The following is a 182098-nucleotide window of genomic DNA, read 5'->3' as shown; positions in this document are numbered from 1 at the left end:
TTTGGTTGAAACTAAGATGCATTGCATCAAATTATTAGGAGATAAACTCAGTGCAAGGAGTTTTGATAGCCAAGTGAATGAGATCCATGCACGTGTAGCAGTCCTTAACAGATTTACGGAATTAGGTCGACCACTTACCCAAGTTACGCCTTAAATTTGGCTCAATTAGGGGCGCTTTGCATTTCAAATCTTTGTGCAACAAAGCCCTTTTAATCTAAAAATAAAAAGCCCGTACATTGCGGGCTTTTTGTTGCGCAGATGGGCCATAAGATTGCGCTTAATCTGTGCACAATTTTTCAGTCAATCAATTGAATTAGGCGAAATGAATTGATTTGGAACAAATGATGTATACAAGTTTGTATGCAAAAAAGTAGCCATTTGGGCGAAAATCTACCTAAAATACAGTGCATTTAAAAATAAATAAATGATTGAAAAATATTAAAATAATTAAAATTTTTACAATGATTTTTATATAGTAAAACCCTGCTTGGCATAGAAATTGAATTGGCACTCATAGCGCGAATAACAATCATGCATTGCAAAATGCACCCTAAGTTTCAAGTTTGGAGAAAATCAAGATGTTCCAACAAAAATTACTCACGAAAACATTCCTTGCAACTGCAATGATGGGGACTATTGCTTTGACAGGTTGTTCAAAACCTGCGGAGAAAGCGGAAACAGCAACGTCTGAGCCAACAGCGGCAGTGAGCAGTGGTGACACCATCAAAGTCGGAATTTTGCACTCGCTCTCAGGCACCATGGCAATTTCTGAAACCTCACTCAAAGATACGGCCTTGATGACCATCAATGAAATTAATGCCAATGGTGGGGTGCTGGGTAAAAAATTAGAACCTGTCGTAGTCGATCCAGCATCTGATTGGCCTTTATTTGCTGAAAAAGCACGACAACTCATTACCCAAGATAAAGTCGCGGTGATTTTTGGTTCATGGACATCGGTATCGCGTAAGTCAGTGTTACCTGTGGTAGAAGAGTTGAATGGTTTATTGTTCTATCCAGTGCAATATGAGGGGCAGGAACAGTCGAAAAATATTTTCTATACAGGCGCCGCACCGAACCAACAGGCGATTCCTGCGGTGGAATATTTGATGAGCGAAGAGGGCGGTAAAGCAGAGCGCTTTGTTCTACTCGGTACGGACTATGTCTACCCACGCACCACCAATAAAATTTTACGTGCGTTCTTGAAGTCCAAAGGTGTGGCCGATGCGGACATCATGGAAGAGTACACCCCCTTCGGTCATAGTAACTATCAAACCATTGTTGGAAATGTGAAGAAATTTGCTGCGGGTAAGAAAACTGCAGTAATTTCAACCATCAATGGCGATTCTAACGTACCGTTCTATCGTGAGCTGGGTAACCAAGGCATTAAAGCTTCGGATATTCCAGTCATGGCTTTCTCTGTGGGTGAAGAAGAACTCCGTGGTATTGATACCAAACCATTGGTTGGACATTTGGCTGCTTGGAACTATTTCATGTCGGTGAAAAACCCGACCAATACTGAATTTGTGAATAAAATGAAGCAGTATGCAGTGCAGTATAAGCTGCCGAATGCAGACAAAATCGTGACCAATGACCCGATGGAAGCCACCTATGTGGGCATCAATATGTGGAAGCAAGCGGTTGAAAAGGCAGGCAGTACCGATGTTGATAAAGTTCGCGTTGCGATGGCAGGTCAAGAATTCAAAGCACCTTCAGGCTATACCTTAAAAATGGATGCTGAAAATCATCATCTACAAAAACCAGTGATGATTGGTGAAATTCGTGGTGATGGTCAGTTTGATGTGGTGTATAAAACACCAAATGTGATTAAGGCGGAACCTTGGAGTCCGTACATTCCTAAATAATTTTCTTAAGCATTGAGCCTGCTGCGATCGCTGTGGGCTTTTCAGTAAGCACATCCCGATGTGGGGTGTTTTAAACAAGCTTAAGGACGTCATATTATGAATCTTAATTTTTTTTGTGCCGCACTGCTGTGCGTAATGGCACAGCTCGTGAGTAGCAGTATTTGGGCTGAAGAGGCTCAACTTTCTGCTCAGACCCAAAGCGTATCAGCATCGAATGATACGATTCAACGTTTTGTCAAAGCTGAGTTTGCTGAGCGCCGTGCCATGCTCAACCAATGGCCGGGGACGATTGAAGAATTTGATCGATTGGTGGCACTGATCGACAATGATGAGCTGTATCGGGACAGCGCAGGCACGACATATATTTTAAAAAATAATGAAAAATTATTGCGTTATCTCGATGAGCAAGTGATTGAAACTTGGCCGGGGGATTTGTCTCAGGTCACTTTGGTCAACACCTTACGTAAAGCCTTAAACTTTGGACAGGCACAGGCCAAATTAAAATCTGAAGAATCTGCCCAACGTTTAGCAGCCATTGATATTTTAGAAAATAATTTGTCTGAGCTGAATGTTGCGCAGATTAATCAGCTCTATCTGCATGAACAAAATAATAAAGTTAAACAGCGCTTGGCACAGCTCAAAGCGCGCCTCGACTTTGAAAGTCCAGATGTTTTAGTCCAAATTCAGGCTGCTAAAGTCCTTACCGATTCCAACCGTCCCGAGGTGCTGGCACTGGTTGAGCAGGCTTTAACTCAATCAAATTTGAACCCCGAACTCAAAGCTGTGTTGGTAGATGCCAAAAGTCAGATTAAAACCCGCATCCAAGCCAGTGAATGGGCAGGGCATGTGTTTTCAGGTTTCAGTACGGCCAGTATTTTACTGCTAGCAGCGCTCGGTTTGGCCATTACCTATGGCCTGCTTGGTGTGATTAATATGGCGCATGGCGAGTTGATTATGATTGGGGCCTATACCACCTATGTGGTGCAAAGCCTGTTTAAGACCTACTTGGGTAGCTATGTCGATTGGTATTTGATTGCTGCAATTCCTGCGGCCTTTTTGGTGAGCGCCTTAATTGGCATGTTGATTGAACGGACGGTGATTCGTCCACTTTACGGTCGTCAGCTAGAAACCTTGTTGGCCACTTTTGGGGTCAGTCTGATTTTGATGCAATTGGTGCGGATGATTTTTGGCGCACAAAATGTTGAAGTCTCGAATATTTCTTGGTTATCGGGCGGTATTGCGCTGAGTCCAAGTTTAATGCTGCCGTATAACCGGATTGCCATTATTGTGTTTACGGTTGCGGTGCTACTGCTGTTGGTTCACCTGCTTAATAAAACCCGCTTTGGTCTGTTTGTTCGTGCAGTGACACAAAACCGTCAAATGGCACGTGCTGTCGGTATTCGCTCTAGCCGTATCGATATGTTGGCCTTTGGGCTGGGTTCTGGGCTGGCTGGTCTAGCAGGCTGTGCTTTAGCACAGGTGGGCAATGTTGGGCCTGATTTGGGTCAGAACTATATTATCGATGCTTTCTTGGTCGTTGTGGTAGGTGGTGTCGGGCAAGTTTGGGGAGCGGTATTGGCGGCGCTTGGTTTAGGGATCAGCGGTACAGTCCTTGAAATTGGGATGGGGGCTGTTCTTGCAAAAATTATTCTACTGGTTCTTGTGATTTTGTTTATTCAAAAACGTCCACAAGGTTTGTTTGCCATCAAAGGCCGTTTTGTGGAGTAAGCGCATGAAAATCACTTCTTTATTTTCCGATAAACCTTATAGTGCATTCGCTATTGCGGTCTGCTTTACGGTGATGTTGATCCTGCCTTGGTTACATTTGTTACCCGTCGATTCAGCCTTTCATCTCTCTGCGTATTGGGTCACCTTGATTGGTAAAATCATGTGCTTGGCTCTGGTGGCTTTGGCACTAGACTTGGTTTGGGGTTATGCAGGCATTTTAAGCCTAGGCCATGGCTTGTACTTTGCGCTTGGTGGCTACGCGTTTGGTATGTATCTGATGCGTCAGACAGCGGGTGACAGCCTGCCTGACTTTATGCGTTTTTTAAGCTGGACTGAACTACCGTGGTATTGGGTGGGCAGCAATCATTTCTTATGGGCTTTGGCCTTGGTGGTATTGGTTCCCGGTGTGGTGGCCTTCATCTTTGGTTTCTTTGCCTTTCGCTCCAAAATTAAAGGCGTGTATTTCTCGATTATTACGCAGGCCATGACATTTGCTGCGGCACTGTTATTTTTCCGCAATGAAACAGGCTTTGGCGGAAACAATGGGTTTACAGGCTTTAAGACTATTTTAGGCATGGATATCACTTCTGCACCTATGCGTGCCACCTTATGTTCCTTAACGGCTTTGGTGTTGATGCTGTGCTTCGTGGGTCTGCGTCATCTCATGAATAAACCCTACGGTCGTGTGCTGGGGGCAATTCGGGATAGTGAAAACCGCTTGCAGTACTTGGGTTACCGCACGTTGTGGTACAAGCTTTCTGCATGGGTGCTGTCCGCAGTGATTGCAGGTATTGCAGGAGCCTTGTATGTGCCTCAGGCTGGCATTATTAACCCGAGTGAAATGAACCCCGTCAATTCGATTGAAATGGCGGTGTGGGTGGCTGCGGGTGGGCGTGGTACCTTGATTGGTCCAATTTTGGGTGCAGGGTTAATTAATGGCGTGAAAACCTATTTCACCGTGGCTTATCCAGAAGCATGGTTATTGATCTTGGGTGCTCTATTTATTGTGGTCACCATTTTCTTACCCAAAGGTGTCATTGGTCTATTTGACCGTTTTAAAAAGGAGCGTAGCGAATGAGTGAGCTAATACAACCTCATGGTGGCCATGCTTCAGACGGCTATGGACGTCCCAAAGAACAAGGTGCCGACTTTAGCCATGGGATTGCACTGTACTTGGAAAAAGTCAGTGTTTGGTTTGATGCCTTTCGTGCCTTAAATGATCTGTCTCTATACATTCAAGAAGGGGAGCTACGCTGCATTATTGGGCCCAATGGGGCAGGTAAAACCACACTGATGGATGTAATTACGGGTAAAACCCGACCGACTGAAGGCTCCGCTTTTTTTGGGCAAAACTATGATTTGGCCAAGATGAGTACCGAGCAAATTGCGGAAGCAGGCATTGGGCGTAAATTTCAAAAACCAACGGTATTTGAAAACTTTAGCGTGATGGAAAACTTGCTACTCGCTGCACCCAAAGATAAGCGGGTGAAGAAAAGCTTCTTCAGCAAACTAGATCCAGACGCACAGCTGGCTTTGGATGAGTCATTGGCGCAAATTCGCCTAGAAGAATGGGTACATAAACCAGCGGGACTGTTGTCACATGGACAAAAGCAATGGTTGGAAATCGGCATGTTGCTTATGCAACGCCCTAAGCTGATTCTACTTGATGAACCCGTGGCCGGTATGACCGATGCCGAAACGGAACGAACCGCTGAGCTATGTTTAGAGCTGAAGAAAAATCACACCTTGGTGGTGGTTGAACATGACATGAGCTTTATCGACACCATCAGTGAAAAAGTGACGGTACTGGCTCAAGGGGCGATCTTAGCCGAAGGTACATTGGCTGAGGTACAGGCCAATGAAGATGTGATTGAGAAATATTTAGGACGTTAAGGAGCCGACCATGTTAGAAGTCAAAGACGTCAATCAGTTTTACGGTGGCAGCCATATTTTAAGAGATGTCTCCTTTCAAGCACCTGTAGGAGAGTGCTCCGTGGTGCTGGGGCGGAATGGCGTTGGGAAAACGACTTTACTGAAATGTTTAATGGGGATTTTACCGATCAAGTCCGGACAGATTTTACTTGATGGTCAGGACATCTCAAAAATGAGTCCCGAGCAACGCGTGCGTGCGGGTTTGGCTTATGTGCCGCAAGGGCGTGATATTTTTTCAACCTTAACGGTTGAAGAAAATATCCTGATTGGCATGGCCAAGTTTAAGGGGGCGAAAACTCGAAAAGTGCCTGAGCATTTGTATGAAATTTTCCCAATTTTAGATGAAATGAAGCACCGCCGAGGTGGGGATTTATCGGGGGGGCAGCAGCAGCAACTGGCGATTGCGCGTGCTTTAGCATCAGAGCCTCGGGTGTTAATTTTGGATGAGCCTACAGAAGGCATTCAACCTTCTATTATCAAAGACATTGGCCGAGTGATTCGTAAACTGGCGGATGGCGGCGACATGGCGGTGGTTTTGGTCGAGCAGTTTTATGATTTTGCCGAGGAGTTGGCCGATGCATATACCGTTATGGCCCGTGGGCAAGTGATTGCGCAAGGGGCAGGCTGTGAAATGCCTGCAAAAGGTATTCGAGAATTGGTGGCGATTTGACATCGCCACTTTAAATCAATCCTTTATTCTTTTTGGATCAAATTCTTTGGTTGGCTTGGATCCTTTATCATTAGGATCTGGCTCAAACTCATATGATTGGTTTGGCCTTATGACAAGGCCTAAATAGTGACCAGGTAATGATCTAGTATGTATTCTTCTTCGTGCAGATGCTTTTTTTTGTATTTTTTTATCATCTTTGGAGTGTGTCATTTTATACCGCCTTGAACTAGAAATAAGTAAAGTTGTGCGAAAAAAATTAACGCTAAAAGAATTATGAATGAAATTGCAGCCGCTTTAATGAAATTCTGTGATTTTTTAATAAACTCAAGCCGCTGTTTTAGAGCCTCTCTATTGTCACTTATACAATTAACGTAGGTTAGATATACGTGCCAATAAGTGGCTGCGGGTATTTCACCTTTTGACTTAACTTTATTCTTTAATGACTCTTCTGCAATAGGGAATTTTGATGAGCTATGTAAGTTGCTAGCTAAATAAAGTTGGTACCATGCTCCTGATAGAAATATCCCTAAGAGAAAGAGGTTGATTAAAATCAAAGGCCCTACCAATATAGGTGCTTTAGTTAAAATAGTGGCGAAAAACGTAGATGCTATCATCGTAGTAAAAGCAACGATGATTACGCTAAGAAGAGTAATCTGCCGACCTATCTTCTCGTCAAATTTAGATGATCTATTTAGTTCAAAATTATATTCATTTTGAGCAATCTCAGCTAAAAACATGTATTTTTCATTATAATCTTCTTTTTCCATTAGTCTGCTTATTAAAAACTCATAATTTTTCTGAACTGTTTTGATTTTACCCTCAATTATCACATTATCAAGCTGAAAAATATCACAATGGTGTTCTGTCCTCATCCAATCAAAACCGAAAACTCCTTTGGGGATTCGAATGTTTGAGTCTCAATATATACATCTGCGAGGAGGGGTAAGTTTTAGTCTGTGTTGATCGGTCTTTGGGTTGGAAGTAAAGGTTGGTCGTCTTTCACTTTGTATGAAAAATTACTCATACAAATTGATTGAGCGATCTGCTTTTAGACGCGTTAAGCTAATGCAAAGCAACAACAAAATAAGAGCTGCCATATGGACACATTATTATTAAGTATTCGCCCCAATGCTTTGGAAACATTGATTTTAGAATCTATTTCTATCGACGATGTGCTGAATTCGGAGCACATCGAGTCGCATCTGCTTTTAGGTAAAAACTGGAAAATCTTACAGACCTTATTGCAAGGCAGTTTTAAGTCTGGCACTTCATTACTTGCTTTGAGTGTACAAGCCGAGCATCACTTGGCAGAGCGCCAAAAACAACTTACAGAGGTACGTTATAACACCGCGGTTCGTGTCGTTGAAGTCCAAGAGGCTTTAGAAAAACTGGCTATCGATGACTTTAAAAAACATATGCAAACCACATGTTTGAAACGCTTAGAACAGGAACATGGCATCCAGACCGAATCGATTGAATTGCAATTTGCCGAGTTGAGTTTAGTCTTTGCTCAGCTCAGAAACTTTTATGAACATGCGGCCAAGCATACCTATGCCGTGATCAGCGTCACCAGTGACAATCTAACGCCAATCTCACTGATTTAACAGCAGTTGCATCAACACCAGATCACGCCATTGCCCAAACTTTCGTCCGACTTGGGGCATATAGCCAGTTTGTACAAAGCCAAACTTTTGATGTAAAGCAATTGAAGCCAGATTGGCGTGGTCAATTCCTGCAACCATGACATGCATTTGCTGCAATTTCGCCTGTTCAATCAAATAGGCTAAAAGCTGCTGGCCTAAGCCCTGACGAGCATAGTTGGGTGAAATATAAATCGAGTGCTCAACGGTATAACGATAGCCTGAAAAATTGCGAAAAGTGGCATAGTCTGCAAAACCCGCAATGGCCTGTGTTTCTTGGTCTTCCACCACGCAAAATGGAAATTGATTCTGTTGAAAGTGTTGTAGCTGTTTTTGGAAATGCGCTAGATCATAGGTATGTTCATTCCAAGTGGCCATACCATATAAGACTTCTGCATTATAAATGTTTTGGATCTCGGGCAGATCGTGTTCAGTGGCTGGACGAATGAGAAAAGACATGAAGGCAAGGTTGTATGCGTTGGTAGGGGTATCATGCTGCTTTTGCATAAAAAAAAGCAAGACAGAAGTCTTGCTTTTGGATATTCACAAAAGTGAATTAGAAGTGGTATTTGATTAATGCACTTACGTCATTTTGGTCTAAACCTTTGATGGCGTATTTGTTGTTCCAAACTGAGTGCTCAACACCCACATAAAGACGTGTATCTGGAGAAATGTGTTTACCTACATTCCATTTCCATTGAGTTGTCCAGTTTAACTCACTTGCATGAGTTGCATTTTCACCTGTTGACCAGTCAAGGAAGCCGTCAATAAGAAAATCTTCTGAACCAAGTTTAACTGGGATACCGTAGGCAGCAGTCATTTGGTAGTCATCAGTAGTCCCTTTTTCATTGTCTGCTTTGTAGAAGTTAAGTTGAGCATATTGGAAATAAGGAATAGCAAGATCAAAACCAATACCATAGAGGTAGTTATTGAAGTCTGCACCTGGGTAGTTAGAGCTGTTCGCTTCCCATGTTCCTGCAATTAAAATATCTTTGATCGGACCAGCTTCTAATTTAGTCCCTGTCACTGCGCTTAAGCTTAAACGAGGAGAAAGCTCGAAATATGTGCTGTTTTCAAAGTCATTGTGAGCACGGTCAGCAAAGCCGAAAAAATCACCATATTTTAACTTAGCAGTATATTCTACAGTTGCAGTCGTTTGCTGGTTGTTGTCATCCATATTTACAGGATGAGCATAGTTTTCACCATATAAACCAGTGAAGCTAAAGTCTTGCCAAATCGGCGCAGCTTGAGAAATTGCCGCAGCAGAAGATAATGCTACGAAAGCAGCAATTTGAGTCAGTTTCATGAATATTTCCCCAAAAAATCGGATACAGGATACCGATTATTAAGCAAAAATAAAGCCAAATTTGACGAACGTCATGGAAAATAGATATCAAAATGAGCCATTTTTTATACTTTTTTTACCAAATGGTTTAATGTTGCCTTTCAGGCATGACACTTAATTTGATATGGACCTTCTTGGAAAAAATGTTAGGTGATTGAATAATAAATTTAGCAATATCGACATGATACTGCTCGAGAGAATCCTAGAATGGAACAGGGTTTGCACTTATTGGGGGATGTTTGCAAAGAATGAATGATCGATGCGTGGAGTCATTCCTGCCGTAATTGAAGTTGTCATAATCATTAGATTTTTTTGTTCATTCTAGCCAATGAAGTCACGTGAATAGTTAGAAGATGGAATCAAATCCATCTGTTTTTAGCCATGTAAGTAAGGGCTTGTCACAATAAGTATCCTTTTCATATTTTTTTAAAAATATCACTTGCATAATTTTCAGTTAGGCCCGATATTCAAAGGAGAAGGACACAGATCTGCAGACTCAAAAGTGTTCATCATTCAATCGATGGAGGTTACATTCCAAAGCAATTGAAGATGGTCGAATACTGTTAAAACAGTAAGTTACAAGTGTGCCAAGAGATAAAAATCTTGGTACAAAAAAAGAGTCGAATAAAGAAAGAGAGAGGATGTTATTTTATGAACATAGAAATCCGTACAGATAAAAACATTCAAAATAGTGACCGTTTAATTAGTTATATACGCGAAGAGCTGAATCAAGAATTTCAACGTCACAGTGAGCGCATTACCCACTTTTCAGTGCATCTAAGTGATGCCAATAGCCATAAAGGCGGAGATGACGACATTCAATGTATGATTGAAGCGCGTCCAGCAGGTTTAAAACCCGTGGTTGTAAATCATAAAGGTCATAATGTCGATACTGCGATTCATGGCGCGATCGATCGCCTTAAACGTAGTTTAGAACATACCTTTGAAAAAAATGATAAACCACGTGCTGGCCAACCTGTATATGCAGATCAGGATGATGGCCTAGTTGATGATGAGGAAGATTAAACCTCACCGAATTTAAAGAAGCCCCTCAATCAGGGGCTTTTTTAATGCTGGACACTCACTTTTATCCAACATTACGGATAACAAATGTCCCGTTTATTCGGCATAATAGAATAAACTGAATTGAAGAGCGTCATCTCCATGTTAACCGCGCAACAACAAGCTTTCGTGCAAGCACTTGAAGAATTAGATCTTCAACAAATTCAACGTCTATTGACCGATGGGTTAAGTCTCAATTTTATCGATCCTGAAAAAGGACCTGTGATTTCTGTTTGGTCAGACGGCTTATTCAAATGGTGGGAAGCGATTTGCGAAGCGTATGAAGCAGGCGCACCGCTGTCAGAACAAGAAAAACAACAGACTCTAGCGGTACATTTAGACATTTTAGAACAACTGATTCATGGCAAAGCAAACTTGCATTTGTGGGATACAGAAGAAATTTATGGCCCACTTTGGGATGCGGCAAGTGCTGCATGTGCGCCCGCGGTCAAACGTTTGTTGGACGAAAAAGTCGATCCAAACACCAAAGATGAAGATGGTTTAACCATTTTATCCTCCATTAGCGATTTATTCTTTGATTGTGAATTTGACGAAATTAATTGGGCCGAAGCATTGGCTGAAGAAAAGCAAACCTTAGAGTTGCTTCGCCAGCATGGTGCAAAAATGACAAAAGAATTAGCTTAAACAGCGAGATCATCATGATGCAATTAAAACATTTAGGTTTATGTGTAGCCACTGGGTTCAGTATGAATGCGATGGCTACAGATTTTTCCTTTGACCGCCCAGGTTCGGGTATAGGCACAGGGATTACGCCTGTGGGGCAGTTGGCTTGGGAGCAGGGCTTGGCCAATGCGCACTATGCTGAATCGACTACGGCTGATGGTGAAAAATTCAAAACCACCAGCTTAAATGCAGATATGTTATTGCGCACAGGTTTAGCTGAAAATATCGAATTGCAATTGGGTTGGGCTGGACCCTCTTGGCAACAAGTGAAAGTGGCTGGCCATAAGTCTGAAACAGACGGTTTGGGTGATGTCAGTGTCGGTGTAAAAGCGGCGATTCCCTTGGATGATGAACGCTTGAGTATGGCGGTACTGGCTGAAGCAATTATTGCCACAGGTAATGATGGTTTCACCAATGAAGATGATATTTATAGCCTGTCATCTGTGGTGGCATACGATTATAGCGACCTCGTGTCGACATCCATCACCATGCGTTATGAAGTGCAAAATAGTGATTGGGCCATTTCTGCAATTCCGACTTTAGAGTACCAATTTACCGATAAACTCAGTGGTTTTTCTGAATTGGTTTATCGTAAAGCAGAAAGTCAAGACAATGAATATGCGCTCGGTACAGGTGTCATGTATGCGGTGAATAATCGGATGCAGTTGGACGCAAGTGTTGGTGTCGACTTAAATGGTGCAGATAAAAGTTATTATTCAGGCCTTGGCGTTTCATACTTATTTTAATTAGAAAAAAGAACATATTATGAAAAAGCATCTTCATCTGAAACAGGGGATGAGCGGCAAAACGTGGTATCTGGCGCTGTCAGTATTGATCATCAATCTGTGTATCTGGGCCAGTATCCTAAACGTTCATGCAGAAACTCCACTCCTTTCAGCTGAAGATGCTTTTCCATTTACAGTGGAATCCACGACTGAGCATACCGCTCAACTGCACTGGAATATCCCTGAACAGTATTATCTGTATCAGCACAAATTTGAAGTACAGCAGGCGGGTCAGCCCCTTAAGCTTGAGCTGCCGCCTGCGCATGATTTGTATGATGAAAACTATGGACACACCCAAGTTTATTATCAACAAGTGCAATTTGACTTAGACACACAGGCTTCACAAACTTATAAGGTGACTTGGCAAGGCTGTGCCAAAGATCGCATTTGCTATCCACCGCAAAGTATTGAGTTTAAAACTGATGTCAATGGCTTGGTCAGCCTACAAGATCAAGCGGGTGGATCAAAACGACTGTTAGATTTAGCCGCGCAGTCGAATTCGCAATTTGAGCCGATCAACCCAACAGTCACTGCTGAACCCGCCGTAACAGCTTCCGATGCGATGGCTGCGCAAGATCAAATTTGGTCTGAAGAGTTAGCCAAAAGCTCATTGGCCTATGGTTTATTACTGTTCTTTGGCCTCGGGATATTACTCGCGTTTACGCCGTGTTCTTTGCCGATGTTGCCGATTTTAACCTCATTAATTATTCGCGATAGCAAAGGCCTCAAAGCATGGATGATTGCCTTGGTCTTTGTGTGCAGTATGGCCATGGTCTATGCCATTTTGGGCTTGGTGGCCTCATCTGCGGGTTTGAACTTCCAGCGTTGGTTACAACAGCCATCTACCCTGATTGCTTTTAGCATTCTTTTTGTTTTATTCGCGCTCAATCTATTTGGTTTGTTTGAACTTAAACTGCCGCAAGCCGTGGTGAATAAACTCGATCATATCCAGTCTATGCAAAAGGGTGGCAGCCTGATCAGTGCCGCGATTATGGGCATGATCTCTGCGCTGTTGGTTGGACCGTGTATGACGGCACCTTTGGCAGGCGCTTTACTATTTATTTCACAGACACAAAGCCAGTGGCAAGGGGCCATTTTGCTGTTCACCTTAGGCTTTGGTATGGGGACACCATTGTTATTGGCAAGCGTGCTGGGTGCTAAGGTATTGCCTCGTGCTGGTCTGTGGATGAATCAGGTTCGGGTATTCTTTGCTTTCATCATGTTGGCTTTAGCGCTGTATTTTGTGCGTCCTTTGCTTTCTGAAACATGGATGCAAGCACTGAGTCTGCTGCTAGGCTTGAGCTTTATTATTTATGTGTTGTATCGTTTGATGTGGCATAAAACTCAGTTGCGTATGCTGTACATTGTGGCTTTAATCATTGGCGGGACGTACATTGCCTATAGCCAATATCAGCAGAGTCAGCGTTTCTTTGAAGCGCCAGTGGCTACATCTGCACGTTGGCATGTGGCAGCGACGGCAACGGAGTTTAAGCAGCTCTTGGCACAAGCACCAAAAGGTCAAAAGATCATTATCGATGTCTATGCTGATTGGTGTGTTGCTTGTCAGCCGATTGAACACCGTATATTAAAGTCTGCAACGGTACAGCAAGCGCTTGCGCCGTATTATTTGATCAAATTAGATTTGAGTCATTACGATGCAACCCATCAACTGCTCTTAAACCAGTGGGATATTTTAGGACCACCGACCTATTTATTCTTAGATGCCTCACAACAAGAAATTCGTGGTTTACGTTTAACCGGTGCATTTACTGAGGCTGAACTTTTAGCTCAATTACAACGTTTTTAAACCTGAGGGAGAAGGGTGATGCAACGTTTATATATTGCCAATAAAAATTACTCCAGTTGGTCGATGCGAGCGTGGTTGGTCTTGACTGCATTTGATCTGGATTTTGAAGAAATCCTCATTCGTTTTGATGCAGAAGCCCCCACCTTTAAGCAGCAACTGTCCCACATTCATGCCAATGCTAAAGTGCCCATATTGGACGTGGGTGAATTTAAAGTTTGGGACTCTTTAGCCATCTGTGAATATTTGGCTGAGCAAAATCCAGATTTAGCCCTGTGGCCCAAGCTTGACTATTTGAGAGCAGAAGCACGGAGTATCAGTGGTGAGATGCACAGTAGTTTTATGGCACTACGCCAATTATGCCCGATGAATATTCAAGCGCAGTACAGCATAGCTGAGGGGCTAGCTTTGTGTGCGCAGCATGCTGAATTAAGAGCAGATGTCGAACGAATTGAACAAATTTGGGCACAGCGTTCGGATGAGCATACCTTTCTATTTGGTGATTTTTCTATAGCCGACGCCTTCTATGCACCTGTGGTGATGCGTTTCAAGAGTTATGCACTGCCTGTATCTGAATGCAGCCAGCAGTATATGCAACACATTATGCAGCATTCTGCGGTTAAACAATGGGTCGACGCGGCACGGGCAGAAGCAGTTTAGTTAGGTGAAATATGCTGTGTGTCTGCACATGCGGCGCTATATTTGATCTCACCGGGATTGATTTCAAGATAGCATTTGATTTGATTACGTCCACTGGCTTTAGCGGCATAGAGTGCTTTGTCTGCTTGACTCAAAACTTGCTGAGGTCTGAGTCCATGGTGAGATTGTGCAATACCAAAACTAGCTGTAACGTGGATAGATTGACCTTCATCATTGCTAATGACTAAAGCCTCGATGGTAGTGCGACAACGTTCCGCAATTTGATAGGCTTTAGGGAGTGAAGCATGTTTTAAAATAAGGATAAACTCCTCTCCGCCAAAGCGCCCCACTAGGTCATGTTTTTGTATCTGGTCATTTAATTCTTGGCTCACGGCGATGAGCACGTTATCTCCCATATGATGTCCAAATTGGTCATTGATGCTTTTAAAATGATCGAGATCTAAGAGGACGACGGCATAGGGATTATGCGGATCTTGCTGATGCAAATACTCTAAACTTTGCCTAATACGGCGACGGTTAAATGTATTGGTCAGTGGGTCGATCTGACTTAAATGTTGAATTAGTCGCTCACGATGCCGCCATTGACTGAGTAAGATTTCAAATAAAATCAGACAAGTGACAAGAATAGGGGCAATGAAATACAGCATTGAAAATAACCAAAACCCATTATAAAACAGCTTGCCGTTAATGGTGAAAAGTGGAGAGTAGGGCATGACATCTATAAAACTGAGATAGCCTGAAAAGACCAAAAAACTGGTTGCGGGAATCAGCATGATATAAATGATTTTGCGTTTAAACAGGACTAAGCCCACGGTCAGCAAGCACATGTAGGTAATCATAGTCATTGGGCTTAATACGCCGACGAAATAACTGTCTTGGCAAAGAGAAATGACAAAAATCCCGATCGCGACATAGGGTAAAAAACGCTGTACCCAGACGCGATCATGTAGGACATAGCAGGGATAAATCAGTCCTGACAAGGTCAGTAAAAAGATAGAGTTCAGTACAAATTGGATGCGTACAATATCGAGATTGACCACCTGCCAATATTGCGGGTTCAGTAGGATAAAGCTATCCCAACCGAGCCAAGCAACATGAATAATGCAAGCCAAAACCAACATCAGAATGCACTTTTTCAAGGTGCTCCAATTCATGATGACTTCCTCTTCCAGTAAATAGTGAGAAAGTTTATTTTTATTTAATAAAGTTTATTTTTATTTAATTTTTTAGAGCTGGAGGCTAGTGAATTCATTCAATCTTTTTATCCTCTACTTTCATATTCTTTTAAATTTAAATAGTGTAATTAATTCTTAAAATTGAATTTAAAGATAGCATCTAAAATCATAGAAAAAATATCCCTATAAAAAGGGAAAAGTGTTCTATTTTTGCAACATAGTGTTTTAAATAAACCAATTATTCTAAGAGCGGGATTCTTTTAAGATGCAGCTATTCAATAAAGATTATGCGGGAACATCCCATGAAAGTTTTACACATTGATTCAAGTATTATGGCGGATGCCTCTGTATCTCGTCAGTTGAGCCAAGCCATTGTTTCGCAACTCAGCGAAAAGCATGCACAAGTTGAGGTTGAATATTTGGACTTGGCAACGCAGCCGATTCCACATTTAGACGCAGAAATTTTAATGGGTCAAAATGTAGAACAATCGGCTCTGGGCGAACGTATTATTCAACAATACTTAGATGCGGACGTTGTGGTGATTGGTGCGGCGATGTATAACTTCGGGATTACTTCGACTTTAAAAGCATGGATTGACCGCATTAGTGTTGCAGGTCGTACCTTTAAATATACGGAAAATGGTCCTGTCGGTTTGGCTGGTGACAAGAAAGCCTATATTGCCAGTAGTCGCGGTGGTGTCTATGGTGAAAATAGTCCTGTTGACTTCCAAGAAGGCTTCTTAAAAACTGTTTTTAATTTTACTGGTGTGACCGATGTTGAAATCATTCGTGCTGAAGGCGTGAATATGGGCCCAGAGCTGAAAGACAAAGCCATTGCAGCAGCTTTAGCGCAGGTGCAAGCGATCTAATAACAATAACTGTAGTTCCATGATTCCTCATTTGGTCAGCGTTCAGCTGACCTTTTTTTATGCGGAATTTGTTTAGTCTTGGTCAAGCGCTTGAGCAAACGTTGCGATGTCATCCAATGCCATTTTAGCTTCTGGAAACCATGCATTAAACATTTGAAAGTTATGCCACATGCCTGTGTATAGTTTAAATGTCACATCTACACCTGCCTTGGTCGCTTTATCTCTAAACCGCTGCGCATCGTCCAAGAGAATTTCTTTCGAACCGACTTGTACAAGGGTTGGCGGGAGGTCTGCTAAATCATCAAATAAAGGTGAAACGAGCGGGTCCGCTGGGTCAATTTGTTCTGGGACATAATAGTCGATGCCTGTTTCAAGGGCTTCGACGGATAATAGTGCATCAAGCTTGCTGTTATAGCGAATAGACTCACTGGTTAAGCTTAAATCCAAAAACGGCGAAAGTAGAATTAATCCACTGACTTGAGGACGTTGCTCATCACGAATGCGTAGTGCTAAGGCTAGCGCTAAATTTGCACCACATGAATCCCCCGATAAAATAATATCTTTGGCCTGTATACCTTGTTCCAATAACAGCTGATAAACATCAAACAGCGCATCAATAGCTTCAGGATAGGGATGTTCAGGTGACAAAGGATAGTCAAGGTGAATAACCTGCATTTGTGTGCTGGCTGCAAGGTCTGAGACAAACGCGCGATGGGTATTCATTGAACCTAAAAAGAAAGCCCCACCATGAATGTGCAAAATGAGCTGAGTGGCTTCAGTTTCAGGTTTTAATTCTTCCGCACGCAGGCCTGCAAGACGTAGAGGGCGAATCCGAATCGATTTATTGAGCGGAAATGCACGGCACATTTGTTCAAGAAGAAACCGCTGACTACTGGGTGGGAGACTAAAGCGACTTGGGGTTCGAATCGTGGTTTTTAACAACTGCTCCGTAAAAATTTGTTTCCATGGATCGGCAATCTTCATAGTTATTCCATTTTGTTATTTGTTTTACCTTGAGTTTGTGTATTTACCAACATAATTTACAAGGTTACACTAATTGGTCACATTGAAAAATTGAAAAATTGTTGTGACTTTTTAATAATGATAGTCGTCTATACTAGACTAGGGAAATGACAAAAATGAAAAAAATTGCACTTGCACTAAGCGTACTAGGATTAACCGCTCTAGCTCATGCAGCAGATCCGCTGAATGGCACTGTTTGGAAAACGATTGATGACAAAACTAAACAAGCGAAAGCTTTGGTTAAATTCACAGAGCAAAAAAATGGAACTTTAACTGCGAGTATTCAAGGTATTTTGACACCAGGTGAAGAAAATGCATGTACCAAGTGTGAAGGCCCATACAAAAACAAATCGTTGAAAGGTTTAACGATTGTACATGGTCTGAAAAACGCGGGTGGTACAAGCTATGAAGGTGGATCAATTTTAGATCCGCAAACGGGTAAAACTTATAAATTAAAAGGCAACATTGCTGCTGGTGGTAAAAAACTAGAGCTTCGTGGCTATATTGGTGTGGCTGCACTTGGCCGTAACCAAACTTGGATTCGCGCGAACTAATCTCATCCAACAAAAAAAGCCGAGCAATTGCTCGGCTTTTTTGTTTTTGTTATGTGTCCCGTCCTGAAATAAGTTTACACCTTTAAGAGGCTTATTTTATGGAACATGAACGAGAACAAAGAGTTAAACGTACACAAGGTGATTATAGCTTTGCCTTTAAAATGATGGTTGTACATGAAGTAGAAAAAGGGCAAATTACTTATAAACAAGCTCAGGCAAAATATGGTATTCAAGGAAGATCAACTGTGCTGGTATGGTTACGCAAGCACGGACAACAGGACTGGACTTCGAATATGCCGCCTTCTTCTAAACGCCAATTAACACCCCAACAACGAATCCGCCAATTAGAAAAGCAGTTAGCCGCAGAAAAGCTTAAAACTGAATTTATTCAGGATGTGATTTATCACATTGATAAAGAATGTGGGACTGATCTTGGAAAAAAGTATACCGAGCACGTTTCAAAGATTGGCAAAGCCAAAGAGGACTAAGCGTTTCACGTTATTGTCAGTGGTTGGGAATCACCCGACAAGCTTATTATCAAGCAGAAAAACGTGCTCAAATGACTGCACAAGCAACTGAACAAATACTTGAGTTGGTTATGGAATATCGTTGTCTCATGCCAAGTATCGGAACACGTAAGTTGTATTGGCTTATTAAAGGCAAATTGTTGCAGCGTGGTTTAAAGTGTGGACGGGATCAGTTATTTAAAATATTGAAAGAGCATAATTTATTGATTCGCCCCAAGCGTCGCTATACAAAAACTACGGATAGCAAGCATTGGATGAAGAAGCATCCAAATTTATTAAAGGATTATTCAGCAGTGCAAGCCAACGAAGTCTTTGTTAGTGATATTACTTATGTTGAGAGTGCTGAAGGCGTACATTATTTATCATTGGTGACAGATGCTTATACCCGTCAGATTAAAGGTTATAAGTTATCGAATGATATGCGTGCGGAGAATGTTATGCAGGCTCTACATATGGCGATGCAGCATGTGACGGATCGAGCGACTAGGATGATTCATCATTCAGACAGAGGCTCTCAGTATTGCTCTGAGCTATATCAATCGGCATTGCACCATTATGGGATATGTCCTTCCATGACAGATGGATACCTTGCGAAACAGTGTTTCTCATATCAAAATGCATTAGCAGAGCGGATTAATGGAATATTAAAGCAGGAGTTTTTAACTACACGATGTCAAACCATGAAGGAGTTAGATCACTTAATTACGGAATCTATCATGATTTATAATTACTATAGACCACATTTAAGTTTAAATATGAACACCCCGAATCAGATGTATGAGCAAACTAAAACCGAGCTAATTGCTTAACTCGGTTTGAAGTGGAATACTGTCAATCTATTTCAGGACAAGACAATGCCTTTAGGGCACGAATTGCATCTTCATTGAAACCCACAATAAAACCATCGGGTGTTGCAATCACGGGGCGCTTAATGAGACTGTGATGGGTCGTGAGAGTATCTATCAGTCCTTGCTCTGAAGCTAAAGCAGTCTCTTGTTCTGCTTCAGTCAGCTTACGCCAAGTGGTACCTTTCTTATTCAGGACCACATCTGCCCCAATCTGATCGAGCCATGTTTTGACAGTCGTAGCATCAATGCCTTGTTTTTTATAATCATGAAACTCATACGCTAAACCTAACTCATTCAGTAGGTCGAATGCTTTTTTCATTGAATTACAATTTTTAATGCCATACACGTTTAACATGGAAAACCCTTCTGAATTTTAAGCTGGGTTTAGAGTAACGGAAAAAGCAGAGCAGCTCTAGTGTCGCGATTTAAGCCAATAGCGTCATCGTCTTGTCATAAAAGCGTTTTAGAATTAAATCAAAGAAAAATAGAATATAAAAAGAAGAAGCATTAAAAAAGGCAGAGACTAAAAAAGAGAAAACCCGCATTTAATCATCCTGATCATGCGGGTCTCATTACAACGTCCATTGTCACATCCTTGAAAACCAACTATTTCCATAGTTCGTTTTAATTTCATCCTACGGCGTCCTGTCCTTGTGCTGTCATCCTGACATCGTCCCTTTGCCGTGGAAACATAATGCACTGATTGATTGATCAGAAAAAGACTCAAAAAACGGCAGATAATGTAGGTTAAGAGCTCATATTCAGTAAACAAATGTTCACTGAATATGAGCTAAATACTTAAATTTTTCTAGATTTTGTAGTCAATAATGACAGGTGCATGGTCGCTAAACCATGTTTCTTTATAGACCCAAGCATTGACTGTACGGGCTTTCCAGTCAGGTGAGCAAGCTTGATAGTCAATGCGCCAGCCCACGTTCTTCGCACGAGCTTGTCCTCGGTTTGACCACCACGAATAAAGCTCAGCCTCTGGACGCACTTCACGGAAAGTATCGATATAGCCAAGTTCATCATAAATATGATCGAGCCAAGCGCGTTCGTGCGGTAAGCAGCCTGAGGCTTTTTGGTTGCCTGACCAGTTTTTAATGTCGATGCGTTTATGCACGATGTTGTAGTCACCACAGACAATCACGGATTTATTTTCATCACGCCATTGTTTCAAAATTTGTTTGTATTCTTCTAAAAAGTGATCTTTACGTACTTGTGCTTCTTCACCAGAAGAACCCGATGGTAAATAGAGTGAACAAATATGCACGTTTTGGTCTAAGCCTAAGTCAAACTCAGCCGAAATAAAGCGACCTTGAGAATCGGCCAATTCAAAACCAAGTCCATCAGTAACTGAAACAAATGGTAAACGGCTATAAATAGCAGTGCCAGCATACCCTGGACGTTCAGCAGGGAACAGGTGGGTATGCCAGCCTTCAGGTTTAAATTTATCGGTCCATTGTTCGTGGGTGATGCGAGATTCTTGCATGCAAATCACATCAGCATCTGATGTGGCAATCCAATCAAAAATCCCTTTTTTTTCTGCAGAACGTAGACCATTTACGTTAATTGAAACCACACGTAAAATTTTTTGATCACTTGGATAGCTACTCTTTGGTATCATGCGCAAGTCTTACCTCAATTTGAAAATACGGAGCACCGCATGACAACGCAAGCGACATTTAACCCTCAAGCTTTTATCGAACTCGCATTATCACGTGGTGTGCTTAAATTTGGTGAGTTTACTTTAAAATCGGGTCGTGTGAGTCCTTATTTTTTTAATGCAGGTCTGCTTAATGACGGTGAAGCCTTGTCATTACTGGCGTCTGGCTATGCAGCCAAACTGACAGAATGCAACAATGTTGAGGTGGTCTTTGGTCCTGCGTACAAAGGGATTCCTTTTGTTGCTGCAACAGCGGTGGCTTTGTCACAAAATCATGGGGTAAGTGTGCCTTGGGGTTTCAACCGTAAAGAAGCCAAAGATCATGGTGAAGGCGGGGTCTTGGTTGGTGCATCTGTTGCAGGCAAAAAAGTCTGGATTATTGATGACGTGATTACTGCGGGTACAGCGATCCGTGAAGTAGTCACCATTTTGAAAAATGCAGGTGCGCAGATTGCAGGTGTGTTGGTGGCATTAGACCGCCAAGAAAAAGGTCAAGGTGAACTGTCTGCGATTCAAGAAGTCCAAAAAGAATTGGAAATTCCTGTGCATGCATTGGTGACCATGAAAGATTTGATGAATTATTTAGAGGCTAAAGGTGAGACAGAAGCTTTAGCAAAAATGGAAGCCTATCGCGTGAAATATGGCGTTTAAGCGTTGAAACAAAAAAGGGAAGCTTCGGCTTCCTTTTTTATTGGCTCTCTCATTCGGTTGGCGTTTGGCTATGCGCACCTTCCCAACCAATTATCGCAGTTTTACGTGTCGTCCCCCACATATAGCCGCCACGTTGTCCTGAAGACTGAATGACCCGATGGCATGGGATTAAAAAGGCAACGGGGTTGCTGCCAATTGCTGTTCCGACTGCTCGTGAGGCACGCTCTTGCCCAATCTCTTGGGCAATATGCGCATAACTGCTGAGCTGCCCCATGGGAATTTTAAGCAGACTTTGCCACACCTTGAGCTGAAAGTCGGTGCCTTTCAGATGCAGTTTAATCTCTGATAGGCTGTTTTGATCGTGCTGAAAAATTGCGAGCGCTTTGCGTTGTAATTCATCCTGATCTTCAATAAATGTCGCGCGTGGGAACTGTTTTTTCAGATAGGTCAATGCATCCCGATCTGCTTCGGTAAAGGCCATATGACAAATCCCTTTAGGGGTCGAGGCAATAATGACGGAGCCAAAAATGGTTTCTGCAAAACTATAGTGAATGTGGAGTGCTTCACCATCCTGTTTATATTCTGCGGGCGTTATCCCTTCGATTTGGACAAATAAATCATGCAATCGGCTGGTACTGGAAAGGCCAGTGTCAAAAGTTGCTGCAAAAATATTATTTTCTGTGTGGTTGTTCAAAACCGACTTTGCATATTCCACACTAATATATTGCAGAAATTTCTTCGGGCTAATGCCTGCCCATTCGCTAAAGATACGCTGAAAATGTGTAGGACTTAAATGAACGTGTTCTGTAATCTCAGCCAAACTGGGTTGCTGTTTGAAGTTTTGTTCAATGTATTCAATTGCCTTTGCCACACGTGCGTAATTGCTATGTTCTGTCATGATTACTCGCGGAAATCATTTAACTTAAGAAAACACTAACAAATCCAGCGAGGCCTGAAAATCCGTTTCTTGCGCTTTATCAGAAAAGGTTCGAAGCATGCATTGATTGACTTAGTCGTTCCTTGATAAGCATAAAAAAGCGGAACAGTGACCTGTTCCGCTTGTGATGGCGTTTTAACTGAAGGGGTTTAGAACTGGTAGTTCAAACGCATGAGGAAGCTACGCGGTGTACCAGGCATAGAGTCTGAACGCCAGTATTCTTTATTGGTCAAGTTACTGACAGCTAAGGTCAGGTTCCATGGATCAGCACTATAACCAATGGCTGCATCGACACGTGAGAAAGCTTTCATATCCAAGGGCTGGTTGCTTAAATTGCTATTAGGGTAGGCTTTGTAGTCACCCACATAAGTCACACCAACTTCACCATAGAGTTTTTCTGTAGGTAAGTAACGAACAAATAAGTTACCCGTATGTTCAGGCGCATTATTTAGCACTTTATTCACATTATCTGGATTTTGCTTGTCTTTTTTAACTTCGGCTTGTAGATAACCATATCCACCACGGACAAATACATTATCCAATACGCGACCAATAAAACTAAACTCTAGACCTTTAGATTGATGTTCGCCCGCAGTTGCCCATTCTTCAGGTTTAGTGTCATCAGGTACATAACGAATATTATTTTTGCGAATGTCAAAAACTGAGAGTTGGGTATTTAAACGGTCATCAAACCAGTCACTTTTGACCCCAATTTCATATTGCTCATTATATTGAGGTTCTGAATCAAAGGTATTCAGATTGGTATTTGCGGATACAACACTGACACCTACACGCCCACCAAACGGTGCAAAGCTTTTATTGTATGAAGCATAGAAGCTGTGTTGATCTGTGGGTTGCCAAATGAAACCAATGTTGGGGCTAAAGCTTTCATCATTGATACTACGATGGTAATTGATGTCGGAAGAAGCTAATAATTTGTTGGTGGTTGATGTATCGTAATAATCATAACGTGCACCAAGCATTACTTTGAAATATTCATTAAAACTAATTAAGTCTTGAATGAAAAAGCCGTAGCTTGTGCCTTCATTATAATTATGCTGAGTAATGGTTTTAGCACCGTTATCACGATTATTCTGTGTTAATTGACCTGTAATTGGGTCATAAAAACCATCAATTCGACTGCCATTGGCGTTTTTATTAGAAAGTTTCGGCTCTCTTTGTTCATAGGTCCAATCGGTACCCACTAAAAGATTATGTTTAATAGCGCCCGTATCAAACTCACCTGTAATATCCCACGTATTGGTGGTGGTTCGATTAGATGTTTGCTGCCAGTAATAGTTTTGCGAAATTTTTCCGACATTGTTGTAGCAGCGACGTTGTGTAAGTGGAGTGCTAGAAGCGTTTTCACCATTACTGGTGGTTGCATCTGAAGCACAGTAGGTACCACCATAAAAATGATCAAAGTCTTGATCTGCTTGGCGGTAACTTGTTGCCCAATGGAATTTCCAATTCGGCGCAAATTCGTAATTTAAATCTGAACGAATGACTTGTAGTACATCATCAACGTAATCGCCTTTTTGTGCAAAACTCGTTTTAATCGATGTGCCAGCAGGTAAAACACTATAACTTGGACCACGGTCAGGTACTCGACCTAATTTGTCATAGGTATATTGTGTGGTCCACGTAAGGGTTTCATCATCATTTTTATAAGTGAAACTTGGCGAGATCATCTCAATTTTACTGTTGATGCCTGAGCGGAAACTATCCGCTTCACCGTATTCACCTGTTAAACGGACAGCCCAGTTGTCATTTAAGACTTGGTTAATATCTGCGGTTGCACCGTAGTTATCATATGAGCCTACGTAAGTACCGACTGAGCTTTTCGAGTCAAAGTTGGCGTATTTACTCACCATATTGACCACACCACCGCCTGCACTACGCCCGTATAACACCGAGGCAGGGCCTTTTAAAATTTCGATCCGTTCAATATTGGCTGTACTACGACGCACTTGGCCACTTTCACGGATACCATCACGGTAAATATCACCCGAGTCGGCAGAGAAACCACGGAGGGTAATGCCATCACCGCGCATATCGTAGCTGGTGGATACCCCTGGTGTGCCTTGTAGCATCACACTGAGGTCGTTAGAGCCATAGATTTTATATTTCTGTACATCAATGGTGTCGATGGTTTGAGGAATATCTTTTTTCTTTAAACCATTCCGTGTGACATTGGCCTGATCGTAATCAACATAGCTTTTGATTGGATCAAGTTCACTCATCGCCTCAATTTTCAAGGTAGGCAAAACTGCTGCTGTGCCCGATTTGTTTGTCGTCGCTTGAGAGGAGGGATTCTCATTATTTTGTAGCGTCGCTTCATCCGCATAGGCTGCATGCGCATTTAAAATCATAAAGCTGAGAAGGCTATATTTGAATAGGTTAGAACCACAAAGCGGCTGTGGTGAAAATTTCATCATGATTTAAGGCTCGGAGAGAGTGAATTGCCAATAAAAATGAGAAGTATAATCATTTACTAAAAATGAACAAGACTTATGGTAATATTCATTTTTTCTACATAGTTTTACTGGGTTGAAAAGTACAGCTGTACAGGCTTTTTAATTTTTCTAAAAAATTGATAAATAAGCATTAAAATTTAAAAAAAATGCAAAAGAATTATTTTTGTGGATTTTCCATGCATTTTTTACAGCTTAAAAGAATGCCTATTTTTTCTTGGCGTCCTTGCTCAGTTTGTACCCAAGGGCGGTTTTGCCACGGTGGAGTATGGCGGACATGTTGTGTGTGGCCACAGGCTAGTTCCGCCACCCAATGATGTTCTTCATCGAGATGAAAACCAACAATCGCTTGTTGCACTTAAGTATCTCCACTGGCGTGTTGAGGCTGTTCTAAGCCGTTTAAAAAACGCTGACACAGTTGATGGATGGCTACCAAATCATCGGGATCTAGGCCTAAAGAACATGCCAGCTCAAAAGGAATGGCCATAATTTTATCTTTGGCTAACAGTGCTTTTTCCAGCAGAACGACTTTTTTCATACGTTCATCTTCTTTGACGGCAACACGCTTCAAAAACTGTTTTTCTTCTAGTTTTTTAATAATTGGGGTTAAGGTGCCTGAGTCAAAAAAGGTTTTTTGTCCAATCTCGGTCAGCGTCACATTGTCCTGCTCGTATAAAGCCAACAAAACAATAAATTGTGGATAGGTCAGATCGTAAACCTGTAAGCGTGGACGATATTGACGAACCATGGCATTGGTTGCGGAATACATGGCAAAACACACGCGGTTTTCTAAAAGAGGGGTGTCCGCCATGTTGAATGTCCTTGGGGTGTTAATGTCTGTAAAGCAGTATAAATGAAATAGGGATGGAAGTGTATTGCGCATTATAATCTTGTGCACAAGTTAATTGTGTGCGATATTTATCTAAGGCTAAGGTCGTTTCAGTCCTTGAAGCGACTTTAAGTAATGACATTTTGATGAATGGAAGAGATGTAATGACCACAATTTATGATTTTCAGGCCGAACTGTTGGAAGGTGAGCAAAAGAATCTGGCCGATTATCAGGGCAAGGTTTTATTGGTGGTGAATACCGCCAGCCAATGTGGTTTAACCCCGCAATTTGAAGGCTTGGAAAAGTTATATCAGGACTATCAACAGCAAGGTCTGCTGATTTTAGGTTTTCCCTGCAACCAATTTGCGCAGCAAGACCCTGCGAGTAATGAAGAGATCGGCAGCTTTTGTCAGCGTAATTATGGGGTCTCTTTCCCAATGTTTGCCAAAGTTGACGTGAATGGTCCTACAGCGCATCCGCTGTATCAGTATTTAACGTCTGAGGCGAAAGGCATTTTAGGTAGTCAAAGCATCAAGTGGAATTTCACCAAGTTTCTCATTAACCAAAAAGGGCAGGTGGTGAAACGCTATGCGCCAATTGTTAAACCTGAAAAAATTGCCAAGGATATTCAACGCCTTTTGGCTTAATGGAGACGGTTTGGAAAGGAGCTGTCGCGTGGTAATAGGCGCATACTTCCTTTGTTGAATTGAGCAGTTAGTATCTGATTTGTTACTGCAATGTGTTGTAGTTATTTGAATAAAATAGATTTTTTAATCTTTAATTATTACACAACTTGTTGCACCCAAACCTGAAAACTTCGCTATACTTTTTGCCAAGTTTAAAAAATATGAGCGTGAGAATTATGCGTGTACTGGTAGTGATGGATCCGATTGAAACGGTGAATCTGAAAAAAGATTCCACCATGGCCATGTTATGGGCAGCAAGCCGTCGTGGACATGAGCTGGGTTATGCATTACAACACGATTTATATATCGATCAAGGCAAAGCCTTTGGTCTGATTTCTCCCTTAAAAGTGTTTGAAGACTACGATCATTATTTTGAGTTGGGCGAACAGCAAAAAGAGTCCTTGGCCGATTACGATGTGATCTTGATGCGTAAAGATCCACCGTTTGACATGAACTTTGTCTACACCACCTATATTTTGGAACAAGCAGAACGTGAAGGCGCGTGGATTATCAATAAACCACAGTCCTTACGTGACTGTAATGAAAAACTGTTTGCCACGCAGTTCCCAGAACTCCAAGTCCCTACATTGGTGACTTCACAACAAAGCCTGATCCGTGAATTTATTAAAGAACATGGTGATGTGATTGTGAAGCCCCTTGATGGTATGGGTGGCATGGGAATTTTCCGTTTATATCAAGATGGTGTGAACATTGGCTCAACTTTGGAAATGTTGACGGAAATGGGCACACGTCCGATTATGGCGCAGCGTTATATTCCTGAAATTGTGGAAGGGGATAAACGTATCTTGCTGGTCAATGGTGAACCTATTCCGTACTGTTTGGCGCGTATTCCACAAAACGGCGAAGTGCGTGGGAATTTGGCCGCAGGTGGTTTGGGTCAAGCACGTCCGTTGACTGAAAACGACAAGGCGATTGCCGCAAAAGTGGGACCTTTCTTACGTGAAAAAGGTTTGGTTTTTGTCGGACTTGATGTGATTGGCAATTATGTGACCGAGATTAATGTCACCAGTCCAACCTGTATTCGTGAGATTGATGCGCAATTTGGTACCTCGATTGCCGATACTTTATTTGATATCTTAGAAGCAGGCAAAGCCAGCTAAAACGACAGAAAAGGAACCTGAAATGGTTCCTTTTTTCTTTCATGGTTGTGGTCGGTTTTGAAATAGAGCTGTACTTTGCTGCAAAGTGTATCAATTTGGTTGAAAATAAAGCGGATTATGTTGCTAGACACCACTAATTTTCATTCTGTTCAAATGTATGCACTCAGATTGTATTTCTAGCCGCTAAAATGAAGTGAATTACACTTTAGAATGATGTTAAATATTTGATTCAAATCAGCTTCATTGTTTTATTTTTAAATATCTCCAATTGCACTGTTGAGCCTGATTGTGTGCTGTAGTTTGAGTAAAAATGCACATCTGATAACAAATCTAGTTTAAACTTGAAAATCAGTAGAAAAAAACAATCAAATGCCTGTTGAAAAAAAGTAAATAATCTTTCGCGGCTATGCGTTTGTGATTACAATTGATCGCTTAAAATTGAATTTTGTTTCCATATTTTTAGAATTGAAGAATTAGACTGTGACCGAAGCAACACAAACAAAGCCGAAACATGTAATGATGATGGCTGCCGGAACGGGCGGACATGTTTTTCCAGCACTTGCTGTGGCTAAGGAATTACAGCAACAAGGCTGTCAAGTCTCGTGGCTTGCTACGCCTACAGGTATGGAAAATCGCCTGCTTAAAAATCATGATATCCCAATTTATCAAATTGATATTCAAGGTGTGCGCGGCAATGGCTTAGTCCGCAAAGTATTGGCACCCTTTAAAATTTTAAAAGCCACTTTAAGTGCAATGCGTTACATGAAGCAGCTCAAAGTCGATGCCGTCGCGGGCTTTGGGGGTTATGTCGCTGGGCCAGGTGGATTGGCTGCGCGCGCACTGGGTATTCCTGTCATTATTCATGAGCAGAATGCCATTGCTGGATTTACCAATACGCAGTTATCACGTATTGCCAAAACAGTGTGTCAGGCTTTTCCAAACACCTTTGCGACACAAGATAAAATTGTGACCACGGGTAATCCCGTCCGCAAAGAGATTACGGAAATTTTAAATCCGTCTTGGCGTTATCAAGAACGTGAAAAAGCAGGTCTGCCACTTCGGGTCTTAATTGTGGGTGGTTCATTAGGTGCACAAGCGTTAAATGAGCGTGTTCCTGAAGCATTGAAGCAATTGAATGTGCCGTTAAGCGTTTATCATCAATGTGGTCAAAACCATGCAGAGGCGACCCAAGCGCGTTATGCCGATGCCCCTGAACAGCTTCAGGTTGAAGTCCGCCCTTTTATTGAAAATATGGCCCAAGCCTATAGCGATGCCGATTTAATTATTTGCCGTGCTGGGGCGTTAACCGTGACCGAGATTGAGACTGCGGGTGTGGCTGCGGTGTTTGTTCCACTGCCAAGTGCAGTAGATGATCACCAAACGGCCAATGCAAAGTTTTTAGCCAATATCGGTGCAGCCAAAATTTGCCCGCAAGCAAGCATGACGCCCGAGAGTTTAAAAGAACTATTATTACCCTTGATGAACCGTCAGTTATTGTCTGAAATGGCAGTGAAAGCACGTCAGCAAGCACAACCCGATGCAACCCAACATGTGGTTCGTTTAATTCAAGCATTGTAAACCGAGTATTTTATGTCGCCATCTACGCCTGCTGATCAAGCAAAAAAGTTAATTAAAGTGCCAGAAATGCGCCGTATTAAGCACATCCATTTTATTGGGATTGGTGGTGCGGGTATGTGTGGTATTGCTGAAGTGCTCAAGAACCAAGGCTACAAAGTCTCAGGTTCAGATATCAAAGCATCAAAAACCACGGCTCAGCTTGAAGAAAACGGCATCAAAGTCTATATCGGGCATACGGCTGAAAACATTCAAGGGGCAAACGTGATTGTGGTGTCGACTGCAATTGATGCAGAAAACCCTGAAATCAAAGCAGCCATTGAAACGCGTACACCTGTGGTGCGCCGTGCAGAAATGCTGGGTGAGCTGATGCGCTACCGTCATGGGATTGCTGTTGCAGGAACACATGGTAAAACCACGACCACTAGCCTTGTCACGTGTATGTTGGCAGAAGAAAATCTAGATCCAACCTATGTGATTGGTGGTTTGCTGAACCGTACTGGTGTGAATGCTGCGCTGGGCGCGAGTCGTTTTATCGTGGCAGAAGCAGATGAATCAGATGCGTCATTCCTACATTTGCAACCGATGGCCACCATCGTGACCAATATTGATGCAGACCACATGGACACCTATGGTGGTAGCTTCGATGTCCTAAAAGATACCTTTGTACAGTTCTTACAAAAACTACCGTTTTACGGCTTGGCTGTGGTGTGTGGCGATGATGCCAACATTCGTGAAATCATGCCGCGTATTGGTCGTCCATTGATCACGTATGGTTTTAACGAAGACAATGACATTCGTGCAGTGGATATTGAACAAGAAGGCATGCAGTCGCACTTTACCGTATTACGTAAAGATCGTGAGCCTTTACGTTTAACCATTAATTTGCCGGGTTTGCATAATATTTTAAATGCGCTTGCAGCAATCGGTATTGCAACCGATGAAGGTGTCTCTGATGCTGCGATTGCACGTGCGTTAGAAAGTTTCAGCGGTGTAGGTCGTCGTTTCCAAGTACAGGGCGAATTTGACATTGAAGGCGGTAATGTGAAATTGGTGGATGACTATGGTCACCATCCAAAAGAAGTTGAAGCGACCATTAAAGCGGCACGAGCAAGCCATCCAGACCGCCGTTTAGTGATGATGTTTCAGCCACACCGTTTTAGCCGTACCCGTGACTGTTTCGATGACTTTGTGGATGTACTGTCACATGTCGATCAGTTGTTGCTGCTCGAAGTCTATCCTGCGGGTGAAAAACCGATTGTGGGGGCAGACAGCCGATCATTGGCGCGTAGTATTCGTTTACGTGGTGATGTAGAGCCGATTTTGATCGATCCAGTCGAAGGTAATTTGCAGCATGCGTTGAAAAAAGTGTTACAAGCGGATGACTTGTTATTGACGCAAGGCGCAGGTAATGTGGGGGCTATCTCGGTTGAGCTTGCAAGCAATCATTTATATTTAAAATAATCACGTTTTGTGATTACTCAATGAATAAAACAGTCATAAAGTTTAAGGATATCAACGTGTCAAATGCTTCAAAATTCGGCAAAGTAGCGGTGTTGCTTGGTGGTAAGTCTGCTGAGCGTGAGGTTTCTCTAGATAGTGGTGCAGCTGTACTTGAAGCATTGGTTCGTTCGGGTGTAAATGCAGAAGCTTTTGACCCGCAAGAGCGTAGTGTGACGGAATTGGTCGGTTATGACCGTGCGTTTATTGTGCTGCATGGTCGCGGTGGGGAAGACGGTCAAATCCAAGGGGTCTTAGAGTGGCTCAACATCCCCTATACCGGAACAGGCGTACAGGGTTCTGCTATTGGCATGGATAAAGTTAAAACCAAGCAAGTTTGGCAGGGTTCAGACTTACCGACAGCACCCTATCGCATCATTAGCCAAGAGTCAGATTTGGCTGAAGTAGTGGCGAATTTGGGTCTTCCACTGATTATCAAGCCGGTACATGAAGGTTCAAGTGTCGGCATGAGTAAAGTCGAAAAAGCAGAAGATTTGGCAGCGGCAATTGCCAAAGCGACCCAACACGATGCTGTGGTGATGGCTGAAAAATGGATTACCGGACGTGAATTCACGATTTCATTTTTAAGTGGTCAACCACTACCTGTGATTCGTCTACAACCGCCTGCGGATGTGGCTTTTTATGATTACGAAGCGAAATATCAGCGTAATGATGTGGAATACGGAATTCCGTGTGGCTTAAGCGCTGAAGAAGAGCAAAAGTTGCAAGCGCTTTGCCTCCGTGCATTCCAAGCGGTAGGTGCAAGTGGTTGGGGCCGTATTGATGCGATGCAAGATGAGCAAGGCAATTTCTGGTTATTAGAAGTGAACACAGTCCCAGGGATGACCAGTCACTCTTTGGTGCCGAAAGCAGCAAATGCAGTGGGTTATAGTTTTGATGCGCTTTGTGTCCAAATTTTAGAGCAAACACTGACAGGTGCGGCTCACTAAATGGCGCAATTACCTGCTTCTATGCGCCGTAAACGCGCAGCGATTACTTCAATACACGATAAACCACCGACGCGTAAGGAAAAGCTTACCAACTTTGGTGGTTGGGTGATGTTGGTCGTTGCCGTGGCGGTGCTGTTGGTTGGTATTTATGGCTTATATCAAGTCATGACAGATGCACGTGTGGCCGAACTTGATGTAGTAGGCGTACGTTCTGAGGCGGAAAAAAATCAGGTGATGGGACATGTTTCAGCAGCCATTACTCATAATTATTTCACCTCAGATTTAGAAGAAATTCGTGATCGAACTTTAGAGCTGGCTTGGGTAGATCGCGTGGTGGTTTCGCGGGCATGGCCGAATGCGATTCGCGTTCGTGTTATGCCACGGCATGCAATTGCACGTTGGGGGACGGGGCGTCTCTTAAGTGACAGTGGTGACGTATTTAGCGAAGTGACGCCGAAAAATAATCAGAATTTGCCTTTATTACACGGCCCAATCAGTCAGTCTAAAATGATGATGCGCCGTTATAATGAAATTAATCAATTATTCCAGCCAGTCAACCTTCGTTTAAAAGAACTATATTTAACGGAGCGTATGACTTGGTTTATGCAGTTCGATTCAGGTTTACGTGTTATCGTAGATCAGGATCAAACCATGAGTAAGCTGCAACGTTTGAGTTATTTGGCTCAAAGTGATTTGAAGCCAGTTTGGGCCAAAGTATCTGCCATTGATTTGCGTTATCGGAATGGCTTGGCCATCCAATGGAAGAGTGCTGCCGCACCAAAGATAGCAAATGGTCATTTTGTTGTAACGATTGATGACACAAGCATTGCAGGTGGAGCAGCAGCAAAGCCATAATACTTGGCTTTAAAACAGAGGCATAAAGCCATAAATTAAACAAACATGTGATGGTAGTAGTAAATAATGAATGAAGCGGTTCCCTCAGTTGTTGCGATTGACATTGGGACGCACAAAGTTTCAGTTTTGATTGGTAAGGTACATGCGCCAGACAATATCCAAGTGATAGGAATGGCAACTGCTCGTAACCGAGGCATGAATAAAGGAAAAATTGTAAGTCTTGATAAAGTCATTACAGCGATAAAAAATGCCGTGCAAGAAGCAGAAGATATGGCTGAATGCCGTGTTCATTCCGCGTGGGTCTCAATCCCAAGTGCCGAGTTAAAAAGCTTTTATGCCTCTGGACGAACGCCAGTTGAAAATACTGACCATACAATTACAACAAGTGAAGTGGTTCGTGCATTAGAGTTGGCCAAAGCCAGCCACATGACCTCGGATCATTATTTGGTCAGCGCTGTTCCACTGGGCTTTGAGCTGGATGACTCCACTGAGTGGGTACAAAACCCAATACGGATGTCTGCACACAGCATGATTGGTCATTATCAGTTGATGATGTTACCGATTAGTACCATGCAAAACCTTGATCGGGCATTAAAAGGCGCGAACATCGGGGTGGAGAAACTGGTGGTGTCTTGTCTGGCAACGGCAGAAGCGAGCCTACTCAAAGATGAAAAAGAGTATGGCGTTTGTTTAGTCGATATTGGTGCAGGTACCACCAACATTGCGGTGTATTTAGATGGTCGTTTGGCGTTGACACATACGTTGCAGCGTGGTGGCGAACATGTCACCCGTGATATTGCTGCTGTGTTACAAACCACCACTGAAGAAGCTGAGCGAATTAAATTACTCTATGGGTGTGTCGACATTAAGTCGGTTAAACCGGATCATATGATTCAGATCCAAGGGATTGATGGTCCGCAAACGATTAGTCGTATTGAGCTGACTGAAATCGTGATTGCGCGTTATGAAGAAATCTTAGGCCAAGTTCGCCAAGAACTAGAGCGTAATGGTGCGATTCATGGTTTGTATCACGGTGTGGTGTTAACTGGTGATGCCAGTCAAATCGAAGGGATGGTGACGTTGACTCGTCGTATGTTGGGTGTGTCTGCGCATTTGGGTAATCCACCTGTGCAAGTGACAGCAGATGAGCAAAATATTGCCGCACTGCGTCGCTCTCAGTATGCCACTGCCGCAGGTTTATTGATGTTTAGTCAGAGCGAAACACAAGAAACCATAGTGGAACCAGAAGATACAGAAAAACTGTCCCTGATTAAACGCGTTGGACGTGCTTGGTCTGGACTCAATGAAAAGCTGAAATCTGTTTTTTAAGTTGAATTTTTTTGGAATATTGTTAAGAAGTTGTACAACGCATCGCTTAAACTTGACAAGCTATGGCTTGCACAGCATGCTTAAAAGCAATTTTGTTTATTAAGATCAAGGCAGTATACGGGCTTAAGTGACTGCCAATAACGAATTAGGAAATCTATAGGTCATGGCCTCATTTGAATTTTTAGAAGATGATCAAACCGATAGCAACGGTCAAGCCCGTTTTACTGTGTTTGGTGTTGGTGGTGCAGGTGGTAACGCCGTACAACACATGCTTGAGTCAGATATTCAAGGTGTAAAATTTGTATGTGCCAATACGGACAAGCAAGCGCTAGACCGTATGAATGCACAATTCAAGATCCAGTTGGGTGAGCAAAGTACCCGTGGCTTGGGTGCGGGCGCCAATCCAAATGTCGGTCAAGCAGCGGCTGAAGAAAGTCGTGACTTGATTCGTCAACACCTTGAAGGCACTGACATGGTGTTTGTCACTGCTGGTATGGGCGGTGGTACAGGTACAGGTGCTGCGCCAGTGGTTGCTGAAATTGCCAAAGAAATGGGTATTTTAACCGTAGGCGTGGTAACGACACCGTTTAACTTTGAAGGTAAACGTCGTCTTCAGTCTGCTGAGCAAGGCATTGAAGCATTAGAAGCGCATGTAGATTCTTTAATCATCATTCCAAACCAACGTTTGTTAAAAGTTTTCCGTGACATCTCAATGAAAGATGCCTACAAAAAAGCGGATGATGTCTTATTAAATGCGGTCCGTAGTATCTTTGATTTGGTGGTACGCCCAGGTCATATTAACCTTGACTTTGCTGACTTGAAAACTGCGATGAGCACACGTGGTTATGCCATGATGGGTGCGGGTTTAGGTCGTGGTGAAAACCGTGCACGTCAAGCAGCCGAACAAGCGATCCGTAGTCCATTACTAGATAATGTCACCATTATGAATGCCAAAGGGATTCTGATTAATGTGACGGGTGGTGATGACGTCACGTTTGGCGAAATTGAAGAAATTACTGATGTTGTGAACCAAATTGTCGATCTAGACGAAGGCCAAGTCTTCTATGGAACCGTATTTGATCCAGATGCGCGTGATGAAATCAGTGTCACTGTCATTGCAACAGGTTTAACTCGAAATTCAGCAGATTCTGCTGAGCCAGTGAAGCGTCCAAATGCACATGTGCAGGTAGCACAACATGGGCATGCAACGCAAGCGGTTGTTGAAGATGATGATGTGCCTGCAATCCAGCGTCAGAACCAAGACGTGGCTGCTGCAGCGAGTTCTGCATCGACAGTGAGTGCTGCACGTCCAACACCAATGAGTATTCAAGATTACTTGAAAAATCAACAACGTAAGTAGTATTTGTCTATGTGCTTAAGCCACATGTGATGAAGAAAAGGTAGTCTCTGACTACCTTTTTGTTTTTTATCAATGGCTAAATATGCTAACGTATAGCGGTTTAGTGGTGAGATGATATGAAACATGTTGAAACAAAGAACTCTACAACGTGTCGTTAAAGCAAGCGGCATTGGTTTGCATAGTGGTCAAAAAGTCTTAATTAACTTTGTACCACATCATGCGGACGGAGGAATTGTGTTTCGTCGTATCGATCTCAATCCACCCGTCGACATTCGTGCAAATGCGATGTTGATCCAAGAAGCCTTCATGTGTTCAAACTTGGTTCAAGAAGATGCCAAAGTCGGTACCATTGAACATGTCATGAGTGCAATTGCAGGTCTAGGTATTGATAACTTGATCATTGAGGTGTCTGCCTCTGAAGTCCCAATTATGGATGGCAGTGCAGGTCCGTTTATTTACTTGCTCATGCAAGGTGGCCTCAAAGAACTGGATGCCCCTAAAAAATTTATAAAAATACTCAAACCTGTTGAAGCTCTCATTGACGACAAACGCGCCATTTTCCGCCCGCATGAAGGTTTTCAACTCAATTTCACCATTGACTTCGATCATCCTGCTTTTAAGAAAGAATATCAGTCTGCCACTATCGATTTTTCAACCGAAACCTTTGTTTATGAAGTCAGCGAAGCCCGTACTTTTGGTTTTATGAAAGATTTGGACTATCTCAAAGCCAATAATCTCGCTTTGGGGGCAAGTTTAGACAATGCCATTGGCGTCGATGAAACCGGTGTGGTGAATGAAGAAGGTTTACGCTTCTCAGATGAATTTGTTCGTCACAAAATATTAGATGCGGTGGGTGATCTTTACTTGCTCGGGCACCAAATTATTGCCAAATTTGATGGATATAAGTCTGGGCATGCTTTGAATAATCAATTATTGCGCAATGTCCAAAGTGATCCAAGCAGCTATGAAATTGTAACATTTGATGACGAAGATCAGTGTCCAATTCCTTATGTGAGTGTGACTTAAGTCATTGTCTTTATTATGTGATGTTATATTGTAACAGGTATAAATGTGATGAATTTATCATTTTAAAAATGCAATTCTGAAGCTAGTCGCGACGAGGTTACTTTTTTTTGCTTGCCAAACGGCGCATTGCTTGGCTAAGCTTAGGGTCGCTCACAAAGTCAGCAGCATCTCGAATTAAGTCTTGAGTTTCTGTGCTTAACGATCTTGAAATAGATTGTATCTTTGCGGGTGTTTGAGAGGGGATTCTCAAACGAACTTGGAGTTTTTGTAGGTCTTTAAACTCATCAAGTTCCGACAGTTGTGCAATATATTGTTTTTGAAGGTAACCAAGTTGACTAATCATCGCTTGATTTTCGCCGGTAATCGTCAAAATACCATATTGATAACAAACAACCTGCCACTGCTCTGGTTGCGGTAGGATAGGTTGAATCAGTTTTGTAAGTTTCTGCCATGCAGTCACTTGCTTTGAGAGAAACGTTAAGTTTCCTGTTTTTATGTGTTTTCTGGTTTGTTGAAAGAGATTCACTGGTTCGGACATACATATTTCCTTCATGTTAATGTCTTAATCTTATGCGCTTCTTTCGGTAGATATCAAGGACGAGATCACGCAAGAAACATTCGTAAGAACAGTTTTAAGAGGTTTTTTATGCATATGCGACGTATTTTGTTGGCTTTTTCTTTTGCGGCATCGGCTGCTTCAGTAGCCTTCGCTGATTTGGTAGAACTCAATACAAATAATGCATCTTCGGATCGAATTGAGCAATTGACACGCACTTTATCCGAAGGTGCTTATACTGAATCTAATGATATTGATGTTCCTGCCGAAACGAAAATGACCGTTCAGCTCCGTGAAAAAACGGTTGAACTTAACAACGCTTCACTGGCGAAAAAATACGGTTCAGAATTCTCTGCAAAAAGTTTTTCAAATAATGCATATTCGTGGTTAGTGACACACCCACTTCCAAGCGCACGTGTGAGCTCAAGTTACGGCGGCCGTACTATGAATGGTCGTGCTGAGCGCCACTCAGGTCTAGATCTTGCTGCGCCAAGCGGTACACCGATTTATGCGACAGGTCCAGGGATTGTGACCAAGTCAGGTTGGGGTACGGGCTATGGTCAATACGTTGAAATTAACCATGGGAATGGTTACATCACGCGCTATGCCCATGCATCACGTTTAATTGCTCGTGTTGGCGACCGTGTAGACGCGGGTGAACATATTGCTAATGTTGGTTGTACAGGTCGTTGTACTGGCCCACATTTACACTATGAAGTAGTTAAAGATGGTCAACGCAAAAACCCATCGACTTATCTAGCCATGTTGCCTTAATCCGATTTGATCGGATGATCCGAACTTACCATTGGTCTGATGCTTGAAAAAGGAATACAGCTCTGACGGAATCTAAGTTAGCATCAAAAAACAGCATTAAATGTATAAAAAACCGCCTAAATTGGCGGTTTTTTGTTATCTTGGGTAACGAATGGTCAATGACTATTTAGTTGCTAAATAGTAGGGCTCAGCCATATTCAGCTGTAGCGATACTCTTATAGGACGAAAGTATGATACATATTAACGTATAAGATTAGGATATCGAAATAGGTGAATTATGGCGTTTTATGGTGATACTGACGCGCAAGAAACGCAAGAATGGCAAGATGCGTTTGACTCCGTTTTACAACACATGGGGACTGAGCGTGCAGCTTTTCTACTAGAAAAACTGTATCAACAAGCAATCGCTAAACATGTCCCTATTCAGCGTTTAAACACGCCTTATTTAAATACAATTTCAGTGGCTGAAGAACCTGCAATGCCAGGCGATCAAGACATGGAGCGTCGTATCCGTGCGTTGATTCGTTGGAATGCGCTAGCGATGGTACTCCGTGCCAATAAAACGGGTGATGACTTAGGTGGTCACTTGGCAAGTTTTGCATCTTCAGCAACTTTATATGATGTCGGTTTTAACCACTTTTTCCGTGCCAATAACGACAACTTTGGCGGGGACATGATCTATTATCAAGGTCACTGTGCGCCAGGTATTTATGCGCGTTCGTTCCTTGAAGGTCGTTTGACTGAAGAGCATCTAAACAATTTCCGTCGCGAAGTGGACGGTGTTGGCTTACCTTCTTATCCGCATCCATACTTAATGCCTGATTATTGGCAGTTCCCAACGGTATCGATGGGTCTTGGCCCAATCATGTCGATTTATCAAGCACATATTCAAAAATATTTGATGAACCGTGGTTTGATTAAAGAAGAAAATCGCAAAGTTTGGGCATACCTTGGCGATGGCGAGATGGATGAGCCAGAAAGCACAGGTGCAATTTCACTTGCGGGTCGTGAAAAATTAGACAATCTCATTTGGGTTGTAAACTGTAACTTACAGCGTCTAGATGGCCCAGTACGTGGTAACGGTAAAATTATTCAAGAATTAGAATCTTTATTCCGTGGTGCGGGCTGGCGTGTCATTAAAGTGGTTTGGGGCCGTCATTGGGACCCACTACTTGCAAAAGACAAAACTGGTGCTTTAAAGTCGGTGATGGAAGAAACACTGGATGGCGAATACCAACGCTTACAAGTGAAGGGCGGTGCATATGCACGCGAAAAATTCTTTGGTAAATACCCAGAAGCGGCTGAGTTGATTAAAGACTTAAGCGATGAAGATATTGATAATCTAAATCGTGGTGGTCATGACCCGTACAAAGTTTTTGCAGCCTATGCAGAAGCATGTACAGCCAAAGGTCAACCAACTGTAATCTTAGCGAAAACTGTTAAAGGTTATGGCTTGTCTGATGAAATTGAAGCAGTAAACAAAACGCATCAAATCAAAAAGATGCAAATCGAATCTTTAAAATATGTACGTGATCGCTTCAATTTGCCATTTAACGATGAGCAATTAGAAGAAGTGCCTTTCTATCGTCCAAGCGAAAACTCGCCTGAATTGAAATATATGAAAGCACGTCGTGAAGCACTAGGTGGTTACTTACCTGCACGTCGTAAAGAAAGTGAACAGTTGGCTATTCCAGAACTTTCTGTCTTTGATGCAGTATTAAAAGGCTCACAAGGCAAAGAACAATCAACCACCATGGTGATGGTTCGTTTAATCGCTGCATTGTTAAAAGAAAAAGCAATTAAAGACCGTGTTGTTCCTATTGTTCCAGATGAAGCACGTACTTTTGGTCTAGAAGGTATGTTCCGTCAGTTAGGTATTTATGCAGCCAATGGTCAGCATTACACGCCTGAAGACCAAGAACAGCTTATGCATTACCGTGAAGCAAAAGACGGTCACATGCTTCAAGAAGGTATTAACGAAGCAGGTGCAATGAGCGCTTGGGCAGCATTGGCAACCAGTTATTCAACCAATAACTTACCAATGATTCCAATGTACATGTACTACTCTATGTTTGGTTTTCAACGTATTGGCGACATTGCATGGGCTGCAGGTGATGCACAAGCACAAGGTTTCTTATTGGGTGCAACAGCAGGCCGTACAACGCTCAATGGCGAAGGCTTACAACACCAAGATGGTCACTCACATATTCTTGCGAACACGATTCCGAACTGTGTGTCGTATGACCCATGTTTTGGTTATGAATTAGCAGTTATTGTGCATGATGGTTTACAACGCATGTATGTGAACCAAGAGCGTATTTTCTATTACTTAACGGTAATGAACGAAAACTACGAGCATCCGGAAATGCCACAAGGTGCTGAGGAAGGCATTAAACGTGGTATGTACTTACTTCAAAAAGATGAAAAAGCCACTGTTCAGTTGATGGGTTCAGGTGTGATTCTGCGTGAAGTCATTAAAGCTGCTCAAATCTTACGTGATGAATACCAAATCCATTCAAATGTATTTAGCGTAACAAGTTTCAATGAACTTGCACGTAATGGTATGGCATGTGAAGAATATAACCGCTTGCATCCAATGAGCGAAAATGTGAAAGAGGCTTGGGTGACTGAGCAACTGCGCGGTACAGAAGGTATCGTGGTTTCTGCAACAGATCATATGCGTGCTTATAGCGAGCAAATTCGTGCATATCTTCCAGACAACCGTCCATTCGTAGCATTGGGTACAGATGGTTATGGTCGTTCAGATTCACGCGCTAAATTACGTAGTTACTTTGGTGTAGATGCAGCGCACATTGTTGTAGCCACACTGAAGAAATTGGCTGATGAGGGTGAAGTGGATGCACGCTTAGTGAAAGATGCCATCTCTACATTTGAATTAGATACGGACCGTCCAGTAGCTTGGGCTCCTCAAGCAACGCCATCTGTACACGCTGTAGCTGACTACAAAGAGGAGAAATAAGTATGCAAATTACAACTCCTGATATTGGTGTAGATAAAGCTGTTGTTGCTGAAATTTTGATCAAAGTTGGCGATACCATTGCGGTTGATGACAGTGTTGTTCTATTAGAATCAGACAAAGCATCTGTTGAAGTGCCTAGCACTTCAGCAGGCGTTGTTAAAAGCATTTTAGTAAACTTAGGTGACTCTGTTGCTGAAGGTGCAGCGCTGATTGAGCTGGAAGCCGAGGGACAAACTGAAGCGCCAGCAGTACAAGCACAGGCTGACGTTGTACAAGCTGAAGAAAAGACTGCACCCGCTGCTGTTGCTGAAACGGTTGCACCCGCTGCGACTACAGCATCGCAAGTGATTGATGTGCAAGTGCCAGATATTGGTGTGGAAAAAGCAACTGTTGGTGAAATTTTGGTGTCGGTTGGCGATCAAATTGACGTCGATCAAAGCATCCTTGTGGTTGAGTCAGACAAAGCGACTGTGGAAGTCCCGAGTACGATTTCAGGCGCAGTGGAATCAATTAGTGTTCAAGTTGGTGACAGTGTTAAAGAAGGTGTGGTGATTCTGACTGTAAAAACAGCAGCGTCAGTTGCACCAGTGACTGCTGAGCCTACGCCAGTTGCAACACCTCAAGCCACTCAAGCTCAGTCTGTTGAAGCGGCGCCACGAGTGGCTGCTGCGCCTGCAGGTGCAGTTGAAATTGCAGTGCCTGACTTAGGTGTGGACAAAGCGGCTGTTGCTGAAGTTTTGGTGTCAGTAGGTGATACGGTTGAAAAAGACCAAAGTATCATCGTGGTTGAATCAGACAAAGCAACGGTTGAAGTACCAAGTACAACAGCGGGCGTGATTAAAGCCATTCATGTTGCATTGGGACAAAATGTATCGGAAGGTGTGGCTTTGGTGACCATTGAAGGTGAATCTTCATCAGCACCCGCTGCTGCACCTGCGGCGGCTTCTGCTCCAGCGCCTAAAGCTGAAGTTAAAGCGCAGCCTGCGCCAGCAGCACAGTCAGTTGCGGCTCCTGTGTCAGAACAGGGTGCAGACAAGCTGACGAAAGCGCAGAATGACGCCAATGCGAAAGTCTATGCAGGCCCAGCTGTACGCAAGCTGGCGCGTGAATTAGGCGTCGTATTGTCTGAAGTAAGCGCATCTGGCCCGCATGCGCGTGTCATGAAGGAAGACCTGAAAGCATTTGTCAAAGCGCGTTTAACTGCGCCTCAGGCTGCTCCAGCCGCTCAGGCTGCTGCTCAAGTTTCTGGCTTGCCAAAGCTTCCGGATTTCACAGCGTTTGGTGGTGTAGAAGAGAAAGTGCTGACACGTCTGCAACAAGTCTCTATTCCGCAGTTGTCTTTAAACAACTATATTCCGCAAGTAACTCAGTTTGATTTGGCGGATATTACTGAGCTTGAAGCTTGGCGTAATGACCTTAAAGGTAACTTTAAGAAAGATGGTATTAGTTTGACCATTATGGCTTTCATTATTAAAGCCGTTGCGCATTTGCTGAAAGAAGAGCGTGATTTTGCCAGTCACTTGGCTGATGATGGCAAGTCTGTGCTCTTGCGGAACGAAATCCATATGGGCATTGCTGTAGCAACACCAGATGGTTTAACCGTTCCTGTACTCCGTAATCCAGACCAGAAATCGATTAAAGACATTGCGGTGGAGCTCGGTGTATTGGGTCAGAAAGCACGTGATAAGAAGCTTTCGCCGAAAGATCTACAAGGTGCAAACTTCACGATTTCAAGCTTAGGTGCAATTGGTGGTACGGCATTTACACCACTGGTGAACTGGCCGCAAGTCGCAATTTTGGGAATTTCTCCAGCAACGATGCAACCAGTATGGAATGGTCAAGGTTTCGATCCGAAACTGATGTTGCCGTTGTCATTGTCTTATGATCACCGTGTGATTAATGGGGCCGATGCAGCGCGCTTTACCAATAAGCTGACCAAGTTACTGAAAGACATCCGTACTTTACTGATCTGATGATCTAGGTTTTTGCCCTGTTGATTTCTCTTCTCAAAAGAGAGAAATAGCGGCTGGAAGCACTGCAAAAATACCTCAATAAAGACCCTGCTTCGGCAGGGTCTTTTGTATTTATAGATTGCCAAAAAACATATTTTCGCCTAACATAGTTTTACTTCATTGGGGAGTAGCCGCTGTTCGTAAGAACAGGTGATGATCAACATATTTGCTCTAAAACGAGCATGGTCATCATAGCAAAGAACCAAATGAGCTTCTAAAGAGCTTTCTTTTGTTGGCAAGACCTTTGATTTACCACTCTGCAGATTTTTGGCTAGCAGGAGCGGTGAGTCATTGGTATTTGTTATGCTAGCCAGAGAAAGACATCATGTATGAATTCCTCCTCTCCACAGCCATCGTGGCTTTAGCTGAAATGGGCGATAAGACCCAACTGCTTGCATTGTTACTTGCTGCACGTTTCCGTAAACCCGTCCCAATTCTATTGGCTATTTTGCTGGCGACCATTATTAACCATGGCGTCTCTGCTGTTTTAGGTCAATGGATCACCACAGTTTTAAGCCCTGATGCGCTGATCTGGATTCTCTCGATTGGTTTCATTGCTATGGCGGGTTGGATGTTGATTCCTGATCAGTTGGATGATGAGTCAGGCAGCATTAAGAAATGGCAGAAACTAGGGGTATTTGGCGCAACATTTGTGTTGTTCTTCTTGGCCGAAATTGGAGATAAAACTCAAATTGCTACCGTGGCTTTAGCAGCACGTTTTGACAGTATTGTTTGGGTGATGTTGGGTACGACTTTAGGGATGATGTTGGCCAATGCGCCAGCGGTCTTTATTGGCGATAAGTTGGCGACCAAGTTGCCAATTGCCTTAATTCATAAAATTGGTGCGGCCATTTTCTTGGTCATTGGTGTTGCTACACTTGTACAGCATTATTTCTTCTAATTCACCGTACAAAATAAGAATCCCGACTTAAAAAATCGGGATTTTTATTGAAAAATTATCTTCAATTTATTGATATATCAAATGATATTGGTCGCAAATGCATTGTAAGTTTGTGTAAATCCATATATGTTGTAGGTATTAAAAAGTCTTTTAAGAAAAACAGCATTTTGAGGGGATGGGCATGGCATTTGACCGCACAACGTCACAGGTTTTATATGATGATGGCACACATAAGTGTATTAGCTTTACCAGCTTGGTCAAAGGCGAGGGTGTACAGGCAAATCAGTTTTTAATTATTGACCATGAGCGTGCAGCAGTCTTAGATCCCGGTGGTGATTTAACTTATGTACCGTTGACCATGGAGTTGAATAAATATACCCGTTTGACCAATCTTGATTTTGTGATGGCCTCACACCAAGACCCTGACATTATTACCTCAATGCCGCGTTGGTTGGTCTATACCGAAGCGAAAGTGGTGGCTTCTAAACTTTGGGCACGCTTTTTACCGCATTTGAACTCTGCCTTTATGAGTGAGCGGATGAAAGGTAACTGGCTGGATCGTTTAGTGGAGCTACCTGACCACGGTCAAGTGATTACGTTGGGACAGTCCTCGATTATTGCTGTGCCGGCGCATTTTTTACATTCGGTGGGTAATTTTCAGTTTTATGACCCGATTGCCAAGATTCTATTTTCAGGCGATATGGGGGCATCGATGGTGGATGATGCCTCAAAACCTTTGGAAAATTTTGCTGCGCATATTCCTAAAATGAAAGGCTTTCATCAGCGCTATATGTGCAATAACAAAGTGATTCGTCTATGGGTCAATATGGTCCGTACCATGGATGTCGAAATGATTGTACCGCAACATGGGACGCCGTTTATTGGGCAAGAGCAGATTCATCAATTTTTAGACTGGATTGAGACTTTGGAGTGCGGTACCGACTTGATGGATGAGAGTGTTTTTACCTGTCCAACTTAAGTGACAAAATAGTCGTAAATTTTGCTTGTTTGGCAACCACAATTTTTTTAATATTTTCTTCCAAAAAAAGTTTTTGAAAATGAGAATATAAAGGATGTTGTCTCAAGTTCCAACGGAAGATGCCTGTTTAAGCTGCGGGGCATGTTGTGCCTTTTTTAGAGTCTCATTTTACTGGGCTGAAGGCATCTCCATGCCTGAACATTACACAGAGCCAGTGACGGCTGTGTATTCATGTATGATTGGAACCAATCAAGCCAGCCCACGCTGTATCGCACTGCAAGGCACCATTGGTGAGCACGTCAGTTGTGGGATGTATGAACAGCGTAGCTCTTCATGTAAAGAAGTTCAAATTGCTGATGATCAATGCAACAAAGCACGACGTGCACACAATATGATTCCATTTGTGCAATTGGAAGCGAGCATTGCCGTCAACGATGAAGGTTTTGATCAAGTGTGTTAATCAGTAAAAGCAGAGTCAAGGCTCTGCTTTTTTGAGTTTTAGAACGTCAATTGAACCCATCTCAAAACAAGAAATAAAAAAATAAAGGTGAAAATGATGGTGTCAAATAAAATATAGGTTTTATCACTTTATTTTCTAAGATAAAAAATAAATTTTCAATTGAAATGAAATTTAAGTTCATATTTGTTTATAATAGCGCACGGAAATTACCAGTGAGACTGCCATGTTGACCATCGTTCAAGACGCGTTAACTTTTGATGATGTCCTATTACTCCCTGCCTATTCTACTGTTCTCCCAAAAGATGTCTCATTAAAGACACGATTCACGCGCGGCATTAATTTAAATATCCCCCTTGTTTCAGCAGCAATGGATACGGTGACTGAATCACGTATGGCGATTGCAATGGCGCAAAACGGTGGTATTGGTATTTTGCACAAGAACATGGATATTGCGGCACAAGCTGCAGAAGTCCGTCGTGTGAAAAAATTTGAAGCAGGAATGGTGAAAGATCCAATTACTGTGACACCTGAAACCACAGTACGCGAATTGATCTCGATTACTCAAGCCAACAACATCAGCGGTGTGCCTGTTGTGAAAGATGGCAAAGTGGTCGGTATTGTGACAGGTCGCGATACACGCTTTGAAACGAACCTTGAGCAACCTGTAAGCAATATCATGACCGGCCAAGACCGCCTTGTGACTGTTCGTGAAGGTGAGTCGAAAGAAAATATTCAAGCATTACTGCAAAAGCATCGGATTGAAAAAGTTTTGGTCGTTGGAGAACACAACGAACTTAAAGGCTTAATTACAGTTACCGACTTCCGTAAAGCGGAAAGTTATCCAAGCAGCTGTAAAGATGATCTTGGTCGCTTACGCGTGGGTGCTGCAGTCGGCACAGGTGTAGAAACACCAAGCCGTGTAGAGGCTTTGGTTGAAGCGGGTGTTGATGCGATTGTCGTGGATACGGCACATGGTCACTCTGCGGGTGTGATCGAGCGTGTACGTTGGGTGAAAGCGAATTACCCACAAGTCCAAGTGATTGGCGGTAACATTGCAACTGGTGATGCTGCATTGGCACTCCTTGATGCAGGCGCAGATGCGGTTAAAGTCGGTATCGGCCCAGGTTCAATTTGTACCACTCGTATTGTGGCAGGTATTGGTATGCCGCAGATTTCTGCGATTGACAGTGTGGCTAATGCATTGAAAGATCAAATTCCATTGATCGCAGATGGTGGTATTCGTTTCTCTGGAGACATGGCGAAAGCGATTGGCGCGGGTGCGAGTACGATTATGGTCGGTTCACTCCTTGCCGGGACTGAAGAAGCGCCAGGTGAAGTGGAATTCTTCCAAGGTCGTTACTATAAAGCGTATCGTGGTATGGGTTCATTGGGCGCGATGGCAGGAGCAACAGGTTCTGCGGATCGTTATTTCCAAGACTCTAAAGCAGGCGCTGAAAAACTTGTTCCTGAAGGTATCGAAGGTCGTGTGCCATACAAAGGTCCAATGGGCAATATTGTGCATCAAATGATGGGCGGTTTACGTTCTTCTATGGGCTATACGGGTTCATCTGTGATTGAAGATCTTCGTCAAAATGCGAAGTTTGTGAAAATCACTTCGGCAGGTATGTCTGAGTCGCATGTTCATGATGTGACGATTACCAAAGAAGCACCGAACTATCGCGTTGGCTAATAAAGTTATACGAATTGTTGAATGTAAAAGCCGTCATTTTTATGACGGCTTTTTCGTTTTGGTGTAAAGTGTCGTGAGTAAAAAAGTGATGATTTAGATCACCATTAAGAAGTGAGTAGAACATGAGTTATTTTGGTACCGATGGTATTCGCGGTAAGTTTGGCGTCCTCCCTATTACCCCTGAATTTGCCCTTAAATTAGGCTTTGCCGCAGGGAAAGTTTTAAAACGCCACAGTAAAAAATCAAAACCATTGGTGGTACTTGGTAAAGACACACGTTTATCGGGTTATATTTTAGAGTCAGCATTACAAGCGGGTTTAAACGCAGCAGGGGTGTATGTACATTTACTAGGCCCATTGCCAACCCCAGCGATTGCACATTTGACTCGTGCTTTACATGCAAGTTTGGGCATTGTGATTTCAGCATCACATAATCCTTATTTTGATAATGGGATCAAGTTCTTTTCCAGTGAAGGTAAGAAACTACCAGATGCTATTCAAGAAGAAATTAATCAAGAACTTGAAAAAGAATTAGTGATTGAAGACACGGCAAACTTGGGTAAAAGTGTCCGCGTAAAAGATGCCAATGGGCGTTACATCGAGTTTTGTAAATCCACATTTCCATACCATTTAGACTTGAATGATTTAACCATTGTGGTGGATTGTGCAAATGGTGCTGCATATAACGTGGGTCCATCGGTCTTTCGTGAGCTCGGCGCCAAGGTCATTGCCATTCATAATGAGCCTAACGGTGTAAATATCAATGAGCAATGTGGTTCAACACACCCTGAAAGTTTGCAACAAGCTGTAGTTGAAAATGGTGCAGATTTGGGCATCGCTTTTGATGGGGATGCAGACCGTGTTATTTTGGTGGATAAAGATGGCAAGCTGATTGATGGCGACCATATTTTATATATCTTGGCGACTCAGAGCGCTAAAAAACCTGCTGGAATAGTGGGTACCTTAATGTCAAACATGGCTTTAGAGCTGGCTTTGGAAAGAGCCGGTGTAGCGTTATTACGTGCGAATGTGGGTGATCGCTATGTCCTACAAGGCCTAGAAGAAAAAGGCTGGGTCATTGGTGGTGAGCCATCAGGGCATATTTTAACCTTGGATAAAAGTACCACAGGTGATGCCATTATTGCCGCCCTACAAGTCCTTACCGTGATGGTCGAGCAGAAGAAAGCGCTTCATGAATTGGTTGCTGACTTTAAGCTTCTACCGAATGTGCTGGTGAATGTACGTCTAGAGGCGATGTTTGACCCTTATGCGGTGCCTGCTTTGGTGGCTGAATTTGATAAAGCCGAGCAACAACTTAAAGGTCGTGGTCGTTTGTTGATTCGTAAATCAGGTACTGAACCTGTGATTCGTGTCATGGTGGAAGGGGATGACCTCGATGAAGTCAACACTTTAGCCAATACATTGGCTGATGCTGTACGTGCGAATGCAGCTTAATAGGGAGTGAAGAAATGAGTGATTTAATTAAAGATCTCAGTGAGCTTCGTTTAAGTTACCAAAAAGGCGAGCTGCGTGAAGATCGAGTAGAAACCCATCCACATGCCCAGTTCTTGCTTTGGTTTAATCATGCTTTAGAAGCACAACTACACGAACCCTATGCCATGTCATTGGCGACAGTAAGTGCGCAGGGTCGCCCGCATGTGCGAACGGTATTGCTGCGTGGTGCAACTGAGGCAGGGTATGATTTTTATACCAATTATGACAGCCAAAAAGGCAATGATTTGGCAGAAAACCCATATGCAGAGTTACTGTTTTATTGGCAAGAGCAGGAACGTCAGATTCGCATTGGTGGTAAAGTGGTCAAAATTTCTGAAGCAGAATCGACGGACTACTATCATAAGCGGCCACGAGATAGCCAAATTGCGGCACATATCAGTACACCACAAAGTGGTGTGATTGAAAGCCGTGAAGTCTTGCAACAACGTTTTGAGCAATTGCAAAGCCAAGTTGAAAGTAAATCAGAACTGAATAAACCCCTCTTTTGGGGTGGCTACCGTCTCGAGCCTGACTATTATGAGTTTTGGCAAGGGCGTCCGAACCGTTTACATGACCGTTTAAGTTATGAAAAACAGCAAGATGTCTGGATGCTGAAACGTTTGATGCCATAAATGTCAGCCATTCAAATTAAGCAAAGACCCTTTATTACCTGTCCTGAATTATTTCAGGACATTCCTGCGTTTATTGCAGAAATTTTAGCCCGCCGTGGGGTGGCGTCAACGAAGGAGCTGGAGTTAAAGCTCAAGCATTTACTGGCCCCTAGTCTGAAAGGCTTAAATGAAGCGATTCAGTTGATGGATGCTGCGATTGATCAGCAACACAAAATTGTCATTGTGGGCGATTATGATGCGGATGGTGCAACCAGTACCGCGTTGATGATCTTGGCTTTGCGAGAAATGGGGGCGCAGGTAGAGTATCTGGTTCCAGACCGCTTTAAATATGGTTATGGCTTAACGCCTGCGATTGCGGATTTAGCATTTACTAGCTTTACACCTGATTTATTGATTACTGTGGATAATGGTATTTCCAGTCATGACGGCGTGAAACAAGCGCAAGATCATGGCATGCAGGTGATTATTACCGATCACCATTTGACCACCAAACCGACTCCCAGTGCCCAAGCGGTAGTGAATCCGAACCAGTTGGGGTGTGATTTTCCAAGTAAAGCCTTAGCTGGGGTCGGCGTGGCCTTTTATGTCCTGGCTAACTTATCAACCTATCGTAAAAAACTGCATAAGTCCTCGGCAGTCATGAGTCAGTATTTGGATTTGGTGGCCTTAGGCACCTATGCCGATGTTGCCAGTCTTGACTATAACAATCGCATCTTGGTCGATGTTGGCCTGAAGCGCATTCAACAGCATTTATGCCGCCCTGGTATCAGTGCTCTACTGGAGATTGCAGGTCGAGAGGCTGCAACTTTAAAAGCGCAAGATTTGGGGTTTGTACTGGGACCACGTATTAATGCGGCAGGTCGCATGGAAACCATGGATATCGGAATTGAATGTCTATTGGCACAGGACTTTGCCTCTGCCTATCCATTGGCAGAACAACTGAATCAGTTGAATGTGGAACGTCGTCAGGTTGAAACCACGATGAAACAAGAGGCTTTAATAGCCTTGGATCAAATTCAACTAGATGATACGGTCTTACCCGCGGCTTTAATTATGTTCGAGCCGCATTGGCATCAAGGGGTGATTGGCATTGTTGCGGGGCGCTTAAAAGAACAGTTTCATCGTCCGAGTATTGTGTTTGCTGCAGATGAAGATGGGATACACATCAAAGGTTCTGCCCGTTCGATTGAAGGAATCCATATCCGCGATGCCATTGAGTGTGTTGCTGAGCAATATCCACATTTGGTCAGCCACTTTGGTGGGCATGCTGCGGCAGCGGGTTTAACCATTCAAAAAGTCCATTTTGAAGAGTTCAAGCAGGCCTTTGAAGCACTGATGACAGCTCAGGATGAACGTTTATTTACGGCGACTTTATGGACCGATGGCGAGTTAGCTGCACAGAATATTCAGGTTGAAACGGTCGATCTTTTGCAGCAGATTAGTCCATGGGGGCAAAAGTTTCCAGCGCCTATTTTTGAAGGAAATTTTCAAATTTTAGATTTCCGCTGGTTGAAAGAAGTGCATTTAAAATTACGTATTGCTTTAGAAAATGGACAGGTCGTGGATGCCATTGCTTTTAATGCGGCGGACAAATACCAGTTCAATGAGATGAACCATCAAGTTCGTTTGGTTTATGAGCTGGATAAAAATGAATTTCGTGGCAATGTCAGCGTACAACTTCGCATTTTGCATTTAGAACAACATTAAAAAAACCACTCTATAGAGCGGTTTTTTTAATAGATTTTAGTTGCAATTAGAAGCGGTAAGCACCACGTAAGCCAAATACATTGCCGTCATCGGCAAAGTCAATTGCACCTTCTAGGCTGACTTGTTGCGTGAAGAACTTTTTCGCGCGGATGGTAAATACATCAGCATCTTTCCCATCTGTATCAGAGAAACCAAGACCCACACTTAGGGTTTTATCTACATACAGGTCAGCTCCAAAGCTGTAGGCATCAATATCACCAAAAGATGCACCACCTTCAAAGTTCATGTCATAAGCACCTACTTGAGTGACATATTTAGCACGTAAAGTTGGATCGACATCATCACCATAATCATTATCATAACCAAGTAGGCCCGCCGCAATCAATAAACCAGGGACAGGTAGGTAACCTACTTCAGCAGAATAAATGGTGGTATCTAGATCTTCAACACCGTCCGCTTCATGTTTAGTTTGCCCAATATTACCGTTCAGGTAAAAATCAGAATTTGGAATAAAATACTCAAGTCCAACATTAAAGTCTGTGACTTCGTAATAATCATAATCAATATATGAAACTTCGCCATTGAGATTGCTTGAGCGGTTTAAGAACGCAGCTTCATTCAATGGGCTGTTTTTGATTTGAACAGGGTTGAAGTAGTACGTGCCATCTACGCCAAAACCTATTGAAGTGTCCCCATGATCAGGATCAGCCACAGCAATGGTGCCGCCGATTTCCGCTTGGTAAGCATGTGCAGTCCCGAAGCTTGCGATCAGTGCTGTAGTCAGCGCAATTTTTTTAAGCATTTTAGAGGTTCTCTCTTTGTTATAAAAATATGACTGTTCTATGACAGTTGTAACGAAGTGTACAAAAAAGTAGCAGGGAGTCAATCTTTATTTATAACAATGCTTTATCAGAGTGCAAAAAGCCCATTCGAAAATGGGCTTTGAGTATTCAAGGTTTTTAATTGGTTTTAGAAGCGATATTTAGCAGCTACACCGAATTTGTTGTAGTCGTTGTTGCCAACTTCACCAAAACCAACACGACCTTCAAGGCTGACTTGTGGGGTAAAGAATTTACGTGCATTGATACCAAATTCGTTAGTATCACCATAGTCACGGTCTTTACTGTAGTAGTCTACACCTAGGCTTAAGGTTTTATCGATGAAGTAATCTGCTGCAAGATTATATTCGTCTAAATCACCAAAAGCAGCACCTGCTTCAAGGTTGATGTCTTTACCATTCGAAAGTGTAGTTACATATTTGGCACGTAAAGTCGGGTCTACACCATCATCACGGTCATTATCCCAACCTTTAAGACCTGCGGCAATTAACAAGCCTGGCGCTGGTAAATAACCGACTTCAGCGCCATAAACGGTCTCATCAAAATCGCCACCGCGGTCAAATTTCATATCGTCGCGACCAACATTACCACTCACATAGAAATCTGAGTTAGGAATGTAAACTTCAGCACCTACGCCGTAACGATGACGTTCATCATTACCAACTTCGTCATACTGATATTTTGCGTTAACGTTACTTGCACGGTCTAAGAATGCAGCTTCTGCAAGTGGCGCATTACGTGTTTGAACTGGGTTGAAATAGTATGTGCCATCTACGCCAAAAGAGCCACTTGAACTACCGTTGTCTGGATCAATTAGGCCAGCTGAAGCACCCACCTCTGCTTGGTATGCATGTGCAGTACCTGTGATCGCTAGAGCGGAAAGTAATGCTGAAGCAATTGCTAATTTTTTCATGGTATGTACCCCTCGTAAGTGGAACTGTATTTCATTAATTTTTTGTTACAACTTCAGTCTAGGGCAAAATAAAAAAGCGTCAACCAAAGGAAAGTTAATGCTCTGTATCTAAGGTTACATCGTGTAATTTTTTAAATTTAAATGATTGATAATAAATTATAAATTTATAATGTTTTGTTTTATTAAAATTGTGTAGATTCTGTGGATTTCATAATTTTTGACGCTATTTTAATCAATTTTAACTCAAAATGTTTAGTCCGTTTGTCTGTTGAGAACACTTCTCAGGTATGTATTTTATGGGATGGTTCGCATTTATATGCAGCTTGATTTTGGATCAAGTGAATACTTTTTTGGAGGCTAAACAGTTTTAATCTCTAGAAAGAAGGGTGTGTTTTTGTCGAATTTGAGATGAATAATCCCAGCCGTCGACTGTGATATAATCAGCGGCTATTTTTCGCTTTATATTGATTGAGAGTAATTCACGTGGAAATTAATCCGTATCTAAACCAATTAAAAGACTTAAACGACCGTGGTCTCACATTACGGGGGTATCTTTGACTACGATCTGAAAAAAGAGCGTTTAGAAGAGGTTCTCCGTGAATTAGAAGATCCCGCGATTTGGAATGATCAAAGCCGTGCACAAGCCATGGCCAAAGAAAAAGGCGAACTTGAAAACGTCTTAAATGTGTTAGATGGTTTGGCAACGCAGCTTGAAGATGCGCAAGCGATGCTTGATTTGGCAGTAGAAGCAGATGATGAAAGTCTGTTGGCTGATGTCCAAGCTGAATTGACTTCTGCAGAAGAAGAGTTAGCGAAGCTTGAATTCCGCCGTATGTTCAGTAACCCAATGGACCCAAATCCATGTTATGTGGAAATTCAAGCCGGTTCAGGTGGGACAGAAGCACAAGACTGGGCTTCAATGCTACTGCGTATGTATATGCGCTGGATTGAACGTCATGGTTTTAAAGCTGAATTGATGGAAGAGTCAGACGGCGATGTGGCTGGGATTAAGTCAGCAACGATTCGTGTTGAAGGTGAATATGCCTATGGTTGGTTGCGTACCGAATCGGGCGTACATCGCTTAGTACGTAAATCGCCATTTGACTCGGGTAACCGCCGTCATACGTCATTTTCTGCTGTGTTTGTCTCGCCAGAAGTCGATGATAACATTGAAATTGATATCAACCCATCTGACGTGCGTACCGATACCTATCGTGCTTCTGGTGCAGGTGGTCAGCACATTAACAAAACAGACTCTGCGGTACGTTTAACCCACGCGCCAACAGGCATTGTGGTGGCATGTCAGAACCAACGTTCACAACATGCCAACCGTGACCATGCGTGGAAACAGTTACGTGCGAAGTTGTATGAGTTGGAAATGAGCAAACGTAACGAAGCAGCGCAAGCACTTGAAGACTCGAAGTCGGATATTGGTTGGGGCAGTCAGATTCGTTCTTATGTATTGGATGACTCGCGTATTAAAGACTTACGTACGGGTGTTGAAAATTCCAACACAGGTGCAGTACTAGATGGTGACCTTGATAAGTTTATTGAAGCAAGCTTAAAACAAGGTTTGTAATTTAAATGATGAATGAAAGCAAAGTGTTATCAGTTATTTTACAATATATCTAAAAAAATCGATATTAAAATCGAAAAAATGCGATATATTAAGTAAAACAAGCTGACAACGCTTTGCTGCCCATTAAACGTGTCTTGAGTATGGATATAGATTTAATTTTTAAAGCCTTGGCTAATCCAACGCGTCGCCAAATTTTGGAATGGTTAAAAAAACCAGAACAATTTTTATCGAGTGACGAATGTGGTGACTTTAGACGTGGCGTATGTGCAGGTCATATCGAACGGTTGGGAAATGTATCGCAATCGACGATGTCGAACCATTTGTCCGTGTTACAGCAGGCCGGTTTAATTCAAGTGGAAAAATATGGACAATGGTCTTATTTTTCTCGCAATGAAGCGTTGATTCAGCAATATATCGAACATTTGCAACGTTCACTTTAATTGAAAAAAGTGGCGATCGAGGCGACTATGGCTGAACTGAATACTCCTTTAACTTTAGGTGATCTACACTTAAAAAACCGTGTCATTATGGCTCCTTTAACACGAAGTCGTGCAACGGCAGACCGTGTGCCAACAGCCATGATGGCGGAGTATTATGCACAGCGTGCAAGTGCAGGTTTGATCATTTCTGAAGCGACCGTGATTTCTGAAGAAGCCAATGGCTATTTGAATACACCGGGGCTATTTAATGAAGCTCAAGTTGAAGGCTGGAAACAGGTCACTCAAGCTGTACATGACCAAGCGGGCTTAATTGTGGCGCAGTTGTGGCATGTCGGTCGTGTATCGCACCCTGATTTATTGGATGGTGAGACGCCAGTATCTGCAAGTGCTGTACAACAAGCGGGTCAGGTTAGCTTATTGCGTCCAAAGCGTGAATATGTGGTGCCTCGTGCATTAGAGATTGCTGAAATTCAGAGCATTGTTGAACAATATAAACAAGCAGCAATTCATGCCAAAGCGGCAGGTTTTGATGGGGTGGAGCTGCATGCAGCCAATGGTTATTTGATTGACCAGTTTTTACAAAGTTCAACCAATCTACGTGAAGACCAATATGGTGGCAGCGTAGAAAACCGCGCGCGTTTGTTGCTTGAAGTGGTTGATGCATTGATTGAAGTCTGGGGTGCAGGTCGTGTTGGGGTGCATTTAGCTCCACGTGGTGATGAGCATGACATGGGCGATGATGATCCACGTGAAACCTTTGGTTATGCGTTGGAACAATTGGGTCAGCGTCAGATTGCCTTCTTCTTTACCCGTGAATATTTGGCAGATGACAGTATCAGTACGTACCTGAAACAACGTTCGGGTGGTGTGCCATTGATTGCCAATATGCGTTTAAGCCGTGAAGATGCGATTGATCTGTTAGCGTTGGGTCAAGCGGATGCAGTGTCTTGGGGTAAGGATTATATTGCCAATCCAGACTTGTATGAGCGTTTGGTTCAAGATGCGCCACTGAATGAATTGAAACTGGAAAACATGATTGGAACAGATGTCGCGGCCGGTTATGTGGACTATCCAACTTTAGCTGAAATGGAAACTGCTGCGGTTTAAATTGCTTTTCCGTTAAATTCGCGACAAGATAACAGCGCAATTCATGGGATAATATGAGTTGCGCTGTTTTATTTTTGCATTGATTTTTGGAGCACGTATTTGGCTACTCCTTTTTGGTATAACGCAGCACTTGCGCTGATCAAACCGCTGTATAAGTCTAAAATAAAAAAACGTGCAGAGACTACAGAACAATTTCAACAAGAATGTCTCGAACGTTTCGGGCCGTTTCAACCGGTTAAAAATCGCCAAGCGATTTGGTTCCATGTAGTATCGGTGGGTGAAACCAATGCAGCGCAGCCTCTCATCGAGCATTATTTAAAAGCGGGTCATCCAGTCTTGGTGACCAACACCACCAAAACAGGTCAGGCGCGGGCCAAATCCCTATTTTTAAAAGCGCCTTATTTAGACCTGTTCCAAGCTGTATATTTACCTGCAGATCAAAAGCCTTTAGTTCGTCAGTTTTTTGCATTGTATCAGCCCAAACTCTTGGCTTTGGTTGAAACGGAACTGTGGCCGAATTTAATTGCCCAAGCAGGGCAGAGTCAGGTGCCATGTATCTTGATTAATGCACGTCTTTCTGAAAAATCAGCCAAAGGCTATGCCAAAGTATCTAGCCTGACGCAGCCGATGTTACACGGGCTAGATCAGCTCTTGGCACAAGATCAGGCAACTGCAGAGCGCTTTATTCAGCTTGGTGCAACGCCATCGGTAACACAGGTGGTGGGGAGTATTAAGTTTGATATTCATGCGCCAGAATCGGCTGTCAAACAGGCAGCTCAGCTCAATCAAGAATGGTCACTCGCTGGGCGTAAGATCATCACTATTGCCAGTACCCATGCACCCGAAGAACAAAAACTGTTAAGTGCATTTAAGTCATATTTAGATACCCAGCCTGAACTGTTGTGTATTGTGGTACCGCGTCATCCAGAGCGTTTTGATGAAGTTTTTGCTGCTGCACAAAGTTTAAATTTAAATACCACTCGCAGAAGTACGGGACAAAGAATAGAGGCGGAAACCCAAGTCTATTTAGCCGATTCGATGGGGGAGATGTGGTTATGGTATGCCTTATCGAATGCTTGTTTTGTCGGGGGATCACTAAATGAACCTGGTGGCGGACATAATATTTTAGAGCCAATTGCGTTACATGTGCCGACGGTTTTGGGCAAAAACTATTTTAATTTCCAAACCATTGTCGATGAATTTGTACAAGCCGATGCGGTGAAAGTTGTTGAGGATGCTGAACAAGCTGCCGCGGTGTTGATGGCACTGTTAGAGAATACTGAGCAGGCCAATACACTGAATCAAGCGGCACAAAAGATTATGCAGTTAAATACCGGCTCTCTAGCAAAGCATATTCAAGTGATTGATGCTTATTTATAAAACTTGAGTGAGTTTGTCATTACTACAAATACTGTAGATTTTATGGATGGCTTTGCGTAGGTGGTTCTTACTTTTCAAAGATGAAAAGTAACAAAAATCTTTTGCTATGCTGAAGGTACATTCTGTACCTCAGCACAGCGGGCGACATCCTTGTCGCCTTTCACGATGACCTGTGCTAATGATGCCTCCACTGTTTGGATTTTTTCTATTTATTATGAATATCGTTCTCTTAGAACCGCGCCAAACTGAATCTGAACTCTGGTCCATTAGCGCCAAGCGTCAGCTTGAACATTTGCATCATCATTTAGAGCTGAAAGTCGGTGATACGTTAAAAGTCGGGATACAAAACGGAAAGCGTCATCTTACGCAAGTGGTTGATGTTTCTGAAACAGCTGTACGTATAAAACCCTTATACGAAGAACCTGTACCAGCCAAACTACCAGTCACTTTAATTGTCGCGATGCCACGCCCTAAAGTTCTGCGTCGTTTGATTATGGATGCGGTGACTTTAGGGGTTGAAAAAATCATTTTGCTGCACAGCTATCGGGTCGATAAAAGTTATTGGCAAACCCCGTTCTTACAACAGTTGGATCAGTATGTGACTTTGGGGCTAGAGCAGGCAGGCGATACGATTGCACCGAAAGTTGAAATTTATAAACGCTTTAAGCCTTTTGTTGAAGATCAATTGCCAAGCCTGATTTCAGCCGACTGTCCTGCCTATGTGGCACATCCCTATAGCGATGCCAAAATGCCTTTTGCGATTCAGCATCCCTGTACGGTTGTGATCGGGCCGGAAGGAGGATTTATCCCTTACGAAGTTGAATTACTTGTAAAAAACGGCTGCCAAGCTGTGAGCTTAGGCAACCGTATTATTCGGACTGAAACCGTGATCCCTTATGTTTTAGGGCGCTTATTTAGCGGTTGAAGTTTCTGTCGGGTAGCTGTCATTTTTTGCGACGCGAACTTCTTGGACTGGGTAAGGAATAGAAATTCCTTGCTCAGCAAAGGCTTGAACCACATATTCTTGTACTGAACTGATCGAGCCAGATACCGTAGTTTCTGTGGTGTTGACCCACCATTGAACTTTAAGATTTACTGAAAAATCTGCAAGTGCAGCGACGTTCACGCTAAAACCCGGTTGACTTAAAATGGTCGTATCTCGGTCTAAAATGCCTAAAATAATATCTTTGGCTTTTTTGATGTCATCTTCATAACCAATACCGACCAAGAACTCGCAGCGACGACGTGGATAGGCGGTGTTAACAGTGACCGCACTGGTATACACAGTCGCATTCGGAATCACGATACGACGACCATCTGGCGCACGTAAGTAAGTGGCACGAATTTGAATATCTTCAACGTTGCCTTCCATACCCGAGACAATAATGTCATCGCCAATCTTAAACGGTTCACCCAGTAAAATCAGGATCCCTGAAAGAAGGTTTTGGAAGATATCTTTAAATGCAAAACCAATGGCAACCGAGCCAATCCCCAAAGCACTCATCAGCTGACCAGGGGTGAAACCCGGAATCGCAATCACCATGGCAATCAGGAAGCCAATAAAGACGATGGCCGAACTGCCGACACGGTTCAGGACAAGGACAAGGTTTTGTTTGGTATAAGAACGATCAGATAGTGCTTTACGAACAAAAAGCTTAAACAGTTTGGAGAGCAAATAAAAAATGACGAAGGTAATCAGCGCAATACAAAAATAAGGCATACGCTCCCAAAAACTATCGACAAATTTGTCGATGGTGGAATAGGCGTCATTATATTTTGCTGTATGTGCAATTACACTTTGGGTGGTTTTCGCTGTCGCGTCATGTAGCATCTCTGACGTACCTTGAGCAACCTCGCTCAAGGTATGGGTTTGTTCTGACACTGGTGCTCCAATCGCTGAAAATTTGGCATATTTTGCCTGAAAATTGTGTGTATTTAATAGAGAAAAGCGTATGAAATTATCGCATTCTGAGTGATTGATAAACGGATAAAAATCTATCTGTCTGTTTTTTAAATGCTTGATTTTTTGAATCAAGGTGCTGAGCCATGCTCCTATGTATGAAATAGCACAGCCTGAAGTGTAACAATATGCTTAAAAAGCCTAGCTGGAGCCACTTTACGGAGTTCGACGTTGTTCATGTTACGGATTAAACACAGGATCTCATTGAAAGATCACTATAAAATGTGTTTTAAATTGTAGAAATAATATACGACCAAAGCCGTGTTGATCTGTTTAAAAAACAATCGTCATACTGTGGTTATGCAGTCCAATAATAAACCAATAACTGTGGCATGAACTCTCGCGATGAGAGTCAGAATATAAGGAAGTATGATATGAAAGAAGTATATCCTGTACCTGCAGAATTTGAAAAAACTGCGCGCACCAATGAACAAGAATATTTTGAACGCTATCAAAAATCGATAGAACAACCTGACGAGTATTGGGCTGAACAAGCGTTGAAGCTAGATTGGATCAAGCCTTTTAGCCAAGTTAAAAACACCAGTTATGATAAAGACAATTTTAAAATTGAATGGTTTGCCGATGGCCAGTTAAATTTAAGTGCCAATTGCCTTGATCGCCACTTAAAAGAGCATCCGTATAAACCTGCCATTATTTGGGAAGGTGACCATCCCTCACGCCATAAAATCATTTCCTTTGCTGAACTGTATGACGAAGTGTGTCGTTTTGCCAATGTCCTGAAAAAGCATGGCGTGGTGAAGGGTGATCGTGTGGTGCTGTATATGCCAATGATTTCAGAAGCGGCCATTTCGATGTTGGCCTGTGCCCGAATCGGTGCCGTGCATTGTGTGGTGTTTGGTGGTTTCTCGCCTGATTCATTGGCAAGCCGAATTGATGACAGCCAAGCCAAAATTGTGATTACCGCAGACTCTGGAATGCGCGGGGGTAAACCGATTCCGCTGAAAGAAAATGTAGACGCAGCATTGAATCTACCCGGGACAGACTCAGTACAGAACGTGATTGTGGTACACCGGACAGGCAATCCAATCATGCTTAAAGAAGGGCGTGACTTGTGGTATCACATGGAAATCATGACGGTCAACGAGATTTGTCCACCTGAACCGATGAATGCGGAAGATCCCTTATTTATTTTATATACCTCAGGTTCAACCGGTAAGCCGAAAGGTGTGCTGCATACCACAGGGGGCTATTTAACTTATGTGAATAGTACCTTCCGCGAAGTGTTTGACTTAAAACAAGATGATGTGTTTTGGTGTACCGCCGATGTAGGCTGGATTACGGGACATTCTTATGTGCTGTATGGCCCCTTGTCGAATGGAACCACAACAGTGATGTTTGAGGGGATTCCACAGTATCCAAGTTGGGCACGTACAGGACATATTGTCGACAAACACAATGTGACGATTTTGTACACAGCACCGACAGCGATCCGCGCCATGATGCGTGAAGGGGATGCCTTTGTCCGTGAGAGTGATCGTAGCAGTTTACGTTTAATTGGTTCCGTCGGAGAGCCGATCAACCCTGAAGCATGGAATTGGTACTACACAGTGGTGGGGGAAAGCCGTTGCCCAGTGGTGGATACTTGGTGGCAAACCGAAACTGGTGGAATTTTAATTTCTCCACTTCCGGGTGCGACACCACTTAAACCCGGGTCTGCAACGCGTCCTTTATTTGGAATTCAACCTGCTTTGGTCGATGCAGAAGGCAACGAGTTAGAAGGAGAAGCTGAAGGCAATCTGGTGATTAAGGATTCATGGCCGGGGCAAATGCGAACCATTTGGGGGGATCCTGAGCGGTTTATCGAAGCGTACTTTGCAACTTATCCGGGAACGTATTTCACGGGCGATGGTGCACGCCGTGATAAAGATGGTTATTACTGGATCACAGGTCGGGTGGATGATGTACTGAATGTGTCAGGGCACCGCTTAGGCACGGCTGAAGTGGAAAGTGCTTTGGTGGCACATGAGGCGGTTGCTGAGGCTGCCGTAGTAGGAATGCCACATGAAATCAAAGGGCAGGGAATTTGTTCTTTTGTCACTTTACAAGCGGGCACTGCACAAACTGAAGAACTCCGTGCTGAACTGATTCAGTGGGTACGAAAGGTGCTCGGTCCTGTGGCGACACCAGATGCCTTACATTGGGCACCATCTTTACCGAAAACACGTTCAGGTAAAATTATGCGCCGTATTTTAAGAAAAATTGCAGCGAACGAGTTAGATAGTTTGGGCGATACATCGACGCTGGCTGAACCGCAAGTGGTCGAAGTGTTGATTAAAGAAGTATATCCAAACGGATAAAATCAACCTAAAAAATACCGTCTCAAGCAGACGGTATTTTTTATTTCAGCATAAGCAACAACAGGTCTGGATTGCGCTACAAACATGTATATAGGATGCAGTCGAATTAGATAGAAGAGCGATCTTAACGCTGATGGATGCTTTCTAAGGTATCCACCATCGTCCGTGTCATCTGATCAATTTCATAATTGACGGCATCGCCGACTTGTACCGATGCCCACGTGGTCAGACGCAAAGTTTCAGGAATCAAATCAACTGAAATTTCATGGCTGTTACGATCAACACGGTTGACGGTGAGGCTACAACCATTCAGACCAATAAAACCTTTTAAGAAAAAGTATTTAATATTGCCCTCGGGAATGTGGAGATCCACATGCAGAGTCTCGCCGTGACGGCTCAGCTGCTTTACTGTAGCCGTTCCTTCGATATGTCCATACAAGTTGTGTCCCCCATTTTCCATCCCGACTTTGGCTGAACGTTCGATATTCACCTCATCACCTGCCTGTAAAGTGCCTAAAGTGGTCAGGCGTCGAGTCAAATCCGAAACATCAAAATGGACTTGATTGGCGTTAAGATCGATGTGCGTTGCAGTTAAGCAGGTGCCATTGATGGCTACACTTGCACCGATGAAGACATCGTGAAAAAAGTGGTGTGTATTTGAAACCACAAGGGTGCTAAAACCGTCGCCTTGACGGACATCTAAGATTTTCTCTAAGCCTTGTACGATACCTGTGTACATCAGAAGTCTTCCTAATTCGGGGTTTATGTTTAATGTAAATGATCTATCACTTGATGTGGCATTATTTTGAGTTGAGATGTGCTAAAGCTGTATCTTTAATGGGATTTCGACGCCAATAATAGGGTTGCAAAAATCGGAGTAACAGACGTAATGGCATCATCCATACGATTCGAGTATGGCGACGTTTATTCTCTAAAATACGTTGAGCCAAATAGCGATAGACCACTTCGGGAGGATCGATAATAAACAAAAAAAGCCGTTTAATTTTGTTCCAGTGCTGAACATCGCCATTTTGCCAAGAGGATACCAGTAGGTCGGTTGCCACCATTCCAGGACTGAGCGTACCGACTTGAATGTGGGTCTGTTTGGTTTCTTTAAACAGGGCTTGACTAAAGTACCCTACGGCACGTTTGGTTGTGGCATAGGCGGTCATGCCTGCACTCCATTCGCCTCGAGTACCCCAACCTTCCATATTGAAAATTTGACCATAGCCTTGTGCCAGCATGCCGTTTAAGGCCACTTGTGAGCCGAACATACTGCCTATAATATTGGTTTGAACCACAGTCTGTATGTCTGCTGCTGCAAGATCTTTAAAATCTAGTGTCGCTGTACAACTGCCTGCATTATTAATCCAAATCTGAACAGCACCAAAGTGTTGAATGGCTTCATCCCAAAGCATTTGTACTTCATGGATCTGCGTGACATCACAAGTGACAGCATGAATCAGCGCAGCGGGAAAACGATGCCGTAGCTGTTGCAGGGTGCGCTCTAAATCTGTGCGATTTCGGCCAGAAATCACGACGGCTTGTTGTTGTTCTAAGAAGGCTTGAGCTAAACCCAAGCCGATACCTTTAGAACTGCCTGTAATGACGATGCAACCTGATTTTGAATTCATATGGATCCTTTACTTTGTGAACTAAAGGACGTCGCTTCTTGGTTGTGAAGCATGCAATAACAAATGGATAGACTGATCATTGCAAGGTTCATGACCACAGGATTAAAAGCACGAATGAGACTGTCTGGTATTAGCAAAGCGACCAGTGTGAATAAAAACACTAAGCTAAAGATACTGAGGTAATGCAGATATTTACTGGAGCTAAATAGGAACAATAAAGCAAAAACACACTCCAGTATGCCTGAGCCCTGACCTGCCAGTTGGGCCTGTGCATAGGAAAGTCCAAAAGTTTGCCAAATGGTAATCTCATCGGGATTGATAAAGAGGATTTTAGGAATTAGACCTTGATAGCCCCATAAAAAGGCCAAAGAGAGATTAATGAATTTAGAGGGTTGGCTGTTGTTCATATCAAGTGGTTATTTTTTACTTTGTGTGGATTATACACCAATAAAAAAACCCTCAAGCCGAGTCTTGAGGGAAGAATAGAGTCACCTATCATTATTATTTTTTAGTTCGTGTCTGCTGCTTACCGAGCTAAGCAGATTTGGCATTCTCAACGGATTGCTGTTGAGCTTCCAACTCACGAACCAATGGCAACACTTTGGCACCGAAGTATTCAACCTCTTCGATAAAATGTAAAAAACCTGAAAGGATTAAATCCACCCCAACGGCTTTTAATTCCACAATACGTTCGGCAATTTGGCGTGGTGTACCAATCAAATTGGTTTTAAAGCCATCATTATATTGAACCAAATCTTCAAAGGTCGATTTGGCCCAGTTGCCTTCACCTTCAAGTGTTGCTGCTCCCGCTTCACGGGTGGCATCGCCAAAGGCGTGTACCGCTTGAATATTGGCTTTATCAATAATTTCTTGCAGAACCGTTTTCGCTTCTTCCTCTGTATCTCGGGTAATGATGAAAGCATTGACCCCAATTTTGACCTGATGGCCATTCTGTTGGGCTTTTGCACGAATATCATCAATCTGTTTTTTGAGCTCCTCAGGGGTATTGCCATTGGTAAAATACCAGTCTGAAACTCGTGCAGCCATATTCCGTGCAGCACGAGAGCTGCCGCCTTGGAAAATTTCAATATGCGGCTTTTGCACAGGTTTGGGTGACAAGGTGTAGTCTTTGAACTGATAGTACTTTCCATCGAAACTATAGTTGTCTTGGGTCCAAACGCCTTTTAATGCACGAATAAACTCTTCCGAGCGAGCATAGCGTTGGTCATGTTCAGGCCATGCTTCACCAATAGCATCAAATTCGCCGCGAAACCAACCACTAACCACATTAATCGCAATACGTCCTTGGGTTAAGTGGTCGATGGTTGCAAGCTGCTTTGCGGCAAGCACGGGTTTCCACGGGCCAGGTAAAATAGCGGCAATGACTTTGAGTTTGCTGGTTTTGGCTAAGATACCGTGACTAAAACTGACCGACTCATGTTGGTTTTCTGCATTATAACCCGCAGTAAAACGAATCTGAGTTAGAGCATAGTCAAAGCCATTTTTTTTCCGCAGCCTGCGCTAAACGGACGTTATAGTCATAACTCCAGTCCGTGCGCTGCTCAATATTACTCACCACTAAGCCACCGCTGACATTGGGAACCCAATAAGCAAACGTAATATTTTTATTCTGTTGTGACATGTGAAAACCCTCTCAATGCTTTTTGCGTTAAGCGACCTGTGGTTTGGCTTTTTTCTGATGCAAGCGAGACTCGGCTGCATCTAAATTTGGTACTGCCGCTGAAGGCAGTACATCATCTTGTTCGATTTGCGTGTTGATACCCAAGTTCTGATTCGCAAGTTGGGTCTTTTCTTTCACCACTTCTGCACGCTGACCTTTCGCAGGTGCCCATTCTAGGATGGGTAAAGCACGAGCTACCGCAAGAGTAATGCGATCTCGTAATAATTCACTGTGGATGGTATACGCGGGTGTAAAGTCTTTGTCTGTGGCATAGACCCCAATGGGTAACGTTTGCGCTTGGAAGAAACTGAATAGTGGGCGAAGTTGATGTTCCAGTACCAGTGCATGGCGTTCACTGCCGCCTGAGGCTGCAAGTAGTACCGGTACATCGACCAGCGCCGTTTGCTCAACAAAGTCGAAAAAGTGTTTGAATAAACCGGTAAATGAAGCACGGTAAACAGGCGTTCCAACAATCAAAGCATCGGCAGCTTCGACCGCGGCTAAGTCATCTTGCACACGTTGTGGCAGTTGATTGCGGTAAATCGCACCACCGAGTAAATGTCCAATTTCGCTGAATTTAATGAAATGTACATTGATTGGGGTTGCATCGCCCAGTTCATTTAATATTTCTTGTACTAGCGCCTCAGTTTTAGACGGAGTATTTAAACCGCCTGACACAGCGACAATATTGAGTGGTTTTTGCAGTAAAGTAGACATAAGGAAAGCCCTAAAGTGTTGTATCTCGGAATGGGCTTATTTATCTAATATCTGAACGAAGGCTGTAAAATAAAGAAATAGCGTTAAGTTATCTGATTTTAAGATATATCTGTTGAGCTTGAAAAAGGCTGCTAAAATTTTTATTAAATGGTTGTATTTTTTATATATATTAGGACTTACGCATTGACGGATTCAAAAAAGTATTAAAATACTTTATAAAGTATCTGTGATCAGACGAATTAAAAATGCTTCTACAGCAACTTGTACACTACCCATTTATATGGGCTTTCTCATGACAGAACCGAACTCTATTAGCTGCACACAACTTGCCGAGACTTATAACATCTCGCATGATAGTGTAAATCGCTTTCTAGAGCGTGAAGACTACACACCTCACGACCTATATCAAGAAACAATTCAACATATTGATAATAATAAACTTATAGTCAGTATTGATGATACTGTTTTAGATAAACCGTATAGTCAGCATATGGACTTGGTTAGCTATTTTTGGTCAGGCAAACACCACCGATCCGTCAAGGGTATTAATCTCATTACCTTGTATGCGATAGATCAAAATGGTCAAAATATTCCAATTAATTTTCGAATTTATGACAAATCTGAAGGTAAAACCAAGAATGATTACTTTATGGATATGTTAAGTGAAGTACTCAGTTGGGGGGCAAAGATTCAATTTATTACAGGTGATAGTTGGTATTCATCGACTGGAAATCTAAAAACCATAAGAAAACATGGTATTCGATTTATGTTTGGTATCGACTGTAACCGTAAGGTTTCCCCTGAAAAAGGACAATGGTTTCAACTGCGTTTATTGCCAAATTTCCATCAGGGTCAAGTGGTCTGGCTCAAAGATTTTGGCTTTGTACAATTATTTAAGACTCAGTTAAAAGAACAGCAGAGGTTTTATATTGTGCATCAAGATGAAGATGATTTATTGTCCTTTGAGGGTTTTCATGAATTACATTCAAGTCATTGGAAAATAGAACAATATCACCGAGTGATTAAACAGGTTTGTCATATTGAAAAGTTTCAAGTAAGACGATCTAAACTGATTTTGAATCATATTTTTTCAGCCTTGATGGCCTACGTTGAGATACAAAAGAACCAGTTTGAGCGGATCTTTGAAAATGTATATCGTTGGCAGAAGAAGTTATTTAGACCAATGATCAAAAACTTCATTGATGACTTTATTCTCGATAAAAATCATCTGCTACCACAGAGAATCTATAAATGATAGTGCGTAAGTCCTAATATATTTAAAATAAATAACCTTTTTCGATGTGCTGATAAATTTTATATCAAAATGTGATTAGTTATTTATATTTCAAGATCGACTTGGAATTGAGGCTATTTTCCTACCTAAAGCGTGATAAAGTGAAAAAAAGTTAGACTTTGCATATCCTTATCGGCACTTGTATGGTTAGAATAGTCATGACTAGTGCACTCGAAATCTGTCGTTGCTTATGAATATATTAATCGTTGATGACCATCCGCTGTTTCGCCATGCGTTAATCCAAGCTGTTCGTTATAGCTTACCGCAAGCTCAAATTCATGAAACAGCCGCAGTAAACGAGTTTTATGAACGCCTTGAAAAAGGTCCTGAACCTGATTTGGTGCTATTGGACTTAAACTTACCAGGTGCTTCAGGTTTTTCTGCATTGGTACACGTTCGTGCCCAGTATCCATCATTACCGATCATTGTCGTTTCAGCGCATGAAGAGACGTCGATCATTCAGCGTTCAATTGCGCATGGAGCGATGGGGTATATTCCAAAGTCGGCACATCCAAGTCATATTGGCGAAGCAATTCGCGAAGTCTTAGATGGTGAAATTTGGTTGCCACCAAATTTACCCGCTAACATGAACTTTGACCCACGTGCTGCCGATGAAACTGCACTGGCTGAGCGAATTCAATCCTTAACACCGCAGCAGTTCCGTGTTTTGATGATGGTGGCAGAAGGTTTGCTGAATAAGCAGATTGCTTATGAACTTGATGTTTCAGAAGCGACGATTAAAGCGCACGTGACTGCGATTTTTCGTAAGCTCGGGGTACAAAACCGAACTCAAGCGGTCCTTGCGATCAATGCTTTAAATATTGAAGAAAAACGCATGTAAGCTGATCTATTGAATTAAAAAAAGCGCTGAATCATCAGCGCTTTTTTTCGGTTTTGAGTTTAAGCCAAGCAGTTTTGTTTACTGGTGACATCGGTACAAAATAAAGGATTTAAAGCACATTGCAAGTCATCAATTTGCTCTTCAGAGACATAGCCCTGTTGTTTCAAATAAGCGGCAACGCGGTCATCACGCAGAATTAAAAAGGCCGCATCATACACGCCAAGATCGATAAATAAAGCCGCTGTTTCCAAGCTGTTGAAACGGTCTAAGTAGATTTCGTTGTCATACATAAGGAAAATATGGTCTTGTGTCCCTTGGGCATCAATATTTAAACGATCCGCCAAGACTTGTGGTGGTGTTTTAATAAAGAGCAAATCCGACAGTTGGTCAAACTGGGTGGTATCGAGTTGATCCTGATCGGTTTTGACTTTACCGAGCCATGCTTTAAACACCAATACTGCGCCGCCGCGAAGGAGCATACTCCAAATTTGATGGCGCACATCTGCACTGAGTCCGCTGGATTCGGCTTCCAATGCCAGCAAGAACGGGTCTTCTTGTTGCTGAAGTTTTTCAAATAGACCTAAACCTTGCGGTTGGTAAGCCGCGGGGCGAAACACATCAAAGTCGAGTTGTTCAAACACTTGTAATGCGAGGGGAATAGCGGTGTGATACAGCGTATCTAAGGCCCGAACATGTGTCTCGTTGAGTCTACTTTGTTTAAAGACTTCGACCCAGTCAATACTGGGTAAAAAGGCATTGGCACTATACTGGCGCAGAAATTGTTGCGACTGATCTGAGCCATGTGGCATTGCTTTAGAAATGTTCATCATAAAACTCCAAGAGAAAGATGATCAGTTTCTTCAGCGAAGGAAGAGGGATATAGGTAGAAAAACTGATCTTTTCTTAGTCCTAGTTATCTGCCAATCCCCTGCGGAGATGAATACGACTAAAGTCGTAGTTTGTGTTGTTATGCATATTTAGTTTAAATAAAACAAATACTTGAAAAATTGTAATTAAGTGTACAAGTGTTCATTAATGTAACTGGTGTATTTTGCCATAGTAAAAATAGATGTGTAATTTTTAGTCAATACTGTGGGGCTTCAACGTGCTGAAAATGAGCACTTTGGTCGAAATCTTTAAAATTTTAGTCAGTTTGCCATGTATACAGAGCCTAAAAAAGACAAAACCCAAGTCAGATGACTTGGGTTTTGTGAGCAAATGTAGTGAATTTATTCAGGATTTGAAATTTTTAAACCCGATAACCATGCTCGTAAAGAAGCAGGTTTTAACGGTTTTTTCAATAGCACGATATTCATATCTTTGACCCGTTGTGGCAGTTCAGGATCTGAGTCTGCGGTAATCAAAGCGACAGGTACATTTTCTTGGCGATTGGCCAAAATAAAGTCCAAACCAATTTTGTCATGATTTAAGTGCTGATCGACCAACCAGACCTGAATGTTTTCTTGTTGAATCATCTCAAAAGCTTGCTCAGGTTCGGTTGCCTTAAACACTTGATAACCCCATTTGGTGAGTAAAGTCGACATCCCTTCTAAAATGGTTTCGTCATTGTCTAAACACAGAATTTTATAGGCCTTAGTTTTGAGAGGAACGGCCTGTACAGGTGCGGCAACCACTTTTGGTGGGTCAATGATCGGCACTTCAATCATAAAGCAGGAGCCTTTACCATATTCTGAATAGACATGCACTGGGTAGTCGAGCAGACTAGTCATCCGCTGCACGATGGCTAAGCCCAAGCCAAGCCCTTGCTCACCCCACGGTGAGGTATGACCACAGCGCTCAAACTCTTGGAATAGTTTAATCCGTTGTTCTTCTGCAATGCCGGGTCCAGTATCCCACACTCCAATTCGAATATGGTGTGGTTTGTCCGTAGAGCGGAGTACACCCACCACCACTTTGCCTTTGGCAGTGTAGCGTAGGGCATTACTGACAAAGTTCTGAATAATACGGCGAATCCATTGTGGGTCGGTATCTATCCAGAACTGAGCATCATGTACGCTGAAACGAATTCCGCGCTGTGCGGCAATGGATTTAAACTGCAATTCGAGGTCACTGAGTAAATCATGCAGCGGATAAGCCTGACGGTTGGGTTGAATGGTGCCACCTTCAAGACGGGCAATATCCAACAGGGCAGACAACATACTTTCTGCACCGTGTAAGGCACGATCAAGCTGTTGTAGGGTTTTACGGTCTTCTTCACTTTGTACGCTTTGTTCTAAAGCCGTACTGAACAGACGCGCGGCATGCATGGGTTGCAATAAGTCATGACTGGCCGCGGCAATAAAGCGGCTTTTCGACATATTGGCTTTATCGGCTTGCTCACGTGCTAGTTGTTGTTCAGTTAATGCATCTGCTAGCTGTTGAGTTCGGTCTTGGACACGCGCCTCCAGCATGGCTTCGTTTTCACGGAAGGCGGTAATGTCGGCGAAGGTGGTGACGAAGCCACCGCCTTCAATTGGATTGCCGCGCATCTGAATGACACGACCATCTTTACGAATCCGTTCAAATTCATGTGCGCTACCGACTTGCATCCAGTGCATCCGTTTCCGTACATGTTCTTCGACCGAACCCGGACCACATTCGCCGCGCTCTGCGTTATACCGAATCAAATCGGAAATCGGACAACCGACATAGACAATGTCTTTTGGATAATCAAACAGTTTTAAATATTGGTTATTCCATGCCACCAAACACATATTTTCATCGACCACACTCACCCCTTGGGTCATGTGGTCAATCATGGTCATGATCAGGTTTTGATTAAAACGTTGCCACTGTGAGGCTTGGTCTAGAATGTTTGCCACTTGCCCCAAAGCGAGGCCATTGTTGACCATTGCAGTGGTGAGCAGAGTACGTGCTGATGCAGCACCAATGGTGCCTGCCAAATATTGCTCGGTAAAACGCCACCACATGCCGTTGGCATTGCTGTTTTCATTCAGTACCACATTGTTCTGTGCACAGAACTGTTGGAAAGCGCGTATGGTTGCGCCATCGCCTGTAATCCGTTTGGCTAAGGTGATTAAATCACCGACTTTTAAACGTGCAACATCGTGATGAATGTAGTTGATGTCTGTAGACGTGCTCTGTGTCGGCAGTGGTTTAGTTTCATAATAGAAAAAACTTTCTGCTTGAATTTGTTCAGCCACGCTGGGACGGAAAACTCGGGAAATCCAAATGTATAAAATAATATTCAGACCGAGTGCCCATACTACCCCATGAGTGAGTGCGGCAAAGGATTCAAAACCGAGCAGGGCTTCAGGGCGTAACCAGTTAATGCCCATTGGCCCGAAATTGAGAAAGCTTTCGGTAAAGTGTGAATATTCAGCAGGCAAACTGCGCAGTACAGTGGGTAACAACAGGGTGTAGGCCCACATACCAAAACCGGCCAATAAACCTGCATAGACGCCTTGTTTACTGCCGCCACGCCAGTACAGACCACCTATGAGGGCAGGTGAGAACTGAGCCACCGCACTAAAGGCCAACAAGCCAAAGACTGAAAGTTGGTCAATGTCATTGAAAAAATGGAAGAACAAAAAGCCCAATAACATTACGGCTAAAATACAGACCCGACGGGTAAATTTAAGCACCAAAGGTAAGCGTTTATCGTGGCGGGACAGTAAATTAGTACGCCATAAGGCGGGCATGATCAAGTCATTACTGAGCATGATCGACAGGGCCACTGAAGACACCAACAGCATACCCGTAGAGGCAGAGAAGCCGCCTAAAAAGGCCAATAGGGTTAACCAGTCTTGGCCATAACTTAAAGGTAAAGACAAAACCGCTACATCGGGAATCGCTAAGTAACCTGGCGTTGCATGCAGCGCCCAACTGGCAATCGGGATAATAGCAATGATGGTTAAAACTAAATAGACTGCGAACCAGCGCCGTGCCCCGCGAATATGCTTTTCATCACGCAATTCGACCACAGCGACGTGGAACTGACGCGGTAAGCAAATGATCGCGAGTCCAGCCAACAAGGTTTGAATCCAAAATGTATCGGGCACCCCAATGAGTTGTACTTGATGGAAAGTCTCTGCGACATCTTTGGAAATTTGATGGATGTTTTCAGGTGCAGCAAACACGAAAAAGAGTGCGACACACAGCAAAGCAAACAGTTTGACAAAAGACTCGAAGGCAACCGCCAACATCAGACCACCATGTTGTTCTGTATTGGCAATCTGTCTGGTCCCGAAAATCATGGCTAAAATGGCCAAAATACCAGTGAGGAATAACACACCGTTGGTGGTTGAGGCGATACTGCCTGCGGTGGGCTCTAAAATCACCGCAGCACTGAGTGCAATAGCGCGTAACTGCAGGGCTAAGTAAGGAATAATCGCAATGACGGCGAGGATAGTCACCATTGAGGCCAAAGGCCCACTTTTACCATAGCGTGCAGCGACAAAATCGGCAATCGATGAAATAGCATGGTGCTGACGGACGCGGCCTAAACGACGCCAAATGTCATAGCCCAGTGCGACGAAAAGTAGTGGGCCAAGGTAGATCGGCAGAAAGATAATGCCTTCACGAACTGCTGCACCTGTTGCGCCATAAAAGGTCCAAGATGAACAGTAGACCCCTAAAGTTAAACTAAACAATAGCATGCGCCCACGCGTGCTCAGGCGGCTGGCGTGTTTCTCACCAAAAAAGGCGCAGATAAAGAGTAAGACGATATAGAGGGCCAATACCCCGATAATGAGCCAGCTGTTCATTTTACCTAAAGTTTTTCCATCATCTCGGCCATCATAGCGCATCTGGGATAGAGGCTGCTGAGCTTGTTTAAAATTTACAGACCAAAGTCTAAATTACAACCCATACAGAAGCTTGCTACTTTAGCAAATGTAATAATTCGAATTAAAAAATTGTATCTACGGTTGGATACAGACAGGAGTATGGTTATGGATGAGAGACAAGTAGAACAGATTCTACAAAATCCCAAATTCAAGGAAATGGTTAGTCGTAAAAGTAAACTGAGCTGGACACTGACAACTATTATGTTGGTTGTATACGTTGGTTTCATGTTGTTGGTCGGCTACAACAAAGAATTTTTAATGACTTCAGTCAGTGGTGGGGTGACCACGATTGGCATGCCATTGGGTCTAAGCATTATTGTATTGTCTTTTGTTTTGTGTGGTGTTTATTCGTATATCTCGAATAACAAACTCGACGCATTAAATGAAGAAGCAATGCGTGAAGTCGAAGCCATTGCGCAAGAGAAAGGACAGCACTAATGAAATGGAATTCATTGAAAGCGCTTACAGTCGCTGCTACAGCATTGTTGGCTTCGAGCCTAGCACTTGCAGGCCCAGATTTGGGTGAGGCTCAACAGCAAGCGACAAACTGGCATGCCATTATCATGTTTGGTATCTTTGTCGGATTTACTTTGCTCATCACTAAATGGGCAGCAAAACAAACCACCAACACTGCTGACTTCTATACAGCAGGTGGCGGGATCTCAGGTTTCCAAAATGGTTTAGCGATTGCGGGTGACTATATGTCCGCAGCGTCATTCTTGGGTATTTCCGCAATGGTTTTCAGTTCAGGCTTCGACGGCTTGCTGTATTCATTGGGTTTCATGGTCGGTTGGCCAATCGTATTGTTCTTGGTGGCTGAACGTCTACGTAACTTAGGTAAGTTCAACTTATCTGACGTAGTGTCATTCCGTTTAGCAGAAAAACCAGTACGTACGCTTGCAGCAGTAAGTTCATTGGTTGTCGTTGCATTCTATCTGATCGCTCAGATGGTGGGTGCAGGTCAGCTGATCAAACTGTTATTTGGTTTGAACTATAACATTGCTGTAGTAATTGTTGGTCTTCTGATGATGGCTTACGTGATCTTCGGTGGAATGTTGGCAACAACTTGGGTACAGATTATTAAAGCTGTGATGCTTTTGTCTGGCGCGACATTCATGGCTTTCATGGTGATGAAAGGCGTGGGCTTCAGTTTCTCTGAAATGTTCACCCAGTCAATTCAAGTTTTCTCTAAAGTACATGATATTTCTTTAGCAGAAGCGGGCAATATCATGGGCCCAGGTAAACTTGCAGCGAACCCAATTGATGCCATTTCTTTAGGTTTGGCTTTAATGTTCGGTACAGCGGGTTTACCACACATCTTAATGCGTTTCTTTACCGTTAAAGATGCTAAAGAAGCACGTAAATCAGTGGTTGTTGCCACAGGTTTCATTGGTTACTTCTACCTTTTAACCTTCATCATTGGTTTTGGTGCGATCCTTTATGTATCGAACAACCCACAGTTCATTGATGTCGCGAAAATGGCAGTAACTGGCAAGCTAGAGCTTGTTGGTGGTAACAACATGGCAGCGGTACACTTGTCTGATGCATTGGGCGGTGACTTGTTCATGGGCTTCATTTCAGCAGTGGCGTTCGCAACGATTCTTGCTGTTGTTGCAGGTCTGACCTTGTCAGGTGCTTCAGCAATTTCGCATGACTTGTACGCAAACGTATTCAAGAAAGGTCAAACGACTCCTGAATCTGAGCTTCGTATGTCTAAAATCGCGACTTTAGGTCTTGCTATTTTTGCAATGATTTTAGGGATTCTGTTCGAGAAACAAAACGTTGCCTTCATGGTCGGTTTAGCATTCTCTGTAGCAGCATGTGCCAACTTCCCAGTGCTTGTACTGTCAATGTTCTGGAAAGGTTTAACCACACGTGGTGCGGTGATTGGTGGTGTGATTGGTCTAGTGACTGCAGTAACACTAATTATCTTATCTAAAGCCGTTTGGGTCGATACATTGGGCATTTCTGAAACGCCAGTGAACCCATTCAATGGTCCAGCAATCTTTGCAATGCCATTGGCGTTCTTCTGCTGCTGGTTGTTCTCTGTGACTGATAACTCAGCACGTGCACAAGCAGAACGTAAAGCATTTGATGCGCAGTATGTACGTTCACAAACAGGTATTGGTATCTCAGGTGCTTCAGATCACTAATCTGAACCTGAACTAAAAAAAGCCCCTTCATCGGGGCTTTTTTTATGGTGTTGACGCTCCTAACTGTGTCAGCTTTGTATATTGAAATGCATAGATCGTGACATTCAGTATTCAAGCAGTACTCAAATTGTTGAACAAAATGAATCGACTGACACGAATAAAAAGCATCGGTTTCAGTGGCTATTCATGCTAAGTTAAAAAAGCGAGAACAAGAACCAATCAAACTTGGCTTTAAAAACAACAGGCTACATATGCAAGTATTTGTCGAATTTTGGAAAGGCTTCCGTCTACTACCTTCAGCATGGTTACTGCTGTTGCAATTTATTATGCTGATTTTGGCGCTGTTGAGCGGTCATAGCCTGTCCTTACGTGTATTGGTTTGGGGCTTAGGTGTTTTGGTCCTGTTACTCATTGCCAAGGTCATTCGTCAAACTCCCGTGTTTACCATCCTCGGCTTGAGCTTTGTTGGTGGGGCATTGTTCTTTTCCTTACTGATTTTGCTCGGTGCGCGAGATCCAATGCTTTTGGTGATTAGTCATGCCTTTGAAGCGATGGCCTATTTTATTGCGGCTTATGGTTTGCTGCGTTATATGTTTGCAGACCGTTATTTAACCAAAGATGAACTATTTGCTGCAGGGGCAGTGTTTACACTTATTGCATGGGGTTTTGCCTTTTTATATAGCATTTGCCAGATTTTAGAACCCAATAGCTTTTTAAATCCCAATGTGGCGGGTGCACAGTCATGGCTCGATTTATTATTTTTAAGCTTTAGTTTGCAGTCGGCGACAGGTTTGTCCGATTTAATGCCACTGACACCGCTGGCCCGTATGATTGCAATGTTGCAGATGTTTTGTGGGGTGATGTATTTGGCTTTAGTCGTCTCACGCTTGATTGCCTTGCAGTATATTCAGCACCGACCCAATGATCATAAAGAAAATTAAACTGTTACAGGATTCGCACTGCCTTATTTTTAAACATAAATTATGATGGAACAGAATCGTTAAATTTTAAGCTATTCATTCTTCACTCTTTATTAGACTCGTCTAATTAACCATTTTGGTTATATCTTTGTACTAAAAATAATTTTCTGGGGGAATTATGCCTTCCATAAAGCCATCGCTGTTTGCAAACATCAAACGGAATGTATTTCTCAGCACTGTCCTGATTCTAGTGCTTTTTCTGGCCTTGATTCTTTTTGACCCAAGTGGTTTTGAGGCTTTAACCAAACATTTAAATCAATGGATTATTGATTCATTTAGCTGGTTTTATGTTTTATCTGTCGCGTTATTTCTGATCTTGCTGATCTTTATTGCGCTCTCCGATATGGGGAAAATCAAACTCGGTCCTGATCATAGTCTGCCTGAATATAGCAGTAGCTCTTGGTTCGCCATGCTGTTTACCGCAGGGATGGGGATTGGTTTGATGTTCTTCGGTGTCGCTGAACCCGTGATGCATTATGTCAACCCGCCAACAGGGGAAGGGCAAACCTTAGATGCCGCACAACAAGCAATGCGGATCACCTTTTTCCACTGGGGATTACATGCATGGGCCATTTATGCGCTTGTGGGATTGTCACTGGCCTATTTCTCTTTCCGACATAATTTGCCTTTAAAGGTTCGCTCCGCTTTATATCCTTTGGTGGGCAAAAAAATCTATGGTGTAACGGGAGATGCGGTTGATACCTTTGCAACCTTAGGCACCATTTTCGGGGTTGCGACCACACTTGGTTTTGGGGTGACCCAAATTAATTCAGGACTGAATTATCTTTTTGGTATCCAGCAAAGTATTGGTATTCAGGTCGGGCTAATCATTTTTGTCACTTTTTTAGCTTCGCTCTCAGTCGGGTTTGGTTTGGATAAAGGCATTAAACGGCTGTCTGAATTGAACTTGGTGCTGGCAGTGGTTCTACTGTTATTTGTGTTTTTTGCCAGTTCTTCCATTTATATCTTACAAACCAGCATTCAAAATGCAGGGCAATACGTATCCAATCTGTTCACGATGACCTTCAACCTGTATGCCTACCAACCCAATGGTTGGATTGGTGGTTGGACCATTATGTATTGGGCCTGGTGGATTTCATGGTCGCCTTTTGTTGGAATGTTTATTGCCCGAGTGTCTAAAGGTCGAACCATTCGCGAGTTCATTGTCGGGGTGTTGTTCATTCCAACAGGTTTTACCCTGATTTGGATGGGCTTCATGGGGAATGCAGCGCTGTTCAGCATTATTCAAGATGGGCACACTTCTTTAATCTCAGCGGTACAACAAGATTCATCCGTCGCACTGTTTGAATTTTTGACCCATTTACCTTTCTCTCAAATATCGAGCCTGATTGCGACCGTTCTGGTGGTGCTATTCTTTGTGACTTCAGCCGACTCAGGCTCATTGGTGATTGATTACTTAACCGCAGAAACAGAAAACTCACCCTTGTGGCAACGGCTATTTTGGACCATTTTGATTGCGTTACTGTCGATTATCTTACTGATGGCAGGCGGACTTTCAGCCTTGCAATCGGCCACAATTATGAGTGCCTTGCCCTTTACTCTGATTATGTTACTGGTCTGTTGGGGCTTACTGAAAGCATTGCGTTTGGATGTCACCAAAATGCGTGCACTACAAGATGCGCGAATCACGCCACGTGCGATTCAAAATCCACGCAGTTGGCAACAGCGTCTAGGTCTGATTATGCATTATCCGCATACCCAGTCTGAGGTCGAAGAGTTCATTGGCCAGCAGGTACAACATGCATTTTCAGCGGTACAAAAGGAATTTCAGCGCCGTCAGCTAGACGTGACCATTCAACCGATTGAGCATGGCTTGCAGTTACGTGTAGATCACCATAATGAAATTAACTTCATCTATCAGGTGGTTGCCCGTGAAACCCAGCCACCCAGTTTTATGGCGGATCGACTCGAAGAACAGCAGTTTTATCAAGCTGAAGTTTTCTTAAGAGAAGGTGGACAGAATTATGATGTGATGGATTGGACTTTAGATGATCTCTTGCAAGATATTATTGACCAATATGAGCGTCATTTACATTTCTTAAATTTAGTCAGAGCCACAAACTAAAAAAAGGACGCTTAAAAGCGTCCTTTTTTATATTCAGTTTCTAAATGAAATTAGAAGCGGAATTTAGCGTTTACGCCAACAGTTTGAGTATCAAGATTTGCATTTTCAGCATTAGCATTTACATAGCTTGCGCCTACAGCAACTGCTGGAGTGATGAAGTAGTTAACGTTTGCACCCCAAGCTGAATCTGGAGTACCAGCAAAGCTTGATTCAACATAAGAAGCGCCAAAACTTAACGCAGGAGTTAAGTAAAGGTCAGTTTTAAGTTGGTAAGCGGTGTCTTCACCGTAAACAAGACCAGCTTCTAAGCCGAGCGCCATGTTTGTACCGTCGATGTTACCTACGTATTTAGTACGTGCAGTAACCGCGTCTTGATCTTCACCGATCGTAGCAGCTTCACCAACAGCTTTAACAACACCATTGCCCATTACGTTGAACGCATCAAGAGCAAATTGGTCAGCAACGCTAGTATAACCTACAGCAACCAAGAAGTTCGGAGCAGCTAAAGCACCCACTTCAAGTGCATAACGGTCACCATTGTCATCAGGAGTTTCGCTGTTTTTACCATCCAAATGCGTGTGGCTATAAGACGCACTTGCATATGCTGGAACGAATTTAGTAGGAATATACGCTTCAGCTTTAGCGCCGTAGTTGTGTGCGATGAAATCAGTACCGTCAGTGCCTAATTCAGCATAGTTATATGCCAAAGAAACATTTGAAGCTTGGTTTAAAAAAGCAGCTTCAGCTAAAGGACCTTTAGATGAATCAACATCTTTAAAGTAGAAAGTACCTTGTAAACCGCCAGTAAAATCTTTGTCATTTGCATCAGATGCATCGATGTATTCAGATTGACCTTGTACTTCGAATTGGTATGCTTGAGCACCGGTCATGGCTAATAATAAAGCAGTGGCTAAACCGAGTTTTTTCATGATATTTACCAGATTGTTAACATTGGATTAAACTAATGCTATTCTATTGTAACAATTTATTAAGTCAATGAGCTCTAATGGTATTATATTATTGAGTAATTACTCTAGCTATGTTAGAGGTTAAAAATTGCTCAATTGAGTGTATCCATGTCAACCAAAAAAAACTTACTGCAGAACAATAGGGTATACCTATTTAGAAAACAGAGAATGCAGGAAAATGAATTGTACTGAACTTGATTTTTAATTGATAAATTAGATTGAATATATAAATATAAACGGTAAAAAAGTTAAATAAGGCACCTCAAATATAGGCGTTTTTGTGTCCTAAATCTAAAAAACGCCTAAAATTAGCACAAAAAGCTCGTTTTTTGCTTGCATAATGTACATATCTTCTCTGTATTTGTGATAATTCTCACAATAATTATGCAATTATATTAATCCGTAGTGCTTTGGTTGGCTTTACAATAGAGCAGATTTATTTCATAATAATTTTAGCGAATCATTTAACAATATTGTTGTTTTCTGAGAAGCTAATTCTCCTCAAACAGTTTTTGTTTATCTGCCCAACTTTCCCCAAGGTTGGGCTTTTTTTTATTTAAATTTTCGCGATCTTATTTTTTTCTGAATAAAAAAAGATTGGAATTTAATGCGCTATAATGGTGCAAATATAGGTCTATATTTTTAATTAAAAACTTTTATTCGGGCAAAAAAAAACCAACCTCTAAAAGAAGTTGGTTTTTTCCGCCAAAACTTGTGGGAAAATTAGAATATCTGCTGAGGATACACTCTAATTCGCCCCAATACTGTGCATTATGCACCTAAATGTTGCATGTGTAAATATAGGCACTTTAAAAAATGGGAATTAAAAATATTGAATGAAATTCACACTAAACATGAATATTATTAAGGATGGATTGACTCAGCTTTCATAGGTGAGTGAAAGTTTAGCTGTGATCATTTGGGGATGATGAAATCTTAAAACGATGCAAAACAAAGAATTAATCACTTAAATACACGATATACTGTTCGTATAATAAACAGTTAATTTAGTTTTCTTTTATTTGGGAATGGGGGCGTGGTTGAAGTATGCGAGAAATACGCTCTGAGTATTTGAGTCAAAAGCTGTATATTGCAATGAGCATTATTATTTTGTCATTGTGCAGCTTATCCATTCCGTTGATGGTTAAAAGTTATCGTGATTACATCAAAACTAACCAAGCTTTAACTGAAATACAAGCCTTACAGGCTGTTGCAGACTTGGCCAATAAGATTTCACGAGAGCGTGCGCCCGCCAATAAACTCATGTCGAGTAATCAACAAGATTTTGCCAAACACGTGCTTGAGTTAAAACTATATCGGCTTACGGTGGATGAGCAGATGAAAAAGACTTTAGAAGTTTTAAAGCACTCGAACCTCCCAAATTTAGATTTAAGTTTAGTTGACCGTTTAGATGAAGCTTTAACGCAAGGCAGACAGCAGGTAGATGCCTATGCAGCTCTACCACGTGAGCAACGTAATGCCGAGACCATGGATCAAGCCATCCTAAAAATGTTCAATGCTTGGGATCGTAGTCATGATGTTTTAAAAGACGTAATCGCTGTATCTGAAGGCAAAGACACCGCTGTTTCAAACTTCTATGTCCAAATTTTATTATTAGCGGACTTACGCGATCAGGCTGGTCGTGCTGCATCCAATGTGATGGCGCATGTAGCTTTTAAACAACCGATTCCTGAAACCAATTTAGCGCGTTCTTTACAGACTCGGAAGCAAGTGATGTATTTGTGGGAACTCATTGATACCTTACAGCCCGAGCGTGATAAAACCGAAGAATTTAAAGTGCTGCATCAAGCGGTTTATAACGAGTTTTTAGCCAAAGGGCTATTAATTGTTGAGCGCTTGATGAATGAAAGTATTTACCATCGACCGTACTATTTAACTGGGACACAGTTAACTGAAGCAATCGTTGATAAATTTTCGACCGTGGTGGAATTGCAAAATTATTTACTCAAATATAGCGTTGAAAAAGCCATCATCGAAAAGCATAAAGCACAAAATATTTTGCTCACAACTGTGGGTATTTCACTTATTTCAATTTTTGCGGCACTGTTTACCATGATCTATGCGCGTAAGAGAGTGTTTAGTCCACTCATTCAAGCGCGTGAAATTCTGTTTGATTTATCCCATTCCAGTATTCGCCCCAACCCAATGGATACCAAAGATCAACCCGCTAATGTGTATTCTTTATTTACAGCGATTCAGCAGTTAAAACAGACGCTTCAGCAGCGAGATGCGTTGGAGTTTCGACTCAAGAATATTGCGCATTTGGATTCATTAACAGGGGTTGCAAACCGTTATGCGTTGAATGAATACATTAAACTTTTGGAAAATCAGCCGACTCAGTTTTCGGAGACTTGTTTAATGGTGATCGACATTGATCATTTTAAACAGGTCAACGATGTATATGGACATCTGATGGGGGATCAGGTGATTCAGTTTGTGGCTGAAAAATTAAAAGAAAATATTCGGACTTCTGACTTGTTAGTACGTTACGGTGGTGACGAATTTATTGTGCTAATTGAAAATGTTGGAATGGAGCGCGCTTTAAAAATTGCGGAAAAGATTCGTTCTGAGATTTATGAAGCGAAGTCAGTTGATCATGTACGCTGCCCTGATTTGAAAGTTAGTATTAGTATTGGGGTGGCAATTGGTGCGACCACTTGGATGGCACTGTTAGAAAAAGCCGATCGTGCTTTGTTTCAAGCCAAAGAGCAGGGGAAAAACAAGGTTGTGGCTTATTCAGTCGATGAAGTGAATGAGTCATATTATATTTAAAAGAACTAGATCAAAATAAATAAGTAAATTAAATAACAGTACAAAAGAATAGATGAGGGGCAAATGGGAACAGACTGTATTTTTTGTCAGATGACACGAAATGAAATACCTTGCCATATTATTGATAGTAATGATGAATTTATGGCATTTCTCACGATATTCCCCAATACTTTGGGTGCAGCTGTTGTAATCCCCAAAAAACATTACACAAGTTATGCTTTTGATTTGGATGATGAAGTTTTAACTGGATTGATGCTATATACCAAGAAAGTTGCGAAAAAGTTAGATGGCTTTTTTGAAGATGTTGGGCGCACAGCAATGGTATTTGAAGGTTTTGGTGTAGATCATGTTCACGCTAAGTTATTTCCAATGCATGGTACTAAGCAAGTGCATGAAAACTGGCAAACTGTGAACTCGAATGTTGATAAGTATTTTGATCAATACGAAGGTTATATTTCTTCACATGATTTTCAGCGAGCGGATGATGATACGTTGGCGAAGTTGGCTGAAAAGATGAGGGGTTTTGGATTGTCTTAGATTAATAAGGAGTAAGTAGTTTTACTCCTTAAATGTTATTTTGTTTTCTCAATCAAATAATTGATGAAATTGGTACATGCTACCAACATAAATTTGGCATCGATATAACTTAAATTAGATTCTTCGAGCATAGCATGGCGGATACCATCACCATCTGATGTATAGCCATAAAATTTGACAAATCCTTCTTTTAAGCTTTTATGCAAATCATATTTATTTTGAATAATAGCTAGGGTTTCTTGAAATCCAGCATTTTCTTTATTTGCGATAATTTTGCAAATACCTTCTAAGGCTGAAATAGATTCTTTTATTGAATTTCGATAGTCAGGATTCTGCCGATCTGACATCAATTTTAGAGCTTGATTTAAATGCTGTTGTACACCTGAATATGGATTAGTGTTTTCTATTGCTTGTTCTATAGATTGGATTTCTTGTTCTGATGTGATTGGAGTAATTTGATAATTAATTACTCTATAAGCAGAGTTCTCAATTTCCAAGCAATCATTCAAGAGAATGATAAAATCCTCTTTTTTTTCATCAAAAGGAAAATATTCTATACAAGCCTCAATAAAATTATAAATTTCATACCATTTGTATGTTTTAAAAAATAAAGTGTCAATTTCAGCAATAGTAGATTCTATCGAATATGGGATTTGGTCAATTCTTTTCTTGAAAAAACTATGAAATAGTAATTGAAAAAAAGATTCTAAATTACTTCCAATAATAGGACGACTTCGGGCACCAAAATGGTAAGAATACTTGTTAAAAATACATACTATAATTGCATTCCACAAAGCATTTTTTAAATCTGTATCTATTGAATTCTTCTGAATTATTTCACGAATAGGTTGATAACCATATCTTTCTGAGAAGCGCATTTTATCCCCGACAAATCCAATTTTACTCATGATTTTTAATCTCCCCTAACCCCTCTTTGATAAAGAGGGGAACACCACTTGATTGGTAATGGGAACTCCTTCCTTTTTTAAAGGTGAGGAGTATGCACCGCAAGGGGAGGATTAAATCGTATTACTTCAACAACGGTTTCAAAAACTTCGCTGTATGTGAAACTTTAGATTTCACCACATGCTCAGGTGTACCTTCCGCAATAATCATCCCGCCACCTGCACCACCTTCAGGGCCTAAATCAATCACCCAGTCAGCAGTTTTAATCACATCCAAATTATGCTCAATCACCACAATGGTATTACCCTTATTGCGAAGCTCATGGAGGATATCTAACAGTTTAGCAATGTCATGGAAATGTAGACCTGTAGTGGGTTCATCCAAGATATACAACGTTTTACCCGTATCACGTTTTGCCAATTCACGAGCCAATTTCACACGCTGCGCTTCACCACCTGACAGTGTCGTAGCAGACTGACCTAAACGAATATAGCCTAAACCGACTTGATTCAAGGTTTCTAAACGACGATGAATCACAGGAATTGCATCAAAGAAATGCATGGCATCTTCAACGGTCATATTCAGTACATCGGAAATATTTTTGCCTTTATAACCGACTTCTAAAGTTTCACGGTTATAACGTTCACCATGACAATTATCACAAGGCACATACATATCAGGTAAGAAGTGCATTGCCACTTTGATCATGCCGTCACCTTCACAGGCTTCACAGCGACCACCTTTCACGTTAAACGAGAAACGTCCCGCAGCATAACCACGTGCTTTGGCTTCTGGTGTTTGCGCAAATAATTCACGAATCGGAGTAAATAAACCTGTATACGTTGCAGGGTTAGAGCGAGGTGTACGACCAATTGGGCTTTGATCAATATCAACAACCTTATCAAGGAATTGCAGACCATCAATCGAATCAAATTTCTCGGCCGTTAATGTCGTTGCACCATTCAGTTGTGTCGCTGCCAAAGGCAATAAAGTACGATTAATCAGCGTTGATTTACCTGAACCAGACACACCAGTCACACAGGTCATCACACCCAAAGGAATGGTTAAATCCACATTCTGTAGGTTATGACCCGCAGCACCCATCAATTTAATTTGTTCTTCAGGCTTTGGCGGTTCAGTACGTTTTTTCGGTACTTCAATTTTTAGTTTGCCTGATAAATATTGACCCGTGAGAGATTCACTATTCGCAAGGATTTCATCATAAGTCCCTTCAGCAATCACATGACCACCATGAATACCAGCACCAGGACCAATATCGATAATATGATCTGCTGCACGAATCGCATCTTCATCATGCTCAACGACCAAAACGGTATTCCCCAAATCACGTAAACGAACTAAGGTTTCCAATAGGCGATCATTATCACGTTGATGCAGACCAATCGATGGTTCATCGAGGACATACATCACACCCATCAAACCTGCGCCGATTTGCGAAGCCAAACGAATACGTTGCGCTTCACCACCAGACAATGTTTCTGCTGAGCGAGATAGACTTAAATAGTTCAGACCCACAGAGACTAGAAAGTGCAGGCGCTCACGAATTTCTTTAAAGATTTTATCGGCAATTTCACCTTTTGCACCATCAAGATTTAAATCTTGATAATAACTTTCTGCATCACCAATCGACATTTTGGTAATTTGGGCAATGGTTTTGTCTTTCACTCGAACATGACGTGAAATTTCATTCAGACGTGATCCACCGCAGGCATCACATGCTGCATTAGACAGATATTGTGCCAAATCATCACGAACATAGTTTGACTCTGTTTCACGATAGCGACGTTCTAAATGTGGCAAAATTCCTTCAAAAGGTTGTACACGATTATGTTTGCGACCACGTTCATCGATATAACTTAAATCAACTTTTTCTTTGCCTGTACCGTATAAAAATTTCTTTTTGGTGTCGGCATCCAATTCATTCCAAGGTGTATCCAAAGAAAAACCAAAATGCGCTGCGACTTTTTCAATCATGCTGTAGTAGTACGGACGTTGTCTGTCCCAACCGCGAATTGCGCCTTGGCTAATCGAAACCTCATGGCTTGGAATGAGTTTTTCAGCACTAAAATGGCTACGAGTACCTAAACCATCACAGGTTGGGCAGGCACCAAAGGGATTGTTAAATGAAAATAAACGTGGTTCAAGTTCTGCAACGGCACGGTCACATTCAGGACATGAGTGTTTAGCCGAAAAAACCCGATCTGGGTGTTCACCGTTCATCCAAGACAAAACAGCAATATCACCACCTAAGCGCAGTGCCGTTTCAAAAGATTCTGCAATACGGTTGCCGAGGTCATCACGGACTTTAAAACGATCCACCACCACTTCAATGGTGTGTTTTTTCTTTTTATCGAGTTCTGGAATTGGGTCGAGATCAACAATCTCACCATCGACGCGCGCTCGTACAAAACCTTGACTTTGTAGCTGTTCAAATAGGTTGGAATATTCACCTTTACGTTCACGCACCACAGGTGCAAGCAGCATCAGCGCTGTCCCTTCATCCAATCCTTTTACTGCATCGACCATTTCCGATACGGTCTGTGCCACCATTGGTAAATCATGCTCTGGGCAAAATGGCGTGCCGACACGTGCGTAGAGTAGACGTAAATAGTCATAAATTTCGGTAATGGTTCCCACCGTAGAACGTGGGTTATGGCTGGTCGATTTCTGTTCAATCGCAATGGCAGGGCTTAAGCCTTCAATTGAGTCAACTTCAGGCTTTTCCATTTGTGATAAGAACTGGCGCGCATAGGCCGAGAGCGATTCGACATAACGACGCTGGCCTTCGGCGTACAGCGTATCAAATGCAAGTGATGACTTACCTGAACCAGAAAGTCCCGTGATCACCACGAATTTATCGCGGGGAATATCAAGGTTCACATTTTTTAAGTTATGGGTACGTGCGCCTCGAATACGGATATGACTTTGGCTCATAAAACTATCTCGAAATTGTGCAGATGAAGGAAGTATATGATAACGACTTATGCTTTATTCAAGTGTTAAACATGATTTTATAGCGACAAATCATGTCGGCCAAAAGAAAAGTGATGCTGCTAGACTGTAGCTAGATTTCAGTGTTGAAACAAGTCTCAAGCTATCGATATTGGCTGCGACTGAAGACAGAAAGATGTTTATGCGTTGCGTAAAAAGAGTGGATCACCCATTCGGCGTAGTGTAAAAGTTGCATCATGGTTGTGCTATTTTTGGTTTGCCATAGGCCTTCAGGGATAGAGTGTTGTTGTGGTTGCAGCATTTAGCATGCTAGTGCATAAGGACGTTCAAAGATTGAATCGACCGTCTCAAAAGCAAAGGGACGGATAATGTCATGATGGAGACGGGCATAGAAATTGACTTCGTGCTCAAGAGTTTGTAAGAAGGCGTCGTAGTCATTTTCAAAGTCTAGTAGGTCGAGTAAGTCTTGTTCTCGACTTAAAACACAATGATATTTTTTAATAAAAGCCAACATCAATTTTTGAATATGTGGATTGGTATAATAAATGAGATAGGTCGCGGCAGAACCGCAGTGTAAACAGCCTTTTTCAAGGTATATTTCTTCGTTATTTAGCCAGCAGCATTGTACGGTAAAAAATGCACGAATGGCTTCAGTACCTAGAGTATCAGGATGCATGAGAATGGCCCTCGAAAGTTAATTATGTAAATGATAATTATTATCATTATTGGAGTTTAGTTTTAAATGCTTAAAATAGCAATCGCGCCTTCTGAAAAAATACGATATTCGGTAAATAAAAAGCCCTGAAGGGTTCAGGGCTTTTTGGATCATTTTCGCTTTTAAGCGTGGTCTAAACCGAGCCATTGCTGCTGTTTATAAGCGCTGTCCCAGAACAACCATTCCAGTTCAGCCCCTTTACGGTAGGCTTTATGCATTTTCTCAATAGTGTCTGCATCACAGCGTGCAGCCACTTTATCGATGGTTGCAATTACATTACGTACTGCTTGGTTGAATTCTTCACCTGCGTAAGTATCGATCCACGCTTGGTACGGGTTGTTGGCGATAGAGTTACCCACAATGTCTTTACCGACTTCAGCATAAATCCAAAAACAAGGTAAGAGCGCTGCTAACACCACAGGGTAGCTTTCAGACCATGCTGTTGCCGTTAGAAATGAAGTGTAATGGTGACATGCCAAAGTCAGAGGTGTTTCTTCAAACTGTTGTTTTGAAATATCAAAATTTTTCATAAAGCCATCATGTAAACTGCGTTCCACCACAATCGCTTCTTTAGCCCCTTGGCTAAACTGAATAATGTCGTCAGCCTCATACGCTTTGGCACCACACACCGCTAAAGCACGACCATAAGCCACCAAGTAGTGCGCATCTTGAATCACATAATGACAAAATGCTTCTTTATTAAGTGTGCCTGAAGCCAATTCTTGGTTAAAAGGTAAAGCCAGTGTTTTTTGATATAAGTCGACATTACGCTGCCAAACGTCTTGAGAAAAAGCCATGATTAGATCCTAAGGGAAGCCAAAATATGGGCAAGACTATAACAACAGTTTACGCGGAACAACAAACCATCTCCGTACATCGGTGAGATAAGTAAAAATTAACGAAGATGTTTTGGTTTCAGGCGCAAAAAGCGTCATAATTGCGGCCATAAAACTCAACCTGTTTTTTAAGTTTTCGTTCATCTCCAAATTTTTTATAGGTCGATCTGTCATGATGAAACATTTTGGTTTCTCTATCATTTTTACGATCGTGTGTCTTGCGTTGTCTGCGTACTGGGGTTTTACCCATGGACCAGAAGCGGGCTTAAAGACCATGTTTACTGCTTTGACCATCACTGCAATTTTAGCGGTGATGGAGGTCTCGTTATCTTTTGATAATGCCGTGGTCAATGCATCTGTTTTACGTGGTTGGGATCATTTCTGGAAAACGTTGTTCCTGACTGTGGGTATTTTAGTCGCTGTATTTGGTATGCGTTTAATCTTCCCTGTCGCAATTGTGGCTGTAACTGCAGATATGGGCTTTGTTGAAGTCGTACAACTGGCTTTGAATGATCCAAAAACCTACTCACAACGTCTGATGGATCACCACCCTGAAATTGCTGCGTTTGGTGGAGCATTCTTGTTACTTGTGTTCTTAAACTTCTTCTTAGATGAAGAGAAAGACACGCACTGGTTCCGCTGGTTAGAACGCCGTTTGACCAACTTAGCCAATGTTCCTGCAATGTCAGTCTTCCTTGCACTGATTGCACTTTTGGTGATGGCGGCTAATGTCGATGAAGCCAAACGTCTGGTGGTGACCATGGCGGGAATCTGGGGCATCGTGGTTTATATTGGCGTACAAGTCTTGAGTCATTTGTTGGGTGGTGAACCTGAAGTTGATGAAGATGGCAATGCAGTTACGCATGATGCCAATGGCGCAACCACAGGTGTGGTCAAAGCAGGTATTGGTGGTTTCTTATACCTAGAAGTACTTGATGCATCGTTCAGTTTTGATGGCGTAATTGGCGCGTTTGCCATTACTTCCGATGTCGTGATTATTATGTTGGGTCTCGCGATTGGTGCGATTTTCGTGCGTTCGATGACCATTTACTTGGTCGAAAAAGGTACCTTGGATGCCTATGTCTTCCTTGAGCATGGTGCACACTACGCAATTGGTGCTTTAGCATTCATTATGCTGGCAAGTGGTACAGGTCTACATGTCCCTGAAGTCGTTACGGGTTTAATTGGTGTAGCCTTTATTGTTTGGGCTGTTATTGCTTCTATTCAATACAAAAAACATCAAGCCGTTTAAAGCAGATTGCTTTAAACCGCAGAAAAGCGCAGCTCAGGCTGCGCTTTTTGTTTTTCAGATCAGGAAGGCTTTTATTAAACATAAAATTCATGCCGCTAGTCGGATTGAATAGCCTATAATCTTGATCCAAGATTAATTCAATACAGTCTGTCCTCGTTTATGATGAATGCTTTAGAACGTCGTTCAACTTTTGCCTTAAGCAGTATTTTTGCCTTACGCATGTTGGGTTTGTTCATGATCATCCCTGTATTTTCTGTGGCAGGGCAGACCTATGCATATGCAACGCCTGCGCTGCTCGGTTTGGCTGTGGGGATTTATGGTTTAACACAGGCTATTTTACAGATTCCTTTCAGCTTGATTGCTGACCGTTATAGCCGTAAGCCTTTGGTGGTTTTTGGGCTACTTCTGTTTGCTTTGGGTGGTGCAATTGCCGCGATGTCAGACACCATTTATGGGGTGATTATTGGTCGTGCCATTGCAGGTGGAGGTGCAGTGTCTGCAGTGGTGATGGCACTACTAGCGGATGTGACCCGTGAAGAAAACCGCATGAAAGCCATGGCAACCATGGGCATGAGTATCGGGGTTTCTTTTGCTGTAGCTTTTAGTTTGGGGCCGTGGCTTACCGGTTTAGTAGGGATTTCAGGATTATTCTGGGTAACGACCATCATGGGTTTGGCGGCCATTTCGATGCTGTTTTTGGTGCCAAAAGTCACCCGCCATCATCGTAATTATCAGCAAGGTTATTTGGCCCAGCTCAAACAAGTCTTAAAAATGGGCGATCTGAACCGTCTGCATGTGTCGGTGTTTAGCTTACATTTATTGCTGACAGCAATGTTTATTTATGTTCCATCGCAACTCATCGACTTTGCAAAAATTCCACTAAATTCGCATGGCTGGGTGTATTTACCGCTGTTGGTAGTTAGCCTATTTTTTGCCTTTCCAAGTATTGTGTTGGCTGAAAAATATCGCAAGATGCGAGGCATCTTTTTAACGGCTATTGGCGGCATTATTTTAGGCTTAGGCATCCTAATTTTTGGCTTTGAGTCGAAGTATATTTTGCTGACAGGTTTGGGTTTATTCTTTATTGCCTTTAATGTCATGGAAGCGTTGTTGCCGTCATGGTTATCGAAAGCTGCACCGATTCAGTCCAAAGCGACTGCGATGGGCGTCAATGCTAGTAGCCAGTTTTTAGGCGCATTCTTTGGTGGTGTCACAGGTGGTCAGTTGTTGTTGTTAAACAATACTGCCTTGGGTTGGAGCATCCTGACTGGACTTGCGATTGTTTGGTTATTGATTAGTTTTGGCTTGGCACAACCACGTTATTTGTCTTCGATGGTATTGCGTTTACCTGAGCATAAACAAACGGACGAATGGACTTCACAGCTTTTAGCGATTCGTGGTATTGAAGAGGTCGTGGTGATGTCTGATCAGCAAGTAGCGTATGTAAAAGTCGATAAGCAGCAAATAGATGATGCTACGCGACAAGATTTAACGCAGTTGTTGGGGAAAGAGGTAGCCATTTAAGCATAACTCTTATAAAGTAAATAATAGAAATAGATAGGAAGTAAACATCAGATGCGCGGTGTAAATAAAGTTATTTTAGTGGGCACATTAGGCCGAGATCCAGAGACGAAAACTTTTCCAAATGGTGGTTCGTTGACCCAGTTTTCAATTGCAACGAGCGACTCTTGGACAGACAAAAGCACAGGTGAGCGTAAAGAGCAAACCGAATGGCACCGTATTGTGTTACACAACCGTCTAGGTGAAATTGCGCAACAATACCTACGTAAAGGTTCGAAAGTTTATATTGAAGGTTCACTGCGTACTCGTCAGTGGACAGATCAAAATGGTCAAGAACGCTACACCACAGAAATTCGTGGTGAGCAAATGCAGATGCTCGACAACAACCGTCAGCAAGGCGAGCAAATGCAAGGCGGAAATGATGGTTATGCACAACCACGTTTCAACAATAACCAAGGTGGTGGTTATAACAATAACAACAACCAAGGCGGTTATGGCGGCAATCCTGCAGCGGGCAATAGCAACAACCAACAAAGTGGTTATGCGAACAATAACCCAAGCGGTTTTGCACCAAAGGCGGCTCCTCAGTCAGCGCCTGCGGCAGCACCAGCAGATATGGATGATGATCTTCCGTTCTGACACATACCTGAGAGTAGGTTTTGTTAAATTTTAATATTTTTTATTATTTAACAATTAATTAAAAAAAGAATTTACAGATACTAGAAATAGTTCTGTAAATTTTTTTAATTATAGTCTATTATATTTAATACCTAGATATTTTGTTAAATATAGTTATGATGTCCGTTAAAAGATTTGTAATGAGTAGTGGTGAGCGATTTGCTGTTCTTTTGGATAGTGATGGTGTTCCTATGACTTATCCAAATTTATATGCAATCATTAATTTAAGAAATCATGGTCAATCAATTAATACAATTTCAGCTATCTTGGAAGATATTAAATTGCTCTTTCAGTTGTTAGATCAATTAGAAATTGACTTGGAGCAAAGAATAAAAAGTAAAGACTTTCTGGAAATAAATGAAATTGAGGCTATAGCAAATTTAGCAAGTTTTACCCGTAGTCGACTAAATAGAGTGGCTTCAAATAAAAAGGTTGTAGATTTTCCCAAAATTAATAATAAAGAGCGATCTAGGGCAAAATTGGTTATTACTCAGGATTATGTATCTAAACAATTAATATATAGGCGGTTAACTAATTTTGCTGAATATATTGGGTGGTTAGAGATATATTTTCATTCATCAGTAATAACAAGTACAAAACGTTTATTAACATCTCGTAGGCCTTGTAAGCCCATGGATAGTCAGTCTGAATATAAGTCCTTTGATGATGAGCAGGTAGATAAAATTTTAAAGGCGGTTAATCCTGATAATCAGAATCGTATTTGGATTTCAAATTACATTGTTTATAGAAATGAGCTGATTATCTATTTGTTTTTATACTTAGGATGTCGTAAAGGAGAATTATTAAATTTAAAAATTACAGATATAACCCCTCCTAAAGCGGGTACTCCTTATCTGGGCGAATTCAAACATGAGGTGCGACAGTTTGAAAAGTCTTATGATAATCAACAAGCTGAGCAAATTTCTCTAATGGTGTAAGCCAATCTAACGCTTTTCTAGGACGAGTATTCAGTGACATGGCAACTTGATTTAAATAATGCTGATCTGCCTGATTTAAATCAATCCCTTTAGGTAAATATTGCCTAATTAAACCATTCATATTTTCGCATGTGCCTTTTTGCCAGGGTGAATGTGGGTCACAGAAATATACATCTATGCCTAAATCTTCTTCAAGTATTTTATGTTCTGCCATCTCGCGTCCACGGTCATAGGTCAACGTTTTACGCAGTTCTGCAGGTAAATATTTCAGAGCTTCAGTTAAAGCCTTGCGCACTGATTCTGCCTTTGCATCAGGTAATGTTGCCAAGATACAGAGCCGTGTATTTCGTTCAATAAGTGTTGCTATCGAACTTTTATTGTCTTTACCTTTAATTAAATCAGCTTCCCAATGACCCGGTATTTTTCTTTCTTGAACTTCGGCTGGGCGCTCATGAATAGTTTTAATATCCTGTAATATAGAATCTTTTTTAGGTTCACCGTTAGCTTTTCGCTTTTTATTTTCATGACGCAGACAGGATAATAAGTCTTTTTTCAACTCACCCTTTGGTAATGCTCGTATCGTTGAATAAATCGTTGTATGGCTTACATTCATTGTTTGATCCAAATCAGGAAATGTCTTTAAACGTTTTGCTATTTGCTGAGGAGACCATAAACAACGGATCGCTTCAACAATAAATTTCCAGAGGATTGAATCGATTTTGAGTTTTCTGTGACCACGTCTACGTCTAGCGAAGGTGTTATCAGAAGCATATTGAGCTTGATAAACGTCATTGATGCTATTTCTTTTAAGCTCACGATAGATCGTACTAGGATGTCTTTTAATGAGTTCAGCAAATTTTCTGGCTGAAAAGCCTTCTTTTCTTGACTCAAGCATTAATGCAGTACGATCTTCAAAGTTAAGATGATGGTATGACAATTTTATATACTCCATAAACCCTTTAAATTAATTAGGTGGTTTATGTCGCACTTCAAGTTTTACTCTGCCCTGACTATTAGACGTAATCCTCATGATGATAGTGATTCTCGGTTATATCAACCTTTGGTAAAGACTAGAAGTCGATCAATTGCACTCAACCAGAATCTAAAGAAAAAATTGGATATCTATATTCTAAATCATAGATCGACAGTGCCTAATGCAGAGTTAACAGACTTTTTGATCTTATCAAATAAGGGACAGCCGCTTTCAATTAATGCACTAGACAAAATTCTTTCAGAAATTTCTGAAGTCGTTTTATTCAATGTGCATGCACATGCATTTAGGCATACATGGAATGATAAATATACAGATAAAGTTCAAACTTTAATTCAATCTGGCAAAATAATGGAAGATCAGGCTGAGAGAGATCGAGCGTATCTGATGGGTTGGATACCAAATTCAGAAAGTGCTAGAAGATATTCTAGACGTGCAGAAAATAGACGGGCTATGGAAATAGGTTTAAGTATCCAAGAAAAATTTGAGAATGAAAATGAGTAAGTTACCTCAATTCGATTGTTTAGATAGGTCGCAAAATACTTTTAATTCATTCAAAGGATATGAATTCAGTATCGATGATCAGAAATGGGTATTAGATATTAATAAAACTATAGATATCTCTCGAGTACGAAATTATGAGTTTTCTGTTCAATCAGAAATTGTCATGACTTTGGCTCATTTTGCTAAATATAGCTCAAGTTCACATACAGCAAACATGTGTGAATATATTGGTAAATATTCCGATATTACAGGAGAGGATCATTTTTCAATTAAAGGTCTTTTAAATTATAAAAATTTTTATTCGTCTAAAAAAGAAGAATATAAAGTAGCTATGCTACGAGTTTTTTTGAAAAAACTCTACAATTTAGGATACTCTTCAGTAGATGACGAAATCTATGATTTAATGGATTCATGGAAATTAACTGGAAATGAAAAAGGTACAGCCGTTCTTTCCCTTGATCCAGATGAAGGTCCATTTAGTCCATTTGAATTCCAAGCAATTATTACTAGAACCAACGAATATTTAGCAGAAAATAGGATTTCTTATTATGAGGCAGCTTTAATTCGTGTTTTTTGTGCGACAGGTAGACGACCAATACAAATTGCTGGGTTAAAAGTAAAAGACTTATACGAGACCGATAAGTATAAGTCTAAGGATGAAAAAAAAATTCATGTACTCAATATTCCAAAAGCTAAAATAAGAGGTGCTAGTGGATTTCGTTATGCTTTTCGTGAAGTAGGAATTCGTGAAAGTATCGTACAAATATTGTTTGAGCATACTCGAATTTTAAAGCAGAAATTAAGTAAAGAAATAAAACGAGAGATATCTGAACAAGAGTTTGCAGAGCTACCGCTATTTTATGATTTTGAGAAATTGGTTAATTTGGATTGGGAAAATCGGCATGAAATTTCAGAAATTTTGCCAAAAGAAATTATTCATTTGCCTACGGCTGAATTAACCCAAATATTGAAAGGAGCGGTAAGAAAGCTTGGTGTTCGGTCAAGGGAAACAGGTAAGCCAATATTTGTTACTTCTTATAGGTTTCGTTATACGCTTGGTACAAATGCGGCTAGACAAAAAGCAGGCGTGATTGTCATCGCAAATTTATTAGATCATCATGATACCCAAAATGCACATTGCTACGTACAAAGTGTGCCAGAAATTGCACAGCAAATATCATCCATCATGGATGAGAGTTTACGCAAATATGCAGATGCTTTTCAGGGGAAAGTTGTAAAGGATGAGATTGAGGCTCAATCAAAAATTGAAAATGCTAATCGAATTTCTTGTGTAGAACAGGATTGTGATGTTGGATCATGTGGTACACATCAATACTGTAGCGATTATGCACCAATCGCATGTTATCTATGTAGCAAATTTATGCCTTGGGCAAATGCACCTCATGATCTTGTTTTAAAACAATTAATGAAAGAACGAGATGACCTAATTACAATGGGGTGTAGTCTTGAAGTTGTTGCAGTGAATGACCGAACAATTATTGCCATTCAGCAAGTCATTGATGTTTGTAAGGAGTTTAATCATGGATAATTTGATTTATTTTCCATCTGACAGAATCCAGACTCCTTACTCTGAAATTAAGAGATTTATTGATTTTGTTAAGCAATTATCAGAATTAAATGAAGATATTAGATTTGAAGAACATTATTGGAAAGGCGAAGTAAATTTTGTCAAAACAGGTATTTCATCTAAAGATAGATCACCTGAAAATATTTTACACCACTCAATTCTAGAATTCGCCAAGGCATATGTTAAATATCAAAGAATTAATCTTAAATTAAAAGCTCAAGATACGATTTTGGCAATCAGGGCAATAGAAAAAATATGCTTAGAGCGATATGGCGAAATTGATTTAACTAAATTGGTTATTGCTGACTTTGATTTGGCTGCTGAAACTGCGAAGGAAAATTATAAAGCAAGTTCTGCTTACCATGTGGGAAGACATTTAAAAATTCTTTTAGATTTTCTTCGTCAATTAAAAATAGTTGATTTATCAGATTGGAAAAATCCAATTAAAAAGCCTGCCGATAAAGGAATTGTGATTGATGAGGAGTCCGAGGAATATAGAGCTTCTAAACTTCCTGACGAGGAAGCGATTTTTATCATAGCTGATATTTTTTCCCGCAAGGATTCTGAGTTATCAAATAGAGATGTTTTTGTTAGTAGTGCTGTGGGGTTACTTTTATCTGCACCTGAAAGAGCATCAGAGCTATTTTTCCTTAAGGTCAATTGTATCGATAAAGAAGATAAAAAATTTTCTAAAAGCAATTTAGAAGCTGTAGTAAATGATTCTGATAAGGATGAAACATTAGGGATTAGGTGGTATGCGCAAAAAAATTATGGGTATGATATTAAAGCCATTCCTAGTGTCATGATTCCAACAGCCAAACGGGCAATTGCACGTTTGATTAAGATGTCAGAAAAGCCTAGACATTTAGCATATTTGCTTGAGACAAGTGATAAATTTCCGAGACATGAACTTTGTCCTGATGTACCTGATCATCAATTATTAAAACGCAGTGAAGTATTGTTGGCAATGGGTTTTGATGCGTCACTATTGAATGCTCGTCAAGTAAATAACAGTGGAATACAATTTTTAAGAACTCGTGATATTCCTATTAATGATTACGAAGTTTGTTTGAATGATTTAAATATTATACTGCGAAAGAGATTACCCAAAGGCTTCCCTTATGTACCTTTTAAAACTGGCGGTGGAGTTAAGGTTAAGTGGTCTGAAGCTTTATTCTGTAGTTTTGCAAACCAATTTCATAGCGATAGATTAACCATTTTTTCAGAATTATGGATGCCACAAATTGATACATTAAATGAAGACTTATCACCAACTAAAAAGAAGTTAAGAGGAAAAGAACAGTTATCGAATGTGCAATCCATTTTTCAGCGGTGGGGATATGGTGACCATAGTATAACTACCCACCAGTTTCGGCATTTATTAAATACGATAGCAAATACTAATGGAATGGATAGCTTGTTACTTGCCAAATGGTCAGGGCGAGCTGATATGAAGCAAAATCGAGTATATGACCATACTACGGTTCAAGATCGTAATCTTGGCTTAATTGAGATGCAGAAAAATGAGGTCGGTACGGTAAAGACTGATATTGCACGTGCACTCCAGATTGCTACACCTCGAACTCTACAAGAGTTAAATACTAGAACAACATTGTCCATGCACACTACTGAGTTTGGACTTTGTACACACTCATATATTGATGAACCTTGCCTAAAGTATAGAAATTGTCTTAATTGTACTGAACATGTCTGTATCAAGGGTGATATAGAAAAGAAAAAACGGCTTAAGGATCGGCTTAGAAAAGAAATAATTCTATGGGCAAAGGATAAAGAAGCTGTTAGTAAGAATGTGACTGGTGCAGCAGTATGGCTTGAGATCAGAGAGCTAACAATTCAGCGTTGTGAACAGATGATTGCATTATTGGATGATCCAAATATTCCTGATGGTAGTCCTTTGAGCCTTCCATCTTCTGAGGATGTTACACATCTTGATTTGGCCTATCAAAAGGCAGGGCGTAAACGTATTCCCGTAATTGAGAATACTCAACGTAAAAAAATTGAGGGTGAAGCACATTCGCTCAATTCTGTATTGCTAATGGATTCATGGATTTGATATGGCACAGCATTTAACTGACAAAGATATTGAAAATATTGTCGAGCTTCTTGATTATTGGTCTTTAGATGAGAAATTAACATGGGAGCGGCTCTGTAAGGCTATTGAATTACAGTTAGAACTTGTACCTGCACCAACTCGTCAAACATTGCAGAAATACGCTCGTATTAAGAATGCTTATGACCAAAGTAAAAAGCCATCTAAGGCTTTGAATGTAAATACTAATAAGACGAATAAACTACCTGCTAGTCTTAAAATCGCTCAAACTAAAATTGAGGCTTTGGAGGCCAAGAATGCTAGATTGGAAAAAGAAAACGCTATGCTGTTGGAACAGTTTGTGGTGTGGCAATACAATGCCCATAAGTATGGGTTAAGCATTGCTAAATTGAATGAGCCAATGAGCAAAAAAAGTTCGGATTGATTTTAAAAAGTAAATTATTACACGGCTTATAAGCCGTATCTGAATAAAATCTTACAGAAAATCGATAAATACCATCAACAGCCTATTTTTGGGTCTTTTGCTTCTTCAAACACACCTATGGGGTTCAAAAGCATGTGTTTGATCGGTTGGCCAGTTAACTGGGCGATATCCAAAAGATCACAAACCATTTGTTGTCCTAGCTGTTCACGCCGAGCAGCTTCAATTATTTCCTGCATGTTTTTAAATTCTTCAAAATTCAGAATAGTAACTTCGGGCGTATTGTTCGTACAAACAAACATAGGTTTATGACTATTTTTGACACATTGAATAATTTTTCGCCAAGACTTGTGAATATCGCTCAAAGGGTACTCTCTATTAATAATCAAAGCTAATTTATATGATAGAAGCCTAACATGCTTCTATCATATTCTTAACTGCTGCCAACTCACACTTTAGCAAACAAATTTCCTTTTTCTTCATCTTAATCAAGTTATGGATTATTTCAGAAAGTGATGGAAATCGTTTCAGATAATGCTGATAGATGGATAGTTCATTAGTGATTTTTGTAATTTCAGCTAGGACTCTATCATTTTCAAGTGCCAAGCTCATTTTAATATCGTTATTGGATTCATTAATACTAATTAAATTTAATATTTCTACTCGTTCATAATTTGAAGAGTATTTATAAGTACATGTTCTGCTATCGATTAATATTAGGCCTATCGTGGCTAGTTCTCTGGTTATTTGATAAATTTTTGCATAATGTTTTTTAGCACTAAACTCAGGATAATGATTAATGAAAAGAGTTCTTAAGTCTTTAAACTCATAGCCTGTGAATGTTCTATTTGATAAAAAATCAAACAAACAGTTTTTAAGCTGATGATTTGTAGACATATAGATATACCGCATGAAGAATTAATTGAGAAAATATCCTATTTTGGGATATTTTTGATAATAGTACAACATCTTGGGTTATGAGCTCAATACATGATCCTAGATACAAAAACTTGATTAAAGAATTAATTCAGATACGTGAGTCCAAAGATATAACTCAGGTAGAACTTGCTACATCCTTAAAAAAACCACAATCGTACATAGCTAAAGTCGAAAATTTAGATAGAAGAATAGATGTTTTAGAATTACATGATTGGTTGTTTGTATTAGATATCTCAATTATTGAATTTTTTAAAAAAAGTTTTAAAGAATAGTGGCAATAAATTTTGTTCAAAATCTAATAAAACGCTGTGATTTTGATTAGTGTATATATCATTGATCTTAGTCCACCCTTTACATTTATCGGTAGCCCACTAATTTCACTTCAAAACTTGCCACTAAAAAATCTTACTGCTCAAGACAGCATACTAAAAAATCACCAATAGGTTTATCTAAAGCTGATAGCCAATCATGCAATTCTAAAACATCTATTCTTCTATCTAAATCTTCAACTTTAGCTATATATGATTGGGTAATGCTCCCTGCAATTAATAGAGCTTAAAAGTCGAAAATCGAATAATCTTAATCCAAGGAGATTTTCTATGAAAACATCTAAATATTCAGACAGCTTAATCATGAGTATCCTGAAACAGGCTGAAGCTGGAACACCGGTTCCCAACCTTTGCCGTGAGCACGGGATGAGTACGGCCACATTCTATAAGTGGAAGTCCAAATATGGAGGGATGGATCTGTCCATGATGACCCGGCTTAAAGAGTTAGAGACTGAAAATGCACGTTTAAAACGCATGTACGCTGATGAACGGCTGAATCAGATATCTTACAAGATGCTCTTTCAAAAAAGTTCTAAGGCCTCTCCAGCGTAAATCACTTGCTCAACAGGCGGCTGAGGGTCGTCCATCCAATTTTAAACAATGATAAGAACTTTGGTTTTCTACTCATTAACTCAATTAAAATGGGGGTATTACCCTTTCTATAGGTATGAAAAAACAAATATTGAAAGGATAAAATATGTTAATTAAATTATTTTAATTTTTAAGATACAAAGAAGAACTAGAGTCAAATTTTACATTATCAAAATGGAATGTTCTATGTGTATTTAAAGTGAATATAAATATAATTTTTTCTAAAGAATTGTGGAAATTAGAGTGAATTTATAAGTTGCTTAATGAGAAAAAATTTTTTAGAATTTCAACTTGGTATATTTATAATTTCTTGGATAATCATAATATTATGGTAATTTGTAACATAGAAGATAAGCTTGAAATCTATTCGAATGATACTCAGGCTGGAAGAGTAAGCTTAGTAGAATATATGGATGGAGATGAGGTTAAAAGAGTAAAAATATGGGAGTTAAAAAATGAAAAAAGTGAAGCATTAAGAGATATGTGGATTCATGAAATTAGACAAATATTAAAAATACAAAACTATCCCAAGGCTAACAATTATTTAGAATTATTAAAAAGTGCCCATTATGATGATAAAGGGTTTTATATTTTCTATGAAGATGCAAATACATCGAGAGTTCTATCTGAATATTTGAAAAGTAGAGTAAATATTGAAAAGAGAGATATAAGAACTATATCTAGAAATAAACATTGGTTGCATAAAAAAAGTTTAATGTTAAGTCACAATAGAATAATATTTTGGAAAAATATTTTAAGAATTTCAAGAGCTATTCAAATTTTACATGATCAAAATATTATTCATAGAAATATTAATTGCGAAAGTATTATTTATGATTTAAATGTGGAAAATGATTCTGAGCGATTTAAACTCTCTGGTTTTGAATGGACATTATGCTTATATCAATTAAAAAAAGAGGATCCAATACTTACTGAGAGGAAACTTTATCCATTTGCTAGCTTTAGGTCTGATTGGCTTGCGCTAAGCTACCTTATTTGTAAATTATTAGACATAAAGACTACCGAAATAAATGACTCATATCTTAGTAGTAAAGAAAAAAAATTTATAGATAATTTAATGAATTATAATTCAATTTCTAATAATATTAATTTGGAGAAAGTAGAAATTTCTATATCTTCAATAATCAAAGAATTATCCTCATTAGATTTAAGTGCGACTAGAAATAAAGATTATATCTTACTACTTCATTTCGATTCAGAAAACTCGAAAGATAAAATTATTCGAGAAAGTATAATGAATGAATTAGATTATGAACCAAGTAAAGATGAAGTATTGAATTTTGTAAGAAATGATTTGGATGTTAAAAATTTAATAGTATATAAATGTACAATTAGAAATAATACTTTTTATTTGATAGTTGGGAAAAAACTAGTATATCAAGTTGGTAAATTTAAATACTTTGAAGAGGATGAAGAAAGATTTACATGGGATTATGGATATATAGAAAATGTATTTCCAGTGCTTCCATCATTTGTGAAAAATGATAAAATAGAAGTTTTCGCAAAAATAAAAGTTGAGGTGGCAAATGGCTTCTACACTCGAAGAGGAAGTTTCGAAAATACAGAATCATGGGTAAACATTTTTGAAATTTTTCCAAATAATGAAAAATATTCAGATAATCTTCAAGAACTTTATCAGGGGTTGTTATTTTCATATGCTGTTGAAGTCGGCTTATATAAAGCTAACTTATTCCAAGTTTGTGCTGAAGTTGAAAAAAATAATAGTTCCACTCACACAAATATATTAATAAAATTAAATGAGGATATAAATAATAAAATTTTATCGAAGAAACTAAAAATTAAACCGTTTAAAGAAAGATTTGATGATTTTATTAAGGATGAAAAGATTCAAAAGTGGGTGCTAGTTAGAAATAAAAAAAATAATATTGTAGATGATTTATCAATCCCGATTGAACTTGAGTTTATTAAAAAAGACTATGCAAGAAAAGTTTATATATTTCGAGCAAAAAAAGATTATAATATTAAAAATATATTGTCAGATTCAATGACTCTTATGGCAGGAGATACTCAAGGAGATAAAATAAACTTTAGAAGAAAAAGTAAAGCATTGGTAAAACTTGCGAATCAAACACTTTTGGTCAACAGTATTGTAAATCCTATTGATAGTCTAAGTAAGATAAATTATACACATGAATTTCATGAGTCTTTTCAAGAGCTAGATCATGTGAAAAAAGAAATTTTTAAGCAAGTTCTTGAGACACAACCAAATTTTATAGTGCAAGGGCCACCTGGTGTTGGGAAAACTTTCCTTATCACAGCTTTAATCAATCAAATTTTTAAAGATGAAGCGTATAGTAAAATATTACTAACAGCCCAAAGTCATGCAACAGTTAATATTTTATATAATGAAGTAAAAAAACTCAAATTTGATAAGGAATTAATTATTATTGATGCTTTCAATAACAAAAGTAAAGATCAAGATGATGAAGACTTTAAAATTAGTAGTCGTGTAACAAAGCCATATATTAATGATTTTAAAAGAAGCCAAATGTTTAAAGATGGTTGTGAGAATCAAACTGATGATTTTAAAAATAAATTAAATAATTTTATAAATGAAAATGGTGATTGGGGGAGTTTTTTCGAGCAAATACTAAAAGCAGCTAATATACTGTTTACCACTTCAAATTCAAAGATTATTGAGAATTTACTTGATAATAACATACAGTTCGATTTTTCTATTCTTGAAGAGGCTGGTAAGTCATCTGGACTAGAAATTATTAGCCCATTAATGTTGTCTCATAGAAGAATTTTGATTGGTGATCATATGCAATTACCTCCATTTTTAGAAAGATCTATAAACAAAATTTTAGATTCTGATATTTCAAATATAAGGCATGTTATTGATGAAGTGAAGGATGGTGAGTTTAAGTTTCCTCTTTTTAATCAAATTTTAGGTGATACTAATCAGGATCAAAGTGATCTCAATATAAGCTTAGACTCAAAGTTAAAACTTCAAAAAAATTCTAAAGATTATTTTGGACTATTTAAATTTCTTACTAAAAAAGCAGAAGAGTTAAATAAGAGAAAACAGCCTAGTTTTGGTAAGAGAGTTAATATTCAGCATAGAATGCATCCAGATATAGCAAACATTGTTTCAAAAACGGTGTACAATTCAGAGCTTGAAACTTATCACGAATTGCAAGCTAAGTTTAGTGATCCTAATCCATTTTACTTTGAATATTTAGAAAAATTACAACTATCGACCAGTACAAAAGGTGTTCTATGGTTGGATGTACCTTATAAAAATGATCACCAAAAATTAGAAGGTAATTTTGATGATAACTATATTAATTCACAAGAAGTAGACCTGATAAAAGCTATATTTTCAATTTTAAAAAAGGATAATAGTGTTAAAAAATATAAAAACAAAAAACTAACTATACAAGTTCTGAGTCCTTATTTAAAGCAAGTAAATTTTATTAATGCTAGAATTCCTAAGAATATATTACCAGAAGGTTTCGATTTAAAGAATTCTGATGAAATTTGTAAATCAGTTGATTCATTTCAAGGTGATGAAGCTGATATTATTATAGTTAGTTTAGTAAGACATAATAATGCATCATCTATTAGAGAAAGTCTAGGATTTTTACTTGATCAAAGGAGAATGAATGTATTGTTAAGTCGAGCTAAATTTAAATTAATATTAGTGGGAAGTTTTGGTTTATTTGAGAGTTGGGCAAAAACTGTTGATTATTATGAGTCTGAAGTCCAAGAAAAGCTATCAAATGATACAAATGCAGATGATAAAAAGTTTGTAAAAAGACTTAGTAACCTATTAAGTAGTTTTCCTCCTGCGTACTGTGATTTTGTTAGTACTGAAGACTTTTTTAATGAGAATGGAAATTAATAATGAAATATAATAGATATGAAGATTTAAAATTAGCTGTTCCTTTTTTTTATGGAAAAAATAAATTTACTATTACAAGAAAGTCTGAGTGGTCAGTGTTAGATTTATTATTTTTAAGGAGAATTGCAGATTCATCAGTATCATTAGAAATATTAGAACAATATTCTAATTTGAAACGTCAAATAGTAATTCAAATTGTTCTTCCTTTTGTATCAAATAATTGGGTGGAAATCATACCAATAGAAAATACATATGTTTTTACAATTACTAAATTAGGAAAATATATTTCAGAGTTTGATACCATACCTCAATTTTCAGAAAAGTATTATAGAACCAGAGATTATGTTTTTGATCCTATTGGTAATAGGTATTATGGGTTGTTAAAAAACAATCCACTAAGAGTTGAGTCATTTCTTAGAATACAAGAATTAATAGAGGATGGTATTAAGATAAAATTCTTAAATCTACCGTTTAAATCATGTTTTCCTGATACCGAAGCAGTTAAAAAGTGTGTAACTTATTCTGGAGAGCATATTGAGGATTTAGAGTTTACTAGTGGGAATATAACACTTAATGAAACAAGATATATTTTGTTGGATACGATTTTTGATAAAAAATGTAAAAAAATTGAATTTAATGAAGACTATTCAAATATTTTTACACTTGAATTACTTAATGAGGTGAAACTTAAATTTTCTATTTTAGCAGATCAAGTTATTAATGATTTAGAATTTAATAAAGAAAAAACCATAACTTCTGGATCAGAATCAAATATAAATCAGTTTGTTTTAAATTCTAAAGAGCCATTATTGAAATTTTATAAAACGAGTGCTGAAAATATTAGAACTATATATGGTGGTGATGATCATAAAATTATATTTTTAGATTTAATAAGAAACTCTAGTAAATACTTGGTAATACACTCCACTTTTATCTCAGAACGTTCATTATATAATAAAAAATTACTTGAATGGACTGAAATAGGTTTTGAATTAAAAAATGCTCTTAAACGAGGAGTTGAAGTTACTATATTATTTGGTAAGGATAAGCCAGACGCTGATGATTTAGATGTTGATGACAGCTCACAAATTAAGTTAGTAAAATCCTTAGATGAAATCTATAGAATTGAAAAATTACTAGATAGATTCAATGAAGAATGTACTCTTGAAAATATTACTCCACTTCAATTAAATGATCACAAAAAAACTGGTTCTCATTCTAAATTTATAATTACACATCATAATGAATGGGGCCCAAGTCTTTTATTAGGTTCATGTAATTTTTTCTATAGTAACTTTGATAGATTTGAGGCTTCTGTAATTATTAAAAATAATCAAATAGTTCATGATTTTTTAAGGATATCTAGTATTCTATGCAGTGCTAAAGACTTTCACTCTAATGATTTGTATAATTATTTTTCTGATTTGGCTAAGGATGTGCTCTTATTTAATCAAAGAGAATCTAATGATACTGAATTTGCTAATTTAGCAATTGTTTACAAGAATCAGCATTATAGCCTTGTTGAAAAGGCTAAAGTAAACGCTAAAAAATTAATTCTCATTACAAGTGACAAATTAAGTAATGTTTCTCGAAAGCCAATTTTTGATTCAATTAAAAATAACCATAATGCAAAGAAAATAGTATTTTTTTCAGAAAAATCTGAAAATTTTACTCACAATGATGAATTGAAATTAAGAGAATTACTTAAGCAGCCTGAATACAAAATTGATATTCAACTACATACACCTAATATTAATCCTAGGAAGAAAAGTCATTCTAAGGTTCTTGTTTGGGATGATAATGATATTGTTATTAGCAGTCTTAATTGGTTGTCATCTAATGCATCTGTGAGTAATGCAACAGATCCTTATCATGAAATAGGAATTTATATCCATTCTAAAGATATTGGTGAAAATTTTAGAAAAGCTTTTCAAGATACAATAGATGGTTAAGCCTTAGTTCACATTCATTTCATAATTATTCTATATTTACTATGGCAAATCAAAGTTTTCATAATTCTTTGTAAAGGAAGTTAAAAATGTTAAATATTTTGTCTTAATAAATACAAAAAATTTAACATTTTAATTTAAGTTGTTGTAATATAAATAATTATGTGTTTTTGGTGGGTATATCCGTTCTAACTTGTATAATATGTAAATATTGTATGAAGTGAAAAAGAACTTGATTTATATCAAGTTCTTTTTTTATGACTAGGCAAATTTGGTATTTAAAAAAGAGCTTTATAGAATAAAAATGTTCAGTTAATACGAGTGACATAGCATACTTTTCCTCTCTATAAAAAGGGACCTCTGATGAGATCCCTTTTTAAAAATACGAAATGCTAATAAATCATGATAAAGATTGCTGAGGATGAACCATATTTTTGATCGATAGCACATCAGCCAAAATTTGATCAGACAATAGGTTTTCAGCTTTAATTAAAGCCAATACACTTTGACCAGTTTCATTCGCTTGTTTTGCAATACGAGTCGTTGTTTCATAACCCAAATATGGGTTGAGTGCAGTAATAATGCCAATTGAATTATCTACATTGGCCTGACAGTGTTCAGCATTGGCACGGATGTTTTCAATACATTTGTATTGGAACATTTGCATCGCTTTACCTAACAAATCGATCGATTCGAACAGTTTAAAAGCAATTAACGGCTCCATCGCATTGAGCTGTAGCTGACCTGCTTCGGCCGCCAAAGTAATGGCCAAATCATTTGCAATCACTTGAAAACACACTAAATTCATTGCTTCTGGAATAACTGGGTTCACTTTGCCAGGCATAATTGAGCTGCCTGGTTGACGCGGTTCTAAATGGATTTCATTCAGACCAGTACGAGGGCCACTAGAAAGCAAACGCAGGTCATTGGCAATTTTTGAGAGTTTAGTCGCGGTACGTTTTAAGAAGCTCGATAATAAAACGAAATCACCCATATCTGAGGTTGCTTCAATTAAATCAGGTGAACTGTTGATCTGCTTTTGCGTAATTTCAGACAATGCTGCGATGGCATATTCACGATACTTAACTTCGGTATTGATCCCTGTTCCAATAGCTGTTCCGCCTAAATTTACAACACTTAAAGCAGACGGCATGATGTCATTGAGCTTGTTTAAATCATTTTGTAAGGTATTTGCAAATGCGCCAAATTCTTGACCCAAGGTCATTGGAACGGCATCTTGCAATTGGGTACGACCCATTTTTAAGATATGCGAAAACTCATCTGATTTATTCTTAAAACTTTGAATTAAATTTTGAAACGGGCTATTCAATTGATCTATTGCAAAAATTAAACCCACTTTAATTGCTGTTGGATAGACATCATTGGTTGATTGAGACATATTAATATCATTATTTGGATGTAAATATTGATATTCGCCTTTTAAATGCTCTAAATGTTCTAATCCAATATTAGCCAGTACTTCATTGATATTCATATTGGTGGATGTTCCCGCACCACCTTGAATCATATCAATTGGAAATTGGTCATGATATTTATAATTAATAATTTGTTCACATGCATACTGAATAGCATTGTATTTATTTTCTTCAAGTTTATTGAGTTTAAAGTTGGCTTCTGCGCATGCAGCTTTAACCATTGCAAGGGCATTAATAAAAACAGGGAATTGATTGAGTTTATTTGGACTTAAATTAAAGTTCTCTAAAGCTCTTAAAGTTTGTACACCATAATAGCAATGAGCAGGAATTTCTTTATGTCCTAATAAATCCTTTTCAACGCGTGTGTTAATCTTAATGTTCATTTAAATAGACTCTAATCTCGAATAAATCGATATTAAAGTGTGCACGGTTTTTTTTCTAATGTAAAAATATATTACTACATGCATTTTTTGCATAATAGATTATAATTGATCAAAGGATGAGTGAAGAATGAGTTATGACTTTAGAAATTCGATGGATTGAAGATTTACTTGCATTAGAGCAAGAAAAATCGATATCTCAAGCAGCAGCTCTACGACATGTCACGCAGTCTGCCTTTACGCGCAGAATTCAGAATATTGAAAACTCATTGGGTTTCCAAATTTTGAAAAGATATAGTAAAAATATTGATTTCACAGAAGCGGGGCAAGTTTTACTGGCTTCGGCAAAAAATATACAAAATCAACTCACTACAACAATAAAATATTTAGAAAAGAATGTGAAACATGATGAGTTAACCGTCAAGTTTGCAGTGTCACACTCGCTCATTACCCAGTTTTTCCCCCGCTTTATTCATGAGTTATCTATGGATATGACGGACTTAAAATTGGAAATTATTGCCTCAAATTTCAAACAGGGGATGCGCTTATTAAAAGATGGCTCGTGTGATTTTTTAATCAGTTATTGTGATCAAAAAACATTAGAACAATTCGATCGTTCTTTGTTCGAATTTCATAAAATTGTTGAAATGGAAATACTCCCGGTGACGGCCTTAGATCATGACGGGACTGCCAAATATTCACTCGATCAGTCATTTCCTTTGTTGTCTTATAGTAAACAAGCATATTTAAGAAACTGTGTGGATGAAGCGATTGAAAATAAGTTGGATTATAGAACTTTATATGAGACGGATAATGCAGGTGATTTAAAAGAGTTGGTATTACAAGGTTTAGGTGTGGCATGGCTGCCTAAATTATTGGTTGAAAGAGAAATCCAAGAAAATAAATTAAAAGTACTGGATGGTAAGCAGTACTATTTATTTCAAGATGTCTATCTGGTTAAACGAGAAATGTCATTTTCAAATCGAATTAATTATATTTGGAATATTTTAATTCAGAAAAATAAATAATTGGATTTTATGAATTATTTTAGTTAATCGTTGTTAATAATAAATATGGTGATTTTATGAATAGTAAATAAAGGACTTTACTTACTATTTAAAAATCACCTTTTATTTTCTCTATAAATAGTTCTAACTATTATCGGCCAATTGGTTTACGGGAGGAATGTTGTTCACCATAATATCTTCTTGCTCCGTAAGCTCATCTTTATTGCCCTCAGTGCGTGCAATCACGGCAGTTGCAATACTATTTCCAATCACATTGGTTGCCGTACGACCCATATCTAAAAACTGATCAATCGCTAAAATTAATAGAATACCGGCTTCAGGAAGCTTGAACATGGCCAGTGTTGAGGCAATCACCACAATGGATGCTCGTGAAACACCTGCAATTCCTTTACTCGTAATCATGAGGGTAAAGAGTATGAGTGCTTGCTGGGAAAAACTTAAATCAATGTTGTAGGCTTGTGCAATAAATAACACGGCAAATGCCATATACATCATCGAGCCGTCGAGGTTGAAAGAATAACCTAAAGGGAGAACGAAACTGGTAATACGTTTAGGCACACCGAATTTATCCAAAGCTTCCATGGTCTTTGGATAAGCCGATTCACTACTTGCGGTCGCAAAGGCCAACATGGTGGGTTCACGCACGATTCGCATCAATCTAAAAATATCTTTTTTCAAGAAGATATAGCCGAAAGCAATCAGGAGAGTCCAAAGCACCAGTAATCCCACATAGAACTGTCCAATGAAAATACTATAATCGATAATCAGTTTAGGGCCTTGGATGGTAATCGCGGAAGCAATGGCTGCAAAAACGGCGATAGGTGCAAATGCCATGACATAATCTGTAATTCGGAACATCACCTTACAGAGTTCATCAATAATTTTGCCAATGACGGTCGCTTCACTATGATGTTGAACATAGGCAAGTGCGGAACCAAAGAAAATTGAGAAAACCAAAATCTGTAATATCTCATTATTGGCCATGGCTTCAGCAAAACTACGCGGGAAAATATGCGTAATGAAGCTTTCTAAGCTCAGACTTGTCGCACTGACACCGATATCAACCGCTGTTTGAGGAACGGTGAGATTCATTCCAGCGCCAGGTTGGAATAAATTGGCTAAGCCCATACCCAGTAAAAGTGAAATAAATGATGCACCAATGAACCAACTCATGGCCTTTAAGGTAATTGATCCCAGAGAAGAGGATTTTCCCATTGAGACAAGACCAGAAACGATTGTTGCAAAAACTAAGGGTGCAATAATCATTTTAATTAATCTTAAGAATACATCGGTCACTATTTTAAAATAGGCGGCAAGTTCTGTGGTTTGTGCAGTCGTTAAAGTGCTATGAAAAGCCCATCCAATCAGTATTCCAGAGATCATGGCAATCAGAATATATTTCAGTAGTTTCTTCTGCTTCATACTTATCGTTCCTTCTTTTAATCTTCTTTTCATCAACTTTTGGCCTTATGTAGCAAGGCATTGATGACATTCCATGTTGATCAATTTATAGAGGCATTGCTTTAGATATTGAGTGCTAAATCGTCGATTGGGGATTTAACTGTGGCAAGTGTTACTTTTTTTTTAAAAAAACGACAATGCAATTTTTAATTCAGTTATGCAAAAAATGCATGAGATGATTATTTAGTTTTACTTGATATAGGTGAGCTGTTTTTAATATAACGACCGAATGTTTGTTTTTTTCATTCTGATTGGTGATAGGAAAGATATTAAATTTCCTGATTCTGTGAGGAAGAGCCAAGGTCAGAAAGAGGAGCCAAAGTTAATAAATACAAGAACTCAAAACCAAGCTTGCACTCTTAATTTTCCCACAGACAAAACCATTGAATTGCCTGTTTTATCTAATATTTTAATAATCATCTCATGACTTTAAGTTTCTGATTTAAATAGATAATTAAAAAAGAGATGTAGCGTGTTGATGACGTTGATTGAGCAATATCATGACTTTTCACAGCTCACGCACGAGGGCTTGATGTTTTCATTCTTTCCTTTCGTACATCCACAAAAAATTATCCACGCACAATTCATTGTTAAAGCGACAGAATTTCTAAACATGAATTTAGTTCACTTTGGTGTGAGATTAAATCATTTTTATTCATGTGATCATTCAGGTATAAATTAAACCACGCTCTTAACGATAGATCATATTCATCGTTGCTTCTTAGCCTGATGCTCAGAAAAATATGAGAAGGCTGGAAAGATGATTTGCTAGAAAGATCCAACAAGAAAATTGGACAGTCTAGAAAGAGCATGAAAGAAATTCAGTTTTATCGCAGAAATATAGGGTAACAGATCGCCATGAGTACAGAGTTTGCATGTTCAATTAAACGCATTCGTTTTGATGAAAACTATCAACCAGCAGATAACACACGTCTAACGACGAACTTTGCTAACTTGGCGCGTGGTGAAAGCCGTGAGCAGAACCTACGTAATACACTTCGTATGATTAATAATCGTTTCAATGCCTTAGCACAAACAGATAACCCGAATGGTGATCGTTATTCGCTTGAAATCGATATTATTTCTGCAAATTTAGACATTGAGGGGAATGGTCAAGCTTTCCCTATCATTGAAATGCTGAAAAGCACAATTACAGATCATCACACCCATCAACGTATTGAAGGCATGATTGGGAATAGCTTCTCATCTTATGTACGTGACTACGATTTTAGCGTGGTGCTGAAAGAACATAATAAAGAGAATTCGAAGTCGTATGCACCTGAAGGTTTTGGTGATCTACATGGCAAGCTGTATCAATATTTGGTGAACTCAGAGACGTTTAAAGCAGAGTTTAATCAACAGCCTGTGATTTGTTTGAGTGTTTCAACAGCGAAGAAGTATCACCGTACTGCCAATGAGCATCCTGTTTTAGGCGTTGAGTATAAACAAGATGAATATTCACGTACCGATGAGTATTTCCATAAAATGGGCTTACAGGTTCGCTTCTTTATGCCGAAAGGGAGCGCTGCGCCTTTAGCATTCTATTTTGCAGGTGATTTACTGCGTGATTACACCGATCTTGAATTGATTAGTGCGATTAGCACCATGGAAACCTTCCAAAAGATTTATCGCCCTGAAATTTACAATGCAAATTCATCAGCGTCCCAAGTCTATCAAGCCAGCCTAGAGTATCCAGATTACTCCTTAACACAAATTGTCTATGACCGTGTTGAACGTGGTCAGCTCGCGGTTAAGCAAGGTAAATGGACGGAAGAGAACTTTATTAAGCCTTATCAAGACATCCTTGAACAATGGGCTGCGAATTACACCGTAAACAGCAACACTGCTTAATTTACCTGAAATAGAACATAGAGATAGAAGATTTAAAATGGCCATTTTATTACCAACATCAACTGCGGGCAGTTTACCGAAACCTTCTTGGCTTGCCGAGCCTGAGAAACTTTGGTCACCTTGGAAACTCGAAGGTGAGGCATTACTCGAAGCGAAACAAGATGCTTTACGTTTGTCATTACAAGAACAACTACATGCAGGCATTGATATCGTTAGTGATGGCGAACAAACCCGCCAACATTTTGTGACGACGTTTATTGAACATCTGGATGGCGTTGATTTTGAGAAACGCGAAACAGTTCGTATCCGTAATCGTTATGATGCGAGTGTACCCTCAGTAGTAGGTGCAGTAAGCCGTCAAAAGCCGGTATTTGTTGAAGATGCTAAGTTTTTACGCAGCCAAACAAATCAGCCGATTAAATGGGCGCTTCCTGGCCCAATGACCATGATTGACACGCTGTATGATGGTCATTATAAAAGTCGTGAAAAACTGGCTTGGGAATTTGCCAAAATTCTCAATCAAGAAGCGAGAGAACTAGAAGCTGCTGGCGTGGATATTATTCAGTTCGATGAGCCTGCATTTAATGTGTTCTTTGATGAAGTGAATGATTGGGGTGTTGCAACGCTTGAACGAGCACTTGAAGGTCTGAAATGTGAAACTGCGGTTCATATTTGCTATGGCTATGGTATCAAAGCCAATACCGATTGGAAAAAGACCTTGGGTTCAGAGTGGCGTCAATACGAAGAAGCATTCCCTAAACTGCAACAATCTAAAGTTGATATCATCTCACTCGAATGTCAAAACTCGCGTGTGCCAATGGATCTGATTGAGCTGATTCGCGGTAAAAAAGTCATGGTCGGTGCGATTGATGTGGCAACCAACACCGTTGAAACACCTGAAGAAGTTGCGAATACACTACGTAAGGCGCTTCAGTTTGTCGATGCAGATAAGCTTTATCCATCTACCAACTGTGGCATGGCACCTTTAGCACGTGAAGTGGCACGTGGTAAGCTGAATGCGTTAAGCGCAGGTGCAGAAATTATTCGTAAAGAACTTTCGGCTTCATACGCAGCAAGCGCTTGATGTGAAAGGGTTACCTGTTTGATAAAATGGGTAGCTTTTATCTGAGTCAAAGCATGTGTCCGTTCTACTGAGGAATAAAATGATGATTGAAGCAACAGACTTTAGAGATGCAATGTCTTTGTTAACCAGTGCAGTGAGTGTCGTAACTACGGCAGGCATGGCTGATCGTCATGGATTCACAGCATCTGCCGTATGCAGTGTGACGGATACACCACCGACATTATTGGTCTGTATGAATAAAGCATCGCGTTCACATGCACATTTTGTCGACAATAAAATTTTATCGGTGAATGTGTTAGGTGCACAACATCAGCATATTTCGAATGTCTTTGCATCTAAAATGACGTCTGAAGAGCGTTTCAAACATGGTGTGTGGACAGAGCTAGAAACGGGCGCACCTGTTTTAAAGGATGCTTTGGTCAATTTTGACTGTGAAATTGATGACATTCAAGAAGTTGGAACACATACGGTTTTTATGTGCCGTATTGTCGCGATTCAACAAAGCCAACATGAGCAAAGTTTGGTTTATTTTAATCGTGCTTATCATCAGGTCGGGCAGACCGAAACGGCTTAAATTCAATTTTTATTGAACATCAAGGCTCTGAAATGGCTTCCCAAATCATAGATTTTCCACTGCTTGACTCTAGATTTGACTGTATTAGCTCGATTTGAAAAATCGAAAGGTTTTCATTTAGGTCACAAGATGGTGAAAATCGGGCAACAGCGTGAGGGGGAAATATTTAATCTAAAAATCCGATAAAAATAATAAAAACTTACTGTTTTACCAATTTTTGGTTTGTGCGTATTCTTGCTTCATCACTTAAGCACTCTCACAAATCTTTTGAGGACGAATACATGAGTTTAATCAATACTGAAGTTAAGGCGTTTAATGCAACAGCTTACCAAAATGGTGAATTCATTGAGTTGTCTGAGCAAAACTTGAAAGGCACATGGTCTGTCGTATTTTTCTATCCTGCTGATTTCACCTTTGTGTGTCCAACAGAATTGGGCGACTTAGCCGATCACTATGCTGAGTTTAAAAAACTGGGTGTGGAAATTTATGGTGTATCGACTGATACTCATTTTACCCATAAAGCATGGCACGACACGTCAGATGTGATTGGTAAAATTCAGTATCCATTGATTGGTGATCCAACTTGGACTTTGTCTAAAAACTTTGACGTGCTGATTGAAACAGAAGGTCTAGCAGACCGTGGTACTTTTGTGATTGATCCTGAAGGTAAAATTCAAATTATTGAAATTAATGCTGGCGGTATTGGTCGCGATGCGTCTGAACTATTACGCAAAGTGAAAGCAGCACAATATGTGCATGCACACCCAGGCGAAGTATGTCCTGCAAAATGGAAAGAAGGTGAAGCAACGCTTGCGCCGTCAATCGACTTGGTTGGTAAAATCTAAGTCACCTCGATGGTTGCATTGTGCTAAGTCATGAGCATGATACCTGTAAAAAATCAGCCCAAGTGGCTGATTTTTTTATGTGGGTTCTTTTCGGTTCTAGAGATGGTAACCCTTGCTGGTACTGGCAAAGTCTCTTAAACCCTGAATCAAATGCTCAATCAGTTTTTCCATGACTAAACGTTGTCCTTTACGTGAAGCATAGACCAACTGTACGGTTCCAATATTGGAACACCAGTCGGGCAAAATGTGAATCAGGCGACCTGAAGCAATATCTGCCTCTACCGTTAAGTAAGGCAGGTTGGCAATGCCGAGTCCATCTAGAGCCGAGTAATACACACCTGCGACATCATTACTTTTGACCCGTGGTTCTAAAGGAATCACGATCTGTTCATCACTCTGGGTATGATGCAATAACCATTGATAATCGGATTTTTGTACCCCCAGTGCGAGTGTTGGAAAATCATTCAGCTCGGTGGCAAATTGAATTTCACGGCCTTGTAGCAAATCAGGACTGGCCACCAAACAGTGCGTAGTTTTGACCACATCACGGACCACAATGCTCGAGTCTTCATTGGCACTAAAATTGGTCCGAATGGCAAGATCAATGTCATCATGCAAGACATCGACACGACGGCTGGTCAGCTCCATTTCCACTTGGACGTTGGGATATTGTTTTAAAAAATGATTGAGTAAACTTCGCACTTGATAGCGCATCATCACAGAAGGGCAGCTGATCTTGATTAAACCTTGCGGTTCACTTTTCTGTTTCAGTAAAACATTGTGTGCACTTTCGACTTGCTGAATGATTTGACGACATTCTTCAAACAGCTCTTGTCCCAAAGGTGTGACTTTAAAATGTCGTGTTGAACGCTGAATCAGGGTCACGTTGTACTTGGCTTCAAGGTCTAAAATACGGCGACTAAGCTTAGACTTGGTGATGTTCGAGGCATCACTTGCTGCACTGAAACCGCCGTGTTTGACCACAAGATAAAAATAATAATAGTCGTCAAATGAATGCATGATGGGTTCAAGCCTGTATTGATTTGTGACCGAAGGCAGTCTGTGATGGATGATCTGATACTGTATCATCGCTAACGATTGCGCACGACAAAAAAGCGATCCGAAGATCGCTTTTGCTCAGGTTGAATTATTTCTGCGCTGTATTTTTGCTATAGCTTTGAATCAGGTTTTTATAGTCTGGAATATGCGCTGCAAAGAGTGAACCGAGGCCTTCAATATCATTACGCCAGTCGCGGTGTAATTCACATGCTGCACCAAACCATGACATCAGCTGCGCGCCTGCCTGAGACATGCGATCCCATGCTGCATCACGGGTGATGGGGTTAAAGGTTCCCGATGCATCGGTAATCACAAAGACATCAAACTCTTCTTCCAGTGCTGACAGTGCAGGGAAGGCCACACAGACTTCAGTTACTACACCCGCAATAATCAATTGTTTTTTACCTGTGGCTTTCACGGCTTGAACAAAGTCTTCATTGTCCCATGCATTGATTTGCCCTGGGCGTGCAATATAGGGTGCATCGGGGAACATTTCGACCAATTCAGGGACCAAAGGACCGTTTGGACCCTCTTCAAAACTGGTGGTCAGAATGGTGGGAAGATTAAAATATTTCGCGGCAGCAGCCAGTGCGAGTACGTTATTTTTAAATTTGTCAGGGTCAATGTCACGGACCAGTGAAAGTAGACCCGCTTGGTGGTCAACCAAAAGAACCGCTGCATTATCTTTATCTAAACGAATATAAGGTTTCGCCATTTTTCTGTCCTCGTTGTGATTATCAGTCGAGTCTCAGGGCAATCAGTAAGAAGGTTAGTGCCTTGAGCTTGAACATCATCATAGGTAGGAAAATGAGACAATAAAATAAGCCAAACGAGATGCTTAATCTTAAAAATAGGAAAATTTGAGCAAAAATATGCCATAAAGATAAAGAAAGGCTTTGTTTTTAAATTGGTTTTTATGTGGGTGATACGATTTTAACGAGATTGTCCTATTCGTGTGATTGTGTGTACTAGCGCAGTGCTATAAGACGGATGAGGAAAGGGGTAGTATAGATTGCATATTCATCCTATCGAGATAGGAGTTCCAAGATGAAAAAAGTAATTGGTGTTTATCGTAATCAAGACATGCATTGGGTGGGTGATGGTTTTCCTGTCAAAAACCTCTTCTCATATGATCGCCTAGGGCAAGCGATTAGTCCGTTTCTACTTTTGGACTATGCTGCACCTTACAAATTTGATCCAACCACATCGCAACGTGGTGTGGGTTCACACCCGCATCGTGGTTTTGAAACGGTTACCATCGCCTATAGTGGTGAAGTGACGCACAAAGACTCTAGCGGCGGCGGTGGTACCATCAATACTGGCGATGTACAGTGGATGACTGCGGGTTCAGGTGTGGTACATGAAGAGTTTCATTCTCCTGCCTTTGCTGAGCATGGTGGTTTGTTTGAAATGGTGCAACTTTGGGTGAATTTGCCAGCCAAAGGCAAAATGACCACACCACGTTATCAAGCCTTGACCGTGGCAGATATCCCGCGCATCGAAATGGATGATAATGCTGGACACATACGTGTGATTGCGGGTGAGTTTGGTGGTCATCATGGCCCTGCTCAAACGTATAGTCCCGTCAATGTTTGGGATGGTGAATTAAAAGCAGAGTACGAAACTTTTATCCATGTGCCCGTCACGCATAACACGATTGTGGTGGTGCTCAGTGGTGAAGTGCTGATTAATGGCACGCAAAAAGTGGTGGATAGTTCCATTGTGATGTTCGCTCAAGATGGCGAAGCTGCAATTCAACTACAAGCGCTGCAAGACACTAAGTTTTTGGTGTTGACCGGTGAACCCCTGAATGAACCGATTCAAGGTTATGGTCCATTTGTGATGAATAGCAAAGCGGAAATTGTGCAAGCTTTTGATGATTTTAATCGTGGCAAGTTTGGTGAAATCCCTGTTGCTGTGGTGGACTAAAATCTTGTCGCTAAAAAGAAGAAATCCCTACTCGGTCAAGGGTAGGGATTTTTTAGGCGCTGTAGTCTTCTTGTTTTGCATAGTTGGTCATGGATTATTGTGTGATGTATTTATCGTTTTTATGCGAGGCGCATCTTAGCGCCTTTTCGCCAGTTTGTAAAACAGATGTTATAAAAATAGTTAATTTATATACCTTGTTTTTAAACAACTTATATTTTTATTTGAAATAAAATCTATAAAAAACGCGTGCTTATTTGAGTGATTTTTTACTGTAATGAAATGTAATTTAAGCAGATATCGTCCTATCGGTGCGGCACATGAAAAAATGTGATTCTGGTATTTTTTAATAGCCCTATTTTTTCGACATTGGGTCATAATTTCAGTCAATATAAGTCAGACTGACGGATCATAATTTTGGATATTGCAGTTATTGGTAGCGGCATGGCCGGTCTTGCTACCGCAAGAATTCTAAAGGATGCTGGGCATAATATCACTATTTTCGAAGCACTGACTGGGCGAGGGATGGATAGCCACAGTACAGAGTTTGAAGGTGGTCTGATTGATGCTCCGTTACGTGTCATGAACCCACACTTATGGAAAAATACCTTAAGTCTTGCGACTTATTTAGGCATCAAAACGTATCCAGTACGCACCTATATGGCATGTAGTTGGTTGTTTGAAGACCGTACAGAAACATGGTTAACCACTACGCGTAGCCGCATTGGCAATTTCCCGATTATCAATAACCGTAAAGGCCTACAGCAGTATGGATGGCGCTTGGTTAAAGGTATGTTGCAGCTTAAAACCGCGATTGCTAAATTCTTCAAATCTAAAGATCAAGACATTACCTTGGCTGAATTTATCAACCAGCATGACATTGAAGAAGTGTTTTGGCATGGCGCAGTCATGCCTGTGCTCTATACCATCTGTACCTGTAATCCAAAAACCATTGGCGAATGGCCAGCGAAACCGCTGCTGATCTTTTTACGTCAGTTGACGGATGGTGATGCTTTATTGCGTATACAAGGGGGAACACCTGCCTTGGTCGATAAATTGATTGAAAACATCAATATCCAAAGCGGATCTGCTATTAGCAAAGTCACTGAACAAGGTGACAAGGTTTTGGTTGAAAATAATAAGGGCGAACAGCAACTGTTTGACCGTGTGGTGGTGGCAACGCCAACCACAAAAATTGAAGAGTTTTTAGATCCTGTTCAGTTTGCAGATGATATTACCCTGTTAAAACAGTTCCGTTTTGAGCAAGGTCAGCTGGTGATCCATACTGATCCTTCCGTGATGCCGCCTAAGCGTAAAGACTGGTCGGTGCTGAGCTATATGATGGACCGTAAGTTTACCCGTCAACAGTTCACCGTTTGGCTCAATTCAGTCGAACCAAGTCTGGTCGGTAAAAACGCCGTGTTCCAAACGTGGCAGCCTGTGACCGAGATTGACCCGAAAAAAGTGATTTCAACAGTAACTTTGACCCGTGCGGTGGTGGACTCGCAAACTGTGGCTTTGAATCAAGAGTTACAACAACGCCATAAGAGTGCTAACCGAAAAGTCTTCTTCTGTGGTTCATGGTCGTGTGATGGTCTGCCTATTTTAGAGTCTGCCGTCACTTCAGCAATGCATATTGCAGAAATTTTCGGTGCACCATTGCCGTTTGTTGGATTAAAACCTAAAGTTGAGGTTGCCCCACAACTCGGCTACTAAAGCATGAAATGGCTCCAAACCTTACAGCGACATCTGCCCAAACATAAATATGCAATTGATGCAAAACAATTGGGAGATCACGCTGTATTGGCTTGGAGCAATCTTGGCTATTGGGATGACGCAAGGTCATCCTATCCTGAGGCTTGCCAAACACTGGCAACACATCTTGCTGATCGATTACAGCTAAAATCAAATGACCGTGTTTTAGACTTGGGTTGTGGGCAGGGCGCGAGTCTATTGCTGTGGCAGCAGCATTACCATGTTCAGCAACTTTGTGCGGTTGAGTTACAAGCCGAATGTGTTCAGCGTATACAACACACTTTAAATTCAAATATACACATCATTCAAACGTCATTTTTAAATTTAAATTCAAAGCTATTTTCAGCACCTTTTGATGTGGTGTTTTGCCTCGATGCCGCTTATCACGGTGATTTAAATTCATTTCTAAGTTCAATCTATTCTGTTTTAAATTCAAAAGGGCGCATCGGTTTTCACTATCTGATGTTGAGTGATGCATTTTTGAATTTAAATCGTTTTGAGAAACTTCAACTGAAAATGCTGTTAAAAGCAGCCGATGTTCATTTGGAACATCTTCAGTTAGAAGTGGATTTGAAGCATTCGATAGAAGCACAAGACTATCAGCAGGTCGCTATTGAAGATTTATCAGATGCAGTTTTGGCGGGGTTTTCTCGTTATTATCATGTGCATTTAGTCCAACAGGTCGCTCAAAATTTGGATCATTTCAAAATTAAAATGACCGCTAAGCTCTGCCAGAAATTATTTGAACAGGGCATCGTGCGCTATGTTCAAATTACAGCAGTTAAAGACATTTAAAATGAAATAAAAAACCAAAGGGCCAGAAACAACAAAGCCTCACTAAAAAGCGAGGCTAAGTATAAAATGGTGCCGGCACACGGATTCGAACTGTGGACCTACTGATTACAAGTCAGTTGCTCTACCAACTGAGCTATGCCGGCAACGTGGTGAGAATAATAGCGGATTTTCTTGAAAACGCAAGCCAAAAAGTGAGCGATTGAAATGCACATGATTGTTTGTGCAAACTTCACCCACCAAAGGGTGGGTGAAAGCTAAGAATAAAATTTGAGGGCTGTGATGAAACTGTTTTTAAATAGGGTTAAGTGAAAACATGGAACTCATTTGCTCCTTAAAATTTGATCGAGGTCTTGGGCACATTCTTCCAACGTAAAAGCCATGTCGAGTTGCATTTGAGGTTTGAGTTCATTGGCCAGCGTTCTCCATTGTTCAATCAGACGAATTGCTTTTTGAATTTTATGTTTGTTGACATCCTTTGCAAGGGTTGGGGTATAACCGCCTCGTTTAGCGTTTTTAATTTGTTTGACATAATTGGTGCTGTTATTCATTCTGACTCCCGAATAGCAGTTTTATTGGTCAATTTAGTGTTTCGCTAGTTATATACCGCAAATGAATTGTGCTTCATAAACATTGCATCTAGATGATCATTGATGATTTATTTTAACCTCCCTTAGAAATTGTTTTAGCTCAAGTTTGAATCAGGTTCAAGCGTTTATTTTTGAATAAATATTTCACTTTGTGGTGCAAATTATTCTGTTTTGTGAAGAGTCGTTTTTATGAAGCAGACTTTGTGCCAAGTCTAAATAAGAATGTTCAGCATAAAAAAAAGACCTTAATCTTTCGATTAAGGTCTTTAAAATTTTGGCGGGAAAGAGGGATTCACATATTTTAATTAATAAATTGTTTTTAAAAAGATAAATATTTTTAATTTTTTTTTATACCAACAAAAATACCAACAAAAAACAAAAGTACCTCTTAGAAATTCTTAACTTCACCATTTTAATGTTTAATTTTTTATTTATTTGCTTGACCATTGCTTGATTAAAGACATCTCTAATCACTTAGGTTTTTATAGAACATGTTGCTTTTAGAGGGTTTTGATAAAAAATATTTGAATATTGCTTAATGTCATGAAGTTATTGGGACGCTATCTAATTAATCGCTATTCCTATTGAACGTTTCATTCAAAGCCTGTTGCACAGCATCTACACGTGTCTTACAGGCTTTATATGCTGTCATGGACTCTTCAACGATTTTCATTAAATTGTCGATGTCTGGCTCATTTTGTGACTCCAATAGCTCAGCATTCTTTTTAAGGACTTCATAGCCTTCCTTGAAAGAGAGTTCTTTTTTACTCATTACCAATTACCTTCGTTACATTTGCTTGAATGGTACCATCCTGTAATTCTACTTGGATGTTATCACCTGAAATCTGTTTAATAGAGCGTATAGCTTTTCCCTCGCTACGAACAATTCCGTAGCCTTTAGCCATCACATTTCTTGGATTCTGTAATAGGGTCTCACGTATCAATGATTCAACTTGATTTGATGCTAATTTGGTTTGCTGCTGCGCTAAGTACTGTGTTGTACCTTTCATCATGTCTAATGCTTTATTTGCTTCATTGATCTGTCCATGAGCAAGAGTCTTGATCACTCTGATGTATTGATCATTTTGACTTTGATACGCCGTGATTTGATGCTGAGATAAAAGTTTAATCTTCTGTAGAGAGTCCAGTACTTCCTGAGTGCGTTCAACAATCAGATTACGAATACCACCAATCACTTTGCTTGGAGTATCAAAAGACCGATTAGCCACTTCATCTAATATGGTCCGGTCTTTTTCATGGCCAATACCGACCCATATCGGAACTGAACGTTTACAGAGTAGGGCAGCTAAGTCGTAGTCATTTAAATAAGCCAAATCATTTACTGCACCACCACCGCGAATAATAACGATCAGATCTGGAGCAGTATCAAAGTTTAAAGCCCATTGACGTAAACCATTACCCAGGGCATTAATAATACTCACGGCGGCAGTATTACCTTGAAAGGTCGCGGTGTGATAAATGAAATGACAGACATCGGCTTTATCTAAAGCATCTGCATCTTTTTTGAAGTCACCAAGACCAGCTGCATTTTCAGGTGCAATCACCAGGACATTTTGAATATCAAAAGGAGTAGGGAGTAACTTATTTTTATCAACCAACCCTTCAGTGGTTAAGCGTTCTAATATTTGCTGATAACGCCGTGCAATATCGCCTAAGGTGTAGCTTGAATCAATATCTTCTACATTGACTGAAAAGCCATACTGGGGATCAAACTTAGCTTTAATTTTGATTAATACGTTTAGATCCTTGGATAGCTCAATTCCACTTTCACGTTCGAATTTTAAAACCATTTTTGCAGCGGAAAACTTCCAGATTGTTGCTTTACAGCTGGCAATGACCTTATCTGTATTTTCATCTTTCTCAGCCAGCTCTAAATAGTAATGGCCACCTTTAATGCTGAGGTTTCGGATTTCAGCTTTTACCCATACCGGTTCATTAAAAGTTATACGGATAACTTCTTGGACCGTTGCAAGGTATTCACTTAGGGAGAGCTGGGTATCAAACATGGATATGTGAGCCAAGTATATTGTTGAAAATAGTATAGAGCTGATAGCCGAAAGGCAATTGAGCTTAATCGAATCTGATAAGTGATATGGCCTGTATCAGATTGATTTAAAAGCTCATGTGAATTTGTTATAGAGGATCTATTTAGATGTGAAAGCCCTCAGAAGAGAGCTTTTTTGATTTATGGCCTAATCATTACTGGACCAAACATCCCAGTGTTGATTAGAGACTCCCATATTTTTTTAATTCCTTGCCCTGTTTCTTGATTTACAAATAAGGACGAGCGCTTACCATGAGGTTTTCCTAAAAAATAGGAACTCATTGAATCCCATGTTTCGCCAACTTGTGAAGTTCTCCATTCAGGTAGTTCGTTTTCCAATAACAATGGAACAGCAATCGATAGAGGTATTGTTCCATCCTTTGACAAAGGTTTTAACCAGTTGCATCGAACAAGAATAGGAGTAGCACTAGAGGCGTAAAATCGTACATTTAAGCGTTCAGCAGTAATATCTGCAACAGGGTTTGGCTTAAGCTCTGCTACAGAATCCAAAACTTTTTGGCCATCATCATATGGACAGGTGATAAATCCATTCGCAAAGTAAACAGTATGATCCAAGCCTCGATAACCACATTCTTTACTTGGTGATGTTAAATCATAATCTACACGTTTATCACTTACTAGCGGATGCCAACTAGGGTAGCAGTAAATAACGGGACCTAATTCATCAAATAAATCCATTAAAACCATTCTGCTATTTGCTTGATCGTGAGGACTTAAATCTGTTAAACGAGATAGTAAATATTTTTCTGCTGAATCACGTCCATCTTTTGCTGCTTCATCTGCACGAAATGCCATTTTAAAACCTAATATTTTATTGTTGTGCATAAAATACAAATTCTATGCATAAATATCAAGTAATGTGTTTAATGCCGTTCAATTTACTTTTTTCTATATTGAATTAAGTAGTTAAATGATAATTTTTATTATGAATTCATAGCATCGTAGTCATGGCGATGTAGGGCATATTGTTGATCTAGATAGATTGCAAAATCTTCGAGTCGTACCATCCATGGAGCTTTTGCTGATTGCTCGATTTTAAATGCTGGAAATGGCAGTTCATGGAAGTTAGCTTTCTTACGCGCCGTTTTGACATCCATATGCGTGAAATAATCTTGGACAATGGTATCTAGGTGAACTACTGGTGATACATAGCGCATGCATAGCATTGTGTAGGTATTAAGCTTTGGATCTATATGTTTCATTAATTCTTCCTTGGTCGTCCGCGTCGACTTTTCAAATCGGTTTTAAGAAAAGGGATAACAACATTGGGGTCATAGAGTTTCTTTCCAGAACTGCCTACGTTGAATAGTTCTAGTTTTTGAGAGAGTGTTTCTCTGGACATTGGAAAGCGTTTAGTGAGCCATGCTAAATCAACTAGATCAGGATACTGTTCTATTTCTAATGCAATAACAGTGGCGCCGTGTATCGAATCTCCAAGACATATTTTAGGAGGCGATTCGCTCTCTATAGTGATGATATATTTTTGTTTGAACATCTTTTCACCTGCTAATTTTCTTAAATTAATAAAGATAGACAGATATAAAAGGGATTAATTTTGAACTAGCTTTGCCATGTTACAACATCAAAGAGGTTCTATTTTTGCAATGTTGTTGCATCAGAAAATTTCTGTTTCTACATGTAAGACTTTTTGTTGCTGCATTTGGGCTTTTGTTGCTGCACGTACTCTTTGGAGATTCATTTAAAACTTGAATAACCGTCTTTGTTCGGGGGAGTTTATAAACGGTAATGTATCCAATATTGGTATCATTCCGAAAACGGTAATATACCCAATATTGGTATTTTGAATGATCCCGTTTTTGGGGTTTTGAATGATCCCAAAATTGGGGTGCAGAACCTATCAATGAATCTACCATTGAACCAATCATTCTCTCTAAGAGCGATTTGGGTCTAGTGATTACCAATGAATTGTCTTGCCTGATGCTCAAGGCACCAGATATAAACAGATTTAATTCTATGACCCAAAGATCAATTATAGATATGGCCTAATTTCTCATTGGTTTGAGCGTAGTGAACTATTTTTTAAAAAAACAACCAAAGGTACATTAAAAATTATTTGGAGCTTAGAGCGCAAACTAGAGCGATATGTGAAGGCACAAAAATATTCAAATAATAGGAAGGCGAATTGCCAATTCAAAATCAGTTTTGGTTGGGGAAATGGAGTAAAAATAGGTGTTTTGCACTCTCCCTCGCGCGCGCGCGCGTTTTGTTGGCAAATATACCCATTTTTTAAATACTTGAATCGTTCCCTAATGAAATAAAACTTATGGGGACAAACATGGGGATTTTTGTTGAGCTCAATAATTTTGGAGCATCAAAAAGATTAATTTTTCTTAAGGCTGCGATTCATTACGGCGCACCTAATTACATGGAAATGATTCGGGAACTAAAAGAGCACCATGAAATGACATGTGAAAAGATTGCTTTCATGCTTCCAGTTACGAGTGCTAGTACTATTAACGAATGGGCAAAAGGTGGCAGACCAAACTATGAAGCTGGCGAAGCATTTGTTGAATTATGGAAAACTTTTACTGAAAAAACAGATCAAGACATCCCTCGAATTAATCACTGGAGAATATGATTGATGATTAAGCAGCCAGCGTATAAGCCCCTAGATTGTAATGATATGGTGAGGTCAATTCAGCTATGCAATGGGGTTGAATATTTAATTGATGAATTCCAGAGGGAAATTAACTGTAAAGAGCCCAACCAGTTATATGAGTTAAGCTATCAAATGCAATTGTTGAAAATAGCTGATAATTTGGAGGAATTAATTCATAGATTAACCTATTTGGCTGACAAGAATAATAAAGAGTTCTATTTTCAACATTTATTCGCAATCTTAAAAAGTTTAAGTACGGCGCCAAATGTATTGATTATCACGGCGTACTATCTTGATCCAACTAAAGAGTTTAAGCGGATGGTAAATCGAAATACTTTTGATATAGCAATGGGTGAAATTGTTAAAAAGATTCAGTTTATAAAACCTGTGCTTCAATCACTTTCTGTTGGACGTAAGTCTGGTGTCAGAAATATTTCTCACTATGTTTAATAAAATTTGGCCATACGAAAAAGGAGCAATTTGTGCTCCTTTTTTTAGATGTATACACCCATTTTTCTGCATAAACAGATCTATAGACTTAATGTATCTTAGTAGAAAATGAGTTGAACATGACTGATATCATCCCCCCTGAAAATAAGGAATTGTTGGCGCATATCTTACGTGGAGCAGAGGAAGAAATAGCTCATGTAGTGAATGTTCAGGAGAAAGTAGCGCAGTTGCCACAGCTTGATATTCCTGTATTTAACTACTTCGCACCCAATATCTATATGCGCCAGATGGATGCTAAAGCTGGCACGCTGATGGTCACTAAGATGCACAAGACAGAACACTTTCTCATTATTTTAAAGGGGAGCGCATCAGTTTTAGATAATGGTGAATTAGTACATTTTGAAGCACCACAAATTATCAAGACTAAGGTTGGGACTAAGCGAGTTATTTATTTTCATGATGATAGCTCTTGGTTGACAGCTCACCCAACTACAGAGACCGATCTAGGCGTGATAGAGGAGCAATTGATTGTTCCTGAGCACGAAATTAATCAATTTTTAAAAAGTATTGAGGTGAGTGTATGACATGGTTTGCAGTAGCCGCAGCCGCAGCCGCGGTAGCAAGTGCAGCAATTACTGGTTATTCGAGTTATCAAAATAACAAAGCAGCAGGTGAACAAGCTCAAGCGGATGCGAATGCTGAAAAAGCTCGTGGACGGTTAGAGGCCGAGCGCATCCGTAAGGAAAAAGAAAAAACACAGTCCGCTGCACGTGCTGCTTTGGCTCAGAATGGACTAGATGTGAACGAAGGTACAGCACTGGTCATTAATGATGAAATTGAACAGGCTGCAAATTACGATGCGAATATGGCTGAAATTACAGGCTATAACTCGTCACAACGTTTAAAGACGCAGGCCAGTCAGTTTAAAAGCAATGCAAATACGGCAGCAGCAACAGGTGTTTTAAATGCTGTTTCTGCGGGTGCTGATGGCTATAACAAGTATGCCGCATCAAAGAAAGCTCCCGATCAGGCCGCTATCAATACAGCAGCACCGCCAAAGACAACCGGGGGCTGGAAATAGTCAAAGCATATTAGTTTTTGATCAATAATCAAGGAGCATTAGCTCCTTTTTTTACATCTAAATACACCCATTTTTTGAAGGTTAATACTGTCCTAAATTGATTCTATTCAATAGATTTAGAAGGATAAATTAATGGCTAAAATTCCTATGGGTAATTTTGGTAATGCCATGCCTCAAGTTGGTCGTATCCAGATGCCGCAAAATCAATCGGGTCAGATGATTGCAGGTGCATTGCAGAATATGTCCCAAGTTGCACAGCAGCAGCATGAAAGAGAAAAACTTGCACAAGAAAAGCAAAAGATAGAGCAGGATAAGAAAGACAAAGCTGAGCTTGCATTGCAATCCTCTAAGGTTGGGGCGGACATCAGTGTAGTGGATGATGATCTTTTGCTTAAAATGCAAAGTGGTGCAATTGCCTATGATGACGCCGTAGTTCAACGTCAAAAGAGCTTAGAAACAATCAAGGGTCAGTACAAAGACCTAATCCCTAAACAGTTTGAGCAGAACTTTAATAATTATTTTGAGCAGCATTCTTACCAGAGTGCATCGAAGTATTTGCCGATCGCGCAGAAGTCCGAGCAGCAGCAGGCAATTGTAAAGTTAAAGGATATGAGAGAAAACTATCTCAAGAATCCTAATGCTTCAGAACAAGAAGTCTGGGGTGGTTTGTCCCTGTATGCACAGTCAAAAAATTTACCTTTAGCTCATGTCCAGGACACTTTTAACGAGTATAAAAATAATCGCGCTGGCAATGATGTATCCACATTTTATTTAGGAAATAAGTCAGATAACGAAAAGCTAAATGAACTATCCACTCCCGAGGCTGTAATAGCAAAGCATCCTAATTTGACTCAAGAGCAGGCTGTCTACTGGAGTGGGCGGGTATCAAGTCAAATCGATCAGAATAACCGAGCGGTTGCCTTACAGCAAAAGCAGTTAGAAGATGACGCCAAAGATGCTGTTAATGAGATGAAGGCGGATATTGAAACAGGTTTGATCCCAAGTGAAGACGTGATTAAATCCCGTTTAGCACGTGTTAAGGGTACAGGTAAAGAATCTGAGTTTGTTCAGTACAGCGGGGCTTTGGTTGAAGTACAGCAGTTCATGAGACTGGGAGCGGATGAGCGTGAAGCTTACCTCAGTAAAAAACGTTCAGAAGCTCAAAATACGGCGCAAGATAATGCTAAAGACGTGAGCTGGAAGTTAAGCCTTCTGTCTAAAACGCATGAGAATATGTTGGGCTATGAGAAAAATAACTCATCTCTAGCATATTCAATTAAGACTGGACAGGAGTTAACACCAGTACCAACGACCTCAATTATTATGGGAGACCCTAAAGCAGTTGCAGCATTATCCAAAAATATTAAAACGATCCACGCTAGTAATATTATTGACGGTGTAAATGGTTCACTTAATCCACTTTCTACTCAACAGCAACAAGAATTGAAGGATTACTGGGGTAAGGCAAAGCCTGGAGACAAACTTACTCTTTTGACCAATCTATTTACAGCCAGTGCAGGAAACGCTAATGCCTCACGCGATATGATCAAAAGCATTGCCGGGGATAGTGGGGCCTACCGCTTGTCTGCCTCATTGGGTCGCAGAGGACTAAATGATATTGCTGGGCAGATTGTCACAGGACAGGATTTGCTGGATAAAAATCTGGTCAAAGTTGATGACAATGCACTTAGAGCCAGTACGGCGAATTATCTATCAGGTGTTACCTCTCCTGGCAAGCCAGACTTTGAAATTTATTTAGAATCAGTGAAGGCTAATTATGCCTATTTACTGCAGAAGTCGGGACAAGTAGCCGATTCAAAAGGAAGTATTTTAAATAAATCTATTGATGAAGATTTATTTCATAAGGCTGTATTAAACGTAACTGGTGGAAAATATACCTCAGGCGGTTTCTTTGGTTCGAAGTCAGTTGTATTGCGACCACATACTGTTAATGAAAAATCCTTTGATGATCAGCTAAAAACTTTCAATTCAAGTAATGCACGTGCATACGGCGGTTCGGATAAAGATTTCTTTCTCGATTTGCCATTGGAGCAAGATCCTCATAATCCATATAAATACTATTTTAAAAATGGTGCCAAGTACGTCATGGATGTGAATGATAAGCAACGCAAAAAACGTTTAACTTTTACGGTTCGATGAGGTGATCTATGGATTTTTTAGCAGATGATGAACTCACATTAAATCAGGATGATCCACGATTTAAACCAAAAAGCCAGCGTGGTGGCTTTGCCGATGGTGCCTTAGGGACTCTTTCTGGTGTTGCAATGGGGACCATTGAGGCCGCTACAGCACCAGATGCATTAATCCGAGGTGACAAGAAAGCAGCTGCCCTAAGAGCACAAAACCTCGAGATTTTTAAACCTGATGACTTAGGAGGAGTAGGGGAGTTTACTTATGGTTTAACTAAAGATTTTACTCGTATTGGTTGGAACGCCGTGACTACACTTGGTACTGGTGGTGTACCTGGATTAGCACTTAATTCAGGGCTTTTTGGCTATCAGACTTATGAGGCCGAAAAATCAGACTTAATCAATAAGGGGGCGGATATACAAACAGCTCGCACCGGTGGTGCGGTTAAAGGGGTTGCAGATGCTTTGGGTTTTGCTATTCCTACCCATGGTGTGTCTAAGTCTGTAATTGCTGACGCCGTAGCTACTACCGCGCTGGCTACTGCAGCGGGTTCAGCCGGTGACTATATCGAAGGTTCATATTTAGAGAACAATGAAAATAAGAAGGTCGCTCAATACGGCGAAGCATTAAAGGAAAATGCATTAAGTCCGTCCACATTGGCAGCAAACGGCGGGATGGCCTTACTACTCAACTTATGGGCGAATAAAGGGCGATTACGGCCAGAGCAGATTAAAGATCATAGTAATGTAGATACCATGAATGATGCAGCTCATATACAGGCCAACATAGAGCATGCAGAAGGCACGAATCCATTTAGCCCAACTAATGCAAAAGAAGCCAATTCACATTTTGATGCTTTAGACAGTGCAATGGAGAGTGCATTGAATGATGAGTTGGTCAGCTTAAAAGCACCAGTGAGCGGAACACCCAAAGCAATCGTAACGAGCACACCAGTGGTACCAATAACAGGTACACCGAAGGCTATTGTAAGACCAAGCGCTATCAATACTGATGAACATAAAGCGCCAGTAATAGCGGAGCTTTTGACTAATCCTGTATTTGATAAAAAACCTTGGACAAAAACGATTGTTCAGGAAGCCTCTAAACGAGGCATTAATCCAGTGGATGCCTTAATCATTTCCCATTTGGAAACTGGTGGCACTTTCAGCACTTCAATCCAGCCAAAGGACAGAAACGGTAAGTTACTATCGTCCGCTACCGGCTTATTCCAGACTTTGGATAGCACCTTTGCCCGTATGGGAGGTAAAAATAAGTTTGATGGTAATGATCAAATTAAAGCGGGCCTGAATTACTACGAGCACAATGCCAAGGTTTTCCGCAGCCACTTTAATCGAGATCCGAATGGCCTAGAGCTTTACTACCTGCATTTCTTTGGTGAGGGTGGTGGACCAGCATTTTTAAAGGCTAAGGATAATGAGCTTTTTGTTGATGTGGCCACACGCTGGAGTAAAGGCAATCAGAAAAAGACTGCAAGACAGATTGCAGAAGGTATCACTTCAAGTCATCAATTCAATGGTATGACCGTAGGGCAGGTAAAGGCCAAATACGAAAAGCGCTGGAACGATATAGCTAAACTTTATGGTGATGTCGGTTCACAAAGTGCAGCACATCCTACCGAAGTCCGAGGGAGCGAATCAGAGTTCCCACAGTTTGAGTCTGATATAACTGCACCACCTGCTTACAAGTCCCAATCTGATGCTGAAGTTGAAGCAATGCCTTTTGTACTCAGTGCAGATGAGCATAGTGTTAAGTCACTCCAGGAAGAGTTCGAAGCCCTATCTTCTCCATTGACCAAGGAGGATCTGGAATACCTCAAGGCTACGGCGCATTATCAGTATTCGGAAGGAGGTGCTTACCGAACGCCGTATGTTGAACCTCAGGTCGACTTATCTGGCCCTGGTAATAGTGCCAGTCGTAATTTGGATACATTGGACTCTGATCTTTACCAGCTTGAGCCAGAACAACAACGCGTTATTCTTCCAGATCCAGAATCGAACACTTTAGATATCAATACCAGAACATCAGGTTCAAATATTCCGCAAAACTCAATTGTTGATGGTGTAGACAATTGGACTCCGACCAGATCGCAAAACTATCTCAAACGAGAGCGTTTAATGGAGGATGGGGGAATTATTCAAGAGCTACACAATAGTACTTCTAATACGACATTCCAGCGCCAGATTAATCAGGATGGCACCATTAGCCCGGTAAAGGCTACACGTAATGGGAATGATCTATTTGCCCATCCTGCTAATGGTAAAGCTGATAGTCCTGAATTGACTGCGGTACAGCATAAAGCTACTCAGGCATTAGAACGGGAGTTCTGGAAGCCTAGCAAGTCCAAGGTTGATGGTGCACCGGACTTAACCAAGTCTAGTAAAGGGGAATATGGCGCATTCACTGACACGGCAGACGGTAGGGAAGCAGTTTCAATTCTAGAAGCAGATCCCGATATGGAAGTGACCTTTACGCGCCTGGATGAAAACGGGAATGAAGAAATTGTGACGATGTCATCCCGAGATCTATTGGACTATGTCAAAGAGCAAGAAGAAATCGCAAAAGATGAAATTCAGGCAGTGAAAGCATTGGCAAGCTGTGCATTAAGATATGGGAGTGAAGCAGCATGAGAGCAGAATGTAGAGAGCAGGTCGCAAAGGCCTTAGGTAAAAAAAGACTTAGTGCAGCAGATAGTAACCGCATTTCATCATTGTATATCCGCGCGCAAAATACATTGGCTAGAACTGATTCTGATTGGATTTTTAAAAGCCCAGCTGAACGTGCTGAAGCTATTGCTCAGAAAACAGCTTCGGATCTCGCCGTGCAGATTGCTAAGAATAATCAGAATATTGCCAGAGATGCTGTCATTAAAGCTCAGATTCAAACTGAAATTTATAACCATCCAAAATTAAACCCTGTTCAGGCATTAATGCGGAAGATTGCTTATTTCTCGGATCAAAGCGGTATTCAGTCTATAGAAAAGCAGTCACAAGCTTTACATAGTCGCTGGATGTCCTTAGTTGCTGATGTATTTACCAAAACTCAAGAACGGTTTGGAATGTCAGTGAACAAAGCCATGACTGATGACATTATCAGGGTCATGTTTGGTGGCAAGTCTGATAATCCTGAAATTACTGCAATGGCTAAAGAGGTCAGTGCAGCTTTAGAAGAAATGCGCTTAGCATTCAATCGTGCAGGCGGAAATATTAAGAAGCTGGACAATTTTGGCTTTATGACTTCGCACGATCAGAAAAAGGTTGCTTTAACTGACCAATCTGAATGGGTAAATGATGTTTTAGCTGGTGCGGATCGAAATCAGTACGTCAAAGATACTGGCGAGCTTATGGATGAGTTAGAACTTAAATCCATGTTGGAGGAGATCTATAAGACTATCGCTACCAACGGCGCAAATAAAGATCTTCATGTGCTAAATAAACAGACCAAAGCAGGAGCATCACCAGTAGGTGGTCGCTCAAAAATGGCAAACCGACACCAGGAAGCGCGAGCATTGCATTTTAAAGATGGTGATGCTTGGTTGGCTTACCAGAAGAAGTATGGTACCTACAATGAAGCCGGCTTTCATGAAATCCTGAAAAACCATACCCAGCGTATGAGTACTGAAGTAGCCATGATGCAGAACCTTGGATCCAATCCACGTCATACATTTGAATCGTTGCTGGATGAAGCTAAGATAAAACTTAAGGCTGATCCAGATAATGGATTAAAACACGGCGAGATTGATAAGCAGGCTCACCGGGCTATATCAATGTATAACACCCTCGATGCTAATACCCGGGCGATTGATTCAACCCTAGGAAATGTCATGGGTGGTCTTCGTGCTTTAATGGTGGCATCTAAATTAGGTGGAACCACATTAACGACCTTTGGCGATCATGCTAGTATGAAGAAAGTGGCTAATATGCTGGGCCTGTCTTATACCAAATCCATCCTCCCTGAATACATGAAGCAATTGAAACAGGGTTCCACACGTGATGAGGCATTACGATTCGGTTTAGGTATTGGCGAGATGGCAGGCTCTATGACCCGGTTTGGTGATGCTGATATTGTCAGTAGTGCCACTAAATCAGGCCGTTTTAATGCACGTATGCAGGCTTTTGCTGCAATGACGATGAAACTGTCAGGACTGAACGCCGTGACCGCAGGAGCGAAACGAGCGTTCAATCTAGTGCATATGAATAAGCTTGCTGAGTTGACCCGTAAAACAGATTGGAAGGATCTCGGTGCAGATGATCTTAAGATCCTACAGGGGAATGGCATTACCGAACGCGATTGGCAGTTATGGCAGCAGCTGGAGCCAAGCAAGCGTGAAGATGGAACGGCGGTACTTACTCAGAATGATTTCTTCAATGCCTCTGATGATGTCATTAAGCAGTTCTTGCCAGAGGATAAGCATAACAGTACAAGTGCGATTGCTGACTTTCGATATAAAGCAGCAATGAAGTACCAGACTCATTTATTCAATGAGGAATCTGTGGCCATCATTGAGGCTGGTGTACGTGAGCGTAGCATTATTAATCTAGGTGAAGCCGGTACCATTCAGGGTGAATTAGGCAGAACACTATTCCAGTTTAAAGGCTTTCCTTTGGCATACATGTTCCGTATTGGTCATCGTGCCTTTGCTCAAGGGGACATTAAGAGCCGAGTGACATTCCTAGTTTCGCTACTGGCTTATCAAACTTTAGCAGGTGCATTGATCGTTCAGACTCAGAACTTGGCCAATGGTAAGAATCCAGAGCCTGTATTCACGATTGACTTCTTTGGTAAGTCACTCCTTAAAGGTGGGGGGCTTTCCTTCCTGGGGGACATCATGTCTGCACTTTCAGATCCAACTGGTCGAAGTGCATCAGACTTTATCAGTGGCCCATTATTAGGCCAAAGCATGAAGTTGGGTATGCTGTTAACAGGTATGGGTAACAACATCATTGAGGGGAAAGAATCTACCCGGATGATGGAAGTGGCCAATACCCTGAAGAGTAATATTCCATTACAAAATCTTTGGTACAGTAAACTGGTCGTAGATCGAATGCTGTATTCTAAAATGCAGAACATGATTGATCCTGATTATTTACCAAGAACACAGCAGCGTCTGGAGAACTTAGGTAATAGTTACTGGTGGGATTTATCAGAATAGAATTAGGAGCTTCGGCTCCTTTTTTGTTGTATGGTGATTAATTAACACACTTTAAAAATGAAAGAAATGAATAAATTTTTATTTAAGGTTTTAATGTTTTTGACATGCTTTAGTGCATTTAATTGTATTGCTTTAGCAGCTTCAGAAGTTGATATAGCTGACATCTTTAACTCTGATGGGACGCCTAAAGAAGGGTCTATTAATGGGGTTAAATTTATTTCAGCTAAAGAGAATGGATTACTAACTTTAGCTCTATTTGATGGTGAGTCTATTCCAAACAAGAGTGGTGATAATTACTGGTTTTTAAGCTGTAACTCTTACAAAGATAGTTACAACATGAATGCCGTTATATGCGGAGCACAGAGAGGGGAATTCAGAATTTTGTTGGGTTCGTTAGGATATATAATTGAAATGGAAGATAAGCCAAGAGGTGGAGGGCGCTATATAGTGGCATTTGATAAGGAGCCTAGTTTTGAGGCAACTTATCGTATTATTGATAAGGTCGAAGTTAAAAAATTCTTAGCCAAAATGATCGATTCCAAAAAGATGCAGTACTCTTATAAAAATGAGAAAAATAAATATATTTCTAATGAAAGAAAAATTCAAAATACTGGTCTAACAATTTCTCTTCTCAAGGATATGAGAGATTATTATTAAATTAGTTTAGTCAAAAATTTCTGAGAATTACCTGCAGTCATAGGATCAAAAATAGAATGATTTTAGATAGAGAGTTACAGCGAAAATTATTAACGAACCTAAGTGAGGTATATCCTTTTAGATATGATTTTTCAAAAGACTTTCAATACGGATCTGTGGATTATGAAAAGGCCGTAGCTAATCTTTATTATTTACAATCTCATGGTTTAGTTACAGATAAGAGCGTTTTTGTTTCTCAATCACTCGGTGGGCGTGGACAAGTACAATTTGGCTCGGCAGAAATAACGCATAAAGGAATGGACTTTTTAGCAGATGACGGCGGACTCTCCGCAATTCTTGGTACAGTTACGATCAAATTTGAAACCGAGCAGCTTAGAGCCATTCTTGCTGCAAAAATTATGATTTCCGATCTCAGTCCCGAACGTAAAGCTACTATGATTGATGCTATTAAAGAACTACCTGCAGAAGGGTTAAAGCATCTAACAATGAAAATTGTAGATGCTGGTTGGGATAATATGGATTCTCTCATGAGCCTTATACAGAGTGCACTACCATACTGACTCCCCACATTTGTGGGTATAGTTTAAGGGGTAATAGCTGATGACCTTATATATCTCAACACCTGAGTTATTGAAGCGCTATGGAATTACTAAAGGTACTTTGATCAGCTGGCGAAATAAAAAGAACTTTCCTGAGCCAGTGATTAAAGCGCATGGACGCTCAAGCAGTCGTTACGGGATCAAAGCAGTTGATACCTGGGAAAGAAACAGTGGATTGCTTGAATCACTTGAAATACAGCCTCTGATAACACCACATTCATAATTTTAGTAGAAAAAGGAATTTCGCATCATGAAGAATATAATAGCATTCTCTTTAATGGCTCTCATGAGCTCAGTCTCTTTGGCCACCCCAATTACACTTCAGCATTCGAAGACCAGCTATGTGAACTCTGGGATCTGTTCCGCCGTGGTGGATGTGACAATCCATGATTTTCTTGGAACCTATGACAAACTGTATTTAGACCTGGTAGCAAAGGACAGATCCGGCAGAGTGCAGGGGACTTCGGAAAATGTAATAACCTACGGCGATATACAAAATCTTCAGGGTAAAGCATTTGGAAATGTTTTTCTTGAATCTGAAACAATGTGTGGAGCAGATCGTACTTGGACAGTTCAGGTTAAGCGCGCCGTCTTGGTTGTAGATGGTAAAAGAGAGGATTTGCTAAAGGCTAAAAAAGTTCATATTGATGATTTTCAACCAATGAAAATCAAAATTAATTAATAATATTAATAATTTATTGGTATGTTTATGCAAATAATAAAAGATAATTTGGGGATGGTTCTGATCACTATCATCTCTATTTCATATTTATATTTAAGCTGTAATTTTATAATTAATTTAGATGAATTTAATTCATTGAAGCTAAATGAGAAAGGAGATTTTTTAGCTGGTGTTTTTTCTCCTTTAGCTTTTTTATGGTTAGTGTATGGGTATCTCCAACAAGGGCGCGAATTAAAGCAAAATACCGAATCATTACGTCTTCAAGCCACTGAATTGAAAAATAGTGTTGAGGAACAGAAAAAATTAATAAAAATTCATGAGAGTGATCAAAAAGTTCGGCATGAACAAGCTAAACCAATATTAGAATTTGAAGGTTTACATTTTGATCCTGAACAAGTAGTGATGGTAGAGGCCAATCCTTTTACTGGAGAGCTCGGTTATGAGCATAAACAGCAGGATATAAGCTTTCATTTAAAAAATTTAGGATCATCTATTAAGAAAATAAAAATTTTTAGGAATGAAAGTTTAATTGAAAGTATTACTTTGCTGGAAAAAGGTGCAAAAGAATTTATCGTTATTTATTTAACAGATGAAGAACAAGATAATTTGCATAAGAATTCTAATTTGGAACTTCAGTTTATATTGTCTTATTTGGATATGCTTGGATTAGAACACTCAGAACTCTACCATATTGGGCTTAATGATCGATGTGAAGATGATGATGGTATGGCTTATTACAAATGCCACATAAGAAAAATTTATATATCTCCTAATTAATTGGTTTATAAAACTGATGTGTGCTGAAAAAACAGGAGGTTTTAACTTGGTAAACTAAACACACTCATCAGGAGTTTACCATGAGCAAGAAACACAAGACTTACACCACAGAATTTAAAGCTGAAGCCATCAAATTAATTGAAGCCAATCAAGGCAATGTCTCGGAAACAGCTAGACAACTTAGCATTTCAATGCAAACTCTTTCAAATTGGAATACCAAAGCAAAGGCTGGAACTTTAGCAGGTACAAAACAGTATTCACCTGATCTAAACGCTCTACTCGAAGAAAATAAAAAACTCAAACAACAGCTCAAAATAGCTGAAATGGAACGTGAATTTTTAAAAAAGGCAGCAGCGTACTTTGCCAAAGAAAGTCAGTAAGGTACGCCTATATGAAACAAAAAAGATATTCTTTTCCAATTACCTTAATGGCTCGATTACTTCATGTTTCAGTTTCATGTTTTTATGATTGGCTCAAGAGAGGCGTGAGCAAAAGAACGATTCAACGAAATCAACAGACGATATTGGTGAAAATAGCCCATGAGGAGACCAGGCAGAGCTATGGTTATATTCGATTAACCAAATACTTACAAGCTCAAGGTATAAAAATGAGTATGTACGCTGTACGTCAGATAAAAGCGCTGAACCACCTGTATTGTAAGCGACACAAGCGTTTTAAAAGGACTACGAATAGTGACCATAATCGAGCGATCTATGAAAACCTGCTGGAGCAACAATTCTCAATGACTAGACCAAATCAAGCATGGTCAAGTGATATTACGTACATATGGACTGTTGAAGGATGGCTGTATTTAGCAGCGGTAAAAGACCTTTACACGAAGCAAGTGGTTGGCTATAGCTTAAATGAGCGCATGACAACACAGCTTGTTTGTAATGCGCTAAATATGGCTATTCACAATCAAAAACCAACCAAAGAACTGATTGTGCATTCAGACAGAGGAAGTCAATATTGCAGCCATGAATATCGAAATATACTTGAGCAATATGGTTTTCAAGGTTCAATGAGCAAGCGCGGAGACTGTTACGATAATGCACCGATTGAAAGCTTTTGGGGAATACTGAAAAATGAGTTAGTGCATCATTACAACTATCAAACCAGAGAAGAAGCCAAAGCAGATATTATAAAATACATTGAGTTATTTTATAATCATCGAAGAATTCAAAAGGGTTTGGGTTTTAAGACACCAAATCAAATGGCCGAAGACTTTTATAAGTTGGCTGCCTAGAATCTCCCAAGGGAAAGTCTCCTGATAATTCAGCGTATATCAAACATTGAGTCCGCCATTTACTTTCAGAGATGGCGGACAATTTGATATCAGAGTAATTCTAATTGCCCAATTTCATATTTATACGTTTGCCATTCACCTTCGCGTGGAATACGTTCAATACCTGTTTCAGCTCTCCAAAGTTCGATAAGAGCCTCTCCATTTTCAAAATTTGGTGTACCGCCACGTGCCCATTCTGAGACAGTTGAGGCGCTAGAAACGGGGAGAACAAAAGAAATTTTCTCGTGTGTCCACTTCAAGCGGCATAGATCAAGAATCATTCTATTGAAGTCTGGGCGCTTATAGCCACGTAGTTTCACCAAAAATTCTTTGACTTTCTTTTGCTGTCTAAGGTTGATAAATCTTTCGGCGGCAGATCTTTTAGATGCAATAGAATCTACGCGGTCACCCTGAATAAACATCATATTAAATTCCCCTGGATTTGATTAAGCGCATCATGATCTAGATTTGTAAATTGACAGTATTTCAGTTGAGCATGCATATATGCTGTACCAGCTTCGCCGTGGCGATTTTTCCCAACTATGGCTTCAGCAATGCCTCTAAATTGAGATTCCTTATTGTAAATTTCATCGCGGTATAGAAAGATAATCTGATCAGCATCTTGTTCAATCGCACCAGACTCCCGAAGATCGGATAGAACAGGGCGCTTATTTGGCCTCTTCTCTAGTTCGCGGTTAAGTTGTGAAAGTAGGACGATGACGCAATTAAATTCTTTAGCCATTGCTTTGAGCTCACCAGTAAAATAAGCAATCTTCAAGTCTTCCCGAGCAAATGGCTTAGTCGTTTTCATGATCTGTAGATAATCAACAAGTACAGCACCTACAAAGCCATATTGATGCTGAGTCTTACGTATAGATTCACGAATGTTGGCAATTGACGGACGAGATGTATCATTGATTTGCATCGGTACGTTTTTAAGCATTACCACGGCGTTTGTATATGCCGTAAATTCCTCTTTAGGAAGTTTATGTGGGGCATTGCGTAACACTCCAATATCAGCTGGTGCCATGGCGCAACATAGTCGCATTGCGATCTGTTCTTTAGGCATTTCACCGGACATAATCAAGACAGGTTTTTTCTGAATGATTGATACGTGGTTGGCAATGAGCTGCATCATAGTAGTTTTACCCATAGCAGGACGAGCCGCCAGCACCAATAAACAACCTGGTTCAACATCACCCAATTTTTTATCAAGATCATAGATACCAGTTTGAATACCTTTAATCATGGTTTCGCCAGCAATCATGGCTTCCATTTTTTGGCTGATTTCTAAAAAGGTATTTGATGCTGCATCATGAATGTGGAATAAAGATTCACTTGCAGATTCAGTATTTAAATTCGCAAAAGCAGCTTGAGCATTTTGTACTAATTCACCGCGACTAGTAGTTAAATGCCGAGCTTGTTGAATTACTTTTAGTGCTTCAACTTCAGCTTGTCGGCACACTGTAAAATCTTTCAATTTTTCAGCATATGATTGCAGATTGTAGAAACTGGAAGGAGCATCACTCATCAGTTGCATGAGATATTTCTCACCGCCTGATGCTTCCCCATGATTTCGCATTTCTAGCCATTGATTGACGAGTACAGCATCGTATGGAGAGTTCTTGCTATCAAGATCTACAATTGCGCTAAATATTAGTTTGTGGCGAGTAGCATGAAAATCTTGTTCAGTCAGCAGACTTTCAACTTGAGCATAAGAACCTGCAACGGTCATTAGAGCTGCAAGAACAGATTGTTCAATCTGTAGATTGTGAATTGGGGCAGTATTAGCATTCATTATATGCTCTCCAGTAAACTTTTAGGTTTTGAAGGCAGGTTGATTAGTGGTTGAGCTTGCTGAAGTTGTGATTGTTCAACGGCCTTTTTTACATAATTTGGATTAGCTTTTTGATAGCGTTCAAACTTATCGATAATCCAACGAACAAAGGAGTACAATTTTTTTGCATTCGGCATCACTTGACCTGAATAGTGCGCATTGAATGCCCCGAGTTGAAAATCAAAATCAGGTAGTCCAAAAATCAGTTCTAAGTTTTGTTGTTGACCAGCAGAATTTAAGACAGCGATCAATTGATTTCGGTCTGGAATCCACTCGTGTTCTCCAGAGAGATTCATTGATAGATTCAATGGTTGGTTCTGTATCCCGTTTTTGGGATCGTTCAAAACCCCGTTTTTGGTATCATTTAAATTACCACTTTCGGGATTATTTCCGTTATTGGAATCATTCCGTTTTTGGGGTTGTTTAATGTTCCCATTTTCGGGGATGTTCGGATTAGATTTAACTGGCTTTTCAATGCTTGAATCATCCCAATTTTGGGTACATTCTTCACGGCCTTTTACGCCATTTAGCTTAAGTACACGTACTCGTTTTGTCGGTCCCGTTCGCTCGCCAGTATCTTTCACTAGGTCAAGATTGATTAGCTCTAAAATAACTTTCTGAACAGTCTTTTCGTTCAATGCTGTATCTTTCGCAAGACGATCAATACTAGGCCATGCAGTATGATGCTCACCAGCTCGGTCTGCTAGTGAAAGCAGAACGAGACGTTGAGAGGAGTTTTTAACTTGAGCAGTCCAAGCCCAGCGCGTTGCATCAATGCTCACTAGACCCTCCTTGCCGAGTTGTTTTAATTACGGCGTTAAGGAGACGCTCCGGTGTCATTCGCACTGATTCAGCGTATGTATCTGATAAGGGCTGTGACTGAGAGTTTTGTGGTGCTGTAATAGTTTCTTTTGAGGCATTAGAAGGCTTATCCATTTTTAGATGCCTCCCATTCTGCTTCGTACTTTTCAAATTCAATTATGAAAGTGTTTCTGTGATTGTCAGATAAATAGTCTGCAATATTGATCAGATTTTCGAGGCCTGCAAAAACAGCATCACAAAGCGCTGTAGATGATTTTTTTACAGTAATTAGTTCATCTTTCATTTGAAAAATTAAAGTTGAAAGCCAGGTGGATACTTCATGAGCCAGACCATATGGCTCCAATAGATCTCCAGCATCATATTGAATATTTGAATTATTTAATCCATTTTTATATTTATCATGCTCTACATCAAAAATATTGCAGTAGTTGGCAGCTAGATCTTCTGCAATTGAAATAAGACTTTCAAGTACAGTAAAGCTATGAGGTACAGCGCTATTTTCTTGTTCAAGACTTTTAAGTCGAATAGTTTCTTTACTTATGCAGCTGATCAAAACTTGAGTTTGAGTAGTTGTATTGAATGCTAGTGAATAAGCATCAACCATATTGATCGTACGATATAAAGGAATTTGTTTTGATAATGAAATTTGTACTTTAGCGTTCATGACGAATACGCTCCTAACGATAGTTTAGAAGCTCTGCCATTTACTGCCAAGTAAGGGTGGCAAAGCTGAAAAGGGTTGGCAGACTGGTTCGTTAGAGTACCAGCACACTCGAAAGTGTCCCTCTCCAGCTTCACCATAAAGATGCGAATGCATAGAGAAATTACGCATAAAAAAAGCCCTGAGCGGACTGTATGCGCTAACGATTGATAGTCTGCCAAGACTAATTCGATGATTTTGCACCGAACAGAGTCAATATAGCCGAATCGTTTCAGTTTGAGAAGAGCCATTAAAAAAATAATTTTTAATTTCATGGTTGCTCTCCAAATCTTTTGGCAAGAATTTGCATGCCCTTTGGCAATATGAAAAATTCTGTTTGAGTGTAGCTATACGGCTGCCCAGTCGCTTTTACACCTTCCTTGAGTGAGTATTTAGTTTCACAGTAGCCGCGGTTTTCAGAGTAGTAAGTAGATGCTCTGGCACCATTTAAGTAACGATCCCAATTATGCTTTCTCAACCATTCCGCCAATGTCTGCTGTTTGATATTCAGGATCTTGCATGCTTGCTGGAACTTCACACCGTGTTCAGTATGCGTAATAGTTTCAATTGCCTTGCTCAGCACTTGGTTCTCTGACGTTAGCTGTAGATTCTGCTTGGCTTGGACTTCAATTGCTTGTAAAAGGTGCAGGGGATTGCTGATATCAAATGCTGGCGTCTGCTTTTCAAGCTCATACCAGCGTTTTACGATTGCTGCAGTAAATTCTGGACAAAGCTGAGCAACAACAGTTATTGAGTCAAGCTTTCCCTGTTCACCTGAAAATACGTATACATTTGAGAATTTATTAGGACTAACTGACTGTTTATTTTCAACTTTCATCAATGGTGGAAGTTGAATAACTCCACGTTTAGCAAGTCGTTCAATAGATAAATTTACTGCACGTGGTTCTGACTGAACAAGATCTGCTATTTCTGGACTAAGCATCTGATGTGCTGTTAATAAAAGATTAGAAGCATTCATTGAGCAGCCTCCATACCTTTTTCTTGCATCCAGGCTTGCACATCAGAAAGACGCCAAACAGTTACACTTGGGCTTAGCTTGATTGGAGCTGGAAAGGCACCACGTTTGACCCAATTCCAAATAGTTTTGTCTGAAACGCCAATAAGTCCTTTTGATGCTGGGCGAGCATTTAGTGTTTTAACTTGGCCCTTGTTAATCCCACTTTTGTAAACGTGTTCTGTTGGAGATTTGGCAGGGATGTTTGCTAAATCTTTAATTCGTAAAAAACGATCTTGATCAAGTGAAATCATAGCTATACCTATCCAAAGTGGAAGTCTTTAGATTTCTTTGCTAAAGACTGCGATACGTATAGTTTTGTTTTTTAAAGTATCCCGATAATAGGGGGGGCAACAATTTTCGGGATACTAAATTTCTAAATTGAAAGCTTCTTTTAAAATCATATTTCTTGTGACAAAATTTTCATTTTGGAGATCAACATTCAAAGCAGTATTGTACCAATTGACTAATCTGGTATCTTTTTTTGCATCCAAGTATTTATTTTCAAGAGTTTTTTTTGAAACTTTTATATCTGGCAAGTATTTGTCTTTGATGATGCTACAAGCATTACTAACGGAGAGGTTACTTTTTGTTGTACAGATATAATCAACAAGCGTGAAAAGACCTAATAATTCTGTGAAGCCCCATTTGTTTGATCTGCCTGAAGGAGCTGATTGCATCTGAAAACCTGGTTCATATTGTTGGGCTAATTTTGTGGCCAATAAAAACCAATGATTAGGATGATTGGGATCAATATCATGATATTTCATAAGTAAAAACATTTTAAAAAAGGTTAATTCATTTAAATTGTTTATTACTGCATCATTGTGTGCTTTAACCTCAGCTTCATGTTTTAGTTTTTCTTCTTCCGGTAAGCTTTTACTAAGTAATGATATTGAGCGCAGATTAGGGAAAGGCAATCTTTCGAGGAGTGGTTTTGGTTTTGGCTTTTTCATAGGCTTCCCACAGCATTCCCAAAGAGTTGCTAGGTAAATAAGTTGGGTACTTACTTGTCGGATGCCTCCTATACCTAGCTGGTTCAATATATCAAATAATCAGGTTATTGAACGTAATTGATTGTTTCTGAAAGTCTTAGTTTTTCGCCTAGATTAAAGGTTTCGATTTCGATAGGTTTAAAATGATGTAATTCCCCCTAATTCGAGGGAATTGGATTTTATGCACGTTTATTCTTTGGAAAGGGTACCAGGTTCTGTCTAAGCCCATCTATGAAGTCTGACCATTCTTGCATCATCTTGGTTCTGTACTGTAAATGCTGGGCATGGTTATAGGCTTGAGACACGGCGTTACCAGTTTTGTGGGCCAATTGAACCTCAATAGCATCATGCATGTATCCCTGTTCATGCAAGGTGGTGGATGCCAGACCCCTAAAACCATGACCTGTCATTTTGCCGGTATAACCCATAGTTCGGATCGCGCTCAATAGCGCATTATTGCTTAATGGTTTTGCCGTACTGTGGTTATAAAATACGAACTGCTTATTCCCAGTAAGAGGCTTTAGGCTTTCTATAAGTTCTATAGCTTGCTTAGATAAGGGAACGATATGCACTAAAGCCATTTTCATTTTATGGGGCGGGATTCGCCATTCTTGAGTATCAAAGTTGATCTCATCCCACTCCATGTTGATGAGTTCAGCAGTCCTTACAAAAGTTAAGGTCATCAGTTGTAAGGCTGTCTTTACCAAGATATTGCCATGATACCGGTCCATGCGATGTAAGAATGCAGGAAACTCGGATATATCGAGTCGAGCCATATTCTTTACTTTTCTTGGCTTTAACGCTTCTTGTAGATGTGGAGTAGGATCATTTTCTATTAAGCCTAGGCGGATCGCATATCTGAACACTCTGCCGGTAAGGGGGATAGAGCGCTTCGCCATCTCTTGGGCACCACGAGTTTCTATACGTTGAGCACATTCCACAATATCTTTCCCTTTGATTTGGTCGATAGGCATCTTCCCAATATATGGAAATAAGTCTTTTTCAAATACAGAGAGATCCCTAAGGTATGTACCATCCTTAATAATAGCTTTTCGACCTTCCAACCATTCCAGAGCCAAATTTTGAAATAAAGTACTTTGATCTATTTCAGCTTTACGTTCTTTCTTCTTTTCAGCTGGATCAATTCCATTGCTCAGCAATTCCCTAGCTTCTAAGTGCTTTGCTCTGGCTTGGGCAAGGCTCATAAACTCATAAGAGCCTAAAGTTAGATTTTTTTGTTTGCCATTAAAACGATAAGCATAGATCCAAGTCATACGACCAGTGGGAAATACATGAAGTTGTAGTCCATTACCATCACTGTATTTATCTGGGGTTTTCTTATCAGCAGTAGGCTTTAGGCGCTTAATCTTTGTGTCGGTGAGCATGTTGATATACCCCATTGTTGGTATAAATATGTTGGTATTCATGCCATACCAACCTTTATACCAACACTATACCAACGATTCGGAAGTATTGCACTTCTTTGCGGTAGACAATAAAAAAGGCTCAATCCCTTTAGAATTAAGCCTTTCTTCACTGCTTTGGAGTGCAGTTCTTTCGAATTTGGCGGTGAAAGAGGGATTCGAACCCTCGAAACGCTATAAACGTTTACACACTTTCCAGGCGTGCTCCTTCAGCCACTCGGACACTTCACCATGGCGGAGGATAATATCGAAAAACATAGCCATCGACAAGGTGAAACAATTGAATTCGAGCAAAAGTTTTAGCTCAATGATATGATTCGCAAAAATAGTGTCGATAATTGAAGACAAGCTTATGCAAAGTACTGCAAAAAAAGCCGCCTTGCCTGCGATGACCTTGGCAGCATTAGGGGTCGTGTTTGGGGATATTGGAACCAGTCCACTCTATGCATTGAAAGAATCCTTCCATGCTGCACATGGCTTGGGCATCACCCCTGCAAACGTATTGGGTATTTTGTCCATTATCTTCTGGACCATGACCATGGTCATTACCATTAAATATTCTGCAATTGTAATGCGTGCAGATAACAATGGTGAAGGTGGGATTATGGCTTTGCTTGCACTCAATTTGCGCAATACCAATTTTAGCCATCGGAAAAAATTACTGTTAATTTCGATTGGCTTTATTGGGGCGTCACTATTTTTTGGGGATGGGATCATCACCCCAGCCATTTCAGTCTTGTCTGCCGTAGAAGGCTTATCCATCGCAACCGATGCACTTGACCCTTATATTGTGCCGATTGCAATTAGTATCGTCACTGCTGTATTTGTTATGCAAAAGTATGGGACAGCCTTTGTCGGTAAGTTCTTTGGCCCACTGACCTTATTGTGGTTCTTCTCTCTGGGTATTCTTGGGATTTCGAGCATTATTCAAACGCCTTTGGTTTTGGGCATGCTGAGCCCACATTGGGCATTTCAGTTTATCGTGACCAACCCTTTAATGGCCTTTTTCATTATGGGTGCGGTAGTGTTGACCGTCACAGGTGGCGAAGCACTGTATGCCGATATGGGCCATTTTGGTCCTGTGCCGATTCGTTTGGCTTGGTTTATTGTGGTCTTGCCGTGTTTACTGCTCAATTATGCAGGACAAGGTGCATTGCTGTTGCGTGATCCGACTGCGATTGAAAACCCATTTTACCTGTTGGTGCCAGAGTGGGGCTTGTACCCAATGATCTTCTTGGCCACTATGGCCGCCGTTATTGCATCTCAAGCGGTCATTTCAGGCGTCTTCTCTTTAGCGCGTCAGGCCATTCAATTGGGCTATTTACCACGTTTAAATGTGAAGCATACTTCAGATTCGGAACAGGGGCAGATTTATGTACCTTTACTGAACTGGATATTGTTGGCATCGATTATTGTCTTAATTTTAATCTTCCAAACCAGCTCACAGCTTTCGCATGCCTATGGTCTGGCGGTCACCATGACCATGCTATGTGACACCTTATTGATTGCGGTATTTATTCGTTATACATGGAAATGGAGCATGCCAAAATTGGTGCTGCTGATTATTCCATTCCTTGTTTTAGATTTGGTCTTGGTGAGCGCGACCTCACTTAAAGTATTATCGGGCGGTTGGGTTCCATTGCTGATTGGCGGTATTGCATTCATGTTATTAATGACATGGAAACAAGGTCGCGAGTTAACGTTTGCCAAGCTTCAGCAAGATACCTTGCCACTCGATTTATTTGTACAAAGTATTGGTGATCAAGCCAATTGGGTTGAAGGCGAGGCGGTCTTTTTAACAGGGACACCAACCGTTGTGCCACATGCCATGTTGCACAATATGAAGCACAATAAAGTACTGCATCAAAAGAACATTATTCTGACTGTTAAAATTCAAGATGTTCCTTATGTGGAAGAGTCCGATCGCTTCCATGTCGAAAGCATGAATCAGCATTTCTATCGTCTTGAATTGTACTATGGCTTTAAAGATGAAATGAACATTCCACAAGCACTAGAAGCCGTGTATCAAGCGATTGAGCTGGAATATAACTTAATGCAGATCAGCTTCTTTGTATCGCGTGAACGGATTATCAGTACCGTGGGCGATGGTATGGCGCCGTGGCGTGAAAAGCTCTTTATCTCAATGCAAAGGAATACCAGTCCTGTGAGTGACTTCTATCAGATTCCACCAAACCGTGTGGTTGAACTCGGTAGTCAGATCGAGATTTAAAACCTCAATAAAAAAACCAGCATATATGCTGGTTTTTTTGGAGGATAAATCAGCTGAAGTCTTAGTTCATTGGGTCATTTACAGGTGCTTCAGGCATCGCTTGGACAGGCTGTTCTGCTGAAGCGTCAGGAAGTGCCTGTGCTGGGGCATCTGATGATGGTAGTGAATCAGGCTCAACCGCATTGACAGGTGCCTCTGCTGATGAATCTAATTGCGGTGCAGCAGCTGGGGCAGCATTCATGTCTGCATTTGCCGTGGGTGCGACAGCATCATTTAACGCCGCTTCAGCTTGTTGTGCTGAGAGTTCTGCATTCGGTGCTAGTGGATGTTGCTCCGTTGGAGTCGCAGCGACGTCTTGTGGCACTGTGGTATCAGGTGCGGCGGCTTCACTCTGTGGTGATGTTGGCATCACGACTTGGTCATTGGGTACACCTTGGCCCGCTGGGCTGATAGGTGCTGCATTTGGATCAAGCAATTTAATTTGCCCTGAGCTTACGAGTTCTTGAATAGAACCCAGTTGACCATTAACTGTAGTCGTGACTTTGGCTTGAGAGAGACTTTCTAAGGTGTCACCCGGTTGGATAGGTGGCTCGGCAAAGGCTGAAGCACTTATCACTGTGCCGATTAAACCAAGAGAAGCTAAAATCTTAGAATGCATAAGAACTCCGTAAATTGCATGTATTATTTCGTTCGATTCATTTTTACCTTGGCATATTTTTTGAAGCGACAGCAATCAAAGATACGCAATCGCATCACGTTGCCGTAGGAAAACTCTACAAAAAAGACATTTTGTTACATGAAAATCATCTAAATATGGCGTTTTGTTTAATTGTTATGCGAATAGAACTCGAGCGATATACTTCGTATACGCTGATTGTTAAGCTCGTGAAAAACCGATGTTTATTGTAGTTGTGATGGCGAAGAAGAAAAGTAGTTCAGGTAAGTCAGTGTTTAACATGTTTAATCAAAATGGCCTGAAAGTGATTTTAGGATTGGTGGCAACGGGAAGTTTTGCGATTGCCTTTGGTCAAGAAAAAATTCAGCAATACGTGTCTTTAAGCCCAAGCTCAAATTCAGCCTGTTTAGAACAATTTTATCGGGAAATTCCGCCTTATTTACTCAAAGAAAGTTTAAGTAAACACAGCTATGCACTGTGCTTTAACGGTTTTAATGTGATGTATTCGGGCGTTTCGAAAACTCCCCTCTGGGTTGCAGAGGCTCTGACGCCACAGCGCCTGAGCCAAAAAATTCCACGTGAAGATAGTTTTCACGAAGAAAATAATGTTGCAACCGAACATCGAGCGACATTGTCGGACTACCGTGGTTCAGGCTATGACCGTGGACATATGGCACCGAATGCTGATATGCCCAATAAAGCCGCACAATTCGACAGTTTTTCTTTGGCCAACATGGTGCCACAGGCCCCTAAAAATAATCAGCAAGTGTGGCGTGAATTGGAAGAAGCCACACGGGCGCTTGTGACCAAGCAAAAGCTGGATGTTTTTGTGGTAACTGGGCCTGTATTTCAGGGCAAAAAGCTCAAGACCATTGGTCAGGGAGTGATTGTTCCGAGTGCGGTTTACAAAGCGGTCTATATGCCAAAAACGGGTGCAATCGGCGCTTATTACGCACCGAATGATAATTCACAGCAGGTAAGAATTGTCAGTGTCTGCTATTTGGAAGAGCAGTTGGGTGTGAATTTATTTCCGCAACTGACAGAAGAGCAAAAACGTAATACCTATAAACTACCGTTGACAGCAACGGCGGTAAAAGCCAATAGTGCAATTCAATACTCACATTGGGATGCGGAAAGTCAGTGTGCAGAAGAGGTTTCATCCGAGCAGCTCAAAGCCTTACAAAAAAACTTTAAATCGGGCTCTACTCAGTCGAGTAGTGGTAGCACAGTCACAAAGGGTACGGGTATTGATGCGGCGGATCAAGATGCGATTGTGAAACAATTGGTCGATGCCTTATTGCAATATATTTTGCAGCTGTTACGTTAAAGTTCTAGGCAGTTGGATGTATAGACATTTGACTGCAGTGCCTAATGCCTGAAAAATAAAGAAGAGTAAAAATAAAATGTTTAAACCTTTTGTACAAGGTAACGAGTCCCATGCCATCCATGATTTGACCCTTGAAAATGACACGGACTGCGTCAGTATTTATGGCAATTTACAACTCACCAAAGACCAAGCTGGCCTAGCTGCGGCCAAAGCATTGCAGGCGTATCTGAATGCCATTGTGCAACAGCTTGAAAGTGAAGCTCAGCTTCCTGAGAAAATTGAACATCCGCATTCGAGTGAAATTGACAATCCATTTTTATAACATAAGCCTATCTATGTTCCATGTGGAACAATAAGAAAAGCCCACAGATTGTGGGCTTTGTTATTAATGGATAGAGAAAAAATTAATCCTCGCCAGAGATATGTCTAAGTGCAAAGGCACCCGTTAAAACGGTTAAATCAAAGGCAAGTGCAACGCCAAGAAAGCCGATGCGCAACTCGGGAAAAGCTGCTGCAAAAATGGCACTGCCACAGCCTCCGAAGACCAACCAAAACGTTCCGATGAATTCAGCAAGATATTTATTCATAATGCACTTTTTGTAGTTATTGATGTTTTATTCGCGTAGAACTTTATATTTAACGAGAAAAGCTCGTTTTTTTAATCAATTTAACAAAAAAAGCATGACATCCTGATGACGTGGATCAAACAGGTCAGATTTTAGTGAAAATGCTGGATACGCCACTGCTGAGGTGTGACTTGGGTCCAGTGTTTAAAGGCACGTTGAAAAGCACTTTGTTCAGAGTAACTCAGCAACAGTGCAATTTCCTGTAAGCTGAGGTGTGGATCTTTTAAGTATTGCTCCGCCAAAATACGTCGAACTTCTTGCATCCGCTGTTGGTAGGTCGTGCCTTGTTGTTGTAAGTAACGTTGCAGCTGTCGGACTGAAAAATTTAGTTGCCGAGCAATATGTTCAATTTGATATTGGTTTTTTTGTAGTCCCGTTAAAATCGCATGCTGTAAGCGCTGATCGATGTGAGTAGAGTTGGGAAGTTTTTCCAGTAAGGCTTCAGCTTGCTGTAAGAGCAATTTTTGCAGGGTTTGATCACCTTGCTGAAAGGGTATGGATAATTCGCTGAGAGGAATCATCATCATCGGTCGGCTTTGAGAGAAGCGGACTTTACAATTAAAGTACTGCTCATACAGTGCCGTATTTTTCGGTGCAGGATGAGTAAAATGAACCTCGCTGAGCTGGATGTCATCATGGGCGACAAAGTGTTTCATAAACTGAATGATCAGCGCCATGGCCACTTCATTGCTGAGTTGTGTGGTCAGTTCAATTGGCATCTCCACCCAACCAAAGCATAGATTTTCACCTTCAACTGCCACATACAGTGAACTGCCATCATAAATGAGACGGTGAAAGTCATGATAACGGGTGAGCGCTTCGCCTAAATTTTCGCAGGACAGTGCAATATAGCCCAAAATGCCTAAATGTTTGGGCTGTACATACTTTGCAATCTCGAGTCCGAGCACAGGGATGTGCAGATGGCTGTCAAGATCATTCAGTAACTCTAACCACAGGGCATAATCAAAACGTTCTAAGTTCTGTGCTTTTTCAAGCTGTTCAGAAATTGGGTAACCCACGGCTTGGCAATAGGCATAGAGTAAATGCCCCAGTCCACCGTAGACAGAACCTGTGTAGTCTTTGAAATGTTGCATTTATTGGCTCTATTGTTCTTGTCGTGATTTGTCAATGAATTTGAATACTAGGGTCAATATTTAGCATAGTTTCCACATTATATTCAATCTGAATATAGGAGGAATTTGCCATGTGGAAGGGTTTTGTCGCAGGACTGGTGGTTGCCAATGCGTTTGAGTGGGTTGCACATAAATATATCTTGCATGGAACACACCGTGCTGGAAAGCCACGCTATAGCCCCGTGCCTGACAGCATGAAATCGCATTGGGAGCATCACCGAGAAGTGCGGAAAACTACATTTCATGATCATGATCATGGTTATGTTGAAGGTTGGAGCAATTGGCGTACCAAAAATGAAATCGTGTCACTCGCTGTCGTGGCGGGTGTGTTTGGTACATTATTTTATCCTGTCTCCAAAGGCATGACGTTGTCTGTGTTGTACAGTGCAGGAAATTATTACTACATCCACCGCCGTGCGCACTTAGAGCCAGACTGGGCAATGCGTAAGATTCCTTGGCATTATGATCATCATATGAACTCTAATCAGGATGCCAACTGGTGTGTGACCAAGCCGTGGTTTGATTATATTTTAGGAACGCGGGTCATTTCCTCGTTGGATTTGCAAGAGCAAAATCCGTTGGGTATTGCTTTACCTCAAGTGGTGTCGGATAAGCTCACCCAGTGGGTCAATCAGGTCTTCCCTGCAAAATGGGTTAAGGCACCTGAAGCGATTCCACTGAACTCAGCGCAGACGACGGAAACGGTTGCAGGATAACTGAATAGGTATTTTTGTCGTGATATGTCAATAATATTGGTATGTATTGTCAATATTTCGTCATTTGAACATTCTATAGTAAAGCTGTTGATGAGGTGAAATCATCTCATGAGCACTAGTACGTCATTTTTCATTTTCCAGTTTAACAAGACAATGTTGTAGTTATTCTAGGTTTATAGGGAGTCGCAAGACTCCCTTTTTTTATCTCAAAAATTGAGAGCGTAATTGTGGTCAAGAGCCAGCGAACATTCTAAGCTTTAACATCTGCTGCATAATAGAGGCGATAGTACTGTCCGACTTGGCATTAGCTCAGCTGTGCAGAAGTACAGCGTAATTGAGCCATTTAATTCGCCTGCTTTTTAAAGCCGGTTAAAATATAGCGATCCATTTCATCGGTATAGTCAGGGGAAAACTGAAAGCAAACATGCTCGTTGATGTTTAAGGTTTTGAGATCAGGGAAGCTTTGTCTGGCACGCGGACTATTGCTAAATAAAAAACCTTGTCGATCACTCTGAAAGTAAAACACTTTTTCAGTACTGATGTTGTGCCGTCGGTAATGGGTGACCTCTGACCATTGCGTAAAAATACCACAAGCCCGAATTTGATCAGGTGCAATCAGCGCTTTTTCATAATACTGTTTAAACTGGTATTTGCAGAAGCTGATATAGCTAAACAGGCATAAACCAAGGAGTAACAGTACAGCCAGCATACCGAAAGGGCGGTCAGCATATTTCTTCATCAAAAGGATGAAAACAAAACAGATCAATAGACCACAAATAAATAAGATTAGTTCTAAGTGATACATTTTTTCTCATCTTTAAAATGATAAAAAGAGTACTCGAAAGCACTCTTTTCATAGGTTCTACGGTTATGGTCTGTTTATAGACGCATTTCAATGCCTTGTTCCGCAAGGTATTTCTTCGCTTCAGGAATGGTGTGTTGTCCAAAGTGGAAAATCGAAGCAGCCAGTACAGCATCTGCACCACCTTTTAAAATACCATCGGCCAAGTGTTGTAAGTTTCCGACACCGCCCGAAGCAATGGTTGGAATAGTCACGCGGTCATTGATTTGACGCATCAGCTCGAGGTCATAACCTGCTTTAGTACCATCGGCATCCATCGAAGTAATCAGCAGTTCGCCTGCACCAAAGTCGGCCATTTTCACGGACCATTCAATCGCATCAATACCCGTTGGTTTACGGCCGCCATGGGTAAAAATTTCCCATTTATTCTCGCCCGTTTTTTTTGCGTCAATGGCAACCACAATACACTGTGCGCCAAAGCGTTGCGATGCTTCTTGTACAAATTCTGGGTTAAACACCGCTGCTGAGTTAATGCTCACTTTGTCCGCGCCAGCATTGAGTAAGAGGCGAATGTCTTCAACTTTGCGAACGCCACCACCGACCGTTAAGGGAACAAAAACCGTTTCAGCCATACGTTCAACCGTACGATAAGTCGTGTCGCGACCATTCGAAGTTGCGGTAATGTCTAAGAAGGTAATTTCATCAGCACCTTGTTCGTTATATCGACGTGCTACTTCTACTGGGTCACCTGCATCACGAATATCAAGGAATTGAACACCTTTCACTACACGACCGTTGTCTACGTCGAGGCAAGGAATAATACGTTTAGCTAGCATAATTTTTTCCAAAAATAACAGCCGATTATGAAACTTCGCGACTTAGATGCTACACCTTAATAGTCGGAGCGGGTATTCTATCAAACTTATGTAAGTTTTTTTGCAGGTTTTATATGTCGGTTTATACCACTTTGACTTTACAGGAAGTTCAGGCGTTTGCAGCACCTTATGGACTTGAGGTAATCGATCTGATCCCAATTCAAGGCGGTATTCAAAATACGAACTATTTTATTGTGTGTGAAAATGCTGTGCAGTATGTATTGACTGTATTTGAAGAAATGGATGAGCAGGGCGCAGGCGAGTTGGTTCCTGTACTTGAGCATTTAGGTCAGGCTGGTTTAGCGGTTCCTGTACCTTTAAGTCACTCAGGCAAAGCCATTCATAGTTTAAAAGATAAACCTGCCCAAATTGCCCCACGGATGATGGGCAAACACCCCATGCCTGCGACCCTTGAACAAGCCGAGGCGATTGCGGTTGCACAAGCACAAATGCACGTGGCACTGCAAGACTTTCCACTGGAGCGTGCAGAATACCGTGACCATGACTACTGGCTCGCTGTAGCGTTACAGATGAAACCAACTTTAAGTGAGGCGGATCAGGCACTGCTCAGTAAGTTGTTGGGTTTATATGATGCATTATCGGCGGTTTATCCGAATCGTCCTAAGGGCTTTATCCACTCGGATTTATTCCGTGACAACACTTTGTTTGAGGGCAATCAGCTCAAAGGCATTTTAGACTTTTATGAACTGAATAAAGATGAGTTCTTGTTTGATATTGCGATTACCCTGAATGACTTCTGTACCGAATATCCAAGTGTGCATTTAAATGAAGACAAGGCCATCACATTTTTAAACGCCTATGAAAGCATTCGTCCTTTGACGACTGATGAAAAATCTTGCCTAGAGTTGTATCTGGCGATGGCTGCTGCGCGTTTTTGGATGATGCGTTTACAAGTGGCACAAAAAAATGCTGAACAAGGCCGTACGGGGGATGACATTTTGCAGAAAAATCCTGCCGAAATGCGTAATATGGTGATTGACCGCTTAAAGTTTGTAACTGTTTAAATAGGAAAGAAAAATGCGTGACCAAGGACGACTCGTTGAATGGTTCGATGAAAAAGGCTATGGCTTTATTCAGCCCAACGATGACAGCAAAGATCGCGTGTTTTTACATATCAAGGATTTTGCTCGGCAAGGTCCTCGTCCTATTTTAGGCTGTGCGTTGGAATACAACGTGCTTGTGGATGCGCAAGGGCGTTATCGTGCACAGCAAGTTAGTTATTTAAAAGCATCACAAACCCAAAAGAGCCGTACCCAAAAAGTCTCCCCGAAAAAGACCGAACAGGGTCAACGCTGGAGTCCAATGCAAATTACGTCGGTGGCATACATCGTGTTTTTGGCGTTATTGGTACTCCTGGGGCGTTTGAGTGGATTGGTGCTGCTGTTGATTAGTGTGATGAATGCGGCCAGTTATTGGTTCTATGCACAAGACAAAGAAGCTGCACAAAATGGACAGCGCCGTGTACCTGAAAATACACTGCATCTCCTTTCATTTTTGGGCGGTTGGCCTGCAGCATGGTTAGCGCAGCAAAAGCTACGACATAAAACACAAAAACAACCCTTTAGAAAGATTTACTTTTGTACAATTCTATTCAATATTCTTTTAATTTTATGGCTTATTTCTCCTTTCAATAGTTTGCCTATTTAAAGTTCAAGCCCACTTTATGAGGGACAATATGAATTATTCAGTCGATCAAGATCCGAATCGTAGTCTGACTTTTATTCTTTATATTTTGTATATCGTTGCGATTTTTTCCGCAGGCATTTTAGCCATTATTGCTTTAGTGATTAATTATGTGAAGCGTGGCTCTGTGCGTGGTTCCATTTTTGAGAGCCATTTTACTTGGCAGATTCGCACCTTTTGGTGGTATTTGATTTGGAACGTGATTGCCTTTGTGCCATTTATTTTCTTATTCTTTACGGGTGAAAATGCCACCGCTTTCGCAGGTGTCGCACTCGGTGCTTCAACCTTCTGCGTGTCTGTGATTGGGTTGTCGTGGGTGTGGATTGTGTATCGTGCCATTAAAGGCATTATTCGTTTAAACGACAATCAACCGATGTATCAATAAAAAACAGGTTGACCCGTATTCAACATCAAAACATTCCTTTTTGTCGTGCACTGGCGCCGTTGGTCATTCCAATAGCCAAAAGCATGTATGGAATCGGAGCAATGATTAATCCGGGCAAGATGGTGTCATTCTAACCGCCTGACGATACTGCTGAATCCGTGGCCATTGATCACTCGATTCAGCCGTTTTTGCGTTTCGGAGATAGGCTAAAGCTGTTCGACGTTCTTTTTCGATTTCAACAGTTTCGGTTTCCATTCACTGATCATAATGCCAAACACCACCAAAAGCCCACCCAACAAAGCCAGTGGTGCTAAGCGTTCTCCTGCAAGGCGTCCAAATAGTGCTGCCCATACAGGCTCTCCTGCATAAATAATTGCCGCTTGAGATGGATTGACTGAGCGCTGTGCCCAATTCATTACATATTGAATCACGGCACTGGCAAGACCCAAGCCGAGTGCGATACTCAGTAAAGGCCATGAAAAGTCTGGAATGCGGTGTTCACCTGCCAATGGCATGGCTGCAAAGGCGAGCACAGAGGCAACTGCCAGTTGAATCACCGTCACTCGACCAATATCGACTGTTGAAGCAAAATAACCAATCAGGATAATTTCAATCGCTATAGCGATTGCACCGAGTAGGGTTAAGGTCTGGCCAAAATTCAGTGAAATTGAATTCAGACTATTGCCTGTGAGTAAGACTAAGCCAATAAACGCACAGAGCGCACCGATCCAAATCATAAAATGGGGCACTTTACGAAAGATCAGCCACAACAATACAGGCACCAAAGGCACATACAGTGCGGTTAAAAAGGCAGATTCACTGCTACTGACTGTTTGTAGTCCGACCGTTTGTGTGCCATAGCCAATAGTGACCATACAGCCAATGAGTGCACCTGCCCACAAGTCCTGTCGGGTAATGTGCTTTAAATGCTGATAGGAAAATAAGCCAATAATTGTCGCGGCGCAGGCGAAACGACAACCCACAAAGAACATAGGGGAGCTGAAATTTAAGGCATATTTCACGGCCAAGAAGGTACCGCCCCAAATAAAGGTAATTAGAATCAGTGCAATGACAGGTGCTTTAGAGCCGAGCTGAGTATTCAACATAAAAGAATTGGTGTGCAATATATTGCACATAGCTTGTCATGCTTTGTTTTTATGTGCAATATATTGCTCAATGTTTTTTTGATTTATCTCTATGAAGTCTCCTGCGGTACTACAACACGTCAGTCAAAATGTGCGTCATTATCGAAGTTTAAAAGGCTTGAGCCAGCAACAACTGGCGGATTTGGCTGGTTTAAGCCGTCGTATGGTGGCTGGAGTTGAATCAGGGCAGGACAATATTAGTTTGGCGAAACTCAGCTTGATTGCCGATGTGCTTGAGGTCGATTTTGTACAGATTATTGCTGCGCCTGAACAGCAAGGGCAAGCGGTGGTCAATATTTTGGCTTGGCATGGTACACAAGCACACAGTGAAGCAAAATTAATGGCCTCGGCGGCAGCAACACAAAAAGTTGAACTGTGGACATGGGTACTTGCCCCAAATGAGCACTATAGTGCAGAACCCGACCCAGTCGGTTGGCGTGAGATGCTCTATGTGATGGAGGGGGAGCTAACTTTGGATTTGGCGGGTGACATGAAAGTCTTAGGTGTAGGTGAGTCGATTGTGTTTTCGAGTGCCATCGAATACCAATATATCAACCGTGGAACTGTACCGTTAAAGTTTATTCGTAATGCGATTTATTAAATAAGATGCAGATCTTACATACTGATATTTAGCGCATAAAAAAGAGGTCAAAAGACCTCTTTTTTAACTTCTACAATTAGAGCGATTGTTCATCTAACAGCAATTGTGCTTCACGTAGGTTTAAACTGCCTTCATAAATTGCACGACCGGTAATTGCACCCAAAATACCCGGTTGACCTTTGAGGTTACGTACGTCATCAAGGTTGGTCACACCACCTGATGCAATCACAGGTAGGCCAGAGTATTGTGCCAGTTGAACAGTTTGCTCAACGTTCACACCTTGCATCATCCCGTCACGGGCAATGTCGGTATAGACAATGCTTGATACGCCTGCATCGGCAAAACGCTTGGCCAAATCGGTTGCTTTCACATCGGTCACATTGGCCCAGCCATCGGTGGCCACCATGCCATTCATGGCATCGATACCGACAATGATATGACCTGCAAATTTCTTACATGCTTCTTCAACAAACTCAGGGTCTTGAACGGCTTTGGTGCCAATAATGACAAAAGACACACCCGCTTCTAAGTAGTGTTCAATTGTTTCTAGTGAGCGAATACCGCCGCCAATTTGAATTGGCAGTTCAGGTTGTGCTCGAGCAATGGCTTCAACCACAGGTTTATGAATTGGCGTACCAGCAAAAGCACCATTTAAATCGACCAAATGTAAGCGACGCGCGCCTTCATTTACCCAGTGCTGTGCAGTTGCAACAGGATCATCAGAAAAAACCGTATCGTCTTCCATACGACCTTGTTTTAAACGAACACATTTGCCATCTTTCAGGTCAATTGCAGGGATGATCAGCATGCTTTCGCTCCTAGCCAAATCTTAAATAAAATCAATGTCCGTCATCTTAGCAAAGTATTGGCAATTTTCTAAGCATCTGTTACAGCTTTTCATGACGACAAGGTTTTGTTGTTTTTTCTAATTCTTTGGAAATATCTTTTGGGAGTCGCTCTAAACGCCGCAATTCTTCAAAAACCAACAGCGCCGCATAGGCATCGGCAGCGGCATAGTCAACTTGTTCAGGCGTGAGTATTTTCCTCGCCCAATTTGAAGTGCTGACTTTTTTGCTTTTCGGGAAGTTGAGTTGAAACAGCAGGGCGATGGCATTTTTAATGCCGACAGGGTTGGTCAAACCAAAGCTTGCAAAGCATTTTGACAGCTCAACCACGCCTTTGAGCTCAAAACCTTTTTTGCGGAATAGATGGGCATCATTTTTTAAACCAAAGCCCACTTTGAGTTGGGCGGGATTCGCCAAAAATGGCGCAAGGAAGTTCAAAATGGGTGGACTCATTTGAAACAAATAAGCATGCTCGACGCTAGCCAGTTGAATGAGATGCGGACCCGTGGAAACTTCTCCCACTTGAAAGGTCGGTTTGGACTCGCTGTCAAAACCGAAGATGGAAACCTGTTCCAGTTCAGCACGGATTGCTTCACACTGTTCGAAGTTTTGAATGACATGAATTGCTTGTTTTGGCAAATTTTGAAAACGAGGAAATTGTTGAATTTCGACTTTGCTGGGAAGGATGTGTTGAAAAGAAGAATCCATCATGCTTTAACTATGCCACTGTTGCTTAAGCCTAAAGCTTTTGCGTTGATTTAGCAAAACAGCCGACCTAGGCAGGCTGTTTTGCACAGGTGATTTTAGGACATAAAACCAGCCGCAATACCGCCGATAATCGCTAAAACGAAAATCAGGATGTAAATCCATGCCAAAACGGCTTCCCAGCCTGCGGTTGGGCGTGGTGAGCCATAGCTGTTGCTACGATCATCGCCTGGTGCGAAAATCAGGTAAAGCATTAGGATCACGTTGGCAAGAGGCACTAGCATCAACAGTGATAACCAGCCCGTATGGTTGCGGTCATGTAGGCGACGAATAGTAAATACAAAAGTGAAGTACATGAGCGCAACATAGATCAGGACGATAAAAATCATGCCGCCACCGAAGTTGCCTGTTTCCAAGTTCACGAAAGTATTAGGAAAGATGGCGATGAATATACCTAGAATAATTGACGCTACAATGGCAAGTAGACAGTTCCATGCAAGGTATGAAAAACGGCCGAAACGACCTGCGGCATTTAGCGCAGATTCTTGTGCATATTGAGTCATAGTGACTTACCTTATCGTTGTAAATTAAGTTTTTTATAAATAAAAATGTCTAAAAAGCAGGCAAATAATAATCAAATTTGGTGCCAATGAAAAGGCATCGTAGTCATCTTGAGTACACTAGTTTGCTGTAAAGCAAAGATTTTATATCTTCAGATGTATAGGAGTGAGGCACACGCCTCATTTATTTAAGCTGTTTCTGATTTATTTTGAGTCTAGGTGCATCAATTTTGGATAAACAAAAGCCCAACCGAAGTTGAGCTTTTTCAATCAAACAGAGGCTGGAATAAATTAAATTTTCCATTCCACAAAGTTTTTCAGCAGTTGTAAACCTGCGGTATGACTTTTTTCAGGGTGGAACTGGGTCGCAAACAAATTTTCTTGATGAATGGCTGTGCAGAACTCTAAACCGTAGTCACAGGTCGCCGCCACAATGCCAGAGTTCTTCGGTTCAACATAAAAGCTGTGCACGAAGTAAAAACGTGCATCTTGCTCAATGTCTTTCCACATTGGATGACTCGGATCGGCTTGATGAACTTGGTTCCAACCCATATGGGGTACTTTCAAGCCGTCTACATCAGGAAAGCGTTTCACACTGCCTTCAAAAATACCGAGAGCATCGACTCCGCCATTTTCTTCAGAGCGTTGCATCAGCGCTTGCATACCGACACAAATCGCTAATACAGGCTTATTAAATGCCGCATGGCGAACGACTTCATCAATCCCTGCTTCATGCATGCCTTGCATACAGTCACGCATAGCACCTACGCCAGGGAATACAATTTTGTCAGCTTGAGCCACTAACTTGGGATCATTGGTCACATCGACCGTTGCACCAACATGCTCAAGCGCTTTTGCTGCTGAGTGTAGGTTACCCATACCATAGTCAAGAAGGGCAATACGGGTCATTACAAACTACCTTTGGTTGAAGCAATGGTGTTGGTTGCACGTGGGTCAATTTCACAGGCCATACGAAGTGCACGCGCAAATGCTTTGAACACACTTTCAATTTGGTGGTGGCTATTTTTACCTTTCAGGTTGTCAATGTGTACTGTCATGAGTGCATGGTTCACAAAGCCTTGGAAAAACTCAGAGAATAGATCCACATCAAAACGACCAATCATGGCACGGGTAAATGGAATATCCATAAATAAACCTGGACGGCCAGATAAGTCCACCACAGCACGGCTTAAAGATTCATCTAACGGTGCATAAAAATGACCATAACGACGTAAACCTTTTTTGTCACCTAAAGCTTTGGCAAAAGCCTGTCCAAGCGTGATACCACAGTCTTCAACCGTGTGGTGATCATCAATTTCCAAGTCGCCATCACATTCAATATCAATATCAAATAAGCCATGTCGCTTGATTTGATCAATCATATGATCTAAAAAGGGAATACCTGTGTTGAGCGTGCCTTGACCCGTACCATCGAGGTTTACACGAACTCGAATTTTGGTTTCGTTGGTATTTCTTACCACTTCACTGATACGTTCTGTCATAGACACGTTCCTCAAAGACGTCAAATAATTGATGTAAAATGTTTCGCCGTAACGAAGTCACCGCATATTAGATTGCTCAGGAGGGTTTATCAATGCCTATTACCGTACACGCTTATACTTCACTGGAAAAAGAAGAGTTGCGCAGCCAGCTAGAGCGACTGTACGACACCAGTCCTGAATTTGGCGATGGGCATGATGCCGTAGAACAACTTGAGCAAAATCTAGCTCAGTATACCTTACTTTACACCGCAGAATTTAATACTAAAGTCATTGGTGCCATTTGGTGTAGTGGGCAGGGTGAAAATAAAACCTTAGAATACATCGTAGTACATCCTGCTAACCGTGGACGAGGGGTTGCGGAGCGGCTGGTTGAAGAAGTCTGTCGTATGGAAGAGGCCAAAGGTGTCAAAGTGTTCGAGCCGGGTTGTGGTGCGATTCACCGTTGCTTAGAGCACATTGGTAAAATTTAAGCTTTTTTAAAGCAGTCTTTGGGCTGCTTTTTTTCATGAATAGTGATGGTGATGCGCTCTAAGTACAAAGGATGACTCAAAAAATGTACGAAGGGTGCTGGGTTTGCTGTAAAAGTAAACACTCAAATGATTTTTTTGAAAACGGACTTGACGCTGCTTCGCTTAAACTGTTTAATACGCGACATCGGCGTGATAGCTCAGTAGGTAGAGCAACGGATTGAAAATCCGTGTGTCCCCAGTTCGATCCTGGGTCTCGCCACCATATTCAAAATCTTATTTAAAGATTTCAATCCCTGATCCCATCAGGGATTTTTTTTGCCTGAAATTTATCCGATCAAATAAAAAAGTGATGATTTTTATTGACTATTCATCCGAGATACGGCTTAATACACGGCATCGGCGTGATAGCTCAGTAGGTAGAGCAACGGATTGAAAATCCGTGTGTCCCCAGTTCGATCCTGGGTCTCGCCACCATATTCAAAAAAGCCTCAAACAATGTTTGGGGCTTTTTTTTGTCCCATGAAAAGTAGGATTGTATAAGGTGTTGGACAACATCATGCTTTAGTTAATGGAAAATGTGCTAATTTTGAGTCAAAAATAAGACTGAGAATGGCTTATGAAAGACCGCTTTTCGTCAGGAAGTCAGCTTTATCAACTCGCACGTCCGAGTTATCCAGCGAGTTTGATTCAAGAAATACTCAAGCATGTGGCGACTCCTCAATTTGCATGGGACTGTGGTGCAGGTTCGGGGCAACTAACTCAATTGTTGGCGCCGCATTTTGATGCCGTGGTGGCGACAGATATCAGTGTTCATCAGTTACAACATGCACCTTATTTTGAAAATGTCAGTTATCAAGTTCAGTCTGCAGAGCACACCAGTTTTTCCGCGCAGAGTTTTGATTTAATCACGGTAGCTCAAGCCATTCATTGGTTTGATTTTGATGGTTTTTATGCAGAAGTGCGGCGGACTTTACGTCCTGATGGTGTTTTGGCGGTCATTGGCTATGGTTTAATTCAGCTGCAGCAACCTGAGTTACAGGGCTGTATTGAACGACTTTATTTTAAGACTTTGAAAGGCTATTGGGATGCCGAACGTCGTTATATCGACGAGGCCTATCAAACCATTCCTTTTCCCTTTGAAGAAATAACGACGCCTGAATTGTCGATGTCGTTTCAATGGTCTGCTGCTCAATTGTTGGATTATTTAAATACATGGTCTGCACTGAAACATTATCGAGCGAAAAATTCAGATGACCCCTTATATGAGTTCAAAGCATTCTTTGCGTTGGATGATGATGCGAACCAAGTCTTTGTGCTTAAATTTCCAATTTTTTTAAGATTGGGCCGTCTACCTGTATCGGCGCATTGAGTGTCTAAGCTTAATCGGCAATCAGACGTTTACCAAAGCATACGACTTCGATTTCCTCATAGCCCAGCTGCTCATAGAAGCTTTGCACATCGATGTTTTCTTTACGTACAAGCAGTTGTAGTTTGGGGCAACCTAACGCAATCAGGCGCTTCTCGAGCTGCTGTATGAGTGCGGTTGCGACCCCATTGCGTTGAAAGTGTGGATGTACCGCCAAATAATTAATCCAGCCGCGATGGCCATCATAACCACCCATCAACGTGGCGATGAGTTGTTCATCTTTAACGGCCAATAAAAATAAACCATCTTTTTGTGCGGTTTTTCTAAAAATATCAATTTCAGGGTTGTTCCAAGGGCGAGTGAGGTCGCATACCTCCCAAAGTGCAATGACATCTTCTAAATCTGTTTCGAGATAGGGGCGAATAATGAACATGAGCTTGGCATTTTTATTTTTTGGATGCCTTTAGATTAATTGAGTTTTTTTATTTTGATAAGTGTTTTATTACACTTTTCATCAGACATAAAAAAACGCCCAAGAGGGCGCTTTTTTTTAAACTTTAAATTAAGCAGATTTCGCTTCTGCTTGAACAGGAAGCATGTGACCTGTTTCTTCAAAGTTAGAATGCCAAGACAACGCTTCACGAAGAAGGTGAGGCGTATGACCACCTTTTGCACATGAGCGATCGAAGTAGTCATTTAATGCATCACGATACAGTGGGTGTGCACAGTTGTCGATAATCGCACGAGCACGTTCACGCGGTGCTAAACCACGCAGGTCAGCCAAACCTTGTTCTGTTACCAGGATGTCAACATCATGTTCTGCGTGATCGATGTGCGATGCAAACGGTACGATTGAAGAGATGTCGCCACCTTTCGCAATTGATTTGGTTACGAAGATCGCCAAGTGTGCATTACGTGCGAAGTCACCTGAACCACCAATACCGTTCATCATTTTCGTACCGCAAACGTGAGTTGAGTTTACGTTACCGTAAATATCAAATTCAAGCGCAGTATTGATGCCGATAATACCTAAACGACGAACCAATTCAGGGTGGTTCGAAATTTCTTGCGGACGTAAAACCAATTTATCTTTGTACGCTTCAAGGTTATTAAATACTTTTTCGCCGTATTTAGCTGAAAGGGTAATTGAGGAACCTGAAGCAAACTTCATTTTACCTGCATCAATCAATTCAAACGTACAATCTTGAAGTACTTCTGAATACATCACGAGGTCTTCGAAGTTTGAATCTTTAAGGCCTGTAAGTACAGCATTGGCAATTGAGCCAATCCCTGCTTGTAATGGGCCTAAGTTTTTAGGTAGACGCTCTTCAGCCACTTCTTTTTCAAAGAATGCGATTAAGTGGTCTGCAATGCCTTGAGTTTCATCATCTGGTGCAGTTACTGTTGATGGAGAGTCGTGCAAGTCATTGTTGATGACGATACCTACGATTTTTGCAGGATCGATATTGATCGCGTGCGTACCAATACGCTCATCCACTTGAGTCAATGGAATCGGTTGACGTGTTGGACGGTAAGTTGGGATGTAAATATCGTGTAAGCCTTCAAATGCAGGGCTTAAGTTGGTGTTGATTTCAACAATCACTTTTTCTGCGAAAATTGCGAAGCTTGCAGAGTTACCTACCGACGTTGTTGGAATGATGCCGCCATCTTCAGTAATTGCAACCGCTTCAATGATCGCTACATCTGGCTTTTTCAACTGAAGGTTACGCATTTGCTCAACAGTTTCAGACAAGTGTTGGTCAATGAACATCACTTCGCCATTGTTGATTGCTTTACGTAACGTGTTGTCCACTTGGAACGGTAAACGACGTGCCAATACACCCGCTTCAGTCAATTGCTTGTCTAGGTCATTACCTAAAGAAGCACCAGTAATTAATGTGATTTTTAAAGGATTTGTGTGTGCACGTTTAACCAATGCCAAAGGTACAGCTTTCGCTTCGCCAGCACGAGTGAAGCCACTCATACCTACAATCATGCCATCTTCAATAAAAGCAGACGCTTCTTCTGCACTGATGACTTTATCGTGAAGTGAAGCTAAACGGATACGATCTAAAGACATGGTTTACTCTCGTTAATATTCTGGATCTGGCACCGATTGTACCGATCAAGAACGACATTGTGCATACCTGTTAGGCTAAGGTCTAATTTTTTGAAAAAATGTGGGTATAAGGGATTCCGATGATTTGTAAGTGGTTGAAATATATTTGGTAAAATTAAATTGTTGAATAGTTGAACAAAATCGTTTGATCAACTATTGTACAAAGTTTAAAAATGCTCAACCAAGGTTTGCTTTAATTTTTCGAGTGGGTTGTTGCTGGAAATTTCAACATCTTGATTGTGATGAAGAGGCAGCGAAATAATTGCTTCAAGTCCGCCTTGTTCACGATTATGAATGGCCAATTGACCTTGGTGAATATCAACAATGCGCTTCACAATGGCGAGACCTAAACCGCTGCCTTGAACTGTTCTGGCTTCATTGCCACGCACAAAAGGCTGCATAAGTTCTTCAATTTGATCGTCAGGAATGCCTTCACCATGGTCTGCTACGCTAATTAAAATATGTTCATTTTCCACTGTTGCGGAAAGTTCAATCGGCTCAGCACCGTAGCGTTTTGAATTATTAATCAAGTTACCAATCAGGCGTTTAAGAGACAGACTACGTGCCTGAATAATCGGTAATTCAGCGGGTTCAAAACGAATATCTAGCGGTTTGAATTGCACCACCAATTCTTGTAACAACATATTTAAATCGGTGTCTTGGATTTCCTCATCCGAGCCGTCACGCATATAGGAAATGAACTGATTTAAGATCGCGTCCATATCTTCAACGTCATAAATCAGTCCCTCTTTTAAAAAATCATCATCGGGCATCATTTCCGCACTGAGTCGAATACGGGTCAGAGGGGTGCGTAAGTCATGTGAAATCCCTGCCAACATAATCCGACGGTCACGTTCAGTCTGATCTAGGGTATAGATCATGTGATTAAACGCTTGGTTGACCTCACGAATTTCTTGGGGGCCGTGATTGGTCTCTAAATATGGTGCTGTGCCTGTTTTACTATAACTGTTGGCAGCATTTTGCAGACGACGCAGCGGGCGATTGAGCTGACGAACCAAGGTTAAAATAATGGCTGCTGCAATAAGTGGTACGCCAAGTAGCCAGCCGAAAATTAATTCAGGGCTGTAGTTGGCATAGGTTTTCAGTGGTTCGCGGACCCAGTTGCCGTTCATTTCAGGGGTTTGAATCCAAATGCGCGGGCTAGGTTTAAATTGAAAATACACCGTGGCATGTTCGACTTTTAATTCTTTGGCCAGCTTAGCTTCAATTTGGTTGGTAAAGAATTCGGCGATGACCTTATCTTTGACATTAGGATATTCTTTGGGATCGGTGACGTATTCAATGCCAACACGACTTCTTAGCCAGTCATCGACATCGACTTCAGTATTTTGATGATAAATCCGTAAATTGGGGTTGTTGAGAATTTCTATTTCAACAGCAAGATAGCGAGCATGTTGCTGGATTTCTGGAAGATATAGAGTTCGCCAAAAGAACCACAAGGACATAAATAAACTGAAAAACACAATGAAGAGTACCAGTACGGTGGTACGCATGGCAGCAGAGCGCGGCTTGATTTTATCTAAAAAGCGTTCCCAGCGTGTGCGTTTCCGTTCTGAATACGCTTCGTAATCTGTAAATTTTTGAGGGTCGATGGGTTCGAGTTTCACGCCAGCTTCCTATGGACTATTTTTTATCAATATTACTGAAAGATACACGGCAGAGTCTTACCGTTTTTTACCAGTAATAGAAGGAGCTCATTCTGTTACTTTTTAAAAAGTAACCAAAACTTTTGCCATTCGCTGAACTCGCAATAAAGTTGACGAGCCTTGAAAGTAAAATTGGCTCAAACAGCAGCGAATGGCTTTTAGGGACAATAAGTTCGGTGAACGTTTACATTATTGGAGCTTATTATTCCGCGCCATCTGGAACGAACACATAACCCACACCCCAAACCGTTTGGATATAACGTGCGCGAGCAGGGTTTTCTTCTACAAGACGACGAAGGCGCGATACTTGAACATCAATTGAACGTTCCATTGCACCCCATTCACGGCCACGTGCAAGGTTCATCAATTTGTCGCGAGTCAAAGGTTCACGCGGATGTTGTACTAAGGCTTTGAGAACAGCAAACTCACCTGTGGTTAGGGTTACGACTTGACCTTCACGCGTTAAGGTACGTGTAGATAAATCAAGTGACCATGGCCCAAAGCTGACCACTTCCATTTGTTGGCTTGGTGCACCTGGAACTTCACGCACTTGGCGGCGCAGTACAGCACGAATACGTGCTAACAACTCATTTGGATTAAATGGTTTCGGTAAATAGTCATCTGCACCCGCTTCTAGACCTGCAATACGGTCTGAGTCACTGCCACGTGCGGTGAGCATAATAATAGGCGTATCAATATTGGATTGGCGTAGACGACGGCAGATACTTAAGCCATCTTCAACAGGGAGCATGAAGTCGAGCACAATCAGTGAAAACAGTTCGCGCTGTAAGAGACGATCCATTTGGGTTGCGTCATGCGCTGTTTTTACCACAAAGCCTTTATCTTCTAAAAAGCGTTGGAGTAGCGTACGTAAACGCACATCGTCATCTACCACTAAAATGCGTTCAACGCGATCTGCGTCACTATGTACAGCATCTGTTTTTTCAGCAGGTACAACTAAACTCATTGAAGTGCTCCTTTATTCTTTATTGTCATCGTAAACAAAAGTCGGGATAGTCTTGAGTATACGACTCATTTGTATGTCTTTACTATGCTCTAAAGCAACAAATATTGCAGGTAAAATCAAGACATAGATACCAAATGTATACATCTTAGCCCATAGAAAAAAATGGCAAAGAATACCTAAAAATAAGATTTAACACTGAAAATGAGATGGATTTATGAAATTTGCCTGAAATATGTCACATTTAAGCCATTAAATTAATAAAAACAGTTGTGGATTTTATAGTCTTGGTCTTTATAATCATGGCTTTTAGTACATATCCTTGTGGGATCACATACGATGACTGACTTAGTTCAGCAGTTGGCAAAAGAAATTGCCGTACGTCCAAATCAAATCGAGGCTGCCATCAAGTTGATTGATGAAGGTGCTAGCGTTCCATTTATTGCGCGTTACCGTAAAGAAGTCACGCAAGGCTTAGATGATGCGCAGTTACGTCAGCTCGATACACGTTTGGCTTATTTACGTGACTTATTTGAACGTCGCGACAAGGTAATCGAATCATTAAAAGAACAAGACAAATTGTCTGATGATTTATTGGCGCGTGTAAATGCTGCTGAAACTAAAAATGCCTTAGAAGAAATTTACGCACCGTACCGTCCAAAACGGACCAGTAAATCATTTAAAGCCAAAGAAGCAGGCTTAGGCCCGATTGCAGAAAAAATCTTTGCAGAAGCGGTTGATCCAGCTGAAGCATTGGCAGACTTTAGCCATGAAGATTATCCAGATCTAGAAAGTCAGTTGGATGCGATTCAACATATTCTAATTGATGACTGGGCGCAGAACATTGCACTGACCACTGAACTTAAGGCAATGTTTGCAAAAACAGCCACTTTAAAAAGTTTAGTGGCAAGTGATGAGAAAAAAGAAGTTGGCAAAAAATTCCGCGATTACTTCGACTTTTCTGAAAATTTAAATAAAGTCCCGTCACACCGCTTATTGGCTATGTTACGTGGTCGTCAAGAAAATGTTTTAGGTTTAAAAGTTGATGGCGAAGATGATGCACCAGTGGCGCGTATTGAAACTGAATACAGCCTTGAAACTGCACAGCCGCAAGCACGTCAAGACTATTTAAAACAAACGGCTAAATTGTTCTGGTTAGGCAAGGTTCGTCCAAGTATCGAACATTCGTTGCTCACCGAAAAACGTCTTGCAGCCGAATCTGAAGCAATGGATGTTTTTGCTGAAAACTTACGTCATTTGTTGTTGTCTGCACCTGCGGGCGCACGTACAACCTTAGGGGTAGACCCTGGCATCCGTACAGGGGTGAAATTGGCTGTGGTGAATGCATCAGGTGATGTACTTGCACATAGTACGATTTATCCATTTGCACCCAAAGACGATAAGGTCGGTTCAATTGCAGAACTTGCCCGTTTATGCCGTGAGTTTAATGTTGACCTGATTGCCATTGGCAATGGTACAGCAAGCCGTGAAACAGAAAGCGTTGTGGCTGAAATGATGGCTGCGAATAGCGATCTTAAATTGACCCGTGTTTCTGTATCAGAAGCGGGTGCATCGGTTTATTCAGCATCTGAATTGGCTTCTGCGGAGTTACCAGAGTTAGATGTGTCGATTCGTGGTGCAGTGTCGATTGCACGTCGTTTACAAGACCCATTGGCTGAACTGGTGAAAATCGATCCAAAATCGATTGGTGTAGGTCAGTACCAACATGATGTGAACCAAACGGGTTTAGCGAAAACCCTTGAAGCAGTCGTTGAAGACTGTGTGAACTCGGTAGGTGTGGATGTTAATACTGCATCATCTGCTATCTTGGGTTATATCGCAGGTTTGAATAAGTCGATTGCGCAGCAAATTGTCGATTTTCGTAAAGAAAATGGCCGTTTTGACAACCGCCAAGATTTGAAAAAAGTGCCACGTTTAGGCGAGCGTACTTTTGAACAAGCGGCAGGTTTCTTACGTATTCAAGATGGTTCAGAGCCACTGGATGCTTCTGCTGTTCACCCAGAGTCTTATGCGCTGGTCGGTAAAATTGTTGAAGCGAAAGCGACGACGGTGAAAGATATCATTGGTAACTCTGAAATCATTCGCCAAGTGAATGCTGAAGAATTTGCAGATGAGAAATTTGGTTTACCAACTATTCAAGATGTACTGTCTGAACTGGAAAAACCAGGTCGTGATCCGCGTCCAGAGTTCCGTACAGCAAAATTCCGTGAAGACATTACGGAAGTTGCGCAACTGACTGAAGGCATGCAGCTTGAAGGCGTCGTGACCAATGTGACGAACTTCGGTGCTTTTGTGGATGTGGGTGTACACCAAGATGGTTTAGTTCATATTTCAGAGTTGGCCAATGAATTCGTTGCAGATCCGCATAAAGTGGTGAAGCCGGGGCAAATTGTGCAAGTACGTGTACTCACTGTAGATGCTGAGCGTAATCGTGTGAATTTGTCGATGCGCCCTGAAGGTGCTGAAGCGTCTAAAGCTCCACGTCAACCACGTCGTGAAAATACAGAGCGTAGTGAACGTAAACCACAAGGTAAACGTCCACAACAAGCACGTCTGCAAGGCGAGCGTGCTCAAACAAACAAAAAGCCGCAAACGGCTAAACCTCAAGAAAATAAAATTGGTGGTTTAGGTGCATTGTTACTTCAAGCAGGCATTAAAGGTTCGAAATAATCTTTAAGATTTGAATAAAAAACCTCCCGATTGGGAGGTTTTTTTATGGTTACTTTTATCCGTTGATGATGGGCACAATCCAACTGGTGATAATCAGCATAATGCCAAAGTGCCCAAGTTTTCGGCAAACTTTGACAAAGGTTGGAGCGGGTTGTTCCAGTCTCGTCGCATAATCTTTGAGGCTTATGGCTTGGGTACTGCGGCTATGCCACAGGAAAACAGCAAGATCGATACAGATTAGAATCGTCCCGACATTGGCCACGATATCCATCATCACATAATCTTGTAAATACAGGCTACTGCCTACTCGGTAGCAGAGATAAATCGCAAAAGCGATACACACATATTGCAGTACGAAAGTAAAAGCGCGCATAAATTCACAAAATAAAAAAAGACGGCTGTTTATAACACAAAAAGTAGAAGGGTCGCGTCGTCTTTATCTTTTGTCCACAAAAAAGGGTATATGCCTTAACTGATTAGGCTTTGTGCAATCAGGCTGGAAAAAATGGAGACTAAACCTATTTTTGAAAAAAAATTGCAATACATGCTTGATGATTGTGAAGCTGGCCCAGTTTCTGTTTCTAGGGAGTATATTTCACTCGTCAGTGGGTTAGGCTGTTGAGATGCGCATTGGCTCTTAAAGCCAAATTCGAGCAGAATCATTAGCAAACCGCCATGAATCAGCACTTGCCAGATTGAAATATGAAAGAGGGTGAGTTCTGTATACAGATTAAAAGCGGTGATTGCAGCAAAGATGAAGCAAAAAAGCTTGAATAAATAAAGTGCCTGCATTTCTTTTCCCCTTTTATAATTGCTTTTATGATGAGCTTTTTTTCTTAAGCGAATATTAATAACTATAAAAGAGTTGTAAAAAATTTAGCTACCCAACCTTTAATCAAAGGTTGGGTAAATTGTAAGAAAACTTACCAGTGTTCACCTGGGAACAAACGTGCATACGCTTTTTGTACCCAGTTGAGTTTTTGCTGTTCGCCCACAGACGCGGTAGAACTTGGGAATAAGTTATAACCAATCGACATGAGCTTATTGTTGATGTCTGGTGCAATTGAATGAGTGATTGATGCCAAACGCCCTAAGTTAGTTGCCACTTTCTTCGGACGCTTCACAATCGCATAAGCAACCAGATCTGCTGCTTGTTCAGGTGAAAGAGTTGGGACGTATTTATAAATTTTCGTCGGCGCAATCATCGGGGTGCGTACCAAAGGCATATACACCGAAGTAATCGCAATTTTATGTGAATGCACTTCGGCAGAAAGACAGCGACTGAATGCATCTAATGCGGCTTTAGACGCCACATAAGCCGAGAAACGAGTGGCATTTGCTAATACGCCAATCGAGCTAATGTTAATAATATGCCCATCACGACGAATCATCATTTGTGGCAGGATGTTCATGACTAAACGTACCGCACCAAAGTAGTTGAGTTGCATGGTACGTTCAAAGTCGTGGAAGCGTTCCGCTGACTCATGTACAGCACGGCGGATCGAACGACCTGCGTTATTAATTAAAATATCAATATGATCGACTGAAGCTAAAATCTGCTTAGAAACTTTATCAATCGAGTCTAAATCATTTAGGTCACATGGAAAAACAGAAGCTGAACCGCCTTTGGCTTCGATTTCTGCTTTAACTTCTTCTAATGTTTCTTTGGTGCGCGAAACTAAAAGGACGTGTGCTCCTGCGTCAGCCAGTTTGTGCGCAACGGTTAAACCAATACCACTTGAAGCGCCTGTAATTAAGACGGTTTTTCCATTTACACGTTCTTTAAAAAGTCTATCCATTCTTGAATTCACGTTATCATTCCTGATCTAAGTCAAATATTTGAGGGTTATGGCTATTTTTATATTCGATTATTAAGGCTGCATTTTCTGAGAAATGTAGCGGCTTTCCTTCACAGTATAATACCTAAACTGCTTAAAAATATCACTGCATAAGTTATTGAAATAATAAATAAAATTAGAGTAAAAGCTCTATTTTATTTCTTCTAATTACTTGTTTTTACCACGAATTCAAGCGAAGTGAAAGGGCTATAAATATAAAAGACAAGCGTATAAAAAACCTCAATCATGTGATTGAGGTTTTAAGTTTAGCAGTCTGTTTTTTAGACTTGAGCCAAGGCCTGCTCTAAATCTGCAATCAAATCATCAATATGTTCAATACCTACAGATAAACGCACCATATCAAGACTTACTCCAGCAGACTTTAATTCTGCTTCATTCAGTTGGCGATGTGTGGTGGTGGCGGGGTGGCAGGCCAGACTTTTGGCATCGCCAATATTGACCAAGCGAGTGAAGAGTTGTAGTGCATCAATAAAGCGAGTGCCTCCTTCACGGCCATCTTGTACCCCAAAGGATAAAATTGCCGAAGGTTTTCCTTTGACATATTTTTGCGCTAAGCCATGCTGAGGGTGATCTTTCAGGCCGGCATAGTTGACCCATTGTACTTTAGGGTGTTGCTGTAAATATTCAGCCACTTTCTGCGCATTTTCAGTATGACGTTCCATACGCAGGTTTAGCGTTTCTAAGCCTTGTAGAATCAAGAACACGCTTAAAGGGCTAATCGCAGCGCCAGTATTACGTAGTGGTACCACGCGGGCACGCGCGATATAAGCTGCTTCACCTAAAGCTTCAACATAGTTCACGCCGTGATAGCTTGCGTCTGGCGTATTGAGCACTTTAAAGCGCTCAGGATGCTTGCCCCAAGGAAATTTACCGCTGTCGACAATCGCACCGCCAATCGAGTTCCCATGCCCACCAATATATTTGGTCAAGGAATGCACCACAATATCTGCCCCATATTCAAAGGGTTTCAGCAGTGCAGGAGTTGCAACGGTATTATCGACCACCACAGGCACGCCATACTCATGTGCGATTTTGGCGATCGCATCTAGGTCAATGATGTTGCCCAGTGGATTGCCAATCGATTCAACAAAAACCAACTTGGTTTTTTCATCAATTAAATCACGCAGGGCTTCAGGGTCTTGATAATCAAAGAAACGTACCTCAATGCCTTGCTTCGGTAGAGTGTGGGCAAACAGGTTATAAGTGCCACCGTACAAGGTCGACACGGAAGCAATATTGTCGCCTGCTTCGGTAATGGTTTGAATGGCATAGGTGATGGCCGCCATGCCAGAAGCCAAGGCCAACGCGCTAATACCGCCTTCGAGTGCAGCCAAACGTTGTTCTAGCACGGCAGTGGTCGGGTTCATAATTCGGGTATAAATATTGCCTTGAACTTTTAGGTCAAATAGATCCGCACCATGTTGTGTATTATCAAAGGCATAAGACGTGGTTTGATAAATCGGTACGGCCACTGCTTTGGTGGTGGCTTCGGGGCTATAACCAGCATGGATAGCCAAAGTTTCATCTTTATAGGTCATGGGACTTCATCTGCGTGAGTTAAATATTGCACAGTCTACCATCAATGAATATGAGTGAAAGTGTGAAAATAATGAATATTTATCTAAAAAATTCATAAAGATGAGCTGAGCGTAGCTTCGTGTATGCGGAAAAGTAAGATAAAGAGAGTGTTTAAAAAATAACCGCACTGAAAGTTGTAACATTGCATTGAAGATCGGTTTCATGCCTTATTTTTTCAACGTATTCATCGTATAATGCCCGCAAATATTTTTTCGCTTCTTGCGATTTTTTGGTTTTTCTATTGAGGAGTCCTACGTGGCCCAATATATTTATACGATGAACCGAGTGTCTAAGATGGTTCCGCCTAAGCGCGAAATCTTAAAAGACATCTCTTTGTCATTTTTCCCGGGTGCAAAAATTGGTGTACTTGGTTTAAACGGTGCAGGTAAATCGACCTTGCTTCGTATTATGGCAGGCGTAGACAAAGATTTCTCTGGTGAAGCTCGTGCGCAACCGGGTATCAAAATTGGTTACCTAGAACAAGAACCGCCACTTGATCCAAATAAAGATGTCCGTGGAAACGTAGAAGATGGTTTACGTGAACCATTGGATGCTTTGGCACGTTTGGACGAAGTATTTGCTGAATATGCAGCAGAAGATGCAGACTTTGATGCATTGGCAAAAGAGCAAGAAAAACTTGAAGCAATTATCCATTCATGGGATGCGCATAACCTTAGCAACCAAATGGATCAAGCTGCTGCTGCCTTGAACCTACCTGCTTGGGATGCGGATGTCACACTACTTTCCGGTGGTGAGCGTCGTCGTGTTGCATTGTGTCGTTTGCTTTTATCTAAGCCAGACATGTTACTTCTAGACGAACCGACGAACCACTTAGATGCAGAATCTGTGTCTTGGTTAGAGCGTTTCTTGAAAGACTTTGCCGGCACCATCGTGGCGATTACGCACGACCGTTATTTCTTGGATAACGTAGCGGAATGGATTCTTGAGCTTGACCGCGGTATGGGTATTCCATATCAAGGCAACTATTCTTCTTGGTTAGAGCAAAAGAATGCGCGTCTAGAGCAAGAGAACAAGCAAGAAGAATCTTTTGCTAAAGCATTGAAGAAAGAACTTGAATGGGTTCGTTCAAATGCGAAAGGTCAGCAAAAGAAAAACAAAGCGCGTATGGAGCGTTTTGAAGAGCTTAACTCACGCGAATTCCAACAGCGTAACGAAACTTCTGAAATCTATATTCCACCTGGCCCACGTCTAGGCAATAAAGTCGTAGAAGTGGAAGGCATCAGCAAATCATTTGATGGTCGCGTACTGTACGAAAACCTAAGCTTTACCGTACCGCCTACAGCAATTGTGGGTATCGTGGGTCCAAACGGTGCGGGTAAAACCACACTGTTCCGTATGATGACTGGTGAACAACAGCCAGATACAGGTACGGTGACTTTGGGTGAGTCGGTTAAAGTAGCGTATGTGGGTCAGATTCGTGACACCTTAGATAACAACAAAACCGTTTGGGAAGAAGTTTCTGGCGGTTTGGATATCTTAAGAATTGGCGATTATGAAATTGCATCACGTGCTTATATCGGTCGCTTTAACTTCAAAGGTCAAGACCAACAGAAGCGTGTAGGTGAGTTGTCAGGTGGTGAGCGTAACCGTTTACAACTGGCGAAAATCCTGCAAATGGGCGCAAACGTGATCTTACTGGATGAGCCATCGAACGACTTGGATATCGAAACCTTACGTGCACTTGAGGATGCAATTCTTGTATTCCCAGGTACGGTAATGGTAGTGTCGCACGACCGTTGGTTCCTTGACCGTATTGCAACGCACATCTTGTCGTTTGAGAACGAGCAGCCTGAATTCTACGAAGGTAACTATGCTGAGTATGAAGCTTATCGTTTAGCGCGTTTAGGTGATGCCGCGGTTCAAAAACGGACCAAATACAAGAAAATTGGCGGTTAATACTTCCGTTAATTCAATTAAAAAACCAGCCTTCGGGCTGGTTTTTTTATGCTTAGCAATTGCCGCTTAAGGCGTTTTAGGGGCATTCACTTGTAAGCTGATAATGGTGTAATACTGATTTTTAGGTTTTGCTTTGGCATCGACTTTTTCGCTCACTTCAATCAGGTATTGCCCAGCTTGTGCAAACGTGAGTGTGGCATTGCCTTGTACATCGACAGGTGTGCTTTTCGCTTGCTGCTCAAGCTCACCTTGAGCGCGAACCATGAGTTCTGCGTGTGCAAGAGCTTTGCCTGCTTGAGTAATTTGCAGTTGTACAGGCTGTTGCACCGTGATTTGGTTTGGATGGGTTTTGAATTTGACTTGAATTGGGGCTGGCGTTATAGCAACAGGTGAGGTGCTGTCTTTGCTCACATAGCTTTGAATGCTCCATTCGCGAACCGTAGAGACCTTACTTGGCACTTTGCCTTTAAAGTCACTTGGTATGACATAGTCACGCTCGCTTAGGGCAGGGACTTTGTCTGCTGCGACATCGGCAAAGATTTTCCATTGACGATTATGTTTTACATATTCAATTGGATATGAAGTCTTGGCAAAAATGGTATAGGTGCCTTTTTCCGGTAGCTTAAGATCAAATGCAGTTGCAGATTCTAAGTGCTTCTGTGCTTGAATCGTAGTCTGTATTTGGTTTGGTTGGAAAACGCTGAACGAAATATCTTTTAGGGCATATTCAGGATGAAAGGCTTGTTCCGCATAGGCGCTCAATACAGGGATTTGGGTATTTTCAGTGTGATACGCCAGTGGAGCGACATAGGGTTCATGTGCTTGAGCCACTGAACAGAATAAAAGTGTGCAGAGTAGAGCATTTTTCATAAAGACTAGGCCTAAAAATATTTCGTAAGATGAGGTTTTTGATTATATCGAGAAAAACTAACAGGTGATAATAATTATTATTTGAGTAGATAAAAAGGGAGTGCATAGACTCCCTTTTTGGATGCGGGTTCTAAGTTAAGGCTTAGATTTCCCACTCATGGTCACATTCACGGCATTTCCATTTTTTCTGAGACTGCATGAAGCCTTGCATTGAAATCTTAAAATCAGGAAGGTCGCGGTAAAATAAGAAGCCAGCAATCACACATATGATGAAAACCACGACCGTTGCAATTTGTAGTGTTGAGCCAGCGCCATCCCCGAACAGCCACATTGCGATGCTAATGAGCACCAAAAGTAATAATACAAAAATGGCTGGAACCAAAAAAACCAGACTTTTAGGCACGACAGGGCGTGTTGCTGGAGCTCCTGCTTGAGCAACTGGCATAATTTTTGGGCTTTGACATTGAGGACAACGATATTGCATTACAACTCCAAAATTCGAATCTATGCTGTATTCTAATCGGATTGGGGCGGAAAGCCAAAAAAGCGTGGTAATGAAGTGCTGAAAAATTTGAGGCAATAAAAAACCCAAGTCATAATGCTTGGGTTTTTTACCAGATGTTGCCATCTTAAATATGGCGTCCCTACGGGGATTCGAACCCCGGTTACCGCCGTGAAAGGGCGATGTCCTAGGCCTCTAGACGATAGGGACTTAATAAAACTTTACTTCTGAAATTGGCGTCCCTACGGGGATTCGAACCCCGGTTACCGCCGTGAAAGGGCGATGTCCTAGGCCTCTAGACGATAGGGACTTATTGAGGCATCACGTTGAGTGGTTAACACCGTCTCTCTGTGTGAGCGCTATATTAGGGATATAACGCCCATGCGTCAACTAAAAAATCAATTAAGCTTCATCAACTGCGTCATTTTTCGGCAATTTTAGGCTTTCATTGAGTTTTTCCCAAACTTTTGCTTCTTTTTTGCTAGGACCACCCACAATTTCAAGGGCATGACGTAAGCGCGCGAAGGTTAAGTCAGGGCCAATGGTGACCATGGTTTGCATCACTGGGGTCGAAGCGGTTGAACCTGCAATGGCAATAAAGAACGCTGGCATAAAGTCACGGAGCTTAATTTCCATTTGGCTGGCTAAGTCCATCAAGGTTTGGCTTACGGTGTCATTGTTCCATGTGAACATACTTTCCAAACGCCAAATCGCAAATTGCAGACTTTGACGAACTTGTTCTTCGCTCAGTTTCTTGCTTTCAAACTGTTCTTTGGTCAAGCTTGGGAACTGGTTAAAGTAATGTGCAGACCAGTTCACCGCTTCTGAAAGTAAGTTGATACGAGGTTGAATTGCTGCGGCGATGTCTTCGAGCATCTTACGATCTGCTTTCCATGCCAATAAGGTATCTAACAGTTCAGCAGGGCTTAAGCCTTTGATCCATTGACCATTGAGCCAATTCAGTTTTTCCACATCAAAAATTGGACCACCGAGGGATACACGTTGAATATCAAAGTGTTCAATCATCTCTGCTAATGTGAATTTTTCGCGTTCATCTGGCATCGACCAGCCCATACGGCCTAAGTAATTCAACAAGGCTTCAGGCAAGACACCAATATTTTTGTAGTAGTTAATAGAGGTTGGGTTCTTACGTTTCGACAGTTTTGATTTGTCTGGGTTACGTAGTAATGGCATATGACCCAGTACAGGCATTTCCCAACCAAAGTATTGGTACAACAACTGATGTTTAGGTGCAGAAGGCAACCATTCTTCGCCACGGAAAACGTGGGTAATTTGCATCAAATGGTCATCAACCACATTGGCAAGGTGATAGGTTGGTAAACCATCTGTTTTAAGCAAGACTTGCATGTCCACTTGCACCCAAGGAATTTCCACTTCCCCGCGCAGTAAGTCATTGACTGTACAAATGCCTTCTTCGGGCACTTTCATACGAATCACGTGTGGCTCACCTGCAGCAAGGCGACTTTGAACTTCTTCAGCAGATAATTTTAAACCACGACCATCGTACTTTGGTGTTTCACCACGGGCCTGTTGTTCTGCACGCATTTGATCCAACTCTTCGCTCGTAGCAAAGCAGTAGAACGCATGACCTTTTTCAACCAAATCCAGTGCATATTGTTTATAAATATGCATGCGTTCAGACTGGCGATACGGTGCATATGGCCCGCCAATGTCCGGACCTTCAGACCAATTCAATCCTAACCAACGCAATGAATCTAAAATCATTTTTTCCGATTCAGGAGTCGAACGAAGTTGGTCGGTATCTTCGATACGCAGAATAAATTCACCACCATGTTGCTTGGCATAGCATAAGTTAAATAACGCAATATACGCTGTGCCCACATGCGGGAAGCCAGTTGGAGAGGGTGCAATACGAGTACGAACAGTCATAGCCAATTATGATTCAGAATGTAAATTGAGGTCTATTATAACGAAAAAGCCCGACCACTTAATGCTTAATTCAACATTCAGTGATCAGGCTTTAGTACGCAAATGTCATAACTTGAGAGTGGTTACGACACTGTGGCTTATTTTTAGTTTAGAGGAACAATGATTGCACAAAACGGCTAAAGCGCTGGTTTTGTGTAGCAAAGAAATTTTGTGTCGGTGCAACTTTGATTGAGGTCATGATTTTTAAATCAGTATCCGTCATCGTAGTTCGGTCACTGCCTCTTTGTTGACTGATCGCTTTTTCAATCAACGATGTTTTCTCAGTGGGCATCGTCGCTTTGTCATTGCTTTGAATGGCTGCACTATGTCCCAGTTGGCTAAAACAAGCCAAGCCGATACTCAACGTAACGGTATGTAAAAATGTTGCTTTCATGTCCTTTTCCCCCCTCTCAACATGGTATTGGAACAGATTTTTATTAAAGTCATTGGTAATCTAGTTTCAATTTAACCGATTTCACAAATAAAAAAGTAGAACTGTGTCACACAATTTACAAAATTATAAACAAATTTGGGCTAAATTGACATTTAAACATCAAATATAAATCATTTGGCTTTTTGTACCAAATAACTGTGGAGATAGCATGGAGATTTTGAGCTTGATCTGTGGAGGGTGGATATGGGTTATCCTTAAAAGTGCACAAAATAGTCCTTTTAGAGATATCTTTTTATCAGTATAGCCGTAAAACCTCGCCTTCAGGGTATAGGTATCTATGATCCTAGCCAAAATAATGGACAGCACGTCCCTCTAAAGATAACGTAACTTTAATCTTTGGAGATTCAAGAAATGGCTAAACGTTTTAGTCCTGAATTTAAACAGCAAGCGATTGATTATGCACTTTCAAACCCCCACGAACCTATAGCTGCAATCGCCCAGAAATTAGGTGTTGGTTATTCAACATTGGATAAATGGATTCGTGAAGCCAATCCAGTGGGTTCAAGCAAACGCCAACTTTCATCAGAACAACAGCGGATTTTAGAATTAGAGAAAGAAGTCAAACAGCTCAGGGACGCCAATGACATCTTAAAAAAAGCGCATGTGTACTTTCTGACAGATCATGCAAAGAAAAGTACACGGTAATTCAAGATCTGGATGTGAATGAAGTCACTGTATCTTCTGCCTGTAAATGCCTGGGTGTCAGCACTTCAGGCTATTATGCCTGGCGAAAATGCCAGGCCAATCTAGCGCAGAAATATAATGATTTAAAAGCCGTATATTGGCAGCATCATGCACGATTGGGTGCACCTTCATTGGTACATGACATGCATGATTTAGGTTACAGCATGAGCGAACGAACCGTTGGAAGAATGCTTAAAAAGCTTGGTTTACGTAGCAGGATTGCACGTAAATACAAGCATACGACTGATTCAAACCATCGTTTGCCTACAGCGCCTAACTTGTTGGATCGTCAATTTGGCGTTGGTCAATTGAAAGCTACTTCAAGCTTCTAAAACAAGCGGGTCATGATGTTGAATCGTGGCTCCAAACGACCCCTCAAGCAATTTTAAGAAAACTACTTGTTGCGAGTATGGCCTGCGTACTGACATGGCGAATACAACGCTGTAATGATGAACAAACTACTCGAGTAAGAGCCGTACTAACACGACTATCTGGGCGACAGCAAAAGCGAGGGAAAAGAGAAAGTGCACCATCAATACTTGCTGGACTTTCAATCTTATTAAACACCTTGAAGCTACTGGAAAGTTATTCGGTGGATGAGTTAAAGGAAATGGCTAAAATTGCGTTGGGGTATCCACACGAAGATGTGTAGATACCTATACCTTCAGGGCGGGGATGTAAGGCTGCAATCCGCTAGTCCCCTTGTGGGGATTAGCTAGGATTGCTAATGCGGAGTTTGCTGTTGCTGAATATATTGTTTGATAATCCCAATAGGTGTACCATCACATGATGCAGCGAAATAGCTAGGCGACCACAAAGCATTACCCCATAACTTGCTTCTAATTTCAGGGTGCTTGGTTCGTAAAATACGACTGGAAGCACCTTTTAAACTATTTACCAAGCTAGAAATAGCGACCTTTGGCGGATAATGCACAAGTAGATGGACATGATCATCTTCACCATCAAATTCTGCCAACTCGGCTTCAAAGGTAAGCGTGCGCTGAACCCCATAGCTATTTTTTAACTTGGGTTGGATTTCCAGCGGTGTGGCAGTAATTCTTCTATTTGGGTCACTTTATGGGTCGGTAACCTTTTCAGCACATCACTGAGATAGGCATACGGATCCAGCCCATTCAGTTTTGCTGACTGGATCAGGGTCATGCTATTGGCCGCTCGTTGACCACTACGCAGCGAACCTGCAAATAGCCAGTTCTTACGTCCCAAGGCCCAGGGACGCATCTGATTTTCCAACCAATTATTATCAATGGGCAAATTGCCATTATCTAGATAGCGACTTAAGGCTGGCCAGCATTTTAGGCTGTAGTTGATCGCTCGGGCAGTTGGGGAACTCGATGGCACCGTCAGCTGATGTTGGTTGAGCCACTCATATAGTTGTTGCATCACCGGTTGACTATACTGTTGCCGGTATTCGCGGCGGTGTTCTGCTGTACCATCCGTCTTTTTCCTGAGTTCTGCTTCTATCGCATACAGTCTCTGAATCATCAGTAATGCCTGTTCAGCGATCTGACTTTTCCCGGTCACATGCAGTTCATGGAATTTACGACGTGCATGCGCCATGCAGCCCACCTCAATGACATCGCCTGATTTAAAGCGTGCTTTATAACCACTGTAATCATCACAGACCAGATGCCCCTGCCAGCCTTTCAGGAACTCTTCAGCATGCTGACCTGAACGGCTATCTTGAAAGTCATAGATCACCGCCTGAACTGGATTGTACTGTGTGGTGGCATAGGCCCAGAAATAACCTTTCTTCGGTTTTTTCTCATCATCCCCCATCTGCATGATGATGACTGGTGTTTCATCTGCATGCAGCACCTGTTGTTGCAGCACAAGCTATTTTAAGGCATTGGTCAGAGGTTCAAGTTCTACCCCACAGCGTCCAATCCAGTCAGATAATGTGGATCTGGAAAGATCAACACCTGCGCGTAGAAAGATTTGACGTTGACGATATAGCGGTAAATGATCAGCGTATTTGGAAACCAGCACATGGCTGAGCAATTCAGGTGTAGCGATTCCTTTATCAATAACATACGCAGCCATCGCTTGTTGAGTCAGGATGTCACACTGATCACAGACCCATTTACCACGGATATGTTGTTCCTTATAGAACTGTGCCGGCCTGAAATTTAGTTTTTCACTGATATCTTCGCCGATACGACGCAATGTGCAGCCACAGCTGCATTGCGTTGAGGCAGGTTCGTGCTCAATACGGAGGGTTGGTAGGTGATCTGGCAGTGGTCGACGTTTAGGTTTGTTGACTGTGGCTTTCTGTGTCGCTGCATCGGTTTTATCTGCATTCAGCCGCTCCAGTTCCAGATCAACTGCTGCGATATCTTCTTCGACCGCTTCATCCCACAGATGGATTTGTTTTGCGGTTAGATGTTCGTTTTTACTGCCGAATTTGTGCTGTTTAAATAGTGCGAGTTCATGCTCGTATTTTTGATTGAGAATAGAAAGATGTTGAACTTTAGAATCTAATTGCTGATTGGTGACTTCAAGATGTTGAACTCTGGCATCTAATTGCTGATTTGATTGTTCCAGTTGTTGTTTAGATTGTGCCAGAGACTGATGCTGCATCGCCAACTGTCTGGTAAATTCCAGCAGTTGTTCATGGGTCAGTTGGCTTAAGTCAGGCAGCGTATTCATGACCGCAGTATGCCTGATGTCATGATGCAGAGGAAATAGAACGTTTGGAGAATAGCAGAATGGACGAGCCTGGTTTAGAGCATAGTCACCACCTGCTGTCGTCCAATGCGCTGCCAGGGCAAACCCTGGATCAATGCCTGTAACTGTTCCGGACTGAGGGCTACGGTTTCACCCTGATGAAGCTGAACCCAGTGGAATTTTCCCTGTTCCAGCCGCCGGGCACACAGCCAGATACCCAATCCATCATGTACCAGCAGTTTCATGCGATGGCCACGTTTATTACAGAACAGGTAAGCGCAATGCGGTTTGATGTAGCCAAAGGCTCTCAGCACCTGAGTCATGACAGTATCCATACCTGCACGCATATCCATCGGCTGGGTAGCAAGCCAGATTTCATCAATACGGATCATTGAGTCAAACCCTGGATCAGCACCAGTAATTCAGTTACTGACTCCACCGGCCAGTCGATCTCGATCATCTGACCCCTTACGGAACCTGGTTCCTCATGTAGTGGAATCCTAATATGAGCGACAACTTTCTTCTCTGGTACAGGTGGCGGAGGTGCTTCTTGTCTGACTGGAGTCGGGTGAAGAATGACGGGAAGGAAGTCGGTCTGTGGAATAGATGGGGGTGTTAATGATGGAACCATTGATCTGGACTGACGAATCCATTTATGCAACAGATTCGCATTGACCTGATGTTGCATTGCCACCTTGGCCACTGATGTGTCTGGCTGCTGACATTGCTGAATAAGTTGATGTTTAAATTCAGCCGTGAAGGTTCGACGGTAAGCGTCCGCTGAACCCCATGCCTATTTTTTAATTTGAGTTGGATTTCCAGCGATGTGGTAGTAATTCTTCTATTTGGGTCGCTTTATGCGTCGGCAGCCTTTTCAGCACATCACTGAGATAGGCATACGGATCCAACCCATTCAGCTTTGCTGACT

161 protein-coding genes, 6 tRNA genes, 13 pseudogenes and 1 riboswitch are annotated in these 182098 nt (G+C 41.1%); of the genes and pseudogenes, 98 read left to right on the top strand and 82 right to left on the bottom strand.

The annotated features are described in order from the left end of the window. The 6 genes and pseudogenes from F986_RS18180 to urtE all read left to right on the top strand — a co-directional run. Positions 1–154: pseudogene (locus tag F986_RS18180) on the top strand (IS5/IS1182 family transposase); the annotation flags it as partial. Between the two features lie 424 nt (positions 155–578). Continuing rightward, entirely contained in the window at positions 579–1862 is a 1284-nt protein-coding gene (gene urtA / locus F986_RS02980) for an urea ABC transporter substrate-binding protein (protein WP_004691771.1), read from the top strand. Positions 1863–1958: 96 nt separating this feature from the next. Continuing rightward, a complete protein-coding gene (urtB, locus tag F986_RS02975; protein WP_004691770.1) occupies positions 1959–3590 on the top strand; it encodes an urea ABC transporter permease subunit UrtB in 1632 nt (543 codons plus the stop codon). Positions 3591–3594: 4 nt separating this feature from the next. Then, positions 3595–4668, top strand: coding sequence for an urea ABC transporter permease subunit UrtC (gene urtC / locus F986_RS02970; RefSeq protein ID WP_004691769.1), 1074 nt, complete (start codon positions 3595–3597; stop codon positions 4666–4668). Then, positions 4665–5483: an urea ABC transporter ATP-binding protein UrtD gene (gene urtD / locus F986_RS02965; RefSeq protein WP_004691767.1), complete on the top strand. Its 819-nt coding sequence runs from the start codon at positions 4665–4667 to the stop codon at positions 5481–5483. Before urtC ends, urtD begins: the two co-directional genes overlap by 4 nt. A gap of 10 nt (positions 5484–5493) precedes the next feature. Then, a complete protein-coding gene (gene urtE / locus F986_RS02960; RefSeq protein WP_004691766.1) occupies positions 5494–6192 on the top strand; it encodes an urea ABC transporter ATP-binding subunit UrtE in 699 nt (232 codons plus the stop codon). 15 nt (positions 6193–6207) lie between these two features. Here the strand turns inward: urtE and F986_RS02955 are convergent, their stop codons facing one another. After that, positions 6208–6402 (bottom strand): hypothetical protein, encoded by a 195-nt coding sequence (locus tag F986_RS02955; protein WP_017397098.1) that lies wholly within the window; start codon positions 6400–6402, stop codon positions 6208–6210. After that, the gene (locus F986_RS02950; protein ID WP_017397097.1) at positions 6399–7064 is read right to left on the bottom strand and encodes a hypothetical protein; all 666 of its coding nucleotides are present in this window, start codon (positions 7062–7064) and stop codon (positions 6399–6401) included. The genes F986_RS02955 and F986_RS02950 overlap by 4 nt, the downstream gene beginning before the upstream one ends. A gap of 225 nt (positions 7065–7289) precedes the next feature. Between F986_RS02950 and F986_RS02945 the strand changes: the two genes are divergently transcribed. Next, positions 7290–7796: a DUF1877 family protein gene (locus F986_RS02945; RefSeq protein WP_004691763.1), complete on the top strand. Its 507-nt coding sequence runs from the start codon at positions 7290–7292 to the stop codon at positions 7794–7796. Here the strand turns inward: F986_RS02945 and F986_RS02940 are convergent. From F986_RS02940 to F986_RS18525, 3 genes and pseudogenes are all read right to left on the bottom strand, one after another. Beyond that, positions 7785–8339 carry a GNAT family N-acetyltransferase gene (locus tag F986_RS02940; RefSeq protein WP_004691762.1) on the bottom strand — a complete coding sequence of 185 codons (555 nt, stop codon included), beginning with the start codon at positions 8337–8339 and terminating at the stop codon, positions 7785–7787. The genes F986_RS02945 and F986_RS02940 overlap by 12 nt on opposite strands. A 49-nt stretch (positions 8340–8388) precedes the next feature. Continuing rightward, positions 8389–9138 (bottom strand): outer membrane protein OmpK, encoded by a 750-nt coding sequence (locus tag F986_RS02935; protein ID WP_004691761.1) that lies wholly within the window; start codon positions 9136–9138, stop codon positions 8389–8391. 153 nt (positions 9139–9291) lie between these two features. Continuing rightward, a pseudogene (locus F986_RS18525) lies at positions 9292–9498 on the bottom strand (purine permease); the annotation flags it as partial. Between the two features lie 330 nt (positions 9499–9828). Between F986_RS18525 and F986_RS02930 the strand changes: the two are divergent. The 5 genes from F986_RS02930 (at position 9829) to F986_RS02910 (ending at position 14172) form a co-directional block, all read left to right on the top strand. Then, the gene (locus tag F986_RS02930) at positions 9829–10203 is read left to right on the top strand and encodes an HPF/RaiA family ribosome-associated protein (RefSeq protein ID WP_004691760.1); all 375 of its coding nucleotides are present in this window, start codon (positions 9829–9831) and stop codon (positions 10201–10203) included. Between the two features lie 138 nt (positions 10204–10341). Next, the gene (locus F986_RS02925) at positions 10342–10884 is read left to right on the top strand and encodes a hypothetical protein (protein WP_004691758.1); all 543 of its coding nucleotides are present in this window, start codon (positions 10342–10344) and stop codon (positions 10882–10884) included. A gap of 14 nt (positions 10885–10898) precedes the next feature. Then, a complete protein-coding gene (locus F986_RS02920; protein ID WP_004691756.1) occupies positions 10899–11669 on the top strand; it encodes a transporter in 771 nt (256 codons plus the stop codon). Positions 11670–11688: 19 nt separating this feature from the next. Next, positions 11689–13515, top strand: coding sequence for a protein-disulfide reductase DsbD (gene dsbD / locus F986_RS02915; RefSeq protein ID WP_004691755.1), 1827 nt, complete (start codon positions 11689–11691; stop codon positions 13513–13515). Between the two features lie 18 nt (positions 13516–13533). After that, positions 13534–14172, top strand: a complete 639-nt coding sequence (locus F986_RS02910; RefSeq protein WP_004691754.1) for a glutathione S-transferase family protein — start codon at positions 13534–13536, stop codon at positions 14170–14172. Here F986_RS02910 and F986_RS02905 read toward each other — a convergent pair. Next, complete coding sequence (locus tag F986_RS02905) at positions 14169–15326, bottom strand: GGDEF domain-containing protein (protein ID WP_004691752.1); 1158 nt, start codon at positions 15324–15326, stop codon at positions 14169–14171. The genes F986_RS02910 and F986_RS02905 overlap by 4 nt on opposite strands. Positions 15327–15649: 323 nt before the next feature. Here F986_RS02905 and F986_RS02900 point away from each other — a divergent pair, with 323 nt between their 5' ends. Then, positions 15650–16216, top strand: coding sequence for an FMN-dependent NADH-azoreductase (locus F986_RS02900; protein ID WP_004691751.1), 567 nt, complete (start codon positions 15650–15652; stop codon positions 16214–16216). A gap of 72 nt (positions 16217–16288) precedes the next feature. Here the strand turns inward: F986_RS02900 and F986_RS02895 are convergent, their stop codons facing one another. Next, entirely contained in the window at positions 16289–17200 is a 912-nt protein-coding gene (locus tag F986_RS02895) for an alpha/beta hydrolase (RefSeq protein WP_004691749.1), read from the bottom strand. Positions 17201–17355: 155 nt separating this feature from the next. On the opposite strand from F986_RS02895, the gene F986_RS02890 reads away from it, so the two are divergent. Next, on the top strand, positions 17356–17793 hold the full coding sequence (locus tag F986_RS02890) for a DUF2147 domain-containing protein (RefSeq protein WP_004691748.1): 438 nt from the start codon (positions 17356–17358) through the stop codon (positions 17791–17793). 98 nt (positions 17794–17891) lie between these two features. Next, a protein-coding gene (locus F986_RS17720; RefSeq protein ID WP_100222789.1) for an IS3 family transposase occupies positions 17892–19129 on the top strand; the annotation gives its coding sequence in 2 pieces (ribosomal slippage) (positions 17892–18228 and positions 18228–19129; 1239 coding nt in all). 22 nt (positions 19130–19151) lie between these two features. On the opposite strand, the gene F986_RS02875 is transcribed toward F986_RS17720, so the two are convergent. Next, a complete protein-coding gene (locus F986_RS02875) occupies positions 19152–19523 on the bottom strand; it encodes a Spx/MgsR family RNA polymerase-binding regulatory protein (protein ID WP_004691744.1) in 372 nt (123 codons plus the stop codon). Between the two features lie 453 nt (positions 19524–19976). Beyond that, complete coding sequence (locus F986_RS02870) at positions 19977–20795, bottom strand: exodeoxyribonuclease III (protein ID WP_004691743.1); 819 nt, start codon at positions 20793–20795, stop codon at positions 19977–19979. 39 nt (positions 20796–20834) lie between these two features. On the opposite strand from F986_RS02870, the gene pyrE reads away from it, so the two are divergent. Further along, complete coding sequence (pyrE, locus tag F986_RS02865) at positions 20835–21485, top strand: orotate phosphoribosyltransferase (protein WP_004691742.1); 651 nt, start codon at positions 20835–20837, stop codon at positions 21483–21485. Positions 21486–21534: 49 nt separating this feature from the next. On the opposite strand, the gene F986_RS02860 is transcribed toward pyrE, so the two are convergent. From F986_RS02860 to F986_RS02845, 4 genes are all read right to left on the bottom strand, one after another. Further along, positions 21535–22383, bottom strand: a complete 849-nt coding sequence (locus F986_RS02860; RefSeq protein ID WP_004691741.1) for a methylated-DNA--[protein]-cysteine S-methyltransferase — start codon at positions 22381–22383, stop codon at positions 21535–21537. Between the two features lie 188 nt (positions 22384–22571). Beyond that, the gene (locus F986_RS02855) at positions 22572–24857 is read right to left on the bottom strand and encodes a TonB-dependent receptor (protein WP_017396894.1); all 2286 of its coding nucleotides are present in this window, start codon (positions 24855–24857) and stop codon (positions 22572–22574) included. A 199-nt stretch (positions 24858–25056) separates the two neighbouring features. After that, positions 25057–25254 (bottom strand): DUF3565 domain-containing protein, encoded by a 198-nt coding sequence (locus tag F986_RS02850; RefSeq protein ID WP_004691738.1) that lies wholly within the window; start codon positions 25252–25254, stop codon positions 25057–25059. After that, positions 25255–25707, bottom strand: coding sequence for a MarR family winged helix-turn-helix transcriptional regulator (locus F986_RS02845; RefSeq protein WP_004691736.1), 453 nt, complete (start codon positions 25705–25707; stop codon positions 25255–25257). A gap of 182 nt (positions 25708–25889) precedes the next feature. On the opposite strand from F986_RS02845, the gene F986_RS02840 reads away from it, so the two are divergent. From F986_RS02840 to lpxC, 9 genes are all read left to right on the top strand, one after another. Next, positions 25890–26372 carry a glutathione peroxidase gene (locus F986_RS02840; protein ID WP_004691735.1) on the top strand — a complete coding sequence of 161 codons (483 nt, stop codon included), beginning with the start codon at positions 25890–25892 and terminating at the stop codon, positions 26370–26372. A 215-nt stretch (positions 26373–26587) separates the two neighbouring features. After that, the gene (gene gshB, locus F986_RS02835) at positions 26588–27532 is read left to right on the top strand and encodes a glutathione synthase (RefSeq protein ID WP_004691734.1); all 945 of its coding nucleotides are present in this window, start codon (positions 26588–26590) and stop codon (positions 27530–27532) included. Between the two features lie 480 nt (positions 27533–28012). Further along, positions 28013–29110: an undecaprenyldiphospho-muramoylpentapeptide beta-N-acetylglucosaminyltransferase gene (gene murG, locus F986_RS02830; protein WP_017396895.1), complete on the top strand. Its 1098-nt coding sequence runs from the start codon at positions 28013–28015 to the stop codon at positions 29108–29110. A 12-nt stretch (positions 29111–29122) separates the two neighbouring features. Continuing rightward, on the top strand, positions 29123–30571 hold the full coding sequence (gene murC, locus F986_RS02825) for a UDP-N-acetylmuramate--L-alanine ligase (protein WP_004691731.1): 1449 nt from the start codon (positions 29123–29125) through the stop codon (positions 30569–30571). Positions 30572–30627: 56 nt separating this feature from the next. Continuing rightward, positions 30628–31557 carry a D-alanine--D-alanine ligase gene (locus F986_RS02820; protein ID WP_004691729.1) on the top strand — a complete coding sequence of 310 codons (930 nt, stop codon included), beginning with the start codon at positions 30628–30630 and terminating at the stop codon, positions 31555–31557. After that, the gene (locus F986_RS02815) at positions 31558–32412 is read left to right on the top strand and encodes a cell division protein FtsQ/DivIB (RefSeq protein ID WP_004691728.1); all 855 of its coding nucleotides are present in this window, start codon (positions 31558–31560) and stop codon (positions 32410–32412) included. A gap of 66 nt (positions 32413–32478) precedes the next feature. Further along, complete coding sequence (ftsA, locus tag F986_RS02810; RefSeq protein WP_004691727.1) at positions 32479–33741, top strand: cell division protein FtsA; 1263 nt, start codon at positions 32479–32481, stop codon at positions 33739–33741. Between the two features lie 163 nt (positions 33742–33904). Next, the gene (ftsZ, locus tag F986_RS02805) at positions 33905–35101 is read left to right on the top strand and encodes a cell division protein FtsZ (protein WP_004691726.1); all 1197 of its coding nucleotides are present in this window, start codon (positions 33905–33907) and stop codon (positions 35099–35101) included. A 123-nt stretch (positions 35102–35224) separates the two neighbouring features. Beyond that, on the top strand, positions 35225–36127 hold the full coding sequence (gene lpxC / locus F986_RS02800) for a UDP-3-O-acyl-N-acetylglucosamine deacetylase (RefSeq protein WP_004691725.1): 903 nt from the start codon (positions 35225–35227) through the stop codon (positions 36125–36127). Between the two features lie 97 nt (positions 36128–36224). Here lpxC and F986_RS02795 read toward each other — a convergent pair whose 3' ends face one another. Beyond that, on the bottom strand, positions 36225–36665 hold the full coding sequence (locus F986_RS02795; RefSeq protein WP_004691724.1) for a hypothetical protein: 441 nt from the start codon (positions 36663–36665) through the stop codon (positions 36225–36227). A 108-nt stretch (positions 36666–36773) separates the two neighbouring features. On the opposite strand from F986_RS02795, the gene F986_RS02790 reads away from it, so the two are divergent. The 10 genes from F986_RS02790 (at position 36774) to recJ (ending at position 50311) form a co-directional block, all read left to right on the top strand. After that, positions 36774–37457: a M23 family metallopeptidase gene (locus F986_RS02790; protein ID WP_004691723.1), complete on the top strand. Its 684-nt coding sequence runs from the start codon at positions 36774–36776 to the stop codon at positions 37455–37457. Positions 37458–37734: 277 nt separating this feature from the next. Then, positions 37735–40437 (top strand): pyruvate dehydrogenase (acetyl-transferring), homodimeric type, encoded by a 2703-nt coding sequence (gene aceE / locus F986_RS02785; RefSeq protein WP_004691722.1) that lies wholly within the window; start codon positions 37735–37737, stop codon positions 40435–40437. Positions 40438–40439: 2 nt separating this feature from the next. Further along, a complete protein-coding gene (locus F986_RS02780; protein ID WP_004691721.1) occupies positions 40440–42410 on the top strand; it encodes a 2-oxo acid dehydrogenase subunit E2 in 1971 nt (656 codons plus the stop codon). A 149-nt stretch (positions 42411–42559) separates the two neighbouring features. After that, a riboswitch (yybP-ykoY riboswitch) is annotated at positions 42560–42699 on the top strand. A 75-nt stretch (positions 42700–42774) separates the two neighbouring features. Beyond that, a complete protein-coding gene (locus tag F986_RS02775; protein ID WP_004691720.1) occupies positions 42775–43350 on the top strand; it encodes a TMEM165/GDT1 family protein in 576 nt (191 codons plus the stop codon). Positions 43351–43531: 181 nt separating this feature from the next. Next, the gene (locus F986_RS02770; RefSeq protein ID WP_004691719.1) at positions 43532–44329 is read left to right on the top strand and encodes an oxygen-binding di-iron domain-containing protein; all 798 of its coding nucleotides are present in this window, start codon (positions 43532–43534) and stop codon (positions 44327–44329) included. A gap of 94 nt (positions 44330–44423) precedes the next feature. Beyond that, complete coding sequence (locus tag F986_RS02765) at positions 44424–44789, top strand: YkgJ family cysteine cluster protein (RefSeq protein WP_004691718.1); 366 nt, start codon at positions 44424–44426, stop codon at positions 44787–44789. Positions 44790–45012: 223 nt separating this feature from the next. After that, positions 45013–46479, top strand: coding sequence for an IMP dehydrogenase (guaB, locus tag F986_RS02760; RefSeq protein WP_004691717.1), 1467 nt, complete (start codon positions 45013–45015; stop codon positions 46477–46479). A 122-nt stretch (positions 46480–46601) separates the two neighbouring features. Next, the gene (glmM, locus tag F986_RS02755) at positions 46602–47933 is read left to right on the top strand and encodes a phosphoglucosamine mutase (protein ID WP_004691716.1); all 1332 of its coding nucleotides are present in this window, start codon (positions 46602–46604) and stop codon (positions 47931–47933) included. Positions 47934–47947: 14 nt separating this feature from the next. Then, complete coding sequence (gene pdxH / locus F986_RS02750; RefSeq protein WP_004691715.1) at positions 47948–48604, top strand: pyridoxamine 5'-phosphate oxidase; 657 nt, start codon at positions 47948–47950, stop codon at positions 48602–48604. Next, positions 48605–50311 carry a single-stranded-DNA-specific exonuclease RecJ gene (gene recJ, locus F986_RS02745; RefSeq protein ID WP_004691714.1) on the top strand — a complete coding sequence of 569 codons (1707 nt, stop codon included), beginning with the start codon at positions 48605–48607 and terminating at the stop codon, positions 50309–50311. Between the two features lie 46 nt (positions 50312–50357). Here the strand turns inward: recJ and F986_RS02740 are convergent, their stop codons facing one another. Together F986_RS02740 and F986_RS02735 are read right to left on the bottom strand one after the other, a co-directional pair. Beyond that, positions 50358–51113: a putative porin gene (locus tag F986_RS02740; protein ID WP_004691713.1), complete on the bottom strand. Its 756-nt coding sequence runs from the start codon at positions 51111–51113 to the stop codon at positions 50358–50360. A 167-nt stretch (positions 51114–51280) separates the two neighbouring features. After that, a complete protein-coding gene (locus F986_RS02735; protein ID WP_004691712.1) occupies positions 51281–52063 on the bottom strand; it encodes a putative porin in 783 nt (260 codons plus the stop codon). A 483-nt stretch (positions 52064–52546) separates the two neighbouring features. Here F986_RS02735 and prfB point away from each other — a divergent pair. The 5 genes from prfB to F986_RS02710 all read left to right on the top strand — a co-directional run bounded on the left by prfB (position 52547) and on the right by F986_RS02710 (position 57494). After that, positions 52547–53642 (top strand): peptide chain release factor 2 gene (prfB, locus tag F986_RS02730; RefSeq protein ID WP_100222790.1). Its coding sequence is split into 2 segments (ribosomal slippage): positions 52547–52618 and positions 52620–53642, totalling 1095 coding nucleotides; the frame shifts between segments, so codons are not numbered across the junction. Between the two features lie 140 nt (positions 53643–53782). Then, positions 53783–54082, top strand: coding sequence for an ArsR/SmtB family transcription factor (locus tag F986_RS02725; RefSeq protein WP_004691709.1), 300 nt, complete (start codon positions 53783–53785; stop codon positions 54080–54082). 27 nt (positions 54083–54109) lie between these two features. Further along, positions 54110–55189 (top strand): alkene reductase, encoded by a 1080-nt coding sequence (locus tag F986_RS02720; protein ID WP_004691708.1) that lies wholly within the window; start codon positions 54110–54112, stop codon positions 55187–55189. Between the two features lie 99 nt (positions 55190–55288). Further along, on the top strand, positions 55289–56569 hold the full coding sequence (locus tag F986_RS02715; RefSeq protein WP_004691706.1) for a 3-deoxy-D-manno-octulosonic acid transferase: 1281 nt from the start codon (positions 55289–55291) through the stop codon (positions 56567–56569). Between the two features lie 214 nt (positions 56570–56783). After that, the gene (locus F986_RS02710; protein ID WP_017396897.1) at positions 56784–57494 is read left to right on the top strand and encodes a 16S rRNA (uracil(1498)-N(3))-methyltransferase; all 711 of its coding nucleotides are present in this window, start codon (positions 56784–56786) and stop codon (positions 57492–57494) included. On the opposite strand, the gene F986_RS02705 is transcribed toward F986_RS02710, so the two are convergent. Next, entirely contained in the window at positions 57480–58451 is a 972-nt protein-coding gene (locus F986_RS02705; RefSeq protein WP_004691703.1) for a mechanosensitive ion channel family protein, read from the bottom strand. The two genes, F986_RS02710 and F986_RS02705, sit on opposite strands and share 15 nt — an antisense overlap. A 452-nt stretch (positions 58452–58903) precedes the next feature. Between F986_RS02705 and acs the strand changes: the two genes are divergently transcribed. Continuing rightward, positions 58904–60847 carry an acetate--CoA ligase gene (gene acs, locus F986_RS02700; protein ID WP_004691701.1) on the top strand — a complete coding sequence of 648 codons (1944 nt, stop codon included), beginning with the start codon at positions 58904–58906 and terminating at the stop codon, positions 60845–60847. Positions 60848–60971: 124 nt separating this feature from the next. Here acs and F986_RS02695 read toward each other — a convergent pair whose 3' ends face one another. The 5 genes and pseudogenes from F986_RS02695 to msuE form a co-directional block, all read right to left on the bottom strand. Beyond that, positions 60972–61586: a riboflavin synthase gene (locus F986_RS02695; RefSeq protein WP_004691699.1), complete on the bottom strand. Its 615-nt coding sequence runs from the start codon at positions 61584–61586 to the stop codon at positions 60972–60974. A 61-nt stretch (positions 61587–61647) separates the two neighbouring features. Continuing rightward, entirely contained in the window at positions 61648–62481 is an 834-nt protein-coding gene (locus tag F986_RS02690; RefSeq protein WP_004691698.1) for an SDR family NAD(P)-dependent oxidoreductase, read from the bottom strand. Further along, complete coding sequence (locus F986_RS02685; RefSeq protein ID WP_004691697.1) at positions 62478–62888, bottom strand: DoxX-like family protein; 411 nt, start codon at positions 62886–62888, stop codon at positions 62478–62480. Before F986_RS02685 ends, F986_RS02690 begins: the two co-directional genes overlap by 4 nt. Before the next feature lie 127 nt (positions 62889–63015). After that, positions 63016–64123, bottom strand: a pseudogene (gene sfnG, locus F986_RS02680) (dimethylsulfone monooxygenase SfnG). 27 nt (positions 64124–64150) lie between these two features. Next, complete coding sequence (gene msuE, locus F986_RS02675; RefSeq protein WP_004691693.1) at positions 64151–64879, bottom strand: FMN reductase; 729 nt, start codon at positions 64877–64879, stop codon at positions 64151–64153. A 226-nt stretch (positions 64880–65105) separates the two neighbouring features. Between msuE and F986_RS02670 the strand changes: the two genes are divergently transcribed. Beyond that, positions 65106–66134: an IS701 family transposase gene (locus tag F986_RS02670; RefSeq protein ID WP_080593157.1), complete on the top strand. Its 1029-nt coding sequence runs from the start codon at positions 65106–65108 to the stop codon at positions 66132–66134. Between the two features lie 229 nt (positions 66135–66363). Then, entirely contained in the window at positions 66364–67014 is a 651-nt protein-coding gene (locus F986_RS02665; protein WP_004691689.1) for a response regulator, read from the top strand. A gap of 59 nt (positions 67015–67073) precedes the next feature. Here F986_RS02665 and F986_RS02660 read toward each other — a convergent pair whose 3' ends face one another. Continuing rightward, complete coding sequence (locus F986_RS02660) at positions 67074–67841, bottom strand: hypothetical protein (RefSeq protein WP_004691688.1); 768 nt, start codon at positions 67839–67841, stop codon at positions 67074–67076. A gap of 402 nt (positions 67842–68243) precedes the next feature. Further along, the gene (locus tag F986_RS02655; protein WP_026056409.1) at positions 68244–71741 is read right to left on the bottom strand and encodes a hybrid sensor histidine kinase/response regulator; all 3498 of its coding nucleotides are present in this window, start codon (positions 71739–71741) and stop codon (positions 68244–68246) included. A 186-nt stretch (positions 71742–71927) separates the two neighbouring features. Here F986_RS02655 and F986_RS02650 point away from each other — a divergent pair, with 186 nt between their 5' ends. The 4 genes from F986_RS02650 (at position 71928) to F986_RS02635 (ending at position 77041) form a co-directional block, all read left to right on the top strand. After that, positions 71928–72260, top strand: coding sequence for a DUF485 domain-containing protein (locus F986_RS02650; protein ID WP_004691685.1), 333 nt, complete (start codon positions 71928–71930; stop codon positions 72258–72260). Next, the gene (locus F986_RS02645) at positions 72260–73975 is read left to right on the top strand and encodes a cation acetate symporter (protein ID WP_004691683.1); all 1716 of its coding nucleotides are present in this window, start codon (positions 72260–72262) and stop codon (positions 73973–73975) included. The genes F986_RS02650 and F986_RS02645 overlap by 1 nt, the downstream gene beginning before the upstream one ends. Positions 73976–74226: 251 nt before the next feature. Beyond that, a complete protein-coding gene (locus F986_RS02640) occupies positions 74227–74916 on the top strand; it encodes an ion channel (protein ID WP_004691682.1) in 690 nt (229 codons plus the stop codon). A 157-nt stretch (positions 74917–75073) separates the two neighbouring features. Beyond that, entirely contained in the window at positions 75074–77041 is a 1968-nt protein-coding gene (locus tag F986_RS02635) for a BCCT family transporter (protein ID WP_004691680.1), read from the top strand. Positions 77042–77091: 50 nt separating this feature from the next. On the opposite strand, the gene omp33-36 is transcribed toward F986_RS02635, so the two are convergent. Next, complete coding sequence (gene omp33-36 / locus F986_RS02630) at positions 77092–77970, bottom strand: porin Omp33-36 (RefSeq protein WP_004691679.1); 879 nt, start codon at positions 77968–77970, stop codon at positions 77092–77094. Positions 77971–79056: 1086 nt separating this feature from the next. Between omp33-36 and F986_RS02625 the strand changes: the two genes are divergently transcribed. Beyond that, positions 79057–80802: a GGDEF domain-containing protein gene (locus F986_RS02625; protein WP_004691677.1), complete on the top strand. Its 1746-nt coding sequence runs from the start codon at positions 79057–79059 to the stop codon at positions 80800–80802. A gap of 63 nt (positions 80803–80865) precedes the next feature. After that, complete coding sequence (locus F986_RS02620) at positions 80866–81339, top strand: HIT family protein (protein ID WP_004691676.1); 474 nt, start codon at positions 80866–80868, stop codon at positions 81337–81339. Positions 81340–81374: 35 nt separating this feature from the next. On the opposite strand, the gene F986_RS02615 is transcribed toward F986_RS02620, so the two are convergent. The 4 genes from F986_RS02615 to tenA form a co-directional block, all read right to left on the bottom strand. Next, the gene (locus F986_RS02615) at positions 81375–82247 is read right to left on the bottom strand and encodes an AbiJ-NTD4 domain-containing protein (protein ID WP_004691675.1); all 873 of its coding nucleotides are present in this window, start codon (positions 82245–82247) and stop codon (positions 81375–81377) included. Between the two features lie 121 nt (positions 82248–82368). After that, positions 82369–85200: an excinuclease ABC subunit UvrA gene (gene uvrA, locus F986_RS02610; protein ID WP_004691674.1), complete on the bottom strand. Its 2832-nt coding sequence runs from the start codon at positions 85198–85200 to the stop codon at positions 82369–82371. A gap of 319 nt (positions 85201–85519) precedes the next feature. Next, positions 85520–85894: a hypothetical protein gene (locus tag F986_RS02605; RefSeq protein ID WP_004691672.1), complete on the bottom strand. Its 375-nt coding sequence runs from the start codon at positions 85892–85894 to the stop codon at positions 85520–85522. Positions 85895–86055: 161 nt separating this feature from the next. Continuing rightward, positions 86056–86730 carry a thiaminase II gene (gene tenA, locus F986_RS02600; RefSeq protein WP_004691671.1) on the bottom strand — a complete coding sequence of 225 codons (675 nt, stop codon included), beginning with the start codon at positions 86728–86730 and terminating at the stop codon, positions 86056–86058. A 211-nt stretch (positions 86731–86941) separates the two neighbouring features. On the opposite strand from tenA, the gene F986_RS02595 reads away from it, so the two are divergent. The 4 genes and pseudogenes from F986_RS02595 to F986_RS02580 all read left to right on the top strand — a co-directional run. Next, a complete protein-coding gene (locus tag F986_RS02595; RefSeq protein ID WP_004691668.1) occupies positions 86942–88021 on the top strand; it encodes a DUF475 domain-containing protein in 1080 nt (359 codons plus the stop codon). Positions 88022–88180: 159 nt separating this feature from the next. After that, positions 88181–89545 (top strand): MFS transporter, encoded by a 1365-nt coding sequence (locus F986_RS02590; protein ID WP_004691667.1) that lies wholly within the window; start codon positions 88181–88183, stop codon positions 89543–89545. Positions 89546–89596: 51 nt separating this feature from the next. Then, positions 89597–90181 carry a single-stranded DNA-binding protein gene (gene ssb, locus F986_RS02585; protein WP_004691666.1) on the top strand — a complete coding sequence of 195 codons (585 nt, stop codon included), beginning with the start codon at positions 89597–89599 and terminating at the stop codon, positions 90179–90181. A gap of 155 nt (positions 90182–90336) precedes the next feature. Then, positions 90337–91077: pseudogene (locus tag F986_RS02580) on the top strand (site-specific integrase); the annotation flags it as partial. Between the two features lie 7 nt (positions 91078–91084). Here F986_RS02580 and F986_RS02575 read toward each other — a convergent pair. After that, positions 91085–92110, bottom strand: coding sequence for an IS30-like element ISAba125 family transposase (locus tag F986_RS02575; protein WP_005100823.1), 1026 nt, complete (start codon positions 92108–92110; stop codon positions 91085–91087). Between the two features lie 48 nt (positions 92111–92158). Between F986_RS02575 and F986_RS02570 the strand changes: the two are divergent. The 4 genes and pseudogenes from F986_RS02570 to F986_RS02555 form a co-directional block, all read left to right on the top strand. After that, positions 92159–92653 (top strand): annotated as a pseudogene (locus F986_RS02570) (site-specific integrase); the annotation flags it as partial. Further along, positions 92640–94202 (top strand): site-specific integrase, encoded by a 1563-nt coding sequence (locus F986_RS02565; RefSeq protein WP_017396905.1) that lies wholly within the window; start codon positions 92640–92642, stop codon positions 94200–94202. The pseudogene F986_RS02570 and the gene F986_RS02565, both read left to right, overlap by 14 nt. Further along, on the top strand, positions 94195–96315 hold the full coding sequence (locus tag F986_RS02560; protein ID WP_004691657.1) for a hypothetical protein: 2121 nt from the start codon (positions 94195–94197) through the stop codon (positions 96313–96315). The genes F986_RS02565 and F986_RS02560 overlap by 8 nt, the downstream gene beginning before the upstream one ends. Before the next feature lies 1 nt (position 96316). Next, positions 96317–96736 carry a hypothetical protein gene (locus tag F986_RS02555; protein ID WP_004691656.1) on the top strand — a complete coding sequence of 140 codons (420 nt, stop codon included), beginning with the start codon at positions 96317–96319 and terminating at the stop codon, positions 96734–96736. 74 nt (positions 96737–96810) lie between these two features. On the opposite strand, the gene F986_RS02550 is transcribed toward F986_RS02555, so the two are convergent. Next, positions 96811–97098, bottom strand: coding sequence for a hypothetical protein (locus F986_RS02550; protein WP_004691654.1), 288 nt, complete (start codon positions 97096–97098; stop codon positions 96811–96813). 46 nt (positions 97099–97144) lie between these two features. After that, positions 97145–97630: a hypothetical protein gene (locus tag F986_RS02545; RefSeq protein WP_004691653.1), complete on the bottom strand. Its 486-nt coding sequence runs from the start codon at positions 97628–97630 to the stop codon at positions 97145–97147. 80 nt (positions 97631–97710) lie between these two features. Between F986_RS02545 and F986_RS02540 the strand changes: the two genes are divergently transcribed. Continuing rightward, a complete protein-coding gene (locus tag F986_RS02540) occupies positions 97711–97944 on the top strand; it encodes a helix-turn-helix domain-containing protein (RefSeq protein ID WP_004691651.1) in 234 nt (77 codons plus the stop codon). A 133-nt stretch (positions 97945–98077) separates the two neighbouring features. Here F986_RS02540 and F986_RS18710 read toward each other — a convergent pair. Beyond that, positions 98078–98200 (bottom strand): annotated as a pseudogene (locus tag F986_RS18710) (helix-turn-helix domain-containing protein); the annotation flags it as partial. A gap of 71 nt (positions 98201–98271) precedes the next feature. Between F986_RS18710 and F986_RS02535 the strand changes: the two are divergent. The 3 genes and pseudogenes from F986_RS02535 to F986_RS02525 form a co-directional block, all read left to right on the top strand. Continuing rightward, positions 98272–98578: pseudogene (locus tag F986_RS02535) on the top strand (transposase); the annotation flags it as partial. 270 nt (positions 98579–98848) lie between these two features. After that, complete coding sequence (locus F986_RS02530) at positions 98849–102481, top strand: AAA domain-containing protein (protein WP_227555148.1); 3633 nt, start codon at positions 98849–98851, stop codon at positions 102479–102481. Positions 102482–102483: 2 nt separating this feature from the next. Continuing rightward, a complete protein-coding gene (locus tag F986_RS02525; protein ID WP_004691645.1) occupies positions 102484–104433 on the top strand; it encodes a phospholipase D-like domain-containing protein in 1950 nt (649 codons plus the stop codon). 397 nt (positions 104434–104830) lie between these two features. On the opposite strand, the gene F986_RS02520 is transcribed toward F986_RS02525, so the two are convergent. Then, complete coding sequence (locus F986_RS02520) at positions 104831–106249, bottom strand: aspartate ammonia-lyase (RefSeq protein ID WP_004691643.1); 1419 nt, start codon at positions 106247–106249, stop codon at positions 104831–104833. A gap of 134 nt (positions 106250–106383) precedes the next feature. Between F986_RS02520 and F986_RS02515 the strand changes: the two genes are divergently transcribed. Continuing rightward, positions 106384–107274 (top strand): LysR substrate-binding domain-containing protein, encoded by an 891-nt coding sequence (locus F986_RS02515; protein ID WP_004691641.1) that lies wholly within the window; start codon positions 106384–106386, stop codon positions 107272–107274. A 123-nt stretch (positions 107275–107397) separates the two neighbouring features. Here the strand turns inward: F986_RS02515 and F986_RS02510 are convergent, their stop codons facing one another. Then, positions 107398–108696, bottom strand: a complete 1299-nt coding sequence (locus F986_RS02510) for a dicarboxylate/amino acid:cation symporter (protein ID WP_004691639.1) — start codon at positions 108694–108696, stop codon at positions 107398–107400. Positions 108697–109593: 897 nt separating this feature from the next. Between F986_RS02510 and F986_RS02500 the strand changes: the two genes are divergently transcribed. The 4 genes from F986_RS02500 (at position 109594) to ahpC (ending at position 113089) form a co-directional block, all read left to right on the top strand. After that, a complete protein-coding gene (locus tag F986_RS02500; protein ID WP_004691637.1) occupies positions 109594–110586 on the top strand; it encodes a DUF1852 domain-containing protein in 993 nt (330 codons plus the stop codon). 37 nt (positions 110587–110623) lie between these two features. Further along, positions 110624–111670: a methionine synthase gene (locus F986_RS02495; protein ID WP_004691635.1), complete on the top strand. Its 1047-nt coding sequence runs from the start codon at positions 110624–110626 to the stop codon at positions 111668–111670. Between the two features lie 82 nt (positions 111671–111752). Further along, positions 111753–112244 carry a flavin reductase gene (locus F986_RS02490; protein ID WP_017396908.1) on the top strand — a complete coding sequence of 164 codons (492 nt, stop codon included), beginning with the start codon at positions 111753–111755 and terminating at the stop codon, positions 112242–112244. 281 nt (positions 112245–112525) lie between these two features. After that, positions 112526–113089: an alkyl hydroperoxide reductase subunit C gene (gene ahpC / locus F986_RS02485; RefSeq protein WP_004691631.1), complete on the top strand. Its 564-nt coding sequence runs from the start codon at positions 112526–112528 to the stop codon at positions 113087–113089. A gap of 96 nt (positions 113090–113185) precedes the next feature. Here ahpC and F986_RS02480 read toward each other — a convergent pair whose 3' ends face one another. Beyond that, entirely contained in the window at positions 113186–114109 is a 924-nt protein-coding gene (locus F986_RS02480; protein ID WP_004691630.1) for a LysR substrate-binding domain-containing protein, read from the bottom strand. Positions 114110–114236: 127 nt separating this feature from the next. Continuing rightward, on the bottom strand, positions 114237–114863 hold the full coding sequence (ycaC, locus tag F986_RS02475) for an isochorismate family cysteine hydrolase YcaC (protein ID WP_004691629.1): 627 nt from the start codon (positions 114861–114863) through the stop codon (positions 114237–114239). A 332-nt stretch (positions 114864–115195) separates the two neighbouring features. Here ycaC and F986_RS02470 point away from each other — a divergent pair, with 332 nt between their 5' ends. From F986_RS02470 to F986_RS02460, 3 genes are all read left to right on the top strand, one after another. Then, the gene (locus F986_RS02470; protein WP_004691628.1) at positions 115196–116077 is read left to right on the top strand and encodes a pirin family protein; all 882 of its coding nucleotides are present in this window, start codon (positions 115196–115198) and stop codon (positions 116075–116077) included. 414 nt (positions 116078–116491) lie between these two features. Next, positions 116492–117790, top strand: coding sequence for an FAD-dependent oxidoreductase (locus F986_RS02465; protein ID WP_004691626.1), 1299 nt, complete (start codon positions 116492–116494; stop codon positions 117788–117790). A 3-nt stretch (positions 117791–117793) separates the two neighbouring features. After that, positions 117794–118624 carry an SAM-dependent methyltransferase gene (locus tag F986_RS02460; RefSeq protein WP_004691624.1) on the top strand — a complete coding sequence of 277 codons (831 nt, stop codon included), beginning with the start codon at positions 117794–117796 and terminating at the stop codon, positions 118622–118624. Between the two features lie 67 nt (positions 118625–118691). On the opposite strand, the gene F986_RS02455 is transcribed toward F986_RS02460, so the two are convergent. From F986_RS02455 to F986_RS02425, 7 genes are all read right to left on the bottom strand, one after another. Then, positions 118692–118767, bottom strand: a tRNA-Thr gene (locus tag F986_RS02455). A 177-nt stretch (positions 118768–118944) separates the two neighbouring features. Beyond that, complete coding sequence (locus tag F986_RS02450; protein WP_004691623.1) at positions 118945–119172, bottom strand: hypothetical protein; 228 nt, start codon at positions 119170–119172, stop codon at positions 118945–118947. A gap of 607 nt (positions 119173–119779) precedes the next feature. Further along, positions 119780–119983 (bottom strand): exodeoxyribonuclease VII small subunit, encoded by a 204-nt coding sequence (xseB, locus tag F986_RS02445; RefSeq protein WP_004691622.1) that lies wholly within the window; start codon positions 119981–119983, stop codon positions 119780–119782. Beyond that, positions 119976–121238, bottom strand: coding sequence for an exodeoxyribonuclease VII large subunit (gene xseA / locus F986_RS02440; RefSeq protein WP_004691620.1), 1263 nt, complete (start codon positions 121236–121238; stop codon positions 119976–119978). Before xseA ends, xseB begins: the two co-directional genes overlap by 8 nt. Positions 121239–121417: 179 nt before the next feature. Then, a complete protein-coding gene (locus F986_RS02435; protein ID WP_004691619.1) occupies positions 121418–122092 on the bottom strand; it encodes a hypothetical protein in 675 nt (224 codons plus the stop codon). Between the two features lie 128 nt (positions 122093–122220). Then, positions 122221–122499, bottom strand: a complete 279-nt coding sequence (locus F986_RS02430; RefSeq protein WP_004691618.1) for a pyocin activator PrtN family protein — start codon at positions 122497–122499, stop codon at positions 122221–122223. After that, a complete protein-coding gene (locus tag F986_RS02425; protein WP_004691616.1) occupies positions 122499–122792 on the bottom strand; it encodes a hypothetical protein in 294 nt (97 codons plus the stop codon). Before F986_RS02425 ends, F986_RS02430 begins: the two co-directional genes overlap by 1 nt. Before the next feature lie 801 nt (positions 122793–123593). On the opposite strand from F986_RS02425, the gene F986_RS02420 reads away from it, so the two are divergent. From F986_RS02420 to F986_RS02355, 13 genes are all read left to right on the top strand, one after another. Next, positions 123594–123896 carry a hypothetical protein gene (locus F986_RS02420; protein WP_004691615.1) on the top strand — a complete coding sequence of 101 codons (303 nt, stop codon included), beginning with the start codon at positions 123594–123596 and terminating at the stop codon, positions 123894–123896. Positions 123897–123899: 3 nt separating this feature from the next. Then, complete coding sequence (locus tag F986_RS02415; RefSeq protein ID WP_004691613.1) at positions 123900–124367, top strand: hypothetical protein; 468 nt, start codon at positions 123900–123902, stop codon at positions 124365–124367. Between the two features lie 119 nt (positions 124368–124486). Continuing rightward, positions 124487–124951, top strand: a complete 465-nt coding sequence (locus F986_RS02410; RefSeq protein WP_004691612.1) for a hypothetical protein — start codon at positions 124487–124489, stop codon at positions 124949–124951. Beyond that, positions 124948–125448 (top strand): hypothetical protein, encoded by a 501-nt coding sequence (locus F986_RS02405; protein ID WP_004691610.1) that lies wholly within the window; start codon positions 124948–124950, stop codon positions 125446–125448. The genes F986_RS02410 and F986_RS02405 overlap by 4 nt, the downstream gene beginning before the upstream one ends. A gap of 240 nt (positions 125449–125688) precedes the next feature. Then, positions 125689–127608 (top strand): hypothetical protein, encoded by a 1920-nt coding sequence (locus F986_RS02400; protein ID WP_227555160.1) that lies wholly within the window; start codon positions 125689–125691, stop codon positions 127606–127608. A gap of 8 nt (positions 127609–127616) precedes the next feature. Then, complete coding sequence (locus F986_RS02395; RefSeq protein ID WP_004691608.1) at positions 127617–130247, top strand: lysozyme family protein; 2631 nt, start codon at positions 127617–127619, stop codon at positions 130245–130247. Beyond that, positions 130244–132769: a hypothetical protein gene (locus F986_RS02390; RefSeq protein ID WP_004691607.1), complete on the top strand. Its 2526-nt coding sequence runs from the start codon at positions 130244–130246 to the stop codon at positions 132767–132769. The genes F986_RS02395 and F986_RS02390 overlap by 4 nt, the downstream gene beginning before the upstream one ends. A 57-nt stretch (positions 132770–132826) precedes the next feature. Continuing rightward, positions 132827–133426: a hypothetical protein gene (locus tag F986_RS02385; protein WP_017396910.1), complete on the top strand. Its 600-nt coding sequence runs from the start codon at positions 132827–132829 to the stop codon at positions 133424–133426. A 56-nt stretch (positions 133427–133482) separates the two neighbouring features. Continuing rightward, on the top strand, positions 133483–133986 hold the full coding sequence (locus F986_RS02380) for a hypothetical protein (protein ID WP_004691604.1): 504 nt from the start codon (positions 133483–133485) through the stop codon (positions 133984–133986). 40 nt (positions 133987–134026) lie between these two features. Next, positions 134027–134248 carry a hypothetical protein gene (locus F986_RS02375; RefSeq protein WP_004691603.1) on the top strand — a complete coding sequence of 74 codons (222 nt, stop codon included), beginning with the start codon at positions 134027–134029 and terminating at the stop codon, positions 134246–134248. Positions 134249–134275: 27 nt separating this feature from the next. Further along, positions 134276–134707, top strand: coding sequence for a hypothetical protein (locus tag F986_RS02370; RefSeq protein ID WP_004691602.1), 432 nt, complete (start codon positions 134276–134278; stop codon positions 134705–134707). A gap of 27 nt (positions 134708–134734) precedes the next feature. After that, positions 134735–135484 carry a hypothetical protein gene (locus tag F986_RS02365; protein ID WP_004691600.1) on the top strand — a complete coding sequence of 250 codons (750 nt, stop codon included), beginning with the start codon at positions 134735–134737 and terminating at the stop codon, positions 135482–135484. Positions 135485–135564: 80 nt separating this feature from the next. Beyond that, positions 135565–136730, top strand: a protein-coding gene (locus F986_RS02355; RefSeq protein ID WP_085940844.1) for an IS3-like element ISAba22 family transposase whose coding sequence is annotated in 2 segments (ribosomal slippage) — positions 135565–135823 and positions 135823–136730 — 1167 coding nt in all. Because the reading frame shifts where the segments join, the coding sequence is not laid out codon by codon here. Between the two features lie 89 nt (positions 136731–136819). On the opposite strand, the gene F986_RS02350 is transcribed toward F986_RS02355, so the two are convergent. From F986_RS02350 to F986_RS02305, 9 genes are all read right to left on the bottom strand, one after another. Beyond that, positions 136820–137194 (bottom strand): hypothetical protein, encoded by a 375-nt coding sequence (locus F986_RS02350; RefSeq protein WP_004691598.1) that lies wholly within the window; start codon positions 137192–137194, stop codon positions 136820–136822. Then, entirely contained in the window at positions 137191–138567 is a 1377-nt protein-coding gene (locus tag F986_RS02345; RefSeq protein WP_004691597.1) for a replicative DNA helicase, read from the bottom strand. The genes F986_RS02350 and F986_RS02345 overlap by 4 nt, the downstream gene beginning before the upstream one ends. Further along, positions 138567–139388: a helix-turn-helix domain-containing protein gene (locus tag F986_RS02340; RefSeq protein WP_004691595.1), complete on the bottom strand. Its 822-nt coding sequence runs from the start codon at positions 139386–139388 to the stop codon at positions 138567–138569. The genes F986_RS02345 and F986_RS02340 overlap by 1 nt, the downstream gene beginning before the upstream one ends. 146 nt (positions 139389–139534) lie before the next feature. Next, the gene (locus tag F986_RS02335; RefSeq protein WP_004691592.1) at positions 139535–140092 is read right to left on the bottom strand and encodes a hypothetical protein; all 558 of its coding nucleotides are present in this window, start codon (positions 140090–140092) and stop codon (positions 139535–139537) included. Positions 140093–140399: 307 nt separating this feature from the next. Next, complete coding sequence (locus F986_RS02325) at positions 140400–141107, bottom strand: phage antirepressor KilAC domain-containing protein (RefSeq protein ID WP_004691586.1); 708 nt, start codon at positions 141105–141107, stop codon at positions 140400–140402. Then, on the bottom strand, positions 141104–141397 hold the full coding sequence (locus F986_RS02320) for a helix-turn-helix transcriptional regulator (RefSeq protein ID WP_004691585.1): 294 nt from the start codon (positions 141395–141397) through the stop codon (positions 141104–141106). Before F986_RS02320 ends, F986_RS02325 begins: the two co-directional genes overlap by 4 nt. A gap of 114 nt (positions 141398–141511) precedes the next feature. Further along, the gene (locus F986_RS02315) at positions 141512–142099 is read right to left on the bottom strand and encodes a hypothetical protein (RefSeq protein WP_004691584.1); all 588 of its coding nucleotides are present in this window, start codon (positions 142097–142099) and stop codon (positions 141512–141514) included. A 218-nt stretch (positions 142100–142317) separates the two neighbouring features. Further along, a complete protein-coding gene (locus tag F986_RS02310) occupies positions 142318–143523 on the bottom strand; it encodes a tyrosine-type recombinase/integrase (RefSeq protein WP_026056402.1) in 1206 nt (401 codons plus the stop codon). A 179-nt stretch (positions 143524–143702) separates the two neighbouring features. Continuing rightward, positions 143703–143793: transfer RNA gene (locus tag F986_RS02305), tRNA-Ser, on the bottom strand. Between the two features lie 121 nt (positions 143794–143914). On the opposite strand from F986_RS02305, the gene F986_RS02300 reads away from it, so the two are divergent. Next, entirely contained in the window at positions 143915–145792 is a 1878-nt protein-coding gene (locus tag F986_RS02300; RefSeq protein ID WP_004691581.1) for a potassium transporter Kup, read from the top strand. A 61-nt stretch (positions 145793–145853) separates the two neighbouring features. On the opposite strand, the gene F986_RS02295 is transcribed toward F986_RS02300, so the two are convergent. Beyond that, positions 145854–146450, bottom strand: a complete 597-nt coding sequence (locus F986_RS02295) for a hypothetical protein (protein ID WP_004691580.1) — start codon at positions 146448–146450, stop codon at positions 145854–145856. 256 nt (positions 146451–146706) lie between these two features. On the opposite strand from F986_RS02295, the gene F986_RS02290 reads away from it, so the two are divergent. Together F986_RS02290 and F986_RS02285 are read left to right on the top strand one after the other, a co-directional pair. Then, positions 146707–147795 carry a DNA/RNA non-specific endonuclease gene (locus tag F986_RS02290; RefSeq protein ID WP_026056401.1) on the top strand — a complete coding sequence of 363 codons (1089 nt, stop codon included), beginning with the start codon at positions 146707–146709 and terminating at the stop codon, positions 147793–147795. A 76-nt stretch (positions 147796–147871) separates the two neighbouring features. Further along, a complete protein-coding gene (locus F986_RS02285) occupies positions 147872–148117 on the top strand; it encodes a hypothetical protein (protein WP_004691578.1) in 246 nt (81 codons plus the stop codon). Between the two features lie 91 nt (positions 148118–148208). On the opposite strand, the pseudogene F986_RS02280 reads toward F986_RS02285, so the two are convergent. Both F986_RS02280 and F986_RS02275 read right to left on the bottom strand, forming a co-directional pair. Beyond that, positions 148209–148382: pseudogene (locus tag F986_RS02280) on the bottom strand (aquaporin); the annotation flags it as partial. Between the two features lie 131 nt (positions 148383–148513). Next, a complete protein-coding gene (locus F986_RS02275) occupies positions 148514–149515 on the bottom strand; it encodes an AraC family transcriptional regulator (protein ID WP_004691575.1) in 1002 nt (333 codons plus the stop codon). Positions 149516–149625: 110 nt separating this feature from the next. Between F986_RS02275 and F986_RS02270 the strand changes: the two genes are divergently transcribed. Then, positions 149626–150270: a hypothetical protein gene (locus tag F986_RS02270; RefSeq protein ID WP_004691574.1), complete on the top strand. Its 645-nt coding sequence runs from the start codon at positions 149626–149628 to the stop codon at positions 150268–150270. Positions 150271–150613: 343 nt separating this feature from the next. Here F986_RS02270 and F986_RS02265 read toward each other — a convergent pair whose 3' ends face one another. Beyond that, the gene (locus F986_RS02265) at positions 150614–151075 is read right to left on the bottom strand and encodes a hypothetical protein (protein ID WP_004691573.1); all 462 of its coding nucleotides are present in this window, start codon (positions 151073–151075) and stop codon (positions 150614–150616) included. A gap of 74 nt (positions 151076–151149) precedes the next feature. Continuing rightward, positions 151150–151908, bottom strand: a complete 759-nt coding sequence (gene hisF / locus F986_RS02260; protein WP_004691571.1) for an imidazole glycerol phosphate synthase subunit HisF — start codon at positions 151906–151908, stop codon at positions 151150–151152. Positions 151909–152021: 113 nt separating this feature from the next. On the opposite strand from hisF, the gene F986_RS02255 reads away from it, so the two are divergent. The 4 genes and pseudogenes from F986_RS02255 to F986_RS18515 form a co-directional block, all read left to right on the top strand. Further along, positions 152022–152972, top strand: a complete 951-nt coding sequence (locus tag F986_RS02255) for a homoserine kinase (protein ID WP_004691570.1) — start codon at positions 152022–152024, stop codon at positions 152970–152972. Between the two features lie 13 nt (positions 152973–152985). Continuing rightward, entirely contained in the window at positions 152986–153615 is a 630-nt protein-coding gene (locus tag F986_RS02250; RefSeq protein ID WP_004691564.1) for a DUF1294 domain-containing protein, read from the top strand. Positions 153616–153643: 28 nt separating this feature from the next. After that, positions 153644–154036, top strand: a complete 393-nt coding sequence (locus tag F986_RS02245) for a DUF4870 family protein (protein ID WP_004691561.1) — start codon at positions 153644–153646, stop codon at positions 154034–154036. Continuing rightward, a pseudogene (locus F986_RS18515) lies at positions 154006–154170 on the top strand (FAD-dependent oxidoreductase); the annotation flags it as partial. The gene F986_RS02245 and the pseudogene F986_RS18515, both read left to right, overlap by 31 nt. Positions 154171–154242: 72 nt before the next feature. Here the strand turns inward: F986_RS18515 and F986_RS02240 are convergent. Beyond that, a complete protein-coding gene (locus F986_RS02240; protein ID WP_004691560.1) occupies positions 154243–155142 on the bottom strand; it encodes a DMT family transporter in 900 nt (299 codons plus the stop codon). A 91-nt stretch (positions 155143–155233) separates the two neighbouring features. On the opposite strand from F986_RS02240, the gene F986_RS02235 reads away from it, so the two are divergent. Continuing rightward, positions 155234–155782, top strand: coding sequence for a helix-turn-helix domain-containing protein (locus F986_RS02235; RefSeq protein ID WP_004691559.1), 549 nt, complete (start codon positions 155234–155236; stop codon positions 155780–155782). 76 nt (positions 155783–155858) lie between these two features. On the opposite strand, the gene hisA is transcribed toward F986_RS02235, so the two are convergent. From hisA to hisB, 5 genes are all read right to left on the bottom strand, one after another. Continuing rightward, positions 155859–156590, bottom strand: coding sequence for a 1-(5-phosphoribosyl)-5-[(5-phosphoribosylamino)methylideneamino]imidazole-4-carboxamide isomerase (hisA, locus tag F986_RS02230; RefSeq protein ID WP_004691558.1), 732 nt, complete (start codon positions 156588–156590; stop codon positions 155859–155861). Positions 156591–156669: 79 nt separating this feature from the next. Next, a complete protein-coding gene (locus F986_RS02225; protein WP_017396911.1) occupies positions 156670–157335 on the bottom strand; it encodes a 3'-5' exonuclease in 666 nt (221 codons plus the stop codon). Positions 157336–157430: 95 nt separating this feature from the next. Continuing rightward, complete coding sequence (locus F986_RS02220) at positions 157431–157895, bottom strand: DUF805 domain-containing protein (protein ID WP_004691556.1); 465 nt, start codon at positions 157893–157895, stop codon at positions 157431–157433. A gap of 288 nt (positions 157896–158183) precedes the next feature. Then, positions 158184–158801, bottom strand: a complete 618-nt coding sequence (gene hisH, locus F986_RS02215; RefSeq protein WP_004691555.1) for an imidazole glycerol phosphate synthase subunit HisH — start codon at positions 158799–158801, stop codon at positions 158184–158186. Continuing rightward, positions 158801–159394 (bottom strand): imidazoleglycerol-phosphate dehydratase HisB, encoded by a 594-nt coding sequence (gene hisB / locus F986_RS02210; protein WP_004691554.1) that lies wholly within the window; start codon positions 159392–159394, stop codon positions 158801–158803. Before hisB ends, hisH begins: the two co-directional genes overlap by 1 nt. 92 nt (positions 159395–159486) lie before the next feature. On the opposite strand from hisB, the gene F986_RS02205 reads away from it, so the two are divergent. The 4 genes from F986_RS02205 (at position 159487) to F986_RS02190 (ending at position 161233) form a co-directional block, all read left to right on the top strand. Next, positions 159487–159864 carry a GNAT family N-acetyltransferase gene (locus F986_RS02205; protein WP_004691552.1) on the top strand — a complete coding sequence of 126 codons (378 nt, stop codon included), beginning with the start codon at positions 159487–159489 and terminating at the stop codon, positions 159862–159864. Positions 159865–160050: 186 nt separating this feature from the next. Further along, positions 160051–160126, top strand: a tRNA-Phe gene (locus F986_RS02200). A 136-nt stretch (positions 160127–160262) separates the two neighbouring features. Next, positions 160263–160338 (top strand) — tRNA-Phe (locus tag F986_RS02195). Between the two features lie 142 nt (positions 160339–160480). Beyond that, positions 160481–161233, top strand: coding sequence for a class I SAM-dependent methyltransferase (locus F986_RS02190; RefSeq protein ID WP_004691550.1), 753 nt, complete (start codon positions 160481–160483; stop codon positions 161231–161233). Positions 161234–161243: 10 nt separating this feature from the next. On the opposite strand, the gene F986_RS02185 is transcribed toward F986_RS02190, so the two are convergent. From F986_RS02185 to ompR, 4 genes are all read right to left on the bottom strand, one after another. Further along, the gene (locus F986_RS02185; RefSeq protein WP_004691549.1) at positions 161244–161663 is read right to left on the bottom strand and encodes a GNAT family acetyltransferase; all 420 of its coding nucleotides are present in this window, start codon (positions 161661–161663) and stop codon (positions 161244–161246) included. Between the two features lie 129 nt (positions 161664–161792). Continuing rightward, complete coding sequence (locus F986_RS02180) at positions 161793–163310, bottom strand: acetyl-CoA hydrolase/transferase family protein (RefSeq protein WP_004691548.1); 1518 nt, start codon at positions 163308–163310, stop codon at positions 161793–161795. A gap of 206 nt (positions 163311–163516) precedes the next feature. Continuing rightward, on the bottom strand, positions 163517–164977 hold the full coding sequence (locus F986_RS02175; protein WP_004691547.1) for an ATP-binding protein: 1461 nt from the start codon (positions 164975–164977) through the stop codon (positions 163517–163519). 241 nt (positions 164978–165218) lie between these two features. Next, positions 165219–165983, bottom strand: a complete 765-nt coding sequence (gene ompR, locus F986_RS02170; protein WP_004691545.1) for an osmolarity response regulator transcription factor OmpR — start codon at positions 165981–165983, stop codon at positions 165219–165221. Positions 165984–166319: 336 nt separating this feature from the next. Here ompR and F986_RS02165 point away from each other — a divergent pair, with 336 nt between their 5' ends. Further along, on the top strand, positions 166320–168671 hold the full coding sequence (locus F986_RS02165; protein ID WP_004691544.1) for a Tex family protein: 2352 nt from the start codon (positions 166320–166322) through the stop codon (positions 168669–168671). A 55-nt stretch (positions 168672–168726) separates the two neighbouring features. On the opposite strand, the gene F986_RS17710 is transcribed toward F986_RS02165, so the two are convergent. The 3 genes from F986_RS17710 to F986_RS02145 form a co-directional block, all read right to left on the bottom strand. Then, complete coding sequence (locus tag F986_RS17710; RefSeq protein WP_004691542.1) at positions 168727–169044, bottom strand: hypothetical protein; 318 nt, start codon at positions 169042–169044, stop codon at positions 168727–168729. Between the two features lie 550 nt (positions 169045–169594). Beyond that, the gene (locus tag F986_RS02150; protein WP_017396913.1) at positions 169595–170470 is read right to left on the bottom strand and encodes an SDR family NAD(P)-dependent oxidoreductase; all 876 of its coding nucleotides are present in this window, start codon (positions 170468–170470) and stop codon (positions 169595–169597) included. A gap of 320 nt (positions 170471–170790) precedes the next feature. After that, complete coding sequence (locus F986_RS02145; protein WP_004691539.1) at positions 170791–172068, bottom strand: O-acetylhomoserine aminocarboxypropyltransferase/cysteine synthase family protein; 1278 nt, start codon at positions 172066–172068, stop codon at positions 170791–170793. 295 nt (positions 172069–172363) lie between these two features. Between F986_RS02145 and ettA the strand changes: the two genes are divergently transcribed. Next, positions 172364–174025 (top strand): energy-dependent translational throttle protein EttA, encoded by a 1662-nt coding sequence (gene ettA / locus F986_RS02140; RefSeq protein ID WP_004691537.1) that lies wholly within the window; start codon positions 172364–172366, stop codon positions 174023–174025. Between the two features lie 66 nt (positions 174026–174091). Here the strand turns inward: ettA and F986_RS02135 are convergent, their stop codons facing one another. From F986_RS02135 to F986_RS02110, 6 genes are all read right to left on the bottom strand, one after another. Further along, entirely contained in the window at positions 174092–174895 is an 804-nt protein-coding gene (locus tag F986_RS02135) for a DUF4198 domain-containing protein (RefSeq protein ID WP_004691536.1), read from the bottom strand. Between the two features lie 142 nt (positions 174896–175037). Further along, positions 175038–175379 carry a hypothetical protein gene (locus tag F986_RS02130; protein WP_004691535.1) on the bottom strand — a complete coding sequence of 114 codons (342 nt, stop codon included), beginning with the start codon at positions 175377–175379 and terminating at the stop codon, positions 175038–175040. A gap of 152 nt (positions 175380–175531) precedes the next feature. Continuing rightward, positions 175532–175607: transfer RNA gene (locus tag F986_RS02125), tRNA-Glu, on the bottom strand. Positions 175608–175631: 24 nt separating this feature from the next. Then, positions 175632–175707, bottom strand: a tRNA-Glu gene (locus tag F986_RS02120). A gap of 92 nt (positions 175708–175799) precedes the next feature. Further along, positions 175800–177308 (bottom strand): glutamate--tRNA ligase, encoded by a 1509-nt coding sequence (gene gltX / locus F986_RS02115; RefSeq protein ID WP_004691531.1) that lies wholly within the window; start codon positions 177306–177308, stop codon positions 175800–175802. Positions 177309–177456: 148 nt separating this feature from the next. Continuing rightward, positions 177457–177741, bottom strand: a complete 285-nt coding sequence (locus F986_RS02110; RefSeq protein WP_004691529.1) for a hypothetical protein — start codon at positions 177739–177741, stop codon at positions 177457–177459. 411 nt (positions 177742–178152) lie between these two features. Between F986_RS02110 and F986_RS17705 the strand changes: the two are divergent. Beyond that, positions 178153–178793, top strand: a pseudogene (locus F986_RS17705) (transposase); the annotation flags it as partial. A gap of 416 nt (positions 178794–179209) precedes the next feature. Here the strand turns inward: F986_RS17705 and tnpA are convergent. The 5 genes and pseudogenes from tnpA to F986_RS17700 form a co-directional block, all read right to left on the bottom strand. Then, positions 179210–179473: pseudogene (gene tnpA / locus F986_RS02090) on the bottom strand (IS200/IS605 family transposase); the annotation flags it as partial. A 32-nt stretch (positions 179474–179505) separates the two neighbouring features. Further along, positions 179506–181152: pseudogene (gene tnpC / locus F986_RS02085) on the bottom strand (IS66 family transposase). A 74-nt stretch (positions 181153–181226) separates the two neighbouring features. Then, entirely contained in the window at positions 181227–181562 is a 336-nt protein-coding gene (gene tnpB, locus F986_RS02080; RefSeq protein ID WP_004691523.1) for an IS66 family insertion sequence element accessory protein TnpB, read from the bottom strand. Further along, positions 181559–181927 (bottom strand): annotated as a pseudogene (locus F986_RS02075) (transposase); the annotation flags it as partial. The pseudogene F986_RS02075 and the gene tnpB, both read right to left, overlap by 4 nt. 43 nt (positions 181928–181970) lie before the next feature. After that, positions 181971–182098: transposase domain-containing protein (locus tag F986_RS17700; protein ID WP_004691521.1), on the bottom strand; the 128-nt coding region annotated here is incomplete at its 5' end.

Origin of the sequence: Acinetobacter johnsonii CIP 64.6, assembly GCF_000368045.1 — a bacterium.
In the GTDB taxonomy this organism is placed as follows: Bacteria; Pseudomonadota; Gammaproteobacteria; order Pseudomonadales; family Moraxellaceae; genus Acinetobacter; species Acinetobacter johnsonii.
The sequence above is the reverse complement of the archived record's forward strand: the minus strand, read 5'-3'. Positions and strand labels throughout refer to the sequence as shown.

Excerpts from the sequence above, each read along its gene's own strand:
- F986_RS02770 (WP_004691719.1), top strand. The coding sequence starts at position 43,532 with ATGGCATTTGACCGCACAACGTCACAGGTTTTATATGATGATGGCACA.
- F986_RS02235 (WP_004691559.1), top strand. The coding sequence starts at position 155,234 with ATGAAGTCTCCTGCGGTACTACAACACGTCAGTCAAAATGTGCGTCAT.
- F986_RS02845 (WP_004691736.1), bottom strand. The coding sequence starts at position 25,707 with ATGGCGGACACCCCTCTTTTAGAAAACCGCGTGTGTTTTGCCATGTAT.
- ompR (WP_004691545.1), bottom strand. The coding sequence starts at position 165,983 with ATGAGTTTAGTTGTACCTGCTGAAAAAACAGATGCTGTACATAGTGAC.
- F986_RS02420 (WP_004691615.1), top strand. The coding sequence starts at position 123,594 with ATGGGGATTTTTGTTGAGCTCAATAATTTTGGAGCATCAAAAAGATTA.
- F986_RS02765 (WP_004691718.1), top strand. The coding sequence starts at position 44,424 with ATGTTGTCTCAAGTTCCAACGGAAGATGCCTGTTTAAGCTGCGGGGCA.
- F986_RS02225 (WP_017396911.1), bottom strand. The coding sequence starts at position 157,335 with ATGGATTCTTCTTTTCAACACATCCTTCCCAGCAAAGTCGAAATTCAA.
- F986_RS02945 (WP_004691763.1), top strand. The coding sequence starts at position 7,290 with ATGGACACATTATTATTAAGTATTCGCCCCAATGCTTTGGAAACATTG.
- F986_RS02255 (WP_004691570.1), top strand. The coding sequence starts at position 152,022 with ATGTCGGTTTATACCACTTTGACTTTACAGGAAGTTCAGGCGTTTGCA.
- F986_RS02430 (WP_004691618.1), bottom strand. The coding sequence starts at position 122,499 with ATGAAACATATAGATCCAAAGCTTAATACCTACACAATGCTATGCATG.
- F986_RS02295 (WP_004691580.1), bottom strand. The coding sequence starts at position 146,450 with ATGCATTCTAAGATTTTAGCTTCTCTTGGTTTAATCGGCACAGTGATA.
- F986_RS02525 (WP_004691645.1), top strand. The coding sequence starts at position 102,484 with ATGAAATATAATAGATATGAAGATTTAAAATTAGCTGTTCCTTTTTTT.
- F986_RS02655 (WP_026056409.1), bottom strand. The coding sequence starts at position 71,741 with ATGAACAGCTGGCTCATTATCGGGGTATTGGCCCTCTATATCGTCTTA.
- F986_RS02930 (WP_004691760.1), top strand. The coding sequence starts at position 9,829 with ATGAACATAGAAATCCGTACAGATAAAAACATTCAAAATAGTGACCGT.
- urtC (WP_004691769.1), top strand. The coding sequence starts at position 3,595 with ATGAAAATCACTTCTTTATTTTCCGATAAACCTTATAGTGCATTCGCT.
- ahpC (WP_004691631.1), top strand. The coding sequence starts at position 112,526 with ATGAGTTTAATCAATACTGAAGTTAAGGCGTTTAATGCAACAGCTTAC.
- F986_RS02310 (WP_026056402.1), bottom strand. The coding sequence starts at position 143,523 with ATGCTCACCGACACAAAGATTAAGCGCCTAAAGCCTACTGCTGATAAG.
- ycaC (WP_004691629.1), bottom strand. The coding sequence starts at position 114,863 with ATGGCGAAACCTTATATTCGTTTAGATAAAGATAATGCAGCGGTTCTT.
- dsbD (WP_004691755.1), top strand. The coding sequence starts at position 11,689 with ATGAAAAAGCATCTTCATCTGAAACAGGGGATGAGCGGCAAAACGTGG.
- F986_RS02615 (WP_004691675.1), bottom strand. The coding sequence starts at position 82,247 with ATGAGTAAAATTGGATTTGTCGGGGATAAAATGCGCTTCTCAGAAAGA.
- F986_RS02840 (WP_004691735.1), top strand. The coding sequence starts at position 25,890 with ATGACCACAATTTATGATTTTCAGGCCGAACTGTTGGAAGGTGAGCAA.
- F986_RS02165 (WP_004691544.1), top strand. The coding sequence starts at position 166,320 with ATGACTGACTTAGTTCAGCAGTTGGCAAAAGAAATTGCCGTACGTCCA.
- F986_RS02910 (WP_004691754.1), top strand. The coding sequence starts at position 13,534 with ATGCAACGTTTATATATTGCCAATAAAAATTACTCCAGTTGGTCGATG.
- F986_RS02780 (WP_004691721.1), top strand. The coding sequence starts at position 40,440 with ATGCAAATTACAACTCCTGATATTGGTGTAGATAAAGCTGTTGTTGCT.
- murC (WP_004691731.1), top strand. The coding sequence starts at position 29,123 with ATGTCGCCATCTACGCCTGCTGATCAAGCAAAAAAGTTAATTAAAGTG.
- F986_RS02920 (WP_004691756.1), top strand. The coding sequence starts at position 10,899 with ATGATGCAATTAAAACATTTAGGTTTATGTGTAGCCACTGGGTTCAGT.
- F986_RS02735 (WP_004691712.1), bottom strand. The coding sequence starts at position 52,063 with ATGAAAAAATTAGCAATTGCTTCAGCATTACTTTCCGCTCTAGCGATC.
- F986_RS02575 (WP_005100823.1), bottom strand. The coding sequence starts at position 92,110 with ATGGAGTATATAAAATTGTCATACCATCATCTTAACTTTGAAGATCGT.
- F986_RS02860 (WP_004691741.1), bottom strand. The coding sequence starts at position 22,383 with ATGACAGAACATAGCAATTACGCACGTGTGGCAAAGGCAATTGAATAC.
- F986_RS02685 (WP_004691697.1), bottom strand. The coding sequence starts at position 62,888 with ATGAACAACAGCCAACCCTCTAAATTCATTAATCTCTCTTTGGCCTTT.
- hisB (WP_004691554.1), bottom strand. The coding sequence starts at position 159,394 with ATGACAGAACGTATCAGTGAAGTGGTAAGAAATACCAACGAAACCAAA.
- F986_RS02375 (WP_004691603.1), top strand. The coding sequence starts at position 134,027 with ATGACCTTATATATCTCAACACCTGAGTTATTGAAGCGCTATGGAATT.
- F986_RS02620 (WP_004691676.1), top strand. The coding sequence starts at position 80,866 with ATGGGAACAGACTGTATTTTTTGTCAGATGACACGAAATGAAATACCT.
- msuE (WP_004691693.1), bottom strand. The coding sequence starts at position 64,879 with ATGTCTACTTTACTGCAAAAACCACTCAATATTGTCGCTGTGTCAGGC.
- F986_RS02950 (WP_017397097.1), bottom strand. The coding sequence starts at position 7,064 with ATGAGGACAGAACACCATTGTGATATTTTTCAGCTTGATAATGTGATA.
- urtB (WP_004691770.1), top strand. The coding sequence starts at position 1,959 with ATGAATCTTAATTTTTTTTGTGCCGCACTGCTGTGCGTAATGGCACAG.
- F986_RS02555 (WP_004691656.1), top strand. The coding sequence starts at position 96,317 with ATGGCACAGCATTTAACTGACAAAGATATTGAAAATATTGTCGAGCTT.
- hisF (WP_004691571.1), bottom strand. The coding sequence starts at position 151,908 with ATGCTAGCTAAACGTATTATTCCTTGCCTCGACGTAGACAACGGTCGT.
- F986_RS02650 (WP_004691685.1), top strand. The coding sequence starts at position 71,928 with ATGGATGAGAGACAAGTAGAACAGATTCTACAAAATCCCAAATTCAAG.
- F986_RS02205 (WP_004691552.1), top strand. The coding sequence starts at position 159,487 with ATGCCTATTACCGTACACGCTTATACTTCACTGGAAAAAGAAGAGTTG.
- F986_RS02955 (WP_017397098.1), bottom strand. The coding sequence starts at position 6,402 with ATGACACACTCCAAAGATGATAAAAAAATACAAAAAAAAGCATCTGCA.
- uvrA (WP_004691674.1), bottom strand. The coding sequence starts at position 85,200 with ATGAGCCAAAGTCATATCCGTATTCGAGGCGCACGTACCCATAACTTA.
- urtE (WP_004691766.1), top strand. The coding sequence starts at position 5,494 with ATGTTAGAAGTCAAAGACGTCAATCAGTTTTACGGTGGCAGCCATATT.
- F986_RS02520 (WP_004691643.1), bottom strand. The coding sequence starts at position 106,249 with ATGAACATTAAGATTAACACACGCGTTGAAAAGGATTTATTAGGACAT.
- tenA (WP_004691671.1), bottom strand. The coding sequence starts at position 86,730 with ATGGCTTTTTCTCAAGACGTTTGGCAGCGTAATGTCGACTTATATCAA.
- F986_RS02315 (WP_004691584.1), bottom strand. The coding sequence starts at position 142,099 with ATGAAAAAGCCAAAACCAAAACCACTCCTCGAAAGATTGCCTTTCCCT.
- F986_RS02450 (WP_004691623.1), bottom strand. The coding sequence starts at position 119,172 with ATGAATAACAGCACCAATTATGTCAAACAAATTAAAAACGCTAAACGA.
- gshB (WP_004691734.1), top strand. The coding sequence starts at position 26,588 with ATGCGTGTACTGGTAGTGATGGATCCGATTGAAACGGTGAATCTGAAA.
- F986_RS02400 (WP_227555160.1), top strand. The coding sequence starts at position 125,689 with ATGTCCCAAGTTGCACAGCAGCAGCATGAAAGAGAAAAACTTGCACAA.
- F986_RS02395 (WP_004691608.1), top strand. The coding sequence starts at position 127,617 with ATGGATTTTTTAGCAGATGATGAACTCACATTAAATCAGGATGATCCA.
- F986_RS02390 (WP_004691607.1), top strand. The coding sequence starts at position 130,244 with ATGAGAGCAGAATGTAGAGAGCAGGTCGCAAAGGCCTTAGGTAAAAAA.
- F986_RS02890 (WP_004691748.1), top strand. The coding sequence starts at position 17,356 with ATGAAAAAAATTGCACTTGCACTAAGCGTACTAGGATTAACCGCTCTA.
- F986_RS02265 (WP_004691573.1), bottom strand. The coding sequence starts at position 151,075 with ATGTATCACTTAGAACTAATCTTATTTATTTGTGGTCTATTGATCTGT.
- F986_RS02900 (WP_004691751.1), top strand. The coding sequence starts at position 15,650 with ATGAAAGTTTTACACATTGATTCAAGTATTATGGCGGATGCCTCTGTA.
- F986_RS02495 (WP_004691635.1), top strand. The coding sequence starts at position 110,624 with ATGGCCATTTTATTACCAACATCAACTGCGGGCAGTTTACCGAAACCT.
- F986_RS02895 (WP_004691749.1), bottom strand. The coding sequence starts at position 17,200 with ATGAAGATTGCCGATCCATGGAAACAAATTTTTACGGAGCAGTTGTTA.
- F986_RS02480 (WP_004691630.1), bottom strand. The coding sequence starts at position 114,109 with ATGCATTCATTTGACGACTATTATTATTTTTATCTTGTGGTCAAACAC.
- F986_RS02470 (WP_004691628.1), top strand. The coding sequence starts at position 115,196 with ATGAAAAAAGTAATTGGTGTTTATCGTAATCAAGACATGCATTGGGTG.
- urtD (WP_004691767.1), top strand. The coding sequence starts at position 4,665 with ATGAGTGAGCTAATACAACCTCATGGTGGCCATGCTTCAGACGGCTAT.
- F986_RS02515 (WP_004691641.1), top strand. The coding sequence starts at position 106,384 with ATGACTTTAGAAATTCGATGGATTGAAGATTTACTTGCATTAGAGCAA.
- F986_RS02640 (WP_004691682.1), top strand. The coding sequence starts at position 74,227 with ATGCAAGTATTTGTCGAATTTTGGAAAGGCTTCCGTCTACTACCTTCA.
- F986_RS02365 (WP_004691600.1), top strand. The coding sequence starts at position 134,735 with ATGCAAATAATAAAAGATAATTTGGGGATGGTTCTGATCACTATCATC.
- F986_RS02925 (WP_004691758.1), top strand. The coding sequence starts at position 10,342 with ATGTTAACCGCGCAACAACAAGCTTTCGTGCAAGCACTTGAAGAATTA.
- lpxC (WP_004691725.1), top strand. The coding sequence starts at position 35,225 with ATGTTGAAACAAAGAACTCTACAACGTGTCGTTAAAGCAAGCGGCATT.
- gltX (WP_004691531.1), bottom strand. The coding sequence starts at position 177,308 with ATGACTGTTCGTACTCGTATTGCACCCTCTCCAACTGGCTTCCCGCAT.
- F986_RS02775 (WP_004691720.1), top strand. The coding sequence starts at position 42,775 with ATGTATGAATTCCTCCTCTCCACAGCCATCGTGGCTTTAGCTGAAATG.
- F986_RS02325 (WP_004691586.1), bottom strand. The coding sequence starts at position 141,107 with ATGAATGCTTCTAATCTTTTATTAACAGCACATCAGATGCTTAGTCCA.
- F986_RS02690 (WP_004691698.1), bottom strand. The coding sequence starts at position 62,481 with ATGAATTCAAAATCAGGTTGCATCGTCATTACAGGCAGTTCTAAAGGT.
- recJ (WP_004691714.1), top strand. The coding sequence starts at position 48,605 with ATGTCAGCCATTCAAATTAAGCAAAGACCCTTTATTACCTGTCCTGAA.
- F986_RS02240 (WP_004691560.1), bottom strand. The coding sequence starts at position 155,142 with ATGTTGAATACTCAGCTCGGCTCTAAAGCACCTGTCATTGCACTGATT.
- F986_RS02150 (WP_017396913.1), bottom strand. The coding sequence starts at position 170,470 with ATGGATAGACTTTTTAAAGAACGTGTAAATGGAAAAACCGTCTTAATT.
- F986_RS02940 (WP_004691762.1), bottom strand. The coding sequence starts at position 8,339 with ATGCAAAAGCAGCATGATACCCCTACCAACGCATACAACCTTGCCTTC.
- F986_RS02185 (WP_004691549.1), bottom strand. The coding sequence starts at position 161,663 with ATGTTCATTATTCGCCCCTATCTCGAAACAGATTTAGAAGATGTCATT.
- F986_RS02275 (WP_004691575.1), bottom strand. The coding sequence starts at position 149,515 with ATGCAACATTTCAAAGACTACACAGGTTCTGTCTACGGTGGACTGGGG.
- F986_RS02135 (WP_004691536.1), bottom strand. The coding sequence starts at position 174,895 with ATGAAAAATGCTCTACTCTGCACACTTTTATTCTGTTCAGTGGCTCAA.
- glmM (WP_004691716.1), top strand. The coding sequence starts at position 46,602 with ATGAGTTATTTTGGTACCGATGGTATTCGCGGTAAGTTTGGCGTCCTC.
- F986_RS02510 (WP_004691639.1), bottom strand. The coding sequence starts at position 108,696 with ATGAAGCAGAAGAAACTACTGAAATATATTCTGATTGCCATGATCTCT.
- pyrE (WP_004691742.1), top strand. The coding sequence starts at position 20,835 with ATGACAACGCAAGCGACATTTAACCCTCAAGCTTTTATCGAACTCGCA.
- F986_RS02300 (WP_004691581.1), top strand. The coding sequence starts at position 143,915 with ATGCAAAGTACTGCAAAAAAAGCCGCCTTGCCTGCGATGACCTTGGCA.
- F986_RS02335 (WP_004691592.1), bottom strand. The coding sequence starts at position 140,092 with ATGAACGCTAAAGTACAAATTTCATTATCAAAACAAATTCCTTTATAT.
- F986_RS02565 (WP_017396905.1), top strand. The coding sequence starts at position 92,640 with ATGAAAATGAGTAAGTTACCTCAATTCGATTGTTTAGATAGGTCGCAA.
- F986_RS02740 (WP_004691713.1), bottom strand. The coding sequence starts at position 51,113 with ATGCTTAAAAAAATTGCGCTGACTACAGCACTGATCGCAAGCTTCGGG.
- F986_RS02710 (WP_017396897.1), top strand. The coding sequence starts at position 56,784 with ATGAATATCGTTCTCTTAGAACCGCGCCAAACTGAATCTGAACTCTGG.
- tnpB (WP_004691523.1), bottom strand. The coding sequence starts at position 181,562 with ATGATCCGTATTGATGAAATCTGGCTTGCTACCCAGCCGATGGATATG.
- F986_RS02350 (WP_004691598.1), bottom strand. The coding sequence starts at position 137,194 with ATGATGTTTATTCAGGGTGACCGCGTAGATTCTATTGCATCTAAAAGA.
- F986_RS02435 (WP_004691619.1), bottom strand. The coding sequence starts at position 122,092 with ATGGCATTTCGTGCAGATGAAGCAGCAAAAGATGGACGTGATTCAGCA.
- F986_RS17710 (WP_004691542.1), bottom strand. The coding sequence starts at position 169,044 with ATGCGCGCTTTTACTTTCGTACTGCAATATGTGTGTATCGCTTTTGCG.
- F986_RS02695 (WP_004691699.1), bottom strand. The coding sequence starts at position 61,586 with ATGTACACAGGTATCGTACAAGGCTTAGAGAAAATCTTAGATGTCCGT.
- F986_RS02190 (WP_004691550.1), top strand. The coding sequence starts at position 160,481 with ATGAAAGACCGCTTTTCGTCAGGAAGTCAGCTTTATCAACTCGCACGT.
- F986_RS02875 (WP_004691744.1), bottom strand. The coding sequence starts at position 19,523 with ATGTTAAACGTGTATGGCATTAAAAATTGTAATTCAATGAAAAAAGCA.
- F986_RS02540 (WP_004691651.1), top strand. The coding sequence starts at position 97,711 with ATGAGCTCAATACATGATCCTAGATACAAAAACTTGATTAAAGAATTA.
- F986_RS02405 (WP_004691610.1), top strand. The coding sequence starts at position 124,948 with ATGACATGGTTTGCAGTAGCCGCAGCCGCAGCCGCGGTAGCAAGTGCA.
- F986_RS02320 (WP_004691585.1), bottom strand. The coding sequence starts at position 141,397 with ATGATTTCACTTGATCAAGATCGTTTTTTACGAATTAAAGATTTAGCA.
- F986_RS02130 (WP_004691535.1), bottom strand. The coding sequence starts at position 175,379 with ATGCAATATCGTTGTCCTCAATGTCAAAGCCCAAAAATTATGCCAGTT.
- F986_RS02500 (WP_004691637.1), top strand. The coding sequence starts at position 109,594 with ATGAGTACAGAGTTTGCATGTTCAATTAAACGCATTCGTTTTGATGAA.
- F986_RS02595 (WP_004691668.1), top strand. The coding sequence starts at position 86,942 with ATGATGAAACATTTTGGTTTCTCTATCATTTTTACGATCGTGTGTCTT.
- F986_RS02110 (WP_004691529.1), bottom strand. The coding sequence starts at position 177,741 with ATGAAAGCAACATTTTTACATACCGTTACGTTGAGTATCGGCTTGGCT.
- F986_RS02545 (WP_004691653.1), bottom strand. The coding sequence starts at position 97,630 with ATGTCTACAAATCATCAGCTTAAAAACTGTTTGTTTGATTTTTTATCA.
- F986_RS02460 (WP_004691624.1), top strand. The coding sequence starts at position 117,794 with ATGAAATGGCTCCAAACCTTACAGCGACATCTGCCCAAACATAAATAT.
- F986_RS02415 (WP_004691613.1), top strand. The coding sequence starts at position 123,900 with ATGATTAAGCAGCCAGCGTATAAGCCCCTAGATTGTAATGATATGGTG.
- F986_RS02665 (WP_004691689.1), top strand. The coding sequence starts at position 66,364 with ATGAATATATTAATCGTTGATGACCATCCGCTGTTTCGCCATGCGTTA.
- F986_RS02605 (WP_004691672.1), bottom strand. The coding sequence starts at position 85,894 with ATGCATCCTGATACTCTAGGTACTGAAGCCATTCGTGCATTTTTTACC.
- F986_RS02635 (WP_004691680.1), top strand. The coding sequence starts at position 75,074 with ATGCCTTCCATAAAGCCATCGCTGTTTGCAAACATCAAACGGAATGTA.
- F986_RS02285 (WP_004691578.1), top strand. The coding sequence starts at position 147,872 with ATGTTTAAACCTTTTGTACAAGGTAACGAGTCCCATGCCATCCATGAT.
- F986_RS02270 (WP_004691574.1), top strand. The coding sequence starts at position 149,626 with ATGTGGAAGGGTTTTGTCGCAGGACTGGTGGTTGCCAATGCGTTTGAG.
- F986_RS02560 (WP_004691657.1), top strand. The coding sequence starts at position 94,195 with ATGGATAATTTGATTTATTTTCCATCTGACAGAATCCAGACTCCTTAC.
- F986_RS02935 (WP_004691761.1), bottom strand. The coding sequence starts at position 9,138 with ATGAAACTGACTCAAATTGCTGCTTTCGTAGCATTATCTTCTGCTGCG.
- F986_RS02145 (WP_004691539.1), bottom strand. The coding sequence starts at position 172,068 with ATGACCTATAAAGATGAAACTTTGGCTATCCATGCTGGTTATAGCCCC.
- acs (WP_004691701.1), top strand. The coding sequence starts at position 58,904 with ATGAAAGAAGTATATCCTGTACCTGCAGAATTTGAAAAAACTGCGCGC.
- F986_RS02345 (WP_004691597.1), bottom strand. The coding sequence starts at position 138,567 with ATGAATGCTAATACTGCCCCAATTCACAATCTACAGATTGAACAATCT.
- pdxH (WP_004691715.1), top strand. The coding sequence starts at position 47,948 with ATGAGTGATTTAATTAAAGATCTCAGTGAGCTTCGTTTAAGTTACCAA.
- F986_RS02180 (WP_004691548.1), bottom strand. The coding sequence starts at position 163,310 with ATGTCTTTAGATCGTATCCGTTTAGCTTCACTTCACGATAAAGTCATC.
- ftsA (WP_004691727.1), top strand. The coding sequence starts at position 32,479 with ATGAATGAAGCGGTTCCCTCAGTTGTTGCGATTGACATTGGGACGCAC.
- xseB (WP_004691622.1), bottom strand. The coding sequence starts at position 119,983 with ATGAGTAAAAAAGAACTCTCTTTCAAGGAAGGCTATGAAGTCCTTAAA.
- F986_RS02905 (WP_004691752.1), bottom strand. The coding sequence starts at position 15,326 with ATGAATTGGAGCACCTTGAAAAAGTGCATTCTGATGTTGGTTTTGGCT.
- F986_RS02425 (WP_004691616.1), bottom strand. The coding sequence starts at position 122,792 with ATGTTCAAACAAAAATATATCATCACTATAGAGAGCGAATCGCCTCCT.
- F986_RS02870 (WP_004691743.1), bottom strand. The coding sequence starts at position 20,795 with ATGATACCAAAGAGTAGCTATCCAAGTGATCAAAAAATTTTACGTGTG.
- F986_RS02385 (WP_017396910.1), top strand. The coding sequence starts at position 132,827 with ATGAAAGAAATGAATAAATTTTTATTTAAGGTTTTAATGTTTTTGACA.
- xseA (WP_004691620.1), bottom strand. The coding sequence starts at position 121,238 with ATGTTTGATACCCAGCTCTCCCTAAGTGAATACCTTGCAACGGTCCAA.
- F986_RS02290 (WP_026056401.1), top strand. The coding sequence starts at position 146,707 with ATGGCGAAGAAGAAAAGTAGTTCAGGTAAGTCAGTGTTTAACATGTTT.
- F986_RS02815 (WP_004691728.1), top strand. The coding sequence starts at position 31,558 with ATGGCGCAATTACCTGCTTCTATGCGCCGTAAACGCGCAGCGATTACT.
- F986_RS02645 (WP_004691683.1), top strand. The coding sequence starts at position 72,260 with ATGAAATGGAATTCATTGAAAGCGCTTACAGTCGCTGCTACAGCATTG.
- F986_RS02795 (WP_004691724.1), bottom strand. The coding sequence starts at position 36,665 with ATGTCCGAACCAGTGAATCTCTTTCAACAAACCAGAAAACACATAAAA.
- F986_RS02725 (WP_004691709.1), top strand. The coding sequence starts at position 53,783 with ATGGATATAGATTTAATTTTTAAAGCCTTGGCTAATCCAACGCGTCGC.
- ssb (WP_004691666.1), top strand. The coding sequence starts at position 89,597 with ATGCGCGGTGTAAATAAAGTTATTTTAGTGGGCACATTAGGCCGAGAT.
- F986_RS02720 (WP_004691708.1), top strand. The coding sequence starts at position 54,110 with ATGGCTGAACTGAATACTCCTTTAACTTTAGGTGATCTACACTTAAAA.
- F986_RS02660 (WP_004691688.1), bottom strand. The coding sequence starts at position 67,841 with ATGAACATTTCTAAAGCAATGCCACATGGCTCAGATCAGTCGCAACAA.
- F986_RS02590 (WP_004691667.1), top strand. The coding sequence starts at position 88,181 with ATGATGAATGCTTTAGAACGTCGTTCAACTTTTGCCTTAAGCAGTATT.
- F986_RS02410 (WP_004691612.1), top strand. The coding sequence starts at position 124,487 with ATGACTGATATCATCCCCCCTGAAAATAAGGAATTGTTGGCGCATATC.
- F986_RS02380 (WP_004691604.1), top strand. The coding sequence starts at position 133,483 with ATGATTTTAGATAGAGAGTTACAGCGAAAATTATTAACGAACCTAAGT.
- F986_RS02790 (WP_004691723.1), top strand. The coding sequence starts at position 36,774 with ATGCATATGCGACGTATTTTGTTGGCTTTTTCTTTTGCGGCATCGGCT.
- ftsZ (WP_004691726.1), top strand. The coding sequence starts at position 33,905 with ATGGCCTCATTTGAATTTTTAGAAGATGATCAAACCGATAGCAACGGT.
- urtA (WP_004691771.1), top strand. The coding sequence starts at position 579 with ATGTTCCAACAAAAATTACTCACGAAAACATTCCTTGCAACTGCAATG.
- hisH (WP_004691555.1), bottom strand. The coding sequence starts at position 158,801 with ATGACCCGTATTGCCCTTCTTGACTATGGTATGGGTAACCTACACTCA.
- F986_RS02370 (WP_004691602.1), top strand. The coding sequence starts at position 134,276 with ATGAAGAATATAATAGCATTCTCTTTAATGGCTCTCATGAGCTCAGTC.
- F986_RS02250 (WP_004691564.1), top strand. The coding sequence starts at position 152,986 with ATGCGTGACCAAGGACGACTCGTTGAATGGTTCGATGAAAAAGGCTAT.
- omp33-36 (WP_004691679.1), bottom strand. The coding sequence starts at position 77,970 with ATGAAAAAACTCGGTTTAGCCACTGCTTTATTATTAGCCATGACCGGT.
- F986_RS02490 (WP_017396908.1), top strand. The coding sequence starts at position 111,753 with ATGATTGAAGCAACAGACTTTAGAGATGCAATGTCTTTGTTAACCAGT.
- aceE (WP_004691722.1), top strand. The coding sequence starts at position 37,735 with ATGGCGTTTTATGGTGATACTGACGCGCAAGAAACGCAAGAATGGCAA.
- F986_RS02625 (WP_004691677.1), top strand. The coding sequence starts at position 79,057 with ATGCGAGAAATACGCTCTGAGTATTTGAGTCAAAAGCTGTATATTGCA.
- hisA (WP_004691558.1), bottom strand. The coding sequence starts at position 156,590 with ATGCTGATCATCCCTGCAATTGACCTGAAAGATGGCAAATGTGTTCGT.
- F986_RS02855 (WP_017396894.1), bottom strand. The coding sequence starts at position 24,857 with ATGAAATTTTCACCACAGCCGCTTTGTGGTTCTAACCTATTCAAATAT.
- F986_RS02220 (WP_004691556.1), bottom strand. The coding sequence starts at position 157,895 with ATGACTCAATATGCACAAGAATCTGCGCTAAATGCCGCAGGTCGTTTC.
- F986_RS02245 (WP_004691561.1), top strand. The coding sequence starts at position 153,644 with ATGAATTATTCAGTCGATCAAGATCCGAATCGTAGTCTGACTTTTATT.
- guaB (WP_004691717.1), top strand. The coding sequence starts at position 45,013 with ATGTTGACCATCGTTCAAGACGCGTTAACTTTTGATGATGTCCTATTA.